We start from the raw sequence: 196,369 nt of genomic DNA, 5'->3' as shown, positions 1-196,369 counted from the left end.
GCCCTCATGAAAAATCAGAGCGAATACCAACCCAATTTAAGGTTGCAGGGTTCCCCTGCAACATAGAATCTCCCACAAGTAAGGCGTTATCCCTGTGGGAGCGAGCCTGCTCGCGATGGACGCACCACAAACCCTGACTATTCACCCGCAATGGATCGCGCAGACAGGCCCAGGAAGGCCGGGATTTCTTGTCGTTCTGCGTCATTGCCACAACCACAATAAAGGCAAACAGGAGCATTTTTCATGAGTTCATCGAACGCCGGACAAAGCGCCGGGCAACTGGAAACCCGGGGCATCGAACCGGTGCCGGAAGGCGAGTGCAACGGTCATCCGCTGCAATTGTTCTGGGTCTGGTTCGCCGCCAACATTTCCATCCTCGGCCTGCCGCTGGGCGCCACGCTGGTGGCGTTTCGCGGCCTGGCGATCTGGCAGGCGATCATCGTCGCGATCCTCGGCGCTGCCGGTTCGTTCGCGGTGGTGGGGATCATCTCGATTGCTGGCCGTCGCGGTCGTGCGCCGAGTCTGACTTTGTCGCGGGCAATCTTCGGTGTACGCGGCAATATCGGCCCGACGCTGGTGTCGCTGATGTCGCGCCTGGGCTGGGAAACCGTCAACACCACCACCGCCGCGTTCGTGCTGCTGTCGCTGTGCTCTATCCTGTTCGGCTCGCCGGTAGAAGCCAAAAGCGCGCCGGTGCTGACCCTGATCTTCATCGCGATTTTCGTGCTGCTGACCCTGTCGGTTTCCGGCCTCGGCCACGCCACGTTGCTGGTGATCCAGAAGTGGGCGACCTACGTGTTCGGTGCGCTGAACATTCTGGTCGGCGGCTTCCTCTGCGCGACCATCGACTGGAGCGCGGTGTTCAACGCCACGCCGGCGCCGATCAGCGCGATGATCATCGGCATCGGCACCATGGCCGCCGGCACCGGGATCGGCTGGGCGAATGCTGGCGCCGACATGTCGCGCTATCAGCATCGCAGCGTCAAAGCCGTGCGTCTGGTGGCTTCGGCGGCGTTCGGCGCGGGGATTCCGCTGGTGCTGCTGATCACCCTCGGCGGCCTGCTCTCGGTGGGAAACAACGACCTGGCATCGGCGACTGATCCGATCGTGGCGATCCGCGACATGCTGCCGACCTGGATGGCCGTGCCGTACCTGATCACCGCATTCGGTGGCCTGCTGCTGTCGAACAACCTGTCGGTGTACTCCGCCGGCCTGACCACGCTGACCCTCGGCCTGAAGGTCAAGCGCGTGTACGCGGTGGTGGTCGACATCGTGGCGATCTTCGCCGGTTCGATCTACTTCATGCTGATCGCCGACAGTTTCTACGGCCCGTTCATTACCTTCATTTCCCTGCTGGCGGTGCCGATCACCGCGTGGGTCGGGATCTTCGTGGTCGACCTGATTCACCGTCACTACTACAGCCCGAAAGACCTGCTCGACGTCAGCCCGAGCAGCGCCTATTGGTACAGCGGAGGCATCGAGTGGCGCGCATTCGGCGCGTGGGCGATCGCCATCGTGCTGGGCTTCAGTTTCACCACCATCGGCACCACGGCTGAAAACGTCTGGTTCAAGGGCTTCCTGTCCGACTCCTGGCTGGGCCATAACGGCCTCGGCTGGATCGTGACGTTCGTGGTCGCCGGCGGCATTTACTTCGTACTCGGCGGGGCGAGAGATCGCCGCGCTGCGCAATCCGAGAATGCTCATGCCTAAGATGTTGCACACCGGTCAGGTCATCATCGACCTGGTCATGGCCGTGGATGCGCTGCCGCAAATCGGCGGCGATGTGCTGGCGCAGTCCGCCAGTTTCGAAGCCGGCGGCGGCTTCAATGTGATGGCTGCCGCCGCGCGTAACGGCTTGCCGGTGGTCTACCTGGGTCGCCACGGTAACGGGCGTTTCGGTGATCTGGCGCGGCAGGCGATGAATGCCGAAGGCATCCGCATTGGCATCGACCAGCCTGCAGAACGCGACACCGGCATCTGCGTGGCGCTGACCGATGCGTCCGCCGAGCGCAGTTTCATTTCCTACATCGGCGCTGAAGGTGAAGTGACGGAGACGGAGCTGAACAGCGTTGCCGCCGAAGCGGGGGACTACGTCTACGTCAGCGGCTACAGCCTGCTGCACAGCGGCAAGGCCCAGGCGTTGCTGGACTGGACGCTGGCGCTGCCGAAGACGATCAATGTGGTGTTCGATCCGGGCCCGCTGGTGGAATCGCCGGACTCACCGATGATGCAGGCGTTGCTGCCGCGCATCGATGTGTGGACCAGCAACAGCGTCGAGGCATTGCGTTTCACTGGCGCGGCGGACATCGAAACCGCGCTGGACCGCTTGGCCGTGCACCTGCCGCCGGAGGTGCTGATGGTGGTACGCGACGGCCCGCAGGGTTGCTGGATTCATCAGCGCGGTGAACGTCAGCATGTGCCGGGTTTCAAGGTGCAGGCAGTGGACAGCAACGGCGCGGGCGATGCGCATGCCGGCGTATTCGTCGCCGGGCTGGCGCAAGGACTGGCCGCTCAAGAAGCCGCAAGGCGCGCCAACGCTGCGGCTGCGTTAGCGGTCACTCGGTGGGGCCCGGCGACCGCTCCTGGCACTGCCGAGGTTGATGTGCTGATCAGCAAAAAATGCACTGACTGAACGATCGCAATTGCTGGCTTGCCAGCGATAAGGCCTTCAGCCGTTACATCCAGTCTGGACCTAGCCGGCTCTGCGCAACGCCGCAATCAACTCATCTTTACGCATCGACGAACGCCCGGGGATTTTCCGCTCCCGGGCCTCCTTGCGCAGGCTGTCGACCGTCTGCACTTCGCGTGAAGCCTTGCTGTCGCGCGAATGTCCCTCACGACTCACCGCCGCGCGCCGCGCTGATTCCTTGCGATCCTCGGCCTTGGCACTGGCCGGTTTCCGACGCCCGGAACCTCCGGCCTTCTCGCCGCCGCCGGACTGTTTGTTCACTGTCGCCCAAGCGCGGGCCTCGGCTTCATCCTTGGACATCCCTTTGTTTTGATAGCTGTCTTCAATGTGTTCGGCTTTGCGCTTCTGTTCTTCAGTGTATTTGGCTTTGCTTCCACGAGGCATGGCGAGTCTCCTGGTGGTTGGATGAATCTCTGCATGTCTGGCGCAGGCGGCGCATTCAACCACTGCCTGCGCCAGTGACCGCAAGCGTCAGGTATCGAGTTTACGCGCCGCTTCCACACCCGCAGCGCTGAGCTTGATCGGCAGATTCAGCGAATGCTCTCCCGCTTCATTGCAAGTGATGTGTCCGTGGTGAATCAGTCCACGCTCCTGCAGGGCGGCGAGGGCACTGGCCACGACTTTCTCGCCGCGATAATTGTCCAGCACCTCTTTGCCGAGGCCGCTCGGGTGGGCATGCAACAGGCGGGTGAGGACTTCTTTTTCCAGGTTTTTATCGACGTTCATGGTTACCTCTTCAGGGAAGTGGATAAGACACGTTGCGTGGATGAAGCACGGATCACTGTCCTGCGCCTTCAGAGCCCGAACCACCCGTGGTGGTTTTCGAGCCGACGCCGGGACCGGCGTTGTCGGGGGCAGCCGGAGAGTCGGGGGTGTTCATGCCGCCCTGGCGTCCGGGATCGCTGCCCTGGGTGCGAGGATCGGTTCCGGTGGCGGGTGGCTGATTGATCAGCGGTACACCGGAACCGTCGGTATTCATACCGGGGGCACTGTTGATGGCGGGAGCTCTTGGCTGGGTAACCGGATCGGTCGGCCCGGTACCGGCGGCGGTAGTCGAGGCGGCGAATACCGCCGGGCTGAGGAGGGTAGCGAATACGAGCGCAGTCAACCTTGACGAGATCATAGGGTGTCTCCAGTGATTGAAATCCTTACCTCCTTTTGGTCTGCCCTCGTGAAAGATTGGTGCCTGATGATCGACGAACGGTTCAGAAGGGCTGAGCGCTTTCGAGGCCGATCTCTTCCTTGAATTGCTCCATGAAACCTTTCAGGCGTTGATGACGGAGCTGTGCCAGACGTTGGCCGGCAACGGTCTGGAATCCGTCGGCGAGGTGCAGCAGTTTGGTCTGGAAATGGTCGAGGCAGAATCGCTTGTCGTCGTAGTCCCTTTCCCGGGCCTCGGGATCTTGCGGGTCGTACAGCGCGCTGCCCATGCGTCCGGCGGTGTAAAAGGTGCGGGCGACGCCGAGCATGCCGAGGGAGTCGAGACGGTCGGCGTCCTGCACCAGTCGCGCTTCGAGGGTGAGCGGGGCGATGTTGGCGGAAAAGCTGTGGGCCTCGATGGCATGGGTGACAGCGTCGATATTGGCTTCGGGCCAATGCATGTTCGCCAGCACCTTCGAGGCTTTTTCCGCGGCCAGACGCGATGCCTGTGAGCGCAGCGGCGAGTTCTTTTCCACCGCCACACAATCGTGCAGCAGCACGGCCGCGAGCAGCACTTCAAGGTCGCCGCCTTCGTCGGTCTGCAAGGTGCGCGCGTTGTGCCAGACCCGTTGCAGATGCGACAGATCATGAGCGCCGTCTTCCGACGGTTCCAGCGCGTGGGGCAGCAGTGCGGCGGCGAGTGAGGCCAGTGGTTCGAATGCGTTCATGAAAATCCTTCAGACCAGTCAAAAATCCCTGTGGGAGGGTAGTGTTTGCTTTGCCATGTGACGAGCGTCGCGCGGCGCCTTAGTATGGCGTTTTCCTTTTTCCGACAAGGCCCGTCCATGACGATCGAAATCCGCCCGGCGACCCCCAGCGATGCACCGCAAATCCTCGCGTTCATCACTGAACTTGCAGACTTCGAAAAGGCCCGTCACGAAGTCATCGCCAGTGTTGCCGACATCGAACGCAGCCTGTTCAGCGAAGGCGCCACGGCCCATGGCCTGATCTGCCTGCGCGACGGCTTGCCAATCGGTTTTGCGGTGTTCTTCTTCAGCTATTCGACCTGGCTGGGCAGCAACTGCCTGTACCTCGAAGACCTCTACATCACCCCGGAACAACGGGGCGGTGGCGCCGGTAAAACCCTGCTGCGCCACCTCGCGAAAATCGCCTGCGCCAACGACTGCGGCCGCTTCGAATGGAGCGTGCTGGACTGGAACACCCCGGCCATCGAATTCTACAAATCCCTCGGCGCCCAGCCGCAGGAAGAGTGGGTGCGTTATCGCATGGATGGCAAGGTATTGCGGGAGTTTGCCGAGGGCAACTGAGCCGACGTAAAGATCGCAGCCTTCGGCAGCTACTGCAGAGAAAGTCGATACCCCTGCAGGAGCTGTCGAAGGCTGCGATCTTTTTTGCCTTCATCCCACAATATGGGAGTGATATTTATATATTGAGATTTATCCGCGCTCAGGTTTATAGTCCAGCTCACTCACTGCCAATAACAAAACAGGTGAAGCGATGCTGGCGCAATTGATCGCGCTCGATTGGGGGACGACCTCACTACGTGCTTACAAACTCGCGGCGGGCGGACAGGTGCTGGCGCAGCGTTCGCTGTCGTTCGGGATCATGCAGTTGCCGAAGACGCCACGGGTCATCAACGGTCGCGAATGCGCCGAGGGTTTTGAACTGGCGTTCGACGAGGCGTGCGGCGACTGGCTCGACGCGCAACCCGGCTTGCCGGTGATTGCCTGCGGCATGGTTGGCAGCGCTCAGGGCTGGCGCGAAGCGTCCTACCGCGATACGCCGGCCAACGTCGCCGATCTCGGAAAATCCCTGCAAACCGTTCGCAGCCTTCGCGGCGTCGATGTGCACATCGTGCCCGGTGTGATTCAGCGTTCGACGCTGCCGAACGTGATGCGCGGCGAGGAAACCCAGGTCCTCGGCGTCCTGCAGAATCTGCCGGTCGAGGCGGGCAATGATCTGCTGATCGGCCTGCCCGGCAGTCATTCGAAATGGGTGGAAGTGGCCGACGGCTGCATCACCCGTTTCGACACCTTCATGACCGGCGAAGTGTTTGCCGTGCTCAGTGAACACAGCATTCTCGGCCGTACCCAACAGCACAGCGCGACGTTCGACGCCGACGCCTTCGATCGCGGCGTGCAGGTGGCGTTATCGGCGGAGGGCGAGATCGGCGTGCTGTCGACCCTGTTCAGCGCCCGCAGCCTGGGCCTGACCGGCGAACTCAGTGCCACCGCGCAACCGGACTATCTGTCCGGCCTGCTGATCGGCCATGAGCTGACAGCATTGGCCGCCGTACAACGACGCCGGCGCAACAGCAAACATCTTCCTTCGATCATCCTCATCGGCAACGCGCATTTGTGCGCCCGTTACAGCCGGGCCCTCGACGCCTGCGGTTTCGCCCGGGTGACCCTGGCCGAGCAAGCCACCGAGCGTGGTCTGTGGCAACTGGCGCTCGCCGCCGGACTGATCGATTCCTCATCCCGTTAACCCTGACTGGAGGCCTGACATGCTCAAGCAAGCACTGGCGCAAAACGGTCTGATCGCGATCCTGCGCGGCCTGCATCCGCAGGAAGCCGCATCTGTCGGAGAAGTCCTGTATGCGGCCGGATTTCGCGTCATCGAAGTACCGCTCAATTCCCCCGCGCCGTACGAAAGCATTCGCATCCTGCGTAAGACCCTGCCCGCCGATTGCCTGATCGGTGCCGGCACGGTGCTGACCCCGGAACAAGTGGAATTGGTGAAGGAGGCCGGCGGCCAGGTCATCGTCATGCCCCACAGCGATGCCAAGGTGTTGCGGGCCGCGAAAGCGGCGGGGCTGTACCTGTCGCCCGGCGTCGCCACACCGACCGAAGCCTTTGCGGCGCTGGAGGAGGGGGCGGACATTCTCAAACTGTTCCCGGCCGAACAGATGGGGCCGGCAGTGGTGAAAGCCTGGCTGGCGGTGTTGCCGGTCGGGACGATTCTGGCGCCGGTCGGCGGCATCACGCCGGACAACATGCAGGCGTTCATCGACGCTGGCGTCAAAGGCTTCGGCCTCGGGTCCGGGCTGTTCAAGCCGGGCATGACGACTGAGCAAGTGGCGGCCAATGCCAAGGCCTACGTGGCGGCCTGGAAAGCCCTTCGCTAAGACTTTTCCGGCGCTGCGTGCGCTGCATCTAACAAGAGAGACAAGCAGATGAAAATCACCAAACTCACCACCTTCATCGTCCCGCCGCGCTGGTGCTTCCTGAAAGTCGAAACCGACGAAGGTGTGACCGGTTGGGGCGAGCCCGTGGTCGAGGGCCGCGCCCACACCGTCGCGGCTGCAGTCGAGGAATTGTCCGACTACCTGATCGGCAAAGACCCACGCAATATCGAAGACATCTGGACCGTGCTGTACCGCGGCGGCTTCTACCGCGGCGGCGCAATCCACATGAGCGCACTGGCCGGCATCGATCAGGCGCTGTGGGACATCAAGGGCAAGGCGCTGGGCGTATCGGTCAGCGATCTGCTCGGCGGTCAGGTGCGGGACAAGATCCGTGTTTATTCGTGGATTGGTGGTGACCGTCCGGCGGACACGGCGCGGGCCGCGAAAGAGGCGGTGGGTCGTGGTTTTACGGCGGTGAAAATGAACGGCACCGAGGAGCTGCAATTTCTCGATACCTTCGAAAAAGTCGATCTGGCGCTGGCCAACGTTGCCGCCGTGCGCGATGCGGTGGGGCCGAACGTCGGCATCGGTGTCGACTTCCATGGCCGGGTGCACAAACCGATGGCCAAGGTCCTGATGAAGGAACTCGACCCGTACAAACTGATGTTCATCGAAGAGCCGGTGCTCAGCGAAAACTATGAAGCGCTGAAGGAGCTGGCACCGCTGACCAGCACCCCGATTGCCCTCGGCGAGCGGCTGTTTTCACGCTGGGACTTTAAACGGGTGTTGAGCGAAGGTTACGTCGACATCATCCAGCCGGATGCTTCCCACGCCGGCGGCATCACCGAGACCCGCAAGATCGCCAACATGGCCGAAGCCTACGACGTGGCGCTGGCACTGCACTGCCCGCTGGGGCCGATTGCACTGGCGGCGTGTCTGCAACTGGACGCCGCTTGTTACAACGCGTTTATCCAGGAGCAGAGCCTGGGCATCCATTACAACGAGAGCAATGACCTGCTCGACTATGTGAAGGATCCACGGGTGTTCGACTACGACAAGGGCTTCGTGAAAATCCCCAACGGCCCGGGCCTGGGGATCGAGATCAACGAGGAATACGTGATCGAACGCGCGGCGGTCGGCCACCGCTGGCGTAACCCGATCTGGCGGCATGCCGATGGCAGTTTTGCCGAGTGGTGAGTCGCTGACTCTCTGCCGCATCCAGTAAGTCAGATCTCCAGGGAGCGGAGATCTGCATACCCTCGACCTCAATAAACATAAGAAGAGGCGCTCCCCATGCAACCGCAAACCCTCACCGGGCAAGCGACGTTAGTCACGCCCAGCCGCAAGCGATTTTTCATCATGGTGTTGCTGTTCATCACCGTGGTCATCAACTACCTCGACCGCAGCAACCTGTCGATTGCCGCCCCTGCACTGACGACGGATCTGGGCATCGATCCGGTACACGTCGGGCTGATCTTCTCGGCGTTCGGCTGGACCTACGCCGCCATGCAGATCCCCGGCGGCTGGCTGGTGGACCGGGTGCCGCCACGCATCCTTTATAGCGTCGCACTGTTGCTGTGGTCGCTGGCCACGGTGATGCTCGGTTTCGCCGCCAGTTTCATCGCGCTGTTCGTGCTGCGCATGGCGGTCGGTGCGCTGGAAGCGCCGGCGTACCCGATCAACAGCCGCGTGGTGACGACCTGGTTCCCCGAGCGTGAGCGGGCCACGGCCATCGGGTTCTACACCTCCGGGCAGTTTGTCGGGCTGGCGTTCCTGACCCCGGTGCTGGCGTGGCTGCAACATGAATTTGGCTGGCACATGGTATTTGTCGCGACCGGCGCGGTGGGCATCATCTGGGCGGCGATCTGGTACGCGGTGTATCGCGAACCGCGTGATTTCAAAGGCGCCAACCAAGGCGAAATCGACCTGATCCGCGAGGGCGGCGGGTTGGTGGACATCGCCGCCGAAACTGCCAAGGTGAAGGCAAAATTCAGCTGGACCGATCTCGGCATCGTCCTCAGTAAACGCAAGTTGTGGGGGATCTATCTAGGCCAGTTCTGCCTGAACTCGACGCTGTGGTTTTTCCTGACGTGGTTCCCGACCTACCTGGTGAAATACCGCGGCATGGACTTCATCAAGTCCGGTCTGCTGGCGTCGCTGCCGTTTCTCGCCGCGTTCATCGGCGTGCTGTGCTCCGGGTTCTTTTCCGACTTCCTGATCCGTCGCGGCTGCACCGTCGGGTTTGCGCGCAAGCTGCCGATCATTGGCGGGCTGCTGATTTCCACCTCGATCATCGGCGCCAACTTCGTCGAATCGACGCCGTTGGTGATTGCCTTCCTGGCGTTGGCGTTTTTCGGCAACGGGCTGGCGTCGATCACCTGGTCGCTGGTCTCGACACTGGCGCCGGCGCGGTTGCTGGGCCTGACCGGCGGGGTGTTCAACTTCATCGGCAATCTGTCGGCGATTGCCACGCCGATTGTCATCGGCTTCCTGGCCAGCGGTGACTCGTTCGCGCCGGCGATCACCTACATCGCGGTTCTGGCATTGATCGGTGCTTTGTCCTACGTGCTGCTGGTGGGCAAGGTCGAGCGCATCGAGTTGTAGTCGGCTATGTCGGGCGACCATAATGCCGCCCGTTCCCTCGCTCAACGCTAAAGGCTGGATATGCAGGAAGACGCCCCAAAAACCGCCAAGGACGCCGCGCCGACTGGCACCCAAACCCTGCTTCGCGGGTTGGGTGTGGTGCAGGCCGTCGCCAGTGGCGCCCGCGATCTCAAAGAGATTGCCCGCCTGATCGGCACCACGCGCAGCACCACCCATCGTCTGGCCAGTTGCCTGGTGGACGAGCGCTACCTGCGCGTCGTGCCGCAAGTCGGTTATCTGCTGGGGCCGAAGTTGATCGAACTGGGTTTTCAGGCGCGTGAAGAATTGCCGCTGGTGACGTTGGCCGGGCCGTATCTGGACGAGCTGTCGGCGCTGACCGGCGACACCGTTCACTTGGGCATTCGTGAAGGCGACGAGGTGCTGTACCTGTTGAAGAATCCGGGGCGCAACGGCCCGGAAATGCGCTCGCGGGTCGGCCATCGCATGCCGTTGGCGCGGACCGGGATCGGCAAGGCGCTGATGCTGGATGACGCGCCGCAGGACTGGCAGCGCCTGTACGACATCAGCCTGCCGGCGGGTGGGAAAAGTCAGTTCTGGCCGCAGCATCCCCAGCAGTCGTGGGAGCAGCTGGAGCAACGGATGACCGAGTACGTGGCCGGCGGCTACGCGTTCGATCTGGAAGACAACGAACCTTCGATCCGCTGCGTGGCGGCGCCGATCCGCGACGCGAGCAAGCGCATCGTCGCGGCGATCAGCATCGCCAGCACCGTGCCGTACATGCCGCTGGAAAAAATGGCCGAGCTGATTCCCCTGATCAAAGGGGTCACGGCCCGGCTTTCGGCGGAGCTTGGCTTGAAGGTCTGAGGAATCAGAGCTTCAGAGTCGCCATGTCGATGACGAAACGATACTTCACGTCGCCGGCGATCATCCGCGTGTAGGCTTCGTTGATCTGGCGGATGTCGAGCATTTCGATGTCGCAGCTGATGTTGTGCTCGGCGCAGAAATCCAGCACTTCCTGGGTTTCGGCGACGCCGCCGATCAACGAACCGGCCAGTACGCGACGACCCAGCACCAGTTTCGCGGCGTGGACCGGCGGATCGATCGGTTCGATCAGGCCCACCAGAATGTGCACGCCATCGAAGCGCAGGGTGTCGAGGTACGGGTTGAGGTCGTGCTGGACCGGAATGGTATCCAGCAGGAAATCGAAGCGACCGGCCGCGGCTTTCATCTGTTCTTCGTCGGTGGACACGATCACGTGATCGGCGCCCTGGCGGCGGCCTTCCTCGGCCTTGCTCGCCGAACGGGTGAACAGCGTGACTTCAGCGCCCATGGCCTTGGCGAACTTGATGCCCATGTGGCCGAGGCCGCCCATGCCGAGAATCCCGACCTTGTCGCCGGCCTTCACGCCATAGTGCTTGAGTGGCGAGTAGGTGGTGATGCCGGCGCAGAGAATCGGTGCAGCGGCCGCCAGGTCCAGCTTCTCGGGAATGCGCACCACGAAGTGTTCGCTGACCACGATGCTGTCCGAATAACCGCCCATGGTGTTGCTGCCATCGACCCGGTCCGGGGTGGCATAGGTCATGGTCGGGCCTTCGAGGCAGTATTGCTCGAGGTTCGACTGGCAGGCTTCGCAGGTGCGGCAGGAGTCGACCATGCACCCGACGCCGACCAGATCGCCTACCTTGTGTTTAGTGACATTCGCACCGACGGCGGTGACTTTTCCGACGATCTCGTGGCCGGGCATCAACGGGTAAACGGCGATGCCCCATTCGTTGCGCGCCTGGTGGATGTCGGAGTGGCAGACGCCGCAGTACAGGATTTCGATGGCGACGTCGTCGGCCCGAGGGCTGCGGCGTTCGAACTTCATCGGGGCGAGGGGCGTGGTGGCCGTTTGAGCGGCATAGCCGATGGCGGTGTACATGTGAAACCTCGCAAAAGCAGTGACAAGTGAGGCGGCGCATTCTGGGCGCCGTCCGCTTGTCCGGCCATGGCGATTCCTCCGGGTGTCATGCCTAATCCTCCGGCATGCGGGGTTGATCGGTCGCATTGGCAAAAGGATCTGCGATGATGCTTTTATCCCTTTTTCCGTGATTTTTTCTGAAGAGCCACCCGATGCAATTGACCCGTCACCTTGATGCCAACGCCACCCTGGTTTCGCTGATCGAACCGCTGGCGCTGCGCGATGGTTACAGCCAGACCGGGCTGCCGGGCGTGCAGGTGTTGCGCGCCAGTTGCGACGTCGCCCGTGGTCCGCACATTTATGAGCCGAGCCTGATGATCATCGCCCAGGGCAGCAAACTGGCGTATCTGGGGCCACGCACCATGGAGTACGGTGCCGGGCATTACCTGATCCAGGCCTTGCCGGTGCCGTTCGAGTGCGAGACCTATGCGTTGCCGGACGCGCCGTTGCTCGGCGTATCGGTGGCGATCGACCGGGTGCTGCTCGGCGAACTGGTGCTGGCCATGGGGCTGGCGCCAGGGCGGCATATTCCGGCGCAGACCCCGGAGTCGATGACGTCGGTGGTGCTCGACGATGACATGCGTGGTTGTGTCGAACGCTTGCTGCGTTGTCTGCACGATCCGCTGGAGTGCCAGATTCTCGGCCCGGCGCGGGTGCGGGAGTTATTGTTCGTCGCGTTGCGCGGTCCCCAGGCTGATGTGCTGCGGGCACTGGTGGAGCAGCAGGGGCAGTTTGCGCGAGTGGCGGCTTCGATCAGTCATCTGCATGCGCATTACACCGAGCCATTGAATGTCGAGACATTGGCCGGTTGCGCGAACATGAGCGTTTCCACCTTTCACGAACACTTCAAACGCAGCACGTTGCTGTCGCCAGTGCAGTATCTGAAGCGTTTACGTTTGTTGAAGGCGCAGACGTTGTTGATCGCCGAAGGACTGGGCGTGGCGCAGGTAGCGCATCGGGTGGGGTATCAGAGCACGTCGCAGTTCAGTCGCGAGTACAAACGCTATTTCGAGCGCAGTCCAGGGGATGAACGCGCGGCTTGATCTTTTACAAAACGCAGGCAACAAAAAGGCCCCCGTTTCGGGAGCCTTGATGTTCAGCGATTCGACTTACATATTCGGGTAGGTCGGACCGCCGGCGCCTTCCGGCGCAACCCAGGTGATGTTCTGCGAAGGGTCCTTGATGTCACAGGTCTTGCAGTGCACGCAGTTCTGGGCGTTGATCTGGAAGCGTTTCTCGCCGTCTTCCTTGGTGATCACTTCATACACGCCGGCCGGGCAATAGCGCTGCGCCGGTTCGTCGTACAGCGGCAGGTTCTTCGCCAGCGGAATGCTCGGGTCGGTCAGCTTCAGGTGGCACGGCTGTTCTTCTTCATGGTTGGTACCGGAGATGAACACCGAGCTCAGCTTGTCGAAGCTGATCTTGCCGTCGGGTTTCGGGTAGTCGATCTTCTTGCAGTCGGCCGCGAGCTTGAGGCAGGCGTAGTCCGGCTTGGTGTCGTGCAGGGTGAACGGCAGTTTGCCGCCGAAGATGTTCTGATCCAGCCAGTTGAAACCGCCGCCGACGATGGCGCCGAACTTGTGGATCGCCGGGCCGAAGTTGCGGCTGGCGAACAGTTCTTCGTAGAGCCAGCTCTGCTTGAAGGCGTCGACATAAGTGGTCAGCTCTTCAGTGCCGTCCTTGTCAGCGAACAGTGCGTCGGCCACGGATTCAGCGGCGAGCATGCCGGACTTCATCGCGGTGTGGCTGCCCTTGATCTTGGCGAAGTTCAGGGTGCCGAGGTCGCAACCGATCAGTGCGCCGCCCTTGAAGACCATTTTCGGCAGCGAGTTCAGGCCACCCTTGCAGATCGCGCGCGCGCCGTAGCTGATGCGCTTGCCGCCTTCCAGATATTGCTTCAGTACCGGGTGATGCTTGAGGCGCTGGAATTCGTCGAACGGCGACAGGTAGGTGTTGCTGTAGGAAAGATCGACGATCAGACCGACCACCACCTGGTTGTTTTCCAGGTGATAGAGGAAGGAGCCGCCGGTGTTCTCGGTGCCCATGATGTCCATCGGCCAACCGGCGGTGTGGACCACCAGGCCTGGCTGGTGTTTGGCCGGGTCGATTTCCCAGATTTCCTTCAGGCCGATGCCGTAGTGCTGGGCGTCGGCTTCGCTGTCCAGGTTATAGCGCTTGATCAGTTGCTTGCCGATGTGGCCACGGCAGCCTTCGGCGAACAGCGTGTACTTGCCACGCAGTTCCATGCCCGGGGTGTACAGGCCTTCTTTCGGGTGACCTTCGCGGTCGACACCGAGATCACCGGTGATGATCCCGCGTACCACGCCGTTTTCATCGATCAGCGCTTCCTGAGCGGCGAAGCCCGGGTAGATTTCCACGCCCAGATTTTCCGCCTGCTGAGCGAGCCAGCGGCACAGGTTGCCGAGGGAGATAATGTAGTTGCCTTCGTTGTGCATGGTCTTGGGCACAAAGAAGTCAGGGATTTTTTGCGCGCTTTCGGCGTTTTTCAGCACGAAGATGTCATCGCGGGTGACGGGCGTGTTCAGCGGGGCGCCGAGTTCTTTCCAGTCCGGGAACAGTTCGTTCAGGGCCCGTGGTTCGAATACGGCACCGGACAGGATGTGTGCGCCGACTTCGGAGCCTTTTTCGACCACGCAGACGCTGATTTCCTTACCGGCTTCGGCGGCCTTCTGCTTCAGACGGCAGGCGGCGGACAGGCCAGCGGGGCCGGCACCGACGATGACCACGTCGAATTCCATGTATTCGCGTTCCACAGGCTATCTCCTACTCAAGGCTCAACAGTTTTTTTTCTAATTTGGAGGTTCGGTGTCGTATCCGTTATTGCCTTTACGTTAACGTCAAGGGTAATAATGGGCAAACCACCTTTCTCTCTAGGCGGCGCATTATATCTACACCACTCTTAGCGTCCAATACAAACGTTTGTTTGAATTGGCTCCAGCCCAGAGAAATCAAAGAAGCGCGGCTTATGACAGGGCATTTTGGCGTATTGACCAGAATGGGCGTTCCGGTCAAGATACGGGCGGTTTTGCGCTCGCCGTAGGCTGAATGGTGGTTTCAAGAGCACCTCTAAAGACAGGGCGTAGGCGGTAACCGGTGATGCGCAGCGCAAGTTTGGCGCGCAGTTTACACACCGCGAGGCGGCATGACTCGTCGGTCACGACCGACGAACGGTCATCCCGCTCAGCCGACGTTTTTAGAGGTGCCCTTGTGCCCGATGAGCATCAACCGCCAGGTTCGCCTAGGCGACTTTCTTTTCACCGGAGAGTAACGAGGAATCCATGAAGGTTCTTGTAGCTGTCAAACGCGTTGTGGATTACAACGTCAAGGTTCGCGTCAAGGCGGACAATTCCGGCGTAGACCTCGCCAACGTCAAGATGTCGATGAACCCGTTCTGCGAAATCGCAGTGGAAGAAGCCGTACGCCTGAAAGAAAAAGGCGTTGCGACTGAAATCGTCGTCGTCTCCATCGGCCCGTCCACCGCTCAGGAACAGCTGCGTACCGCACTGGCTCTGGGTGCCGACCGCGCCATCCTCGTCGAATCCGCTGAAGACCTGACTTCCCTGGCCGTGGCCAAGCTGCTCAAGGCCGTGGTCGACAAGGAACAGCCTCAGCTGGTGATCCTGGGCAAACAGGCCATCGACAGCGACAACAACCAGACCGGCCAGATGCTCGCTGCACTGAGCGGCTACGGTCAGGGCACTTTCGCCTCGAAAGTCGAAGTTTCCGGCGACAGCGTTGCCGTGACCCGCGAAATCGACGGCGGCGCGCAGACTGTCTCCCTGAAGTTGCCAGCGATCGTCACCACCGACCTGCGTTTGAACGAGCCGCGCTATGCGTCCCTGCCAAACATCATGAAAGCCAAGAAGAAGCCTCTCGAGACGCTGACTCCGGACGCTTTGGGCGTTTCCACCGCCTCCACCAACAAGACCCTGAAAGTCGAAGCGCCGGCTGCACGCAGCGCGGGCATCAAGGTCAAGTCGGTGGCTGAACTGGTCGAGAAACTGAAAAACGAAGCGAAGGTAATCTAAATGACTATCTTGGTTATTGCTGAACACGACAACAAAGCGCTGGCTCCGGCCACCCTGAACACCGTGGCTGCCGCTGCCAAAATCGGCGGCGACATCCACGTTCTGGTTGCCGGCCAGGGTGCTGGCGCCGTGGCTGAAGCCGCCGCGAAAATCGCAGGCGTGAGCAAAGTCCTGAACGCTGACAATGCTGCCTACGCGCATCAGCTGCCGGAAAACGTTGCTCCGCTGGTAGCCGAACTGGGCGCTGGTTACAGCCACATCCTGGCTGCCGCCACTTCCAACGGCAAAAACATCCTGCCGCGCGTTGCCGCCCAGCTGGACGTTGACCAGATCTCCGAGATCATCTCGGTAGAAAGCGCTGACACCTTCAAGCGTCCGATCTACGCCGGTAACGCCATCGCTACTGTGCAATCGACCGCTGCGATCAAAGTGATCACCGTGCGTGCCACCGGTTTCGATCCGGTTGCCGCTGAAGGCGGTTCCGCTTCGGTTGAATCCGTTGCTGCTGCTCACAACGCCGGCACTTCCAGCTTCGTCAGCGAAGAACTGGCCAAGTCCGATCGTCCTGAGCTGACCGCTGCCAAGATCGTCGTTTCCGGCGGCCGCGGCATGCAGAACGGCGACAACTTCAAACACCTGTACGCCCTGGCCGACAAGCTGGGCGCTGCCGTCGGTGCTTCCCGTGCAGCGGTCGACGCAGGTTTCGTACCGAACGACATGCAGGTCGGCCAGACCGGCAAGATCGTTGCGCCACAGCTGTACATCGCCGTCGGTATCTCCGGCGCGATCCAGCACCTGGCCGGCATGAAAGACTCCAAAGTGATCGTTGCGATCAACAAGGACGAAGAAGCACCGATCTTCCAGGTGGCCGATTACGGCCTGGTGGCGGATCTGTTCGAAGCCGTACCTGAGCTGGAGAAGCTGGTCTAATCCGGCCGCTTCACTTATAAAGAGCCCGGCCTGTTGGTCGGGCTTTTTTTTGTCTGGGATTTGAGCGGGAGCGTTTCGCCATGGATTTGCATCGTCGGTTGGGCTGCTCGTGGTTGCTGGGGCTGGCATTGTTGCCGGGCCTGTCGGTGGCGGCGGGCAAGTGCGAGCGGCTGGTCGTCACCGGCAGCCCGGATGCACCGCCGTACCTCTGGCAGGATCCGCAGAACCCCAAACAACTGATCGGTGCAAGTGCCGATCTGTTGCAACAGGTGGCCAAGGAGTTGGGGATCAAGGTCGATCTTTTGTACGCCGGCAAGCGCTCCCAGGCCCTCGATGAAGTGCGCAGCGGGCGCATGGACATGCTGGCCGACGCACCGCTGACCTTTAATGAGCTGGAAAACCTCGACTACATACACCCGCCGTTACTGGAAAACGATTACCTGGTGTGGACGCGCAAGGGGTCGACCCTGGTCTACAGCGAAGCCAAGGACCTGCACGGGCATACCGGCGGCTTGTCGGAAAAGTCTCGAATGACCCCGGCATTTGGCGCTATCGCCGAGCAGCAATTGACCCTGACCCGTACGGCAAACCTGACCCAGGCGTTTCAGAAACTTCTGCTGGGCGAAGTGGAATATGTACTCGCCGGTCGCTACTCGGGCATGGCGGCCGCGCAGGCCTTGGGCATGGCCAACGATCTGCTGGCCTTCGAACAACCCATCGACCGGCCCGGTCTGTTCCTCGCGGTTTCGCACAACTCGGCCTGCAACGATCCGTGGTTGCGCGGACAGCTGGCCAAAAAGATGACAGAATTGCCCGCGTCCGGCCTGACGGAAGCCGCGCTGCAACGCAACATCGAGCGCTGGAAGGCGCAGCAGCAACAGCCGCCGCAACCACCTGTCAGCGCCCCAAAACAGTAGGGATTCTTAGTGAGTAATCGACTTCTTTTCGCGGCCATGGCCGTTCTGGCCCTGGCCGGTTGCGCCAGCGATCCGGCACCCAACGAACAAATGCGTCTGACCGAGCAGGCCCTTGAGCAAGCCAAAGCCGTGGGCGCCACCGCCGAAGACGTGCCGGAGATGAAACTGGCCGAGGACAAGTTCAACCGGGCCAAAGGCAGCATGGCGGGTGAGTCTTACAAGAATGCGCGGATGCGCTTCGAACAGGCCGAACTCGACGCACGTCTGGCGGAAGCCAAAGTCCTGACCCGCAAGAGCGAAGAACAAGTGAACGTGCTCAACACCCGTATCGTCCGACTGCGCAAGCAACTGGGGGATGCCCAATGAGCCTGAAGTCCAAAACTCTCGGTGCTCTGATCCTCGCCGGTTGCGCCAGCCTTTATGGCTGCGCCGGTCAGCACAGCGAATCCGCATTGCAGCAGGCCAGCACCGACTTCCAGAAGGTCAAGGAAGATTCCAACGTGCTGCGTATCGCGCCGAAAGACGTGATCCGCGCCGGTGAGTCCCTGGCCCGTGCCGATCGTCTGTCGACGTACTGGGGCAGTGGCTCGGACGTGGTGCATTACGCCTATCTGAGTCAGCGCTATAGCGAAATCGCTCGTGAGCACACCAATCAGGTGCTCAACGAAGAGCGTGTGGCGAAGCTGGAACTTGAACGCCAGCGCCTGCAACTGGCCCTGCGCGAGTCCAAGCTGCTGAGTGTGCAACAGCAGGGCAAGTGGCTGGAAGAACAGATCGTTGCACTGGCCACTACCCAAACCGACCGTGGTCTGGTGATGACCCTGGGTGACGTGCTGTTCGACACCGGTGAGGCCGAACTGAAAAACTCTGCCAACCGCGTGGTGCTGAAGATCGTGCAGTTTCTGCAACTCAACCCGAAACGCATCGTGCGGATCGAGGGTTACACCGACAGCACTGGCGGCAAGCAGGAAAACCTCAAGCTGTCCCGTGACCGTGCGCAGTCGGTAGCTGACGTGCTGACGGACCTGGGCATCGACGAAAAACGCATTCAGGTCGAAGGCTACGGTGATGAATATCCCGTGGACGCCAACGCTTCCGAGCGTGGGCGTGCGCAGAACCGTCGAGTGGAAATCGTGTTCTCCGACGAAAAAGGCCAGCTCGGCGCCGCCCGCTGAGGGTGGCGTTACTGGAAAGCCCGGGCTGTCAGGCAGCGCCGGGCTTTTTTACGTCTGTCGATTACCTCACAAAGCAGTACAGATTTAACCGACACAGCACTGTATGGTTGACTAATATGGCAACTGTCCCAGTACACTTCCAAACTGTTCCGGTATTGTTTCACACAAGAATAAAACGCCCGTGAAATCGAGTGCTGCGTCATGACCAATCTCTTGCTCTACCAACGTATTGCTCAACAGCTGGCCGAAGATATCCGCCGTGGCGTCTATCAACCGGGCGAGCGCGTGCCTTCGGTGCGCAAGATGAGTTCGCAGCTCAACGTCAGCCATGCCACGGTGTTGCAGGCTTACGCCAACCTCGAGGATCAGGGCCTGATCCGTGCGCGGCCGCAGTCCGGCTACTACGTGCACCAGACTCCCGCACTGACGGCGCCCACGCCGGACATTGCCCGGGTCGAACGGCCAGGCCTGGTCACCCGCAGCAGCATCATTCAGCAAGTATTGGTCGAGTCCCGTCGTGAAGGCGTGTTCCCGCTGGGGGCGGCGGTGCCGAGTGTCGATTATTTGCCGGTGCGCGCCCTGCATCAGCAATTGGCCAAGGTCACCCGGTTTCACAGCCCTCGGGCGTTCAGCTACATGTTCAGCCCCGGTTTCGAGCCGCTGCGTCGGCAGGTGGCGATTCGCATGCGTGATGCAGGCGTGGTCGTTGACCCTTCGGAAGTGGTGATCACCCACGGCTGCGTCGATGCGTTGCAGATGTCGTTGCGAGTGCTGACGCGCCCCGGCGACCTGATCGCCGCCGAATCACCGACCTATTACGGCCTGTTGCAATTGGCCGACCTTCTGGGCCTGAAAGTCATCGAGATCCCCAGCGATCCCGCCACCGGCATGAGCCTCGAAGCCCTGCAACTGGCGGCGAATCAATGGTCGATCAAGGCGCTGGTGCTGACCACGCGCCTGAGCAATCCACTCGGCGGCACCATGCCCGAAGAGCGCCAGAAACAACTGCTGCGACTGGCCTCGGATTTCGATATCCAGATCGTCGAAGACGACATCTATGGCGAATTGATGTTCGAGCAGGGCCGCACCAAGTCGCTCAAGGCCTACGACCGGCTCGACCGGGTGATCTATTGCTCGAGTTTTTCCAAGACGTTATCGCCCGGGGTGCGCATCGGCTGGATGATCGCCGGCAAGTACCAGCAGGAAATCCAGCGCTTGCAGACTTTCAGCACCCATTCCGCGTGCAGCGTCACCCAAATGGCTATCGCGGCCTACCTGGAAAACGGCGGCTATGACCGGCATTTACGGTACATCCGCCAGGAATACCGAAAAAATCTCAGCGCGTTCCAGTTGGCAGTCCAGCAGTACTTTCCCGAAGGCACACAGATGACCCGGCCGACCGGCGGATTCATTCTGTGGGTCAGCCTGCCGGGGCGGGTCAATACTCAGGAATTGCACGTGCGGGCGCTGCAACAGGGCATCAGCATTGCGCCGGGGTTGATCTTCAGTAATACCGAGCAGTTCAACCACTGCATCCGGTTGAACTGCGGCATCCCGTGGAATCGCGAGGCGGAACGGGCGCTGATGACCCTCGGCATGTTGGCCACCCAGCTCTGCCAGGAGATGGCCGGCGGATTTTGAAACAATGGCGGAGCTTGTCATGTGGCGCCCAACAGGCGAGCATATGGCCCTCTGCCGTTAGCTTCGTTGGGTTCATGAAAGCGAAATTTTCTGCCGCCTGGGTTGTGCTCTGCCTGTTGATGATGGGTCAGGTCCCTGGCACCATGGCGGCGGCTCAGGAAAAGACGCCGGCGACTGCCACCGCGAAAAAACCGGTCACGGCCAAGAAAACCGTTCCAGCGAAAAAAACACCGCAGAATAAGGCTGCTCCCGCCAAGAAGCGCGCCCCGGTAGCCTCCAAGTCGAAATCGGCGAAGGAGGTGGCCAAGACGCCGCTGCCGCCTGCGAAGCTCGATTTGAGCCTGCCGAAAGACATGGTTCAGGAATTGAAGCCTCCCGGTTCCGTGACGCTGCCCAAGCGTGAGCCGATCCTGCCGCAGATGTTCGGCGACAAGAACAGCGGGTTCCAGCTCAACGGCCGTTTGCTCAGCAACGAAATGCAGTTGCAGCTGCGTAACGAAGAGCGCCGCGAAGTCGAGGGCGCGGCGCTGGATTTCGAGTTCAAGCAATAAATCGTCCCCGTCGGTGACCCGCAGACCAGACGCTTTGTCGGAGACTGGTCAGTCACTTTCGTTTCTGCGTAAAAACCCCGGTTCAGGCAATTTAAAACAGCCGTTTAAGCGGTTACCCTGTTCCGCGTCCCTTTAACACATTGCCCGCTGCGAGGAACGCGTCGTCATGAAATGCCGTGAAGGCTGTGGCGCCTGCTGCATTGCCCCTTCCATCAGTTCACCGATTCCAGGCATGCCCGATGGCAAACCTGCCGGTGAACGCTGCGTTCAGTTGTCGGTCGATAACCTGTGCAACATTTTCGGCCGACCGGAACGTCCGGCGGTCTGTTCAGGATTCAAGGCCGATCCCGAAGTCTGCGGCAGCAGCCAGGAAGACGCGATCAGACTGCTCGGCTGGTGGGAGCAGATGACGGCGGCGTGATGTGTCAAACGAACGGAACTTCAACAATAAGGAATAAGACTATGGGTTCGCTGCATCGTATCGCTGTGTTGTGTGGTTTGACGGCCGTGCTGGCCACCTCGGCCGCCCAGGCTGAAGACTGGAAAGTCGCCAAGAACGAGGACGGCATCAAGGTCTCCCTGAGCGAAGTCCCGGGTTCGGACTACAAGTCTTATCAGGGTGTGACCGTGATGAAGACCACCATCGCTAAACTGCGCGCCTTGCAGGAAGACGTCTCCGGGGCCTGCGCATGGATTCACGAGTGCAAGACCCAGAAACTGCTCAAGCACGAAGGCGACCAGAGCTGGACCTACACCCAGTTCAATACGCCATGGCCGGTTACCCCGCGCGACTCCATCCTGCATGTCACCACCGTTGAAGGTGCCGATGGCAGCCTGACCCGTAATCTGGAAGGCGTGCCGAAATACCTGCCTGAAGAAAAGGGCTTTGTGCGGGTCGCTCAGGTCAAAGGCTTCTGGAAGTTCGTGCCAAAGGGCGATCAGGTTGAAGTGACCTATCAGGTTCACACCGAGCCGGGCGGCAGCGTGCCTTCCATGATCGCCAACAAGTTTGTGGTCGACGCACCGTTCAATACCCTGAAAGCCTTGAAAGAACGCGCCGAGAAGTAAACATCGCGTTCATCTGTAAACGCCCCGAAGAACTCGGGGCGTTTTGTTTTGCAGGTTTATTGTGTTTCCGAATATGCGTTGAACGAAATTTTCACAAAGTCTCCAAGACAATTCGCCCGCGCTGTTTGTACCTGTCCCGCCGCGCTGTGCCTTGAATGAAAGTGTCCGGCAGCGGGTACTAATCAATGGCAATGCCGCCGGTGATCGGGCAACATTTGCGCTCCGCGCAAGCCCCGGGGCCTGGAATGGCCAACAGAGGGCAGGGCGCAGCTGAATTTTTGCAACTTCAACTTCCAATGGGTCCTAAAACGACATGGCAAACCCGGACGCCCTGAGTCAGCAGCGATCTTCCAGTCGCCTGCTGCAACCGACCGTCAAATCGCATCTGGCCTACACGCTTCTGTGCGCGCTGGTCATGATGGTGATGTTTTCCGTGCTGCGCCTCGCGCTGCTGGTCTACAACCGCGAGATGATCCTCGACACCCCGGCCTCGACTTTTCTCGAAGCCTTCGCCAACGGCCTGCGCTTCGATATTCGCCTGGTGGTGTATGTCTGCATTCCGCTGGTGCTGGCGCTGTTCAGTGCCCGGGCCATGGCAGCGCGCGGGTTCTTCCGTCTGTGGCTGACCGTCGCTTCGAGCATCGCGCTGTTCCTCGGCCTGATGGAGATGGACTTCTATCGCGAGTTCCACCAGCGCCTCAACGGCCTGGTGTTCCAGTACGTGAAAGAAGACCCGAAAACCGTGATGAGCATGCTCTGGTACGGTTTCCCGGTGGTGCGTTACCTGTTGGCCTGGGCCGTGGGCACGCTGATCCTGACCCTGGCGTTCAAGGGCGCCGATCGTCTGACCCGTCCGCGTGGCCCGTTCAGCGGCGGTAACGTCGGCACCCGTCAAGTGGCGCCATGGTATGCGCGTCTGGCGGTATTCGTGGTGTGCCTGCTGATCTGCGTGGTCGCCGCTCGCGGCACCCTGCGTCAAGGCCCGCCGCTGCGCTGGGGTGACGTGTACACCACCGATTCGAACTTCGCCAACCAGCTCGGCCTCAACGGCACGCTGTCGCTGATCGCGGCGGCCAAGGATCGGATGGGCGAGGATCGCGACAACATCTGGAAAGCCACGCTGCCGCAGGATCAGGCGCAGAAAGTGGTGCGCGAGATGCTGGTGATGCCGGACGACAAACTGGTGGATGCCGATATTGCCGCCGTGCGTCGTGAATACACGCCGCCTGCCGACAAGACCCTGCCGATCAAGAACGTCGTCGTGATCCTGATGGAAAGCATGGCCGGTCACTCGGTGGGCGCTCTGGGCGCGCCAGGCAACATCACGCCGTACCTCGACAAGCTGTCGAAAGAAGGCCTGCTGTTCGACCGTTTCTTCTCCAACGGCACCCACACCCACCAGGGCATGTTCGCCACCATGGCGTGCTTCCCGAACCTGCCGGGTTTCGAATACCTGATGCAGACCCCGGAAGGCAGCCACAAACTGTCCGGCCTGCCGCAGTTGCTCAGTGCGCGTGACTATGACGATGTCTACGTCTACAACGGTGACTTTGCCTGGGACAACCAGTCCGGTTTCTTCAGCAACCAGGGCATGACCAACTTCGTCGGCCGTAACGACTTCGTGAACCCGGTGTTCTCCGATCCGACCTGGGGCGTGTCCGACCAGGACATGTTCGACCGTGGTCTGGTGGAACTCAAGGCGCGGGAAAACGGCAAGCCGTTCTACGCGCTGCTGCAGACCCTGTCCAACCACACGCCGTACGCCTTGCCGACGCCATTGCCGGTCGAACGCGTCACCGACCGTGGCCCGCTCAACGAGCACCTGACCGCCATGCGTTACGCAGACTGGGCGCTGGGCCAGTTCTTCGAGAAGGCCCGCAAGGAGCCGTACTTCAAGGAAACCCTGTTCGTCATCGTCGGCGACCACGGTTTCGGCAACGAGCGTCAGATCACCGAAATGGACCTGGGCCGCTTCAACGTGCCGATGCTGATGATCGCACCGGGCATCCAGGAAAAATTCGGTACCCGTGACCACACCGTGGGCACCCAGATCGACATCGTGCCGACCATCATGGGTCGCCTCGGTGGCGAAGTGCGCCATCAGTGCTGGGGCCGCGATCTGCTGAACCTGCCGCAGGGTGACACCGGTTTCGGTGTGATCAAGCCGTCGGGCAGCGAGCAGACCACTGCCATCGTCACCGCTGACCAGATTCTGGTGCTGCCGAAAGAGAAGGAAATGGCGCCGAAGATCTACCAGTACCAACTGGGCGCGAATCCTTCTGCTGAAATCATTCCGGATGCACCGCGCACTGCCGAGCTGAAACTCAAGCTTGAAGCGTTCCTGCAAACGGCCACCAAGAGCCTGATCGACAATACCGCCGGTGTGGTTAACGGCAAGCCGGACTGATCAGTCGGCACAATAAAAAAGAGGCCCTTCACAGGGCCTCTTTTTTTTGTCGGTCAAACAGTCATATCCGACCGAGTAACAACAGCACCAACAGGACTACCAGCACTACGCCGATAATGCCCGAAGGGCCATAACCCCAACTTCTGGAGTGCGGGAAGACCGGCAGACCACCGATCAGCAACAGGATCAGGATGATGATTAGAATTGTGCCCATGTCTATTTCCTTGTTGATAGTGTCTGTGAAGTCTTGGTGTTCAAGGGCAGCTGGAAGTTGAACTAAATCCAGCCGGCTTACAGATTCCGACTGGTGCGCATGAAAGAAAATTCAATGTTTTTTTAAGGTATTTGGCTCGCTCGCTTATTTCGTTTGTTGTCGCGGTTTGCCCTCGCCATTCAGCAATCTGATGGAGCGTGGGTCGCTGCGTATCCTTCGCTACACTCCGCGCATCTTCCCCGGAACAACAAGGCTGTCTGCTATGCAAAATCGCATGATGATCACTGGCGCGGGCTCTGGCCTGGGTCGCGAAATCGCGCTGCGCTGGGCGCGTGAAGGCTGGCAACTGGCCTTGTCCGACGTCAGCGAGCCCGGTTTGCAAGAGACCCTGAAACTGGTCCGCGAGGCCGGCGGCGACGGCTTCATCCAGCGCTGCGACGTGCGCGATTACAGCCAGTTGACGGCGTTCGCCCAGGCCTGCGAAGTGAAACTTGGCGGCATCGACATCATCGTCAACAACGCCGGTGTGGCGTCGGGCGGGTTCTTCAGCGAGTTGTCGCTGGAGGACTGGGACTGGCAGATCGCGATCAACCTGATGGGCGTGGTCAAGGGCTGCAAGGCATTCCTGCCGCTGCTGGAGCAGAGCAAGGGCAAGATCATCAACATCGCCTCGATGGCCGCGCTGATGCAGGGCCCGGCGATGAGCAACTACAACGTGGCCAAGGCCGGAGTGGTGGCCCTGTCGGAAAGCCTGTTGATCGAACTGGCCCAGCAGGAAATCGGTGTGCATGTGGTCTGCCCGTCGTTCTTCCAGACCAACCTGCTGGACTCTTTCCGGGGCCCGACGCCGGCGATGAAAGCCCAGGTCGGCAAGTTGCTGGAAAGTTCGCCCATCACCGCCAGCGATATTGCCGACTACATCTACCAGCAAGTCGCGGCCGGCGAGTTCATGATCCTGCCCCACGAACAAGGGCGCATGGCCTGGGCGCTCAAACAGAAAAACCCGCAATTGCTGTACAACGAAATGACCGCGATGGCCGAGAAGATGCGCGCCAAGGCCAAACAGAACAACGGCTGAACTTGCCCGGGGTTCGTCGCATCGTTAGGGTGGCCGCAACAGTCACCCTGACGAGATGTCTTGCATGCTCAACTATCTGTGGTTTTTTCTCGCCGCGCTGTTCGAAATCGCCGGCTGTTTCGCCTTCTGGATGTGGTTGCGCCAGGGCAAGAGCGCCTTGTGGGTGATCCCGGCACTGTTCAGTCTGACTCTCTTTGCGCTGCTGTTGACGCGCGTCGAAGCGACCTACGCCGGTCGCGCCTACGCAGCTTATGGCGGCATCTACATCATTGCTTCGATTGGCTGGCTGGCGGTGGTCGAGCGCATCCGCCCGTTGGGTTCGGACTGGATCGGTGTGGCGCTGTGTGTGATCGGGGCCAGTGTGATTCTGTTCGGGCCGCGGTTTTCCGCGAGCTGAATCTTGCAGGCCTGAAGGAAACGTCTGAAGGCTTGCGCGCCTTGGCGCGTAGGGAATGACTGAATTGCCCGGCATGCATTGTAGGGCGCTCGAAAGCCGCGCATCTTCAAGGCTCGCAAACCTTGAAGGACACCTCCCATGCTTGTACTCAGCCGTGTTGTCGGGGAACTGATTTCCATCGGCGACAACATCACTTTGCGCGTTCTGGCGGTCAACGGCTCCAGCGTGCGGTTCGGCGTCGAAGCGCCGGAGCAGATCGGCGTGCATCGCGCCGAGGTCTACGAACGGATCCAGCGCAAACAGGCCAGCGGCAAGGGCCGCTGACCGTTTTCAGTCGAACAGGTGCTTGGGCACGTCGTGCTTGAGCATCAACTGGCATTGCTCGCTTTCCGGATCGAAAACAATCAACGCCTGGCCTTTGGTCAGCGCCTGGCGAACCCGCAGTACGCGGGTTTCCAGCGGCGTGTCGTCACCGTTGTCGGTACCGTCACGGGTGACGAAATCCTCGATCAGGCGGGTGAGGGTGTCGACTTCGAGCGCGTCGTAGGGAATCAGCATGGGCACCTCGGCTAAATCAATGTCGGGATGCTACGGCGAATGATCGCCGAGGGCCAGACTCAACTGTCCGAACGCTGCCCTACCAGGCTGTCCACCGACGGCACACGGGTGTCGCTCTCCATCTGCGTCTCGTGCTCGATCTGATGACTGAAGCGATCCAGTGACCCGCTGGCCGGTTGCGCATCGCTGGCGAACACCGGCGGACTCAGAATGTACGCCCCCAGCAAGCGACTGAGCGCCGCGAGGCTGTCGATGTGCGTGCGTTCGTAGCCGTGGGTTGCGTCGCAGCCGAAGGCAAGCAGGGCGGTGCGGATGTCGTGGCCGGCAGTCACTGCCGAATGGGCATCGCTGAAGTAATAGCGGAACAGGTCGCGGCGCACCGGCAGTTCGTGCTCGCCGGCAAGACGCAACAGGTGCCGCGACAGGTGATAGTCGTAAGGCCCGCCGGAATCCTGCATCGCTACGCTCACCGCATGTTCACTGGAGTGCTGGCCCGGCGCGACCGGGGCGATGTCGATGCCGACGAATTCGCTGACGTCCCACGGCAAGGCTGCCGCCGCGCCGCTGCCGGTTTCCTCGGTGATGGTGAACAGCGGATGACAGTCGATCATCAGCTCCTGACCGCTGTCGACGATGGCTTTCAGCGCTGCCAGCAGCGCGGCGACACCGGCCTTGTCGTCCAGATGGCGGGCGCTGATGTGGCCGCTTTCGGTGAACTCGGGCAAAGGATCGAAGGCCACCACATCGCCAACGCTGATGCCCAGCGAATCACAATCGGCGCGGGTCGCGCAGTAGGCGTCCAGACGCAGCTCGACGTGATCCCAACTGATCGGCATCTCGTCCACGGCAGTGTTGAAGGCATGCCCGGAAGCCATCAATGGCAACACGCTGCCGCGAATCACACCGTTGTCGGTGAACAGGCTGACGCGGCTGCCTTCGGCAAATCGGCTCGACCAGCAGCCCACCGGCGCTAGGGTCAGACGCCCGTTGTCTTTCACCGCGCGCACGGCGGCGCCGATGGTGTCCAGGTGCGCCGATACTGCGCGGTCGGGGCTGTTTTTCTTGCCCTTGAGGGTGGCGCGGATCGTGCCGCGACGGGTCATCTCGAAGGGAATGCCGAGTTCTTCCAGACGTTCGGCGACGTAACGCACGATGGTGTCGGTGAACCCGGTAGGGCTGGGAATGGCGAGCATTTCCAGCAGGACTTTCTGCAGGTAATTCAGATCCGGTTCGGGAATTTGGGTGGTCATGGAAACTCCTGTTGCGGGGCGTCATTCGCGCGTTGAACGCGGGAATGACGCTGAGAGAGAGATCAAACGGCCGGTTGACTGTGCGGAAACAACAGATCGACAAACCGCTCCGCCGTCGGTTGCGGCTCATGGTTGGCAAGACCTGCCCGCTCGTTGGCTTCGATGAACACGTACTGTGGTTGATCCGCCGCCGGCACCATCAGGTCGAGTCCGACCATGGGTATTTCCAGGGCGCGGGCCGCACGCACGGCGGCCTCGGCCAAGGTCGGATGCAGAATCGCCGTGACGTCTTCCAGCGTGCCGCCAGTGTGCAGATTCGCCGTGCGCCGCACGAACAGATGCTCACCGGCCGGCAGGATGCTGCTGTAGTCGTAACCGGCTGCGTGCAGGGTGCGCTGGGTTTCGTGATCCAGCGGAATCTTGCTTTCCCCGCTGGTCGCCGCCTGCCGGCGCCGACTCTGGGCTTCGATCAGGGCGCCGATGGAATGATGGCCGTCGCCGACCACCTCCGCCGGCCGGCGGATCGCCGCTGCAACCACCTCGAAACCGATCACCAGAATCCGCAGGTCGAAGCCTTCATGGAAGCTTTCGAGCAATACGCGAGTGTCGAACTGTCTGGCCGCTTCGATGGCCTGCTGCACTTCCTCGATGGTCTGCAGATCCACCGCCACGCCTTGGCCCTGTTCGCCATCCAGCGGTTTGACCACCACTCGCTGGTGTTCATCGAGGAACGCCAGATTGTCGTCCGCGTTTCCTGCCAGCTGCTGCGACGGCACATTCAACCCGGCGGCTTTCAACACTTTGTGGGTCAGGCTCTTGTCCTGGCACAGGTTCATGCTGATGGCGCTGGTCAGGTCGCTCAGTGATTCGCGGCAACGCACCCGGCGCCCGCCGTGACTGAGGGTGAACAGCCCGGCATCGGCGTCATCCACTTGCACGTCGATGCCGCGTCGATGGGCTTCCTCGACGATGATCCGCGCGTAAGGGTTGAACTGCGCCTCCGGGCCGGGGCCAAGAAACAGCGGCTGATTGATGCCGTTCTTGCGCTTGATGGCGAACGTCGGCAGGTTGCGAAAACCGAGTTTGGCGTAGAGGTTTTTCGCCTGGCGGTTATCGTGCAGCACCGACAGATCGAGATAGCTCAAACCCCGGCTCATAAAGTGTTCGATCAGATGACGCACCAGCACTTCGCCGACCCCGGGGCGCGAACACTGCGGATCGACCGCCAGGCACCACAGGCTGCTGCCGTTTTCCGGGTCGTTGTAAGCCTTCTGGTGATTGAGGCCCATGACGCTGCCGATCACCGCGCCGCTGTCGTCGTCTTCCGCCAGCCAGTACACCGGGCCGCCCTGATGGTGCGGGGTGAGCAGGGTGGCGTCGATCGGCAGCATGCCGCGCGCCTGATACAGCTGATTGATCCCCTGCCAGTCCGCGTCACTTTGCGCACGACGGATGCGGAAGCCGCGAAACACGCGGGTGGCCTGACGATAATCGCTGAACCACAAGCGCAGGGTATCGGACGGGTCGAGAAACAATTGAGTCGGTTCCAGCCCGAGAATCTGCTGCGGCGCGGCAACGTACAAAGCAATGTCGCGCTCGCCCGTCTGCTCGTTGAGCAGTTCCCGGGCAAGGCTTGCCGGATCGGGGAAGGTGTGACCGATGAGCAATCGGCCCCAGCCGCAATGCACCGCGATCGGTTCGGCGGCAGGCTCGCTGCCATCTTCGGCCAGGCGCGCCTGCAAGCGTTCGTAGGACGGCGTCTGACCGCGCAGCAGGCGTTGGCTGTAAGCCGTGGCGTGAGGTTTCATCGATCAGATTCCTTGTTCGCTGAGCCACAGGTTCAGGGCTGCCAGTTGCCACAGTTTGGAACCGCGCAGAGGCGTGAGTTGACCTTGTGGATCAGTGAGTAGCTTGTCGAGCATCACCGGGTTGAACAGGCCGCGATCCTGACTCGGGTCGAGCAGCAGTTCGCGCACCCAGTTCAGAGTGTCGCCCTGCAAATGCTTGAGGCCCGGCACCGGGAAGTAACCTTTCTTGCGGTCAATCACCTCGCTCGGAATCACCCGTCGCGCGGCTTCCTTCAGCACCTGCTTACCGCCGTCCGGCAGTTTGAACTGGCCCGGAATGCGGGCCGACAATTCCACCAGTCGATAGTCGAGAAACGGCGTGCGCGCTTCCAGGCCCCAGGCCATGGTCATGTTGTCGACACGTTTGACCGGGTCGTCCACCAGCATCACCGTGCTGTCCAGACGCAGGGCCTTGTCGACCGCCGCATCGGCGCCGGGCTGTGCGAAATGTTCCTTCACGAAGTCGCCGGCAGCGTCATTGGCCGTCAGCCATTTCGGCTGCACCGTGGCGGCGTAGTCGTCGTAGCTGCGGTCGAAAAACGCTTCGCGATAAGCCGCATACGGATCGGCCGCGCCGTCGACTTGCGGATACCAGTGATAACCGGCGAACAACTCGTCGGCTCCCTGGCCGCTTTGCACAACCTTGCAGTGCTTGGCCACTTCGCGGGACAGCAGATAGAAGGCGATGCAATCGTGGCTGACCATCGGCTCGCTCATGGCGCGGAACGCGGCGGGCAATTGCTCGATGATCTCTTTTTCGTCGATGCGCAGTTGATGGTGCTGGGTGCCGTAGTGCTTGGCGATCAGGTCTGAGTACTGAAACTCGTCACCGCGCTCGCCCCCGGCATCCTGAAAACCGATGGAAAAAGTCGACAGGTTCTCCACGCCGACTTCGCGCAACAGGCCCACCAGCATGCTCGAATCGACACCGCCGGAAAGCAGCACGCCGACATCCACCGCTGCCCGTTGGCGGATCGCCACGGCTTCGCGGGTGCTGTCGAGCACGCGGTCACGCCAGTCTTCCAGGGTCAGGTTTTTTTCGTCGTCGTGTGGTCCGTAGGGCAGGGTCCACCAGGTTTTCTGCTCGGTGGTGCCGTCTGCTTCAATGCGCATCCAGCACGCTGGCGGCAGCTTTTCGATACCGGCCAGCAAGGTGCGCGGCGCAGGTACCACGGCGTGGAAATTCAGGTAATGGTTGAGCGCCACCGGATCGAGGATCGGGTTGATGTCACCGCCCTTGAGCAAGGCCGGCAGGGCCGAGGCAAATCGCAGGCGCTGGCCGGTGCGCGACAGGTACAGCGGCTTGACGCCAAGACGGTCGCGGGCGATGAACAGGCGTTGGGCATCACGCTCCCAGATGGCGAAGGCGAACATGCCATTGAGTTTCGGCAGCAGCGCTTCGCCCCAAGCGTGATAACCCTTGAGCAGCACTTCGGTGTCGCCGCCGGAGTAGAACGCATAACCGAGCGCTTCGAGTTCGGTACGCAATTCAGGGAAGTTGTAGATCGCGCCGTTGAAGGCCAGGGACAGGCCCAATTGGCTGTCGATCATCGGCTGCGCCGAGCCGTCCGACAGGTCCATGATTTTCAGGCGTCGATGGCCCAGGGCAATCGGTCCCTGGGCATGGAAGCCCCACGCGTCGGGGCCGCGAGGCGCCAGGTGATGGGTGATTCGCTCGATGGCTGCAAGGTCTGCAGGTTGTTGATCAAAACGTAACTCGCCAGCTAATCCGCACATAAGGTCCTTACCGGTTTTTCCGTTGGGGAAGGTGTCACTGCACCGCGCCGAAATGGCCGGTACTCAGAAACTGACCCGGCTGGGATGTGGGAGTTTTAGAACGATCGGTTATAAGCGGTTCGGCCTGACCGATGGGCCATTAGCTTTCCGATTGGATTTATGGGTAGTAGATAAATAGCGAAAACATGCGGATGTCTGCTTGTTTGCCGGCCTGATCACGTAGTTTTTCGTGTTTTTTTTACGCAGGCAGGATCGTTAAGGTAATGGTTCCAAAGTGCGATAAAGGAATATTGCCCATGTCGAATACGCAGTCGGATACTGCGACACCGCTGACCCAGGAACAGATACTGGTTTTTTTGCTGGAAGCCACCGGCGATCTGGATACTGCCCAGGCCTTGCAGAAAATCCTGCCCCCCAGCCTTCTGAAAGGTTCCAGCTCTGCACTCGCCGCGCTGGACCAGACCGCGCGTGAGTTACACGCCGCTCAGGCGAAGGTCGAAGCCGATCTTGGCCGCTTGCAACCTTTGAACAGCTTTTGCGCCGCGCTGTTGACCAGCGCCCTGAAAGCTCGCTGGCCAGTGCAGTTCGATGTCGAAAAAGACTATCTGGAGCTGCCTGGGGAGTACTGTGGTTGCGAGCCCGTCACCCCGCCCGGCGGAGGATCGCCGGTCACGCCGCCGGCAACGCCGACGCTTCTGGAAGCGGCGATGCAAAACTTCACGGAGCGGGAGGCACAGGACGATTTTTTCCCCGCAGGCAGTGTCGTGCGCATCTCTGGCCATCCTGCAGGGATTGCGGGCCTGACACCCACCGCGTTCGCCGGACTCTGTCGCGAGCTCGATCTGGGGCAGAAATACCAACAGCATTTTCAAGAGGTATTCGGTATCACCCAGGTTGATGGCAAACCGGTTGCCACCGGTTCCATGATCCGCAACATCATCGACCTGAAAAAACAGTTGATGCGACTGGATCTGCATCTGGCACTGTTGAATGCACACATCAGCCAGGGCGCATACGAAAGCCTGGAGCGCCTGCTCGAGGCCGGTGGTATCGCTGATGCCAAAAGCCTGAATTACCAGGGCCGGCCGCTGCTCATGCAAGGCATCGAACTGTTCGATTGTTGCATCTGGGGCATCGTGGTGTTTTCCGAGCGCTCGGTCGAGTCGGACCCGGATCAATGGTGTCTGGTGTACATGCCCGGCTCGCCCTCTCAACCGTTGTACGAGTATGCGAGTTTCTCGGCGTTTCTCGTTTACCTGGAATACCAATTGGGGACGGCCAGTTACAGGAGCTACTTCACTCATTGCATCGGCGAGGTGGACAAGGCGGATTTCTTCAAAAACTTCGCGGACGCTCGCAGCCTGGGTCGTGCCAAATATTTGCCGATAACCGTGTCGTTGCTCGACTTCATGCACCAGAGCCATATCGGCAAACTGCAGATCGATGCCCGCGCGCTCGCCGTACCGACTGCCGATGTGGATGAAGAGGCGCGCAAGAAGCGCCTGCTCGAATATCTGGAAATTGGTCTGACGGTCGCCAATGTGGCCGGGATTTTCGTGCCGGTCGTAGGGCAACTGATGATGGGGGTTGCCGTGGGGCAAATGCTTGCGGAAGTTTATGAGGGCGTTGAGGACTGGTCGCGGGGAGATCGTGAGGAGGCGTTTTCGCACCTGCTCAGCGTTGCTGAAAACATTGTGCTGATGGTCAGCGTGGGGGCCGGTATCAAGGGCCTGAAAACACTGGCAATCAAGACGGTGCGCAAGCATCCGGATTTCTTCCAGCCGTTCACGGCCATATTGGACCGTGACGGTCAGCCTCGATTGTGGAAACCGCAGCTACTCGGTTATGAACAGCCGCTTCCGACAGGTGCCGAACCCGATACTGCAGGCTTGTTCCGGGCGAACGGCAAGCAGTTTGCCCATTTCGACAATCGGGCTTACGAGGTAGCGCTGGAGCCTGCATCCAATACCTGGGAAGTCCAACACCCGGTGCGTGCACAGGCTTATCAGCCGGTATTGAAGCGCAATGATCGCGGAGGCTGGCGTCATGACTTCGAACAGACCGAGCGATGGAGCGGAGCGTACACGCTCAAACGCACTGATCCTGGTCTTGAGGGTTGGGAAGACAGTCGACTGGAGATGGCCCGTCGGTTGACCGACACCCGGATCGATGAGCTGCATCGCCTGAGCGATGACAACCGGCCGCTACCGTCTCGCTTGCAGGACATGATCGAGCGTTTTGGAATCGAGCGCAGAGTGCGCGAATACATCGCTGCCATGGAGCGTGGCGAGGCGAGTGATCCGCGTTACGTCAACGAACAGCTGCATGCTTTACCCCGGCTTGCGAAGTGGCCGGCCGATCGCTACATCAAAGTCGTGGATGAACAAGGGCGAATCACCGCGACCTACCCGCCCGGATCGATCGACGACGATACCGTGAGCCTCATTGTGAAGCATGCGCAACTGGGGAAGGGCGAGTTGCTGCAAGCGGTCGTCGATGTTCTGCGTCCCAAAGAAGTGGAGGTCTTGGTGGGGGCTGACGTAGCCCCGGCCGATGCGAGTCAGCAGTTGGCGAAAGTGATCGGGGCGGCGATCAAGGCCGATCGAAGGTCGACTTTCGACCATCTCTACAGCCGATACGATCAAGACGTTGCCGGAGAATTGCTCAAGTTGCGCAGGACCTTTCCCGATTTGCCGGTGCGCTCCGCCCGGGAGCTGCTCAAACGCACGCCGAGCATTGAACGGATGCGCCTGCGCAGCACCGGGCGGGTGCCCATGGGGTTGGCACAACGGGCGCGTCAGGCTTTGAGCGATGGGCGAGTGGATCGGGCATTGGCAGGTTTTTACCTGGCCGACATCGCCAATGCCGATACAAGGAAACTGGCGATCCGGTTGCTACCCCGTCTCGCAGGCTGGGATCCCGAGTTCTATCTTGAACTGCGGGCGAAATCCTTGAGCGGTCAGCTCCTGGAAACGCTGGGCGAAAAACCGCTGGTTACGTCGAGTTCATGCACGCTGGTCAGACTCGACAATGGTTACGAGGTGTTTGGCAGCGACAGGAAGTCACTCGGCAGGATCGCGGCCGGGCCGGAAGATCTCTATCAGGCGATTCTCAAAGGTCTTTCAGCGCAGCAGCGCAAGGCCATCGGATTTGTGCAACCGACGCCGGAAAATGGCGGGCGCCTGCGCGGCAAACTGTTGGAGAGTGCTCTGGATGAACGTGAGGCATGCGCCCGGGTGTTGGCAGGCGGTCAGTGGCAAGCGGCGACCGCCGAGCCCGTGTGCACGCCTGCCGACTCTCCCGCCGGGTCGAACACTCATTCGCGTCGTTTATTGCGGCAGGTGAAAAAGCTCTATCCCTTGTTTTCTGACGTTCAAGCCAATGAGTTCCTTGACCAGCTGGGCAGCGACCATCTGACCAGGGCGGTCAGGGTCCGACAGTTGCGAGAGGATCTGAGCCGACTGCGGGATGTGATGGACACCTGGGTCCGAGATGAAGCAGCCATGAAGGTCCTGGGCGGTGATCTGAACGAAATTCGCGAATGCCGGCAAATCGTTGCGTTCGAAATCGAAGACTGTTTTCGCCGTTTGATCTCCCTGCCCGATGACGCCGGGCGTCTCGTCTATGGTTTGAAGCTCGATGGCATGCGCTTCGGCAAGTTTCCGACCTTGCCGGTCGATTTGACGTTTGATCATGTCAGGCAATTGTCTCTGCAAGACATGTTGCTGGACGACGATGCCGCTTATTTCCTCAAAGCGTTCACGAACGTCGAGTCCCTTGAACTGGATCGCAATCAGATCACCCGGTTGCCCGAGATCATTTCGCATATGCCGAACCTCAGGCGGCTGAGCCTGGCCGGCAATCGGCTTCAACTCACCGAGCACGCCCTGGTGAAGCTGGCCGGGTTGCGCACCTTGCAAAGTCTGAATCTGAGCGGGAACCCCCTCGGCGCCACGGTGGATGTCCGCAACCTGTTCGATCTGACTTACCTCTCCTTGCGCAATACCCGCGCCACGGAGCTGCCAAAAGGCCTGCAGTTTCTACCCAATCTGGATCGGGTGGATCTGCGGGATAACGAAATCCGTGATCTGCCTGCCTGGCTTTTTGAAACGTCCAGGCGCTTCAGTGAAGCGATCAATTTGCGGCGTAACCCGATTTCCGATGTCAGCAGAACTTACCTTGAAAACTACCGCACGACGGTCGGCGTCGGCATGGGTTACCTGGATAACGATATCGCGCGACTGGACGAAAACCAGGCACGTTCGATCTGGCTGACCGAGACGGGAGGAGAAGAAGGCTCCCGGCATCTGCAGATGTGGAACGCACTCAAGGATGACCCAAGGGCCGAAGGCCTGTTCGCGCTGCTGGCGGAGTTGGGCAATTCCGCCGAGTCAGCCAATGTGCGCGAGGATATGCACCGGCGGGTCTGGACGGTTCTGGATGCTACGCAGGCCGATGCCGAATTGCGGGAGCAGATTTTCGATCTGGCGGCCAACCCGATCAATTGCACGGACAACGCGGCGTTGAACTTCAGCCACCTGGAAGTTGCAGTGCAGGTCCACCATGTGACCCGTGGTCCCAGGGGGCAACGCCCTTCGACGAAGGCGCTGATGAGGCTGGCGAGAGGACTGTTTCGGCTGGAGCAGATCGACCGGATCGCCGCGGAACACGCGCAGGTCCATGCGGCACCTGACCCGCTGGAAGTGACCCTTGCCTATCGCTCCGGTCTTGCGCAGGCACTCGAATTGCCCGGGCAACCTTCGCACATGCATTACGCCTCACTCGCGGAGGTGACAGGGGCGGATCTGGTGGAGGCTATCAATCGAATCCAGACTGCTGAATTGTCTCCCGAGTGGCTGGCGTTTCTGGTTCGCCAGCCTTGGTGGAACGAATACATGAAAAGCAGTTTTGCCCAACAGTTCGACGATGCGCGCGCGCCTCACCAGGAAGAAGCCCTGGCGTTGTTCGAGAAAGCCGAAGAACTCAGCTCGGCCGACTATCTCAGCGAAATGAACCTGTGTGCCGCCCGGCAGGAACAGACGGAAAGCGCCTTGCTCGAGCGGTTGACCGAGCAAGTGCTACGACTGGTCGAGGGCAATATCTGCCTGTTGCCCGGTGGTTGATTCCAATTCCGGATTTGCTCATTTGCCCCGGATCAGCCACCGCAAGGCAAACCGGTTCGGATGACACGCCTCTGCGACACCTCTGGGCAGGGGCAGCGGTTCGTTGTCCAGCCAGGCTGCCAGCAGTTCACCGGACAGTGGCGCGGTGATCAGCCCCCGGGAACCGTGGCCACTGTTGACGTACAGACCGTCCAGCCATGGGCAGGCAATGTCCGGCACTTGCCGGGCATCCTTGCTCAAGGCGCGATAGGCCTCGGTGAAGGCTTCGCGATCGGCGAGCGGGCCGACGATCGGCAGGTAATCGGGGCTGGTGCAACGGAAGGCTGCCCGGCCCTGGAGACTTTCGGCGTCGAGCTCGCTGACGTGCAGGCGCGCGACCAGATCGGTGGAGATCTCTTCGAGCATCGCCAGATTGCCCAGATGTTCGGCGGTGGTCGGGGTCAGGTCGTCGCTGTTGAAATCGAAACTGGCGCCGAGGGTGTGTTCCCCCAGGCGTGCCGGTGCGACGTAACCTTCGGCGCACACGACGCTGGTCAGCGCCTGGCTTTGCGTGGTCTGCGCGAGGCGGGTGATCTGCCCGCGAATGCGCTTGAGGGGCAGGTCGGCGCTCTGGGGGAAACGCTTGATGTCGGCGGCGCCGGCCAGCACCACGACGGGCGCTGTTGCGATCAATCGCTCACCGTCGAAGGCTTGCCACTGACCGTCGACCTTGCGCAACTCCACGGCTTCCTGATGGGGCAGCAGCGTGACGCCCGGTTGTGTCGATTGCGCCTGACACAACGCCGGCGGATGCACCCAGCCGCCCTCGGGGTAATACAAACCGCCATGGGCCAGACCGATCCCGGCGCGGGCCTGTGCCTCGGGTTGATCGAGCCATTGCAGCAGGTCTTCGGGAAACGCGGCCGCCAGTTGCGCCTGACGTTCGCGTTCCTTTTCGTTGAATGCCAGTTGCAGCACGCCGCAGTCGTCCCAATCGGTGCCGCGTTGCAGGGTTTCCAGCAAACGTCGGGTGTAGCCGAAACCGCTGACGATCAACTGCGACAGTGCGGTGCCGTGGGCGGACAGTTTCAGATACAGCACGCCTTGCGGATTGCCCGAGGCTTCCTGCGCCACCGCGTCATGTCGTTCCAGCAGACTGACCTGCCAACCCCGCGTCGCGAGGCTGGCCGCCGTGGCGCAACCAGCCAGACCGGCGCCGATCACCAAGGCACGACGCTCACCGCTCAACGGAGCCGGGCGGGCGAACCACGGTTTGTCTGCCGCGGGTAAAGGAACGTCCTGCGGCCAGCCGAGAAATTCGCCGCGCAGGATCTCCCATTTGTGGCCGATGCCCGGTGTGCGCTTCATCTTGAAACCGGCGGCGTTGAGCAGTCGGCGCACCCAACCGGTGCTGGTGAACGTGCTGATGGTCGAGCCGGGCGCCGCCAGTCGCGCTAGTTCGGCGAACAGTTCGGCGGTCCACATCTCCGGGTTTTTCGCCGGGGCGAAACCGTCGAGAAACCACGCGTCGATCTGGCCGTCCAGTTGCGGCAACTGCTCCAGCGCATCACCGATCAACAGGGTCAGGGTCACGCGGCCGTTATCCAGAACAATGCGCTGAAAGCCTTGATGGATGGCGACGTAATGCTTGAGCAGTTGATCGCAGAAAGGCTTCAGGTCGGGCCACAACGCCAGCGCCCGCTGCAGGTCGGCAGGACTCAACGGAAATTTCTCGACACTGACGAAATGCAGCCGCGCACCGGGCACCGCGTGCTGTTCGAACAACTGCCAGGCACAGAGAAAATTAAGCCCGGTGCCAAAGCCGGTTTCACCGATCACCAGTCGCCCACCCGCCGGCAGTGCGGCGAAGCGCTCGGCCAGACGGTTCTGTTCGAGGAACACGTAGCGGGTTTCATCCAGCCCCGACTGGTCGGAAAAATACACATCGTCGAACACTCGCGAACGCGGGCGTCCCTGGTCATCCCAGTCGAGTTGGGCGTGGGGCATTACAGGTTTCATGGCAGGCTCGGCAACGGCAAGGCGGCCATTCTAGCCGATCACGCAGGCGGCGCTTGATCCATGGCAAGCCTTGCTGACGATCACTCAACGACAATCCGCCGTCGGCGGGAATTTCTGTGCTGCGCCTGTGCCCAATCCGCTAGTCTTGCTGAATCCTGGAAGGAGCCGTCCCTATGTTCGAATCCGCTGAAATCGGTCACGCCATCGACAAAGACACCTATGAAGCCGCCGTGCCCGCCCTGCGTGAAGCCTTGCTCGAAGCCCAGTTCGAGTTGCAGCAGCAGAAGCGTTTCCCGGTGATCATTTTGATCAACGGCATCGAAGGCGCCGGCAAGGGCGAGACGGTCAAGTTGCTCAACGAGTGGATGGATCCGCGCCTGATCGAAGTGCGTACCTTCGATCAGCAGACCGATGAAGAGCTGGCGCGGCCACCGGCCTGGCGCTACTGGCGGATGCTGCCAGCCAAGGGGCGGATGGGGATTTTCTTCGGCAACTGGTACAGCCAGATGCTGCAGGGCCGGGTGCATGGTTTGTTCAAGGATCCGCGACTGGATCAGGCGATTGCCGGCGCCGAGCGCATGGAAAAGATGTTCTGCGATGAAGGCGCGCTGATCTTCAAGTTCTGGTTCCACCTGTCCAAGAAACAGATGAAGGCGCGGCTCAAGGCGTTGGCCGACGACCCGCTGCACAGCTGGCGCATCAGCCCGCTGGACTGGCAGCAATCGCAGACCTACGACAAGTTCGTCAAATACGGCGAACGCGTGTTGCGCCGCACCAGTCGCGATTACGCGCCGTGGCATGTCATCGAGGGTGTCGACCCGCACTACCGCAGCCTGACGGTCGGCAAGATCCTGCTCGAAGGCCTGCAAAATGCCTTGAAGCGTCCCGATGTGCATCCCCATGAGGTCAACGCTGCACCGCTGGGGACTTCCGTCGACCAGTTGAACCTGCTCGACAGCCTCGATCTGACCCAGCGTCTGGACAAGAAAGACTACGAAGAACAATTGATCACCGAGCAGGCAAGGCTGTCGGGGCTGATGCGTGACAAACGCATGCGCCGGCATGCGCTGGTGGCGGTGTTCGAAGGCAACGATGCCGCGGGCAAGGGCGGTTCGATCCGTCGAGTGGCGGCGGCGCTCGATCCGCGCCAATACAGCATCGTGCCGATTGCCGCGCCGACCGAAGAGGAACGGGCGCAGCCGTATCTGTGGCGGTTCTGGCGGCACATTCCGGCGCGGGGCAAGTTCACCGTGTTCGACCGCTCGTGGTACGGCCGGGTGCTGGTGGAGCGGGTCGAGGGCTTTTGCAGCACTGCCGACTGGATGCGCGCTTATGGCGAGATCAATGATTTTGAGGAGCAACTGGCCGACGCCGGGGTGATCGTGGTCAAGTTCTGGCTGGCGATCGACAAGGACACGCAGATGGAGCGCTTCCAGGCGCGCGAAGAAATCCCGTTCAAGCGCTTCAAGATCACCGAAGACGACTGGCGCAACCGTGACAAGTGGGACGCCTACCGTGCCGCCGTGGGCGACATGGTCGACCGCACCAGCACCGAAATCGCGCCGTGGACCCTGGTCGAGGCCAATGACAAGCGCTGGGCCCGGGTCAAGGTGTTGCGCACGATCAACCGGGCGCTGGAAGACGCTTTCGAGAAGTCCGACAAGCGAGCCAAAAAGCACAAGGACTGAACCGATGGGCCCGCATACGCGAGGTGAATGATTGTCGCGGTCGGCGATGGGGGGGACTTATGCTCGGTCCACTCTCAACCGACTGCAACAATGAGGTATGCCATGCGTGAAGTGGTGATCGTCGACAGCGTACGGACCGGCCTGGCCAAGTCCTTTCGCGGCAAGTTCAACCAGACCCGTCCCGATGACATGGCGGCCCATTGCGTCAATGCGTTGCTCTCGCGCAACGACATCGACCCGGCCAGCGTCGAGGATTGCATCGTCGGCGCCGGCTCCAACGAGGGCGCCCAGGGCTACAACATCGGCCGCAACGTGGCGGTGCTCTCGCAATTTGGCACCGGCACCGCCGGCATGACCCTCAACCGTTTCTGTTCTTCGGGGTTGCAGGCGATTGCGATTGCCGCCAACCAGATCGCGTCGGGTTGCAGCGACATCATCGTCGCCGGCGGCGTCGAGTCGATCAGCCTGACCCTGAAAAGCGTCAACACCGATCACATGATCAATCCGTTGCTCAAGCAGCAGACGCCGGGCATCTACTACACCATGGGCCAGACCGCGGAAGTGGTGGCGCGCCGTTATGGCGTCAGCCGCGAGGCGCAGGATCGTTACTCGCTGCAAAGTCAGATCCGCACCGCCCAGGCGCAGGCAGCAGGGCTGTTCAACGATGAAATCGTGCCGATGCCGGTGAAGTACCGGGTTGAAGACAAGAACAGCGGTGAAGTGCAGATCCTCGACGGCATCGTCGACCGCGATGACTGCAATCGTCCGGACACCACCTATGAAAGCCTTGCCGGGTTGAAACCGGTGTTCGCCGAGGACGGTTCGGTGACCGCCGGCAACTCGTCGCAGTTGTCCGATGGCGCCTCGATGACGCTGGTGATGAGCCTGGAAAAAGCCCTGCAACTGGGGCTCAAGCCGAAAGCGTTTTTCCGCGGGTTTACCGTCGCTGGGTGCGAGCCTGACGAAATGGGCATCGGCCCGGTGTTTTCGGTGCCAAAGCTGCTCAAGGCCAAAGGCCTGCAGGTGGCGGATATCGATCTGTGGGAATTGAACGAAGCGTTTGCCTCGCAGTGCCTGTACGCCCGTGATCGTCTGGAAATCGACAACGAGAAGTACAACGTCAACGGCGGCTCGATTTCCATCGGCCACCCGTTCGGCATGACCGGGTCACGGCAGGTCGGGCATCTGGTGCGCGAGTTGCAGCGGCGCAATCTGCGCTACGGGATCGTGACCATGTGCGTGGGCGGGGGGATGGGGGCGACCGGGTTGTTTGAGGCTGTGCGCTAGGCCTTGAACGATGCGTTGACCGGCAAATCGTAATCGCGGGCAAGCCCGCTCCCACAGTGTTCCAGTGTGCTCACAATTCAGTGGCCAACCTGGAACCTGGGGGGAGAGGGCTTGCCCGCGATTGGGTTCAGCACGGCTTATCTGCCGGAATCCAGCAACTGCATCCGCGCGATGTAGGCCTTTATTTCCTGCTCGGCTTTCTCGTGGCTGTCGAACGGCCCTTCGAGGGTGTTTTCCCGGGTGCTGAAATACAGTTCACCGTTGACCCGACACACGCGGTCGCTGCGAAAGTGCGTGGCGGGGGCGGTGTCCTGGGCGCGCATGCCTAACATGTCGGGGTCTCCTTGGTGAATGATGTCCCGGGCTGGATCCAATGAGCTTATGCCTGAACTACTTATCCCGCCCGGCCAGCCGATCAACGGCCCAGCGTCAATTTTCTGCTGCGACCTGCACAGTTTCATTTGCGGCTGAAACGCAACTGTCCCTGTGTAGGGCTGGTCCGTGCGCCTAGAATGAGCGCTCCTGTCTCTGGCGCTTGGGGTTCTCATGCACGTTTCATCGGGTCGTTGGGTGTACGGCATGTTCCTGGCGTTATTGACGGCGTTTCTCTGGGGAATCCTGCCGATCAAGCTCAAGCAGGTGCTGGTGGTGATGGACCCGGTCACGGTGACCTGGTTTCGCCTGCTGGTGTCCGGCGGCTGTCTGTTCATTTATCTGGCGGCGACCAAACGGTTGCCCAGTCGCAAGGTGCTCGGGCCGAAGGGCGGCTGGCTGGTGCTGATGGCGGTGCTCGGGCTGGTGGGCAACTACGTGCTGTACCTCATGGGCCTGAACCTGCTCAGCCCCGGCACCGCGCAACTGGTGGTGCAGATGGGGCCGATCATGTTGCTGATCGCCAGTCTGTTCGTGTTCAAGGAACGCTTCAGCATCGGTCAGGGCATTGGCCTGGCGGTGTTGTTGATCGGTTTTGCGTTGTTCTTCAATCAGCGTCTGGCGGAATTGCTCACCTCTTTATCTGATTACACCGCCGGTGTGTTGCTGGTGCTGCTGGCCTCGACCGTCTGGACCTTCTATGCGCTGGGCCAGAAGCAATTGCTGACGGTGTGGAATTCTTTACAGGTGATGATGGTGATCTACCTGTTCTGCGCCTTGTTGCTGACGCCGTGGGTGCATCCGCTCGAAGCACTGTCGCTGAATCCGTTGCAGGGCTGGCTGCTGCTGGCGTGCTGCATGAACACCCTGATCGCCTACGGCGCGTTTGCCGAGGCGCTGGCGCATTGGGAAGCTTCGCGGGTCAGTGCGACGCTCGCGATCACGCCGTTGGTAACGTTCGGTGCGGTAGCGGTGGCGGCGGGTGTGTGGCCTGAGTATGTGCATGCCGAGCAAATCAATCTGCTGGGGTATGGCGGGGCGGTGCTGGTGGTGCTGGGGTCGGCACTGGTAGCGCTGGGGCCTTCGCTGATTGCCGGGCTCAAGGCCCGGCGGGCGAAACTGTTGGTCGGATGACCTTCCCATGCCGGGCACGGGAAGGATCGGGTTGACTCAGCCCTTGGCACCGGCCTCGATCATGTTCTCCGGCCGCACCCAGGCATCGAACTCCTCATCAGTCAGGTAACCCAGCTCCAGCGCCGCTTCGCGCAGGGTCTTGCCTTCGCTGTAAGCCTTCTTGGCGATTTCCGCCGACTTGTCGTAGCCGATGTGCGGGTTGAGCGCCGTCACCAGCATCAGGCCACGTTCCAGATGGTTCGCCATGACTTCGGCATCCGGCTCAAGGCCGGCAATGCAGTGCTGCTGGAAGTTGCTGCAGCCATCGGCCAGCAGGCGGATCGATTGCAGCAGGTTGTGAATGATCACCGGTTTGAACACGTTCAGTTGCAGGTGACCCTGGCTGGCGGCGATGCCGATCGCCACGTCGTTGCCAAGCACCTGACAGGCGAGCATCGACAACGCCTCGCACTGGGTCGGGTTGACCTTGCCGGGCATGATCGAACTACCCGGTTCGTTGGCCGGCAGGCGCACTTCGGCAAAACCGGCGCGTGGGCCGGAACCCAGCAGGCGCAGGTCGTTGGCGATTTTCATCAGCGCCACGGCGAGGGTTTTCAGGGCACCGGACAGCGTGGTCAGTGGCTCATGGCCGGCGAGGGCGGCGAATTTGTTTGGTGCGGTGACGAACGGCAGGCCGGACAACGCCGCCAGTTCAGCGGCAATCGCTTCGCCGAAGCCGTGGGGCGAGTTGAGTCCGGTGCCGACGGCAGTGCCGCCCTGCGCCAGTTCGCAGACCGCCGGCAACGCCGCGCGAATCGCCCGTTCGGCGTAATCCAGCTGCGCTATGAAGCCGGAGAGCTCCTGGCCGAAGGTGATCGGCGTGGCGTCCATCATGTGGGTGCGGCCGGTCTTGACCAGTTTCATGTGCCGCGCCGACAGCTCGGCCAGACCGCCCGACAGCTCGGCGATGGCCGGCAGCAGTTGGCCCTGCACCGCTTGCGCGGTGGCGATGCTCATGGCCGTGGGGAAGCAGTCGTTGGAGCTCTGCGAGCGGTTGACGTGATCGTTGGGGTGCACCGGCGTCTTGCCGCCGCGTGGGTTGCCGGCCAGTTCGTTGGCGCGGCCGGCGATCACTTCGTTGGCGTTCATGTTGCTTTGCGTGCCGCTGCCGGTCTGCCAGACCACCAGCGGAAACTGGTCGTCGTGTTGGCCGTCGAGCACTTCGTCGGCGGCCTGTTCGATCAGGCGGGCGATGTCGGCAGGCAGGTCGCCGTTGCGGTCGTTGACCCGGGCCGCGGCTTTCTTGATCAGGGCCAGGGCGTGCAGTACCGGCAATGGCATGCGTTCCTGACCGATGGCGAAGTTGATCAGCGAGCGTTGCGTCTGAGCGCCCCAGTAAGCGTCGTCCGGGACCTCGATCTGGCCCAGGCTGTCGGTTTCGATACGGCTCATCGTGCACACTCCTGTTGGTCTGTTTGCGCAGTTTAGGCCGGTGTCGGCCCGGGTGGTTCCATCCGGTCGATTGTTGACCGGCAAATCCCCGCCAATCAAGCGCGGCAAGGGCCGGGGGTTGAGCCGCAGCGTTATTCAGGCGCAGAATGGTCGCCCTTGGGGTTTTACCTCGCCTAGCTGAAAAGGAAACTCGATGACTCGTCTTCGTGCCATCTGTACCGCGGTTGCCCTGGTCTGCGCCAGCGGCCAGGTGCTTGCCGATACCGCCAGCCACAACGCCAGTGCCGAAGCTTTCCTGACCCTGGCACACGCTGACAAGCTGGGCACTCCGGTGTACATGCAGGTTCAGCAGATGTTCGCCCAGCGTTTTGAACAGACCAAGGCGCCGGAATCCAAGAAAGCCGTACTGGATACCTACCAGGCCAAGGCCAACGCCGCTCTGGACCAGGCCATTGGCTGGAACAAGCTGAAACCGGACATGGTCAAGCTCTACACCAGCAACTTCAGCGAATCCGAGCTGAAAGACCTGGTCGCGTTCTACCAGTCGCCACTGGGCAAGAAAGTCTTGGAGAAAATGCCGCAGCTGACCCAGCAATCGGCCCAGATGACCCAGGCCAAGCTGGAAAGCGCCGTACCGGTGGTCAACAAGCTGCTGGACGACATGACCAACGAGCTGGCACCGAAAGGCGCCGCTCCGGCCAAGAAGAAGTAAGCGGAGTTCGTGATGACCATGCAACAACGCATCGAATCGACGCTGGCGCTGCTTCAGCCTGAGCATCTGCAAGTGCTGGACGAAAGCCACATGCACAGTCGCGGGTTGCAGACCCACTTCAAGGCAGTGGTGGTCAGTGCGCAGTTCGAAGGCCTGAACCGGGTCAAGCGCCACCAGAAAGTCTACGGCACGCTCGGCGAGCTGATGGGCGAGTTCCATGCGTTGGCGCTGCACACCTACACCCCGCAGGAATGGGCAGAGACAGGCGTCGCTCCGGCGTCGCCGACCTGTGCCGGCGGCAGCAAGCATTGAGCCTTGCAGCAATGAACTGAGGTTTTTTGCTAGAATCCGCAACGCGCCGCTCACCCGGCGCGTTTTTTTTCGCATCCGGTTCACCCTTTACGAGGGTAGCCACCTGGAGAAATACCCATGACACAACCGATTGTCGTGGCGGCACTGTACAAGTTCGTCACCCTTGAAGATTACGTCAACCTGCGCGAGCCCCTGCTGCAAGCGATGGTCGACAACGGCATCAAAGGCACCCTGCTGATCGCCGAAGAAGGCATCAACGGCACGGTTTCCGGCAGCCGCGAAGGCATCGACGGCCTGCTGGCCTGGCTGCGCAACGATCCGCGCATGGTCGATATCGATCACAAGGAATCGTACTGCGACGAGCAGCCGTTCTATCGCACCAAGGTCAAGCTCAAGAAAGAGATCGTGACCCTGGGCGTCGAAGGCGTCGACCCGAACAAGAAGGTCGGCACCTACGTCGAGCCCAAGGACTGGAACGCACTGATCAGCGATCCGGAAGTGCTGCTGATCGACACCCGCAACGATTACGAAGTCTCGATCGGCACCTTCGAAGGCGCCATCGATCCGAAAACCACCAGTTTTCGCGAATTCCCCGACTACATCAAAGAACACTTCGATCCGGCCGTGCACAAGAAGGTCGCGATGTTCTGCACCGGCGGCATTCGCTGCGAAAAAGCCTCGAGCTACATGCTCGGCGAAGGCTTCGAAGAGGTTTACCACCTCAAGGGCGGCATCCTGAAGTACCTCGAAGAGGTGCCGCAGGAAGAAACCAAATGGCAGGGCGACTGCTTCGTCTTCGACAACCGCGTGACCGTGCGCCATGACCTGAGCGAAGGCGACTACGATCAGTGCCACGCCTGCCGCACCCCGGTCAGCGTTGAAGATCGCGCTTCCGAGCATTACGTGGCCGGCATCAGTTGCCCGCACTGCTGGGACAGCCTGAGCGAGAAGACCCGTCGCAGCGCCATCGACCGCCAGAAACAGATCGAACTGGCAAAAGCGCGCAACATGCCGCACCCGATCGGCTACAACTATAAGCAAGCATCCACCGAGGCTTAATCATGTCTGCACGCCTGCTCTATGTGATGGATCCGATGTGTTCGTGGTGCTGGGGATTTGCCCCGGTCGCCAAGGCATTGGTGGAGCAGGCGCAGGCAGCCGGGGTGGAGTTGCACCTGGTGGTCGGCGGGTTGCGCACCGGCAGTGGAGCGGCGCTGGAACCGACCACCCGGCGCTACATTCTCGAACACTGGCAGGCGGTCACCGAGGCCACCGGCCAGCCGTTCAAATTTGAAGGCGCATTGCCGGACGGTTTTGTCTACGACACCGAGCCTGCCTGCCGGGCCATCGTCACCGCGCGCAGCCTGGCGCCGGATTGCGCGTGGAAACTGGTCGGGTTGATCCAGCACGCGTTCTACGCCGAAGGTCGCGATGTCACCCAGGCCAGCGTTCTGGTGGAGCTGGCCGAGAAGGCCGGCGTCCCGCGCATTGAGTTTGCTGCCCTGTTTGATCATGCCGATCAGCACAAGGCGACCCAGGCCGATTTCAGTTGGGTTCAGGATCTGGGCATCGCCGGATTCCCGACCCTGCTCGCCGAGCGCAACGGCCAACTGGCGTTGCTGACCAACGGCTACCAGCCGCTCAGTGAACTGTCACCGTTGCTCGGCCGATGGCTGGAGCGCGCGGCCTGTGTCTGACCCGACCGATGACACGCAAGCCGTCAAGCGTGTCGACCGGCTGAGCTGGGCTGAAGTCCGGCGACTGGCACTTCATCACAAAAAATCCCTGTGGATTGCCAACGGCGTGGCCGTACTGGCGACGCTGTGCAGCGTGCCGATTCCGTTGCTGCTGCCGTTGCTGGTGGACGAAGTCCTGCTCGGCCACGGCGATGCTGCGCTGAAAGTCATGAACCACGTGCTGCCCTCAATGTGGCAGCAAGCGGCGGGCTACATCGGCCTGATGCTGGTGGTGACGCTGACCCTGCGCTGCAGCGCCCTGTGTTTTGGCGTGTTGCAGGCGCGATTGTTTGCGCGGTTGGCCAAGGACATCGTGTATCGCATTCGCGTGCGTTTGATTGAACGACTCAAACGGATCTCCCTCGGCGAATACGAAAGCCTGGGCAGCGGCACGGTCACCACGCACCTGGTCACCGACCTCGACACCCTCGACAAGTTTGTCGGCGAAACCCTCAGCCGTTTTCTGGTGGCGATGCTGACGCTGGTCGGCACCGCCAGCATCCTGATGTGGATGCACTGGAAACTGGCGCTGCTGATCCTGCTGTTCAACCCGCTGGTGATCTACGCCACGGTGCAGTTGGGCAAGCGGGTCAAGCATCTGAAGAAACTGGAGAACGACAGTACCTCGCGCTTCACTCAGGCGCTGAGCGAAACCCTCGATGCAATCCAGGAAGTGCGCGCTGGCAACCGGCAGGGCTTCTTCCTTGGGCGCCTTGGATTGCGCGCGCAGGAAGTGCGCAACTACGCGGTCAACTCGCAGTGGAAGACTGACGCTTCGAACCGCGCCAGTGGCCTGCTGTTCCAGTTCGGTATCGACATCTTCCGCGCAGCGGCCATGTTGACGGTGCTGTTCTCCGACCTGTCGATCGGTCAGATGCTCGCGGTGTTCAGCTACCTGTGGTTCATGATCGGCCCGGTCGAGCAGCTGCTGAACCTGCAATACGCCTATTACGCGGCGGGCGGTGCGCTGTCGCGGATCAACGAACTGCTGGCCCGCGCCGACGAGCCGCAATACCCCGGCGGCGTCGATCCGTTCAAGGGCCGCGATACCGTCGGGATTCAGGTGCAGGGCCTGAGCTTTGGTTATGGCGATGAACTGGTGCTGGATCAGATGAACCTGTCCATCGCACCGGGCGAGAAAGTGGCGATTGTCGGCGCCAGCGGCGGAGGCAAAAGCACCCTCGTGCAATTGCTCCTGGGTCTGTACACACCGCTGGCCGGCACCATTCGTTTTGGTGGATCGACCCAACAGGAAATCGGCCTGGAAACGGTTCGGGAGAACGTCGCGGTGGTGCTGCAGCATCCGGCGCTGTTCAACGACACCGTACGCGCCAATTTGACCATGGGCCGCACCCGCAGCGACGAAGCGTGCTGGCAGGCGCTGGAAATCGCCCAGCTCGAACCCACCATCCGCGCCTTGCCGGACGGCCTGGACAGCATCGTCGGCCGCTCCGGCGTGCGCCTGTCCGGTGGTCAGCGGCAACGGCTGGCCATCGCGCGGATGATCCTCGCCGAGCCGAAAGTGGTGATCCTCGACGAGGCGACGTCAGCCCTCGACGCCGCCACCGAATACAACCTGCACCAGGCCATGGCGCGCTTCCTCCATGGCCGCACCACACTGATCATCGCCCACCGCCTGTCAGCGGTGAAGCAGGCGGACCGGGTGCTGGTGTTCGACGGCGGGCAAGTGGCCGAGGATGGCGACCATCAGCAACTGATTGCCGATGGTGGGTTGTACGCCAAGCTGTATGGGCATTTGCAGCGACTGTAGGTCAATTCCATAGCACTTCCAGTGCGTTGGCCGTGCCGTCGTAGCCAAACTCTTTGACGATCACCGAGCAACTGGTGCATGGGGGCATGGTCGTGGCCACATCGACCGAAGCGATCATGTGGTTTTCGGGATATTTCTGGCGAAGCACGTTGATCAGTTTGGCCTCGCTGTCCAGAGAGGTCGGCCGGCGGGTCAGTGCAGGTGTGTAGGTGTCGATGTCCTTTATCGTATGGGGGATCGCCACCAATCGCCCTTCGCTTGAGACTTCCAGCGAGGTTCTGTTGAAGGTCTGGCCGAAGTCGATGTTGAAGTAGGTAGTATCACCCACAATCATTCTGTCCGGCGCAAACGGAGGCTTGAACAGTGGCAATTCTCCGGTAAGTCCCTGGGCGCCGGAAACGCTGACATATACCTCGCGCTTGCCGGTCGATGTCACGATGTCGGCGTAGGCGATGTTACGTGGGTTCTGGCCCTGGAAATGAGGCGGGAGCATCGCTTGAAGCTTGTCCATTGTCCGATTGATTTTCAGGTCGGCGCTTTGTTGGACATTGATGGTTTTCTCGGCAAACAGCGTATCGAAGATGTCGGCGGCTCGTTGGCGAAACGTATCCGAAGCGTCTCGGCTGCGTGACCAGGATGCAGCACCATCCGGAAGCCGGCTGACGATCATGCGCGTGGAATGATCGAACAACACCGCCTCTCCGGGAGAGGTGTCGACTTTAAGCAGTTTGAGCGTGTCGGGCGGGTTCTTATGGCCGCCAATGCGAATGGCAATATTCTCCATGGTTGCGAGGGCGCGTTCTACGGTTGGAATACCGTAGATTCTCGCCATGTTGTTGGCATGGAGCGATCCGGTGTAGACCTTCATCAGTTCAGCCTTCAGATCGGCAGGCAGGCTGGTGGCCTTGCGCAGCGTCAAAGAGCTGGAGATGCCTTGTCCCTTGGGTAATTCCGCAATGTAGAAGGCTCCGGCGCCCAGTCGGGTGAACACATAGTGCCTTGAGTCGTCGATGGCGGGGACGATGATTGCGCCGGCCTCGAAGGTGTCGAACCGATTCCGGGTGCCGACGGGAATATCCACTCTGATTCTTCCGTAAATCCCTTTTTGAAACGCTATCGTCGCCGGGAGTCTGCTTTTCTTTTTCAGGGTCTTGAGCAGCATCGCTCGATCCGGAACGGCCGGGGTATAAATGCAGTCCCCGAACCAGGGTGCCCAGTCTTTATCGGTGTCGTAAGTCCCGCTGGCTGGCGTGGACGCCGGATCGCGGGTGACATAGCTCGTTTTGCATGCATCTGAACCCGGCATGCGCCGCACTCGGCAAGGTATGGTTTTGAACATCGATTGATCATCGATCAGGTCAGCGCGTCGCAGATGACCCCCGTCCAGGCGATAAGGGATGTCATCAATCAGCAGCGTGGTTCGTCCATCGACTTCTAGCATTTCATGGATACGGGCGTTCTCCGGCACTTGCGTCAGGGCATGGGATTCGGTTGGCGGCAGCAACTGGTAACTGGATCTGCCCTGGATGAGGTTTCTGCTGTCATTGCGCAGGCGCGGGCCATAGGGCAGCGAGGTCACCGGGTCGACCAGATGCAGTCGTTTCGGATCCGAAGGACTTGCAGGGCGAACGAGTACGTCATCGATGCCGTTGACCGTTGCCAGCTCGTCAGTACTTGTCAGCGGCTTCCAGCGCCCGGGGTCGATAGCCTGTGGCAACTGGTCGGCCAGTTGATAGCCGTCGGCCTTTCCCGTCAACTTTTTGATACCTCCAAGCGTTGCCCGACCACCGGCGAGCAATCCTTTCCCTGCGCCGCTCAACAGTCCTTTGAGTAGCGTCGGTATGCCATCCAGTGGGTTCAGGTTTTTTATTGAGGAGGTCAGGAGCTTGCCGGTCAGTGCCGAGAAAGAAGGCAGGCTGGCCTTGACGACTATATTCGAAGCGCCGCTCGCGGCTCTGGCCAGTCGTACCGAGCCGGACAGAAATTTACCCATAGGGAAGAGAAAGGATGCCAGATCCACCAGGAGCCCTACGCCGCCCATGATTTTTTTCGTGATATCACCCGACATGAGATCGTCGATGCTGCCCCAGAAAGGCACGAATCCTTTGACGATATTTTCAAGCACCTCCAGTCGTTTCTCTATTTTGGCCCTGATTTTGTCGAACGCGGTCATACCCCGGGCCTGGAGGCGCAGTTCTTTTTCATCGACGTACAAATGATTGGTTGCGATGAGGTGAGCCACTTCTTTCAGTCTGCTTGCAAGGTCTGTCGCTTCACTGGCGGGCGTTGAGTCGGGGAGTACCGCAGCTTTCACCCGACCCACTGTATCGAGGATTCCTATGCAGGACTGCTTGTCAGCGGGTGCCCTGCCGTGGACATGGGCGGTACTGTCGAGAAGCAACGAGGTACTGATGTCGCGTTCGGGTGAATAGGTTTGTCCGGGGATCGAGGCATGTAGCGGGTATTCTTCGCGAACGCCGTTGATCGTCGAAAATCTCAGAGTGGTTCTGGGGCGAATGATGCCGGCGCTCGGGATGAGTTCGTAATAGACGATGTCATCGCCGTGGGTCACCTTCAGAACGTAACCCTTGCGAGCCTTGAGGTCTGCCCACTCTTCGCCTTGCTTGATGCGCTGGCGTAACCTCAGCACGTCAATGTCACCCTGGGCCAGAATCCGGCGTTCAGGAAGTGTCAGAGAGGCCAGCATGCTGGCAATCAGGGTTTCGAAAGCCTGCCTGATGATCGTCAGGTAGTCCTTGAAGGCCGTTTCGAATTTGGCGTTGATGTCGGGTAGTGTCCCGCCCGCCCATTCGGGAGCGTGGTGTGAGGTCCGTTGATAATCGCCTTCTGAATTCATGCGTTCGGAATAGAGCACTCGCCGATCGTCAATCCTGAGCGTTATAACGCTTCGTGTCTTGCCATCGGACTGGGTGACGACCCATCTTTTTCCTTCTTTGATCTGACCATCCGCATAGAGGTCGAGGAAATCGTGTCCCGGCAGCTTCAATGTCGGTGTGGATCGGGATCCTATATAACGTGTGTCCTCTGGCAGCAGCTTACGGCCGTCTTGCTCGAAAAAATGACTGCCAAGTACGATGTTTTTGAACTCTCGGGCCATTTTCAGCCGTTCGGGAAGCGGGATGTTCAGATTCATCACCGCTTTGTTCAGGCTCTCGTTCTGGCTGTCCAACGCTGCCATTGCCCGTTCGATGTCCTCTTCGGCGTAGTCGGATTCCGTTCGCGATTGGACAATGCCCATGCAAACCGCCCACTCCAGCGCGGGACCCATCCTCAGTTTTGTTATTTGCTCAAGTTGCTCGGGAGTGGCGCTGGCACTCCGTACCAGAGGCAGGTCGACGAGCTGTTGAAAAGACAGCAATTGCGACCGGTTCAAGTCAAGCGCTTCGGCCAGTAGCACACCATGCATGAAATTGACCCATACGGCCGAGCTCTTGTAACGCAACTCGGGAGGGATGTCGGGCACAGAGAAATCTTTCGAGAGTCGGGTCTGGAAGATTTGCGCCAGTATTATCGCCTCTTTGGTACTGCCCACCCGGCGAGTGTCCAGCAAGTGCTGTTCAAAATCATGGCGCAGGGCCTGGTAGCTTTTGCCCCAGAGGGCAGGAGCCCGCCAACTGAAACCGGCCAGTTCTTCCGGTGCTTCGGATGAAGGCGCAGCATTCAGGTATAGACAGATGGCTTTGCACATCAGTTGATGTCGGACGCTGTCCGGTGTCTGTTCGCCAGGCTGCGCGCCATACCACTTGAGCTTTTTCAGCAAGCGGACTGTCAGATCCTGTGAGTTGACAGAATTGAGTATTCGTTGAAGAAACACTGAGGGTGTCGCGCGTACTTCCTCGATGGTGGGCTCATGCAATACGTCTCCAGCCAGGCGACGGATCAGCATTGAGCTGGCACCCAAGAAGTCCTTTACGGTGCCGTAAATGCGATCGTTGACACGCGTTGCCTTGTACATGTCGATGGTCATGGATTGGGCAAGTTCGGGCTTGGCGCGCAGAAGTGAGTTGAACCGTCTTCGATCCCGGGCGGTCGGTAGGGAAGTCAACGCTTCGATGTCCGGGCTTTCTCCCAGTCCCAGGGCTTGCCAGGCGCGCAGTTCTTCAGTTTCGGGTGCAGCTAAAAATGTCGATGTCATATCGCACTCCTTGTGTAAGTTTCCACGCTCAGAGCGTGAAACCTGAAGTGGCCATTAAATCGAGCCCTGAAACCGTGCTGGCTATACATATATATACAGAGCAAGCCTGTACTGCACTGAGGCTGATCCGCCGCTTGCCGGAAACGGGTTCGCCTCCTAGTCTTTGGAGGTTGGTCTGATAGAGACGGACAATCAGGCAGTGACCACGCAAGGAATCCCATGAAGCAAAAGCGGACTCTCGGAACGCCTCGGTTGCTGGGCATCGTCTGGCCATTTATCGCCGTCGTATTGTTTCAAGCCTTGTTGGGGGGCGTGAGCCTCTATGTCCTGTCGGCCGTTCGTGGTTATGTGGCGGGCGAGAGTCTCTGGTCCAAGGGCCAGAAAGACGCCATCTATTACCTCAATTTGTATGCCGATAGTCGTGACGAGGCGATTTACCTCAAATATCAGAACGCAATCGCCGTGCCTCAGGGCGGTCATCAGTTGCGTCTGGCACTGGACAGACAACCGCCCGATCTGCAATCGGCGCGCGAGGGCATCCTCAAGGGCGGCAACCACCCGGACGATGTTTCCAGCCTGATCTGGCTGTACCTGAATTTTCGTCACTTCAGTTATCTGGAAATCGCCATCGACCGCTGGACGCTGGGTGACGCCTATCTGGTGGAACTCGATGATGTCGCCCGGGAGATGCATCGGTCCATCATTGCCAATGCTGCCACCGAGGCGGATATCCGGCGCTGGAAGGACCGGATCTTTGCGATCAACGACGGCGTGACGCCCGCCGCCAAGGCCTTCAGTGATGCCTTGGGTGAAGGGTCGCGGGTGATCCTGCGTCTGTTGCTGTTCACCAACCTCGCCACGGCGCTGGGCCTGATCGTGCTGGCATTGCTGCGTACCCGCAAACTGCTCAAGCAGCGACATGCCTTCGCCGAGGCCTTGCAGCTGGAAAAGGATCGGGCTCATATCACGTTGCAATCGATTGGCGACGGGGTGATCACCACCGACGTGAGCGGGGCCATCGAATACATGAATCCGGCCGCCGAAGCCCTGACCCACTGGAAAGCCGAGCAGGCGGCCGGGTTGCCACTCGCGGCACTGTTCAATCTGCTGGACGACAACGCCCAGACCGAAGGACTGACCCTGATCGAGCATATTCTCAGCGGCCAGCTCAGCGGAGGCAGTGAACACTCCAAGCTGATCCAGCGGCTCGATGGCAGTACGGTGTCGGTGACCCTGGTCGGGGCACCGATTCGTAATTCCGACAAGGTCAGCGGCACCGTGCTGGTGCTGCATGACATGACCCAGGAGCGGCAATACATCGCCAATCTGTCGTGGCAGGCCACTCATGATGCACTGACCGGCCTGGCCAACCGCCGCGAGTTCGAATACCGCCTCGAACAGGCCCTGCATAACCTGACCCGGCAAGCTGGACGCCATGCGCTGATGTTCCTCGACCTCGACCAGTTCAAACTGGTCAATGACACCTGCGGGCACGCGGCCGGCGATGAATTGCTGCGGCATATCTGCGCGTTGCTGCAATCCGGCTTGCGCGAGGGCGACACCCTGGCGCGGCTGGGGGGGGACGAGTTCGGCATCCTGCTGGAGAACTGTGCCCCGGAGGCCGCCGAGAAGATCGCAGAGAGTTTGCGCCAGACCGTACAGAACCTGCATTTCGTCTGGAAGGGGCGACCGTTCCTGACCACGGTGAGCATTGGCCTGGTGCATGTGGCGCAGACGCCGACCACCCTCGAAGCCTCGCTGCGGGCTGCCGACATGGCCTGCTACATGGCCAAGGAAAAGGGCCGCAACCGGGTGCAGGTCTACCATGCCGACGACTCGGAGCTGTCCCTGCGGTTTGGCGAGATGGCCTGGGTACAGCGACTGCACATGGCCTTGGAAGAAAACCGTTTCTGTCTTTACGCCCAGGAGATTGCTCCGCTGAGTTCGATTGCCGGTGGTACGGGCGGACACATCGAGATTCTGCTGCGACTGCACGATGAGGCAGGCCGGATGATCCTGCCGGACAGTTTCATACCGGCGGCGGAACGTTACGGATTGATGACATCGCTGGATCGCTGGGTTGTGCAGAATGTATTTAAGGTTATTGCCCAATGTATTAACGATAAGTGTCAGGGTCCTCTGGCAATGTGTGCGATTAATCTTTCAGGCATTACTATCGGAGATGACGCGTTCTTGCACTTTCTGCGGGAACAGTTTGATAACTACGGCATACCGCCTGAAATGATTTGTTTTGAAATTACAGAAACCAGTGCCATTGCAAATCTGGGTAGTGCAATCAGATTTATCAATGAACTCAAAGGCTTGGGTTGTTACTTTTCCCTGGATGATTTTTGCGCCGGAATGTCTTCATTCGCTTATCTGAAACATTTGCCTGTAGACTTCCTGAAGATCGACGGGAGTTTCGTAAAGGATATGCTGGACGACCCGATTAACCGCGCTATGGTCGAAGTGATCAATCACATCGGGCATGTCATGGGTAAGCAGACAATTGCCGAGTTTGTCGAGACAGTGCAGATCGAGCAGGCATTGCTTGAAATCGGCGTGGATTACGCTCAGGGTTATGTTATTGAACGCCCGCAGTTGTTTACCTGTGACAGTTTGCAAAGTCGGCCCGCCAGACCGCAGCCGTTGTTGTTCAAGGCGCCTGGCACATTCCGTTGAAGTCTCTTGCCGATCCTTACAATCACAAATCAAAAGGAGCCGAACAGTGATCGACACATTCAACCGAACCGGACCACTCATGGAAGCTGCAAGTTATCCCGCCTGGGCGCAACAGTTGATCCAGGATTGCAGCGAGAGCAAACGCCGGGTTGTCGAACATGAACTTTATCTGCGCATGCGTGATAACAAGCTCAGCGCCAGAACCATGCGCCAGTACCTGATCGGGGGCTGGCCCGTCGTTGAGCAATTCGCGTTGTACATGGCGCAGAACCTGACCAAAACCAAATTCGCCCGCCACCCGGGCGAGGACATGGCGCGGCGCTGGCTGATGCGCAACATTCGCGTCGAACTCAATCATGCCGATTACTGGCTGCACTGGAGCCGGGCCCATGGGGTGAGCCTGGAAGATCTGCAGGCACAGCAAGTGCCACCGGAATTGCACGCCCTGAGCCACTGGTGCTGGCACACCAGTTCGGCGGATTCGCTGATCGTGGCCATCGCGGCCACCAACTACGCCATCGAAGGCGCGACTGGGGAGTGGTCGGCGCTGGTGTGTTCGACGGGGGTCTATGCCGCCGCTTTCCCTGAAGAAGATCGCAAACGGGCCATGAAGTGGCTGAAGATGCACGCTCAGTACGATGACGCCCACCCGTGGGAAGCGCTGGAGATCATCTGCACTCTCGCCGGGCTAAACCCGAGCAAAGCCTTGCAGGCGGAATTGCGACAGGCCATCTGCAAGAGTTACGACTACATGTACCTGTTCCTTGAGCGCTGCATGCAGCTTGAGCTGTCGGAGCGGGTGTTGGTCGGGCGTGAGCGTCGGGCGCTGGTCGAGAGCTGATTTGGGCGACACCCATAAAAAAACGGGAGCCTTGGCTCCCGTTTTTTGTTGGCTGCGAAAATCTAGCCCGCCATGGTCAGGCGATTGCGGCCTTCGCGCTTGGCGACATACAGCGCGCTGTCGGCGCGACGCAACAGGCTGTCGGCGGATTCGCCCGGCAACAGGGTCGAGCAGCCGAGGCTCACGGTCAGTTCGATCAATTGATTATTGGCGAAGTAATCCTGGGTCTGCGCCGCCTGACGCAGGCGCTCGCCGACCATGGCGGCCGCATCGCGACCGGTGTTGGACAGCAGGATTAGAAATTCTTCCCCGCCATAACGGAACACCATGTCGACATTGCGCAACTGGCCCTTGATTGACGCGGCCACGGCTTTGAGGACGTCATCGCCGGCGCTGTGACCATGAAGGTCGTTGACCTGTTTGAAGTGGTCGATATCCAGCATCAGCACCGACAGTGGTTGCAGGTGCCGGCGCGACATTTCGATTTCTCGCAGCAACGTCTGCTCCATCGCAATGCGGTTACCGGCTCCGGTCAACGGATCACGCAGGGCGCTCTGAGTGGCGGCGCGGTAAAGCAATGCATTGCGCATCGGGTACAGCAGGGCCGACAGCAGTGACTCGAGATAACCCAGTTCCTGTTCGTTGAAGCGCTGGTTGCGGCGGAACACCAACTCACCCATATGCTCGCCTTCGTGGCTGAGGCTATAGCTCGCCGAATGGTGCCCGCGAGCACCGAACTCCAGGCGCAAGTCGCTGCCGTCGTGCACGTAGGTCAGGGCGTCCAGCGGCACCAGGCGCTGAACTTCGCGGAAAAACAGACCGAGGATGCGTTGAGGCTCAAGGCTGGTTTGCAGTTGCAGGCTCATGTGCTGGCGCAATTGCGCCAGGCTGACAGGTCGCGCCAGCAGGGGAGGCTGCTGACCAAAGCCCAGGCGTTGCAATTTGGCACTGTCGAAGTCAATTGCAGTGGTCTGGGAGGGTGATTTCATATGGCGTGAGCCCCTAAGCAGTAAGTCTGTCTTACAGGCTGGGTGAGAGCGGCTATGGGCTGCGCGTCATACTGGTCCATCAGTCCCGTAGGACATTTGGCGTAAGTCTAGTCTGCCCGATGACGATTAGTCAGCCATCGAATCAGGCCTTGCCCGACTGCTTTCACACGGCGTGCTTTGAGGACATGTAGAGCGAAAGTCGTGCCACACGGTTCATATTTTTTGAAAACTGTTAGGAATCAATAGCTTGAGATTTTTCAGTAAAGCGGGGTGGTGGTTATTTGACTGAGTTGGCGCTACTCAAAGCGGCAATTGCATGCCGCGACGGGATTCCGCCACGGCAACAATTGCGACGTATGGCATTACTGGGCGTTGAAGGCCTGGCCATTGATACCCGTGCTATCCGGGCCCATCAGGTACAAATAGACCGGCATGATCTCTTCCGGTGTCGGGTTGTTCAGCGGGTTCTCACCGGGGTACGCCTGTGCGCGCATGCTCGTGCGGGTGCCGCCCGGATTGATGCTGTTTGAGCGTACCGGCGCCACGCCGTCGATTTCATCGGCCAGAGTCTGCATCAGCCCTTCAGTGGCGAACTTCGACACGCCATAGGCGCCCCAGTAAGCACGGCCCTTGCGCCCGACGCTGCTGGAGGTGAACACCACCGAAGCATCCTGTGAAAGCTTGAGCAGCGGCAGCAGGGTGCTGGTCAGCATGAACATCGCGTTGACGTTGACCTGCATGACGCGCATGAAGTTTTCACCGGACAACTGCTCGATCGGCGTGCGCGGGCCAATGATCGAGGCGTTGTGCAGCAGGCCGTCGAGGTGGCCGAACTCGGTCTCGATCATCGCCGCCAGCTCATCGTATTGATGGGGCAGGGCGGTTTCGAGGTTAAACGGGATCACGGCCGGTTGCGGATGACCGGCCGCTTCGATCTCGTCATAGACCTGGGTCAGGTTGGCTTCGGTCTTGCCCAGCAGCAGCACGGTCGCGCCGTGGGCGGCGTATGTCCTGGCGGCCGCCGCACCGATGCCACGACCGGCACCGGTGACCAGAATGACCCGATCCTTGAGCAATTCGGGGCGAGCGGTGTAATCAAACATAAAAAACCTCATCAAGAGTCAGATCGTTCCCCTGCGCAGCAAAGGAATGCAGCCAATGACGCTCCGCGTCAGGTCTCAGCAGCTGCAGAGTGCGTTATCCAGCACCTTGCGCAATTCCAGCGGATGATCCACCACCACGTCCGCGCCCCAGTGACGAGGGTTGTCGTCGGGGTGAATATAGCCGTAGGTCACGGCAGCGGTCCTGGTACCGGCGTCACGACCGGATTCGATATCGCGCAAATCATCGCCGATGAACAGGACGGTCGACGGATCCAGATCAAGCATCTTGCAGGCCAGGGTCAGCATCTCGGGATCCGGCTTGCTGTTCTTCACGTGATCCGGGCAGATCAGCAGGGCCGAGCGCTCGGCCAGCCCCAGCTGCTGCATGATCGGCTCGGCGAAGCGCAGCGGCTTGTTGGTGACCACGCCCCAGACCAGATTGGCTTTCTCGATGTCGGCCAGCAATTCGCCCATGCCGTCGAACAGCTTGCTGTGCACGGCGCAGCCCACCAGATAGCGCTCGAGGAACTCCAGGCGCAACTCCTCGAAGCTCGGCGACTCCGGATCCATCGAGAACGTCACCGCGACCATGGCCTTGGCGCCGCCGGAAATTTCGTCGCGGATGTGTTTGTCGTTCATAGGCGGCAAACCGCGATCCGCACGCATCGCCTGGCAAATGGCGATGAAGTCCGGCGCGGTGTCGAGCAGCGTGCCGTCCATGTCGAAAAGGACTGCTCTGATGGCCATCGGCTTATTCCTCGCGCAGGGTCTGGATCATGTAGTTGACGTCAACATCCGCCGCCAGCTTGTAGTGCTTGGTCAGCGGGTTGTAGGTCAGACCGATGATGTCCTTGACGGTCAGGCCGGCCATGCGGCTCCAGGCGCCGAGCTCGGACGGGCGAATGAATTTCTTGAAGTCGTGGGTGCCGCGCGGCAGCAGCTTCATGATGTATTCGGCACCGATGATGGCGAACAGGTAGGCCTTCGGGTTTCGGTTGATGGTGGAGAAGAACACCTGGCCGCCGGGCTTGACCATGCGGAAGCAGGCGCGGATCACCGAGGACGGATCCGGTACGTGCTCGAGCATTTCCAGGCAGGTGACGACGTCGAACTGCTCGGGCATTTCTTCGGCCAGGGCTTCGGCGGTGATCTGGCGGTATTCGACGTTCACGCCGGATTCCAGCTGATGCAGTTGCGCGACTGCCAGCGGCGCTTCGCCCATGTCGATGCCGGTCACGGTCGCGCCGCGCTGGGCCATGGCTTCGCTGAGAATGCCGCCACCGCAACCGACGTCGAGGACCTTCTTGCCGGCCAGGTTGACGCGCTCGTCAATCCAGTTGACCCGCAGCGGGTTGATGTCGTGCAGCGGTTTGAACTCGCTTTCGCGGTCCCACCAGCGATGGGCCAGGGCTTCGAATTTGGCGATTTCGGCGTGGTCGACGTTGCTCATGATTCAATCCTCTAAAACTTGAAAAAGGCTGTAGCCCCGAAGTTTGCGCCGGGGTGTTTACGATTCGGTGTGGCCGCTGATGCGTCGGCCCCAGGCCCGGGCGGTTTCGCCGAGCTGTTGTTCGTCCAGTCGGGTCAGACGCCGGTCGTCAAGCAACTGCTTGCCGGCGACCCACAGGTGTTTCACGCAGTCGCGACCGGTGGCATATATCAGTTGCGAGACCGGGTCATAGACCGGTTGTTGCGCCAGGCCGGACAGATCGAAAGCGACGATGTCTGCGGCCTTGCCGAGCTCCAGCGAGCCGGTCTCGGCTTCGATTCCCAGGGCTCGCGCGCCGTTCAACGTGGCCATGCGCAGGGCCCGGTGGGCGTCCAGCGCGGTGGCCGAGCCGGCGACAGCTTTGGCCAGCAGGGCGGCGGTGCGGGTTTCACCCAGCAGGTCCAGGTCATTGTTGCTGGCCGCGCCATCGGTGCCGACCGCCACGTTGACCCCGGCCTGCCACAGGCGCTCCACCGGGCAGAAGCCGCTGGCCAGTTTCAGGTTCGACTCCGGGCAGTGGATCACGCTGGTGTTGCTTTCTACCAGCAACGTCAGGTCGTCATCGCTGATCTGGGTCATGTGCACGGCCTGGAAGCGCGGGCCGAGCAGGCCCAGCCGGCCAAGGCGGGCCAGCGGGCGCTCGCCGCGCTGTTCGACCGCTTGCTGTACTTCGAACGCGGTTTCGTGGACGTGCATGTGGATCGAGGCGTCCAGTTCTTCGGCGATCACGCGGATTTTTTCCAGGTTCTCGTCGCCCACGGTGTAGGGTGCATGAGGGCCGAAGGTGATCTTGATGCGCTCGTGATGCTTCAGGTCGCCGAACAGTTCGACGCCCTGACGAATGGCTTCATCGGCGCTGGCGGCACCCGGAATCGGGAAGTCGAGGATCGGAATCGCGATCTGCGCACGGATTCCGCTGTTGTGCACGCGCTCGCTGGCAACCTTGGGGAAGAAGTACATGTCCGAGAAACAGGTGATGCCACCTTTTATCTGCTCGGCGATGGCCAGATCGGTGCCGTCACGCACAAAATCTTCATCGACCCATTTGCCCTCGGCCGGCCAGATGTGGTTTTCCAGCCAGGTCATCAGCGGCAAATCGTCGGCCAGACCACGGAACAGCGTCATCGCGGCGTGGCCGTGGGCGTTGATCAGGCCGGGGCTGAGCAGCACGTCCGGCAGATCGCGGACTTCGGCGGCGTTACACTTCAGCGCTTCGGCACGCGGGCCGATGAACACGATGCGGCCGTCGCGGATGCCCAGGCCGTGCTCCTTGAGCACAACGCCTGCGGGTTCGACGGGTACCAGCCAGGTCGGCAGCAATAATAAGTCGAGCGCAATGGCAGGTTTCGGCATCGAGGGTCGGTTCCAGTGCTTTTGTGAAGGATGGCGAAGTATACCCGAGCGTCTTCGCGGGGGGATCGCTATAATCGGCGGCTTTTGTTCATGAGTGCGGGGTGAGGGATGCGCGATCGACTGTTGGCTGCGGAGAAAGTAAAGGCCATCGATTGGCGTGATGGCGCGCTCCACCTGCTGGATCAGCGCGTTTTGCCGTTCGAGGAAAACTGGATTGCCTACACCAGCGCCGCCGGCGTGGCCGAGGCGATTCGCTCGATGGTGGTGCGCGGTGCGCCGGCCATCGGCATCAGTGCCGCCTACGGCATCGTGCTGGCGGCCCGTGCCCGGATTGCCGAGGGGGGCGACTGGTACGCGGCGCTGGAAGAGGATTTCATGCTGCTGGCCGATTCCCGGCCGACAGCGGTCAACCTGTTCTGGGCGTTGAATCGCATGCATGACCGGCTGGACCGTTTGAAGGAAAACGCCGATCCACTGGTGGCGCTGGAAGCCGAGGCCATCGCCATTCATGAAAGCGATCGCGAGGCCAACCTGACCATGGCTCAGCTCGGCGTCGACCTGATCCGCAAGCATCAGGGCAATGCCCAGGCGATTCTGACGCACTGCAACACCGGCGCCCTGGCTACCGGCGGTTTCGGCACGGCGCTCGGGGTGATTCGTGCCGCATTCATCGAGGGCATGGTCGAGCGCGTCTACGCCGACGAGACCCGGCCGTGGCTGCAAGGCTCGCGCCTGACCGCGTGGGAACTGGCCAACGAAGGCATTCCGGTGACCCTGAACGCCGACTCCGCCGCTGCGCACATCATGAAAACCAAAGGCGTGACCTGGGTGATCGTCGGCGCTGACCGGATCACCGCCAACGGCGACGTGGCGAACAAGATCGGCACCTATCAACTGGCGGTCAACGCCATGCACCACGGCGTGCGTTTCATGGTGGTGGCGCCGAGCTCGACCATCGACATGAATCTGGCCAGCGGTGATGACATTCCGATCGAAGAACGCGACGGCGCCGAGTTGCTGGAGGTTGGCGGCAAACGTGTCGGGGCTGACGTTGAGGCGTTCAACCCGGTGTTTGACGTCACCCCGGCAGACCTGATCGATGCGATCGTCACCGAAAAAGGCATCGTCGAGCGCCCGGACACCGCGAAAATGGCGCAGTTGATGTGCCGCAAGCGCTTGCATTGACAGTCGCAAGAAGCGCTGGATGACAGGGCGTAGCAGCCCGGTCATGACAGTGCGGACTTCGCTGTAGAAGTCTGCACAGTCACGAACGAGGCTGGATGGTGTGGGCTCTGACAGTAGTGGCAACCGTCAACGGACTATTTGAACGACCAGCGCTTGTGCCCCAGATAACTGGTAAACACTGGGACAACGATGCCGACGGCATGAGCCATCTCGTTGGCAAACAGCGTGATGCCGATCGCCGGAAACACATAGTGTGCAAGCCCCAGGCTGATCAGCCAGGTCTGAGCCACCGCGACCAGATTCACCAGTATGAAAAAAAATGCGGATCGGTGCGTTGACTGGCTGCTTTCTGTGAATACAAAAAGCTTGGCCAGTATAAACGCCGTTACCATACCGGTGATGTAAGCCAGAATGACTGCCGTGGAAAAGTCGAACCAAATGCTATAGAGCAGTCTCGAGCAAAAGTTGACGGCGGCAGCTGTGCCGCCGGTCAGTAGAAATGCCAAAAACTGCCGGCTCATCATCGTGTCCTTCACTCAGCAGCATCCTTCGCCATCTTTCGTCCGAAATCGATGCTTTCAGAGATGCCTCGATCTTCGGGGTAGTAATAGGAAGTGTCGGCCACCCAAAGGCCTTTGACTGGCAGCGATACAGGTGGCAACCGGTCAAGATAGCCTGGATCGCAAATTGGTTGGGCATAACGATAACGACTGGCGTAAATATCAATGAAGTCGTCATCCGTCAGTTCCGGGTTGATTTTCTTCAGGTAATGACGAACTTTGTTGAGGAATACCTCGTTAGGCTCCTGAAACTTTGGATGCTCGCCCGGTACATAGAAAGGCACGTAGACAATGTGCTCTTTCATTGGGCGTAAGTTGCTGTATTCAACCAGGCCTGGAATGTCCATTTCCGGGTCATTGGTGTTGAGCCAGAAGTTCTCTGTCAGTGCCTTGCGCAACTTTACAATGACACACACGACGGCGATGTTCTTCAGCGCTTTGAAACGCTGCAGGATCTCGTCAGGAAGGTCGGGCATCACTTTTGGCACGTAAGGTAGCGGAATGGTGCTGATGACTTTGTCGAATTGCTCGACCTTGCCATCAACTTCCACGCCTTTTACCTCGCCGCCTTCAATCAATACTCGAGTAACCGGAGCCTTCAACCGGATCTCGCCACCGTGCTCACGAATACTCCCTGCCATCGCATTGAGCAGCGTTTCCGAGCCACCTTCCAGGTAGCCCAGCTTTTCTTTGAACAGGTTGTACCGAGATCTGCCGATACGCCGAATACGGCTCCAGATCCAGGCGGCGGACAGATTGCCGGTGTGGTCGTAGAACTTGTAGTCAAACAGGCGACGCCAGAGCACTTCCCACGCTTCATCGCCTACCCAGCGCTTGATCCAGCCAGTCGCCTCGACATTGTCCAGCGGCTTCCAGTCATTGCGCTTGGTCGAAAGAAAGGCGTGAAGGCCATAGCGGAATTTGGCGGTCAGGCTCAGTCCCTTGAACTTTAGAAGCGCGAACGGATTGCCCCAGGCCTGGAGTCGGTTCTGATACCAGTAACCCATCTTGGTCTCGACCCAGCGCATTTCTTCAGCCAGGCCAAGTTCGTCCAGCATCTTCAGAAATGCATGGTCGGAGATGCAGTGGAAGTGGTAATAGCGCTCGATGCTCAACCCCGAGAAATCGAAGGGTGCAGTCATGCCCCCCACGCGATCATCGGCCTCGAAGATCACCGGAGTGTGTCCGTCACGTGCCAGTTGATAGGCCACAGCCAGCCCCATCGGGCCGGCCCCTAAGACAGCAATTCGTTGTGTCATGCTTAAAACTCCAAAACAACTTTGCTGTATTTCGGGTCGTTGAACGTTTCGTTCACCGCTGCCGCGAAAGACGTATATGGAACGTTGAATGTGCCGGGCCAATCATTGACCTCGAACTCGTCCTTGGCACTCAGGGAGGCCAGCTGTTGAGTGGTGAATGGCGGGTTTTTGTCAAACAGGCTCCAGGTCCAGATCAGGCCATAGAAAATGCTGTAAGGCACTTTGGCGATGATGGTCCTGGCGTGTGTGGTGCGTTTTATTTCGCGAATGATGTCGATGTAGTCAATTTTTTCATGTCCGGAAATATTGAAGATACCGTCATGAATACGCTGCTCTATGCAGCTGATGATTACATTACAGAAGTCACCTACATACAGCGGCTGACGCATGTAACGGCCGTGACCCGGGATCGGAAATACCGGCACTTTTTTCATGAAGCGAGACAGCCAGCCCAGGTGCTTGCGGTCAAACCAGCCAAACATCAGGGTCGGTCGCAGAATCGGACACGGAATGCCGCTGGCCAAGACCATTTGTTCTTGGTCTTTCTTTGTATTGGTATAAAAATCATCAGCAACCGACTCGACGACCGACGAACTGATATGAACCAGGTACTGAATATTATTGAGCTTGATCGCGTCAAGGATCAGCCGCGTGGCGTCCACGTTGTTGTGGACGAATTCGCTGTAGTCATTGCCGCCGATCTGCGCCTGAAGCATTACTACGACGTCTGCCCCAACGAAATGCTGTTGCCACTCTCCTGGCTTGGAGAGGTCGGCAAGCACCGTCGTGACATCAGGTTGAACCTGCTTGAGGATTTCCAGGTTCTTGGAATGCTTGTCGATGACCACGATGTTTTCGTAGCCTTTAGCCTTGAGGCGTGCGACCAGGTTTTGGCCGACGAGGCCGGCGCCGCCCGGAAGGACTATGCGGTCTTTGAGATTGATGCTGGCCATTATTTATTAACCTGTAGTTCTTTGCTGAATTGGCAAACCTGCATGCTTTGCCCGACGACCCGTTCGACACCTACGGTGTATTTTCCAGAAAGGGTCGACGTGTCGATGATTCTTCCAAAGCCTGCGCTGGCCATGTCTGGCCGTTTGAACAAGTCGCCCACGCCGTAATAGTAGGATTGAACAGCGCCGTAATATCTCACCGCGCCAGTCGCGTCGGTCAGGGTTATGTAGACTTGCGACGGGATTGTGTTCTGCGCACCATCAACCGTTGTCCAGCCCTTGAACTGGACAGTGCCGGGCGTCTTGCTCGTCGTGTCGCCTACATAGTCCAGATTGCCTTGGCAGTCGGTCTTCACCTTCGGCAAATCCAGGCCGATGGATTTATCGGGGAAGGCGACAATGCAGTTCCAGACTTCGGCAGCTTTCCATGGGTTGCCATTGTGCTTCCAGTCAACCAATTGGCGTACGGTCGGTACTGGAGACTCCGGGCACGCGGCAATTGCGCCTAGAGGCAGACCACCGAGGTAGGCCTCCGGGGTGTTGATGACTTTGTCCAGGTTGCGGAATCGATCAGGTACGGTGAACGATTTATGTTCGGCGTAGTAGGCGATAGAGGAACTCCAGTCATTGCCATACACCACAACCGCTTCGCCACGGGACATGTTCATATTAAGCGCATCGCCAACCATCAGGTCCCGCGAGTTACCGATATTGAGGTCTTCGCGCACCTTGAGGAAGTAGTCACTGGCAAACGCGCCGTAGTTATTCAGTACCAGGGCTAGGAAAACGATCACCGAGATCGCTGTCCGGCGGGCACCGTCCAGACTTTCCCCGACGGCGACTGCCAGAGCGAAGATCAGGAAGATGACATTGGCCGACTGGTAGTAGGTATGGACCAGGTGAAGATTGGTGAAGATGAACAGCGGCAAAATGCCCAATGCGCAGGCAGCAGCAATAATGAGTCGCAGTTTATTGCTTTTGGTCAGCAGCATCGCGCCAAGGATGATTGCAACGCCGAAGATACCCGACAGATTGCCCTTGATGATTCGCGACCAGATAACGTCGGTGTAGAGTGGCAGCGACAGTCGCTGGGTCAGGGTTCCCCAATTCCAGGCTGACAGACTCTGGGACGTGATGCTCATGCCGAATTCATTTTTGGATTTGATGATGTCGGTATATAGCGTCCAGCCGTAGCCGATGACGATCGGCAGTGCGAACAGCGTCATGGCCCAAAAGATGTTTTTGATGGAGATTGCGCCGACGATGCTCTTGTTTCTGTTGATTTCGTGAAACAAGAAGACGACGGCCAATACTGCCAGCACGGGAAGACCGGTTGTTGCTTTCTGAAGAATGGCCAGCGAAATGGACGCGAAAAAGCCTGCGGCAGCCCATTTACCTTTGTTATTCAGGAAGTCCAGGAAGAACTTGATCGCGAGAATGGCAAAGAATAGCGCCATTGTTTCGATCATGAATGTTCTGCCCCAGAACAGGTACACCGGGCTGGAAAACAGCAGGCCTGCAAAGAGGTAGAAACTGCTTCGGCTCAGCTTGAGCGACTTGCAGATTTCATTCGCGGGGTACAGGCAGAACACCAGGAATGCGAAAGATACAATTCTTCCGGTTTTACCCAGGTCGCTGTGGAAAAGCTGAGAAATGAACGCGACGATCGCCTGGTACAGCGGGAATTCGAAAGGGATCGACCAGGGCGCTCCGGAAACCGGAGTTTCATATGCAAGTTTGTAACCTTCCTGGATAAACCAGAAAGAGGTCAGTGCAGTTTGTGTTTGGCGAAATCCGAACAACTCAATCAACGGCTGGCCTGCGTAATGCAGGGCTATGTAAAATGCATAGACAAGCGTCAGCAGGCTAATTATTTGTATGCCGCGCATCGGCGATAAGTACTGACTTGAAAGTTTATTAAACTTCAAGGTTCACCCCATTCGAAAAATATTTACTGAATTTAGAGATTTATTCTTTTGAATACAGATCTTGGTATGGAGCGGATGATCAACATGATCAGCGACCAGAAACCGGGAGCGTAGAGCACGTCTTTTTTGCGATCTATGCCCTCTGCAATTCTCTTCGCGACCTGCTCGGGTTGGGCGACCAGTGCTTTTGGCAATTTCAGACCCTGAGTCATCGGCGTATCGACAAAGCCAGGTTTGATGGTGATCACATGGACGCCGACTTTGAACATGCGGGCGCGCAATCCTTCGCAGAATGTCGAAACAGCCGCCTTGGCAGCACCGTAAAGGTAGTTTGAAGGGCGACCGCGATCCCCGGCCACTGAAGAGATCACCGCAAGGGTGCCACAGCGCTGGGTTTCGAAGTGGTTAGACAACAGTGTCAGCAACGCAATCACGGATGTTCCGTTGTTGCTGAACTCCTGGAGTGCTACTGCCGGGTCTTGTTCGCATTGCTGTTGGTCGGGCAGTGTGCCGTGTGCAATCAAGGCGATATCGACCTGGCGCATGGCGCCAACGCAGCTTTCGAGCATTGCGGCATGGGCGCCGGTGTCGGTAGCATCCATGGCGTGCAAGGTTGTTGCCTTGGCTCCGCGTCCTTCCAGGTCGGCAGCGGTTTGCTGAAGTTTTTCGAGGTTTCGACCCACCAGGAAAAACTCACTACCCTGCGTAGCCCAGCGCCGTGCGCAAGCCGTGGCAATCGCCGAAGTTGCGCCAATGATCAAAACTCGTTTCATTCAGTTACCCTTTTCCAAAAGCGGGAATTCAAAGACGGGTCACGCAAGGCTTCAACCTGCTCCCACTCCGGATACGCGGCACGGAAGTCGCTGCCGCTCATGTGTGCATCCTTGGCCGGGTAGATCCTGCCGCCGGCCTCTCTAACAATCACGTCCAGGCGCGAGAACAGCTGATGCAGGCTTGTTGACTGCGGGAAATCTAGTGCGAGAGAGGCGCCAGGCAGCGGAAAAGAAAGAAGGCCGGGTGAGTTACAGTCGCCGCAGCGTTTGAGTACGGCCAAAAAGGAGCCGTTCCCTGAGTCGGCAATGGTCTTGAGCAATTGCGCCATTGCAGCCTGAGCATTGGCGTCGGGAATGACGCATTGAAATTGCTGAAAGCCGGCGTTGCCGTAAATGCGATTCCAGTACAGCACCCTGTCCAGTGGATAGAAGAAGGGCTCGTACTCGCTGCGAACGCGAGTTCGCTTGATCGGGCCCTTGCGCCAGTAGAGTTCGTTGAACCCGCGCAAAGACACATTGTTGATGAGCGAAACCGGAGGTGTCAGCGGCACCACAAGCTTGTTTCGCTTGTTCAGGGATAATGAGCCATAGGGCGCATGGTCGCCGACTATGTAGATCCCGCGTCCCAGTTGCTCGCCTTTGGCAAGGCAATCGATCCAGGCCACGCTGTATTCGTGCAGTTCATCCAACTGGCTGGAAAGTTCGAAGAACTCCCCAAGATTGTTGAAGCGCACGAGAGTGCTATCGATCTGGCTCGACTGAATCGGGATTAGTTGTATCTGCGCCCAGCTGACTACGCCGGTGAGACCCAGGCCGCCGATCGTGGCACGAAACAGTGCCTGGTTTTGTGTAGGGCTGCAGATAAGCAGCTCGTTTCTGTGCAATAGACCGAATTGGGTAACGTGGTTGCCGAAAGTGCCGCGTACATGGTGGTTTTTGCCATGAACATCGTTGCCTATCGCGCCTCCCAGCGTCACGAATTGCGTGCCTGGCGTCACTGCGAGGAACCAGCCGTTAGGAATGGACAACTCGAGGATTTCTGCCAGTGTCACGCCTGCTTCGGCAGTGATCCTGCCGTTTTGCCAGTCGACTTCGATGAAGCGATCAAGCCCGCGCATGTTCAGCACTTGATCACTGGCGGCCAGACAGCTGTCGCCGTAGCTGCGTCCGTTGCCGTACGCAAGTGTGCTGCCATGTGTCTGGCTGAGGCTTTCCACGAGGGCAGGCAAATCCGTTCGCCAGTTGGCGCTGTGTCCGGTTTGCGGCAGATTGGGATATCGTCCCCAAGACAACAGGTTGGCAGTCACGCGGCCACCCAGAAAACAACGCCCATCAGAGCCCCGGCGACGATGCTGGTGCGGTCAGAGACGGCGAACATGACCGGATCGTCGTGCATTTTCCCGCGATGGGTCAGCATCCAGATTCGAGAAATCCAGAACAGCAGAATCGGGCAGGCGAGCCAGATGATTTGTGGGTGGGCATAGAGGCGGGTAGTGGCAGGGTCGTGAATGTACATTGCCAGCACCATTACAGCCAAATAGCCGGAAGAGGCTCCCAGCGATGAAATCATTTCCAGATCGTCAGGATAGTAGCCGCGGCCCCGGGTTTTTTCCGTGCGCCCGCTGTGCTTGGCTTCGCGCAGTTCGGCATAACGTTTGACCAGTGCCAGACTCAGGAACATGAACATCGAGAATGCGAGAATCCAGAACGTGAGATCCAGGCCCAGAGCGAAGGCACCCGCAATGATGCGAATGGTGTAAAGCAGTGCGAGGGAAATGACATCCACGACCATTTTTCGCTTCATTGAGAGCGAATAAGCGAGGGTCAAGATGTAATAACCAACCAGGGTAGCGGTGAACTCCCAGGGCAGAAGCAGTGCCGAGCCTGCGAAGGCAATGCCCAATAACAGCGGGAACGCCAGCAATCCGGCCAGAATGCCGAGCCTGCCCGACGCAAACGGTCGGAAGCGTTTGGACTTGTGATGGCGATCGTCATTGAGATCGAGCAAGTCGTTGAGCAGATACACACTCGAAGCGCACAAGCCAAAAAACAAGAACGCGAGCAGGCCCTGCAGCACCAATGACATGTTTGTCAGTTGATGGGCGGTCAGCAAGGGGACGAAGATGAGTATGTTTTTCATCCATTGATGCAAGCGCAAGGCTTTTACCCAGTCCTTTGCAGAGCTGGTGTTGGAGTGGATGACCTCCTCGACATTGCCATGAGCCGCTGCGCGCTTTTCTACACCGCGCTCTGGATTGACCACGTACGCTTTGCGCGCGCTGGCCCATACGGCGATATCGTCCTGAGAGTTGCCGACGTAATCGAACCCTTCGTTTCCATAGTGCTCGACCAGCAGGTCGCGCTTGCGGTGTGACGAGAGGTTCAGGCTGCCATTGGTAGCTTCTACCGTGTCGAAAAGTTGCAGATGGTCGGCAATTTTCTGCGCCAGGCTGACATGACTTGCGGTAGCAAGCACGATATGGCGTCCGTTCGCTCGCTCCAGCTCAATAAGCTTGATCACGGTCGGGTCGTATGGCAGCACCGTTACATCGATATGGCTTCCGTTCGCCAGACCCTCTTTCAGCGAGGCTTTCCCTTTGAACAGCCAAGTGAGAGGCATGAATAGTTGAAGCGGATTGCTTCTAACAAAAGCAATGCCCGTCTCAAGCAAAAGATCCGAACGAAGGAGTGTGCCGTCGAGGTCTACAACAAGTGGGGGGGCATTGAATGTCACGAAAGCTTGTCCCTAAGAAATAAACCATGCGCTTTTTTTGCCGTATGGCGAATAGGCCGACACCGTCAGCGTGGGCTTTTCGGTTCGGTATATTCTTCGGCGCATAAAATCGAGCTGCGCATTTGAGCAAAAAAAGACCTCACCGTCACACCTTTTTATGGCGTTGTGACACTCGTGGGAGAGTCGGTCAGCGTTTATTCCTCCCGCTGGAGGCTTGGAAGTGTGACGGCGAGGTGAGTTTTGAGGGGGGGATGACCCGTTGGGCGCTCGAAACGGGCGCTGAAGGCGCTCTGAGGCGATTTTGTGTCAGATTAATGGTGTTAGCAGGCTATGCGGGGATAGGTGCGTGGCGGCTCTTGTGATAACATCCGGCGTTTTCCGAGGCGGCCCCACGGGGTTGTCTTCACTGCGCAAATCCAGGGTCAACTTGTCGATTTGTCGTAAGTCGGTGCATGGCACTCGGCCTGCATCGACGAGCTTCGTGCGTCCCCTATGGATATGGCGAAGTTTCACCAGAAAAAGGAATCAGGCTTCTCATGGGCGAACTGGCCAAAGAAATCCTCCCGGTCAATATCGAAGACGAGCTGAAACAGTCCTATCTCGACTACGCGATGAGCGTGATCGTCGGCCGTGCACTGCCGGATGCGCGCGATGGCTTGAAGCCCGTGCACCGTCGCGTGCTGTTCGCGATGAGCGAGCTGGGCAACGACTTCAACAAGCCGTACAAGAAATCTGCCCGTGTCGTCGGTGACGTGATCGGTAAGTATCACCCGCACGGTGATACCGCGGTGTACGACACCATCGTCCGCATGGCGCAGCCATTCTCCCTGCGTTACCTGCTGGTCGACGGCCAGGGCAACTTCGGTTCGGTGGACGGCGACAACGCCGCGGCCATGCGATACACCGAAGTGCGCATGACCAAGCTGGCGCACGAGCTGCTGGCCGACCTGCACAAGGAAACCGTGGACTGGGTGCCGAACTACGACGGCACCGAACTGATCCCGGCGGTCATGCCGACCCGCGTACCGAACCTGCTGGTCAACGGTTCCAGCGGCATCGCCGTGGGCATGGCGACCAACATTCCGCCGCACAACCTCGGTGAAGTCATCGACGGTTGCCTGGCGCTCATCGACAACCCCGAACTGACCGTCGATGAGCTGATGCAATACATTCCCGGTCCGGACTTCCCGACTGCCGCGATCATCAACGGTCGCGCCGGCATCATCGAAGCCTACCGCACCGGCCGTGGCCGCATTTACATGCGCGCCCGTTCGATCATCGAAGACATCGACAAGGTCGGCGGCCGTCAGCAGATCGTCATCACCGAACTCCCTTACCAGTTGAACAAGGCACGTCTGATCGAGAAGATCGCCGAGCTGGTAAAAGAGAAGAAACTCGAAGGCATCACTGAACTGCGCGACGAGTCCGACAAGGACGGTATGCGCGTCGTGATCGAACTGCGTCGCGGCGAAGTGCCAGAGGTGATCCTCAACAACCTCTACGCCCAGACCCAGCTGCAATCGGTATTCGGCATCAACATCGTTGCCCTGATCGACGGCCGTCCACGGATCCTCAACCTCAAGGACCTGCTGGAAGCCTTCGTCCGTCACCGCCGCGAAGTGGTTACCCGCCGTACCGTGTTCGAACTGCGCAAGGCGCGCGAGCGTGGTCACATCCTCGAAGGTCAGGCCGTTGCCTTGTCGAACATCGACCCGGTCATCGCCCTGATCAAGGCTTCGCCAACCCCGTCGGAAGCCAAGGAAGCGCTGGTCAGCACGCCGTGGGAATCCACTGCCGTGGTGGCGATGGTTGAGCGTGCCGGTGCCGATTCGTGCCGTCCGGAAAACCTCGATCCGCAATACGGTCTGCGCGACGGCAAGTACTTCCTGTCGCCAGAGCAGGCGCAAGCCATTCTGGAACTGCGTCTGCACCGCCTGACCGGTCTGGAACACGAAAAGCTGCTGGCCGAGTATCAAGAGATCCTCAACCAGATCGGCGAGCTGATCCGCATCCTCAACAGCGCCGTGCGCCTGATGGAAGTGATCCGCGAAGAGCTGGAAGTTATCCGCGCCGAATACGGCGATGTGCGCCGCACCGAAATCCTCGATGCTCGTCTCGACCTGACCCTGGGCGACATGATCCCGGAAGAAGAGCGCGTCGTGACCATCTCCCACGGCGGCTATGCCAAGACCCAGCCGCTGGCTGCGTACCAGGCCCAGCGTCGTGGCGGTAAAGGCAAATCGGCTACCGGCGTGAAGGATGAGGACTACATCGCTCACCTGCTGGTCGCCAACAGCCACACCACGCTGCTGCTGTTCTCCAGCAAGGGCAAGGTGTACTGGCTGAAGACCTACGAAATTCCGGAAGCATCCCGCGCCGCCCGTGGTCGTCCGCTGGTCAACCTGCTGCCGCTGGATGACGGTGAATACATCACCACCATGCTGCCGGTCGAGGAATACACCGAGGGTCACTACATCTTCATGGCGACCGCAAACGGCACCGTGAAGAAGACGCCGCTGGAATCCTTCAGCCGTCAACGCAGCGTCGGTCTGATCGCGCTGGAGCTGGACGAAGGCGACGTGCTGATTTCCGCGGCCATCACCGATGGCGAACGTGAAGTGATGCTGTTCTCCGACGGCGGCAAGGTGACCCGCTTCAAGGAATCCGACGTTCGCGCCATGGGCCGTACCGCCCGCGGTGTGCGCGGCATGCGTCTGCCGGAAGGGCAGAAGCTGATTTCGATGCTGATCCCGGAAGAAGGCAGCCAGATCCTCACCGCTTCCGAGCGTGGTTATGGCAAGCGCACCGCGATCACCGAGTTCCCTGAGTACAAGCGTGGTGGCCAGGGCGTGATCGCCATGGTCAGCAACGAGCGTAACGGCCGTCTGGTCGGTGCGGTTCAGGTGCTCGACGGCGAGGAGATCATGCTGATTTCCGACCAGGGCACGCTGGTGCGTACCCGTGTCGACGAAGTCTCCAGCCTGGGTCGCAACACCCAGGGCGTGACCCTGATCAAACTGGCCAAGGACGAAACCCTGGTCGGTCTGGAGCGGGTTCAGGAGCCTTCGGAAGTTGAAGGTGACGAGCTGGAAGGCGAAGAAGGTGTCGAGCTGGAAGAGGGCGTGATCGGCGCCGAACCGGACGATGCGGTCGACAACCTGCAGGCGGACGCCGCAGACGAAGAAGAGTCGCAAGACTAACCAAATCGTAGCAGGGCAGAGTGTTTGCTCTGTCCGCTACCGTGATTGCATAGCGAGAGTGGATGTGAGCAAACGAGCCTATAACTTCTGCGCAGGTCCCGCTGCGCTGCCTGAAGCTGTCCTGTTGCGTGCCCAGTCCGAGATGCTCGACTGGCACGGCAAGGGTCTGTCGGTCATGGAAATGAGCCATCGCAGTGATGACTACGTAGCCATCGCCGAGAAGGCCGAACAAGACCTGCGCGACCTGCTGTCCATCCCCTCCAATTACAAAGTGCTGTTCCTGCAGGGCGGTGCGAGCCAACAGTTCGCCGAGATTCCGCTGAACCTGCTGCCCGAGAACGGTACTGCCGACTATGTCGAAACCGGCATCTGGTCGAAGAAAGCCATCGAGGAAGCGCGTCGCTTCGGCAATATCAACGTTGCCGCCAGCGCCAAGCCTTATGACTACCTGGCCATCCCTGGCCAGAACGAGTGGAAGCTGACCCCGGGTGCGGCCTATCTGCACTACGCATCCAACGAAACCATCGGCGGCCTGCAGTTTGACTGGGTTCCCGAGGCCGGTGACGTTCCGCTGGTGGTCGACATGTCCTCCGATATCCTCTCGCGTCCGATCGATGTGTCGCAGTACGGCCTGATCTACGCCGGCGCCCAGAAGAACATCGGCCCGAGCGGTCTGGTCGTAGTGATCGTTCGTGAAGACCTGCTGGGCCGCGCTCGCAGTTCGTGCCCGACCATGCTCGACTACAAGGTCTCGGCCGACAACGGTTCGATGTACAACACACCGGCCACCTATTCCTGGTACCTCTCGGGTCTCGTCTTCGAATGGCTCAAGGAGCAGGGCGGCGTCGCCGCGATGGAGCAGCGCAACAAGGCGAAGAAAGATCGCCTGTACGGCTTCATCGACAACAGCGACTTCTATACCAACCCGATCAGCGTCAACGCCCGTTCGTGGATGAACGTGCCGTTCCGCCTGGCTGACGAGCGTCTGGACAAGGCGTTCCTGGCCGGCGCCGACGCCCGCGGCCTGCTCAACCTCAAGGGCCATCGTTCGGTCGGCGGCATGCGAGCCTCGATCTACAACGCCCTGGGCCTGGACGCCGTCGAAGCGCTGGTCGGCTACATGGCCGAATTCGAGAAGGAGCATTCCTGATGTCCGAGCAGGAGCTCAAGGCGCTGCGCGTTCGCATCGATAACCTGGATGAGAAGATCCTCCAGCTGATCAGCGATCGCGCGCGCTGCGCCGAAGAAGTTGCCCGGGTCAAGATGGCCAGTTTGGCCGAAGGCGAGCAGCCCGTGTTCTATCGTCCCGAGCGTGAGGCGCAGGTCCTTAAGCGCGTGATGGAGCGCAATAAGGGACCACTGGGCAACGAAGAGATGGCGCGCTTGTTCCGCGAAATCATGTCTTCGTGCCTGGCCCTCGAGAATCCGCTGAAAGTGGCTTATCTCGGTCCGGAAGGCACCTTCACCCAGGCGGCGGCCATGAAACACTTTGGGCACGCAGTGATCAGCAAGCCGATGGCGGCGATCGACGAAGTGTTCCGTGAAGTGGCGGCCGGTGCGGTGAATTTTGGCGTGGTGCCGGTGGAGAACTCCACCGAAGGCGCGGTCAACCACACCCTCGACAGCTTCCTCGAGCACGACATGGTGATCTGCGGCGAAGTCGAGCTGCGGATTCACCACCACCTGCTGGTCGGTGAAAACACCAAGACCGACAGCATCAGCCGCATCTATTCCCATGCCCAGTCGTTGGCGCAGTGCCGCAAGTGGCTGGACGCCCATTACCCGAATGTCGAGCGCGTGGCGGTGTCCAGCAACGCCGAAGCGGCCAAGCGGGTCAAGGGTGAGTGGAACTCGGCAGCGATCGCCGGTGACATGGCGGCCGGGCTGTACGGCCTGACCCGTCTGGCCGAGAAGATCGAAGATCGCCCGGACAACTCCACGCGCTTCCTGATGATCGGTAACCAGGAAGTGCCGCCGACCGGCGACGACAAGACTTCGATCATCGTATCCATGAGCAACAAGCCCGGCGCGCTCCATGAGCTGCTGGTGCCGTTCCATGACAACGGGATCGACCTGACCCGGATCGAAACCCGTCCGTCGCGCAGTGGTAAATGGACCTACGTGTTCTTCATCGACTTCGTCGGCCATCACCGTGATCCGCTGATCAAGGGTGTACTGGAAAAGATCAGTCAGGAAGCAGTAGCACTCAAGGTGCTAGGTTCCTACCCGAAAGCAGTTCTTTAAGGGGTGGTAGCAATGAGTGGCAACTTCCTCGCTCTGGCACAGCCGGGCGTGCAACAACTTTCGCCATACGTACCGGGCAAACCCGTGGACGAGCTGGCTCGCGAACTGGACCTGGATCCGGCGAGCATTGTCAAACTGGCGAGCAACGAAAATCCGTTGGGCGCGAGTCCGAAAGCCCTGGCCGCAATCCGCGAAGCGCTGGACGAGCTGACCCGTTATCCGGACGGCAACGGTTTTGCCTTGAAATCCCTGCTGGCCGAGCAGTGCCGTGTCGAGCTGAACCAGGTGACCTTGGGCAATGGCTCCAACGACATTCTCGAGCTGGTGGCGCGCGCCTATCTGGCGCCGGGCCTGAATGCGGTGTTCAGCGAGCACGCGTTCGCGGTCTACCCGATTGCGACCCAGGCGGTCGGCGCTCAGGCCAAGGTCGTTCCTGCCAAGGATTGGGGGCATGACCTGCCGGCGATGTTGGCCGCGATCGACGCCAACACTCGCGTGGTGTTCATCGCCAACCCGAACAACCCGACCGGTACCTGGTTCGGCGCCGAAGCGTTGGACGAGTTCCTGCAGGATGTGCCGGAGCATGTGCTGGTGGTGCTGGACGAGGCCTACATCGAATATGCCGAAGGCAGCGATCTGCCGGATGGTCTGGATTTCCTCGCCGCTTACCCGAATCTGCTGGTCTCGCGCACGTTCTCCAAGGCCTACGGTCTGGCGGCGCTGCGCGTCGGTTACGGCTTGTCCACCCCGGTGGTGGCGGACGTGCTGAACCGGGTACGTCAGCCATTCAACGTCAACAGCCTGGCCTTGGCGGCGGCGTGTGCGGCGCTGAAGGACGAGGAATATCTGGCGCAGAGCCGGCAGCTCAACGAGTCCGGCATGCAACAGCTTGAAGCAGGTTTTCGTGAGCTGGGTCTGAGCTGGATTCCATCCAAGGGCAACTTTATCTGCGTCGACCTCGGTCAGGTGGCGGCTCCTGTATTTCAGGGCCTGCTGCGCGAAGGCGTGATCGTGCGTCCGGTGGCCAACTACGGCATGCCGAACCATCTGCGGGTGACCATCGGTCTGCCGGCGGAAAACAGCCGCTTCCTCGAAGCGCTGCGCAAGGTTCTGGCTCGTGGGTGATGTCACTGCGCTGCAATCTGCTGCGCCTATGATCGGGCGCCTGGTGGTGGTCGGTCTGGGGTTGATCGGTGGTTCGTTTGCCAAAGGCTTGCGTGAAAGTGGCGTGTGCCGCGAAGTTGTCGGGGTCGACCTCGACCCGCAATCGCGCAAGCTGGCGGTCGAGTTGGGTGTGGTGGATCGCTGCGAAGACGACCTGGTGGCGGCTTGCCAGGGCGCGGACGTGATCCAGTTGGCGGTGCCGATCCTGGCCATGGAAAAAGTGCTGGCCCGTCTGGCCGGCATGGACCTGGGGCAGGCGATTCTCACGGATGTCGGCAGCGCCAAGGGCAATGTGGTGCGTGCGGCGACCGAGGCGTTCGGCGGCATGCCGGCGCGTTTCGTGCCGGGGCATCCGATTGCCGGCTCCGAGCAGAGCGGGGTGGAAGCCTCCAACTCAGAGCTGTTCCGCCGTCATAAAGTGATTCTGACCCCGCTGGAGCAGACCGATCCGGCTGCCCTGGCGATGGTTGATCGTTTGTGGCGCGAGCTGGGCGCCGACGTCGAGCACATGCAGGTCGAGCGTCACGATGAAGTGCTGGCCGCAACCAGTCATCTGCCGCACCTGCTGGCCTTCGGTCTGGTCGATTCGCTGGCCAAGCGCAATGAAAACCTTGAGATCTTCCGTTACGCTGCGGGCGGTTTCCGTGATTTCACAAGAATCGCCGGAAGCGACCCGGTCATGTGGCATGACATCTTTCTCGCCAACCGCGAGGCTGTTCTGCGCACACTCGATACATTTCGCAGCGACCTCGACGCCTTGCGCGACGCGGTCGATGCAGGGGATGGGCACCAATTGTTGGGCGTCTTCACGCGCGCCCGGGTTGCCCGCGAGCATTTCAGTAAAATCCTGGCCCGCAGGGCCTATGTGGACGCTATGAATTCCAACGATCTGATTTTCCTGGCTCAACCTGGTGGCCGCCTGTCCGGTCGGATTCGCGTACCAGGTGACAAATCGATTTCCCACCGTTCGATCATGCTCGGTTCCCTGGCTGAAGGCGTCACCGAAGTCGAAGGCTTCCTCGAGGGCGAAGACGCCCTGGCGACCTTGCAGGCGTTCCGCGACATGGGCGTGGTCATCGAAGGCCCGCATCACGGCCGCGTGACCATCCACGGTGTCGGCCTGCATGGCCTGAAGCCTGCGCCGGGCCCGATCTATCTGGGCAACTCCGGCACTTCGATGCGCCTGCTGTCCGGCCTGCTGGCTGCGCAGGATTTCGACAGCACCCTGACCGGTGACGCTTCGTTGTCCAAGCGCCCGATGAATCGCGTCGCCAACCCGCTGCGGGAAATGGGCGCCGTGATCGAAACCGCTGCCGAGGGTCGTCCACCGATGACCATTCGTGGCGGTCACAAGCTTAAAGGCCTGACCTACACCATGCCGATGGCCAGTGCTCAGGTTAAATCCTGCCTGCTGCTGGCGGGTCTGTACGCCGAAGGCAAGACCACCGTGACCGAGCCGGCACCGACCCGTGATCACACCGAGCGTATGCTGCGCGGCTTTGGCTATCCGGTGAGCGTCAACGGTGCCACGGCATCGGTTGAGTCTGGTGGCAAGCTGACCGCGACCCACATCGAAGTGCCTGGCGACATCTCGTCGTCGGCGTTCTTCCTGGTGGCCGCATCGATCGCTGAAGGCTCGGAGCTGGTGCTCGAGCACGTCGGCATCAACCCGACCCGCACCGGCGTGATCGACATCCTGCGTCTGATGGGCGCCGACATCACTCTGGAAAACCAGCGTGAAGTGGGTGGCGAGCCGGTTGCCGACCTGCGTGTGCGAGCAGCTAAACTCAAGGGTATCGAGATTCCAGAAGCGCTGGTTCCACTGGCCATCGACGAATTTCCGGTGCTGTTCGTGGCGGCGGCCTGTGCCGAAGGGCGCACCGTGCTGACCGGCGCCGAGGAGCTGCGGGTCAAGGAATCGGACCGTATCCAGGTCATGGCGGACGGTTTGCTGGCGCTGGGCGTCAAGTGCGAACCGACCCCGGACGGCATCATCATCGACGGCGGCCAGATCGGCGGCGGCGAAGTGCATGGTCATGGCGATCACCGCATCGCGATGGCATTCAGCGTGGCCTCGCTGCGCGCCACTGCACCGATCCGCATCCATGACTGCGCCAACGTCGCGACTTCGTTCCCGAACTTCCTGGCGCTATGCGCGCAGGTCGGTATTCGTGTGGCGCAAGAGGCTCAGTCGTGAACAACATTGCACCGGTCATCACCATCGATGGGCCAAGCGGCTCGGGCAAAGGCACCGTAGCCGGGATTCTGGCCAAGCGTCTGGGCTGGAACCTGCTGGACTCCGGTGCGTTGTATCGCCTGCTGGCATTTGCTGCGCACAACCATGGTGTCGACCTGACCAATGAAGAGCTGCTGAAGAAGCTGGCGGCTCATTTGGATGTGCAGTTCATCGCTGCGACCGACGGTCAGCTGCAACGCATCATTCTGGAAGGTGACGAAGTCAGCGATGTCATCCGCACTGAAAGCGTCGGTTCCGGCGCTTCCCAGGTGGCTGCATTGCCGGCTGTGCGCGAGGCGCTGCTGCAGCGCCAGCGTGCTTTCCAGGAATTCCCGGGTCTGGTGGCTGACGGTCGCGACATGGGTACGGTGGTATTTCCGAACGCGCCATTGAAGATTTTCCTGACCGCCAGCGCCGAGGAGCGGGCGCGCCGCCGATATTTGCAGTTGAAGGGCAAGGTCGAGGGTGTTAGTCTGTCGAGTCTGCTAGATGAGATCCGTGCGCGCGACGAGCGTGATACCCAGCGAGCGGTGGCCCCGCTCAAGCCGGCGGCCGACGCCATACAGCTGGATTCCACGGAGTTGTCCATCGATCAGGTGCTTGAACGCATCATGAGCGAGATCGCCATTCGCGATATCGCCGGGTGACCAAGAAGGCCGCAGGGGACCAGTCATAGTCCTGTGGCGCTTCTTTTAAATGAAACTAACCCACATTGTCTGGGATGTGGAGATGGGCGTATTTTTCGCCCTAATCAACAGGAATTAAAATGAGCGAAAGCTTTGCGGAACTCTTTGAAGAAAGCCTAAAGACCCTGAACCTTCAGGCAGGCTCCATCATCACCGGTGTTATCGTTGATATCGATTACCAGGCTCGCTGGGTAACCGTTCACGCTGGCTTGAAGTCCGAAGCACTGATCCCTCTGGAGCAGTTCTACAACGACGCTGGCGAACTGAACATCAACGTCGGTGACGAAGTTCACGTTGCGCTGGACTCGGTTGAAGACGGTTTCGGTGAAACCAAGCTGTCCCGTGAAAAAGCCAAGCGCGCTGAATGCTGGATCGTTCTGGAAGCAGCCTTCGCAGCTGAGGAAGTGGTCAAGGGCGTTATCAACGGTAAGGTTAAAGGCGGCTTCACTGTCGACGTTAACGGCATCCGTGCGTTCCTGCCAGGTTCCCTGGTTGACGTCCGTCCAGTGCGCGACACCACGCACCTGGAAGGCAAAGAGCTGGAATTCAAGGTCATCAAGCTGGACCAGAAGCGCAACAACGTTGTCGTTTCCCGTCGCAGCGTCCTGGAAGCCGAGAACTCCGCCGAGCGTGAAGCTCTGCTGGAATCCCTGCAGGAAGGCCAGCAAGTCAAAGGTATCGTCAAAAACCTCACCGATTACGGCGCATTCGTCGATCTGGGTGGCGTGGACGGCCTGCTGCACATCACCGACATGGCCTGGAAGCGCATCAAGCATCCTTCCGAGATCGTCAACGTTGGTGACGAAATCGACGTCAAGGTTCTGAAATACGATCGCGAACGCAACCGTGTTTCCCTGGGCCTGAAACAACTGGGCGAAGATCCATGGGTTGCTATCAAAGCCCGTTACCCAGAAGGCACTCGCGTTACCGCTCGTGTAACCAACCTGACCGACTACGGCTGCTTCGCTGAGCTGGAAGAAGGCGTTGAAGGTCTGGTACACGTTTCGGAAATGGACTGGACCAACAAGAACATCCACCCTTCGAAAGTCGTACAAGTCGGCGACGAAGTGGAAGTCATGGTTCTGGACATCGACGAAGAGCGTCGTCGTATCTCCCTGGGCATCAAGCAGTGCAAGTCGAACCCATGGGAAGACTTCTCTGGCCAGTTCAACAAGGGCGACAAGATCTCCGGCACCATCAAGTCGATCACCGATTTCGGTATCTTCATTGGTCTGGACGGCGGCATCGACGGTCTGGTTCACCTGTCCGACATCTCCTGGAACGAAGTGGGCGAAGAAGCCGTACGTCGTTTCAAGAAGGGCGACGAGCTGGACACCGTTATCCTGTCGGTTGACCCGGAGCGTGAGCGTATCTCCCTGGGTATCAAGCAACTGGAAAGCGATCCGTTCTCCGAGTACGTCTCGGTTAACGACAAAGGCGCAATCGTTACTGGCACCGTGAAAGAAGTTGACGCCAAAGGCGCCATCATCGTTCTGGCCGACGATATCGAAGCGACTCTGAAAGCCTCCGAAATCAGCCGTGACCGCGTTGAAGACGCGCGCAACGTTCTGAAAGAAGGCCAGCAAGTAGAAGCCAAGATCATCAGCGTTGATCGTAAGAGCCGCGTAATTCAGCTGTCGATCAAATCGAAAGACGATGCTGAAGAGAAAGAAGCTATCCAGAGCCTGAAAGAGACTCCAGAAGCTGCTACCGGCGACACCACCATGGCGGCACTGCTGCGCCAGGCAATGGCCAAACAGAACTGAGTTCTGTCTGATCATAAAAAAGGGCGACTTCGGTCGCCCTTTTTTGTGCCTGCGATTTGGTGGGGAGCTGCTTTCCGGTCAATCAGTGAAACCATTCCCTTCGCCGGGCGGTCTGTTTCTTTAATCGGATCAATCGCCTATTCGCGTCTAGGCTTAGGCTGAAGATCGCAGTAGTCGGGCTGGCGCCTGGCATAAGGAAGTGAATGAACAAGTTTATAGTTCTGGTGGGCATGTTGGTGTTGGCGGGGTGCACTACCAGCGCCAAGACCCATGCGGTGCGCGGAGTAAGTGGCATCGAGGTTGACTGCTCCGGCTTGGGTTCAGGCTGGGAACGGTGTCAGAAACGCGCCGCCAAGGAATGCAAGGGGGCAGGTTACAAGGTGATCACGCGTTCTGATGATGCTCGGGATGAAGATGAGTTTCCCTTCGGCTTCAATCCTGCTGGCTACGTCACTCGAACCATGCTGGTGATTTGTCGGTGAGTGAGCGTTCATGGGCTTGCAATCCTATGCCCTGAAAATGGGCGTTCTGGCGAGTTGAAAGATATGTCAAGCCCTGGGCTGTTCAAAATCTTCCGGGCGTGCTAAAACCTTTCAAGCGCTGACCTAGCTGCTTGAAAAAGAAGGGAAAAATATGACGAAGTCGGAGTTGATCGAACGAATTGTCACCCATCAAGGGCTGCTTTCATCCAAAGATGTGGAGTTGGCCATCAAGACTATGCTTGAGCAAATGTCCCAGTGTCTGGCCACGGGGGATCGTATCGAGATCCGTGGTTTTGGCAGCTTTTCCTTGCACTATCGTGCGCCGCGTGTCGGTCGTAATCCAAAGACCGGTCAGTCCGTCAGCCTTGATGGAAAATTCGTTCCGCATTTCAAGCCTGGCAAGGAGTTGCGCGATCGCGTGAATGAAGAAGAGGAGGAGGGGGTTTGACGGTCACCGTTACGCAAGGAGTTGCTCATGAATAATCTCAAGCGCATTCTGCTTTCCGTTCTGATTCTATTGGTTGTGTTGGCGATCCTTGCGTTCGTTCTCGAAAATCAGCAATCGGTCTCCCTGTTGTTTCTTGGTTGGGAGGGGCCGCAACTTCCAGTGTCGGTGATTACTGTGGGTGCATTGCTCGCGGGTATGCTGATAGGGCCGGTTTTTGGCTGGTTTCTGGGACGTTCGTCCAGAGCTTCACGCAAGCGTCTGGTCTGATTGCTACATGGAAGTAAAGGCGAACTAAACTTTAGCCACAGCTTGTCTATATCCATTAGTAAAACGTTCATTAAGCTGTAAAATGCTGCGCTCGTCCGATAGTGGCATATTCCCACGTCGGTTCAGACTGACATCGTCAGAAGCCACGGCTGAAATGATGGCTTTTGCATTCATGGATTAGACAGCGCTCGGTTGGCGGCCCTGTCAGTAACTCAAGGGTATGGTTTCGCGTGAAAATTCTAGTAACCGGCGGCGCCGGGTTTATCGGCTCGGCGGTCATCCGTCATATCATTTCCAATACTACCGACGCAGTGATCAACGTCGATAAGTTGACGTATGCAGGTAACCTTGAGTCGTTGGCCGAAGTCAGCGGAAGCTCGCGTTATGCGTTTGAGCGCGTCGATATCTGCGACCGTGAGCAGATCGATCGTGTACTGCGTGAACACCAACCGGATGCGATCATGCACCTGGCCGCAGAGTCCCACGTCGATCGCTCGATCTCCGGTCCTTCCGAATTCGTTCAGACCAACATCATCGGCACTTACACTTTGCTGGAAGCTGCGCGTCATTATTGGGCTGCGCTGGATGATGCCCGCAAGGCAGCTTTTCGCTTCCACCATATTTCAACGGATGAAGTTTACGGTGACCTGGAAGGTCCGGAAGATCTCTTTAGGGAAACCACCCCGTATCAGCCAAGCTCGCCGTACTCGGCCAGCAAAGCCAGCTCCGATCACCTGGTTCGTGCCTGGGCCCGTACATACGGCCTGCCGACTCTGGTCACCAACTGCTCGAATAACTATGGACCTTGCCACTTTCCTGAGAAGTTGATCCCGTTGATCATTCTCAACGCGCTGGAAGGTAAGCCGTTGCCTGTCTATGGCAAAGGCAATCAGGTTCGTGATTGGTTGTATGTCGAAGATCACGCCCGTGCCTTGTACAAAGTCGTGACCGAAGGTGTCATCGGTGAGACTTACAACATCGGTGGTCATAACGAAAAGCAAAACATCGAAGTCGTTCACACCCTGTGTGCACTGCTTGATGAGTTGCGCCCGGACTCGGCGCACCGTCCGCACGCGGGCCTGATCACCTATGTGCAGGATCGTCCTGGTCATGATCAGCGTTACGCTATCGATGCCAGCAAAATTCAGCGCGAGCTAGGCTGGACACCGGAAGAAACCTTCGACACCGGTATCCGTAAAACCGTTGAGTGGTATCTGAACAACACTGAGTGGGTAGCGCACGTGAAGAGCGGTGCCTATCAGCAATGGATTGATCAGAATTACGCGGATCGCTCGGGCAAGGCATGAAAATTCTCCTGCTTGGGAAAAACGGCCAAGTCGGCTGGGAGCTTCAACGCTCCCTGGCGCCTCTGGGCGAGTTGATCGCCCTGGACCGTCACCCGGTGGACGGTCTGAGTGGCGACCTTTGCGATCTGGATGTGCTGCGTGCGACGATCCGTCAGGTGAAGCCGGACGTAATCGTCAACGCTGCAGCCTACACGGCAGTAGACCAGGCAGAATCGGAGACCGAGCTGGCGGATCGTGTGAACGCTCAGGCGAGTGGTGTCATGGCCAAAGAGGCAGCGTCGTTGGGCGCATGGCTGATTCACTACTCGACTGACTATGTCTTCAGTGGTGAAGGTGTGCGGCCTTGGCAGGAGACTGACGCTGTTGCACCGGTTAATTATTACGGTTCAAGCAAGCTGGCTGGCGAACAGGCGATAACGTCCTCAGGCTGCAAGTATCTGATTCTGCGGACCAGTTGGGTCTACGGCGCGCGCGGCAACAACTTCGCCAAAACCATGCTGCGCCTTGCCAAGGATCGAGAAACGCTGAGCGTGATCGCCGATCAGATCGGTGCTCCAACGGGCGCTGATCTAATTGCTGACGTGACTGCTCTGGCCATCGCCAAGATCCAGCAGCGCCCAGAGCTGGTGGGCATTTATCATCTTGCAGCCGCCGGCCAAGTGTCTTGGCACGGTTATGCCAGCCATGTCATTCAGTGGGCCAAGGCGAATGGTGAAGAGCTTGCGGTTACAGCCGTCAATCCGATCAGCACCGTTGATTATCCGACACCGGCGCGACGTCCTCTGAACTCTCGGCTGGATACTCAAAAACTGCGCGACAATTTTTCTCTACACTTGCCGGATTGGCAAAGTGGTGTTACCCGAATGCTTAGGGAAGTTCTGAACAAATGAACACGACAAATCGTAAAGGCATCATCCTCGCCGGTGGCTCGGGAACGCGCCTGCATCCGTTGACTCTCGGCGTATCGAAGCAGATGCTGCCGATCTACGACAAGCCGATGATTTTTTATCCGTTGTCGGTACTGATGCTGGCAGGTATGCGCGAGATCCTGATCATCTCCACGCCGGATGATTTGCCGTGCTTCCGCAAGCTGCTGGGTGACGGTAGCCAGTACGGTATCGAATTGACTTACGCCGAGCAGCCTAGTCCGGACGGTCTAGCTCAGGCGTTCATTATCGGTGAAGAGTTTATTGGCGAAGATCCTTGCTGCCTGATCCTGGGTGACAACATCTTCTACGGACAACATTTCTCGGACAACTTGCGCTCTGCAACCGAACAAAAGAGTGGCGCGACAGTTTTCGGCTACCACGTTTCCGATCCCGAGCGTTTCGGCGTAGTTGAGTTTGATGCTACCGGTCGAGCGCTGAGCATTGAAGAGAAGCCGCTGAAACCGAAGTCCAACTACGCGGTTACCGGCCTGTACTTTTACGATAACGACGTTGTCGGGATTGCGAAGAGCATCAAGCCCTCTGAACGTGGCGAGCTGGAAATTACCGACGTGAACCGTGCTTACCTAGAGCGTAAGTCGCTCAACGTCGAGATGCTCGGCCGCGGATTCGCTTGGCTGGATACCGGTACTCACGATTCGCTGCTTGAGGCCAGTCACTTCGTGCATACGATCGAACAGCGCCAAGGTCTGAAGGTCGCCTGTCTGGAAGAAATCGCTTATCACAACAGCTGGATCACCGCCGAGCAACTGGGGCGCCAGGCTGATGCGCTCAAGAAGACCGGTTATGGTCAGTACTTGCAGAAACTGCTGGATGCGTCTTCTCACTAAAGGTGTTTTTTGACCTTTTCGGCGGCAACGCTCGAACAGCTTTTGACAGGACAGGTATGCCAGTTAAACATCCCAAGGTTGCAGTTTTACTGGCTGCCTTCAACGGAATGCAATGGATCGAAGAACAGATAACCTCGATTCTTGAGCAGTCCGCGGTTGATGTGAAAGTGTTTATCAGCATTGATCCGTCAACGGACGGAACTGAAGCCTGGTGCGCTGAATACGCCGCTGTTCATTCGAATGTCGTGGTGTTGCCGCCTGCAGGCAGCTTCGGTGGTGCTTCGCGGAACTTTTTCAGACTGATTCGCGACGTGGACTTTGATGGATTCGATTTAATTGCATTTGCTGATCAGGATGATATCTGGAGTGGCAACAAGCTGCGGCGAGCGCATGAGAAACTCGGTGAGCTGAAGGCGGATGGTTATTCTAGTAATGTCGTCGCATTTTGGGGTTGCGGTAAGACTCATTTGATCGATAAGGCGCAGCCTCAGGTTGCTTGGGACTATCTGTTCGAAGCGGCGGGGCCTGGTTGCACTTATGTCTTCAGTCATCGACTTGCGGCCAATCTCAAGGCGGCAGTGGTTGCCCAGTGGCAACAATTGCAGGACGTCAGTCTGCATGATTGGTACTGTTATGCGTTTGCCCGAAGCAATGGTTTTCGCTGGTTCACGGATCCTGTTCCTTCAATGCAGTACCGCCAGCATGAAAGCAATCAAGTTGGCGCGAATATCGGAATCAATTCCCTAGCGGTACGCTATAAAACCATTCACGACGGATGGTGGTTTTCTCAAGTGCAACTGATTGCTGCACTAGTTGATAAGCATCAGGATCCTTTCGTTCGGTCCTGGTTCCGTTTGGGGCGCTTGCAGTTGATGAAACTCTCTTTGAGCGCCTGGAACTGTCGGCGACGTTTACGTGACAAGGTATTCTTTTTCCTGATTTGCTGGGCAACGGCGATCGTAGGGAAAAAGGTTAGATGAATTCACCGAATGTATTGGTGACGGGGGCCTCTGGTTTTGTTGGTGAGGCCGTCATCCTCAGATTGCTCCTGGATCGCAAGTTCACACCCGTCGCTGCGGTTCGCAGTGTCTCGCGGTTGGCGGGGCTTTGTCGGGTATTGCACTGTCCGCTCGGAGAGCGCTCACAGGTGCCGGACCTCAAAGGCATTCAGGTGGTGGTTCATTGTGCAGCGCGCGTCCATGTAATGAACGAAGATGCGCAGGATGCATTGACTGAGTTTCGCAAAGTCAATGTGGAAGGTACTGTGGCATTGGCCCTCAAGGCGGCTGCCGCAGGTGTTACGCGTTTCATTTTTATCAGTTCGATAAAGGTGAATGGTGAGCGTACTGTCGGTGGATCACCCTTCAAGTTTGATGATGATCCTGCTCCTCATGATCCTTATGGGCGCTCCAAACACGAAGCGGAACAGCGGTTGCGTGAAATCGGCCAGCAAACGGGGATGGAGGTGGTGATCATCCGGCCGCCGCTGGTCTATGGTCCAGGGGTGCGCGCCAATTTTTTAAGCATGATGGACTGGCTGAACAAGGGCGTGCCACTGCCTTTGGGAAGTGTCGAGAACAGCAGAAGCCTGGTTTCGCTAAGCAACCTGGTGGATTTGATTGTCGTTTGTATCGATCATCCAGCCGCACCAGATAATACTTTTCTGGTCAGTGATGGTGTGAGCGTTTCCACCACTCGGTTGCTGCAAATTATAAACAGAGCGCTTGGCCGCCCCGCATTGTTGATACCGGTTCCGGTGTGGGCGTTGAAAGCTTTGCTCACGCTGCTCGGGAAAAATCTGATCGCCCAGCGACTCTTCGATTCTCTCGAGGTTGATATTGCCAGGACGCAGTCTGTTCTCGGATGGTCGCCTCCCGTGAGTGTGGATCGCGCAATACTGCAGACGGTCAGACACTATCTGGATACTCAAATAAAATGATTTTTTGCGTGTTGTTACTTTCAGTGTTCTTCATTTCGCTACTGCTGACGTATGCCTTGCGTCGGTATGCCCTGGCCAACAGTTTGATCGATATCCCAAACGCTCGAAGCTCTCACACCCTGCCAACGCCGCGAGGCGGCGGGGTGGCAATAGTCGTGTCTTTCCTGCTGATGCTGCCCGTGTCTTACTACTTGCTGCTGATCGACTTGCCGACGATGCTCGGCTTATCGGGAGCGGGAGCCTTGGTTGCGGTGTTGGGTTTTGCGGATGACCACGGACACATTGCGGCCAAATGGCGGCTCTTGGGGCATTTTTTGGCTGCAGGCTGGGCGTTGTATTGGCTCGGTTCTGGAGCGCAGATATCGCTATTCGGTTGGCTGCTCGACTGGAAGTGGTTTACCGGCGTGTTTTTTTCGATCTATCTGGTCTGGTTGCTCAATCTGTATAACTTTATGGACGGCATTGATGGGCTGGCAAGCGTCGAGGCTATCTCTGTCTGCCTGGCAGCCTGTCTTGTGTATTGGCTGAGCGGATATCAGATTCTGGCCTGGATTCCATTGCTGCTGGTGGCTGCTGTCTCGGGTTTTCTTTGCTGGAATTTTCCTCCAGCCCGAATTTTCATGGGCGATGCCGGCAGTGGCTTCCTCGGGTTGACCATCGGTTTGTTGGCAATAATCGCTTGCGCAAAGGCCCCCGACTTACTGTGGTGCTGGCTCATACTGCTGGGGGTGTTCATCGTTGATGCTACCTGGACACTTCTACGGCGATTGCTTCGTGGCGATAAAGTCTACGAAGCGCATCGCAGTCATGCCTATCAATATGCTTCTCGACAATATGGTAGCCACAAGACTGTGGTTTTCGGTGTCTTGGCGATTAACCTGTTATGGCTGACGCCGTTCGCGATTATGGCGGCAATCGGGTTAATTCCGGGGGTCGTAGCCCTGCTGATTGCTTACCTGCCGCTGGTGTTTGCTGCCAAAAAATATAACGCCGGCGTGATGGAAGTTCAGCAAGGCCAGCAATGAGCCCGATCTGAAAGTTTATCGACTATAGCTGCAGATTTGCCGTTTGTTCGAATATCGTATCGGTTGCTGAGGGTAAGCTGTTCAGCGATCAGGTTGTAAAAGTTACAGGCAGGCTTGCGGTCAAACGGTGTAAAGTCTAAGTTCTCAAAAAATTGAAAAATATTTTTATAGGATAAATTGTTCGGTATGAGGTCTTCGAAGAAATCATTTATTACCCGCTGCCTGTCTAGCCCGCGTGAATTACTTTTGAACCCAAAAGCGGTTCTTCGGCCGCTTTATCAGAAATTTCCTTTTCTAGCGAGTGTGCGGGTCCGAGTAGGGCTGTTTTCACGAAAAGTTCGATTGTGGCTATTTTCACTTATCGATTCCAAGAATAATGTCAATGCCCTCCAGGCGTTGGCGCAGCGTCGCTTTTCCCATGTATTGCCCTCTTCTGATTGTGTTGAACGTCCGGCGATAGATATATCTATCGTTACTTACAATAGCTCCAAGTGGGTCGACGGCTTCTTCGATTCTTTGAAAGCGCAAAGTTATCCTTGTGAGAAGCTGAATCTCTATTTCGTAGACAACGGTTCTTCGGATAATACCGTCGAAGAGCTTGAACGTTGGAAGAACGGTTACGGTAACCTGTTTGGCGGTTTTAATATTATTCGTGGCGACAATATAGGCTTTGGCGCCGGGCATGATCGAGCAATCTCCATAGGTACTGCCGATTATTTTCTAGTGAGTAACATCGATATTCATTTTTCGGTGGAAGCCTTAGAACAAGTTGTGACCTCTGCTTTGGCGTCAGGGCAGGACGATGTTGCATCGTGGGAAATGAGGCAGGCTCCTTTCGAGCATCCAAAATACTACGATCCGGTAACCCTCGAAACGAACTGGTCGTCACATGCCTGCATCCTGATCAGGCGAGCCGCTTATGTGCAGGTTGGGGGTTATGAAAGTCAGATATTCATGTATGGAGAGGATGTCGAATTATCCTACCGTTTCAGGTCATACGGTTATCGGCTGAAATACTGCCCTGGCGCCGTGGTTTACCACTACACCTATGAACATGAAAATCAGGTAAAGCCGATTCAATACGTTGGTAGCACTTTGGCCAATGCTTATCTGCGCCTGCGTTACGGCAACTGGATCGATAAGGTGGGCGGGCTTGCACTGCAGTTTTTATTGATCCTCAGGCCGGAGGTGTATCCGGGGTCTCGGCGCGATGTAATGGGCAGTGTCCTGCGCATGATAAGAAAAGCGCCACATTTTCTTGGGGGAAAAGGTCGACAAAGTGGTGTCAGTTTTCCTTTCAGGGGATTTGATTATGAAATGATCAGGGACGGGGCGTTCTGGCGCGTGGGTGAGCCTCTCGTCGAGCAGCCGTTAGTGACGATCGTCACGCGTACTTACCAGAAGCGTGACGAGTTTCTACGACAGTCGATCATGTCGGTACTCAATCAAACCTACCGCAATATCGAGTTGATTGTGGTGGAAGATGGTGGGGTAACGATGAAGCCGCTTGTGGACAATACGCCGATCTCGGCGGGACGCAGCGTTCGATTTTTCGGCCTGGACAAGGTAGGGCGCTCGGTGACGGGTAACTACGGCCTGGAAATGGCCACGGGCAAATACTGCATGTTTCTCGACGATGACGACCTGCTTTTTTCTGATCACGTAGAAGTGCTGGTTGCCGCTCTATTAAAAGATCAAGAGGCTGTTGCAGCTTATTCGCTGGCGATGGAGGTGGGTACTGTCACTGAGAGCAGTGGTCGGTATGTGGAACTCACTCATGAAACGCATGATTCCTTTAGGCAGGAGTTCGATTACGAGACGTTGCTTGATCATAACTACATACCGATTCAATCAATTTTATTTATGCGTGAGTTGTATTTGTCTCGAGGCGGTTTTGAGATTGATATGAGCAATCTTGAGGACTGGAATCTTTGGCTCCGTTATGGTTATAAAAACAAGTTTAGTTATGTTCCAAAAACTACTTCGCTGTTCAGGACGCCTGCCCAGTCGGATGTGAGAGTCGCTCGTCACAAGCAGCTTCATGAGGCATATTTTCTCGCCAAGAATCGTGCGGTGAAGTCTTGCGAAAATTATCGTTGATCTTATCGCTCCATTGAATTTAGTTGTCTTGAAAAAAGCCGCCTGTTCAGGCGGTTTGTTTCACTTATTGATCGCTGAAAACGAAAGAAATTAAAGTTTTCCAGCGCGCTGCCGATGGGGTTCTGGCCCTTATTCGGGTCATGCCGGGCGCGGTTTTTTTTCCGATGAAGTGAGCTGCAGGCGGCAGGAAGTCTAGCAGATGTTCTGCGTTTCCATGGGCTCCGCGCTCGCGTCTGACGGACGCGCTCCAAGGGAAAACCCGTGTTTCTCCGTCGTATTGAATGATATCATCCGACAAAATATTGACCGCCGTGTCGCAGATCAATCGCGTGATTCCCACTTCCGGGGCGTGCCAGTCATGCCTCGCTTCGGCATGAGACACAGCCATGTCATCGGTGCCATCTGTTGGCTGGGGTGGATGCTTCACTTATGTGTGGCCGTGGCTTCACTTGCTGCGGTTGTGCAGTCATGCAGTTTTGAAGGAAGCGCCCGTTTTGCCACGCTCTCTTTTCAACGAGGCTCCTCGTACGCTGGAAATCACCCGTCCTGATTTTTGCGACCCATCGAGATCTGCGTGGTTTTGTAAAGGAAATGCTTCCTCTCATGAATGGAACTCCCTGAAAATGTTCGACAATGCGCCGACCTGCCTCAAGCCTTGCGCAGAGGAACGCGGTTTTTTTCACAGAAGCTTTGGCTTTTCCTCCTTGGGTATGATCCCAACGCTCGCGGCTCGTGATGCGTGCCGACCTGCATTTTTTTTGCTGAGGTTTTGATTGATGCGCCAGTTTTCTGCCAACCCATTGGAAATGTTCGCCAGCCTCTGGCGCAATATCGCTCTGATTAAAGCGTCGACAATACGGGAGGTGCTGGGCAGGTACCGCGGCTCGGCGATGGGGTTGCTCTGGTCATTTTTTAACCCGCTGTTGATGCTTGCGGTTTACACATTCGTATTCAGTGCAGTGCTTCGTGCCCGCTGGAGTGTGGACAGTGATTCGAAGACTGAGTTTGCTCTCATCTTGTTTGCGGGCTTGATCATTTTCAATCTGTTTTCCGAATGCATTAATCGGGCACCGGGTTTGATTCTCGGCAAGGTCAACTTCGTCAAGAAGGTGGTTTATCCTCTTGAAATCCTGCCAGTGGTGGTTTTGGGATCTGCGTTGTTTCACGCGGCCATCAGCCTTGGCGTCTGGTTCATCGCCTATGCAATATTTTTCGGCATGCCGCATGCGACTGTGTTGTACCTGCCACTGATCGTGATCCCTTTTGTAATGTTTATCATGGGGGTCAGTTGGGCCTTGGCGTCGCTGGGAGTTTATCTGCGCGACGTGTCCCAATTCATCGGTATCTTGACGACGGTTCTAATGTTCCTGAGTCCTATCTTCTATCCTGCGACCGCGCTTCCCGAGGCATACCGTCATTTGCTCTACCTCAATCCGCTGACCCCCGCGATCGAGATGACACGCGATGTCTTGTTCTGGGGGAAACTGCCGAATTTCGAGATATTGGGAATCTATTGGATCGCCACTACCTGCATTGCCTGGCTAGGCTTTGCCTGGTTCCAGAAAACACGTAAAGGATTTGCTGATGTCCTCTGAAGTCGCGATTAAGGTTGAGAACCTGAGCAAGTGCTACGAAATTTATGATCAGCCGCGTGACCGGCTGAAGCAGTTTATCGTGCCTCGTCTCCAGGCAACGGCGCGCATGCAGCCAAGTCGGTTTTACCGAGAGTTCTGGGCTTTGCGCGACGTTTCCTTCGAAGTGAAGAGGGGGGAAACGGTCGGGATCATCGGTTGCAATGGCAGTGGCAAGTCCACCCTGCTGCAGATGATTTGTGGCACCTTGAACCCCACGACCGGCACCGTTCAGACCCACGGACGCATTGCTGCCTTGCTTGAGCTTGGATCGGGATTCGATCCCGAGTTTACCGGGCGTGACAACGTTTACATGAATGCTGCTGTGCTTGGGCTTGCCCGGGAAGAGATCGATCAGCGGTTCGACGAAATTGCGGCCTTTGCGGATATCGGCGAGTTTATCGAACAGCCAGTAAAAAGTTATTCAAGCGGTATGGTCGTGCGATTGGCGTTTGCCGTTCAAGCGATGATTGATCCGGATATCTTTATTGTTGATGAGGCGCTCGCGGTCGGCGACGAAAAATTTCAGCGCAAGTGCTTTGCGCGAATGGAAGAGCTGAAAAGCAGGGGTACGTCCATATTGTTTGTTTCGCACTCGGCATCGAGCATCATCGAGTTGTGCGACAGAACCCTGTTGCTCGACCACGGTGTCAGGCTGATGTACGGTGCAGCCCCGCAAGCGGTCAGAGCATACCAAAAGCTGATTTATGCTCCTCAGGCAGAGTACAAACGGCTGGTTGAGGCTTATTTGGTAGCGGACAAGACTGGAGAAAATGTCGATCTCCAGAAAACGGTCGAGAAGCGTCCCGTCTCCCCCACGCAGTTATCGAGTGACTCGTTCGATTCCGGGCTGGTGCCTGAGACTACTGCGGTCTATCCGACTCAAGGGGCGGAAATCACCTCATTCTCCATCCTTGATGCCGACGGACATCAAGTGAACGTGTTAAAGGCGGGAAGTCCCTACCAGGTCCAGGTGGCCGGTCATTTCACCGACAGTCTTGACGCGACCTACTGGGGCATTCATATACGAAATGTTTCGGGTGCCGTCGTAACCGGCCAGCGCTTCCCTGAGGATGGAACCTATTTCGAGCCTGTCGCTGCGGGTAGCGACTTTAACGTCAAATTCTCTTTCCAGATGAATTTACTGCCGGGTGTTTATTTTGTGGGTGGCGGAGTCTGGTCAAATCAGGAACCGAACTGCGCTCACAGGATTATGGATGCAATCATGTTTAGAGTTGTATCCGAGGACAAGCTCAATTCCTTTGGTTATGTGGATTTGATGACGAGCGCACCTCATGCGCAAGTCGGTGGAAAAGCTACGATTTGATGATCGGCCGGCGGCTGAAGGAACCAGCCGTCCGCCCGATTCGAAGTTACGAGTCAAACGCGGTGTTGTTGACTTGTGTAATGGAATAATGGACTTGGAAGTTTGATGCTGCGCTGCAGCATATTCATAAGGTTTATGACGTAAATGCTAAATATCAGTGATTGGCCACCAAGTGACGAAGCCGCAGTATTTAACTATCTCCGCTGGAGTGGCTATCGTTCGGAGCAGCACAAGCTCTTTTACGTAAGCACCCCGAAAGTTGCATGTACGTCCCTTAAATGGTGGTTTGCATCGCTGGTAGGCTGCTCGAAGGCGCTTAGCGAGATCACTGATAGTGCTGAAAGCAACCCGGATCAAATCGTCCACGAGATGCACAGGGTTGCGCCGCATGTTACAGGGCTTGCTCCCGCCGAGCTGCGTGAAGCCCTGACGTCGGACTCGTATTTTCGCTTCGCTGTGGTGAGAAACCCTTACAAGCGAATTTTTTCGGCGTGGCAGTCGAAATTGCTGTTGCAGGAACCACAGCAGGTTGGGCCCTATCTTCAGCGTGATTTTTATCACCAGCCGCTCAGAGACGCTAATGATATTGCCTTGGCATTTGAGGGCTTTCTTGAGCATCTTGCCAGTCAGGAAGCGCCAACCTACTGGGACCAGCATTGGACGCCTCAGGTCATGTTGCTGCGCCCTGATCTGATCAGCTACAGCGTACTGACCAAAATTGAAGAGGCTCCTCGGCTTAGCAAAGCGTTGGCCGAGCATTTGGGTGAATTTATTCCCGACCCCTTCGCCGACCGTCGCGCAAATGAAAGTCTGATTCCCTATCTTCCCGAGTTCGTGACAGAGCGCAGTGCCAGTTTGATCCGGACTTTGTACGCCGAGGATTTTGCGGTATTGGGTTACGACACCGAGCCGCCGAAAGCCAAGGAAACGTTTACGCATGATGAATTGATGCTTGCTTTGCGAGCGATCAAGCTAATCAGAGGGCGCCACCAATCCCTCGGCGAACGCAGCGCACGTATTGTTGCCCTGGGTCAGACTGTGGCCACGCTTGAGGCGAAAATCGCTTCGCTGGATGCTTACGCTGCTGAAAGTGCAACGCAGATCACCGAATTTCGTCTTGTTGCGGAAAAACGTGAGGCCGAAATCGACAAGCTCACCCGCCAGATCGACAACCTGAAGACTCAGCTTGTTGTGGGTGAGGAAGAGATTGCCAGGATTCAGCTGCAAAAAGATGCTGAAGTGGCTGCCGCCCGACAAGAGCTGCAGAAAGCCTATGAGTCTCGCTCATGGCGGGTAACGTTGCCACTGCGCAGAAGCGGTGTGCTGGCTCGTCGGACATTGCGCCGGTTGAGCAATACGTCACTGGGCAAGGCAATCCAGGTCCTGAGAGAGCGTCGCGCGCGGGTTGATGAGTCCGCTATCAGTCTGTTGGGCGCCAGTGAGCTGTTTGATAACAGCTACTACCTTACACAGAATCCTGACGTTAAAGATCAGGGCGTCGATCCACTCGTGCACTATCTTAATGATGGGTGGAAGGAGGGGCGCAACCCTTCCGCTTTTTTCAGTAACGAAAAATACCTCCGAGACTATCCGGATGTTGCCGCTGCTGCTGTAAATCCGCTGGTTCACTATCTGAGCAACGGCCGGTTGGAAGGGCGCTCTATCGCTGGCCATGTCCGTACCTGGACGCGGAAAAAACGTGTAGAGGCAGAGGCCAGGCCTATTGTTTTCCAACAGGTCTCTCCGGAAATCATTGCGGCACAAGCTGAAGCCATTAGAAATTCTGGAATGTTTGATGCCGATTATTATCTGGCGATGTATCCAGAGCTGAAGAAACTCAACCTGGATCCGATTCGCCATTATTGCGGTTTCGGCTGGTATGAAGGAAAAAACCCTTCCGATGATTTTGATACTGTTGGCTATCTTGAGACGTATAAGGATATCCAGGCAGCTAATATAAATCCGTTCTGGCACTACGTTGTTTCGGGTGCTTCGGAGCAGCGGATTACGGTGCCTGGCGCGGTCATTCGTTATGAAGATGACGTCCGTTTCGGTTTTTCCGGGAGCAGCATTAAACTTTTTGCTCTATATGTTTTGCCGCATTGGGACAAGTTGCGCGACGCGCGTTCTTCTTCCAAGGGTGGGGCTCAGTTGCTGCCGAATGACTATCTCGGATTTTATGATCCACTCGACAGCGAGGTGTTGGAAAAACAAGTCCGTTTGGCCAAAAGTCACGGGCTTTACGGCTTTTGTTTCCAATGGGATAGTCATGCTGGTGCTGATTGTCCACAACAGCCTGTGGACGTATTTCTCGATCACAAGAACATTGACTTCCAATTTTGCGTCCGAATTTCAGCGCAAGAAGAAAACTTGCCTGCTCGTCTGCGAGAAGCTGTTCGTGATCGGCGATATCTGCGTGTCGAAGGGCGTCCGGTGGTTGTTGTCGAATGCTCGACACCCAACAATTTCGAGGCGCTCAGCGATTTACGCGATCGACTTTCCCAGCTAGACATCAAGGCCTACCTGATTGCTCAATCGGCACAGGTAGACGATGGCATCTGGAACGGAAAACTGTCTCAGCTATGCGATGCCGTTCTGGACCTGCCTGTGGAGCCTCTCAAGGGTGAAATCGGCACTTTTTCGCCACAACAGAAGAACGGGATTGCCGCTGTTCCCTATTCGGTCATAGTGGCGAATGGCATCACGCGAGCGGAAAATGCCCAATCGCACTCGTTCCCTGTTTTCAACGGTATTACTCTGGCCAGGGATGAGTCTGCATACGCTGCAAAATCGCCGCTGGTGTACACGCGCTTTTGTGCTCGCGAGTACCGTCGCTGGCTGGATGCTGCGATCACCAGCGCCAAGACCAGGCACTCGAAGGATCGGCAGCTGGTGTTCGTCAATGCCTGGAACGACTGGAGTCACGGGCTGTTTCTGGAACCTGACAGAGTTGCAGGTTTTGGTCGCGTCAATGAGACAAGTCGCGGCTTGCTGGCAATCAAGTCGAAGACGTTAATGCCTAAAGTTTCGGTGATTGTGCCGAATTATAACCACGAGCGTTTTCTGCGTAAGCGTCTGGACAGTATCTATGGCCAAACCTACCGGAATTTTGAAGTCATCTTGATGGATGACTGTTCGTCTGACGAAAGCCGCTCGGTATTGAACGAGTATGCGCAAAAGTTCCCAGACGTAACGACCACATTGTTCAATGACACCAATTCCGGTGGTGTTTTCAGACAATGGTCCAAAGGTATCAAAGCGGCGACCGGCGATCTCGTGTGGGTTGCCGAGAGCGACGATTACTGCGATGAAAATTTTCTTCAGGCACTTGTGCGTTGTTTTGATGATGAAGCAGTCATGCTCGCCTACGCTCGCTGCGAGTTTGTCACCAGCGATGAAGTCGTTCAGGAAGGCGAATTCCATAAGTACGTGAGTGACCTGGAGTGCGCAGAGAAGTGGGCGGAATCGTATGTAGATACTGCTCACAGTGAAGTGCGCTACGCATTGGGGATCAAAAATACGATTCCTAATGCCAGCGGTGTTGTATTCAAACGTCCTGTAGATCTGCCTTTGCTCGATGATGAAGAGTGGCTGTCCATGCGAGTGGCTGGCGACTGGGTCTTCTACCTTCATCTAATTCGCGGTGGCAAGGTTGCCTATTCGGTAGACGGTACCAACTTTTTCCGTCGTTACGTTGGCAGCGCTGCCCAGCAGACCTATAAGCGAGAGGTCTTTTATCGAGAACTCGGTATCGCCAGCCGCACCGTACAGGCGTTGTACAACGTACCGCTTTCGGTGCTCGAGCTTTGTGAGGAAAGTAGTCGGCGACTTTACGACATCAACGTCAACAACTCTCAAGAGGAGTTCTACGCCTGGTATGGTCGCGATGCTATTTTTGCGGCGCGTGCCAACCGAACTCCGAACATTATGGTGTCAACCATTGGTTTCTACCCGGGTGGCGCGGAAATTCTGCCAATACGCCTGGCGAACGAATTCAAGCGTCAAGGATACTCGGTGATCCTGCTGAGTGCCGGCCTGACGGCGCGCGAGGACGGGGTTCGCCGTATGTTGCGCGCGGATGTACCGCTGGTCGAAACAAATGATCTTGATGAGGTCAAGTCGCTAATCAGCGAGTTTGGTATCGAAGCCTTGAATAGTCACCAATGGCATATTCAGAAGTATCCGATAAGCCTGCCTGGAGTGTTTTCGCAGTTAGGCTCTCATGTTGCATCGTTGCACGGCATGATTGAGCACGGCGACGCTTTCGCGGTGACTGAGGAGCAGCTCAAAGCGGCAAATCGAGAGGTGACTACCTGGGTTTATACAGCTGAGAAGAATATTGGTCCGTTCGTGAATTTCTCGCTATATGAGGAAGACTCCGGGCGTTTCATCAAAGTGCCTAATGGCCTTCAGCCTCCTACCGTCGTGCCAGTCGAGCGTGAGCAGTTGGGCATTGCGCAGGACGCTTTCGTACTTTGCTGCGTCAGTCGGGCAATACCTGACAAAGGCTGGGACGAAGCCATTGAGGCCGTAACCCTGGCGCGCGCGATTTCGGGAGTGGACATACGTTTGTTACTGGTCGGTAACGGGCCTGTGTATGACGAATATTGCCGCGTTGGCGTACCTGACTTTGTCTGCCTGACCGGATTCAGCAAGGACTCGGTCGGACATTACGCGGCGGCCGACATGGGCATTATGCTGACCAAATTCAAGTCCGAGAGTTTTCCTCTAACGATCGTTGACTGTCTCTTCGCGGGTAAGCCCTACATCGCGTCCGAAGTCGGCGACATCCGAAACATGCTGACAATTGGAGATCAGATCGCCGGTGAGGTGATCGCCCTTGAAGATTGGGAAGTACCGATCGAGCAGACTGCAAAAGTGATCGCCGGTTTTGCTAGCGACAACGCAAAGTACCGCGAGGCGTTCGGGCGGGTGAAAGAGGTTTCCAATCGCTATCGAATCGATGCGGTCGCGGCGCAGTACGTTCGTTTATTCGAGCGCGATATCAAAGCCCGAAAGGAGTGACCAGGCTGGTTGCGAGTCTGTACCGGTTCGCCGTCAGATTTTCAGACGACGTTGGGAGAATTGAGGCCAGCATGCGGGGGCTTGGGCCAAGGGCGGTCAGGCCCAGGCCCTTCATGCGCAACCTCACCAACGAGTTGCTTTGTTCTGCCTGGGCTGTCACTGCTACATTTTTTATTTGCAGCGCTTTGAACGGGCTGATCTGCGCAGTGCTTGGCCGACTGCTCATCCCCAAGCAAATCAAGCCTCTAAAGCATTGGAGACTACATTGAACACATCCGAGAACACCTCGACTTCCTCAGGATTGCGGACGTTGGTATTGGGCGGTCGCGGCTTCATCGGTACCCACCTGATAGAGGCATTGCTGGAGCAGGGGCATGCTGTGCGCTGCTTTGATCGGCCTAACGTTGTGGCGCTTGGTGAATCGCACACAGCGGATACACGTTTCGAGTTGTATGAAGGCGATTTCACCAGTGAGGCCGATATAACCGAAGCATTAAGAGACTGTGATGTCTGTTACCACCTTGTGTCGACGACGTTGCCTAAATCATCGAACGCAGATCCAGTGTTTGATATTGAGAGTAATCTCGTGGGAACCGTTCGCTTGTTGAACCTCGCCGTCGAGGCCGGTATCAAGAAGATCGTTTTCGTGTCATCGGGAGGAACCGTTTACGGTGATCCCCTGCAGGTGCCGATTCCCGAAACGCATCCTACTGATCCTGCGTGTTCGTACGGGATTGCGAAATTGGCAATCGAGAAATATCTGGCACTTTTTCATCGCCTGCATGGCCTTGATTACACCGTCTTGCGATTGGCCAATCCGTATGGAGAAGGGCAGCGAACCCATTCCAGCCAAGGTGCTGTCGCAGTTTTTCTGGGTAAAGTCCTGCGCGGTGAACCCATTGAAATCTGGGGCGATGGGTCGGTGGTTCGTGACTACATTCATGTCGCTGATGTTGTACAAGCCTTGCTGGCGTCTATTGAGTGCTCTGCCGATGAACACGTGTTCAATATTGGCTCTGGTCATGGGCACAGTTTGAATGAGTTGCTGGATGCGATTGAAAAGATTACGGGGCGTGAGGCGAATCGGCAGTACATGGCCGCCCGAGGGTTTGACGTGCCTGTGAGTGTTTTGTGCATCGAGCGAGCCAAGCGTTCGTTAGGATGGACGCCTGCCGTCAGCTTCGAGCAGGGGCTCGAGCGGTTTGTACAATGGCTGGAAGAGAGCCCATCCTCAAGAATTGCGTGAGAGGCGTGCGCCGATCCGCGGCTGCTGTCAGCTAATCGAACAAACCCGTTGAGTGATCAACGGGTTTTTTATTTCCTGCGAAGAAATATTCTCACTAGATTACCAATTAATGAGGTGTTTTCAGCAGGGGGCGCGATGGCAGTTTCTGGTTCAGCAGCAAGTTGTTTGTCGGTTTTGCTGTGCAGCAGCACAGGCTTTAGAAGGGGTTCTATCATCTTCGCGTGCGCTGTCTGATCATAGTGATGGTCGTTGGGGTCCGGGTTGCGTAGGGTTTCTTTAAGCTGACCCAACTCATCAGTGGAAAGCTCATCAAAGTTCAGGTGGCTTATGCCTGTTTTAAGGCAAAAATTTTCCATGAGCGAGTTGAACTCTTTAGTCAGTTGCGTCCGTTGGGACAGGGAAGCGGTTACTTCTTTTCGCAAGTTGGCAACATCTCCCCACTGCATGTCGTCACGGATAGTCGGAAGAGGAGTGCTGATGCAGATCACTTGAAATTTCTTCGCTATATCCCGCAGCAGGTTTTGGTAATTGCCAACGGCTTGCGCCAACATTTGCTCGACCGAGCTGCCATGTTTTTGTGCCCGGTACCAAATTACAAACCCTGTATCGACCTCACCCAGCATTACGATGACTGTGTTTGCGGTGGTGGCTTGCAGTGCGGCGAGATATTGCGGCATGGCTTGAGTGACGGCATTCGGATTCTTCAATCCGGATACCGTAGCTCCGCCGACGGATATGACCTCGAAGGAATGTTCGGGAAACAAGCCTCTCATTTGTTCGGAGCTGAAAACCAAAGCGTGAGAGTCGCCGAGCACGAGTACAGAGTTCATTGTCCGTTTGGATCCTGATGGAGTTTCTTAGAGATCAACCTAAAGCAGCCGGCTTAGAGAGGGACTCGATCCAGGGTACGCGCACGTAACGTTTGGGCGTCAATGTGCTGGCGTTCCCTGGGGGCGTGGCAGGCTCAAGGTTGTTTCAATTTACCGGATATCCGTCTGGCCAGTGCGCTCGCGTGCACGCGCAGTTCGGGAACTGCGGTGGCTTCCCACAGTTCGGCTTTGAGCATCGGCCCGACATAACTAAGCCACGGGGATGGGTTGCCGTTTTTGCTTTGTACGCAGAGATGCTCATCGACGCGCAAGCCCAAGCCAAGATCGTCGACAGTTATCAGCCCGTCGCTGATCAATTGCTGGATCAGCGATTCATCAATCAGGTTCGGATTGGAGTTCGGTCCTGTGCAATTGATGATGCGATCAATCTGCAGTTTCTCTACATCATGACGACCGCGTCGCTGTAAGGTGATCAGCGTTTTTCCATCGCCTGTCTCAATCGAGCGGATACGCCCGGCGATGGGAATGATTTTTTTGCGGTTGACTGCGTCCGCAAAAAACTCATGGGTTTGCGGTGCTACGCGATGGCGGTGAACATCCCAATAGGGTTGCAGGTGGCGAAGAAACCGTCTGCGCTCCTTCGTCTGCAGGCGCATCCACAGTCGAGAGGTAATCGGGCGAATAGCAGCTATAACATCGCGCCAGTTGAGTCCGAGCGCTTTCCCCGCTTCAACTTGCGCCTTGAGGGTTCGCAAGTAACTCAAGACCGTCGGTTCAGCATTGAGCATTTCATCGCGCCAAGACGTCGGTGGCTGCTGCCCGTTCTTGTGTGCCCGGTGTGACAGTGGCATTAGTCCGCGGCGCGAGAGCAGGTATATCTGACCTGCATCGCTGACTTTTCCAAGACTTGAGACCACGTCAAGTGCAGTCAGACCGCTTCCGATCAGTAGAATCGATTCACTTTGCTTGTCCGAGTCGGTCACTGATCCAGCCCACGGATTGGCGACGTAGTGCGGCGATTCGAGCAGGCTCGTCAGTGCTGCCGGCGTACGCGGCGGGAAGTGGCCGAATGCCAAAATGACCTGATCGGCCAAGACAGTCTTGCCCCCAGACAGTTTTATCTGAGCACCTTGCTCGTGGGGTTTGAGTGACACGACTTCTGCGCAGATACGTTCCACCGCAATATGGCTTTTGGTATCTCTTTCGGCACTTTCCAGTAGCGAAGCAAGATAATCACCATACAGCTTTCTGGATACAAAAGAACTGGAGGTCGTATCGGGAATGAGAGCCTGGCAGTAGTTCAGAAACGAGTCTGGATCATCGACGAGCGCGCTCATATTGCCTGCCGGGACATTCAGCAGGTGTTTTGAACTGCTGGTGCCATACGCCAAGCCCCGCGCAACTGCGCCAGATCTATTGATGATGATCAGTCGAGTGTCTTCGGGGGCGGAACGCAGAAACTCGATGGCGGCAACCGTTCCACTGAAGCCTGCGCCAATAATGACTAGGGTTTTCATTGGTTCGATTGCTTGTTGATAAAGTCGATGATGCGCCGGGCTGCAGTCGGAAGATCATCTTCCAGAGTGTTGATTTTGATTTGCGGGTTATCCGGCGGCTCATAGGCCGAGTCGATGCCGGTGAAGTTGGCGATCAATCCCTGGCGAGCTTTTTTGTACAGACCCTTTGGATCCCGGCGCTCGCACTCATTGAGTGGGGTATCAATGAACACCTCGATGAAATTTTCCGCACCGATGACTTCTCGAGCCAAGGCGCGGTCACGTTTGAACGGAGATATGAAAGCGGTGATAACGATTAATCCGGCATCGATGAAAAGCTTGGAGACTTCGGAGATGCGACGTATGTTTTCGATGCGATCCTTGTCGCTGAATCCGAGGTCATGGCAAAGACCCAACCGGACGTTGTCGCCGTCGAGCAGATAGGTGTGTCGGCCTTCATTGCACAGCGCCAGCTCCAATGCGTTGGCAATGGATGATTTACCCGCTCCGCTAAGCCCAGTAAGCCAAATAACGGTAGGTTGCTGGTTTTTGATAATGCTGCGACGCTCGGCATCCACGGCGGTTGTGTGAGCTACAAGATTTTCGGACATGATTTCTCATTAAGCACTGAAAATTGGAAAATGATGTTCGCTGGATGGGAAGACCTTCACGAGTAATGGGATTTCCGTCTCCTGCTCTCCTTGCCAGTGCCTCGGTCGATGCAATGGATTGACCGCGAAGGGGTTCGCAATTCTGAGAGCACTTTACATTTTCGGTAGTTGGGGGATTGTAGCCATGCGCTGGGTAAATTGCTCGCGAAGAATCGGTTGGACTTGGCGGGCGCAGTGTCATCGACGCAACTGTTGGATCAACTATCCATCTGATCCTTCAGGTATTGGGAGTAGAATGCCAACCTCGACTGCTGAAGGAGGGAGCTACGTGCTCCAGTGCGTGAATGGATAAGGTGCGGACGGTCTTACTGGGTCTGCCTCGCAAGCAAAAGCGTTTGCTGCAGGTGATTACCGACGTGGTGTTGGTTTGGGTCGCTTTATGGCTCTCTTTCATCGTGCGTTTGGGCGTCGATGATATGTATAACCCGATCGCTGCTCATATATGGCTGTTCGCATGCGCGCCAGTTATTGCGATCCCGTTTTTTATACGCTTTGGCATGTACCGTGCTGTCATGCGCTACTTCGGTAACGATGCGCTTATTGCAATCGTAAAGGCTGTCAGTCTTTCTTCATTGATACTGGCCGTGGTCGTTTTCTGGTACAGCAATCATGAGTCCGTAGTACCGCGTTCGATCATCTTCAACTATTGGTGGTTAAGCATGGTCATCATCGGTGGCCTGCGGCTGTGCCTAAGGCAATATTTCATGGGCGACTGGTTCACTGCCGCGCAGCATGTGCCTTTCACCAACCGTGACGATGGGCTGACCAAAGTGGCCATTTACGGTGCCGGAGTCGCTGGTAATCAGCTGGTTGCAGCGCTACGCATGGGACGAGTCATGCGTCCGGTGGCATTTATCGATGACGATTCCGGTATATCCGACCGTTCGATTTCCGGGCTGCAAGTGTATAAGCCCAAACACATTCAACAAATGATTGATGTCACCGGGGCTCAGGAAATCCTTTTGGCCCTGCCGTCGTCCACCCGGGCGCGACGCCGGGAGATCTTGAATCTTCTTGAAGGTTTTCCACTGCATGTGCGAAGCGTGCCCAACTTCACCGATCTTGCCAGCGGTCGAGTCAAAGTTGAGGATATTCAGGAAGTTGATATTGCCGACTTGCTGGGCCGCGATTCCGTGCCTGCGCAACCCGACCTGCTAGCCCGGTGCATCAACGGCAAAACTGTCATGGTCACTGGGGCGGGAGGGTCGATTGGTTCGGAACTTTGTCGGCAGATCTTCGCGCTTCGGCCAACGACCCTGATTTTGTTCGAACACAGTGAGTTCAATCTTTACAACATCTTGTCGGAACTGGAACAGCGTGCTTCTCGTCAATCGGTGCCGGTCAGGTTGCTGCCGATCCTCGGATCAATTCGCCACCAGGATAAATTGCTGGACGTCATGAAAACCTGGAAGGTCGAGACGGTTTACCATGCTGCGGCCTACAAGCATGTGCCGATGGTGGAGCACAACATTGCTGAAGGTGTGCTGAACAATGTAATTGGCACGCTTAATACCGCTCAGGCTGCCTTGCAGTCCGGTGTTTCAAATTTTGTGCTGATTTCCACGGATAAAGCTGTCCGTCCAACAAACATCATGGGCAGCACCAAGCGCCTCGCGGAATTGACGCTTCAAGCCCTGAGCCGCGAGTTGGCTCCGGTTCTGTTCGGCGACAAAGCCAATGTGTCCCGGGTGAATAAAACCCGTTTCACCATGGTTCGTTTCGGTAACGTGCTGGGTTCTTCAGGTTCAGTGATTCCACTGTTTCACAGCCAGATCAGAACCGGTGGCCCACTGACCGTCACCCATCCGAAAATCACCCGCTATTTCATGACCATCCCCGAGGCGGCGCAACTGGTTATCCAGGCGGGATCAATGGGGCAGGGCGGCGATGTGTTCGTGCTGGATATGGGCGAACCGGTGAAAATCGTCGAACTGGCAGAAAAAATGATTCATTTGTCAGGCTTGAGTATCCGTTCCGAGCGTAATCCACACGGTGACATTTCTATAGAGTTCACCGGTTTGCGCCCGGGCGAGAAGCTCTACGAAGAGTTGCTGATCGGCGATAATGTCGCCGCTACCTCGCATCCGATGATCATGACGGCCAACGAAGATCATCTGTCTTGGGATGTGCTGAAGGCGCGATTGCATGAGCTGCTGATTGCCGTCGAGAAAGACGACTACTCCCGCGTTCGCCAGCTATTGCGTGAAACCGTGAGCGGTTACACCCCTGACGGCGAAATCGTTGACTGGATCTACCAGCAACGCCGTCTCGAACCCTGATTGTTTCACATCCTGTAACGGACACGTTTTTGACAGGTGGCGATCGTGATCTAAGTTTGGGGAGCAGCTTCGGAAAAGCTGCTTTCTCAAATGATGATGGAGCGTCACTTATGCGTAGCAGTTACTTTTACTCCCTGGTTTTTGCCTTGCTCACCAGCGCCTCGATCGCGGCGGTTGCGGCGCCTTTGGTCACAGCTGAACCACCGAAAACCTTACAGGTGATGGATGCTGCATCCGTTTCCAAAGGTGGGAAAGTCGATCTCAACGGGGCAGATGCGGCGACGCTGCAAAAGGAGCTGGCAGGCGTGGGTGAGGCGAAGGCCAATGCCATTGTTGCGTATCGCGAAACAAATGGTCCATTTGCGTCTGTGGATGAGCTGCTGGAAGTGAAGGGCATCGGCAAGGCGATCCTGGATCGCAACCGCGACAAGCTGGAAGTGAACTAAGCTGATTGTTCAACGCCAAGGGGCCGGTCATTGACCGGCCCTTTTTGCTTCCAGGTGGAGCACAACACAGGAGGGCGACAGCCTTTCCGTCGGGAAATAGAAAATTATGGCTGTCATATTGCCTTGAAATTATGCCTATAATAATTTCAGTCGCCACTGAAGCGTTCTGCTTTTTAGCGGTCGTTCATTCCTCACGCATCCCAGGAGTATCGTCATGAATTCCCCGAAATCCCAAGGCACGGCGCTGGTCACTGGCGCTTCTTCCGGCATCGGTGCGGTGTATGCCGAGCGGTTGGCGGCACGTGGTTTCGATCTGCTGCTGGTGGCTCGTGATCAGGAGCGCTTGGAGTCCGCTGCCATCAAGCTGCGGGACGCACATGGCGTTCAGGTTGAAGTGCTCAAGGCCGACCTGACGAAAAAGGATGATGTGATCAAGCTTGAGCAGCGTTTGCGCAGCGATTCCAGCATCACGCTACTGGTCAACAATGCTGGCGTAGCATCCAACGGATTGCTGGCCAACGCCGATCCCGATGAACTGGAGAAGCTGATCCAGCTGAATGTCACGACCCTGACCCGACTGGCTTCGGCCGCCGCCGCTGCCTTCACCAGCGCCGGGCGCGGCACGATCATCAACATTGCATCGGTGGTCGCCCTGTTTCCTGAGCGTTTCAATGCCACCTACAGTGCCAGCAAGGCTTACGTGTTGAGCCTGACTCAATCGCTCAATACCGAACTCGAAGGCACCGGAGTCAAGGTGCAAGCAGTACTGCCCGGTGTGACCCGGACCGAAATCTGGGAACGCTCCGGATTCGATGCCAGCGGTATTCCTGCGGAGATGGTCATGGAGGCGGGCGAAATGGTCGATGCCGCGCTGTCCGGTCTGGATCAGGGCGAACTGGTCACGATTCCTTCGCTGCCTGATGCGGGCGAGTGGCAAGCGTTCGTCGCCGCCCGTCATGTGATGGCGCCCAATCTGTCCCACAGTTCGGCGGCCAGCCGTTACAAGTAAAAGTCTTTTGAGTCACGAGAGGTCAACCCGATATGGATCAGCGTCGAGTAGTTGTCACGGGTATGGGCCTGGTATCGCCCTTGGGAAGCGGCGTCGAAGTTGTCTGGCAGCGCTTGCTGGCGGGGCGTTCGGGATTGCGAAACCTGCCGGAGGCGGTCATTGCCGATCTGCCGACCCGGGTCGGCGGCGTGGTGCCGACGATGGAGGAAGACGCCGAAGCGGGTTTCGATCCGGATCGGGCCACGCCGCCCAAAGAGCAGAAAAAAATGGACCGATTCATTCTGTTCGCGATGGAGGCTGCGCGGCAGGCGCTTGAACAGGCCGGCTGGCACCCGACCGAATCCCACGCTCAGGAGCGTACGGCCACCATCATTGGCTCCGGTGTCGGCGGCTTCGGCGCTATCGCCGATGCGGTACGCACGACCGACAGCCGTGGTCCGCGACGGTTGTCGCCGTTCACCATTCCCTCGTTTCTGGTCAATCTCGCCGCAGGGCATGTCTCGATCCAGCACGGTCTCAAGGGCCCGCTCGGCGCGCCGGTCACCGCGTGTGCCGCCGGCGTGCAGGCGATCGGTGATGCGGCCCGGCTGATTCGTGCCGGTGAGGCCGACATCGCGGTGTGCGGCGGTGCGGAAGCCTGTATCGATCGCGTCAGTCTTGCCGGATTTGCGGCCGCGCGTGCTTTATCCAGTGGCTACAACGATAAGCCCGAACGCGCATCGCGTCCGTTCGACAGTGGACGTGACGGTTTCGTGATGGGGGAGGGCGCCGGGCTGCTGGTGATCGAGTCGCTGGAGCACGCGTTGGCAAGGGGCGCGCAACCATTGGCCGAACTGGTCGGTTATGGCACCAGCGCCGATGCCTATCACCTGACCGCCGGGCCGGAAGACGGCAGCGGTGCACGGCGGGCGATGACAGTGGCGCTGGCCCAGGCCGGTATAGCGCCGGATCAGGTGCAGCATCTGAACGCCCATGCGACCTCGACCCCGGTGGGCGACCTCGGTGAACTGGCGGCGATCAAATCGGTTTTTGGCGCACAAAACTCAATTGCCGTGACCTCGACCAAATCCGCGACGGGGCATTTGCTGGGTGCGGCGGGAGGTCTGGAAGCAATCTTCACGCTGTTGGCGATCCGCGATCAAATCGTTCCGCCGACCCTCAACCTGGAAAATCCCGATCCGGCCAGCGAAGGCGTGGACATCGTCCACGGTCAGGCACGGTCGATGCCGATCGAGTATGCGCTGTCCAACGGGTTCGGCTTCGGCGGGGTCAATGCCAGCGTGCTGTTCAAGCGCTGGCAGGCTTAGTCTTCCGACCGTTTGAGATGTTCGCGGGTGACGTCGAGGATTTGCTGCGCAAATTCAGGATCCGCGACACTGCGTGACAGCAGGAGCGCCCCGGCCAGCGTCGCCATGATGACGATGCTGCGCTCGGCGGCGTTCTCGCCTTCAAGGGTGCCTTCGATCTGGTCCAGGCGAGCCTTGAGTACTTCGTCGCTGGTCGGGCTCGGTTGGCCGCGCAACCCCAGCTCCGATGAAATGGTCAGCAGCGGGCAGCCTTCATGAGGTGAGGTCTGGTGCCATTCGGAGAGGTACGTATCGATGAAGGCTTCCAGTGGTTTTTCCTGGGCGAACAGCTCCTCGCACAAGCCCGCAACCTGATCGCCAGCCGCTTGCAGGGCTTTTTCAACCAACTCATCCTTCGATTTGAAATGCGAATAAAAGCCGCCATGGGTCAGGCCCAGCGCCTTCATCAATGGTTGCAGACCGGTCGCACCAATGCCGTCCTTGCGAAACCGCTCGGACGCTTCCTTGATAATGCGCTGATGGGTCTGGGCTTTATGATCCTGCGAGTAACGCATTTAAACTCTCCGCAACAAGAGCGCCATCTTAACCAATGCAAATTGAATGGTGACTGTACTTCTACTTCTAAAAAAAGTCCGGTGACTCCGACATGTTCGTAACAGCCACTCGCGGTTGGCACGGATAGTGGTTGCAGCTTGCAAAGTTGCCATCGCTTGAGGAGCAGGAGAATCATGTACAAAGACTACCCGGCCGCCTATCAGGTCAGCAAAGGCTCGGCGTTGCAGGTCGATACACCTTTCTACGAACGGATTCGCGACCGCAAGGACGGGCGCACGCTGATCGAGCAATTCGAGGTGCCGATCCGCACCGGCCGCGCCTGGCACGTGCCGGCGGGGCATGTGTTTCGCGTCACCACACCGGTCGGGCCCCAGGTGGGCGATTTCAATGTGTGGAACGCACACGATCCACGTGAACGGATGTGGGCGGCGCGCACCCGGCAACTGCAGGGCGCGCATGTCAGCACCCACGACCGGTTGTGGTCGAACCTGCCTTTTCTGCGACCTCTGGTGACCATCACCGATGACAGTCTGGCCGACTATGGCATCGACGAGCACGGCGGGCGCCTGCACGATCTGCTCGGCACGCGTTGCGATCCCTATGTAAACAAAATGCTCACCGGCGAGGATTTCCATCATCACTGCCATTCCAACCTGACTCGCGCCGTGTTGCCCCATGGCCTGACCGAGTTCGATGTGCATGACGTGCTGAACATCTTCCAGTGCACGGGCCTGAATCACGATGACCTGTATTTCATGAAGGCCTGTCCGGCGCAGAAGGGCGATTATCTTGAGTTCTTCGCCGAAATCGACTTGCTGTGCGCGTTGTCGACCTGTCCCGGTGGTGATCTGTCACTGGCGATGTGGGGGCCGGACGCGCAGGACCCGCTGACCGTCTGCCGCCCGCTCGGGGTGGAAATCTATCGTCTGGACGACGCGCTGCTCGAAGGCTGGAGCCAGCCTGAACGTGCGGCGTACAAAGGCCTGCATGGCTTGCACATTGCCAAGGCCGAGTGGGAAAAGTAATCGCCACAAAAACAAACCCCGCCGATTCAGGCGGGGTTTTCGTTCAGCGGTCCTGCGCGTCCTTGATGTCCGCTTCGGCGTTGCGTTCAGCGACGCGCTTGCGTTGCTCATCGGTCAGTTCGACCTTGTTGGCGGTGTCTCGCAACATCATCAGACCGCCGACGATCGAGCCGATTGCAACGACCAGAATCAACCAGGCATACCAGGGCATAACGGCTCTCCTTAAAGACAGGTCGACGGGCGAGGGTTTCGCCGTGCAACGCTGCATACCACTTTGAGCGAAGTGCATTCGCAGTGGTTCCATTCTAGGCCGGTTATGCCCGTCGCGGTTTACAGTCCGGTGAGCATGGCGTCTGCCGGGGCGTTGGCGCGCAACTGGCCGGTCAACAGGAAGTAGCCGAAACCGACGGCCATGAAACCGAGGAAGATCAGTCCGATCAACGCATTGAACCAGGCCATCGCCACTAGGCACACCACGGCCAGCGCCAATGCAATCAGCGGAATCAGCGGATAGCACGGCGCACGGAAGGTACGCTCCAGATTCGGTTCGGACTTACGCAGTTTGAACAGGCTTAGCATGCTCATGATGTACATCACGATTGCGCCGAACACGGCCATGGTGATCATCGCGGCAGTGAGGGTCATGCCGCCGAGGTTGATCAGGCCGTCGCTGTAGATCGCCGCGATGCCAATCACGCCGCCGGCGATGATGGCGCGGTGCGGGGTCTGGAACCGCGAGAGTTTCGCCAGCGAGGCGGGCAGGTAACCGGCGCGGGCGAGGGCGAAGAATTGCCGCGAGTAGCCAAGAATGATCCCGTGGAAACTCGCCACCAGCCCGAACAGACCGATCCACACCAGCATGTGCAGCCAGCCGGAGTTGTCGCCGACCACCGCTTTCATTGCCTGAGGCAGCGGGTCGTTGATGTTCGACAGGGTGCGCCAGTCACCGACGCCACCGGCGAAGAACATCACGCCCATGGCCAGCAACACCAACGTCAGAATGCCGCTGATGTAGGCCTTGGGAATCGTGCGTTTCGGGTCCTTGGCTTCTTCGGCCGCCATGGCTGCGCCTTCGATGGCGAGGAAAAACCAGATCGCAAATGGAATCGCCGCGAACATCCCGGCAATCGCCGGAGCGCCGAAGATGTCCGAACCGGCCCAGCCGTTGAGGGCGAAGTTGCTGAAGCTGAACGCCGGGGCGACCACGCCCATGAACACCAATAGCTCGGCGACGGCCAGGACGCAGACGATCAACTCGAAGGTCGCAGCCAGTTTCACGCCAAGAATATTCAGACCCATGAACACGATGTACGCGCCGACCGCCGCGTGTTTCGGATCGAGGGCCGGAAACTGCACGTTCAGGTACGCACCAATCGCCAAGGCAATCGCCGGCGGGGCGAAGACGAATTCGATCAGCGTCGCCAGTCCGGCGATCAATCCGCCTTTTTCACCGAAGGCGCGGCGACTGTAGGCAAACGGCCCGCCCGCGTGGGGGATCGCCGTAGTCAGTTCGGTGAAGCTGAAGATGAAACAGGTGTACATGGTCGCGACCATGAACGAAGTCACCAGGAAACCCAGGGTTCCCGCGACGCCCCAACCGTAACTCCAGCCGAAGTACTCCCCGGAAATCACCAGCCCCACCGCGATGCCCCACAGGTGCAAGGTGCCCAGCGTGGGTTTGAGTTGTGTGTTCATGCGTTTGCTCCCTGAACGGTTTGGAAAGCTCGGGGAAGGGCGCGTGCAGTGGACGTGCCATTCTGTATTGGTGGGTCGTAATGGGATGAAAGCTGTCGTATCGGGGATGTTCGCGGCGCAATACCCACAAAATTGTGCGCCAGTTGGGTGCGATGTTGTCTGTGCTGCCGTGTTCGCGGGCAAGCCCGCTCCCACAGGTGTCAGCGGTGTCTGGACGCGCGCATTTCAAAATGTGGGAGCGGGCTTGGTCCGGGCGGCGATCCGACGAAGAGGCCCGTCCACACGACGCAAAACTTTGCTGTAACGCCCGCGTAAACCCACTCTTTACGCTTTCTTTATGCCCCGCCCACACCCTCGCTCTCGTTCCTTTACAGCCTCCTTTCCGACAATGCCTCCACACGCGGCAATACGCCGTAACACGGAGATCTTCCATGAGCGTTCTGGACGGGGTGTCACTGCTGCTGGCAGTGGGGCTGTTCATTTATCTGTTGGTTGCGCTGTTGCGCGCGGATCGGACTTAGGAGCGGCTATGCACAGTTATGACTATTGGCTGATCCTCGCATTCTTCGCGGTGGTCTTGCTGCCGGCGCCGTTCCTCGGGCGCTTCTACTACAAGGTGATGGAGGGCCAGCGCACCTGGCTGACGCCGATTCTCGGCCCGGTCGAACGTGGCTGTTACCGCATCGCCGGGGTCAATCCGCAGGACGAACAGAGCTGGCAGAAGTACACGCTGGCGCTGCTGGCGTTCAACCTCGCCGGTTTTCTGCTGCTGTTCGCGATCCTGCTGTTCCAGGATCACCTGCCGCTGAACCCGCAAAACCTGCCGGGCCAGGAGTGGACACTCGCGTTCAACACCGCCGTCAGTTTCATGACCAACACCAACTGGCAGGCCTACAGCGGCGAAGCGTCGCTCAGCTACCTGAGCCAGATGGTCGGCCTCACCGTGCAGAACTTCGTCAGCGCCGCCACCGGCCTCGCCGTACTGGTTGCGCTGTGCCGTGGCATCGGGCGCAAGTCCACCAAAACCCTCGGCAACTTCTGGGTAGACATGACCCGCGCCACCCTCTACGGCTTGCTACCGCTGTGCCTGCTGCTGGCGCTGTACCTGGTGTGGCAGGGCGTGCCGCAAACCTTCGCCCAATATGTGAATGCAGTGACGATGCAGGGCGTTGATCAGGTGATCCCGCTCGGCCCGGCCGCCAGCCAGATTGCGATCAAGCAACTGGGCACCAACGGCGGTGGTTTCTTCGGCGTCAACTCGGCGCATCCGTTCGAGAACCCGACCGCCTGGAGCAACCTGTTCGAAGTTGCGTCGATCATCCTGATCCCGGTGGCGCTGGTGTTCACCTTCGGCCACTACGTGAAGGATCTGCGTCAGAGCCGCGCCATCATCGGCTGCATGCTCGCGCTGTTCATCATCGGCGGCGCCACTTCGCTGTGGGCCGAGTATCAACCGAACCCTGCCTTGAAGAACGTCGCCGTCGAGCAGACCGCGCCGCTGGAAGGCAAGGAAGCGCGCTTCGGCACCACTGCCACTGTTCTTTGGTCGGTGACCACCACCGCGGCGTCGAACGGTTCGGTCAACGGCATGCATGACAGCCTCAACCCGCTCAGCGGCATGGTCGCGCTGGTGAACATGATGGTCGGCGAAGTGATCTTCGGCGGCGTCGGCGCGGGGCTCTACGGCATGTTGCTGAACGTGCTGATCGCGGTGTTCCTCGCCGGTCTGATGATTGGTCGCACCCCGGAATACCTCGGCAAGAAACTCCAGGCCCGCGAAGTGCAACTGTTGGTGGTGACCCTGCTGGTGATGCCGGTCGGCGTGCTGGTGCTCGGCGCGGTTGCCGCCAGCCTGCCGGGTCCGGTGGCGGCGGTGAGCAACCCCGGTCCGCACGGTTTCAGTCAGTTGCTCTACGCCTACACCTCGGCCAGCGCGAACAACGGCTCGGCGTTCGGCGGTTTCGGTGCCAACACTGCGTTCCACAACCTGATGCTCGGTCTGGGCATGTTGATTGGTCGCTTCGGTTACATCCTCCCGGTACTGGCCCTGGCCGGCAGCCTGGCGATGAAGAAAACCGCACCGATCGGCCAGAACAGCTTTCCGACCCACGGCCCGCTGTTCGTGACCCTGTTGACCGTGACCATTTTGCTGGTGGGCGGCCTGACCTTCTTGCCGACCCTGGCGCTCGGCCCGATTGCCGAACACCTGAGCATGGGCTTCTAAGGAATCCATCATGAATATGCATGTTCCAGCTTCAAAACCAGCGGCAGTTGCCAAGTCGGCAGAAGCTCCGAAAACCGCGATCAGCGCCCTGTGGCGTCCGGCGCTGGTGCAAGCGTTCGTCAAGCTCGACCCGCGCCAGTTGCAGCGCTCACCAGTGATGCTGGTGGTCGAACTGACAGCGATCCTGACCACCGTGCTGTGCTTCATTCCCGATAGCAGCGTGCCGACCTTCGTTGCTGCGCAAATCGCCCTGTGGCTGTGGTTCACCGTGCTGTTCGCCAACTTCGCCGAAGCGCTGGCCGAAGGTCGCGGCAAGGCCCGCGCCGACAGCCTCAAGGCCGGCAGCGAAGGCCTCAGCGCCCGACGCAAACTGGCCAACGGCAGCTTCCAGGTCGTACCGGCCAGCAGCCTGCGCAAGGGCGATGTGGTGCGCGTTGAAGCCGGCGAAATGATCCCCGGTGACGGCGAGGTCATCGAAGGCATCGCGGCGGTCAACGAAGCGGCGATTACCGGTGAATCGGCGCCGGTGATTCGCGAGTCCGGCGGCGACCGTTCCGCCGTCACCGGCAACACCCGGCTGGTGTCCGACTGGCTGCTGGTGAAGATCACTGCCAACCCCGGTGAATCGACCCTCGACCGCATGATCGCGCTGGTCGAAGGCGCCAAACGCCAGAAGACCCCGAACGAAGTGGCGCTGGACATCCTGCTGATCGGCCTGACCCTGATCTTTCTGCTGGTGGTCGTGACCCTGCAACCGTTCGCCCACTTCGCCAGCGGCAGCCTGCCGCTGGTGTTCTTGGTGGCGTTATTGGTCACGCTGATTCCGACCACCATTGGCGGGCTGCTGTCGGCCATCGGTATCGCCGGGATGGATCGTCTGGTGCGCCTGAACGTGATCGCCAAGTCCGGTCGTGCGGTGGAAGCGGCGGGTGACGTGCATGTGTTGCTGCTGGACAAGACCGGCACCATCACTTTCGGCAACCGTCGTTGCAGCGCGGTATATGCCGCGCCGGGCGTGAATGCCCGTGAGCTGGCCGAAGGCGCGCTATTCGCCTCGCTGGCCGACGAAACTGCCGAAGGCAAGTCCATCGTCGAGTACCTGCGCGGCTCCAATCCGCAGCCGGAACCGGCGCCGGAGACCCTGACTGCCGTGCCGTTCAGTGCGGAAACCCGTTTGTCCGGTGTCGACTACCAGGGCCGTGTGTTCCGCAAGGGCGCGGTGGATTCGCTGCTGGCCTTCCTCGGTCAACAACGCAAGGATCTGGCCCCGGCGCTGTCCCGGGAAATCGACAAGATTGCCCAAAGCGGCGGCACCCCGTTGCTGGTTTGCGCCGACGGCAAACTGCTCGGGGCGATCCACCTGAAAGACGTGGTCAAGCCGGGCATCCGCGAGCGTTTTGCCGAGCTGCGCAAACTGGGGATTCGCACGGTGATGGTCACCGGTGACAACCCGCTGACTGCTGCCGCGATTGCTGCTGAAGCAGGCGTCGACGACGTGCTGGCCGAAGCGACACCTGAGAAGAAACTGGCGCGCATCCGTCACGAGCAGAACGACGGTCGGCTGGTCGCGATGTGCGGCGATGGCGCCAACGACGCACCGGCGCTGGCCCAGGCTGACGTCGGCATGGCGATGAACGACGGCACGCAAGCGGCGCGCGAAGCGGCCAACATGGTCGACCTCGACAGCGACCCGACCAAGCTGCTGGACGTGGTGCAGATCGGCAAGGAATTGCTGGTGACTCGCGGCGCGCTGACGACTTTTTCCATCGCCAACGACGTGGCCAAGTACTTCGCGATCCTGCCGGCGCTGTTTGCCGCGATCTACCCGCAATTGGGCGTGCTGAACATCATGCACTTGAGCAGTCCGCAGAGCGCGATTCTGTCGGCCATTGTGTTCAACGCTTTGATCATCGTGGTGCTGATTCCGTTGGCCCTGCGTGGTGTGCGGGTGCAGGCGGCGAGTGCGGCGGCGTTGCTGCGTCGCAATCTGCTGATCTATGGTCTGGGCGGGATTCTGGTGCCGTTCGTGGGGATCAAGGCGATCGACATGCTGTTGACGGCGTTGCATCTGGTTTGAGTGAGCGGTGTTTGCTGGATCTCTACACGGCTTGAGATCCAGCCCTCATCGGAACGCCGCCCGCCTAACCCTCTCCCGGAGGGAGAGGGGACTGACCGAGGTATTTGTAAGAGCTACATCGACCTGAGATATCGAGCCGAACTCAGGATTTGAAAAGCACAAAGATCGGCTCCCTTTCCCCCTCGCCCCCTTGGGGGAGAGGGCTGGGGTGAGGGGGAGGGATCTTCCTGACACCCCACCAAAGTTTGCCCAATGAATTCGAGGATTTTGAAATGTCCACAATGTTACGTCCGGCCCTGAGCCTGCTGGTGCTGATGACCCTGGTCACCGGCGTTGCCTATCCACTGGTGGTGACCGGCGTTGCCCAGGTCGCCTTCCCCGAGCAGGCCAACGGCAGCCTGGTGCGCGATGCCGAAGGCAAGGTGCGCGGCTCCTCGCTGATTGCTCAGGATTTTGTCGGCGATGCCTGGTTCCATCCGCGTCCTTCGGCTGGTGCCTTTGCCACCGTGTCGAGCAGTGCGAGCAACCTGTCACCAAGCAATCCGGCACTGGCCACACGGGTGATCGATGACGCCAACAAGCTGCAGGTGCCCGGTCAGGGCCCGGTGCCGCTGGCGCTGCTGACCACCTCCGGCAGTGGTCTCGATCCGCACTTGCCACCGCAGGCGATTGCCTATCAACTGGCGCGTGTCGCGGCCGCGCGCAATGTGCCGGTGGCGACCTTGCAGCAACTGCTGGACGCGCACATCGAACAGCCGCTGGTGGGCCCGCCGGTGGTGAATGTGCTGGCGCTGAACATGGCGCTCGAAAAGCTGTAAATCGCGATGACATCAGGAAGAGAGAGCTTCAAGCATGAGTGATTCCGGCCGCGCCGACGCGCTGTTAGCAGACTTGCCCCGCGACGGACGCGGCCGGCTCAAGGTTTTCCTCGGCGCCGCGCCGGGTGTAGGCAAGACTTACGCAATGCTGCAGGCGGCCCATACCCAGTTGCGCCAAGGGGTGAAAGTCATTGCCGGCGTGGTCGAAACCCACGGCCGCGCCGAAACCGAAGCGCTGCTCGGGGGCTTGCCGCAATTGCCGCTGGTGCGCTCGGAATATCGCGGCGTCACGCTCGAAGAAATGGACCTCGATGGCCTGCTCGCCGCCAAGCCGAAACTGGTGCTGGTCGACGAGCTGGCTCACAGCAACGCCCCCGGCAGCCGCCACGCCAAACGCTGGCAAGACATTCAGGAACTGCTCGCCGCCGGCATCGACGTGTACACCACGGTCAACGTCCAGCACCTGGAAAGTCTCAACGATCAGGTGCGCGGCATCACTGGTGTGCAGGTACGCGAAACCCTGCCGGACTGGGTGCTGCAAGAGGCCTACGAACTGCTGCTGATCGACCTGCCGCCCCGCGAACTGCTCGAGCGCCTGCGCGAAGGCAAGGTCTACGTGCCGGAGCAGGCACGCGCCGCGATCGATGCATTTTTTACCCAGACCAACCTCACCGCGCTGCGCGAACTGGCGATGCAGACCGCTGCCGCGCAAGTCGATAACGATCTCGCTCAGGGCTATCGCCAGCTCGGCCAGGCCGCGCCGGCGGTACGCGGGCGCTTGCTGGTCGGCGTCGATGGCGATGCCCAGGCTGAACGGCTGGTGCGTCATGCCAGTCGGGTTGCCCAGCGTCGGCATTTGCCGTGGAGTCTGGTGCACGTCGACAACGGCAGCGTGCGCGACGAGCAATCGCGGCTGCGTCTGCAAAGTGCCCAGCAACTGGCCGAACGCCTCGGCGGCGAAGTGGTGCTGCTGCGGGCCGGCGAGGTGGCGAAAACCCTGATCCAGCATGCGGCGGAACGGCGGGCGAGTCTGGTGCTGGTTGGTCAGTCGCGGCCGCGCCTGCGCAGGCGTCTGTTCGGTGGTGGGCTGGCGGCGCGTTTGCTGCGTCAGGCCCATGGTCTGGAAATCAATGTGCTGGACAGTGATCAGGAGCAGCATCAGCCGCGCCCGCGTGTCGCGCCGACGCTGGTGTGGTTCGACTACGCGCTGGCGCTGGTCGCGACGCTGTTGGCCAGTGCACTGGCGTGGGCGGTCTCCAGCGTGCTGCCGTTGCCGAATATCTCGCTGGTGTTTCTTGCGGCGGTGCTTCTGGTGGCGGTGCGCAGCAGTCTCGGCCCGGCGCTGGCCTGTGCGGCGTTGTCGTTTCTGACCTATGACTTTCTGTTCATTCCGCCGAATTTCTCCTTCAGCATCCAGCGCGAAGAAGACGTGCTGACCTTGCTGTTCTTCCTGCTGATGGCGGCGCTCACCGGTAACCTCGCGGCGCGTCAGCGGCGGCAATTGCAGGCGCTGCGCGATACCCAGGAAGAAACCACCGAACTGCTCGACCTGTCGCGCAAACTCACCGCCGCCACCGACCGTCAGGCCGTGGTCAGCGCCGCAGCCCAACACCTCAATGGCTGGAGCGATCTGCAGCTGTGCCTGCTCAATCGCGACGGGCAGGGCGGCTGGAAAGTCGAAACTGGCGGGCCATTGCAGTTCACTGAATCCGAACGCGCTGCTGCCGACTGGGCCTGGCAACACGATCAACCGGCGGGCATGGGCACCGGTACGTTGCCGTTCGGGCGCTGGTGGTGGTGGCCACTGTCGGTGGAGGACGGACCGCTGGCGCTGCTCGGTGTGTGCGCCAAAGAGGGCCAGACCCTGAGCGGCCAACGTCGTCGTTTGCTGACCGCGTTGAGTCAGCCTTTGGCTCAAGCATTGGCCCGGGCGCAACTGGCCGATGACCTGGAAGCCGCGCGCCTGCACGGCGAAACCGAACAACTGCGCAGCGCCTTGCTGGCCTCGGTGTCCCACGATCTGCGCACGCCGCTGACCTCGATGCGCGGCAGCATCGACAGCCTGCTGGCCCTCGGCGAAGCGATCCCGCTGGAGGATCGCCGCGAGCTGCTGGAAGGCACCCGCGATGAAGCCGAACGTCTCGATCGCTACATCCAGAACCTGCTGGACATGACCCGTCTCGGCCACGGCGCCCTGAAGCTGGCGCGGGACTGGGTGTCGCCGGCGGACATCGTCGGCAGTGCGCTCAATCGTCTGCGGGCGGTGCTGTCGTCGTTGCAAGTGAGCACCGATGTACCGGCCGAGTTGCCGCTGCTGTACGTGCATGCCGCGTTGATCGAGCAGGCACTGGTGAACGTGCTGGAAAACGCCGCCCGATTCTCGCCGTCCCACGGTCGTTTGCAACTGCGCGCCGGGGTGGATGACAGCGAAGTGTTTTTCTCGGTCAGCGATGAAGGGCCGGGGATTCCGGTCGATGAGCGGGCGAAAATTTTCGACATGTTCTACACCGCTGCCCGGGGTGATCGTGGTGGTCAGGGCACCGGCCTTGGGTTGGCGATCTGTCAGGGCATGGTCGGCGCCCATGGCGGGCGGATCAGTGTCGGCGACGGCATCGACGGGCGCGGCACTTGCATCACCCTGCACCTGCCGTTGCAGACGCAACCGGGGATGGACGGTGAAGCCTGATCCGCGCTGCGCTACTCTCTTGCCACTCTTTTGTGTTGATGTGAATTCATGAGCCAGACCGCGACCATTTTGGTCATCGATGACGAACCGCAGATCCGCAAGTTCCTGCGTATCAGCCTCGCTTCCCAGGGCTACAAAGTGCTGGAGGCCGGTACCGGCGCCGAGGGCCTGGCCCAGGCGGCGCTGAATAAACCGGACTTGCTGGTGCTCGACCTCGGCCTGCCGGACATGGACGGCCAGCAAGTGCTGCGCGAGTTTCGCGAGTGGGCCACGGCGCCGGTGTTGGTGTTGTCGGTGCGTGCCAGCGAGGGGCAGAAAGTCCAGGCGCTGGATGGCGGGGCCAATGACTACGTGACCAAGCCGTTCGGCATTCAAGAGTTTCTCGCCCGGGTGCGCGCGTTGCTGCGTCAGGCACCGGCCGGCGAAGCGCAGCAGGCCGCGTTGAATTTCGGCCCGCTGACCGTGGACCTGGCGTATCGCCGGGTGCTGCTGGATGGCGTTGAAGTTGCCCTGACCCGCAAGGAATACGCAGTGCTGGCGCAACTGGCGCGGCATCCGGGGCGGGTAATCACCCAGCAGCAATTGCTCAAGGACATCTGGGGCCCAACTCACACCGAGGACAGCCACTACCTGCGGATCGTGGTCGGGCATTTGCGGCAGAAGCTGGCAGACGATCCGACCCGGCCACGCTTTATCGTGACCGAGGCGGGTGTCGGTTATCGGTTGTTGAGCGAGAGCAGTCTTTAGTTCTGCTCGCTCTCGTAGCGATCCAGCGTATCCCGGGCAATCTCCCGGCCCAGCGCGATCAATTCGGGCGCCTTGTAGAACTCGAAGAACCGGCATACCCGCTTCGGCACGTTGATCAGGATGTCGGGCGGATACCCGGCGATCTTGTACTGCGCCAGCGAGGTCTGCATCACCTCGAAACTCTGGTTGATCAGATCAAGCAATGAAGCCGGCCCGACGTTATCGACGATGAACGATCCGGTGGCGGATTTCGGTGCGCCATCGCGCTCTGGCGCGGCGGCCGGTTGCTGGGCTTCCGGCTCCGCGCCTTCGACCCAAGGATTGATGTCCGCCGCTTCGGCACGCAGCGCTTCCTGTTCCAGCATCAGCAATTGCTCGGCCTGTTTGCGGCGGAACGGCATCTTCGAGCCCAGCGAATTGATCAGGCTGTCGAAGCGCGTGCGGAACGCGGCGGGGCGCTGGATCACCGGCAGTTTGTAATGGCGCTGGTTGGTCGAGTTGAGATTGACCGCGATGATCAGATCGCAGTGGCTCGACACCACCGGCACGATCGGCAACGGGTTGAGAATGCCGCCGTCCACCAGCATCCGGTTGCCCTGCATCACCGGAGTGAACAGGCTGGGAATCGCCGCCGAGGCGCGCATGGCCTGATGCAGACAGCCTTCCTGAAACCAGATTTCCTGTTGGTTGGTGAGGTCGGCGGCCACCGCCGTATAGGGGATGCGCAGGTCTTCGATGTTGATCTCGCCGACGATTTTGCGGATCTGGCCGAAGACCTTTTCGCCGCGGATCGCACCGAGGCGGAAGCTGACGTCCACCAGGCGCAGCACGTCGAGGTAATCCAGGCTTTCGATCCAGTTGCGGTATTCGTCGAGCTTGCCGGCGGCGTAGATCCCGCCGACCACGGCCCCCATGGAACAGCCGGCAATACAACTGATGTCATAGCCCCGTCGTTCGATCTCTTCAATGACCCCGATATGGGCATAGCCCCGGGCGCCACCGGAGCCCAGCACCAGTGCGACACGCTTTTTCATCAAACTTCCTCCCGACAAGGTTGCACAATGCACCCATCGAGGGCCGGGCTTCAATCGCTGGGGTCGCTCGGGGCGGCAATGGCGTCGTTTTTTCGATACTTCATGACCCGTCGGCGTTATCTTTTGCAGAGCGGTGCAAATGCGGGACACAAGGCACTTTTTCGCTGGCGCACCGTCTTACCTGCACGACTGTTGACCTATCTTTGAGGTGTGAGTGATGAAAGCCTGGATCTGTGTGCCGTTGATGGCTCTGGCATTGGCCGGTTGCGCCGGCAAGACTGCTTACCGCGACAGCTGCGGCAGCCAGCTGGACGCGGCGTGGCATGAACTGGATCTGGCCAAGGCCGAAGGTTTCGCCGGTACGGTCAGTTACTCCAAGGCGTTGTCTTTGCTGACAGCCGCCAAAACCCAGCAGCAATTCGAGGGCTTCGAAGGCTGCACCAAGAAAGCCGAAAAAGCACGTTTCTACATTCGCGAGTCCCGCGCCGGGCGCTAAGCTGCTGACGTAGCGCAAGGGCAGGTCGCTTGCGCCGGCGCACACTCGTGCAAAGTCATTGAATTCAGGAGCAAGCGATGTCTGCGTTGGTTGATCGGCTGGTGGCTCATGTCCTGAGCCTCGAAGTGCGGCTGCTGGCCTGTCAGGCGCGTCTGACCGCGCGGACCGACCCTGAAGCGCTGCACGACCTGCGCACCACCGTACGGCGCTTGCGCAGTCTGTTGCGACCGTTGGGCGGCTTGCCCGGTGTCGAACAGCTGGAAAGCGCGGCGGCCAGCGTCGGGCAACTGACCACGCCGTGGCGCGACCGCGAGGTGCTGGCGGCCTGGCTGATCAAACATGATCAGCCGGAAGCTGCACAGCGCCGGATGGCGCAAATGGCCGAGGCGTACCCGACGCTGGCGGCCAGCGCCGAAGTGGCGTCGCTGCTGATGATCCTCGATGCCTTTCCGCGTTTCCTGCGCGCGTCCCAGCGCCAGGGATTGCTCAAGCGCCTGGACAAGCGCATTGAAAAACGTCTGGGCAAACAATGGAAGAACCTCGACGTGGCGCTGCACGACCCGGCCCACGACCGTCATCGCCTGCGCCTGCTGATCAAGCGCGTGCGTTACGGCATCGAGGCCTACCCGGAACTGGATCGTCTGCCGGAAGCCGCATTGTCCCGTTTGAAATCCGCACAAGGCGCACTCGGTGACTGGCACGATTGCTGGCAATGGCTGGCCCGCGCCGAGCTGGAGCTGGATCTGCAACCCTGCGTCGCCACCTGGCAGGCGACCATGGCCAAGGCCGAAATCAAGGCCGACCGGGTGCTGGAAAAGCTCAGCGCGGCCTGCTTCAGGTCCTGAAACCCGCTGGCGCGCAGCACCGCTGTCTTATCTGTCAGTCTCTTTGACCGGAATGGACGCTGCGCCGCTCTGCCGCGCTGGTTAAGATCCGGTCATTCCCTTTTTCGTGTCCGAGGTTTCCATGCGCTTTTGCGATCTGATCGATGCTGTCCGTCGTCAACCGGAGGTCACGATTCCGGCGGAGTGGGGGCAGGGCCGGGCCAGTTTCGGCGGCTTGGTGGCCGCGCTGCAGTTTGAAGTGATGCGTACCAGGGTGCCTGCAGATCGGCCGGTGCGTTCGCTGGCGATCACCTTTGTCGGCCCGGTTGAGCCCGAAGTGCCGGTGAGCTTTGAAGTCGAGGTGCTGCGCGAAGGCAAAGCGGTGAGCCAGGTGCTGGGGCGTGCGGTGCAGAACGGCCAGGTAGTGACGATGGTGCAAGGCAGCTTCGGGGCTTCGCGGCCATCGGAAGTGGCGGTTGAAGCGTATCCGGCACCCGAGATGAAACACTGGGACGACTGCCAGGAACTGCCTTACATCAAAGGCGTAACGCCGGAGTTCATGCGTCATCTGGCGATGCGCTGGAGTGTCGGCGGCATGCCGTTCACCGGCAATCAATCGCGGCTGATGGGCGGCTGGGTGCGTTTGCGTGGGGATGTGAAGGAAGAGCCGGTCAACGAGGCGCATCTGCTGGCGCTGGTCGATGCCTGGCCACCCGCGCTGTTGCCGTACCTGAAGAAACCGGCACCGGGCAGCACCCTGACCTGGACCATCGAATTCGTTCAGCCGTTACGGGATTTGAGTACGCTGGATTTTTGCCAATACCTGGCGGACATCGAGTATGCGGCTGACGGTTACGGTCACGTCGCCGCCAAGCTGTGGAGCGCGAAGGGTGAACTGATTGCCATGAGTCGGCAGACGGTGACGATCTTCGCCTGACTTAATGGCGGCGATGGCGTTCACGCCAGGCGCGAAACCAGCCGCCACTGAGGAAGAACCGCGGAAACGTCAGAAACTGCTCGACCAGCAGCCGCGAAACGGCGTCCTTGCGATCACTGAACGGCTCGGAGGCTTGCGCCTCCAGGCTGTGACCATGGCGCTGCAGACCCAGCGCCGCGATCACGCCAATCACGCCGATCGCCACGCTGGCCAGACTCAGGCTGAACACACCCGAGACGATCAACAGAAACGCGACGATGAACAGCGGCACGGCAATCAGATGCAGCACCAGATTGGTCGGGTGCTGATGGTTGTTCGGGTACGCGCGCCATTGCCACGCGGGAAGGTTGGGGTGACGTTTGCCCATGTTGCTGCTCCTCGATCCATGTTCAGTACATGGTTGAAGAATAGGCCCGGGCAGCGAGAGCGGCGAATCAAGGTTGGCTATTGAAGTGATAGGGACAATGGTCTTATTTGATGCTGTTTCTGCTGACGCCATCGCGGGCAAGCCCGCTCCCACACGGGATTGTGAACGCCGCTGAGTCTACTGTGGGAGCGGGCTTGCCCGCGATGAGGCCCTTAAAGTTTCAACTGCCCAATCGCCTTGTTGAGTTCCCCGGCCAGCGTGGCTAACTCGTTACTGGTGGTCGCCGAATCCACGGTCTGTTGCACGGTGTTTTCGGTCACATCGCGAATGCTCACCACCGCGCGGTTCATCTCTTCAGCCACCTGACTCTGCTGTTCCGCCGCCACCGCAATCTGCGTGTTGCTCTCGCGCATTTGCGCCACCGCTCCGGTAATTTCCGCGAGCGCTTCTCCCGCCTCTTGCGCCTGCTGCACGCAGTCGTCGGCCTTGTACGAACTCTCCTGCATGAAGTCCACCGCATCGCGGGTGCCCGCCTGCAATGCCGAGACCATGGTGGTGATTTCATCGGTGGAGGTCTGTACGCGCTTGGCGAGGTTGCGCACTTCATCGGCGACCACCGCGAACCCGCGACCCATTTCCCCGGCACGGGCCGCTTCGATCGCGGCATTGAGCGCCAGCAGATTGGTCTGTTCGGCGATGCTGTGGATCACGCTGACCACGCCGTTGATCTTCTGGCTGTCCTCGGCCAGGCGCTGGATCATCTCGGCTGTCTGCTGTACGCCGCTGGACAGGCTGGCAATCGAATGCTGGACGCGAGTGACCACTTGCTGGCCGCTGCCGGCCAGGCCATCGGCGGTCTGCGACAGGTCGCGTGTGGCGCCGGCATGCTGGGCGATGTGGTAGACGGTGGCGGTCATTTCGTTGATCGCCGTGGCGGCCTGATCGGTTTCGCTCTGCTGGCCGAGCATGCCGTGACGCACCTCGTTCATGCTTGATGCCAGCCGCGCGGCGCCGACGTCGAGTTGCCGCGCGGTGTTGGCCACGGTGGTCACCACTCGCTGGTAACCGGCCTGCATCGCATTGAACGCATTGGCCATCTGCCCGACTTCATCCTTGCACGCCAGCGGCACCCGGGCGGCGAGGTCGCCGGTTTTCTCCACGTGCAGCATCACGTCCTTGAGAGTGTTGAGCTGGCTGAGCAGGAAACGGATCAGCAACTGTGAAGCGCCGAGCATCGCCAGCATCAGGATGAACACTGCCACCGCGTAGTTGGCGAAACGCTCGCTGAACACCTGGCTGAGGCTGGGGGCGTAGGCGATCACGGCGACCTGCTGGCCATCGGCGCGGCTGAAGACCTCGGCGCCGAGCAGCGGATTTTCGCCGAATAATGGCAAGTGACTGATCTCGATCCAGCCGCTGCTGTCGGTGATCTCCAGCAGCGGTTGATCGTTGAGGCGCGGCGCTTCACCGCGTTTGAAGGTCAGTACCTGATCGGATTTGGGCAGCGCCTGCCCGGTCGGCCAGGCCTTTAGCAATTGCGCCTGGGCCTGGGCCGAGGTTTGCGCGGCGTGGCTGCGGGCCTGTTGTTCGAGCTGCACGGCGTACAGCACCAGCAACAGGGTGGTGACAAAGGCGACCGCGTTGACCGCCCAGAATTTGTATTTCAGCGAGATATTGCTAAGCCAGGCACCCATGGAGGTCTTCTCTGATAGCGGAAACAGTTTTGGCAAGGTGCCATTATTGTGCCGCTACCCAGGTGCCCGGTTCTTGATGTGCATCAACAACCGATGCATCTGCCTCTTTCAGGGCAGGGTAGGTAAACCGTAGAACGCCCGCGCGCAGGCGGTGGTGTGGGCCGCCAGGTCTGCTTTGGTTTCGCCTCGATGCAACGCGACCTCACGTAACACTTCGGTCAGGTACGCCGGCTCGTTGCGCCCGTTCTTCGGCTTTGGCCGCAGTGTGCGTGGCAGCAGATACGGCGCATCGCTTTCCAGCATCAGGCGACCGCGCTTGATCTCCTTCACCAACGGATGCAAATGCGTGCCGCGACGCTCGTCGCAGATCCAGCCGGTGATGCCGATGTGCAGGTCCAGATCGAGGTAGCTGAACAAGGCTTTCTGCTCGCCGGTGAAGCAATGCACCACGGCGGCAGGCAATCGGTCGCGGAAGTCACGGAGGATTTCCAGCAGGCGCTGGCTCGCATCACGCTCATGCAGAAACACCGGCAATTGCAGTTCGGCAGCCAGGGCCAGATGTTCTTCGAGGACTTTTTCCTGCTGCGGGCGCGGCGAGAAATCGCGGTTGAAATCCAGTCCGCATTCACCCACCGCCATTACGTTCGATTCCTGCAGCAGGCTGCGCAGACGCCGTGCGCTGTCGGCGTTCCAGTCGCTGGCCGAATGCGGGTGAATGCCGGCGGTGGCAAACAGTCGCTGGCCGTCCGGATCCAGTTGCTGGCAGAGCTCCAGCGCCTGTTCGCTGCCCTCGACACTGGTGCCGGTCAGCACCAGTTGGCAGACCCCGGCCGCGTAGGCGCGGTCGAGCACGGCCTGGTGTTTGTCGGCGAAACTGGGGTTGGTCAGGTTGACGCCGATATCGATGAGTTGCATGGTGCTACCTCGGGCCGAAGGCCGGAAAGCATATCAGAGCTGTAGATTTATAAGAAAAGCCAAGAACTACAACGGCTTATGGCTGTCTGTTGAGGCCGCGTAGCAGGCCGGGTTGGCAGGATTGCCATCACTGTGCCAGTCTCTCGCACTTTATCAGCGCTCCAGGCGCTCTGTTTTCGTCGGTGTTTTATGACCGCTCAGCGGTGAAAACGCCCCGTATTCTTTCCGGAGAGTGGATGGTTCGTCCCTCGGTTTTGCTCCTGCTGTGTGGTTCGCTGCTGTTGCCGATGACGGCGGTCGCGCGGCTGCCCGGGCCGCTGCAAGCCGTGCCGGCCGCCAAGGTTCGCGACCTCACCGAAATCCGCAGCAGCCGCGTCTTGCGGGTGCTGGTCAACCAGAGCCGCAACAGCTCCGGCGAAGTCCAGGGCCAGGCGATCGGCATCGAATACCACCGGCTGCGCGCCTTCGAGCAATACCTCAATGGCCACGCCCGCGATGGCCAGGAAATCACCCTCAAGATTATCCCCAAAGCCAAGGATCAATTGCTCGGCGCGTTGCAGCGTGGCGAAGGCGATCTGGTGGCGCCGGGCGAACTGCTCGAGTTGCAACCGGGCCACGCAGTCGCCAGCAGCGAGCCGATTGCCAGCAACGTGCCGCTGGTGCTGGTCGGCATCAAGGGTGAAAAGCGCTACACCAAGGTTGAACAACTGGCCGGCAAAACCCTGGCGCTGCCCACCGGCAGTGCGGCGGGGGAGGCGGTCAGCCAGCTCAACCAGAAACTGGCGCTGCACAAACTGGCGCCGATCAAGATCGAATGGGTCGATCCGACGCTGGCGGTCGAGGATGTGCTGGAAATGGTCCAGGGCGGGATTTTCCACCTGACCATCGTCGAACAACCGATTGCCGAGCGTTGGGGCAAGATCCTGCCCAAGCTGCGTTTCGACCGTCAGGTGATGATCAGCGAACCGGGCGAGGAATACTGGTTCGTGCGCCGTGATGCCTCGATGTTGCGGGCCAGCATCGACCGCTTCCTGACCGGCTACAAAAAACCGTCTAACGAAGATGCGGCCTTCCTGCGGATCTACCGCCGTCTCTATCAAGTGCACTATCCGTTGGCCAAGGCCGATCGCCAGCGCCTGGAAAAACTGCGTCCGACCCTGCAGAAGCACGCCGAAGCGCAAAACATGGACTGGCTCAACCTGGCGGCGCTGGCCTTCAAGGAGTCGGCGCTACAGCCCAATGCGCGCAGCGGCAGCGGGCCGACCGGGCTGATGCAGATCACCCCGTCGGCGGCACAGCGGGTTGGCGTCAACAACATCCAGAATCTCGATGCGAATGTGCAGGCCGGTGCCAAGTACCTGGCGATGATCCGCCGCAAGTTCTTCAACAGTCCGAAACTCAATGAGCGCGAGCGCATGGCGTTCACCCTGGCGGCTTACAACATTGGTCCGGAACGGGTGCAAGGCATGCGTGCCGAGGCGCGGCGTCGCGGCCTGAATCCAAACCAGTGGTTCTTTCAGGTCGAGCGCATTGCCATGGAGCAGGTGGGAATGGGCGCCGTCAGCTATGTTAATAGCGTGAACAAGTATTACTTGGCGTTCGACCGGGAGCGGGAGTCGTTGGAGCCCGGGGGGCAGAAAGTTGTCTCACGCAAATGATCAAATAAGTTGATTGTTATGGCGGAATATTTGCGCTTTTAACATGAAAATAACTGATTAATATAGCGGCCAACCAACAAGCACTTTTGACAACAAGGAAACGCAACATGAGCTCTCTGATCAACAAGGTTCTGTTCACCCGCGCCGGCTACGGTCTGACCATTCTGCGCATTGCCGTCGGCGTGATCTTCGCCGCCCACGGCTCGCAGAAACTCTTCGGTCTGTTCGGTGGCTACGGTCTGGCAGGCACCGCGCAATACATGGAAAGCATCGGCCTGACCCCGGGTTACCTGATGGCCACCCTAGCCGGCGGTACCGAGTTCTTCGCCGGTCTGGCGCTGATCATCGGCCTGCTGGTTCGCCCGGCGGCGCTGGGTCTGACCTTCCTGTCGCTGGTGGCGATCTTCACCGTACACATCAGCAACGGTCTGTTCATGGCCAACAACGGTTACGAGTTCGCCCTGGCTCTGCTTGGCGGCAGTCTGGCAGTACTGATCGAAGGTGCCGGCAAGCTCTCGGTGGATCGCGCCATCGCCGGTTGACCGCTCTGGCTCAAGCAAAAGGCCCGCATTCTGCGGGCCTTTTTTGTTGCGGCTGATTCTTGACACTGGCCGGTCACGTTCTCTAGGATGCCGCCCATGCGCCGATTTAAACAGCTACTTGCGGGGCGCCAGGTGACTATTCTTCAGTTGCCGTCAGAAGCCGGAACAGGGCTTCGAAATACCGCTAAAGCGCTGGTTCGGTGTTGCCTCTCACCTGCCATGCAGACTTTTGAGGCAGAGACACGACACGATGAATGCACTACGCCCTCCAGCACGTCCCGCGCCGATCACGGCACATATCACCCAGCGCAATCCGAAAATTCTGCTTGGCGGCAAACATCAGCCGACGCTGTTGCGTTATCTCGATGGCTGGCCACGTCGCAGCGGCGGTCCTGCCGCCTTCCTGATCCAGTTCGTTGAAGACGGTGAGTCGCTGGCGCGTTTTGCCGATGACAGTTTCGATCTGGCCGTCATTCAGGCCCCGAGCCGTGAAGAGGCGCCGGAAATGATTCGCCAATTGACCCGCGTCGCACGCCAGGGCCTGATCACCCGGCGCTGAGCGTCAGGGATATTCGATCGCTACGATGTAGACGAACTGTTCGCCGGTCGGCGTCTGTACCCGAACTTCGGCATCCAGCGCCTTGCCGATCAAGGCGCGGGCCAGCGGTGAGTCGATGCTGATCAGGCCGAGTTTCAGGTCCAGCTCGTCCGGGCCGACGATGCGATAGCGCGACTGTTTGCCGTCTTCGTCTTCGATGGTCACCCACGCGCCGAAGTAGACCTTGTTCGGATCACTGGGTTTTTCGCTGACCACTTTCAACGCCTCAAGGCGTTTGGTGAGAAAGCGCACGCGGCTGTCGATCTCGCGCAGCATTTTCTTGCCGTAGGTGTACTCGGCATTTTCCGAACGATCACCCTGAGCCGCCGCTTCGCTGACCGACTGCGTCACCTGCGGTCGGCGCACATGCCACAGCTCATGGAATTCGGCGCGCATCCGCGCTTCACCCTCGGGGGTGATCAGCGCGGTGCCGGCGGTGCGGGGAGGGCGATAACGGCTCATGGCAACTTCTTTTGATTAAGACGGCTGGAGTCTATCAACCCTCGCGCAACACTGTCAGCGGGCTGGCGTTGAGCGCACGCCGCGTGCCGAACACCCCGGCGCCACCGATCAGCGCCGCGCCGATCAACGGCAACAGCAGCAACCACGGATGGGGATGCCATGGCAGGTCGAAGGCGAAGCGATACAGCACCAGACTCACCACTTCCGAACCGATGGCCGCGAGCAATCCACTGACCGCGCCGAGCAAGCCGAACTCGATTCGTCGCGCCTTGATCAGCAACTGGCGCTCGGCACCCAGCGCACGCAGCAGTGCGCCCTGGCGAATGCGTTCGTCCAGCGTTGCCTGCAACCCGGAAAACAGCACCGCCATCCCCGCCGCCAACACAAACAACAACACATACTCCACCGCCAGGGTGACCTGGGCGAGGATGCTGCGCAGTTGTTCGAGCAAGGCTTCGACCTGCAGGATGGTCACTGCCGGGAATGCTCGCGACAGCTCGACAATCTGCTGATCGTGACCGGGCGCCAGATAGAAGCTGGTCAGGTAAGTCGCCGGCAGATCCTTCAGGGTGCCGGGCTGGAAGATCATGAAGAAGTTCGGCTGGAAGTTGTCCCAGTTGATCTCCCGCAGGCTGGTGACCTTCGCTTCACGATTGACCCCGCCGACGCTGAATACCATGTGATCGCCCAGTTTGAGCTTGAGGCTTTCGGCCACCTTGCCTTCCACCGAGACGCCCGGAACATCGTCCGAAGGTTGGCCGGTCCACCACGAACCGGCGGTGATTTTGTTGCCCGCCGGCAGATCGGCCGCCCAGGTCAGGCTCAGGTCGCGCTGGATCGCCCGGTCGCCGGCCGAATCCTTGCTGACGATCTGCTGCACCGCTTCGCCGTTGATGCTGATCAGCCGTCCCGGCACCACCGGATACAACGGCGCAGCCTGGGCCGAGACATTGATCAGGTGATCGGTGAAGGCTTGTTTGTCGGCCGGCAGGATGTTCAGGGCGAAGTAGTTGGGTGCATTTTTCGGCAACTGGTTCTGCCAAGTGTCGAGCAATTCGCCGCGCAGCAAGGCGATCAGCGCCATGGACAGCAGGATCAGCCCGAAGGCCAGTGACTGGCCGGCTGCCGCCAAAGGATGGCGCAACAACTGACCCAGCCCGAGACGCCACGGCAGGGACGCGCGTGCGAGCAGGCGACGCAGGCTTTGCAGCAGCAACAGCAGCAAGCCGCCGAGTACCAGCGCGGCGACCACGCCACCGCCGAGCAGGGCGAACGTCAGCAGCAGATCCAGGCTCAGGCGCCACATGATCAGCCCGAGTGCACCGAGTGCTGCGCCGTAGACCATCCAGGTACTGGAGGGAATCGGCAGCATGTCCCGGCGCAATACCCGCAGCGGCGGCACGCGGCCCAGTGCGGCGAGCGGTGGCAGGGCGAAACCGGCCAGCGCCACCAGCCCGGTGCCGATGCCGGCCAGTGCCGGCAACAAGCCACCCGGCGGTACGTCGGTCGGTAGCAGATCATGCAGCAGCGCAAACAATCCCAATTGCGCGAGCCAGCCGAGCAGGGCGCCGCCGAGGCTGGCGAGCAGGCCGAGCACCGTCAGTTGCAGACTGAACAGCACCAGGGTTTCCCGGCGTGACAGACCCAGGCAACGCAGCAGGGCGCTGGCATCGAAGCGGCGACTGGCGAAGCGGTTGGCCGACAACGCCACCGCCACCCCGGCCAGAAGCACGGCGACCAGACTGGCCATGTTCAGATAGCGTTCGGCCTTGCCCAATGCACCGCCGATCTGCCGGTTGCCATCGCGGGCATCCTGAATCCGCTGGTTGGCGGCGAGTCCCGGTTTGATCAGTTGGCGATAGGTTTCCAGCGCCTGCGGCTCTCCGCGCCACAGTTCGCGGTAACTCACCCGGCTGCCGGGTTGCACCACGCCGGTCGCAGCGAGGTCGTCGAGGTTGATCAGCACTCGTGGGGTCAGGCTGTAGAAGTTACCGGCGCGATCCGGTTCGTAGGTCAGCACTCGCGTCAGTTTCAGCGTCTTCATGCCGACGTCGATGCTGTCGCCAATCTTCAAGTCCAGCGCTGTCAGCAGGCGCGCTTCGACCCAGGCTTCACCGGGCTGCGGCTCGCCACCGGCTTCTTCTGTCGCGTAAGGGGCGGGAGCGCTTTTCAGTTCGCCGCGCAGCGGATAGGCGCGGTCGACGGCTTTGATACTGGAGAGCTGAATACCGTTGTCCGTGGCGATGACGCTGGAAAACTCCACCACCTGTGCATGATCCAGGCGCAACTCGGTGCCGCTCCTGATTTGTTCCGGGCGGGCGGGCGAGCTGCCTTCGAGCGACAGGTCGGCCCCGAGAAACTCGGTGGCGCGCAGCATCATCGCGCCGTTGAGGCGGGCGCCGAAATAGCCGATCGCGGTACTCGCCGCAACCGCCACCACCAAGGCGAAAAACAGCACCCGCAGTTCACCGGCGCGGGCATCGCGCATCAGTTGGCGCAGGGCGAGACTGAACAGACGCAACAGCGGCAGACGTGCCATCAAGGCTCCAGAGGGGCGACCAACAGGCCGGCTTCAAGACGGATCAGACGCCGGCAACGATGGGCCAGGCGTTCGTCGTGGGTCACCAGCACCAGGGTGGTGCCGCGTTCCTTGTTCAATTCGAACAGCAAGTCGCTGATGCGCTCGCCGGTGTGGCTGTCGAGATTACCGGTGGGTTCGTCAGCAAACAGCACGTCCGGCTCGGCGGCGAAGGCCCGGGCAATTGCCACGCGCTGCTGCTCACCACCGGAGAGCTGGCGCGGCGAGTGAGTCAGGCGCTGGCCGAGGCCGACCCGTTGCAGCAGTTCGGTGGCGCGGCTTCGAGCGTCTTTGCGGCCGTCGAGCTCCAGCGGCAGCATGACGTTTTCCAGCGCGTTGAGGCTGTCGAGCAACTGGAACGATTGAAAGACGAAACCCACGTGCTCGGCGCGAATGCGCGCGCGCTGGTCTTCATCGAGATTGCTCAGGCCTTGCCCGGCGAGCGTCACTTCGCCGCTGCTTGGCAGATCAAGGCCGGCGAGCAGGCCGAGCAGGGTGGATTTACCGGAACCGGACGCGCCGACGATGGCCAGGCTGTCGCCCTTGTTCAGTTCCAGGCTGAGTTCGTGCAGGATGGTCAGTTCACCTTCCGCGCTGGGAACCACTTTGCTAAGGTTCTTCGCGGTGAGAATGCTTGCGCCCATGGAGAATCCGATGCGTGTGTGGTTTTTGAGTGCTGGCCTGGCCTTGATGTGCATGGCCCAGAACGCAGCGGCGGGTACAGTCCTGATCGTTGGCGATAGTATCAGCGCCGGTTTCGGACTGGATACCCGGCTTGGGTGGGTGTCGTTGCTCGAACAGCGGCTCAAGACCGAAGGTTTTGACGACAAAGTGGTCAATGCGTCCATCAGTGGTGACACCAGTGCCGGAGGCCAGGCACGGCTGCCGGCGCTGCTTGCAGAGCACAAACCGGAACTGGTGATCCTCGAGTTGGGCGGCAACGATGGCTTGCGCGGAATGCCGCCGACGCAATTGCAACAAAATCTTGCGTCGATGATCGACAGCTCCCGTCAAAGCGGTGCCAAGGTGCTGTTGCTCGGCATGCAATTGCCACCCAACTACGGCAAGCGCTATACCGATGCCTTTGCCGAGGTCTACGGCAAACTCGCCGAGGAGAAGAAAATCCCGCTGGTGCCGTTTTTCCTCGACGGCGTGGGCGGGCATCCGGACCTGATGCAGGCCGACGGTCTGCACCCGGCGGCCGGGGCTCAGGGCAAGTTGCTGGAAAATGTCTGGCCGACGCTAAAACCGCTGCTATGAGGCTTTTCTAGCGGCAGGCTTTCGGCTAATGTGGCGCCCCCTTATTTGGAGCCCCCGATGCCGCGTCCTGCCTGGTCCCTGTTCGCCTACCAACTGATCGAGCCTGACGAACAGCTGGATCTGTTCGCCTGCCAGGAAGTGCGGGTGCATCTGGTGACCCGTCAACTGGAGCTCGGTGGTTCGGCGGACCGCACCCTGTGCGGCAGTCTGCTGCCGGCGCAACCGCGCTGGTCGAGCGTGGATCGCCGGGTGTTCCAGGATCAGCGCCTGTGCTCGCTGTGCCGGGCAATCCTCGAATCGCAGAAGCGCGGCACCTCGCCGATCTGGCCTGAGCTGCGTTTCGAGCTCTGAGTCCTTTTTCGTCGATATCGCGGTCTATCGGCGCATCTCCCCGAATTCCCTGGGCGCGGTGTACAATCGCGCTCTTATACCCTTGTCGATCTTGCGAAGGATTCTCCGGATGTTGCCGCGTTTTCCTGCCGTCACCCGCTGCCTGTCTCTTGCCGCCCTGTGTGTGGCCGGTCCCGTTGCCGCACTGGAGTTTCCTCTGCCACCTCCTGGTGAGGACATCATCGGCCAGGTGCAGGTGATCAAGGCCAAGTACGAAGACACTTTTGCCGATCTGGGCACCACCTACGATCTGGGTTATTCGGAGATGGTCGCGGCCAACCCGGGCGTCGATGCGTGGCTGCCGGGCGCCGGCACCGAAGTGGTCCTGCCGACGCGTTTCATCCTGCCGCCGGGGCCGCGTGAAGGCATCGTGATCAACCTCGCCGAATACCGTCTCTACTACTACCCGAAAGGCCGGAACGTGGTGTACACCTTCCCGCTGGGTATCGGTCGTGAAGGCTGGGGCTCGCCGATCGCGCACACCACAATCACCGCCAAGACACCGAATCCAACCTGGACGCCACCTGCCTCGATCAAGGCCGAGCACGCCGCCGACGGTGATCCGCTGCCGAACGTGGTGCCGGCCGGTCCGGACAACCCGCTGGGTCCGTTCAAGTTCACCCTGGGTACGCCGGGTTACCTGATCCACGGTTCGAACAAGAAGTTCGGCATCGGCATGCGCACCAGTCACGGCTGCTTCCGCATGTTCAACAACAACGTGCTGGAAATGGCCAGCATGGTGCCGGTCGGTACCTCGGTACGTATCCTCAATGATGCGTACAAGTTCGGTCGCAGTGGCGGCAAGATCTACCTGGAGGCGCACACGCCGATCGATGACAAGGGCAACCCGTCGGTGGTCGACAAACACACCGCCGTGATCAACGCGATGCTCAAGCGCGAAGACATCACCAACAACCTGCGCATGAACTGGGATGTGGTGCGTGACGTGGTGGCGGCCGAAGATGGCCTGCCAACCGAAATCGGCACGCCGAACACTTCGGCGCCGATGGTCTCCAGCGCACCGATCGACCTGCAGCAATAAGCTGCAAGACAGAACCCGCCGAGGCTATTGCAGCGGCGGGTTTTTTGTTGCCCCAAGAAACGGCGGGCACAAAAAAGCCGACCCAAAAAATGGGTCGGCTTGATAACAATCCCGAAGGACTATTACTTGCGGCTAGCTTTTTCCAGCATGCGCAGAGCACGCTCGTTAGCTTCGTCAGCAGTCTGTTGTGCTTTTTGAGCAGCAGCCAGAGCTTCATCAGCTTTACGGTAAGCTTCGTCTGCACGAGCCTGGGCGCGAGCAGCTGCGTCTTCAGTAGCGGTCAGACGTGCTTCGGTTTCTTTCGATGCGCTGCTGCAACCGGTAGCCAGAACTGCGGCCAGAGCCAGAGCAGAGAATTTCAGAACGTTGTTCATCGTGTTCCCCTTCAAGGACTTTCAATTAAGTGGCTGTCTCCTCCGATTGAGGAAATAGCCGGCGTACATACTACCCATTACTTGTAGTAAGTAAACTGACGTAAGGCAAGAAGCAAAAAAAATTGTAGGCGTTGATTCTTTTTCGAGCAACTTTTAACTGCGCTGTATAAAAAATATCCAGCTGTAAGCCGCGAGATGAGCGAGTTAATGAGAAAAAGTTCCCGGTGCCGTGCGCTGTTTTGCAGGTAGTGGCCAAAGTCTGTCTATATGGATTCGTCCACACTTTTGTTGCGAATTTGCGCAGCGCCTCGCATATCTTTGTCCATGTTGAGGTGACTTTAAAACAGGCGGCTCGTCTTAAGTCTCAACATCCGGCGATGTTCAGCCTTTCGGCTCGGGAAGATCGTCTCCCGAACCGGCCCTGAGTCCACCGGAACTGCCCCGTCAATCCGCACGATGACGAGCGTACCTTGAGCATTTTCGCCAATGGTGCCTACTATTTGATACGTGCTCGGGTTGCGCGAGATCGGTGCAGTTCTTCTCGATGCCCATCAGGCACGGGGTGGCGTAGATGTTCCTTCGCCGGGAAAACGTCGGTAAGGTAGGGGTCAGAATTCGAGACCCGCGAGGAGTAGTGATGAGCGAGGCGTTGTCCATCCACCATGACCAGGCTGGTCATCAGTTCGAGACCAATGTGGACGGTCATCGTGCCTACCTGACCTACATGGATCTGGGGAAACAGACCCTGGATATCTACCGCACTTTCGTGCCCAACGCTTTGCGTGGCCGAGGCATTGCGGCAGCCCTGACCGAGCGGGCGCTGCAATACGCCGATGAAATGGGCTACACGGTCATTCCTTCGTGCTCCTACGTGGAGCGCTACATGGAGCGTCATCAGCGGCGCACCGCCAAGATCTGACTGACCTCACCGCATACACAAAAACGCCGGGCAATGCCCGGCGTTTTTTTATGCCTGCGAAACGGCTGTCAGCTGCGCTGACGTTTCGGCAGCACATCCTTGAGCTTGGCGTGCATGCTGCGCAAGGTGTTTTCGGTAGCGGACCAGTCGATGCAGGCGTCGGTGATCGACACGCCATATTGCAGGTCGGCGAGGTCTTTCGGGATTGCCTGGCAGCCCCAGTTCAGATGACTCTCGACCATCAGGCCGATGATCGACTGATTGCCTTCGAGGATCTGGTTGGCGACGTTCTCCATCACCAGCGGTTGCAGGGCCGGATCCTTGTTGGAGTTGGCGTGGCTGCAGTCGACCATGATGTTCGGTTTGATCTTCGCCTTGTTCAGCGCCTGCTCGCACAGGGCGACGCTGACCGAATCGTAGTTCGGCTTGCCGTTGCCGCCGCGCAGCACCACGTGGCCGTAGGCGTTGCCCTTGGTGGTGACGATCGACACGCCACCCTCCTGGTTGATGCCCAGGAAACGGTGCGGGCTGGAGACCGACTGCAAGGCGTTGATCGCCACGGTCAGGCCGCCGTCGGTGCCGTTCTTGAAACCGACCGCCGAGGACAGGCCGGAAGCCATCTCGCGGTGGGTCTGGGATTCGGTGGTCCGTGCGCCGATGGCCGACCAGCTGATCAGGTCCTGCAGATACTGCGGGGAGATCGGGTCGAGGGCTTCGGTCGCGGTCGGCAGGCCTTTCTCGGCCAGGTCCAGCAGCAGCTGGCGACCGATGTGCAGACCGTCCTGGATCTTGAACGAGTCATCCAGGTACGGGTCGTTGATCAGGCCTTTCCAGCCGACGGTGGTCCGTGGCTTTTCGAAATACACGCGCATGACCAGATACAGGGTGTCCGAGACTTCTGCCGCCAGCACCTTCAGGCGATCGGCATATTCATGGGCAGCCTTGATGTCGTGGATCGAGCAGGGGCCGATCACCACGAACAGACGATGGTCGATGCCATCGAGAATGTTGCGGATGACTTCGCGACCCTTGGTGACAGTGCGCAAGGCAGCGTCGCTCAGAGGGATATCACGCTTGAGCTGATCGGGAGTGATCAGGGTCTCGTTGGAAGCGACGTTCAGGTCGTTGATCGGTAAATCAGCCATCGTTTACTCGTCAGGTCACGGGTGCCGGCCGCCAGCGATCCCCGCGCGGCGGAGCACAGCAGATTTAAGCGCGTCGGGGAGCCGAACCTTATCGCGTTAGGCGCCTGCTAGACAATGGGCAAGTCACTGTTCAGTCCAGCACGGGCTGCGCGAAAGCCTTGCGAACGGTGTCGTGGGAGAACTCGTCGGCGTGTTGTTCGACCCATTGCAGGGCCAGGGCCTGAATATCCTGGAGGTCGTCTTGGGCGTCGTTGAGTCGGCAATAGCGTTCGATCTGACACACCTGCTCACCCATTCGCGCGCTGAACAGGGTCTGTTCGTCGGTGAAGGCGATGCCCACCAGATAGCCTTTTTTGCGTCGCAGGCACCAGGCCACGTAGCCCGGATAACAGATGTCGGCGTTGAGGGTCGGCATGCGCACCTGCAATGCGGTGCCATGGCGCCAGGCACGATGGTAATTGCAAGCGATGCCGCCGAGGCTGATAGTGTGCAGCCGTTGACGCGAAATACACTCCGGTGTGAGCAAGGTCAATTCAACGGGCACATCATCCGGATGAGGAATAAACCGTCCCATGAGCACAGACTCCCTGTGTCGGCCATTTGACATTGTTTCCCCCAGTATAGTGGTCGAATCGCAGCTGACCGATTTCGACGCCGACCAGCGGCTGCTGGCGATGAACGGCGTTTCGCTGGTGATTTTCACCAGCGTCGGCTGCGCCAGTTGCCGCTATGCCCGCGAAGTGTTGCCGGGTCTCGATCTTGCGGTTGATCGCGTGTGCTGGATCGATGCCGGTGACAATGGCGGACTGGTCGAGCGTTATCAGGTCTTTCATTTGCCGGCGCTGTTTGTGGTGCGCGACGGCGAGTTCTTTGGGGCGGTACACACGCGCCTGAATGCCGATGAGCTGAACGCAGCCGTGGCGCAGGCGCTGGGTCGAATTGCAGAGGAGTTGCCGTGATGGGAGCAGTGAACAAACCGGTGGTGGGGATCATTGGCACCGGTGCCATCGGCGGGTTTTATGGGGTGATGCTGGCCCGGGCCGGGTTCGATGTGCACTTTCTGTTGCGCAGTGAATTTTCCGCAGTCGCCGAGCGCGGCTTGCAGGTAGACAGTGCCGTGCATGGTGTGTTGACGCTGAACCCGGTGCAGGCCTATTCGTCGGCTGAAGACATGCCGCCCTGCGACTGGCTGCTGGTCGGCGCCAAGACCACCAGCAATGCCGGGTTGGCGCCGTCGATCATTCAGGCGGCGAAATCCGACGCGAAAGTGCTGGTATTGCAAAACGGCCTCGACGTCGAAGACAGCTTGCGGGCGTTGCTGCCCGATTCACTGCACTTGCTGGGCGGCTTGTGCCTGATCTGCGTCCACCGCGAAGGGCCGGGCCAGGTCACCCACCAGGCGCTGGGGGCGGTGAACGTTGGCTATCACAGCGGCCCGGCAGCGGATGACGCGGCGCGCATGGCAATTGTCGAGGAGGGCGCCGGTCTGTTTAGGGCCGCCGGTCTCGATTCCCAGGCGATGCCGAACCTGCATCAGGCGCGCTGGCAGAAACTGGTGTGGAACATTCCCTATAACGGGCTTTCGGTATTGCTCGGCGCCGGCACCACGCCGTTGATGGCCGACACAGACAGCCGCGCGTTGATTCAGGCACTGATGGCTGAAGTGGTGCAGGGCGCCAAGGTCTGCGGCCACGACATGCCGCCCGGTTACGCTGAATACCTGTTCATGATGACCGAGAAAATGCCCGACTATTGGCCGAGCATGTATCACGACTTCCTGCACAAACGACCGCTGGAGCTCGAGGCGATCTACGCTCGTCCTTTGGCGGCGGCAAAAGCGGCAGGCTGCGAGTTGCCGCGTATCGAATCGTTGTATCGCACATTGAGCTTTATCGACCGGCGCAACGTTTAAACCGGTCGCATTGGGGGAAAGGCATGGCCAAGAACATCGATGACAAACTGGTGCTGGCGATCTCGTCCCGTGCCCTGTTCGACCTCAGTGAGAGTCACAAGGTCTACCTGTCGAGCGGCGTCGAAGCCTATCGGCAATATCAGATAGAACACGAAGACGAAATCCTCGCGCCGGGTGATGCCTTTCCGCTGGTGGAAAAACTGCTCAATCTCAACAGTCGCCTCGGTCGCGCCCGGGTCGAGGTGATTCTGGTGTCGCGCAACAGCGCCGACACCGGCCTGCGCGTTTTCAACTCCATTGGTCACTACGGCCTGGCGATCTCCCGTGCGGCGTTCGTTGGCGGGCGCAGTCCTTATCCGTACCTGAAGGCTTTCGGTTGCGACCTGTTTCTCTCCACCCATGCCGAAGACGTACGCGCCGCGCTGGATGCCGGTTTCGCGGCGGCGACCATTCTGTCCGGCGGCGCCAGTCGTGCGGCCAGCGACGAATTGCGCATCGCCTTCGACGGTGATGCGGTGCTGTTTTCCGACGAGTCGGAGCGCGTCTATCAATCCGGTGGCCTCGAAGCCTTCCAGGCCAAGGAGCGTGAATCCGCTCGCGAACCGTTGCGCGGCGGGCCGTTCAAGGGCTTTCTCGCGGCGCTCAATCTGTTGCAGCGCGAGTTCTCCGATGAGGAGTGCCCGATCCGCACCGCACTGGTCACCGCGCGCTCGGCTCCGGCCCACGAGCGGGTGATCCGTACCTTGCGCGAGTGGGACATTCGTCTGGACGAGTCGCTGTTCCTCGGCGGCCTGACCAAATCGGCGTTCCTCGAAGCCTTCGCCGCCGACGTGTTTTTCGACGATCAGGCCGGCCACTGCGAGCTGGCCCGGGAAGTGGTGGCGACCGGTCACGTGCCCCACGGCATCAGCAACGAACCGGCGGTCTAAAGCCCTCGTGGTTCAAGACGTTGCGTCGCACGTCGTACTCGCCAAGGCACTGCTAAGCTGAATCAAATCTCCGCCATGTTGGCACGCGAGGAGGTCATATGATTCGTTCGATGCTGTATGCCACTGACCTCGGTCTGTACGCACCGTTAGTGATGCAGCATGCCCTGGCGATGGCGCGAACGTTCAATGCCGATCTGTACGTGGTGCACGCGGTGGAGCCCATGGGGCTGTTTGCCGAATCGGTGTTGCAGAGCTATCTCGACGAACAGGCATTGAACGAATTTCACAGTCAGGGTCTGAAAACGGTCATTGCCAATATCGAGCAGCGGGTGCTCGACAGTTTTCGCGAAGAACTGGGGGACGAGGGCGAGCAGGACCTGCAGCGGATACGCGCGGTACGGGTGCTGCAGGGCGATCCGTCACAGGTGATTCTCGATCAGGTGCAGAAACTCTCTGTCGATTTGCTGATCGTAGGAAGTCATAGCCACGGGGTCGGGGCGGAAACACCTTTGGGGCGAACGGCGGCCCGGCTGCTGCAATTGTCCAAGGTGCCGGTTTATCTGGTGCCGCTGGTGGAGCGTCGGCGTCGAGAGGATCGCTGAAGCAGGAATAATGGCACTTTGATAAAAAAGTTCTAGATTTATTCTTCAAACCATTAATATAGTTATATACCGTCGCTGATGCCCGTGGCGTCTACCTGCTTTGAGGGATTCATATGAAGCTTCAACAACTGCGCTACATCTGGGAAGTGGCGCACCACGACCTCAACGTTTCCGCTACAGCCCAAAGCCTCTACACCTCGCAACCGGGCATCAGTAAACAAATCCGTCTGCTGGAAGACGAACTGGGCGTCGAAGTGTTCGCCCGCAGCGGCAAGCACCTGACCCGTGTCACGCCGGCCGGCGAGCGCATCATCACCACTGCCGGTGAAATTCTGCGCAAGGTCGAAAGCATCAAGCAGATCGCCCAGGAATTCTCCAACGAGAAGAAGGGCACCCTGTCGATCGCCACCACTCACACCCAGGCACGCTATGCGCTGCCGCCGGTGATCAGCAATTTCATCAAGCAATACCCGGACGTGGCGCTGCACATGCACCAGGGCTCGCCGATGCAGATCGCCGAGATGGCCGCTGACGGCACCGTCGATTTCGCCATTGCCACCGAAGCGCTGGAGCTGTTCGGCGATCTGGTAATGATGCCGTGCTATCGCTGGAACCGTTGCGTGGTCGTGCCCCAGGGCCATCCGCTGACCAAACTGCCGAAGCTGACCCTTGAAGCGCTGGCCGAATACCCGATCGTGACTTACGTGTTCGGTTTCACCGGCCGTTCGAAACTCGACGAAGCCTTCAGCCATCGCGGCCTGACGCCGAAAGTGGTGTTCACCGCTGCCGACGCCGACGTCATCAAAACCTACGTACGTCTGGGCCTGGGTGTTGGCATCGTGGCGAAAATGGCGGTCGACACCAAACTGGATAACGATCTGGTGGTGCTCGATGCCAGCGAACTGTTCGAGTCCAGCGTGACCAAGATCGGTTTCCGCCGCGGCACTTTCCTGCGTGGCTTCATGTGCGACTTCATCGAGAAGTTCGCACCGCACCTGACCCGCGAAGTCATGGCCAAGGCCATTCAGTGCCACAACAAGCAGGAACTGGAAGAGCTTTTCGATGGTGTCGAACTGCCGGTCCACTAAGCCCCTGTCTACAGCACCTCGGTGACAGCAAACTGTTGCCGGGTGCCTGCTACCAGAATCTCCACCTCGTCACCCTCGAACTTGCCCAGCAGGCTTTTGCCCAGCGGCGAGCGCGGGGTGATGACGGTAATCGGCTGACCCACCACATCGACTTTCAGGCCCGCCGCGTCCGGCGCCAGAAACAGCCATTGCTCGCGACCCTTTTCGTCTTCCAGGCCGAGCAGGGCGCCGATTTCAATCCCTCGCTGATCGTCATACGCGCGCAGCGTCAGGTTCTGGCACAGCGCCAGTGACTGACGAATTTCCTCGACCCGTTTCGCCTGGCCCGCCGCCAGATACGACGCCTCGAGGCCCAGAGTGTCGTACTTGTTTTCGGCGATGTTCTCTTCGTGGGTCGCGGTTTCGTAAGCGGTTTGCGCCGCGCGTTCGGCGATGTCGAGATCGACGCGCAGCTTGTCGAGAATCAGTTGGTGAACCGTCTGTTTATTCATGATCAATCGCAGAATTGCAGGACGTTGGCGCGGCTTTTTTCGCTCGGGGCCGTCTGATCCTGTTGCAGCCAGAACTGGCATTTGGGGTTCGACAGATTGCGCGTGCTGCCACGGGCCTGATCCAGGCGTGCCTGTTGCTCGTTCTTGCGCAGGTTTTCTTCGTACTGTTCGAACAGGCGGTTTTGTGGCTCAGGTTCTGGCTGCGGCTGGGCGGCTACCGGAGGCTTGCTCAGCTGTTGCACCGTCTCCGCCACTGGCTGCAACTGACGGCTGAAGATTAGTGAGGCGAGCCAGCAGGTCAGTGCAATGGCCAGGAAACCCAGCCACAGACCCAGGGCAATGCTGCCGGTCAATTGCAGCGCGCTAAGCTGAACAGGTAACGGGCGACGCGGGTTGGGACGATAGGGCATGGCTGCCTCCTGGCGGATGTATGCGGGCGAGCGGCGATTGTCGCACGAAGATTAATTGCCGTCGGCTCTTCTGCACGGAGACATTTATGCGGACAATCGGCGCTTTTGCCAACGGGAGCCTTGAATGCCGCCACTGAACACCCGCTGGGACATTTTTTGTACGGTCGTCGATAACTACGGCGACATCGGCGTGACCTGGCGTCTGGCCCGGCAACTGGTCAGCGAGCAGGCAATGACGGTGCGATTGTGGGTCGATGACCTGCGCGCTTTCGAACGCATTTGCCCGGAAATCGACATAGGCCTCGATCAGCAATGGCAGCAGGGCGTCGAACTCCGGCACTGGCCGGCTGAGTGGCAGGAATCAGCAGCGGCCGACGTGGTGATCGCGGCTTTTGCCTGCCAGTTGCCGAGCATTTACATGGACGCCATGGCCGCACGGGAAAAGCCGCCGTTGTGGATGAACCTCGACTATCTCAGCGCTGAAGACTGGGTGGTTGGCTGCCACGGTCTGCCGTCGGTGAAGTACAAGTCGGTGCAGAAGTACTTTTTCTTTCCGGGATTTCAGCCGGGGACCGGTGGCTTGCTGCGTGAGAGCGGTTTACTGGAGCGGCGTCAGCAGTTTCAACAGGACCCCGATGCGCAGCGACAATTCCTGCACGCTCTGGGGATCGCTCCTGCGCCCGGTGCGCAGCTGATTTCGCTGTTTGCCTACGAGAATGCCGGACTCGCCAGTTGGCTGGATGTGCTCGCGGCGGACGCTACGCCTACCCATCTGCTGGTGCCGGAAGGACGGATTCTCGGCGATGTCGCCCGTTGGCTTGGAGTCGAGTCGCTGCCGGTCGGTGCAATGCACGTTCGCCAGTCGCTGACCGTGCAGGTGCTGCCGTTCGTCCGTCAGGATCAATACGATCAATTGCTCTGGTGCTGTGATTTCAACGCGGTGCGTGGCGAGGACTCGTTTGTCCGGGCGCAATGGGCTGGGCGGCCGATGCTGTGGCACATCTATCAGCAGGACGAAGACATCCATCTCGACAAGCTCGACGCCTTCCTTGCGCTCTACACAAAACGCCTTTCGCCCGCTGCCGCCGAGGCGATGAACGGTCTGTGGCGCGCGTGGAGTGCCGGGCAGCCTATCGGCGACCACTGGCTTGAGGCCCGTAAATACTGGCCTGAACTGCAGAAAAACGCAGAAGCATGGTGTCTGGAACAGGCCTTGCAGGCCGATCTTGCGACGGCGCTGGTACAGTTTTACCGAAATTGGATATGATACGCGGCCTAGATTTTTGTAAATCCCATCCAAATTCGGATATTCGCAATGAAAACTGGTAAAGAACTCAAACCCGGTACCGTGATCCGTATCGACAACGATCCTTGGCTGGTTCAGAAAGCTGAATTCACCAAGTCGGGCCGTAACAGCGCGATCATGAAGACCAAGCTGAAGAACCTGCTGACCGGTTACAAGACCGAAACCGTTTACGGTGCGGACGACAAGCTGGACGACGTGATCCTGGACCGCAAAGAAGCGACCCTGTCCTTCATCAGCGGTGACTCCTACACGTTCATGGATACCACCGACTACACCATGTACGAGCTGAACGCCGAAGACATCGAAAGCGTTCTGCCATTCGTGGAAGAAGGCATGACCGACGTTTGCGAAGCCGTATTCTTCGAAGGCCGTCTGGTTTCCGTAGAGCTGCCGACCACCATCGTGCGTCAGGTTGACTACACCGAAGGTTCCGCTCGCGGCGACACTTCCGGCAAGGTGATGAAGCCTGCCAAACTGAAGAACGGTACCGAGCTGTCGGTTGCTGACTTCATCGAAATCGGCGACATGATCGAAATCGATACCCGCGAAGGCGGTTCCTACAAAGGCCGTGCCAAATAAGCACTGTTTTTTGCGGAAAGAAAAAGCCCGACCATTGAGTCGGGCTTTTTTGTGCCTGATGTCTCGTCCTGAATAAGGCTTACTTCTTCAGGTGCTGCTTCAGTTCTTCCGAGGCCTGCAGCATCGCCGAACGCACTGCCGGTACCTGGCTGACCACGTTGAGCAAACCGTAGTCGTGGATCATGCCGTTGTAGCGCACCGAGGTCACCGGCACGCCGGCTTCGTCAAGTTTGCGGGCATAGGCTTCACCTTCGTCACGCAGCACGTCGGCCCCGGCGGTCTGGACCAGTGCAGGCGGCAGACCTTTCAATTGCGCGGTGGTGGCCCGTAGCGGCGAGGCGTAGACCTCGTTCCGCTGGTTGGCGTCGGTGGTGTAGTTGTCCCAGAACCACTTCATCATGTTGCGAGTGAGGAAGTGCCCCTCGGCGTACTGGTTATACGAACCGGTATCGAAATTGGCATCGGTCACCGGCCACAGCAGCACCTGGAATTTGATCGCTGGCGTGCCTTTGTCTTTGGCCATCAGGGCGACGACTGCCGCCATGTTGCCGCCGACGCTGTTGCCCGCCACCGCCAGACGCTTGCCGTCGACGTTGATCTCTTTACCATGTTCGGCCACCCACTTGGTGGCGGCGTAAGCCTGGTTGATCGCCACCGGGTAATGCGCTTCCGGCGAAGGGGTGTAGTTGACGAACACCGCCGCCGCACCCGAGCCGACCACCAGATCCCGCACCAGACGTTCGTGGGTCGGGAAATCCCCCAGCACCCAGCCGCCGCCGTGGAAAAACATGAACACCGGCAGCTCGCCCTTGACCCCGGCCGGCCGGACGATGGTCAGGCTCAACGGTTGGCCATCGACCTGGATGGTTTTCTCGCTGACGTCCGCTTTGGGCAGCGTCAGTTTGACCCCGGACTGCGCGCCCGTCAGCACGGCGCGGGCATCCTTGGGCGTCATCTGTTCCATCGGTTTGCCGGTGCCGGCATTCAGCACATCAAGGAACGCCTGGGTGTTGTGTTCAACCTCCCCGGCGAATGCGCTGTGGATGGACAGGGCGAGAAGAGTACCGGTCAAGACTTTGCTGAAAGTGTTCATGTTCATTTCCTGTACGGGCCTGAGTGTCAGTGTTTACACGGTGACGTGCAGACGCACATCGACGTTGCCGCGAGTGGCGTTGGAGTACGGGCAGACCTGGTGGGCAGCGTCGACCAGGCTTTGCGCGTCAGCCTGTTCCAGGCCCGGCAGGCTGATGTGCAGGTCGATGTCCAGACCGAAGCCGCCAGGAATCTGGCCGATGCCGACGTGAGCGGTGATAGAGGCGTCGTCCGGGATTTTGCGTTTGGTCTGACTGGCGACGAATTTCAGGGCGCCGATGAAGCAGGCCGAGTAGCCGGCGGCGAACAGTTGCTCAGGGTTGGTGGCTGCGCCGCCAGCACCGCCGAGTTCTTTCGGGGTGGCCAGTTTGACGTCGAGGACGTTGTCACTGGAGATTGCACGACCGTCACGGCCGCCAGTGGAAGTTGCGATTGCGGTGTAGAGAGTTTGCATGATGTGAGCCTCATAAAGTGTGGTTTGTTGCGCTAATTGTTTGCGCGCTAACTAGGTGCGAAGTAAATGTACTGCGCGAATATTTAGTGCGCAAGATAAATTTTTGAAGAAAGCAGGAATTCGCGCTTGGATTGGGAGGTGGAGTGATCTCAAGCTTTTGATATTCAAGGATTTTTTGAATGTAAAACGAGATGAAAAATTTTTCTGTGATAAGCGGGGAAGGGGCGATGCGCCTGCAGGCGCAAGGCTGCGCCCACAGAAAAAGGGGGAGTTTTAAGTGAGGCTATCCTGCAAATGACCACGCAAGGCCTGCAACTCGGCTTGCAGGTTTTGCAGGCGCTCCAGCGTGAAGCCACTGGCCCCCAGGATGCATTGTGGAACGGTCCGGGCCTTGTCTTTCAAGGCGCGTCCCTGGGCAGTCAGTTCAACGATTACCACACGCTCATCCTCACGACTGCGGGTCCGGCTGAGCAAACCTTCACCTTCCAGCCGCTTGAGCAGTGGGGTCAGGGAGCCCGGATCGGTCAGCAGGCGCGTGCTGATTTCTCCGACGGTCAAACCATCCTTCTCCCACAGCACCATCATCGCCAGGTATTGCGGATACGTCAGGCCAAGCGCTTGCAACAGCGGCTTGTAGACCTTGGTCATCATCAGCGAAGTGGAATGCAGGGCGAAGCAGGCCTGATTGTCGAGCAGCAGGTCTTCGCAGTGATCGGAGGTGTTGCGGTCGGTGGTCATGTCAGTGCCTTGAACGGTGATGCAGATGAATCTAGCGCTCGAATCTTTAATGCGCCAGACAATTGTGCCCGGTGGCGAATCGGTCAGTGCCGGCCCAGCTCCCGTTGCAATGCCAGATCCCAAGGCGGCACGGGGCTGAACCGGGTCTTCAGGTATTCCAACAGCAGGCGGCTGCGGGAGCTGGCCTGTTGCTCCAGCCGTAGTGCATAGATGCCGGTGCTTTCCGGTTTCGGCAGGCCGTTTTCACAGAACAGCGGCAGCAATTCGCCACGCAACAGGTATTCGCTGGCCAGCCAGGTTGGCAGATGCGCGATCCCGAGCCCCGCCAGTGCGCCGCAAACCAGTGCCTCGGCGTTGTTGGCGCTCATGCGCACCCGCGCCGGGCGGTGCAATTGCATTTGTCCATCCTGTTCGAAGCGCCAGGCGAAGGGCGGGGCGAGGCCGTCCCAATCGAGGCCGTCATGCTCGCTCAATTGCGCGGGTTCGCTCGGCACGCCGCGGCGCTTGAAATAGTCGGGGCTGGCGCAGGCAATGCGCACCATGCTCGCCAGAGGGGTGGCCACCAGCCGGGTGTCAGCCATTTGCCCGGCGCGCAACACCAGATCGACTTTGCCCAGGTTTGAACCGTCCATGTCGACGAAACTGTCGATCAAATGCAGTTGTACGTCCAGCCCCGGATACAACACCAGAAAATCGGCAATCACCGGCGCCAGATGCCGCCGTCCGAACGCCGCCGGCGCATCCACCCGAATCAGACCCTCCGGCGCACTGCTCAGGGATACCGCTTCAGCCCGGGCCAATTGCAACTCCGCCACAATCCGCCGCGCCCGTTCGGCAAATGCCAGACCCGCCGGTGTGGCACGCACCGCGTGGGTGCTGCGGATGAACAGCTGGCTGCCGACCGCGCTTTCCAGACTATCGATACGCCGGGCAACGGCGGAGGGCGTTAGCGGATGCCGACGCGAGGCTGCGGAAAAGCTGCCACTCTCCAGCACGTCGAGAAACAGCCCGAGTTGTTCGGTCAATTGATTGGGATTCATGAGTCGACTCAGTGCCTATGCGGATTTGGCACAGCCATTGTGCGTTGCTGTGCGTTTCCGTGCCAGCGCCGACTGCGTAGGATGAGTCGCCTGACGTATGAGGAATTCTGCTGTGATCGAGTTTTCGCTGTACCTGTTGTTTGGCGCCGCCCTTGGCACCCTGGGTGGGATCTTCGGTATTGGTGGCGGGCTGATCGCCATTCCCTTGCTCGGTGTCTGGTTCGGGCTCGATCAGCAGATCGCCCAAGGCACGGCGCTGGTGATGGTGGTGCCGAACGTAATGTTGGCGCTGTGGCGTTATCACCAGCGCAACCGCATCGAATTCCGACATGCGTTGCCGCTGGCGGTGATGGGATTCTGTTTCGCGTGGATCGGTTCGATCTGGGCCGTGGGCATCGACGCGCAGACCATGCGCATCGGGTTTGTCGCGTTCCTTGTGGCGCTGTCGGCTTACAACCTGGTGCGCATGTTTGGCGCGCGCCCGGCGGCGACTTCCGAGATGCGCTATTCATGGCCGTGGCTGGGCGTGCTCGGCGCGGCGTCAGGCGCCATGGGTGGTTTGTTTGGTGTCGGCGGGGCGGTGGTGGCGACGCCGGTACTGACCAGTCTGTTCGGCACCACTCAGGTGGTCGCTCAGGGCCTTTCGCTGGCGTTGGCGTTGCCGAGCACCGGTGTCACGCTGGTGACGTACGCGGTGCACCACGAAGTGGACTGGATGATCGGCCTGCCGCTGGCCATCGGCGGTCTGGCCAGCATCAGTTGGGGCGTGAAAGTGGCCCACGCGATGCCGGAAAAACTCCTGCGCGGGCTGTTCTGCGGGTTCCTGGTGCTGTGCGCGGTGATGCTCGCCTTTAAAGTTTGAAGCCTTCGACGATGTGCTCGGCCAGGCATTCAGTGATCGGCGACGGATTGTTGAGATTGCGGATCAGCATGATGCTGGCCTCGGGCAACAGCGGCAGATCTTCGGCGGCGCCGAGAATGCGCAGGTCCGGGGTGATCAGGCTTTCCAGCTGCGCGGTGATCGCCAGACCCGCGCTTACCACCGCCATCAACGCCGACAGGCTGGTGCTGTTGTAGGCAATCCGGTATTCGCGGCCCATCGCGTCTAGCGCATTGCATGCCCACAGGCGGCAGAAGCAATCACTGTTGAACATCGCCAGCGGCAACGGCGTTTGTTCGTGGGCGCTGAAATTCTGCGCCTCGGCCCACACGAAACGTTCCTTGCGCAGCAACTGGCCAATCTCGTTGCCCGGCTCGCGGGTGACGATCGACAGATCGAGGTCCGTGCGTTGCAGCAATTGTTTGGTTGACTCGCAGTGCACTTCGATCTGGATCAGCGGATAGAACTGCGCAAAACGCGACAGAATCCCCGGCAGAAAGCGCATCACGTAATCGTCCGGCGTGCCGATCCGCACGGTGCCGACCATGTGTGGCTCGCGCAGGGTGTTGAACACTTCGCTGTGCAATTTCAGGATGCGCCGCGCATAACCGAGCAACACCTGGCCTTCAGCGGTCAGGCGCACCTGACGCCCGTCGCGCTCAAACAACTGGCGCTGCAGCACGTCCTCTTCCAGACGCTTCATCTGCATGCTCACCGCCGATTGGGTGCGGTTGACCATTTCGCCGGCGCGGGTAAAACCGCCCTGATCGGCAATCGCGACAAAGGTGCGCAGGACATCGGTATCGATACTGGGATATGCCGACAATTGATGAATCTCCGTGATGCATGCCATCAGAAACATTCGTTGGATTGATCGTAGCTCTGGCGGGAGACTTGAGCCATCCCAAAAAGGAGGCAACACGATGAAAGGTCAAAGAGAGTACGCAGGCGAAGAAAAATTTTCCGGCCATATCGTTTCCGATCTGTTGCACAAGTTTAGCCGGTGGTACGAATTGCACCGTGAGCGCGAGCTGCTCGCCAGCCTGAGCGACGAAGCGCTCAAGGACATCGGGGTCAGCCGTGCCGATGTCGAACACGAGTCGGTGCGGCCGTTCTGGGACGATCCGATGCATAAATGATGAGGCCATCGCTACACAAACCCTCTTGCAGTGAGGTAGGTTGCGAGCAGACATGGAGGTACACATGCCCGCGACACTGTCCTTTTCCCTTAAACAGGCTCGACGTCTGGCACTGGCTGCCCAAGGGTTTCACGGGCGCCAGCCGCCGGCTGTCAAGGCGATGCACGTCAACCGGCTGATCGAACGCCTTGGCCTGTTGCAGATCGACTCCGTCAACGCTGTGGTGCGCTCGCACTACCTGCCGCTGTTCTCCCGTCTCGGTTCCTATTCTGCTGACTTGCTCGACCAGGCTGCCTGGAGTTCGGGGCGACGTCGTTCGCTGTTCGAATACTGGGGCCATGAAGCGTCGCTGCTGCCGTTGTCGATGTACCCGTTGATGGGCTGGCGCATGCAGCGGGCCAGGCGCGGTGAGGACATATATCAGCAACTGGCGCGGTTCGGTCGCGAGCAACAGGACACCATTCGCCGGGTGCTGGCGTCGGTCGAAGAGCAGGGCGCATTGGGCGCCGGCAGCCTTTCGACCCGCGAAGAAAAGGCCGGGCCGTGGTGGGACTGGAGCGCGGAAAAGCACGCGTTGGAATGGCTGTTTGCAGCTGGCGAAGTCACCGTCGCCGGACGCCGTGGCTTCGAGCGGTTATATGACTTGCCGGAACGGGTGATTCCGGCTTCCGTGCTGCAACAGCCATTGCCCGATGAAGCCGAGGCGCAGCGCGGTTTGCTGCTGCATGCAGCGCAGGCGCTGGGTGTCGGCACGGAAAAAGACCTGCGTGATTACTTCCGCCTGAATCCTTCCGATGCCCGCCCGCGTCTGGCTGAACTGGTCGAGGACGGGCAGCTGCTGACTTGCGAAGTCGCCGGATGGCGGCAGATCGCTTATTGCCTGCCCGAGCCGAAAATCCCTCGAAAAGTCGAAGCCAGCGCGCTGCTGTCACCTTTCGATTCACTGATCTGGGAGCGCAGCCGGACCGAGCGACTGTTCGATTTCCGCTATCGGCTGGAGATTTATACGCCGCAGGATAAACGTGTCTACGGCTATTACGTGTTGCCGTTCCTGCACAATGAACGGATTGCCGCGCGAGTTGACCTGCGCGCCGAACGAGCGGCGGGGCGCCTGGCAGTGCATGCGGTGCACGAGGAAAAAACCGGACTGGATGACGCGGGGATGCTGGCGCTGGCGCTGAACTTGCGGCGCATGGCGGACTGGTTGGGGCTTGAGCAGGTGCAGCTCAATTGTCAGCGGGAAAGCGCGGGTCGGCTCCGGATGGCTATGGTTCAGATTGGCTGCGACTGAACCGGCCTCATCGCTGGCAAGCCAGCTCCCACAGTGACCGAGTCGTTCACAAGCTAAATGTACGACATCGATCCTGTGGGGGCCGGGCTTGCCCGCGAAGAGGCCCGATCAAACAATGAAGGTTTCCGAACTCAGCGCCGAACCTGTTTCAGTGTCTCTGCGATCAAAAACGCCAGCTCCAGCGACTGATCGGCATTCATCCGTGGATCGCAGTGAGTGTGATAGCGATCCGACAAGCCATCTTCAGTGATTGGCCGCGCGCCACCGATGCACTCGGTGACGTTCTGCCCGGTCATCTCGATGTGGATGCCGCCAGCGTAGCTGCCTTCCGCTTCGTGGACCTGGAAGAACTGCTTCACCTCACCAAGGATTTGCGCGAAGTCGCGGGTCTTGTAGCCGCTGCTGGCCTTGATGGTGTTGCCGTGCATCGGGTCGGAACTCCACAGCACCTGCTTGCCTTCACGTTGCACCGCACGGATCAGCGCCGGCAGGTGATCGCCGACCTTGTTCGCGCCCATCCGCGCGATCAGGTTCAGACGGCCCGGATCGTTGTCCGGGTTGAGCACGTCGATCAGGCGGATCAGGTCGTCGGGGTTCATGCTCGGGCCGACTTTGACACCGATCGGGTTGTTCACCCCGCGCAGGAATTCGACGTGGGCGCCGTCGAGCTGACGGGTGCGGTCGCCGATCCACAGCATGTGCGCCGAGCAATCGTAGTAATCGTTGGTCAGGCTGTCGCGGCGCACGAAGGCTTCTTCGTAGTTCAGCAGCAGCGCTTCGTGGGCGGTGAAGAAACTGGTTTCGCGCAGTTGCGGCGAGCTGTCCATGCCGCAGGCGCGCATGAATGCCAGGGTTTCATCGATGCGGTCGGCGAGGTGGCTGTACTTTTCGGCCAGCGCCGAATTGGCGATGAAGTCCAGGTTCCACTTGTGCACCTGATGCAGGTCGGCAAAACCGCCCTGGGCGAAGGCGCGCAGCAGGTTGAGGGTGGCGGTGGACTGGTGATAGGACTGCAGCAGACGCTCCGGATCCGGTACGCGGCTGGCCGAGTCGAAACCGATGCCGTTGACGATGTCGCCCCGGTAGGCCGGCAGGGTCACGCCGTTGATGGTCTCGTCGTTGGCCGAGCGCGGCTTGGCGAACTGACCGGCCATGCGCCCGACCTTGACCACCGGGCAACCGGCGGCGAAGGTCATGACGATTGCCATTTGCAGCAGCACTTTGAAGGTGTCGCGAATCTTCGCGGCGGAGAACTCGGCGAAGCTTTCGGCGCAGTCGCCGCCTTGCAGCAGGAACGCCCGGCCCTGGGTGACTTCGGCAAACTGACGGCGCAGCTCGCGCGCTTCGCCGGCAAACACCAGCGGCGGATAGCTGGCCAGCGTCTGCTCGACCTGGCGCAGATGCGCGGCGTCGGGGTATTGGGGTTGTTGCTGGATCGGCAGGGCGCGCCAGCTGTCAGGGCTCCAGGGTTGGCTCATCACGGTCTCTAAGGTTCTACGCACGGACGGCCATGTTAGCAGCAATTAGTGCGTGACCTGCTCCCGCCGCTTCGCCGACAATCGCCGCTTTGCCACGGCACCGCAGCGGTGCCATCGCGTCACCGCGCCCGGTGACCACCAGGAGACGAAATGACTGAGGAGCGCGCCGAGCTGTTGCTCGCCGAGGTACAGGATGAGTTCGGCGTGATTCGCGTGCTGGAAGTGGCCGACTACCGCTTTCTGGAGTTCGGCGATGCCATCGAGCAAAGCTGTGTGTTTACCGCCGACCCGAGCTGGCTGGAGTACGACTACACCCGGGCGATGCTGATTGGCGCGTTGTGCCATGAGCAGCCGGAGAGCGCGCTGTTCCTCGGGCTGGGCGCGGGCACGCTGACCCAGGCCTGCCTCAAGTTCCTGCCGCTGGAAGATGTCGAAGCCATCGAGTTGCGCCCGGACGTGCCGCGTCTGGCCATCGAATACCTCGGGCTGGATGACGATCCACGGCTGTACATCCGCGTCGGTGATGCCCTCGAACTGCTGCCGACCGCTGAACCTGCGGATCTGATCTTCGTCGACCTGTACACCGATGTCGGCCCCGGCGCCGGGCACCTTGCGTGGAATTTCCTCGGGGACTGTCAGAAACGTCTGAATCCCGGTGGCTGGCTGGTGATCAACCAATGGGCCACCGACGACGGCAAACCGTTGGGCGCGGCGCTGTTGCGCGGGCTCTATCACCGGCATTACTGGGAACTGCCGGTGAAGGAGGGCAACGTGATTCTGATCGTGCCGGCGGATCTGGATCAGGTGCTGGACATGCAGGCGCTGACGGCACGGGCTGAAGCGCTGGCGCCGAAGCTGGGCTACTCGTTGCAGTCGTTGATCAACTGCATCCGTCCGGCGACCTGATCTTCAAAGGCCTTTGAAAACCCCTGGTCTGCGCTCCACCAGCGAGCGCACACCTTCCTTGGCATCTTCAGTGGCCAGCAACTTCTTCACCAGCGGCGGCAAGCTCTGCGCCGCTGCGGTCTCACCTTCGTAGCGTGCCTGCCGCGCTGACATCAGCGTCGCCTGTACGCCAAGCGGCGCCTGGCGGGCAATGCGCTCGGCCAGTTCGATGGCGCGTGGCAGCAAATCTTCAGTGGCCATGATTTCCTGCACCAGCCCCAGGCGTAGCGCATCGTGGGCATCGAATTCGTCGCCGGTCAGCAGCCAGCGCATCGCGTTGCCCCAACCGGCGATCTGATGAAAGCGTAGCGTCGCACCGCCGAACGGAAAGATCCCACGCTGCACTTCCATCTGGGCGAAGCGGGTGTTGCTGGCGCACAGGTTGATGTCAGCAGCGAGCATCAGCTCGATGCCGATGGTCAGGCAATAACCCTGCGCAGCGACGATCACCGGTTTGCTGACCCGCGGCCCGACGAACACGCCCCATGGATCGCAACCACCGGGCGGCACCTGCCAGCCTTGGGCGAGGGCGGAACTGGCGTTGACCAGATCGAGCCCGGCGGTGAAATGCTCGCCATGCCCGAACACCACCGCCACCCGTGCGTCACTGTCGGCCTCGAATTCGCCGTAGGCCAGGGCCAGGTCGTTGAGCAGGTCGAGGTCGAAGGCATTGCGCTTGGCGGCGCGGTCCAGGCCGATCAAATGCACGTGACCGTGACGCGCACGGCTCACGCGGCCGGGGCAGGGCTGATTCATGGGTGTTTCCTCGCAGGGGAAGAAAGGGTGCAGCGACCAGATGCCGCACATCGGTGAATCGTTTAAGCGCCATCGCCCGCAGGGCCGGGGTCTTTGAAAAATAGACCTTTGCCCGATTATCCGCAAAACCCCGTTACATAGCGGTGACAACTGCATTTCGCCGATAAAAAAAGCTCCCTTTTTGGGCAAATTCCGGTATAGTGCGCGCCGGCCTTTAACCGGGCCGCGTTTAGGTAGCGCAATTCCCCGAAGTCAGCTTCGGCTGCACGTCCGCACTGCGGGCTCTTCCTTGACGATTCTTTTTCATTCATTCGTTTTCGCAAATCCCCGCCGACAAAGCTGCCAGGGCGACTCTTGAGTCTCAACACGGCATGTGCAGCTTTGGAGCATGGGTCTTTGCGGATGCACTTAGAGGCAGACCCATGACCCAGGAAATCGGCGGCTTCGCCGCTCTTGAACTTCATCCCAATATTGTCGCTGCAGTAGTCGCTACCGGCTATGAAGAGCCTTCGGCCATTCAGCAGCAGTCGATCCCGATCATCCTCGCCGGTCACGATATGATTGGTCAGGCGCAAACCGGTACCGGTAAAACCGCTGCCTTTGCCCTGCCTATTCTGCACCGCATTGATCCGTCCAAGCGCGAGCCGCAAGCTCTGATCCTGGCCCCAACTCGTGAGTTGGCGCTACAAGTTGCAACCGCTTTCGAAACCTACGCCAAGCAAATGCCGGGCGTGACTGTTGTGGCTGTCTACGGCGGCGCGCCGATGGGCCCACAATTGAAAGCAATCCGTAATGGCGCACAGATCGTTGTCGCCACTCCGGGCCGTCTGTGCGACCACCTGCGTCGCGACGAAAAAGTACTGCAGACCGTGAACCACCTGGTTCTCGACGAAGCAGACGAAATGCTCAAACTGGGCTTCATGGACGACCTCGAAGTCATCTTCAAGGCCATGCCGGAAACCCGTCAGACCGTATTGTTCTCGGCGACCCTGCCGCAATCGATCCGTGCCATCGCCGAGCGTCACCTGCGCGATCCAAAGCACGTGAAGATCCAGAGCAAGACCCAGACCGTTACCGCGATCGAACAGGCTCACCTGTTGGTTCACGCTGACCAGAAGACCTCTGCCGTTCTCAGCTTGCTGGAAGTGGAAGATTTCGACGCTCTGATCATGTTCGTGCGCACCAAGCAAGCGACCCTGGATCTGGCCAGCGCCCTCGACGCCAAAGGCTACAAAGCCGCCGCGTTGAACGGCGACATCGCCCAGAACCAGCGTGAGCGCGTGATCGACTCGCTCAAGGATGGCCGTCTGGACATCGTTGTGGCGACCGACGTTGCCGCCCGTGGTCTGGACGTTCCGCGCATCACCCACGTGTTCAACGTGGACATGCCGTACGATCCGGAATCCTACGTGCACCGTATCGGCCGTACCGGCCGTGCCGGTCGCGAAGGTCGCGCGCTGCTGCTGGTGACGCCACGTGAGCGCCGCATGCTGCAGGTAATCGAGCGTGTAACCGGTCAGAAAGTTGCCGAAGTGCGTCTGCCGGACGCTCAGGCCGTTCTCGATGCCCGCATCAAGAAACTGACCAACAGCCTGTCGCCGCTGGTGGCTGACGCCGAATCGACCCACGGTGATCTGCTGGATCGCCTGACCGCCGACATCGGTTGCACACCGCGTGCCCTGGCTGCCGCACTGCTGCGCAAGGCTACCAATGGTCAGGCGTTGAACCTGGCAGCGATCGAGAAGGAACGTCCACTGGTGCCGAACAGCGCGCCGCGTGGCGACCGTCCTGAGCGTTCCGGTGATCGTCCGGACCGTGGTGATCGTGAGCGTCGTGCGCCAATGCCTTTGGGCGAAGGCCGTGCCCGTTGCCGTACCGCGCTGGGCGCGCGTGACGGTATCGCGGCGAAAAACCTGCTGGGCGCCATCCTCAACGAAGGTGGTCTGGCACGTGAAGCCATCGGTCGCATTCAGGTGCGTGACAGCTTCAGCCTCGTCGAGCTGCCGGAAGATGGTCTGGACAAACTCCTGACCAAGCTGAAGGACACTCGCGTTGCCGGTAAGCAGTTGAAGCTGCGTCGCTACCGCGAAGATTGATCCGCCCTTGGGCTGATTGATCGAACATAAAAAATCCCCGACTGGTTCGGGGATTTTTTTTGCCTGCGATTTGGGCATCAGCCGAAGCGGTAGATGTCCATGCCCAGCGCACCCATGGTGAAGCCTTGATGGGCAATTCTGAAATCACCGCCGGCACCTCGGGCGAAGTACAGCGGCAACAGGTGCTCGTCGCTTGGATGGTTGCGTGCTGCGTTCGGTGCCTGCTGGCGGTAATCGTGCAGGGCGGCTTCGTCGTTGGCGGCCAGTTTGTCGACTATCCAGTCGCGGAAATCCCGGGCCCACGGCTCGACACTCTCCGGGCCGGCGTGCCAGTCCAGTTCTCGTAGGTTGTGGGTGATGCTGCCGGAGCCGATCAACAGAATGCCCTGTTCGCGCAGCCTGGTCAGCGCCTGACCGACGCGGTTCTGCAGCGCCGGACCGCCACGACTCGGTAGAGAAACCTGCACCACTGGGATGTCAGCTTGCGGGTACATCAGCGACAGCGGCACCCACACACCGTGATCGAGCGGTCGTTGTGGGTCGAGGCGTGCCGGCAGGTCGTTGGCGGTCAGCAGATCGGCAACCTCACGAGCCAGTTGCGGATCGCCCGGGGCCGGATACTGCACTTCAAACAGCGCGCGGGGGAAACCGCCGAAGTCGTGCCAGGTTTCCGGTTGCGGATGGCTGCTGACCAGCAGCTCATGGCTTTCCCAGTGGGCGGAAACGATCACGATGGCTTTCGGGCGTGGCAGTTCGGCCGCCAACCGGGCCAGGGCCGGGCCGCTGGCGCCGGGCTCCAGTGCCAGCATGGGCGAACCGTGGGAGATAAACAGGCTGGGAAACATGGAAGGGTTCCTGAGCGTTAAGATGGTTCATCTTCAGTCAGTTCATTGATCTAATTCCAATATAAGTTTTAACGCCTTTTGATCGAATTCTTAGGAGGATGCATGCGGCCGGAGTTTTGGCACAAGAAGTGGGAATCGAACCAGATCGGCTTTCACCAGCCGGAGGTGAACCCGTATTTGCAGCGGCACTGGCCCGATCTGGCCATCCCGGCGCAGGCGCGTGTGTTGGTGCCGTTGTGTGGGAAAAGCCTGGATCTGCTGTGGCTTGCCGGGCGTGGGCATCGGGTGCTCGGCGTCGAGCTGTCGGAGAAGGCCGTGGAAGACTTCTTCCGTGAGCAGCAATTGCAGCCGCAGGTGAGCGAGCAGGGCGACTTCAAGGTTTATCGCGCTGACGCGATCGAGTTGTGGTGCGGGGATTTTTTTTCGCTGACTGCGGCTGACGTAGCGGGTTGCACCGCGCTGTATGACCGTGCGGCAGTGATTGCCTTGCCGCAAGCGATGCGCGAGCGTTATGCAGCGCACTTGCAGGGTCTTTTGCCGACATGCCGAGGGCTGTTGGTGACGCTGGATTACGATCAGTCACAGATGGCGGGGCCACCATTTTCCGTAGACGATGCCGAAGTGCAGCGTTTGCTGGGCAGTACCTGGCGTGTCGAGATGCTGGAGGAGCAGGATGTGCTCGGTGACAGCTGGAAGTTCGTACAAGCCGGCGTAACTCGGCTGGAAGAGCGGGTTTACCGGATTTGCGGGGAGTAGTCGACAGGCAAAAAAAGGCCCGCATCACTGCGGGCCTTTTGGTTGGTGCGCCGGTTTGATCAACCGCGACGACGCAGGGCGTCGATACGCTCTTCCAGCGGCGGGTGGCTCATGAACATGCGAGCAAACCCCTGTTTGATACCGCCGTTGATGCCGAAGGCATTCAGGGTGTCAGGCATGTGCACCGGCAGGCCCTGTTCGGCGCGCAAGCGTTGCAAGGCGTTGATCATCGCCCCCGTACCGGCCAGGCGGGCGCCGGCATCGTCGGCACGGAACTCGCGTTTGCGCGAGAACCACATCACGATTGCGCTGGCCAGAATGCCCAGCACCAGCTCGGCGAAGATGGTCGCGATGTAGTAGGCCATGCCCTGGCCTTCTTCGTTCTTGAAAATCACCTTGTCGACGAAGTTGCCGATGATCCGCGCGAAGAACATCACGAAGGTGTTTACCACGCCCTGGATCAGCGCCAGGGTGACCATGTCGCCGTTGGCCACGTGGCCGATCTCGTGGGCCAGCACGGCCCGCACTTCATCTTCCTTGAAACGCTCGAGCAAGCCCTGGCTGACCGCGACCAGTGCGTCGTTCTTGTTCCAGCCGGTGGCGAAGGCGTTGGCTTCATAGGCCGGGAAAATCCCGACTTCGGGCATCTTGATCCCGGCTTCCCGGGACAGTTGCTCGACGGTTTGCAGCAGCCATTGTTCGTGGCGAGTACGTGGCTGGGTGATGATCTGGGTGCTGGTGCTCATCTTCGCCATCCACTTGGAGATGAACAGCGAGAACAGGGAACCGGCGAAACCAAAGACTGCACAGAAAACCAGCAGCTGATTGAGGTTGAGATCAACCCCGTTGGCCGCCATGAACCCGTTGAACCCGAAAAGGCTCAAGGTGATGCTGGCTATCAGCACGACCGCCAGGTTAGTGGCCAAAAACAGCAGAATGCGCATCATGGTTGTAGAAATCTCCTCAAGCTAAAGATGTAGCGTACTGCGGGGTATATAAGGTGCGGCACCTGGCGATTCAACCGAGTGACTATTTCAAACTGTGTCCTACACCGGATTCGCCCTGCCATGGGACATTTCCCACCGGTGAAGTCGCTATGGATGACAGGCACGCACCACCCGCCCTGATTGCGTCAGGCACGCATGATTGGTATGAATCGCAAGTGTAGAAGGTGCTGGAGGAGGGGCGCAGCAGAAGTGTTGCTGAATCAGACAGTGCGCAACGTTCGGGCCGTTGCGCACCGAGCGCCGGTTACTGGCGGTAGGACTTGAGGAAGTTGCCGATGCGACCGATGGCCATGTCCAGGTCATCGACCCGCGGCAGGGTCACCACACGGAAGTGGTCAGGCCACGGCCAATTGAACGCCGTACCTTGCACCACCAGCAGCTTCTCGGAGAGCAGCAGATCGAGCACGAATTTTTCGTCGTTATGGATCGGGCAGACTTTCGGGTCAATCTTCGGGAATGCGTACAGCGCGCCCATCGGCTTCACGCAGCTCACGCCGGGGATGTCGTTGAGCAACTCCCAGGTGCGGTTACGTTGCTCCAGCAAACGGCCTTGCGGCAGTACCAGATCGTTGATGCTCTGATAGCCGCCCAAGGCGGTCTGGATCGCATGCTGGCTTGGCACGTTGGCGCACAGGCGCATATTGGCCAGCATGTCGATGCCTTCGATGTAGCTGTGAGCGTTGTGTTTCGGCCCGGAGATGGCGATCCAACCGGAGCGGAAACCGGCCACGCGATATGATTTGGACAGACCGTTGAAGGTCAGGCACAGCAGATCCGGGGCCAGGGATGCGGTGCAGATGTGCACGGCGTCGTCGTAGAGGATCTTGTCGTAGATCTCGTCGGAGAACACCACCAGGTTGTGCTGACGGGCCAGCTCGAGCATGCCCAGCAGCACTTCCTTCGAATACACCGCGCCAGTCGGGTTGTTCGGGTTGATGATCACCATCGCCTTGGTGTTCGGGGTGATTTTCGCCTTGATGTCGGCCAGGTCCGGGAACCAGTCGGCGCCTTCGTCGCACAGGTAATGCACCGCGTTACCACCGGCCAGGCTCACGGCAGCGGTCCACAGCGGGTAGTCCGGCGCCGGCACCAGCACTTCGTCACCGTTGTTGAGCAGCGCTTGCAACGACATTACGATCAGCTCGGACACGCCGTTGCCCAGGTAGATGTCTTCGATGCCGACACCTTCGACCTGCTTCTGCTGGTAGTACTGCATCACCGCCTTGCGCGCGCTGAACAGGCCTTTGGAATCGCTGTAGCCCTGGGCGGTCGGCAGGTTGCGGATCACATCCTGGAGAATTTCGTCCGGCGCCTCGAAACCAAAGGGTGCCGGGTTGCCGATGTTCAGCTTGAGGATGCGATGGCCTTCCTCTTCCAGGCGTTTGGCGTGCTTGAGCACCGGGCCGCGAATGTCGTAGCAGACGTTGGCGAGCTTGTTCGATTTGCTGAACTGCATGGCGATGTGATCCCGAAAATGAACGATCCAGGCGGCGGGTGGACAACCGTGCTGGGAATCCTGCGTCTTCACACAGGCAAGTGTCTTGAGCGGCGGTTTCCAACAATCCGTTTGAATGCGCAGGAACCCGCTGCCAGACTGGCGTGTGACGAGGCGCAATCATACGTGCCGCCCGATCCGTGGAAAAGGTACAGATCGGGCTTTTTCAGCCGCTGAGGTGTGATGATGGAAAAGATTGAAAAGACCCTGGAAGAATGGCGGGCGATGCTCGACCCCGAGCAGTTCAACGTGTGCCGCCTGAGCGCCACCGAGCGGCCGTTCTCCGGCAAGTACAACGCCACCAAGACCGATGGCGTCTACCACTGCATCTGCTGCAATGAGCCGCTGTTCGACTCCAGGACCAAATTCGACTCCGGTTGCGGATGGCCAAGCTTCTACGCGCCGATCGGCGACAACGCGATGACCGAAATCCGTGACACCAGCCACGGCATGATCCGCACCGAAGTGAAATGCGCCAAGTGCGATGCACACCTTGGCCACGTGTTCCCGGACGGTCCGCCGCCGACCGGCCTGCGTTACTGCATCAACTCGGTGTGCCTGGACCTGGTGCCGCGCGAGTAACCGATACGGGCGATCCTCGGGTCGCCTTTCGGATAATTAAATTGCACACAATTCAATTGCTCGCTATTTTTGCCGTCTACCCATTTCTCAAGAGTGCGCACCATGAGCGATAACCTGCTGAACATTCCGTGCACCACCATCAAGGGCGAGCAGAAGACCCTCGCCGATTTCGCCGGCAAGGCGGTTCTGGTGGTCAATACCGCCAGCAAATGCGGTTTCACGCCGCAGTACAAAGGCCTTGAGGAGCTGTGGCAGACCTACAAGGATCAGGGCCTGGTGGTGCTGGGCTTCCCGTGCAACCAGTTCGGCAAGCAGGAGCCGGGCAACGAGGGCGCCATCAGCGAGTTCTGCGAACTGAACTACGGCGTCAGCTTCCCGCTGTTCAAGAAGATCGAAGTCAATGGGACCGGTGCGCACCCGCTGTTTGTGCAATTGAAGAAACGCGCGCCGGGCGTGCTGGGCTCCCAGGGCATCAAGTGGAACTTCACCAAATTCCTGATCGGCAAGGACGGCCAGTTGGTCAAGCGTTTCGCCCCGGCCACCAAGCCGCAGGATTTGAGCCGCGAGATCGAAGCCCTGCTCAAATGAACAACCTGTCCGCCGATTCGCTGAGGCTCGACAGCCAACTGTGCTTCAAGTTGTATGCCGCATCGCGGGCGGTGATCCGTGGCTACAAGCCGATGCTTGATCGGCTTGGCCTGACCTACCCGCAATACCTGGCGATGCTGGTGTTGTGGGAATGGCAGCAAACCGCGCCGGAGCAACCGACCGTCAAGGCGCTGGGTGAGCGGTTGGCACTGGACTCAGGAACGCTGACGCCGCTGCTCAAGCGTCTGGAGCAACTTGAACTGGTTCAGCGTCAACGCTCGGCCCGTGACGAGCGCGAGGTTCATCTGAGCCTTACTCCACAAGGGCAGGCGCTGCGTGAACAGGTCGGGCCATTGAAGGCGCAGCTGTTGTGCGAGAGCGGGCTGGATCTGGACCGGCTCAACGAGTTGCGTGAGGGACTCGATCACCTGCTGGGCCAGATCAAAGCGTTGTCGTAGTTGGTATCCACTGATCCAGCAGCGCCGCCAGCTCTTCACGGCGAAACGGCTTGGCCAGGTAGTCGCTCATGCCCGCCGCCCGGCAGCGCTCCCGTTCCTCGGACATCGCGTTGGCGGTCAGGGCGACAATCGGCAAGTGCGGCCAGCGACCGCTCTGGCGGATCTGGCGGCTGGCTTCGTAGCCGTCCATCACTGGCATGTTGCAGTCCATCAGCACCAGATCGAACTCGTCGTGTTCCAGCTGATCCAGTGCCTCCACTCCATGGGCGGCAACCACGACATCGCACCCCAGTTTGCCCAGCATGCCCTTGGCCACCAACTGGTTGACCGGGTTGTCTTCCACCAGCAGCACCCGACCGCGCCGCTGCGACGGCACGCTCTCAAGGCGTGCACGGTCGATGGTGGTGAGGTCCGGCAACAGCGTCCGACGCAGATTCTGATACAGCGCGTTGCGAGCCAGCGGTCGGGCCTGCTGCTGCAACGGGGCGAGGGCCGCGGCTTCTTCACCCGGCAAGAAGCTGCCGTAGGCGGTCACCAGCAGAATCGGCGCCGTCATCACCGGGCGCAGGCCGAACAGGCATTCGGGGCAATCGGTGATGATGACGTCGGGGGACAGACCGAGCAGCGGATCGTCGAGGGTTCGCTGCTCGTAGGTCAGCCCCCAGACCGGCAGCAGGCTTTCCAGCAGTTCCGCCAGCCCGCTGACCGCGTTGGTGATCGCCAGCACCTTGCCGTGCAACGGTGGCGGAATCACCGCGCGGGTGTGGCAGGGCAGTGGCAGTTCGGCGCAGAACTGGCTGCCGAAACCCACTTCGGAACTGATCGTCAGACGTCCCTGCATGGCTTCGCACAGGTTGTAGGTCAGCGCCAGACCGAGCCCGGTGCCGCCGTACTGACGAGTGATGCCGGCCCCCGCCTGGGTGAACGGCTGGAAAATCTTCACCTGGGCTTCCTGGGCGATACCGATGCCGGTGTCGCAGACTTCGATTCGAACGCCGTCCTTCCAGGTGGACAGACGCACATCGACCCGACCGAAGCGGGTGAATTTCAGCGCATTGGACAGCAGGTTGCTGACGATCTGCCTGACCCGGGTCGGATCGCCGAGCACCAGCGCCGGAAAGTATGGATCGATCAGGCATGTCAGCTCGACGCTCGGTGCCGCGTTTTGTGACAGCAGGTTGGCGGTGTCTTCGATCAGTGAACCGAGATCGAAGGGAATGTGTTCGAGTTCAAGTTGCCCTGCATCGAATTTGGACAGGTCGAGAATGTCGTTGAGCAGCTCCACCAGCACTTTGCCCGAGTCGTGGGCGATGGACAGTTGCTGCTGCTGTTCGGCATTCAGCGGGCCGTCGAGCGAGAGGGCGATCATCCCCAGCAGGCCGTTGAGCGGAGTGCGGATCTCGTGGCTCATGTTGGCGAGAAATGCCGAGCGTGCCTCGGCCATGTCCAGCGCCGTACTGCGAGCCACTTCAAGCTCCTGGTTGGACTGGCTGAGTCGTGCATTGATCGCCTTGAGCTCTGCGGTACGCGCCGACACGATGTCTTCGAGTTGTGCGAGGTATTCAGTGAGGCGGTTTTCCGCATTGCGTCGCTGCTGGATTTCCGTGGCGATGTTCTCGAACTGCTGGTTGGCGACCTTGACCAGCACGCCGATCTCGTCATTGGCATGCCCGGCTGGACATTCCAGGGTGGTCGGCTCGGCGCTGCGCGGGTCGCGACCGCTGAGTTCGCGGATTACCCGTACCAGCGGTTTGGTCAGCATCACATAGAACAGCGCGAGCAGAATTCCGGTGAGAATCAGGCTGCGGGCGAAGCCGTTGAGCAACGTGACCTCGGCACGGCGCAGGAAGCGGCTGCCGAACGCGTAGGTGTCGACTTCCAGTTTCAGGGTGCCTAGGGATTCGTTGGGCAAGTGATCGAGATAGAGGCGGTCTTCAAACTGACGTTTGGCGCCGAACAGGAAGTCGCTGATCATCCGGTAGCCGCTTTGCAGCTCCGGCCGTTTGACGTTGGCCAGCACCGTCTGATTGTTGTCGGTCAGTTGCGCCGAGATGATCGCTGGCGAGCGCAGCAGGCCCAGGGTCAGTTCTTGCGCCAGTTCGGCGTCGATGTTGTAGGCGATGCGCGAGGCCGGGTTATGACTGATTTCCAGCAACGACAGGATTTCACGGTTGATGGACGCGTCTTCACTGGCATAATCGATGCCGATTTGCAGCAGGCTGAGCAGCGTGCCCAGAATGAACCCGACCAGCACGGTAAGCCGGGCCTGTTTGTACGACAGCCGGTGGGTGAATTTGATATCCATGGGGTGTTGAACCACTTCCGTTTCCCTTCGCTGCTCAAGCATAGTCGATCATGCACGGATTCCGGGGTTCCCGAAGCGCCTTGTAACAAGGCCTGGGACAGGTTTCGAACGCTGTCTGTCGTCGCTGCACCGCCATCATTACTGTGAACGAGCCCGAGGAGAAGACGTGGATTCCCGATTGAATGCTTTTCTTGAGCGCGCCGAGTCGGTTCTGGCGCGGATCGAACCACTGCTGCCGGCGCCACGCCCGGTCATCGATTGGGGCACCTGCCTTGCCGCTCGCTGGCAACGTGACGGTCGCAGCGGTTATCTGCTGCCGCTGGAAGTCAGCCTCGACATGCGCCTGTCGGACCTGATCGGCGTCGACCGGCAGCTGGAGCAACTGGGCCGCAACACTCAGCAATTTCTCGACGGTATGCCGGCCAACCATGCGCTGCTGTGGGGTTCGCGCGGTACCGGTAAATCGTCGCTGGTGCGCGCGTTGCTGGCTGAACACGCCAAGGCCGGTTTGCGTCTGATCGAAATCGAGCGTGATCACCTGGCGGACCTGCCACGGGTGGTGGAGCAGATCGCCAAGCTGCCGCAACGTTTTGTGCTGTTCTGCGATGACCTGTCGTTCGAGTCCGGCGAAGGCGACTACCGCGTGCTGAAAAGTGTGCTGGACGGCTCGCTCGAACAGGCGCCAGACAACGTGTTGTTGTACGCCACCTCCAACCGCCGCCATCTGGTGCCGGAGAAGGAAAGCGACAACGAAAACTGGAAGCGCGTCGATGGCGAACTGCATCCGAGCGAAGCGGTGGAAGACAAGATCGCGCTGTCGGATCGCTTCGGCCTGTGGCTGTCGTTCTATCCGTTTACCCAGGAACATTTCCTCAACGTCGTCGAGCACTGGATCGGCCAGTTGGCCGCCAAGGCCGGCCTGAGCTGGGAACGCGACGAACAACTGGACATCCTCGCCGTGCGCTGGGCAACCGGCCGCGGCAACCGCAACGGACGTTGCGCCTACCAATTCGCCCGTTATTGGGTGGGACTGAAATTGTTGGAGCACAAGGCATGATTGATTTGCAGCAGAGCGGCCAGGGCCTCGAAGGCTATGGCATGTTGGCCGCGCAACTGGAGTCGCTGCTGGCGGACGAGCGCGATTTCATCGCCAACGCCGCGCAGTTTTCGGCGTTCCTGTTCAACCAGCTCGATGACCTGAACTGGGCCGGTTTCTACCTCAATCGCAATGAAGAGCTGGTGCTCGGCCCGTTCCAGGGCCAGATCGCCTGCGTGCGCATTCCGTTCGGTCGGGGCGTTTGCGGCGCGGCGGCTGCCAGCCTGCAGACGCAGCGGGTCGAAGACGTTCATGCGTTCCCCGGCCATATCGCCTGCGACAGCGCGTCGAACAGCGAACTGGTGGTCCCGTTGGTCAAGGACGGTCGCCTGATCGGTGTGCTCGACCTCGACAGCCCGAAGCTCGCGCGTTTTGGTACGGACGATCAGGCCGGTATCGAACAACTGGCGGCGATCTTCCTGCGTCTGACCGATTGCTGATCACGTCGTCAGGCCTGCCTTGAGCAGCACGGCCGCCGGATCCACGGCATCGATCTGCCGTGGATCGAGAAAACGCGTGGCGTATTGCAGATACACGCCATCGCGAATGAACAGCTCGAACAGCTCGGCATCGATGTGCGCGTCGCGGCACATGGTGGCCATGATCCCCAGTGCTTCGCTCAGGGACTTGGCCTTTTTGTACGGGCGATCGGCGGCGGTCAGCGCTTCGAAGATGTCGGCAATCGCCATCATGCGCGCCGGCAGGCTCATGTCTTCGCGCTTCAGGCGCTTGGGATAACCGGTGCCGTCCATTTTTTCGTGATGCCCGCCGGCGATTTCCGCGACGCTGTTCAGATGTCCGGGGAAGGGCAGGTGACTGAGCATCAGGATTGTCTGCACCATGTGGTGGTTGATGATGTAGCGTTCTTCGCGGGTCAGGGTGCCCCGGGGGATGCAGAGGTTGTACAGCTCGCCGCGATTGTATTTGTAGGGCGGCACGTCGAGTTTGAAACCCCACGGATTGTCTTCCGGGATCAGCTCGCTTTCGGCGCGCTCCAGCAGATGTTCGGGCTTGTCCGCCAGCAGCGGTTCGGTGACCGGCAGAGTCGGTGCCGGGGTGCGTGCCTGACGCCGGTTCTCCTCCCATGACAGGCCCAAGCGATCATCCAGCGTGCGCGTCCAGGTGCGTTGCGCGATGCCTTGCAGACGTTGCAGGTCAACCTCGAGCATGGTTTCACTGCCCAGATTGCAGCGGGCGACGAACGCAAAATCATCATCCAGTGCTTTCAGGGTGGCCTCGCGTAGACCGGCCAGTTGCTGTTCTTCACCGCCCAACGCCAGGGCTTGCCAATAGTTGATCCAGGCGTCGCGCTTGAGCACTTCGAAGCGGGTGCGGATTTCGTGAAGGCGATCGTTCAGGGTCTCCAGCTTGGTGGCTTTGTCGACCACGTATTCCGGGGTCGTGACCTTGCCGCAGTCGTGCAGCCATGCAGCGATGTGCAAGGCTTCCCATTCGTCTTCGCTCGGCTGGTAATCGCTGAAGGCCGGGGCCTGACTGGCTGCAGCGGCACGGGCGAGCATCAGGGTCAGTTCCGGCACGCGCTGGCAATGCCCGCCGGTATAAGGACTCTTGGCATCAATGGCGCCGGCCAGCAGTTGAATGAACGCATCCAGCAGTTGTTTCTGTCTGGCTTGCAGGCGTTGACTCTCGATACTCACCGCGGCCGCCCCGGACACCGCTTGCAGAAAGGCGATGCGATCTGGCCGGAGTTTTTCCAGGTCACTCGGCGTGCCGCCATCGTTGATCAACAGCACCAGCAGGCCGACGGTTTCGTTGTGCCGGTTATGCAGACGGATTCCAACCAAATGCACCCTCGGCGAACCCATGGCCAGCAGCACTTTCTGCAGGTCGGTGGCCTGTTCGAAACCCAGGTTGCTCACGACCGTGTCGGCGTTGGCCAGTTGCCGGAACCATTCGGGGCTTTGCGAGGCTTCTAGACTGCGGCTTTGCAGATCGAATGTCGCCAACGGTTGAGACGAGTCTGCGACCACCAGGCCGTAGGGCTCCATGCGATTGCCATCGTTTTCACGCAGATAAATCAGCCCCGCCTGGGCCTGGGCGATCTGCACTGTCTCGAACAGTACCCGTTGCAGCAGCGGGTCGAAGCGGGTTTCGGCGGTCAGGCTGTCAGTGATGCGAAAGAAACTGGCCAGGGTGTCTTTCATGCGAGCCATCGACAGGCTCAACTGGTCAATCTCCAGCACCAGCGATCGGCGGGTCACCGGGAAATTGAAGTCGAAGCTGCGAATTGCATCGGCTTCCTTGACCAAGGCATGCAAGGGCGTCACCAGTACCCGCGAGATCAGCCAGCCCAGCGGCAGACATAGCAGCAAGGTAGCCAGCGTGATGAGCGCTCCTTGCCAGCGCAGGCGATAGGCATCGACCAGCAGTTCGTCTTCGGGCACCAGTAAAGCCATCTGTAAACCTTTCGGTCCGCCTTCCTGCAGCTGGCTGCGGGCGACGATCCATTGTCGGCCGTCTACTTCGAGCCGATTGCCCTGGTGCCCGGACAACAAGGTGTGCAAGGCGGGGCTCAAATCGGCAGCCTTGGCCAGGCGCGCCGTGCGGTCATCGACGATCAGCCGGCGGCTGTCGGGGTAAGCCACGGCGTTGCCGTCGGCGTCGAACAGGACGATTTCCGTGGCCGGTGTCACCACGTGTTTGATCAGGGTCGCGGAGAGTGCATCAAGGGTCAGGTCGGCGCCGATCACGGCGTACTCGCCGCTGCGTCGGGCCAGCGTCGTGCCAACGTTGTGGGTGGAGAAAAAGACGTAGGGTTCGGTGGTGATCTGTTCGGCCTGCTGCCGTGCGTTGATGTACCACGCCCGGCTGCGAGGATCATAAGGATCATCGGGGTGGTCCTGTCGGCCGACCGGGGACAGTGCCTGGTCGAAGAACAGTGACTGTGAATGTGTCTGACCGCTGGCGTCATGTTCGATGCTCCAGACTTGAAACGCTGCTGCGTCCGGTGCCTTGAGCAGGGTTTTCAGCGCTGACGTGCGCAACGGACGAACCATGAAAAAATCGCCATTGCCATAACCCAGATACAGCGAGGCCAGATCCGGGTTGTTCGTCAGGGATTGACTGAACGGCTTGAGCAGCGCCATGCGCGATTCGAGGTTGAAAGATCCGGCGGCGGGGGTCTCTGCCAGCAGGCTCAGCAGGTGCCGGATCGGTGCATAAGTGGCCTGCAGGTCGAGACGTACATCCTGTTCGATCCGGCTGAACAGCTTTTCACTGCTCGACAGAATGATGTGTGTGGTCTGGTGGTAGTTGAACAAGCCCAGCACCACCCCGGTGAGCAACAGCAGAAAGGTGAACATGACGCTGATGTGTACATGCAGCGGAAACCGGCGTCTTTCCGGGCGCAGTGGGCTGGGCATTGCAGACTCTCCGTGTAGGTTAAGCACACTGCTCAGCCTTCAAGCATAGTTAAGCCCCGGCCATTTTGCTTTTGGCGATCCGCGCCAGTTGCTGTTCCAGTGCCTGCTCCAGTTCCAGGATAGCGAGGCGACTGGCCTGGCAATGACGCTCGATTTCTTCCCACGGCAGTGCTTGCAGACAAGCCTGCTCAAGCGCATCGCAGCAGTCGATCAGACGCGAGGCCTGGGCAATGCGTGCGGCACCTTTGATCTTGTGTGCGATGACGGCCAGCGCGGAGGGATCCCGGGTGAGGGACAGTGCTTGTAACTCCTGCCGATCGAGGCGACTGCTGTTGAGCAGTTCTGCCAGCAGTCGGTGGGTTTGCGAGGGGTTGTCACCGGTCAGCTGCGCCAGCCCCTGCAAGTTGAACGCCGGTGCACGAAATAGCGGCTGAACACCGTTGACCCATTGGCTCAGGCTGTTGAGGCTCAGGGGTTTGAACAGGCATTCGTTCATGCCTGCCTGTTTGCAGCGCAGGATCTCTTCCGGCTGGGCATTGGCGGTGAATCCCAGCACTGTGCAGGCCGGGCGACTGGTAAGCTTTTCGTGCTGACGAATCGCCCGGGTCAGCTCATAACCGTTCATGACGGGCATGTTGCAATCGGCGATGACCAGATCGAATTCGCCGTTCTTCCATTGTTCCAGCCCGCGCTGGCCATCTTCGGCGATACAGAATCGATGGCCGAGGTATTCCAGTTGCTGGCACATCAGCAGTCGATTGGCCGGATGGTCATCGACCACCAGAACCGTCAACGGAATCAGGGATGTCTGAATCTGTGGTTCATCTTCAGCTCTCGCCACTTGGGCAGGCAGAATGGTCACCGGTAGCGATACCCGAACCTGGGTGCCAATTCCGGGCAGGCTGCTCAATCGCAGTTTTCCACCCATCATTTCGCACAGGTTGCGGCTGATGACCAGCCCGAGCCCCGCGCCGCTGACGGTTCGTTGCCCATCCTGGCCGGCCTGGGCAAAAGGTTCGAACAACCGCAACTGATCCTGCGTCGTGATCCCGATGCCACTGTCCTGTACGGTCAGCTGCACCATCGAGCCTTCGCTATCATCCGTGGGCAGAACATCCAGTGTGATTCTGACCTGTCCTGCCTCGGTGAACTTGATCGCATTGCTGATCAGGTTCGACAGCACCTGTTTGAAGCGCAGAGGATCGAGTTCCACATCGACATTCAGTTCAGGAGGCGAGACGGACACTGTCAGTGACAGCTGTTTCTGCCGGGCGAGCCCTTCGAAGATTCGCACCACCGAACCCACGGTGTCGATCAGGTTGATTCGCTCGGGATTCAGGCTCAGTCGCCCGGATTCGATGCGGGCAATGTCCAGAATGTCACCGATCAGGCCCAGCAGATCCCTGGCCGAATGGTAGGCCGTTTCGATGCCGGAGCGGTCCGGGTGGGTATGATCCATGCGTTTGAGCGTCAGCTCGAGCATGCCGATCACTGCGTTCATCGGCGTGCGGATCTCGTGACTCATGGTTGCCAGAAACGTACTCTTGGCCCGGTTGGCTTCGTCTGCCCGTTCCTTGGCCGCGCGAAGTTCATCGAGCAGTTCGCGGCGTTCGCTGATGTCGATCCAGCCGCCGATGATCCCCTGGACTTCGCCGCTGGAGTCCCGGTACGGCAGGATCCAGTGATAGATCGTCAGTCGTCGGTTGCCTATATGCAACGGCCGGTCGAGCACCAGTGGTTTGCCTTCGGTCACTACCCGCTGATAGTCGGCCTGATACGCCTGTGCCTCGAAAGCGTTGTTCAGTGCTCCCTGCATGACATCTTTGCCGATGACGTCTTCGCGCCGGGCATTGAAGGCCTGAAGATAACTGTCATTGCAGCTTTGCAGCAGGCCCTGTCGGTCACGCACGTAGATTGGGTGGGGCGTCCCGTTGACCAGTGAACCCATGAACTCCAGTTGGTCGTTCAAGGCCCGTTCGGCCGATTTGCGTTGTTTGATCTGGCGCCGCATGTAGGCATTCCAGAGCAACGACAGCAACAACAGCAGGCAGGCGCCGCCGATCAACTGAAAGAAGAAACGCTGGTATTGATGCCAGGTGCCTTGCGAAATGTTTGAGTAGCCCCGCCAGCGACCATTGATGATGCCCAGTTCTTCGGGTGTGATGCTCATCAGCGTCTTGTCGATGATCGAGCCCAGTTCCGTGTTGTCCCGGGCAGTCGCCAGAGAGAACGCTGCCTGCCGGGTGCCGATGGTGGTGGTGATCTGCAGGGGATGTTCGAAGGTTCGCGAGGCAATGAAGTAGTTTGCGATGACGAGGGAATTCACTGCGCCTTCGACCTGACCTTCGTCGAGCAGCGCCACTGCACTGAAGGTGTCCGGCGTTTCGATCAGATGGATGCGTGGAAACTCGCTGCGCAGGTATTCGATCATCGGATTGCCCTGAGCAATCGCCAGGCGCTTGCGTTTGAGTTGACCCAGGTGAGTAGGGCTGTCGGCGGCTTTTCGGGTCAGCAGTACGTATGAATTTTCCAGGTAGGGACGACTGAACTTCAGGGTTTCCTCGCGCTGGGCAGTAGGGAGCAAGGCTGCGATCAGGTCAGCCTGGTGGTGTTCGACCTGTTTGACCATTTCGGCGTCGCTGCGGCTGCGACGGATTTCGAAGCGCAGTCCGGTGCGCAGACGGATGAGTTCCAGCAAGTCGGCGCTGATGCCGCGAAAGTTGCCGTCACTGTCAAAAAACGTCAGGGGCGCGAAAGCCTCGTTGACGACCACGCTCAGCACCGGATGTTTTTTCAGCCACTGCTCTTCACGTTTGGTCAGTTGCAGCCTCTGGTCGGTCAGAAGTACGTCGCTGCCCACGCTCCACCGTTTGGCGATATTTTCGCGCTCGCTGCCCGGCACGGCCTTTAGCGCAGTATTGATGATGGCGAGCAGCTGTGGATTGTTGCGATGTACGGCGAAGCTGAAACCGTGAGCCTCATGCTTGCCGAAACTGGCCATGCGGATGTTGTTCAGGTAACCCTTGTTGATCATGTAGTGGGTGGAAATGGTGTCGCCGAGAAACACGTCCGCCTGGTCGAACGCGACTGCGTTGATTGCGTTCTGGTAGGACGGATAAGAGGTGATGAGGGCCTTGGGATACATGGCCTTGACATCATCCAGCGGCAGGTAGTGATACAGCATGCTGAGTCGCAGGCCTGCCAGACCTTCGGTCAGCGTGCGGGTTTCGCCCTCACGTGTCACAAGGACCGGTTGATCGATGGCGTAAGGCCTGGACAGTACTATTTCGGCGTTTCCTGCCTCGAATCCGTTGGCAGTGCCGAGCATGTCGATCTGGCCGTCGATCAATGCCCGTATGGCGACCTCCCGCGTGGCGAAGCGTTTGACCCTGATCGGCAGACCGGTCGCCTGACCAATCAGTACTGCGTAATCCGCCGTGTAGCCTTCGTAGTCTTGTCCGCTGGCCGTCATGTCGAAGGGAGGATAGTCTGGCGCGGAAGTCCCCAGAACCAGCTCATTGCGAGTGTGCAGCCACGCCACTTGCGATGGATCGAACAAGGCCTGCACCGTCGGTTCGGTCGAGCGACCGAGCAGGGTGAAATCTTGCGAGGTGGGTGATGCGGCTGTTGCAGAGGTGCAGAAACCCAGGCATGCACTCAATGCAATCAGGAGACTCACTAAACGGCTGGGCATGTTGGCTCTCACACGAGTGCGTTACGTTTGGCCATTTCGATAAGTTCTACGAGAGACTTGGCCTTCAGTTTTTGCATCAGTCGTTTTTTATAAGTGCTTACTGTTTTGTTGCTGAGAAACATGCCTTTGGCAATTTCCTTGTTTGTGCGGCCTTGGGCGAAAAGTTGCAAAACCATGAGTTCCCGATCATTGACTGATTTGAAAAGTTCCAGCTCGGCATAACGCACGTCATCATGACGAACAGGGTTCAAAGCCTGGCTGGGAAAGTAGTTGTAACCGGAAAGGACCGCTTTGATCGCACTGACCAGTTCACTCAGGTCTTCCTGCTTGCACACGTAACCCGATGCACCCGACTGCATACAGCGAATGCCGAACAGGGTCGGGCATTGCGCAGTCAGTACCAGTGTCTTGAATGGTGAGCTCATGGCGTTGAAGCGGGCCAGGACTTCCAGGCCATCGAGCTTGGGAATGCTGATGTCGAGAACGATCAGGTCGGGCATGCATTCGCGAATCATCTGCATGGCATCGACACCGTTATCGGTTTCTCCGACGACTTTATAACCTTCATGCTCCAGCAGCATTCGAACGGCGAGGCGGATGACCGGGTGATCGTCGACAATAAAAACGGAGTTCATAATCAAATCCCATACGAGCGCAAATAAAGGGCGAACCTTAGCTCAGTTGCATGAACACTCGCATGAACCGACAGGGTATTAGCAGCAATCTAGGATAAGTCCTACAAATAAAGAAGAATCAGACTACGTGTTAACTAGGTTTGGCGTAGGTAGACGCGTGAGATGTTCGATGGCTGGACTTGATGAAGTTTACGGCGCACGGAAAAATTTATCGGGTAAAGGCTTTCAATGATTGTTGTTAGTTGATTTCAGGTTTTATTTTCAGCCCTGCCGACTGCACAGACTTTGGAAGAGGTTCAGTCGTCGGCGCCCGACCGATCCATTGCGGATCGGTCGGGCAGCAGACGTCAATGGCTGGAACGTCCGGTCATTTCCAGCGCCATGTCACTGGCGTAGCTGTCGGTCATGCCGGCGATGAAGTCGATCATGCGCAGGAACGATGCGTGCAGCGGACCGCGCGGATCCGGTGCATTGTTGCCCAACAGGTCGAGGATCCGGCGGCTCTTGAAGGACGGCGTGCGGCCGTTGTGCTGTTCCAGGGCGGCACCGCAGAAGGCGTTGAGCAGGATCTCCAGGGTCGTGTAGGCGCCGATCTCATGCAACGTCTTGCGCTTGTCCTGGAAGATTTTCTTGCGGGCGATGTCCTTGGCGTTCAACACGCAACGTTTGGCCGGACCGTGCATGTGTTCCACCAGATCCCCCGGCAGCGTACCGGCCAGCAGTGCGTCCTGTTGTTCGACGAAAGCCCGGGCGGCGGCGTTGGTCAGGTGCTCGATGGCTTTGCCGCGCAGGATCGCCAGTTTGCGCCGACGCGAATCCTGCGGGCCGAGCTGGCGGTAGGTTTCCGGCAGGTCATCGCCCACCAGACCGAGCAGCAGAGACTCGACTTCGGCGTAATCGAGCAGCTCCATTTCCAGGCCATCTTCCAGATCGATCAAGGCGTAACAGATGTCGTCCGCCGCCTCCATCAGATACACCAGCGGATGGCGCGCCCAGCGCTGTTCTTCGAGTTGCGGCAGCCCCAGTTTGTGGGCGATCTGTTCGAGCAACGGCAGTTCGCTCTGGTAGCAGCCGAATTTGTGCTTTTTGTAACCGAGGGAGTCGGCGTGACGGGCTGTCCAAGGGTATTTCAGATAGGTCCCGAGTGTGGCGTAGGTCAGCCGGGTACCGCCGTCGAACTGGTGATACTCCAGTTGCGTGAGTACCCGGAAGCCTTGGGCGTTGCCTTCGAAGTTCAGGAAATCCCCTCGTTCGGCATCGCTCATCGCATCCAGCCAGCCGCGGCCCGCAGCCTGCTGGAACCAGTGACGGATCGCGTCTTCGCCGGAATGGCCGAACGGCGGGTTGCCGATGTCGTGTGCCAGACAGGCCGATTGAACCACCATGCCCAGATCGCTCGGATCGCACCATTCAGGCAAGGCGCGACGCAGGGTTTCGCCGACGCGCATGCCCAGAGAGCGGCCGACGCAACTGACTTCCAGCGAGTGGGTCAGGCGGGTGTGAATGTGGTCGTTGCTCGACACCGGATGCACCTGGGTCTTGCGCCCCAGACGGCGGAAGGCGCCGGAGAAGATAATGCGGTCATGGTCTTTATGGAACGGGCTGCGGCCAAGTTCCTGCGGGCTGTGCAACGGTTTGCCGAGACGTTCGCGGTTGAGCAGGGTATGCCAATCCAAGGCTGATTCTCTCCGTCTGGTGACTGATTCCCTAGCTTCCCGGTTCAGGCTGGCATCTGCAAGCGCAACTACAGCCCCGCCGCATCGATGTCGATCAACAGCAGGCGCTCGCCGTTATCGAAAAACTGTCCGGCGGTCAGGCAATACTGGTTGCTGGTGGCGTCGCGGTAGGTGTTGGAAAGGGTCAGGCGCCGTTCCTCCCAGCCTTCGGCCAGCAGGTGATAGAAGTAGGGGCGCCACGACCAGTTGTGACCCAGATAGCGATTGTCGGCGACCCAGCCGCTGGGGCGCCACTCCAGGTTTGGCGTCAGTTGGGTGCCGTGGCGGTCACATTGATAAAAACGCAGCAGCCAGGGGAAGGCGTCGAGCTGTGGCAGGGCGCTGAGCGGAGCGCGGGCCTGGGCCCAGGTTTGCAGAATGGTCATGAGTTCGCTGAGCTGCTGGCGCATGAACATCAGCTTGCTGCGCTCGGCCAGCTTCTGACGCACGTAAGACTGGCGCAGCTCGGCAAAGCGCTCCACGAAGTCATTCGTACCGAAAAGCGCCTCCTGCGCCCGGGCGAACAGAAAACCCTGCACGTAGCGCGATCCGCATTCCAGCGCGAAATTCAGTTGCGCCGCAGTTTCCACGCCTTCGGCAATGATCCAGCAGCCGGTTTTTTCGGCCATTTGCGCGAGGGCCTTGACCACGTCACTGCTCGGCCCGCCCAGTGCGGCGGCCTGGAACAGACGCATGTCGAGTTTGAGAATGTCCGGTTGCAGCGCCAGCACACGATCGAGCTGCGAATAACCGGCGCCGAAATCGTCGATAGCGATCCGGGCGCCGGCATCGCGGTAGCGCGCCACGACTTCGGTCAGGCGCTGGCTGTTACCGCCCAGTTCAGTGATCTCGAAAACAATCCGTTGCGGGTCGATACCGTGCCGCGCGAGTTGCTTCAGGCTGGGCAGTGCCTGATCGGCACGCAAGCGGCTGATCCAGCGCGGTGACATGTTCAGGCTGAGAAACCAGTCCGGCGGGGCTTCGTGCAGTCGACTCAGCGCATTGTCGCGGATCTGCCGGTCCATTCGGCGCAGCGCGATGGCCGGGGTGCGCGGGTCGGCGAACAGCGGTCCGACCGACGCCAGTTGGCCATCGGCCTGGCGCAGACGGCCCAGTGCCTCGACCCCGGCAATGCGTCCGGTGGCGGTATCGATGAAAGGTTGAAAGCAGGCGAGCGGTTGCCCGTCGATCACGGGGCCTCCTTGTCGTTCTTGTTCTGGTCGAATTCTGCCGGCCGGACAGGCAAGCGGGATTGAACCTCCGGATAAGAGATTCAATCCCGCCGGTGTTGCAAGAATGCAGCCAGATGCGTGGGGATCAGCGCTTGCTCGAACTCTGCATGACCAGCTTGATCAGCGGAGCGAGGCTGGTGCCCAGGCGGATCAGTCGGGTCAAACCGCCGACGCCACCGCTCTTGGCCCCTTTACCCGTGATGAAACCCAGTAGCGTCACAGCCGCCACGCCCCACAACGGCGCGTGCTTGATGCCGAAACCACCCTGCAGGTTTTGCGTCATGCCACGCATGCGTTGCAGTGGTTGCAGGACCTGGCCGGTTTCATGGCGGATTTCCTGACGATGCATTTCCATGCGCAGGCGGATCAGTGCCTTGCGCATTTCCCGGCGTGAGCTGTTGTGCGGAAGTTCAGGCAGGCTCATGGCAGCAGGCGCTCCCGATCATTGGCCAGTTCTTCCAGCGTGCCGTGGAAGGGCGAGGATTCATCGAAGATCGCGGCTTTGAGACGCAGCGCGCAAAAAATTGCCGCCAGGGTGTAGAACACGCACAGACCAATGATTGCGGCGAGGCGATACGTGTCCCAGAACACGATCAGTACGAGGGTCGACAGGCCGACCAGCAACAGCAGCGCAAACACCAGCGCCAGGCCGGCGAACAGCAACAGGCTGACGGTGCGGGCTTTCTGTTCCTGCAGTTCGATGCCGAACAGTTCGACGTGGCTGTGCAGCAGGCCGAGAACGGCAGCACCCAGACGACGCGTGGAGGAGGCGGTGCCCGAGTTCGGGCCGGATTCACCGATCGACATGATCAGCGCCGCGTGGCCAGCAGGCCAATCAGAAAGCCGACGCCGGCGGCGATGCCCACCGATTGCCACGGGTTGGCCGACACATATTCCTCGGTGGCGGTGACCGCCGCCTGACCGCGCTCGCGCAGGGTGTCTTCGGTCAGCTTCAGGGTTTCCCGCGCGCGCAGCAGGCTTTCGTGGATCTGTTCGCGCAACTCATCGGCCTGATCACCGGCCAGCGTGGCGGTGTGCTCCAGCAAGCGTTCAGTGTCGCTGACCAGGGTCTGGAAGTCGTTCATCAGGATTTCTTGAGCAGTCTTTGCCTTGATGCTGGCCATGGGGGATCTCCGTAAGTGGCGTTCTGAAGCGGTGTTCTGAAGCGTTCGAGTATGAGCCAAGAGTGAAGGTTCAGTACAAATGACTGGTACAAACTTTGCTGTGTCGTGGTGCGTCGATCGGTGGCAGTGCGCTGTTGCCGGGCGTGAAACCGGGCAAACCTTGTCCCGGATGATGAAGGTTCATGTCAGCCATCGACCTTGTGCGCCAAAGCGGTTCACCGACCTGCCGGATCAGTGACTGCGTGGTCGCAACTTGGTGCATGAAATGTGCGCATGAACCGCTTTGGTGCCTTTTTCAGCCTCGGGTCTGCCTCCTCATGGAAAATCTGCAAAGCGCTGTGGACACGCTGGTCCACAGTTCCAACACGTTGTTCATTCTGATCGGTGCGGTCATGGTGCTGGCCATGCACGCCGGTTTCGCGTTTCTGGAGGTCGGAACGGTTCGCCAGAAAAACCAGGTGAATGCCCTGTCGAAGATTCTCAGCGACTTCGCGGTGTCGACCCTGGCCTATTTCTTTATAGGCTACTGGCTTTCGTACGGAGTGACCTTCCTGCAACCGGCGGCGGTACTCAGTGCCGATCATGGTTATGGAATGGTGAAGTTTTTCTTCCTGCTGACCTTTGCGGCGGCGATCCCGGCGATCATTTCCGGCGGCATCGCCGAGCGAGCGCGGTTTGTGCCGCAACTGTGCGCCACGGCGCTGATCGTTGCGTTCATCTACCCGTTTTTCGAAGGCATGATCTGGAACGGCAACTACGGTGTGCAAGCCTGGCTGACCGCGCAATTCGGTGCAGCCTTCCATGACTTTGCAGGTTCGGTGGTGGTGCATGCCATGGGCGGCTGGCTGGCGTTGGCGGCAGTGCTGCTGCTCGGGCCGCGCAACGGACGCTATCGCGATGGCAAGCTGGTGGCGTTCGCGCCGTCGAGCATTCCGTTTCTGGCGTTGGGGTCGTGGATTCTGATCGTCGGCTGGTTTGGCTTCAACGTGATGAGCGCGCAAACCCTGCAAGGGGTCAGCGGGCTGGTGGCGGTCAACTCGCTGATGGCCATGGTGGGCGGAACGGTGGCGGCGTTGATCGTCGGTCGCAACGACCCTGGCTTCCTGCACAACGGCCCGTTGGCGGGGTTGGTGGCGGTGTGCGCCGGTTCCGACCTGATGCATCCGGTCGGTGCGCTGGTAACCGGCGCGATTGCCGGTGCCCTGTTTGTCTGGTGCTTCACAGCGGCGCAGGTCAAATGGCGCATCGACGACGTGCTCGGTGTCTGGCCGTTGCACGGTCTGTGTGGCGTGTGGGGCGGCATTGCCTGCGGGATCTTCGGGTCGACCGCGTTGGGCGGGCTCGGTGGCGTCAGCCTGATCAGCCAGTTGATCGGCACCGCCCTTGGTGTGGCGGTGGCGCTTATCGGCGGTTTCGCCGTCTATGGTTCGATCAAGGCACTGCATGGTCTGCGCCTGAGCCAGGAACAGGAGTACTACGGCGCCGACCTGTCGCTGCACAAGATCGGCGCGGTGAGCCAGGACTAGGTCTCCTCATCGTCGGCTCCGGGGTAAAAACCGTGAAGCAGGCGATAACGATCGATACGCACCTGATCGACTTTCTCCTGCACCCGGTGCGCGGGGAACCCCAGCAGGATCAGGGCATGGGAACCGAGCATCAGGCTCGACTCCAGCAGTTCCGGCACCACTTCACTGGCGCCGGCTGCTTTCAGCTCGGCCGACTGGCTGTCGTCCCGGGTGCGCACCAGGATCGGCACTGTCGGGTTGAGGCGTCTTGCCTCCTTGAGAACCCGCAGAGCCACGTCGGCTTGATCCACAGCAATCACCAGCAACCTGGCGCGCAGCAAACCGACGGCGGTCAACAGATCGCCGCGGGTTGAATCGCCGTAGTGGACGTCGCGCTCGGCGTTGGCGGCTTCCTGGATCCGCACCGGATCGTTGTCCAGCGCGACGTAGGTTTGCCCGGCATTGCGCATGAAACGCCCGATCGACTGACCGACACGGCCGTAGCCACAAATCACCACATGCCCGTCGAACCCCGCATTGAGGGCGCTGATTTCCTCGATCTGCGCTTCCTGGTTGGGTTTGCGGTGCAGGGCGGCGGCGATGCGCGGTGCGGCGCGTAACAGCAGGGGCGTCAGCAGCATCGAGCAGAAGGTGGCGGCGAGCAGCAGCGCACCGAGTTCGGCGGGGAGCAACCGGGTTTGCTGCATCTGTGCCATCAGGGCGAAGCAGAATTCACCGCCCTGGGCGAGGGCGAGGCCGCTGCGCCAGGCCGTTTCACTGTCGCTGCCGCGCCATTTCACCAATAGCGCCACCACCAGGCCTTTGATCACCAGCAAACCCAGGGTCATGCCGATAATCAGCAGGCTGTGGCTGGCGAACAGTTGCAGGTCGATCAGCATGCCGATGCTGACGAAAAACAGTCCCAGCAGAATGTCGCGAAACGGCCGGATGTCGGCCTCGATCTGATGCCGGTAATGGCTCTCGCCCAGCAGCATGCCCGCGAGGAACGCGCCGAGGGCCGGAGACAGGCCCAGCAGGTGGGTCAGCCAGGCCGTCAGCAGCACAATTACCAGTGCCAGCAGTACGAACAGCTCCGCCGAGCGGGACGCCGCGACTTCCTGAAACAGGCGGGGAAGCAGCCAGCGGCTGGCCAGCAACAAACCGAAAAACAGCAACACGGTCTTCAGCAAGGTCAGAGGCAACGCCCAGTACCAGGCCTGATCACTGCTGCCGGCGAACACCGGCACCAGCGTCAGCAGCAATACGGCCACCACATCCTGAAACAACAGAACGCCGACTGCGTTCTGGCCGTGGCTGCTGAAGATTTCGCCGAGGCTGCTCAGTTCCTTGGTCACAATCGCCGTGGATGACAACGACAGGCCAGCGCCCAGCAGCAAGGCCGGTGTGGCGGGCATGCCCAGGAGCATCAGCACGCTCCCAAGCAGCAGGGTGGTTATCAGCACCTGCTGGCTGCCCAGACGGAAAACCACCTTGCGCAGGGCAATCATTTTCGACAGGGAGAATTCCAGCCCCAGGGAAAACAGCAGAAACACCACCCCCAGTTCGGCAAGGTCCGGCAAGTGTTCGCTTTCATTGATCCAGTCGAACGCCTTCGGCCCGACCATCAATCCCACGCACAGGTAGCCCAGCACAGGTGGCAGGCGCAGGCGACGGAACAGGGCAATCATCACCAGGGACGACGCCAGAATGATCAGCAGATTGGCAAACACAAGACACTCCGGAACAGGTCAGGCTCTTCAAGCGTAGAGGTAAAAAACACCGGAGCATCGCGTAAACGGCAATTTTGTGGGCTGATTTACATCAGGGTTTTGCGAAGAGCGGATTTGAGCCCGGTGGGCAGGTCGACGGGCCTTGCGGGCAGGCCTAGAATGAGCACTCGTTTTCTGGGGTTGAGCGCATATGCTTCCTGAATGCCAGTTGTTCGGCACCCTGGGGTGCCATTTGTGTGCAGTCGCCGAGGCTGAACTGATGCCTTTTGTCGAGCATGGCCTACTGGTGGAACTGGTGGATATTGCTGACGATGAGTCGTGGTTCGAGGCTTACAGCCTGCGGATCCCGGTCTTGCGCAGGGTCGATACCGGCGCGGAACTGGGGTGGCCGTTCAGTGCCGATCAGGTGGTGGCATTCCTGCTTTAATGGTCTTTTCCCTTCTGCGTTGATGGCGCTCGTCACCTTCGCTCAATCACGACTTGGCACTTTTCGGGTTATTCGGTTACTGTATGCGCATACAGTAATTGAGTTGGCCTGCCATGCCGTTTTCGGGCATTCGCCAGGGCAAGCCGGATGTCAGAGGGAGTCACCGTGGTCAATGTCGAACAGTTGAAAAGCAGCGTGAACGGGATGTCGGTTGACGTGGTGCGCGAGGCCGTCCACGAATTGCGCCTGGACGGTCTGGTCACGGAAGGCAAGACTCCCTTCAACAAGCTGCATTTCAATACGTGCTTTGCCGAGATCGAGGCCTTGTTTCAGCGCGCCGGTTATCACAAGCAACTGGATGTGGTCGGTTATCAGGGACTGTTGTACGCCTTGTACGACCCAGGCCGCTGGGAGGCCGTCGATGTTCTGCGCTGGCTCAAGGAATTCACCGAGGCGGCGGCGCTCAAATCGATCCCCGCCTGATTCTGCGCTAGGTCTGCTGCGCCCGGTGTTGGATAATGCCGCTCTGCTTTGAAGGTTCGAGTTCTCTGTATGTCCAGCACCCCCACGTTTTCCGCCGCACTGAATCAGGCCAGCACGCTGTATCTGCCCCCCGGCAACTGGCGGACAGTGCTCGACTGCCTGTGTGAGCATTTCAGTGCCATCGGGCGCGATCAATGGCTGGATCGGATTGCCCGGGGCCGGGTGCTGGATGGTCAGGGGCGGCCGATCGCGCTGGATTTGCCCTACAGGGAAGGGCTGCGCATTCACTACTTTCGTGAAGTGCCGGATGAAAAACCGATTCCGGTAGTTGAGTCGATTCTGTATGCGGACGATCATCTGGTGGTGGCCGACAAGCCGCATTTCCTTCCGGTGACCCCGGCAGGCGAGTACGTCGAACAGACGCTGCTTCGCCGATTGATCCGGCGCCTGAACAATCCCCATCTGGTGCCGCTGCATCGGATTGACCGGCACACGGCCGGGCTGGTGATTTTCTCGGCCAACCCACAGACGCGGTCGGCATATCAGTCGCTGTTCCCCACCCGGCAGATTGAAAAACGCTATGAAGCCATTGCGGCCGCGTTACCTGGGCTGGACTTTCCGTTGGTACACAAAAGTCGTCTCGTCGATGGCGAACCTTTCTTCCGCATGAAGGAGGGGGCGGGTGCAAGTAACACCGAAACGGCGGTGGAGGTGCGTGAAAGGAATGGTGATCTCTGGCGCTACGGCCTGTATCCGGTGACCGGCAAGAAGCATCAGCTGCGAGTACACATGACGGCGCTGGGGGCGAGCATCTGCAATGATCCGTTTTATCCCGAAGTGCTCAAAGACGTTGAGGATGACTACGCCAATCCGCTGAAACTTCTGGCGCAAGGCCTGCGATTCATCGATCCGGTTACGGGGCAGCCCCGCGAGTTCGAGAGCCGCATCACGCTGGACTGGTGATCCCGCTATCGATTGTTTTCGGTCAGACACGAAAAAGCCCGCATATTGCGGGCTTTTCTGTATCGGGTGTCGAACTGAAGAATTAAAGCTCTTTGACAGTACGAACCTGATCCTTGTTGATGCGAGTGTGCTTGCCGTCCAGTTGTTCGAACTCGTAGAAGCCCGAATCTTCATCATATTTAGGGGCGTCGACAGCCTGGATTTCGCGACCGTCATTCAAGGTGATCACTGTTGGCGAGGCGCAACCGGCGAGGGTGGCGAGGCCCAGTGCGAGCATGAAAGTGGCGAGGGTCCGTTGAGTCATGAGTGTGTCTCCGAAGGGAAATTCTTTTGGTTACTGAGCTTGAGACGTATACAAGGCGTGCAAGTTCCTTGAGTGCTGTCAGTCTGACACAGTGTTGTGCGAACTCAACAGTTCAGGGGTGTTGAGATTGGCCAGGCGTGGGTCGTTGTCAGGGCAAACCAGGGCTTGGGCATCAAGAGTGCGCATCAGCCGGCCGGGGCTGCGTTCTCCAGCGTTCCAGGCGTTTTCGAAGGCGGGCAGGAGTGCCACGGGGATTACGCAAAGCAGCGGTTCCCAGTGATCGTCATGGCGCAACATTAAAGGTTTTTCAGAATTCAGACTGGCCGCCTCGCGCATACTCTGCAGCAACGCAAGGTCGATGCGCGGGACATCGCAGGGCAGTACCAGCAGGTGGGTGTGGCGCGCGGCTTTCAAGCCGGCACGAATGCCGGCCAACGGACCGGGAAAATCTTCCTCGTCATCGCCTACCAACTGGTCGGCAAATGGCGCATAGCGTTCACGATTGCGGTTGCAGGAGATGATCAGATCATCGGTCAACGACCGAACTTTACGATGAAGATGCGCGATCAACGGTTCACCGTGCCATTCCACGAGCCCCTTGTCCTTGCCGCCCATGCGCTGGCCGCGCCCACCCGCCAGTAACAGAATGGAGCAAGGTGGTAATGGCGTGTTCGAGGTCATGGCAACTCTCCGCGGGGGCGGCGAAAAAAGGGGGCGCTGTGATATAACACCGGGCTGTTTCTCCTACAACTGGACGAGCCTATGAAAGCCAAGGCTGATGTACCTTTCGCACCGCTCAATATCGCAGTGCTGACGGTCAGCGACACCCGAACCCTGGAAACCGATACCTCCGGCCAGGTCTTCGTTGACCGTCTGACGGCCGCCGGCCATCATCTGGCGCAGCGCGTGCTGCTCAAAGATGACCTGTACAAGATCCGTGCGCAAGTTGCCCACTGGATTGCCGAAGACGTCGTGCAAGTCGTGCTGATTACCGGAGGCACCGGTTTTACCGGTCGCGACAGTACACCGGAAGCCGTTGCCTGCCTGCTGGACAAACAGGTCGATGGTTTTGGTGAGCTGTTTCGCCAGATATCGGTTGCCGACATCGGCACCTCCACCGTGCAATCCCGAGCTCTGGCGGGATTGGCCAATGGCACGCTGGTCTGCTGCCTGCCAGGTTCGACCAATGCAGTGCGCACCGGTTGGGATGGCATCCTGGCCGAGCAACTGGACTCACGTCACCGCCCTTGCAATTTCGTTACTCATTTGAAAAAGGCAGCGCCTTGTGAATCCCGTGGGTAAGCCGGGCAAGACCGGCAGCCTCATGCCTGTTGAAGAGGCATTGGCGCGTTTGCTGGAAATGGCCGAAACCTCGCGGATTGTCGAGTGCGAGTCTTTGCCACTGGCGCAGATTCACGGGCGGGTGCTGGCGCAGGATCTGATTTCGACGCTGGATCTGCCGCCATGGCCGAACAGCGCCATGGACGGATATGCCTTGAATCTGGTCGACTGGACCGGCGAGCCGTTGCCGGTCAGTCAGAAGATTTTCGCCGGTCAGGCACCGGAACCTTTGAAACCGGGCACCTGTGCCCGGATCTTTACCGGCGCGCCGGTGCCTGCGGGGGCCGACTGTGTCGAGATGCAGGAAAACGTCGAGATTCATGCCGATGAGCGCGTGAGTTTCATCGAAACGATGGTGGCCGGGCAGAACATTCGTCCACAAGGCCAGGAAACGACCGTCGGTGAATTGGTCTTGTCCGCAGGAACTCGGCTCGGTCCGATCGAGCTGGGGCTGGCTGCATCGCTGGGTTGTGCAGGGCTTGAGGTCGTTCGACAGGTTCGTGTGGCGGTTTTGTCCACCGGAGACGAGTTGGTCGAGCCGGGCACGACGTTGGGGCCGGGACAGATCTACAACAGCAACCGGGTGCTGTTGTGCAGCTGGTTGCAGCGCCTGGGATGTGAAGTGGTTGATGCCGGTATTCTGCCTGATGACCTGCTCACTACCCGTGCGAAACTCGGGGAGCTCCAGGATGTAGACCTGATTCTGTCGACCGGTGGGGTATCGGTCGGAGAGGCGGATTTCCTCGGAATCGCATTGAGGGAAGAAGGCGAGCTGACACTCTGGAAGCTGGCAATCAAGCCCGGCAAGCCATTGACTGTCGGGCATTTTCGCGGTGTCCCGGTGATTGGATTGCCGGGTAATCCTGCCTCGACACTGGTGACTTTCGCCTTGTTGACCCGACCTTATCTGTTACGTCGCCAGGGCGTGCAGGATGTCGAGCCGCTGAAGTTTTCGGTACCCGCAGGATTTGTCTGGCCCCATGCCGGCAATCGGCGTGAATATCTGCGGGGGCGTCTGGCGGAGGGACTGGCGACGATCTACCCTAACCAGAGTTCCGGCGTTCTGCGCAGCGCTGCCTGGGCCGAGGGGCTGGTGGAGGTACAAGAGGGACGAGTCCTGGCCGAGGGAGACCTGGTGCCATTCATTCCACTCAGCGAGCTTCTCGGTTGATCGCAGGTATTTGAAAGGTAGGCACAGTGGTTACACGATGCCTGCCTGTCTGCCAGTCAACGACTGATCAGTGCAACGAGCTGGTCGAACCGGCTATTGGCGATCCAGCCCACCAGTCCGAGCACCATCGCTGTCGCACCTGCCGAGTAGGCAAGGCGGTGCTTGATGGCTTTGACGTCTCCTCTGACTTCGTCCATGTCGCGTCGAATGTACTTGAGGTGAGTTTCCAGCTCGGTGATACGCGGTTCCATATTGTTTTCTCCGGTATTTCTGGCGCTGCATTTGAATTCGTCTTTGAGGCTGGCGCGACTTTCGGAGAGAGAGGCAACCGGACTCACGGCTAGCCCTGCTTCATGGCTTTGCATGGAAACGTCCACCTGCTGCAGTGGGGGGCTCTTGGCAAATGCCGAAATGCAAAATATCGAAAGTCCTGAACCTGTTTCCACTCATTACATGCACATCCTTGTGTAATTGAATTGAAGATCACTAACGCCGACACACGTTGTACCAATGGCCGGGCCGGGTCAATTGAGCCGATTCCTTACGTTCTGTACGAAAAAGTACCGGTATGTAGGACAAGGAGGGCGAGCTTCAGGAATTAATCAGAAAGAGTGCGACTTTTTTATCCCTCTTGAGGGTCAAGATGTTCCGTACCGATTTAATTCCGGGAGTAACCGCAATGAGTGAACGCAAGGCATTGTTGATTCTGCATGGCAAGCAGGCACTCAACGAGGCGGTTCGTGCCGCTGTCGAGAACAAGCGAGAGCAAGGCTGGGAGCTGGCTGTACGTCTGACCTGGGAGGCCGGCGATGCGCAGCGGTTGGTGGAGGAGGCGCTGGCGGCGGGATACCGCCAGATCATCGCCGGCGGTGGGGATGGCACCCTGCGTGATATCGCCGAAGCGCTGGCGGCGCATCCGGGCAAAGCCAGTCTGGTGCTTTTACCGCTGGGAACTGCCAACGACTTTTCCCACGCGGCGAGTATCCCGTTGGAGCCGACCGAGGCGCTTGAGTTGCTTGAAGCGCCCGCCCACGACATCGATCTGGGTGAAGTCGGTGGGCAGATCTTCCTGAACATGGCGACCGGAGGATTCGGCAGCCAGGTAACGGCCAACACGTCGGAAGATCTGAAAAAGGTATTGGGTGGCGCAGCTTATCTGTTCACCGGTTTGACGCGGTTCAGTGAACTGCATGCCGCGTACGGTGAGTTGCAGGGGCCGGATTTCCATTGGCAGGGCGAGTTGCTGGCCCTCGGGATCGGCAATGGCCGTCAGGCCGGCGGCGGACACGTGTTGTGCCCCGAAGCGCTGGTGGACGATGGTCTCTTGGATATCAGCATCCTGCCGGCGCCGCAGGAGTTGGTTGGCACCCTGAAAAATCTGCTCAGCGACGGCTTCGGCATTGACAACATGTTTGTGCGTGCCCGTTTGCCATGGGTTGAAATCAAGGTCGCCGAAGGGCTTTACATCAATCTCGACGGCGAGCCCCTGGAGGGCGAAAGTTTGCGGTTTGCGGCGCGCCCCGGGGCGTTGCGTGTGCATTTGCCGAAGGGCTCGCCGCTGTTGAGTGCAACTCGTCGGCTCAGTCGTCCAGACTGATGATCTGTTCCCGCACGGCAAACAGCACCAGGCCTGCCACATCGTAGATCTGCAGGCGCTTCATGATCTGCGAGCGGTGGGTTTCGACTGTTTTGATGCTCAGGCCCAGGCCGTTGGCGATTTCCCGTGTGGACTTGCCACGCACGATCAGGCGCAGGATTTCCAGCTGGCGTGCGGTCAGGTTGTGCGACTCGGCGACTTCCGGCTGCTGTTTCAGATTGCGGGTCAGCGCCTGATTGATCACGGTATGGGCGATGGCGGGGCTCAAGTAGCGCTCGTTGTTGCGCAGAGCTTCGAGCGCATGTTCGAGTTCGGTGGCCGTGGTGTCCTTGAGCAGATAACCGTGAGCACCGGACTCCAGCGCCTGCATGATCAGCGCGGGGTCGGTGTGCATCGAAAGAATCAGCACTTTGGCGTGCGGACGCACTCGTTTGAGTCGCTGCAGGGCTTCCAGGCCGCCGGTTTCTTTCATGGAAATGTCCAGCAATACGATATCGGGGGACAGCAGCTCGACCATCTCGAGCAGCTGCGAGCCATCATTGGCCTCGCCGATGACTGCATAGCCGGGAATATCCAGCACCAGGGCACGCACGCCGGCCCTGATCAGCGAGTGGTCATCCACCAGAAGTAAGTTACAAGTCAACGCATAACCTTATTCGTACTGGCCCGCTCGAGTGCCCGGGGCGCCCAGGGGAATAGTGCTTCGATTTGAGTGCCTTTGCCCGGCTCGCTGGTCACATTGAGTGTGCCGCCCAGTTGCTCAATGCGCTCGGCCATCCCGGCCATGCCCCGCTGTCCTTCGCGGCCGGGATTCGCCGCCGGGGAAAAGCCCAGGCCATCATCGCTGATAAGCAGGGTCAAGCCCTGTGGCAGGCGTTGCACGCGAATCAGCAGGTTTTTGGCCTGTGCGTGACGAAGGATGTTGGTCACGGCTTCCTGAGTGATGCGAAAGGCTGCGACGGCCATCTCTTCGGGGATTCCATTCAGGCGCTGCTGGCAGTCCAGACTCCAGTGCACCGAATTATTGGCCAATACCTTGACCAGGTGCGCACGCAGGCTCGCTTCCAGACCCAGACTGGTCAGTTGCCGCGGGTTGAGAATGGCCGAAACGTCGCGCACCTTGTTGAGGGTTTCTTCCAGCGTCTCGCAAAGTACCGAACAGTGTTCCTGCATCTCCGCGGGCAAGCGACGCTTGAGCCATTCGCTTTGCAGCTTGGCGGCGGTCAGCAACTGGCCGATATCGTCATGCAGTTCGCGGCTCAGGCGATGGCGCTCGTTTTCCTGGACTTCCAGCAAACGGTCGGCCAGTTCCTGAGGCTGGAATTTGATGGATTTGCGCGACAGGCGATGTTGTGTCCAGACGCAGCCGGCAACCGCCACGTTGATCAGCAACAGGCCGAGTGACAGCGGCGCGGAGACGCCATAGCTCAACAGACTGCCCAAGGCTGAAACCGTGCACAGCAGGAGTGTGAACCTGCGGGCATTTTCTCGGGAGGGAGGCCATGTGGTGATCGACTTGAGGCTGGCGTACATAGCGGATGGAGCCAATGGATGTTCGCTGCGGGCAGACCGTCAGAAGGGCTGGCGGTCTCTGTCTGGAAAACGTTTGCTCAGGTTGTTGATTTCAAAACGGTTCAGTGATCGATAATTGAGCGCCAACTTCGGTGGCAGCCCATCATTGAAGTCACAATGCCATTAATTGAAGCAACTAACGGGCTGCATAATACCACTTAACATACCGTTGGTCGCGTTTGCCAATATGTCCAAAGAGTCAGGAAACAGGCCATGTTGGACGAGAGTTCCATAATGGAAAAGTTGAAATATCCGACTCGATATTATCGATGCAGCAGCAAGTTACTTTTGCACAGGAAAACCCTGACATCAGCAGAAGGCAGTCAGCATTCATCAAGCGTAATTATTTATTGGAGGATGTCGCAGGCAGGCATGAACTATTCAATTGCGACTTTCGGCTGTGAGAAATGACGGGCGCGAACAGCCCACGGTATGCCCGATTACGCTTGGCGCTCCGACCAGGTTACGAGGGACATCGGCTTGCCATTGAGCGGCAATTGGAAGTGAGTCTGCCCCACCTGGCAGGCAAAGGCTTCGATCAGCGTCACCTGTTCGCTTTCATCCAGGCCCAATTGGCCGGTGCTTGGGTCGATCAGTTCCAGTTGCCAGGCCATCAGGGTGAAGCAATCCTTCAGTGCTTCCAGGGCCTGTGCATGCAAATCCACGTGACCCTGCACCTGGTTGAGCAAGCCATGCAGGTGCAGGGAGAATTCGGATACCGCCTCCAGCCCCAGGGCATCGGCCTTGTTCGCCAGCTTGAGGAGGGTGCTGAGCATGCAGTCGATGGCGTCCTTGTCATTGCTGATCAGCTGCAGATGGCTGAGGCATTCTTCGGACTTGGCCAGGAGCGTTTCAGCCTCGACAAGGAATTCGGGGAAGCGCTGCGCCCAGTCACTACGGTCGTTCGGCATGCTTATCTCCACCACGTCATGTCTGATGAGGGAATGCCGTGTGTGTCGACGATCATGAACCGTCGCGAGACCGCGCCCCGGTGTGCATTGGCACAGACCTGGGGTTTCAAGAGGATGTGTTTCCACTGAACTGCGATCGCACACAATAGCCTGACTCCGTTCATGCAATGAGAATGGCGTCACATTAATGGCTATTGGATATCGCGAACATCAGGTTGGGCCTGATTGTTCCTAGGGGATTCCCTTAGGCACGGGAACCTGTGGCGCAAATCGGGGTCGCGCCGAGAAGAATGTAGCAGATGATTTCACCGGGCCAGTAAAGCATGATGTTAATGTGACATCAATGCCTGCCAATGGCATTTTTGTTGGTGATTTTGGACGGGATCAAGATCCGCCAGATTCAGCCGATAACCCCCAATAGTGAATTCATCAGAACAAGCCCAGGAGTCATTGATGGCCGGCATTCTCGACACGGTAGACCAACGCACGCAACTGGTGGGTGAGAATCGCCTGGAAATTCTCATGTTTCGACTGGCCGGGCGCCAATTGTTCGCGATCAACGTGTTCAAGGTGCAGGAAGTCCTGCAATTGCCGAAGCTGACTTTGATGCCCCAGCGTCACCCGTTTGTCTGCGGTGTGGTCAACCTGCGCGGCCAGACGCTGCCGGTGATCGACCTGTCCCAGGCGATCGGCATGCGACCGTTGGTGCCGGGTCCGAACAGCACGATCATCGTCACCGAGTACAACCGCTCGGTGCAGGCTTTCCTCGTCGGTGGCGTGGACCGCATCGTCAACATGAATTGGGAAGCCATTCTGCCGCCGCCGACCAGTGCCGGTCGCCAGCACTACCTGACTGCCATCAGCAAGGTCGACGATCAACTGGTGGAAATCATCGACGTCGAGAAAGTCCTTGCCGAAATCGTGCCGTACAACGCCAAGGTCTCCCGGGACAAACTGGACGACCCGGTGCTGGAACGTGCCCGTGGCCGCGAAGTGTTGCTGGTGGACGACTCCAACGTGGCGCTCTCGCAATTGCGCGACACCCTCGGCCAGTTGGGCGTGAAGATGCACATCGCCAGCGATGGCCTGAAAGCCCTGAACATGCTCAAGGCCTGGGCCGATACCGGGGTGAACATGACCGACAAACTGCTGATGGTGTTCACCGACGCCGAAATGCCGGAAATGGACGGCTATCGCCTGACCACCGAAATCCGCAACGACCCGCGCCTGCGTGGCCTGTACGTGGTGTTGCACACTTCTCTGTCCGGCAGTTTCAACGACTCGATGGTGAAAAAGGTCGGCTGCGACAATTTCCTCTCCAAGTTCCAGCCGGACAAACTGGTGGATGTGGTGCGCCAGCGTCTGATGCTTGACGAAGTGCCGGCCTGATCCACAGGTCGAGGCTGACCCTGCGTCAGCCTTTGATTCGCTGACAAAGCTCGTATAGGGTGGCGTTTTTGACCCACCAGGGAGCTGGCCATGCTGCGTCTGAGCGCGCTTTATCGTTACCCGTTGAAATCCGCCAAGGGTGAGGTCCTGCAAGGGATCGGCCTGGACAAACTGGGGCTTGAGGGTGACCGACGCTGGATGCTGGTGGATGAGGCCAGCGGGCGGTTCCTGACCCAGCGTGCCGAAGCGAAAATGAGCCAGCTCTCCGCGTTGTGGAATGCCAGCGGCGGGCTGACGCTCAGCGCGCCGGGGCATTCGGCAATGGATGTCGCCTTGCCCGGCAGCGACGACAACCTGCGTGGCGTGACCATCTGGCGTGACGCCCTGCGTGTGCCGGATGCCGGTGAAGAGGCGGCCCGCTGGGTCAGCGATTTCATCGGCAAGCCAACCCGACTGGTGCAAGTGCCGCTGGATCGCGCCCGGACGACCCAGGCCGGGTACGGCAACGACGATGACCAAGTGGCATTCGCCGATGGTTTCCCGCTGTTGATGATTGGTGAGGCCTCGCTGCAACACCTGTCGCAGGAAGTCGGGCGTCCGCTGGAAATGCTGCGGTTCCGGCCGAATCTGGTGATCGAAGGCAGTGACGCATACGCCGAGGATGGCTGGAAGCGGATTCGTATCGGCGATGTCGAGTTCCGCGTGGTCAAGTCCTGCTCGCGGTGCATTCTCACCACGATCGATCCGCAGACCGGTGAGCGCAGCGCTGACCGCGAACCACTGGCGACCTTGCAGAAGACCCGTGCTCAGGCCGATGGCGCGATGTTCGGCCAGAACCTGGTCAACGACGGCAACGGCCGGCTTGAGGTCGGCATGCCGGTAGAAATCCTCGAATAACCCGCCAGAAACGAAAAATGCCCGTGTCCCTGGACACGGGCATTTTTCATGACCGCAGGAAACCGGAGTTTCAGCCGCGGTATTCGCACAGGTAAGCGGTGTCGACGGCGACTTTCAGCTGGAACTTGCTGTTGGCGGGCACGTTGAACTGGCTACCGGCGGCGAAGGTTTCCCAGTCGCTGCTGTCCGGCAGTTTGACGGTCAAGGCGCCCGAAACCACGTGCATGATTTCACGCTGGCTGGTGCCGAATTCGTATTCGCCCGGGGCCATGACGCCGATGGTCGCAGGACCTTCAGCAGTGCCAAAAGCGATCGACTTGACGGTGCCGTCGAAGTACTCGTTGACTTTAAACATGGGCGATTCCTCTCGAAAAGGGCTTAAAAGGGTCAAAAAGGGGCGGCCAGTATGCACAAGGCTTCCGATGCCGTCACCTGTGCTAGAGCGGCAATACCAGTGGCAGCAGGCGTGCGGTATTGCGCGCATCTTCCAGCGCCCGATGCTGCTGACCGCTGAATTGCATCCCCGCCAGTTGCAACGCGCCATTGAGGCCCAGAGGCCGTTCGAGGCGCCGGGCCTTGGCAAAGCGCTGTTTGAGGTTCATGTGCGGCACCCGGCTCAGGGCGCTGTCGAGTTGCAGACGCTGCCATTCCTGAAGCAATTGCTTGCGGTCGTAATCGCCCCAGCTGGCCCAGCCTTCAAGGCGCGTCTGGTGCTGACCGAGCCAGCGCTCGAAGGCCGGCCAGACCTCGCTCAACGGCTGCGCCGCGTCGATGTTGGCCTGGGTGATGTGCGTGAGTTCGCGGCAAAAGGGCGTCAACAAGGGGCGCCGCGTCGGTTTGACGAAGCGCTGAAAGTGATCCTGCTCGCGACCCGCGCGATCCACCAGGGTCGCGCCGATCTCGATGATCTCCATTTCCGTAACCGGCCAGCCACCCTCATCGGTGGTGGCTTCCAGATCTATGACCAGCCAATGGGGCATCGCAGGGTTCCTGATTTCCGCGTCCTGATTATTCAGAGCGTAGTCAAACCTTGCGGATGCGCGCGGCGACTACTCGACCTGCAACAGAACCTGACGATTTTTTACCTGATCGCCGACCTTGACCTGCACCCGCTTGAGCACGCCGTCGATGCCGGCCTTGAGCGGGTGCTCCATTTTCATCGCTTCCAGCACCACCAGCAGCTGGCCCTTGCTGACCGGGCTGCCTTCGCTGACGAGCACATCGATGATGGCGCCATCCATCGGCGCTTTCAACGTGCCGGAACTGACGCTGGTCTGACTGTCGATCACCGCATGAGTTCGGTCCACCAAATGCAGGCTGCCGGGGTGGGTGAACAGCCAGAGCTGGTCGTTGTGCAGGCGATAGGCATGGCGCTGGCGCAGGCCATCGATTTCCAGTGTCACGGCCCCGGCGGTGTGCTCGACCAGCGTGAGTTTGATGACACGTTCGGCGACCTGCACTTCAAACGCCTTGTCCGGACTGGTACGCAGTTGCACATTCCAGTCGCGGGCGTCGAGGCCGATTCGATAAAGCAACGGTGCACCGACATTGTTGCGCCATCCGGACAACGGGGCGCGATGTTGTTGCGCGGCGGATTGGTAAAAAATCACCGACGCGATGGCCAGCTCTTCGGCACTGGGCGAATAGGCGTGCAGGCAATCGTGATCGGCGAAATGTTGAGGGATGAAGCCAGTGCCGAACTCCCCGCTGATGAACTGCGGATGCTGCAACAGGCTGGCGAGCAAACGCTGATTGCTCTGCACGCCCAGCAACACGCTGTCCTGCACCGCACACAACAGTTTGCGCCGAGCCTCTTCGCGGGTCGCACCATAAGCGATCAGTTTGCCGAGCATCGGGTCGTAGAACGGTGAAATCGACTGTCCTTCAATCAGGCCGTGATCGATCCGCGCACCGCGATCCAGTGCCGGCGCCCAGGCTTCGACACGCCCGGTCTGCGGCAGAAAACCCTGGGCCGGATCTTCGGCGTAGAGACGCACTTCCATCGCGTGACCATCGAGTTTCACCTGCGCCTGGGTCAGCGGCAGCGGTTGGCCCTCGGCGACCGACAGTTGCCACGCCACCAGATCCAGCCCGGTGATCAATTCAGTCACCGGATGCTCGACCTGCAACCGGGTGTTCATCTCCAGAAAGTAGAACTGGCCACTGGCGTCGAGGAGAAATTCCACGGTGCCGGCACCCACGTAGTTCACCGCACGCCCTGCCTTGAGTGCCGCTTCGCCCATCGCCTGGCGCAGTTCTGCGGTCATCACCGGGCACGGCGCTTCTTCGATGACTTTCTGGTGGCGACGCTGTATCGAACAGTCGCGCTCGCCGAGGTAGATCAGGTTGCCGTGATGGTCGCCGAACAGCTGCACCTCGACATGGCGCGGCTCGATCAACGCCTGTTCGAGGATCAGTTCATCACTGCCGAAACCGTTCAATGCTTCCGAGCGGGCGGTGCGCAGTTGTGCCGGCAGTTCCTCGGCGCTGTGCACCAGTCGCATGCCGCGCCCGCCACCACCGGCGCTGGCCTTGATCATCAACGGATAACCGATGCGCTCGGCCTCTCGGGTCAGGGTCGCATCGTCCTGCTCGGCGCCTTGATAGCCGGCGATGCAGGGGACGCCGGCGGTGAGCATGGCGATTTTCGATTGGCGTTTGCTGCCCATCAGTTCGATGGCTTCGACGCTGGGGCCGATGAAGGTCAGGCCGGCCTGTTTGCAGGCGCGGGCGAATTCGGCATTTTCCGAGAGAAAGCCGTAGCCTGGGTGGATGGCGTCGGCGCCGCTGCGCCGGGCGGCGTCGAGAATGGCCGGGATGTTCAGGTAGGACTGTTGCACGGGTGCCGGACCGATGTTCACGGCGTCGTCCGCCATTTGGACATGCAGTGCGTCAGCGTCGGCATCGCTGAAAACGGCGACGGTGCGATAACCGAGGGCCTGGGCGGTGCGCTGGATGCGGCAGGCGATTTCACCGCGGTTGGCGATCAGGATTTTTTGGAGGGCGGGCATGGTGGTTTTCCTGAATATTGGCGGTGGATTGAAGGGCCTCATCGCGGGCAAGCCCGCTCCCACAGGATGCAGTGGTGCTCACAAAAACTGTGGGGGCGGGCTTGCTCCGGGCGGCGTTCCGACGAAGCTTTCAGGAGGCCCACCTCGGTTTGCGCTTTTGCACAAACGCCATCGTGCCTTCGATGCCCTCGGCCCCGGTCACCGCGGCGCTGAACCACTGCGCGGCTTCGTCCAGCAATTCGCTCGACGGTTGGCCGGCGCTGGCCAGCAGCAGTTTTTTCGTCACGGCATTCGCTTCGGGGGCGCAGCACAAGACATGATCGAGCACGTCATCCAGCCGCTCGGCGAGCGCCTGCGGGTCCTGCTCGACAAAATGCACCAGCCCCAGACGCCGGGCCTGATGGCCGTCGAAACGGGCGGCGGTCAGGGCCAGGCGTCGGGTCTCGGTCAGGCCGATGCGCTGCACCACGAACGGCGCGATCTGCGCCGGCAGCAGGCCGAGGCTGGTTTCCGGCAAACCGAATTGCGCCTGGTGATCGGCTATCGCGATATCGCTGACACAGGCCAGCCCGAAGCCACCCCCGAGCACTGCGCCTTGCAGCACGGTGATCAGCACTTGCGGTGCGTGCTGCGCTTCTTCCAGCAACGACCCGAACGCTCGGTTCAGGTCGCGATAGGCATCACTGCCCTGAGCGCGGGCGTTGGCCATGTCCTTGATGTCGCCGCCGGCGCAGAAATGCCCGCCGGCACCGCTGAGCACCAGTGTGCGGACGCTGCGGTCATCGCACACGCTGGCCAGCACGGCGCGCAACTCGGCGACCATTTGCAGGCTCATGGCGTTGCGGCTGTCCGGGCGATTGAGGGTGATGTGCAACACGCCGTTGTGCCGCTCCAGCAGCAGCGTCTGGCAATTGGGCAGGGCGCTCATTTCTTTTTCCCCGGCAGGATGCCCATCAGTTTGCAGATGATCCCCAGCATGATTTCGTCGGCGCCGCCGCCAATCGACACCAGCCGCACGTCGCGGTAGG

General features: G+C 59.5%; 179 protein-coding genes and 1 pseudogene (1 of these 180 running past the window's edge). 103 read left to right on the top strand and 77 right to left on the bottom strand.

What is annotated here, in order from left to right:
• Nucleotides 1-243 precede the first annotated feature (243 nt).
• Nucleotides 244-1,710: a purine-cytosine permease family protein gene (locus ACKUG4_RS19725; RefSeq protein WP_221533152.1), complete on the top strand. Its 1,467-nt coding sequence runs from the start codon at nucleotides 244-246 to the stop codon at nucleotides 1,708-1,710.
• A complete protein-coding gene (locus tag ACKUG4_RS19720; protein WP_445434645.1) occupies nucleotides 1,703-2,632 on the top strand; it encodes a PfkB family carbohydrate kinase in 930 nt (309 codons plus the stop codon). Before ACKUG4_RS19725 ends, ACKUG4_RS19720 begins: the two co-directional genes overlap by 8 nt.
• Before the next feature lie 60 nt (nucleotides 2,633-2,692).
• Here ACKUG4_RS19720 and ACKUG4_RS19715 read toward each other — a convergent pair whose 3' ends face one another.
• From ACKUG4_RS19715 to ACKUG4_RS19700, 4 genes are all read right to left on the bottom strand, one after another.
• Nucleotides 2,693-3,073 (bottom strand): Rho termination factor N-terminal domain-containing protein, encoded by a 381-nt coding sequence (locus ACKUG4_RS19715; protein ID WP_074688089.1) that lies wholly within the window; start codon nucleotides 3,071-3,073, stop codon nucleotides 2,693-2,695.
• Between the two features lie 87 nt (nucleotides 3,074-3,160).
• Entirely contained in the window at nucleotides 3,161-3,415 is a 255-nt protein-coding gene (locus tag ACKUG4_RS19710) for a hypothetical protein (RefSeq protein ID WP_011335416.1), read from the bottom strand.
• 52 nt (nucleotides 3,416-3,467) lie between these two features.
• Entirely contained in the window at nucleotides 3,468-3,812 is a 345-nt protein-coding gene (locus ACKUG4_RS19705; protein ID WP_064598512.1) for a hypothetical protein, read from the bottom strand.
• Between the two features lie 82 nt (nucleotides 3,813-3,894).
• Complete coding sequence (locus tag ACKUG4_RS19700; RefSeq protein WP_445434644.1) at nucleotides 3,895-4,557, bottom strand: HD domain-containing protein; 663 nt, start codon at nucleotides 4,555-4,557, stop codon at nucleotides 3,895-3,897.
• A 117-nt stretch (nucleotides 4,558-4,674) separates the two neighbouring features.
• On the opposite strand from ACKUG4_RS19700, the gene ACKUG4_RS19695 reads away from it, so the two are divergent.
• The 6 genes from ACKUG4_RS19695 (at nucleotide 4,675) to ACKUG4_RS19670 (ending at nucleotide 10,445) form a co-directional block, all read left to right on the top strand.
• On the top strand, nucleotides 4,675-5,157 hold the full coding sequence (locus ACKUG4_RS19695) for a GNAT family N-acetyltransferase (protein ID WP_039770630.1): 483 nt from the start codon (nucleotides 4,675-4,677) through the stop codon (nucleotides 5,155-5,157).
• 190 nt (nucleotides 5,158-5,347) lie between these two features.
• The gene (locus tag ACKUG4_RS19690) at nucleotides 5,348-6,337 is read left to right on the top strand and encodes a 2-dehydro-3-deoxygalactonokinase (RefSeq protein WP_445434643.1); all 990 of its coding nucleotides are present in this window, start codon (nucleotides 5,348-5,350) and stop codon (nucleotides 6,335-6,337) included.
• Nucleotides 6,338-6,356: 19 nt separating this feature from the next.
• The gene (locus ACKUG4_RS19685) at nucleotides 6,357-6,977 is read left to right on the top strand and encodes a 2-dehydro-3-deoxy-6-phosphogalactonate aldolase (RefSeq protein ID WP_064598506.1); all 621 of its coding nucleotides are present in this window, start codon (nucleotides 6,357-6,359) and stop codon (nucleotides 6,975-6,977) included.
• A gap of 48 nt (nucleotides 6,978-7,025) precedes the next feature.
• A complete protein-coding gene (gene dgoD / locus ACKUG4_RS19680) occupies nucleotides 7,026-8,174 on the top strand; it encodes a galactonate dehydratase (protein WP_007950849.1) in 1,149 nt (382 codons plus the stop codon).
• Nucleotides 8,175-8,270: 96 nt separating this feature from the next.
• Nucleotides 8,271-9,581 carry an MFS transporter gene (locus ACKUG4_RS19675; protein ID WP_085612145.1) on the top strand — a complete coding sequence of 437 codons (1,311 nt, stop codon included), beginning with the start codon at nucleotides 8,271-8,273 and terminating at the stop codon, nucleotides 9,579-9,581.
• Between the two features lie 60 nt (nucleotides 9,582-9,641).
• On the top strand, nucleotides 9,642-10,445 hold the full coding sequence (locus tag ACKUG4_RS19670; protein ID WP_007950852.1) for an IclR family transcriptional regulator: 804 nt from the start codon (nucleotides 9,642-9,644) through the stop codon (nucleotides 10,443-10,445).
• Between the two features lie 4 nt (nucleotides 10,446-10,449).
• Here ACKUG4_RS19670 and ACKUG4_RS19665 read toward each other — a convergent pair whose 3' ends face one another.
• Nucleotides 10,450-11,502, bottom strand: a complete 1,053-nt coding sequence (locus ACKUG4_RS19665) for an NAD(P)-dependent alcohol dehydrogenase (RefSeq protein ID WP_169431413.1) — start codon at nucleotides 11,500-11,502, stop codon at nucleotides 10,450-10,452.
• A 191-nt stretch (nucleotides 11,503-11,693) separates the two neighbouring features.
• On the opposite strand from ACKUG4_RS19665, the gene ACKUG4_RS19660 reads away from it, so the two are divergent.
• Nucleotides 11,694-12,584, top strand: coding sequence for an AraC family transcriptional regulator (locus tag ACKUG4_RS19660; protein ID WP_074688074.1), 891 nt, complete (start codon nucleotides 11,694-11,696; stop codon nucleotides 12,582-12,584).
• Nucleotides 12,585-12,650: 66 nt separating this feature from the next.
• Here ACKUG4_RS19660 and ACKUG4_RS19655 read toward each other — a convergent pair whose 3' ends face one another.
• On the bottom strand, nucleotides 12,651-14,315 hold the full coding sequence (locus tag ACKUG4_RS19655) for an electron transfer flavoprotein-ubiquinone oxidoreductase (protein WP_445434642.1): 1,665 nt from the start codon (nucleotides 14,313-14,315) through the stop codon (nucleotides 12,651-12,653).
• A 525-nt stretch (nucleotides 14,316-14,840) separates the two neighbouring features.
• Here ACKUG4_RS19655 and ACKUG4_RS19650 point away from each other — a divergent pair.
• The 10 genes from ACKUG4_RS19650 to ACKUG4_RS19605 all read left to right on the top strand — a co-directional run bounded on the left by ACKUG4_RS19650 (nucleotide 14,841) and on the right by ACKUG4_RS19605 (nucleotide 24,279).
• Nucleotides 14,841-15,590 carry an electron transfer flavoprotein subunit beta/FixA family protein gene (locus tag ACKUG4_RS19650; protein WP_007950859.1) on the top strand — a complete coding sequence of 250 codons (750 nt, stop codon included), beginning with the start codon at nucleotides 14,841-14,843 and terminating at the stop codon, nucleotides 15,588-15,590.
• The gene (locus tag ACKUG4_RS19645) at nucleotides 15,591-16,520 is read left to right on the top strand and encodes an electron transfer flavoprotein subunit alpha/FixB family protein (protein WP_445434641.1); all 930 of its coding nucleotides are present in this window, start codon (nucleotides 15,591-15,593) and stop codon (nucleotides 16,518-16,520) included.
• A gap of 80 nt (nucleotides 16,521-16,600) precedes the next feature.
• Complete coding sequence (locus tag ACKUG4_RS19640) at nucleotides 16,601-17,437, top strand: substrate-binding periplasmic protein (protein ID WP_064598494.1); 837 nt, start codon at nucleotides 16,601-16,603, stop codon at nucleotides 17,435-17,437.
• Between the two features lie 9 nt (nucleotides 17,438-17,446).
• The gene (locus tag ACKUG4_RS19635; RefSeq protein WP_172829501.1) at nucleotides 17,447-17,803 is read left to right on the top strand and encodes a DUF4398 domain-containing protein; all 357 of its coding nucleotides are present in this window, start codon (nucleotides 17,447-17,449) and stop codon (nucleotides 17,801-17,803) included.
• Nucleotides 17,800-18,612 (top strand): OmpA family protein, encoded by an 813-nt coding sequence (locus ACKUG4_RS19630; protein WP_064598489.1) that lies wholly within the window; start codon nucleotides 17,800-17,802, stop codon nucleotides 18,610-18,612. The genes ACKUG4_RS19635 and ACKUG4_RS19630 overlap by 4 nt, the downstream gene beginning before the upstream one ends.
• Before the next feature lie 201 nt (nucleotides 18,613-18,813).
• On the top strand, nucleotides 18,814-20,253 hold the full coding sequence (locus tag ACKUG4_RS19625) for an aminotransferase-like domain-containing protein (protein ID WP_007950868.1): 1,440 nt from the start codon (nucleotides 18,814-18,816) through the stop codon (nucleotides 20,251-20,253).
• 74 nt (nucleotides 20,254-20,327) lie between these two features.
• On the top strand, nucleotides 20,328-20,804 hold the full coding sequence (locus ACKUG4_RS19620) for a translation initiation factor 2 (protein ID WP_445434640.1): 477 nt from the start codon (nucleotides 20,328-20,330) through the stop codon (nucleotides 20,802-20,804).
• Nucleotides 20,805-20,970: 166 nt separating this feature from the next.
• Nucleotides 20,971-21,225: a YkgJ family cysteine cluster protein gene (locus ACKUG4_RS19615; protein ID WP_007950870.1), complete on the top strand. Its 255-nt coding sequence runs from the start codon at nucleotides 20,971-20,973 to the stop codon at nucleotides 21,223-21,225.
• Between the two features lie 41 nt (nucleotides 21,226-21,266).
• Nucleotides 21,267-21,872, top strand: a complete 606-nt coding sequence (locus tag ACKUG4_RS19610; RefSeq protein ID WP_007950871.1) for an START domain-containing protein — start codon at nucleotides 21,267-21,269, stop codon at nucleotides 21,870-21,872.
• Between the two features lie 313 nt (nucleotides 21,873-22,185).
• Nucleotides 22,186-24,279, top strand: coding sequence for an LTA synthase family protein (locus tag ACKUG4_RS19605; protein WP_064598484.1), 2,094 nt, complete (start codon nucleotides 22,186-22,188; stop codon nucleotides 24,277-24,279).
• 61 nt (nucleotides 24,280-24,340) lie between these two features.
• Here the strand turns inward: ACKUG4_RS19605 and ACKUG4_RS19600 are convergent, their stop codons facing one another.
• The gene (locus ACKUG4_RS19600) at nucleotides 24,341-24,499 is read right to left on the bottom strand and encodes a DUF3309 family protein (protein WP_169432680.1); all 159 of its coding nucleotides are present in this window, start codon (nucleotides 24,497-24,499) and stop codon (nucleotides 24,341-24,343) included.
• A gap of 256 nt (nucleotides 24,500-24,755) precedes the next feature.
• Between ACKUG4_RS19600 and ACKUG4_RS19595 the strand changes: the two genes are divergently transcribed.
• From ACKUG4_RS19595 to csrA, 3 genes are all read left to right on the top strand, one after another.
• Nucleotides 24,756-25,571 carry an SDR family oxidoreductase gene (locus tag ACKUG4_RS19595; RefSeq protein WP_064598482.1) on the top strand — a complete coding sequence of 272 codons (816 nt, stop codon included), beginning with the start codon at nucleotides 24,756-24,758 and terminating at the stop codon, nucleotides 25,569-25,571.
• Nucleotides 25,572-25,635: 64 nt separating this feature from the next.
• The gene (locus ACKUG4_RS19590) at nucleotides 25,636-25,968 is read left to right on the top strand and encodes a YnfA family protein (protein WP_085647485.1); all 333 of its coding nucleotides are present in this window, start codon (nucleotides 25,636-25,638) and stop codon (nucleotides 25,966-25,968) included.
• Nucleotides 25,969-26,106: 138 nt separating this feature from the next.
• Nucleotides 26,107-26,292, top strand: a complete 186-nt coding sequence (gene csrA, locus ACKUG4_RS19585) for a carbon storage regulator CsrA (protein WP_039770603.1) — start codon at nucleotides 26,107-26,109, stop codon at nucleotides 26,290-26,292.
• Nucleotides 26,293-26,298: 6 nt separating this feature from the next.
• Here the strand turns inward: csrA and ACKUG4_RS19580 are convergent, their stop codons facing one another.
• From ACKUG4_RS19580 to ACKUG4_RS19565, 4 genes are all read right to left on the bottom strand, one after another.
• Nucleotides 26,299-26,526 (bottom strand): YheU family protein, encoded by a 228-nt coding sequence (locus tag ACKUG4_RS19580; protein ID WP_003192759.1) that lies wholly within the window; start codon nucleotides 26,524-26,526, stop codon nucleotides 26,299-26,301.
• Nucleotides 26,527-26,585: 59 nt separating this feature from the next.
• Nucleotides 26,586-27,776 carry an osmoprotectant NAGGN system M42 family peptidase gene (locus ACKUG4_RS19575; protein WP_236189940.1) on the bottom strand — a complete coding sequence of 397 codons (1,191 nt, stop codon included), beginning with the start codon at nucleotides 27,774-27,776 and terminating at the stop codon, nucleotides 26,586-26,588.
• A gap of 62 nt (nucleotides 27,777-27,838) precedes the next feature.
• Complete coding sequence (gene ngg / locus ACKUG4_RS19570) at nucleotides 27,839-29,584, bottom strand: N-acetylglutaminylglutamine synthetase (protein ID WP_064598480.1); 1,746 nt, start codon at nucleotides 29,582-29,584, stop codon at nucleotides 27,839-27,841.
• A 3-nt stretch (nucleotides 29,585-29,587) separates the two neighbouring features.
• On the bottom strand, nucleotides 29,588-31,360 hold the full coding sequence (locus tag ACKUG4_RS19565) for an N-acetylglutaminylglutamine amidotransferase (RefSeq protein ID WP_445434639.1): 1,773 nt from the start codon (nucleotides 31,358-31,360) through the stop codon (nucleotides 29,588-29,590).
• 296 nt (nucleotides 31,361-31,656) lie between these two features.
• Here ACKUG4_RS19565 and ACKUG4_RS19560 point away from each other — a divergent pair, with 296 nt between their 5' ends.
• A complete protein-coding gene (locus ACKUG4_RS19560) occupies nucleotides 31,657-36,483 on the top strand; it encodes an NEL-type E3 ubiquitin ligase domain-containing protein (RefSeq protein WP_445434638.1) in 4,827 nt (1,608 codons plus the stop codon).
• Between the two features lie 18 nt (nucleotides 36,484-36,501).
• Here ACKUG4_RS19560 and mnmC read toward each other — a convergent pair whose 3' ends face one another.
• Entirely contained in the window at nucleotides 36,502-38,481 is a 1,980-nt protein-coding gene (gene mnmC, locus ACKUG4_RS19555) for a bifunctional tRNA (5-methylaminomethyl-2-thiouridine)(34)-methyltransferase MnmC2/FAD-dependent 5-carboxymethylaminomethyl-2-thiouridine(34) oxidoreductase MnmC1 (RefSeq protein WP_445434637.1), read from the bottom strand.
• A 173-nt stretch (nucleotides 38,482-38,654) separates the two neighbouring features.
• On the opposite strand from mnmC, the gene pap reads away from it, so the two are divergent.
• Nucleotides 38,655-40,169 (top strand): polyphosphate:AMP phosphotransferase, encoded by a 1,515-nt coding sequence (gene pap / locus ACKUG4_RS19550; protein ID WP_085612157.1) that lies wholly within the window; start codon nucleotides 38,655-38,657, stop codon nucleotides 40,167-40,169.
• A 102-nt stretch (nucleotides 40,170-40,271) separates the two neighbouring features.
• Nucleotides 40,272-41,456, top strand: coding sequence for a thiolase family protein (locus tag ACKUG4_RS19545; RefSeq protein ID WP_445434636.1), 1,185 nt, complete (start codon nucleotides 40,272-40,274; stop codon nucleotides 41,454-41,456).
• A 137-nt stretch (nucleotides 41,457-41,593) separates the two neighbouring features.
• Here ACKUG4_RS19545 and ACKUG4_RS19540 read toward each other — a convergent pair whose 3' ends face one another.
• Complete coding sequence (locus tag ACKUG4_RS19540) at nucleotides 41,594-41,788, bottom strand: DUF6316 family protein (RefSeq protein WP_064598468.1); 195 nt, start codon at nucleotides 41,786-41,788, stop codon at nucleotides 41,594-41,596.
• A 214-nt stretch (nucleotides 41,789-42,002) separates the two neighbouring features.
• On the opposite strand from ACKUG4_RS19540, the gene ACKUG4_RS19535 reads away from it, so the two are divergent.
• Nucleotides 42,003-42,962 (top strand): DMT family transporter, encoded by a 960-nt coding sequence (locus tag ACKUG4_RS19535; protein WP_039770584.1) that lies wholly within the window; start codon nucleotides 42,003-42,005, stop codon nucleotides 42,960-42,962.
• Nucleotides 42,963-42,998: 36 nt separating this feature from the next.
• Here ACKUG4_RS19535 and ACKUG4_RS19530 read toward each other — a convergent pair whose 3' ends face one another.
• Nucleotides 42,999-44,393: a class II fumarate hydratase gene (locus ACKUG4_RS19530; RefSeq protein ID WP_064598467.1), complete on the bottom strand. Its 1,395-nt coding sequence runs from the start codon at nucleotides 44,391-44,393 to the stop codon at nucleotides 42,999-43,001.
• A gap of 193 nt (nucleotides 44,394-44,586) precedes the next feature.
• Between ACKUG4_RS19530 and ACKUG4_RS19525 the strand changes: the two genes are divergently transcribed.
• The 5 genes from ACKUG4_RS19525 to ACKUG4_RS19505 all read left to right on the top strand — a co-directional run bounded on the left by ACKUG4_RS19525 (nucleotide 44,587) and on the right by ACKUG4_RS19505 (nucleotide 48,924).
• Nucleotides 44,587-45,105 (top strand): DUF2059 domain-containing protein, encoded by a 519-nt coding sequence (locus ACKUG4_RS19525; protein ID WP_007950895.1) that lies wholly within the window; start codon nucleotides 44,587-44,589, stop codon nucleotides 45,103-45,105.
• Between the two features lie 12 nt (nucleotides 45,106-45,117).
• Nucleotides 45,118-45,417, top strand: a complete 300-nt coding sequence (locus ACKUG4_RS19520) for a BolA family protein (RefSeq protein ID WP_007950896.1) — start codon at nucleotides 45,118-45,120, stop codon at nucleotides 45,415-45,417.
• Between the two features lie 117 nt (nucleotides 45,418-45,534).
• On the top strand, nucleotides 45,535-46,476 hold the full coding sequence (gene trhO / locus ACKUG4_RS19515; RefSeq protein WP_085647494.1) for an oxygen-dependent tRNA uridine(34) hydroxylase TrhO: 942 nt from the start codon (nucleotides 45,535-45,537) through the stop codon (nucleotides 46,474-46,476).
• 35 nt (nucleotides 46,477-46,511) lie between these two features.
• Nucleotides 46,512-47,114, top strand: a complete 603-nt coding sequence (locus ACKUG4_RS19510; RefSeq protein ID WP_172829544.1) for a DsbA family protein — start codon at nucleotides 46,512-46,514, stop codon at nucleotides 47,112-47,114.
• Nucleotides 47,107-48,924, top strand: a complete 1,818-nt coding sequence (locus ACKUG4_RS19505; RefSeq protein WP_445434635.1) for an ABC transporter ATP-binding protein — start codon at nucleotides 47,107-47,109, stop codon at nucleotides 48,922-48,924. Before ACKUG4_RS19510 ends, ACKUG4_RS19505 begins: the two co-directional genes overlap by 8 nt.
• A gap of 1 nt (nucleotide 48,925) precedes the next feature.
• Here the strand turns inward: ACKUG4_RS19505 and ACKUG4_RS19500 are convergent, their stop codons facing one another.
• Nucleotides 48,926-53,080, bottom strand: coding sequence for a hypothetical protein (locus ACKUG4_RS19500; protein WP_445434634.1), 4,155 nt, complete (start codon nucleotides 53,078-53,080; stop codon nucleotides 48,926-48,928).
• A 219-nt stretch (nucleotides 53,081-53,299) separates the two neighbouring features.
• Here ACKUG4_RS19500 and ACKUG4_RS19495 point away from each other — a divergent pair, with 219 nt between their 5' ends.
• Together ACKUG4_RS19495 and ACKUG4_RS19490 are read left to right on the top strand one after the other, a co-directional pair.
• Complete coding sequence (locus ACKUG4_RS19495; RefSeq protein WP_445434633.1) at nucleotides 53,300-55,762, top strand: EAL domain-containing protein; 2,463 nt, start codon at nucleotides 53,300-53,302, stop codon at nucleotides 55,760-55,762.
• Between the two features lie 46 nt (nucleotides 55,763-55,808).
• The gene (locus ACKUG4_RS19490) at nucleotides 55,809-56,603 is read left to right on the top strand and encodes an iron-containing redox enzyme family protein (protein WP_064598456.1); all 795 of its coding nucleotides are present in this window, start codon (nucleotides 55,809-55,811) and stop codon (nucleotides 56,601-56,603) included.
• A 62-nt stretch (nucleotides 56,604-56,665) separates the two neighbouring features.
• On the opposite strand, the gene ACKUG4_RS19485 is transcribed toward ACKUG4_RS19490, so the two are convergent.
• The 5 genes from ACKUG4_RS19485 to ACKUG4_RS19465 form a co-directional block, all read right to left on the bottom strand.
• Entirely contained in the window at nucleotides 56,666-57,592 is a 927-nt protein-coding gene (locus ACKUG4_RS19485) for a GGDEF domain-containing protein (protein ID WP_445434632.1), read from the bottom strand.
• Nucleotides 57,593-57,954: 362 nt separating this feature from the next.
• Nucleotides 57,955-58,695, bottom strand: coding sequence for a YciK family oxidoreductase (locus ACKUG4_RS19480; protein WP_039770568.1), 741 nt, complete (start codon nucleotides 58,693-58,695; stop codon nucleotides 57,955-57,957).
• 75 nt (nucleotides 58,696-58,770) lie between these two features.
• Nucleotides 58,771-59,442 (bottom strand): N-acetylmuramic acid 6-phosphate phosphatase MupP, encoded by a 672-nt coding sequence (gene mupP, locus ACKUG4_RS19475; RefSeq protein WP_445434631.1) that lies wholly within the window; start codon nucleotides 59,440-59,442, stop codon nucleotides 58,771-58,773.
• 4 nt (nucleotides 59,443-59,446) lie between these two features.
• Nucleotides 59,447-60,145, bottom strand: a complete 699-nt coding sequence (ubiG, locus tag ACKUG4_RS19470; protein WP_039770564.1) for a bifunctional 2-polyprenyl-6-hydroxyphenol methylase/3-demethylubiquinol 3-O-methyltransferase UbiG — start codon at nucleotides 60,143-60,145, stop codon at nucleotides 59,447-59,449.
• A 57-nt stretch (nucleotides 60,146-60,202) separates the two neighbouring features.
• On the bottom strand, nucleotides 60,203-61,537 hold the full coding sequence (locus ACKUG4_RS19465; protein ID WP_085647504.1) for a TRZ/ATZ family hydrolase: 1,335 nt from the start codon (nucleotides 61,535-61,537) through the stop codon (nucleotides 60,203-60,205).
• A gap of 108 nt (nucleotides 61,538-61,645) precedes the next feature.
• Here ACKUG4_RS19465 and mtnA point away from each other — a divergent pair, with 108 nt between their 5' ends.
• Nucleotides 61,646-62,722, top strand: a complete 1,077-nt coding sequence (gene mtnA, locus ACKUG4_RS19460; protein WP_039770560.1) for an S-methyl-5-thioribose-1-phosphate isomerase — start codon at nucleotides 61,646-61,648, stop codon at nucleotides 62,720-62,722.
• 134 nt (nucleotides 62,723-62,856) lie between these two features.
• Here the strand turns inward: mtnA and ACKUG4_RS19455 are convergent, their stop codons facing one another.
• The 7 genes from ACKUG4_RS19455 to ACKUG4_RS19425 are packed head-to-tail and all read right to left on the bottom strand — an operon-like array spanning nucleotide 62,857 to nucleotide 70,929.
• Nucleotides 62,857-63,258, bottom strand: coding sequence for a GtrA family protein (locus tag ACKUG4_RS19455; protein WP_236189929.1), 402 nt, complete (start codon nucleotides 63,256-63,258; stop codon nucleotides 62,857-62,859).
• Nucleotides 63,255-64,541 carry an NAD(P)/FAD-dependent oxidoreductase gene (locus ACKUG4_RS19450; RefSeq protein ID WP_064598446.1) on the bottom strand — a complete coding sequence of 429 codons (1,287 nt, stop codon included), beginning with the start codon at nucleotides 64,539-64,541 and terminating at the stop codon, nucleotides 63,255-63,257. Before ACKUG4_RS19450 ends, ACKUG4_RS19455 begins: the two co-directional genes overlap by 4 nt.
• A gap of 2 nt (nucleotides 64,542-64,543) precedes the next feature.
• A complete protein-coding gene (locus ACKUG4_RS19445; RefSeq protein ID WP_236189928.1) occupies nucleotides 64,544-65,494 on the bottom strand; it encodes an NAD-dependent epimerase/dehydratase family protein in 951 nt (316 codons plus the stop codon).
• A complete protein-coding gene (locus ACKUG4_RS19440; protein WP_156669350.1) occupies nucleotides 65,494-67,422 on the bottom strand; it encodes a glycosyltransferase family 39 protein in 1,929 nt (642 codons plus the stop codon). Before ACKUG4_RS19440 ends, ACKUG4_RS19445 begins: the two co-directional genes overlap by 1 nt.
• A gap of 32 nt (nucleotides 67,423-67,454) precedes the next feature.
• Nucleotides 67,455-68,195, bottom strand: a complete 741-nt coding sequence (locus tag ACKUG4_RS19435; RefSeq protein ID WP_064598440.1) for an SDR family oxidoreductase — start codon at nucleotides 68,193-68,195, stop codon at nucleotides 67,455-67,457.
• The gene (locus ACKUG4_RS19430) at nucleotides 68,192-69,502 is read right to left on the bottom strand and encodes an FAD-binding oxidoreductase (RefSeq protein ID WP_064598438.1); all 1,311 of its coding nucleotides are present in this window, start codon (nucleotides 69,500-69,502) and stop codon (nucleotides 68,192-68,194) included. Before ACKUG4_RS19430 ends, ACKUG4_RS19435 begins: the two co-directional genes overlap by 4 nt.
• Nucleotides 69,499-70,929, bottom strand: coding sequence for a UbiA family prenyltransferase (locus tag ACKUG4_RS19425; protein WP_236189926.1), 1,431 nt, complete (start codon nucleotides 70,927-70,929; stop codon nucleotides 69,499-69,501). Before ACKUG4_RS19425 ends, ACKUG4_RS19430 begins: the two co-directional genes overlap by 4 nt.
• Before the next feature lie 536 nt (nucleotides 70,930-71,465).
• Here ACKUG4_RS19425 and gyrA point away from each other — a divergent pair.
• From gyrA to ACKUG4_RS19320, 21 genes are all read left to right on the top strand, one after another.
• Nucleotides 71,466-74,129 carry a DNA gyrase subunit A gene (gyrA, locus tag ACKUG4_RS19420; protein WP_039770558.1) on the top strand — a complete coding sequence of 888 codons (2,664 nt, stop codon included), beginning with the start codon at nucleotides 71,466-71,468 and terminating at the stop codon, nucleotides 74,127-74,129.
• 64 nt (nucleotides 74,130-74,193) lie between these two features.
• Entirely contained in the window at nucleotides 74,194-75,279 is a 1,086-nt protein-coding gene (serC, locus tag ACKUG4_RS19415) for a 3-phosphoserine/phosphohydroxythreonine transaminase (RefSeq protein ID WP_445434630.1), read from the top strand.
• A complete protein-coding gene (gene pheA, locus ACKUG4_RS19410; RefSeq protein ID WP_007950913.1) occupies nucleotides 75,279-76,373 on the top strand; it encodes a prephenate dehydratase in 1,095 nt (364 codons plus the stop codon). Before serC ends, pheA begins: the two co-directional genes overlap by 1 nt.
• Nucleotides 76,374-76,385: 12 nt before the next feature.
• Complete coding sequence (hisC, locus tag ACKUG4_RS19405) at nucleotides 76,386-77,498, top strand: histidinol-phosphate transaminase (RefSeq protein WP_007950914.1); 1,113 nt, start codon at nucleotides 76,386-76,388, stop codon at nucleotides 77,496-77,498.
• A gap of 28 nt (nucleotides 77,499-77,526) precedes the next feature.
• Entirely contained in the window at nucleotides 77,527-79,734 is a 2,208-nt protein-coding gene (locus ACKUG4_RS19400; RefSeq protein WP_445434648.1) for a bifunctional prephenate dehydrogenase/3-phosphoshikimate 1-carboxyvinyltransferase, read from the top strand.
• On the top strand, nucleotides 79,731-80,420 hold the full coding sequence (gene cmk, locus ACKUG4_RS19395; RefSeq protein ID WP_064598429.1) for a (d)CMP kinase: 690 nt from the start codon (nucleotides 79,731-79,733) through the stop codon (nucleotides 80,418-80,420). The genes ACKUG4_RS19400 and cmk overlap by 4 nt, the downstream gene beginning before the upstream one ends.
• Before the next feature lie 119 nt (nucleotides 80,421-80,539).
• Nucleotides 80,540-82,225 (top strand): 30S ribosomal protein S1, encoded by a 1,686-nt coding sequence (rpsA, locus tag ACKUG4_RS19390; RefSeq protein ID WP_064598426.1) that lies wholly within the window; start codon nucleotides 80,540-80,542, stop codon nucleotides 82,223-82,225.
• A 203-nt stretch (nucleotides 82,226-82,428) separates the two neighbouring features.
• The gene (locus ACKUG4_RS19385; protein WP_064598424.1) at nucleotides 82,429-82,707 is read left to right on the top strand and encodes a hypothetical protein; all 279 of its coding nucleotides are present in this window, start codon (nucleotides 82,429-82,431) and stop codon (nucleotides 82,705-82,707) included.
• A 151-nt stretch (nucleotides 82,708-82,858) separates the two neighbouring features.
• Nucleotides 82,859-83,155, top strand: a complete 297-nt coding sequence (gene ihfB / locus ACKUG4_RS19380) for an integration host factor subunit beta (protein ID WP_003189779.1) — start codon at nucleotides 82,859-82,861, stop codon at nucleotides 83,153-83,155.
• 27 nt (nucleotides 83,156-83,182) lie between these two features.
• Nucleotides 83,183-83,422, top strand: coding sequence for a LapA family protein (locus ACKUG4_RS19375; RefSeq protein ID WP_064598422.1), 240 nt, complete (start codon nucleotides 83,183-83,185; stop codon nucleotides 83,420-83,422).
• Between the two features lie 230 nt (nucleotides 83,423-83,652).
• The gene (gene rfbB / locus ACKUG4_RS19370; RefSeq protein WP_064598420.1) at nucleotides 83,653-84,729 is read left to right on the top strand and encodes a dTDP-glucose 4,6-dehydratase; all 1,077 of its coding nucleotides are present in this window, start codon (nucleotides 83,653-83,655) and stop codon (nucleotides 84,727-84,729) included.
• A complete protein-coding gene (gene rfbD, locus ACKUG4_RS19365) occupies nucleotides 84,726-85,619 on the top strand; it encodes a dTDP-4-dehydrorhamnose reductase (RefSeq protein WP_064598418.1) in 894 nt (297 codons plus the stop codon). Before rfbB ends, rfbD begins: the two co-directional genes overlap by 4 nt.
• Nucleotides 85,616-86,506, top strand: a complete 891-nt coding sequence (gene rfbA, locus ACKUG4_RS19360) for a glucose-1-phosphate thymidylyltransferase RfbA (RefSeq protein ID WP_064598416.1) — start codon at nucleotides 85,616-85,618, stop codon at nucleotides 86,504-86,506. The genes rfbD and rfbA overlap by 4 nt, the downstream gene beginning before the upstream one ends.
• Nucleotides 86,507-86,562: 56 nt before the next feature.
• A complete protein-coding gene (locus ACKUG4_RS19355; RefSeq protein ID WP_445434629.1) occupies nucleotides 86,563-87,486 on the top strand; it encodes a glycosyltransferase in 924 nt (307 codons plus the stop codon).
• Complete coding sequence (locus tag ACKUG4_RS19350; protein WP_064598413.1) at nucleotides 87,483-88,445, top strand: UDP-glucose 4-epimerase family protein; 963 nt, start codon at nucleotides 87,483-87,485, stop codon at nucleotides 88,443-88,445. The genes ACKUG4_RS19355 and ACKUG4_RS19350 overlap by 4 nt, the downstream gene beginning before the upstream one ends.
• Nucleotides 88,442-89,470, top strand: coding sequence for an MraY family glycosyltransferase (locus ACKUG4_RS19345; RefSeq protein ID WP_445434628.1), 1,029 nt, complete (start codon nucleotides 88,442-88,444; stop codon nucleotides 89,468-89,470). The genes ACKUG4_RS19350 and ACKUG4_RS19345 overlap by 4 nt, the downstream gene beginning before the upstream one ends.
• Before the next feature lie 186 nt (nucleotides 89,471-89,656).
• A complete protein-coding gene (locus ACKUG4_RS19340) occupies nucleotides 89,657-91,570 on the top strand; it encodes a glycosyltransferase family 2 protein (RefSeq protein WP_082934436.1) in 1,914 nt (637 codons plus the stop codon).
• Nucleotides 91,571-92,346: 776 nt separating this feature from the next.
• Nucleotides 92,347-93,165, top strand: a complete 819-nt coding sequence (locus ACKUG4_RS19335) for an ABC transporter permease (RefSeq protein WP_064598404.1) — start codon at nucleotides 92,347-92,349, stop codon at nucleotides 93,163-93,165.
• Nucleotides 93,155-94,528: an ABC transporter ATP-binding protein gene (locus tag ACKUG4_RS19330; protein WP_064598402.1), complete on the top strand. Its 1,374-nt coding sequence runs from the start codon at nucleotides 93,155-93,157 to the stop codon at nucleotides 94,526-94,528. The genes ACKUG4_RS19335 and ACKUG4_RS19330 overlap by 11 nt, the downstream gene beginning before the upstream one ends.
• A gap of 144 nt (nucleotides 94,529-94,672) precedes the next feature.
• Nucleotides 94,673-99,553: a glycoside hydrolase family 99-like domain-containing protein gene (locus tag ACKUG4_RS19325; protein WP_445434627.1), complete on the top strand. Its 4,881-nt coding sequence runs from the start codon at nucleotides 94,673-94,675 to the stop codon at nucleotides 99,551-99,553.
• A gap of 265 nt (nucleotides 99,554-99,818) precedes the next feature.
• Entirely contained in the window at nucleotides 99,819-100,799 is a 981-nt protein-coding gene (locus tag ACKUG4_RS19320) for an NAD-dependent epimerase/dehydratase family protein (protein WP_445434626.1), read from the top strand.
• Nucleotides 100,800-100,867: 68 nt separating this feature from the next.
• On the opposite strand, the gene ACKUG4_RS19315 is transcribed toward ACKUG4_RS19320, so the two are convergent.
• From ACKUG4_RS19315 to cysC, 3 genes are all read right to left on the bottom strand, one after another.
• Nucleotides 100,868-101,629 carry an SGNH/GDSL hydrolase family protein gene (locus ACKUG4_RS19315; RefSeq protein WP_082934434.1) on the bottom strand — a complete coding sequence of 254 codons (762 nt, stop codon included), beginning with the start codon at nucleotides 101,627-101,629 and terminating at the stop codon, nucleotides 100,868-100,870.
• 134 nt (nucleotides 101,630-101,763) lie between these two features.
• Complete coding sequence (locus ACKUG4_RS19310) at nucleotides 101,764-103,146, bottom strand: FAD/NAD(P)-binding protein (RefSeq protein WP_064598395.1); 1,383 nt, start codon at nucleotides 103,144-103,146, stop codon at nucleotides 101,764-101,766.
• The gene (gene cysC, locus ACKUG4_RS19305; RefSeq protein WP_064598389.1) at nucleotides 103,143-103,736 is read right to left on the bottom strand and encodes an adenylyl-sulfate kinase; all 594 of its coding nucleotides are present in this window, start codon (nucleotides 103,734-103,736) and stop codon (nucleotides 103,143-103,145) included. Before cysC ends, ACKUG4_RS19310 begins: the two co-directional genes overlap by 4 nt.
• Nucleotides 103,737-104,080: 344 nt before the next feature.
• Here cysC and ACKUG4_RS19300 point away from each other — a divergent pair, with 344 nt between their 5' ends.
• The 4 genes from ACKUG4_RS19300 to fabF all read left to right on the top strand — a co-directional run bounded on the left by ACKUG4_RS19300 (nucleotide 104,081) and on the right by fabF (nucleotide 108,837).
• Nucleotides 104,081-106,075 carry a polysaccharide biosynthesis protein gene (locus ACKUG4_RS19300; RefSeq protein WP_064598387.1) on the top strand — a complete coding sequence of 665 codons (1,995 nt, stop codon included), beginning with the start codon at nucleotides 104,081-104,083 and terminating at the stop codon, nucleotides 106,073-106,075.
• A gap of 110 nt (nucleotides 106,076-106,185) precedes the next feature.
• Nucleotides 106,186-106,521 carry a ComEA family DNA-binding protein gene (locus tag ACKUG4_RS19295; protein ID WP_064598386.1) on the top strand — a complete coding sequence of 112 codons (336 nt, stop codon included), beginning with the start codon at nucleotides 106,186-106,188 and terminating at the stop codon, nucleotides 106,519-106,521.
• A gap of 214 nt (nucleotides 106,522-106,735) precedes the next feature.
• Entirely contained in the window at nucleotides 106,736-107,530 is a 795-nt protein-coding gene (locus ACKUG4_RS19290) for an SDR family NAD(P)-dependent oxidoreductase (protein WP_445434625.1), read from the top strand.
• Between the two features lie 32 nt (nucleotides 107,531-107,562).
• Nucleotides 107,563-108,837 carry a beta-ketoacyl-ACP synthase II gene (fabF, locus tag ACKUG4_RS19285; RefSeq protein ID WP_445434624.1) on the top strand — a complete coding sequence of 425 codons (1,275 nt, stop codon included), beginning with the start codon at nucleotides 107,563-107,565 and terminating at the stop codon, nucleotides 108,835-108,837.
• Here fabF and ACKUG4_RS19280 read toward each other — a convergent pair.
• A complete protein-coding gene (locus tag ACKUG4_RS19280) occupies nucleotides 108,834-109,391 on the bottom strand; it encodes a TetR/AcrR family transcriptional regulator (protein ID WP_007950936.1) in 558 nt (185 codons plus the stop codon). The two genes, fabF and ACKUG4_RS19280, sit on opposite strands and share 4 nt — an antisense overlap.
• Nucleotides 109,392-109,565: 174 nt before the next feature.
• Between ACKUG4_RS19280 and ACKUG4_RS19275 the strand changes: the two genes are divergently transcribed.
• A complete protein-coding gene (locus tag ACKUG4_RS19275) occupies nucleotides 109,566-110,417 on the top strand; it encodes an urea carboxylase-associated family protein (RefSeq protein WP_064598380.1) in 852 nt (283 codons plus the stop codon).
• A gap of 43 nt (nucleotides 110,418-110,460) precedes the next feature.
• On the opposite strand, the gene ACKUG4_RS19270 is transcribed toward ACKUG4_RS19275, so the two are convergent.
• Together ACKUG4_RS19270 and eat are read right to left on the bottom strand one after the other, a co-directional pair.
• Nucleotides 110,461-110,628 carry a DUF2897 family protein gene (locus ACKUG4_RS19270; RefSeq protein WP_007950938.1) on the bottom strand — a complete coding sequence of 56 codons (168 nt, stop codon included), beginning with the start codon at nucleotides 110,626-110,628 and terminating at the stop codon, nucleotides 110,461-110,463.
• Nucleotides 110,629-110,747: 119 nt separating this feature from the next.
• Nucleotides 110,748-112,112: an ethanolamine permease gene (eat, locus tag ACKUG4_RS19265; protein ID WP_039770512.1), complete on the bottom strand. Its 1,365-nt coding sequence runs from the start codon at nucleotides 112,110-112,112 to the stop codon at nucleotides 110,748-110,750.
• A gap of 431 nt (nucleotides 112,113-112,543) precedes the next feature.
• Between eat and kdpF the strand changes: the two genes are divergently transcribed.
• The 6 genes from kdpF (at nucleotide 112,544) to ACKUG4_RS19235 (ending at nucleotide 120,664) form a co-directional block, all read left to right on the top strand.
• Nucleotides 112,544-112,633, top strand: coding sequence for a K(+)-transporting ATPase subunit F (kdpF, locus tag ACKUG4_RS19260; protein ID WP_007950940.1), 90 nt, complete (start codon nucleotides 112,544-112,546; stop codon nucleotides 112,631-112,633).
• A gap of 8 nt (nucleotides 112,634-112,641) precedes the next feature.
• On the top strand, nucleotides 112,642-114,336 hold the full coding sequence (gene kdpA / locus ACKUG4_RS19255) for a potassium-transporting ATPase subunit KdpA (protein ID WP_445434623.1): 1,695 nt from the start codon (nucleotides 112,642-112,644) through the stop codon (nucleotides 114,334-114,336).
• A 10-nt stretch (nucleotides 114,337-114,346) separates the two neighbouring features.
• Nucleotides 114,347-116,413 carry a potassium-transporting ATPase subunit KdpB gene (gene kdpB, locus ACKUG4_RS19250; protein WP_445434622.1) on the top strand — a complete coding sequence of 689 codons (2,067 nt, stop codon included), beginning with the start codon at nucleotides 114,347-114,349 and terminating at the stop codon, nucleotides 116,411-116,413.
• A gap of 272 nt (nucleotides 116,414-116,685) precedes the next feature.
• Nucleotides 116,686-117,231, top strand: a complete 546-nt coding sequence (gene kdpC / locus ACKUG4_RS19245; protein WP_221397867.1) for a potassium-transporting ATPase subunit KdpC — start codon at nucleotides 116,686-116,688, stop codon at nucleotides 117,229-117,231.
• Between the two features lie 34 nt (nucleotides 117,232-117,265).
• Nucleotides 117,266-119,917 (top strand): DUF4118 domain-containing protein, encoded by a 2,652-nt coding sequence (locus ACKUG4_RS19240; protein ID WP_443525282.1) that lies wholly within the window; start codon nucleotides 117,266-117,268, stop codon nucleotides 119,915-119,917.
• 48 nt (nucleotides 119,918-119,965) lie between these two features.
• A complete protein-coding gene (locus tag ACKUG4_RS19235) occupies nucleotides 119,966-120,664 on the top strand; it encodes a response regulator (protein ID WP_039770498.1) in 699 nt (232 codons plus the stop codon).
• Here the strand turns inward: ACKUG4_RS19235 and ACKUG4_RS19230 are convergent.
• Complete coding sequence (locus ACKUG4_RS19230; RefSeq protein WP_064598367.1) at nucleotides 120,661-121,698, bottom strand: patatin-like phospholipase family protein; 1,038 nt, start codon at nucleotides 121,696-121,698, stop codon at nucleotides 120,661-120,663. The two genes, ACKUG4_RS19235 and ACKUG4_RS19230, sit on opposite strands and share 4 nt — an antisense overlap.
• A 217-nt stretch (nucleotides 121,699-121,915) precedes the next feature.
• Here ACKUG4_RS19230 and ACKUG4_RS19225 point away from each other — a divergent pair, with 217 nt between their 5' ends.
• The 3 genes from ACKUG4_RS19225 to ACKUG4_RS19215 all read left to right on the top strand — a co-directional run bounded on the left by ACKUG4_RS19225 (nucleotide 121,916) and on the right by ACKUG4_RS19215 (nucleotide 123,955).
• Nucleotides 121,916-122,194 carry a hypothetical protein gene (locus ACKUG4_RS19225; RefSeq protein ID WP_007950948.1) on the top strand — a complete coding sequence of 93 codons (279 nt, stop codon included), beginning with the start codon at nucleotides 121,916-121,918 and terminating at the stop codon, nucleotides 122,192-122,194.
• Between the two features lie 77 nt (nucleotides 122,195-122,271).
• Complete coding sequence (locus tag ACKUG4_RS19220) at nucleotides 122,272-123,039, top strand: CHAD domain-containing protein (RefSeq protein WP_236189910.1); 768 nt, start codon at nucleotides 122,272-122,274, stop codon at nucleotides 123,037-123,039.
• A 121-nt stretch (nucleotides 123,040-123,160) separates the two neighbouring features.
• On the top strand, nucleotides 123,161-123,955 hold the full coding sequence (locus ACKUG4_RS19215) for an acyl-CoA thioesterase (protein ID WP_085612197.1): 795 nt from the start codon (nucleotides 123,161-123,163) through the stop codon (nucleotides 123,953-123,955).
• Between the two features lies 1 nt (nucleotide 123,956).
• Here the strand turns inward: ACKUG4_RS19215 and ACKUG4_RS19210 are convergent, their stop codons facing one another.
• From ACKUG4_RS19210 to ACKUG4_RS19200, 3 genes are all read right to left on the bottom strand, one after another.
• Nucleotides 123,957-124,322: an Mpo1-like protein gene (locus ACKUG4_RS19210; RefSeq protein WP_085612198.1), complete on the bottom strand. Its 366-nt coding sequence runs from the start codon at nucleotides 124,320-124,322 to the stop codon at nucleotides 123,957-123,959.
• Between the two features lie 212 nt (nucleotides 124,323-124,534).
• Entirely contained in the window at nucleotides 124,535-126,016 is a 1,482-nt protein-coding gene (locus tag ACKUG4_RS19205) for a methyl-accepting chemotaxis protein (protein ID WP_445434621.1), read from the bottom strand.
• A gap of 108 nt (nucleotides 126,017-126,124) precedes the next feature.
• Nucleotides 126,125-126,931, bottom strand: coding sequence for a TatD family hydrolase (locus tag ACKUG4_RS19200; protein ID WP_445434620.1), 807 nt, complete (start codon nucleotides 126,929-126,931; stop codon nucleotides 126,125-126,127).
• A gap of 236 nt (nucleotides 126,932-127,167) precedes the next feature.
• On the opposite strand from ACKUG4_RS19200, the gene ACKUG4_RS19195 reads away from it, so the two are divergent.
• The 3 genes from ACKUG4_RS19195 to ACKUG4_RS19185 all read left to right on the top strand — a co-directional run bounded on the left by ACKUG4_RS19195 (nucleotide 127,168) and on the right by ACKUG4_RS19185 (nucleotide 129,690).
• Nucleotides 127,168-128,589 (top strand): MltF family protein, encoded by a 1,422-nt coding sequence (locus ACKUG4_RS19195; protein ID WP_064598358.1) that lies wholly within the window; start codon nucleotides 127,168-127,170, stop codon nucleotides 128,587-128,589.
• Nucleotides 128,590-128,696: 107 nt separating this feature from the next.
• Nucleotides 128,697-129,131 (top strand): DoxX family protein, encoded by a 435-nt coding sequence (locus ACKUG4_RS19190; protein WP_007950955.1) that lies wholly within the window; start codon nucleotides 128,697-128,699, stop codon nucleotides 129,129-129,131.
• Nucleotides 129,132-129,381: 250 nt separating this feature from the next.
• Entirely contained in the window at nucleotides 129,382-129,690 is a 309-nt protein-coding gene (locus tag ACKUG4_RS19185) for a hypothetical protein (protein ID WP_011335317.1), read from the top strand.
• 3 nt (nucleotides 129,691-129,693) lie between these two features.
• Here the strand turns inward: ACKUG4_RS19185 and greB are convergent, their stop codons facing one another.
• From greB to ACKUG4_RS19170, 3 genes are read right to left on the bottom strand one after another with little or no spacing between them, the layout of a single operon-like run.
• On the bottom strand, nucleotides 129,694-130,191 hold the full coding sequence (gene greB / locus ACKUG4_RS19180; protein ID WP_039770483.1) for a transcription elongation factor GreB: 498 nt from the start codon (nucleotides 130,189-130,191) through the stop codon (nucleotides 129,694-129,696).
• Between the two features lie 34 nt (nucleotides 130,192-130,225).
• Nucleotides 130,226-132,730 carry an ABC transporter permease gene (locus ACKUG4_RS19175; RefSeq protein WP_064598353.1) on the bottom strand — a complete coding sequence of 835 codons (2,505 nt, stop codon included), beginning with the start codon at nucleotides 132,728-132,730 and terminating at the stop codon, nucleotides 130,226-130,228.
• Nucleotides 132,730-133,413 carry an ABC transporter ATP-binding protein gene (locus tag ACKUG4_RS19170; protein ID WP_007955651.1) on the bottom strand — a complete coding sequence of 228 codons (684 nt, stop codon included), beginning with the start codon at nucleotides 133,411-133,413 and terminating at the stop codon, nucleotides 132,730-132,732. Before ACKUG4_RS19170 ends, ACKUG4_RS19175 begins: the two co-directional genes overlap by 1 nt.
• A 10-nt stretch (nucleotides 133,414-133,423) precedes the next feature.
• On the opposite strand from ACKUG4_RS19170, the gene ACKUG4_RS19165 reads away from it, so the two are divergent.
• The 3 genes from ACKUG4_RS19165 to ACKUG4_RS19155 all read left to right on the top strand — a co-directional run bounded on the left by ACKUG4_RS19165 (nucleotide 133,424) and on the right by ACKUG4_RS19155 (nucleotide 135,461).
• Nucleotides 133,424-134,029, top strand: a complete 606-nt coding sequence (locus ACKUG4_RS19165) for an arylesterase (RefSeq protein WP_007955652.1) — start codon at nucleotides 133,424-133,426, stop codon at nucleotides 134,027-134,029.
• Between the two features lie 57 nt (nucleotides 134,030-134,086).
• Complete coding sequence (locus ACKUG4_RS19160) at nucleotides 134,087-134,380, top strand: hypothetical protein (protein ID WP_003226812.1); 294 nt, start codon at nucleotides 134,087-134,089, stop codon at nucleotides 134,378-134,380.
• A gap of 109 nt (nucleotides 134,381-134,489) precedes the next feature.
• Complete coding sequence (locus ACKUG4_RS19155) at nucleotides 134,490-135,461, top strand: L,D-transpeptidase family protein (protein ID WP_011335312.1); 972 nt, start codon at nucleotides 134,490-134,492, stop codon at nucleotides 135,459-135,461.
• 122 nt (nucleotides 135,462-135,583) lie between these two features.
• Here the strand turns inward: ACKUG4_RS19155 and oprI are convergent, their stop codons facing one another.
• Nucleotides 135,584-135,835 (bottom strand): outer membrane lipoprotein OprI, encoded by a 252-nt coding sequence (gene oprI / locus ACKUG4_RS19150; protein ID WP_011335311.1) that lies wholly within the window; start codon nucleotides 135,833-135,835, stop codon nucleotides 135,584-135,586.
• Between the two features lie 637 nt (nucleotides 135,836-136,472).
• Between oprI and ACKUG4_RS19145 the strand changes: the two genes are divergently transcribed.
• Nucleotides 136,473-136,754, top strand: coding sequence for a GNAT family N-acetyltransferase (locus ACKUG4_RS19145; protein WP_007955658.1), 282 nt, complete (start codon nucleotides 136,473-136,475; stop codon nucleotides 136,752-136,754).
• A 68-nt stretch (nucleotides 136,755-136,822) separates the two neighbouring features.
• On the opposite strand, the gene ACKUG4_RS19140 is transcribed toward ACKUG4_RS19145, so the two are convergent.
• Together ACKUG4_RS19140 and ACKUG4_RS19135 are read right to left on the bottom strand one after the other, a co-directional pair.
• A complete protein-coding gene (locus ACKUG4_RS19140; RefSeq protein ID WP_064598346.1) occupies nucleotides 136,823-137,899 on the bottom strand; it encodes a 3-deoxy-7-phosphoheptulonate synthase in 1,077 nt (358 codons plus the stop codon).
• A gap of 130 nt (nucleotides 137,900-138,029) precedes the next feature.
• A complete protein-coding gene (locus ACKUG4_RS19135) occupies nucleotides 138,030-138,473 on the bottom strand; it encodes a PilZ domain-containing protein (protein ID WP_445434619.1) in 444 nt (147 codons plus the stop codon).
• On the opposite strand from ACKUG4_RS19135, the gene ACKUG4_RS19130 reads away from it, so the two are divergent.
• From ACKUG4_RS19130 to cysB, 5 genes are all read left to right on the top strand, one after another.
• On the top strand, nucleotides 138,472-138,858 hold the full coding sequence (locus ACKUG4_RS19130; protein ID WP_179694173.1) for a thioredoxin family protein: 387 nt from the start codon (nucleotides 138,472-138,474) through the stop codon (nucleotides 138,856-138,858). The two genes, ACKUG4_RS19135 and ACKUG4_RS19130, sit on opposite strands and share 2 nt — an antisense overlap.
• Nucleotides 138,855-139,811, top strand: a complete 957-nt coding sequence (locus ACKUG4_RS19125) for a putative 2-dehydropantoate 2-reductase (RefSeq protein WP_172829500.1) — start codon at nucleotides 138,855-138,857, stop codon at nucleotides 139,809-139,811. The genes ACKUG4_RS19130 and ACKUG4_RS19125 overlap by 4 nt, the downstream gene beginning before the upstream one ends.
• 23 nt (nucleotides 139,812-139,834) lie before the next feature.
• Nucleotides 139,835-140,740 (top strand): 5'-nucleotidase, encoded by a 906-nt coding sequence (locus tag ACKUG4_RS19120; protein WP_039770472.1) that lies wholly within the window; start codon nucleotides 139,835-139,837, stop codon nucleotides 140,738-140,740.
• Nucleotides 140,741-140,838: 98 nt separating this feature from the next.
• Nucleotides 140,839-141,342 carry a universal stress protein gene (locus ACKUG4_RS19115; RefSeq protein ID WP_007955683.1) on the top strand — a complete coding sequence of 168 codons (504 nt, stop codon included), beginning with the start codon at nucleotides 140,839-140,841 and terminating at the stop codon, nucleotides 141,340-141,342.
• A 113-nt stretch (nucleotides 141,343-141,455) separates the two neighbouring features.
• Entirely contained in the window at nucleotides 141,456-142,430 is a 975-nt protein-coding gene (gene cysB / locus ACKUG4_RS19110) for an HTH-type transcriptional regulator CysB (protein ID WP_003183769.1), read from the top strand.
• An 8-nt stretch (nucleotides 142,431-142,438) separates the two neighbouring features.
• Here cysB and ACKUG4_RS19105 read toward each other — a convergent pair whose 3' ends face one another.
• Nucleotides 142,439-142,921 (bottom strand): GreA/GreB family elongation factor, encoded by a 483-nt coding sequence (locus ACKUG4_RS19105; RefSeq protein ID WP_074687988.1) that lies wholly within the window; start codon nucleotides 142,919-142,921, stop codon nucleotides 142,439-142,441.
• Nucleotides 142,922-142,923: 2 nt separating this feature from the next.
• Nucleotides 142,924-143,331 (bottom strand): hypothetical protein, encoded by a 408-nt coding sequence (locus ACKUG4_RS19100; RefSeq protein ID WP_445434618.1) that lies wholly within the window; start codon nucleotides 143,329-143,331, stop codon nucleotides 142,924-142,926.
• A gap of 124 nt (nucleotides 143,332-143,455) precedes the next feature.
• Here ACKUG4_RS19100 and earP point away from each other — a divergent pair, with 124 nt between their 5' ends.
• Together earP and ACKUG4_RS19090 are read left to right on the top strand one after the other, a co-directional pair.
• Nucleotides 143,456-144,598, top strand: a complete 1,143-nt coding sequence (earP, locus tag ACKUG4_RS19095; protein WP_445434617.1) for an elongation factor P maturation arginine rhamnosyltransferase EarP — start codon at nucleotides 143,456-143,458, stop codon at nucleotides 144,596-144,598.
• Nucleotides 144,599-144,646: 48 nt separating this feature from the next.
• Nucleotides 144,647-145,216 carry an elongation factor P gene (locus ACKUG4_RS19090; protein ID WP_007955690.1) on the top strand — a complete coding sequence of 190 codons (570 nt, stop codon included), beginning with the start codon at nucleotides 144,647-144,649 and terminating at the stop codon, nucleotides 145,214-145,216.
• 79 nt (nucleotides 145,217-145,295) lie between these two features.
• Here ACKUG4_RS19090 and ACKUG4_RS19085 read toward each other — a convergent pair whose 3' ends face one another.
• The 4 genes from ACKUG4_RS19085 to ACKUG4_RS19070 form a co-directional block, all read right to left on the bottom strand.
• Complete coding sequence (locus ACKUG4_RS19085; protein WP_039770463.1) at nucleotides 145,296-146,309, bottom strand: alpha/beta hydrolase; 1,014 nt, start codon at nucleotides 146,307-146,309, stop codon at nucleotides 145,296-145,298.
• Nucleotides 146,310-146,342: 33 nt separating this feature from the next.
• Nucleotides 146,343-146,762 (bottom strand): organic hydroperoxide resistance protein, encoded by a 420-nt coding sequence (locus ACKUG4_RS19080; RefSeq protein WP_007940002.1) that lies wholly within the window; start codon nucleotides 146,760-146,762, stop codon nucleotides 146,343-146,345.
• A 273-nt stretch (nucleotides 146,763-147,035) separates the two neighbouring features.
• Nucleotides 147,036-147,500 carry a MarR family winged helix-turn-helix transcriptional regulator gene (locus ACKUG4_RS19075; RefSeq protein ID WP_039770460.1) on the bottom strand — a complete coding sequence of 155 codons (465 nt, stop codon included), beginning with the start codon at nucleotides 147,498-147,500 and terminating at the stop codon, nucleotides 147,036-147,038.
• 83 nt (nucleotides 147,501-147,583) lie between these two features.
• The gene (locus ACKUG4_RS19070; RefSeq protein ID WP_445434616.1) at nucleotides 147,584-148,540 is read right to left on the bottom strand and encodes a LysR family transcriptional regulator; all 957 of its coding nucleotides are present in this window, start codon (nucleotides 148,538-148,540) and stop codon (nucleotides 147,584-147,586) included.
• Between the two features lie 112 nt (nucleotides 148,541-148,652).
• On the opposite strand from ACKUG4_RS19070, the gene ACKUG4_RS19065 reads away from it, so the two are divergent.
• Nucleotides 148,653-149,402, top strand: coding sequence for a sulfite exporter TauE/SafE family protein (locus tag ACKUG4_RS19065; RefSeq protein ID WP_445434615.1), 750 nt, complete (start codon nucleotides 148,653-148,655; stop codon nucleotides 149,400-149,402).
• Here the strand turns inward: ACKUG4_RS19065 and ACKUG4_RS19060 are convergent.
• Nucleotides 149,392-150,246 (bottom strand): LysR substrate-binding domain-containing protein, encoded by an 855-nt coding sequence (locus ACKUG4_RS19060; RefSeq protein WP_007955701.1) that lies wholly within the window; start codon nucleotides 150,244-150,246, stop codon nucleotides 149,392-149,394. The two genes, ACKUG4_RS19065 and ACKUG4_RS19060, sit on opposite strands and share 11 nt — an antisense overlap.
• A 97-nt stretch (nucleotides 150,247-150,343) precedes the next feature.
• On the opposite strand from ACKUG4_RS19060, the gene ACKUG4_RS19055 reads away from it, so the two are divergent.
• Nucleotides 150,344-150,559: a DUF1127 domain-containing protein gene (locus ACKUG4_RS19055; RefSeq protein ID WP_039770454.1), complete on the top strand. Its 216-nt coding sequence runs from the start codon at nucleotides 150,344-150,346 to the stop codon at nucleotides 150,557-150,559.
• A 64-nt stretch (nucleotides 150,560-150,623) separates the two neighbouring features.
• On the top strand, nucleotides 150,624-151,850 hold the full coding sequence (locus ACKUG4_RS19050) for a winged helix-turn-helix domain-containing protein (protein ID WP_445434614.1): 1,227 nt from the start codon (nucleotides 150,624-150,626) through the stop codon (nucleotides 151,848-151,850).
• Nucleotides 151,851-151,981: 131 nt separating this feature from the next.
• On the opposite strand, the gene ACKUG4_RS19045 is transcribed toward ACKUG4_RS19050, so the two are convergent.
• Nucleotides 151,982-153,328 (bottom strand): class II 3-deoxy-7-phosphoheptulonate synthase, encoded by a 1,347-nt coding sequence (locus tag ACKUG4_RS19045; protein WP_445434613.1) that lies wholly within the window; start codon nucleotides 153,326-153,328, stop codon nucleotides 151,982-151,984.
• A 150-nt stretch (nucleotides 153,329-153,478) separates the two neighbouring features.
• Between ACKUG4_RS19045 and ACKUG4_RS19040 the strand changes: the two genes are divergently transcribed.
• A complete protein-coding gene (locus ACKUG4_RS19040) occupies nucleotides 153,479-154,234 on the top strand; it encodes a spermidine synthase (RefSeq protein ID WP_064598323.1) in 756 nt (251 codons plus the stop codon).
• Between the two features lie 3 nt (nucleotides 154,235-154,237).
• On the opposite strand, the gene ACKUG4_RS19035 is transcribed toward ACKUG4_RS19040, so the two are convergent.
• Nucleotides 154,238-155,029: a crotonase/enoyl-CoA hydratase family protein gene (locus ACKUG4_RS19035; protein WP_064598321.1), complete on the bottom strand. Its 792-nt coding sequence runs from the start codon at nucleotides 155,027-155,029 to the stop codon at nucleotides 154,238-154,240.
• 422 nt (nucleotides 155,030-155,451) lie between these two features.
• Between ACKUG4_RS19035 and ACKUG4_RS19030 the strand changes: the two genes are divergently transcribed.
• Nucleotides 155,452-157,125: a DEAD/DEAH box helicase gene (locus tag ACKUG4_RS19030; RefSeq protein WP_007955707.1), complete on the top strand. Its 1,674-nt coding sequence runs from the start codon at nucleotides 155,452-155,454 to the stop codon at nucleotides 157,123-157,125.
• A 77-nt stretch (nucleotides 157,126-157,202) separates the two neighbouring features.
• Here the strand turns inward: ACKUG4_RS19030 and ACKUG4_RS19025 are convergent, their stop codons facing one another.
• Nucleotides 157,203-157,970, bottom strand: a complete 768-nt coding sequence (locus ACKUG4_RS19025; RefSeq protein ID WP_445434612.1) for a DODA-type extradiol aromatic ring-opening family dioxygenase — start codon at nucleotides 157,968-157,970, stop codon at nucleotides 157,203-157,205.
• 102 nt (nucleotides 157,971-158,072) lie between these two features.
• On the opposite strand from ACKUG4_RS19025, the gene ACKUG4_RS19020 reads away from it, so the two are divergent.
• The gene (locus ACKUG4_RS19020; protein WP_236189892.1) at nucleotides 158,073-158,726 is read left to right on the top strand and encodes a thiopurine S-methyltransferase; all 654 of its coding nucleotides are present in this window, start codon (nucleotides 158,073-158,075) and stop codon (nucleotides 158,724-158,726) included.
• Between the two features lie 59 nt (nucleotides 158,727-158,785).
• Here the strand turns inward: ACKUG4_RS19020 and htpX are convergent, their stop codons facing one another.
• Together htpX and ACKUG4_RS19010 are read right to left on the bottom strand one after the other, a co-directional pair.
• Nucleotides 158,786-159,673 (bottom strand): protease HtpX, encoded by an 888-nt coding sequence (gene htpX, locus ACKUG4_RS19015; RefSeq protein ID WP_064598312.1) that lies wholly within the window; start codon nucleotides 159,671-159,673, stop codon nucleotides 158,786-158,788.
• 304 nt (nucleotides 159,674-159,977) lie between these two features.
• A complete protein-coding gene (locus tag ACKUG4_RS19010; RefSeq protein ID WP_007955711.1) occupies nucleotides 159,978-161,189 on the bottom strand; it encodes a pyridoxal phosphate-dependent aminotransferase in 1,212 nt (403 codons plus the stop codon).
• Between the two features lie 225 nt (nucleotides 161,190-161,414).
• On the opposite strand from ACKUG4_RS19010, the gene msrB reads away from it, so the two are divergent.
• From msrB to ACKUG4_RS18995, 3 genes are all read left to right on the top strand, one after another.
• Entirely contained in the window at nucleotides 161,415-161,810 is a 396-nt protein-coding gene (msrB, locus tag ACKUG4_RS19005; protein WP_064598308.1) for a peptide-methionine (R)-S-oxide reductase MsrB, read from the top strand.
• Between the two features lie 102 nt (nucleotides 161,811-161,912).
• The gene (locus tag ACKUG4_RS19000; RefSeq protein WP_011335290.1) at nucleotides 161,913-162,398 is read left to right on the top strand and encodes a glutathione peroxidase; all 486 of its coding nucleotides are present in this window, start codon (nucleotides 161,913-161,915) and stop codon (nucleotides 162,396-162,398) included.
• Nucleotides 162,395-162,856, top strand: coding sequence for a MarR family winged helix-turn-helix transcriptional regulator (locus ACKUG4_RS18995; protein ID WP_064598306.1), 462 nt, complete (start codon nucleotides 162,395-162,397; stop codon nucleotides 162,854-162,856). Before ACKUG4_RS19000 ends, ACKUG4_RS18995 begins: the two co-directional genes overlap by 4 nt.
• Here the strand turns inward: ACKUG4_RS18995 and ACKUG4_RS18990 are convergent.
• The gene (locus ACKUG4_RS18990; protein WP_373874476.1) at nucleotides 162,840-165,203 is read right to left on the bottom strand and encodes a hybrid sensor histidine kinase/response regulator; all 2,364 of its coding nucleotides are present in this window, start codon (nucleotides 165,201-165,203) and stop codon (nucleotides 162,840-162,842) included. The two genes, ACKUG4_RS18995 and ACKUG4_RS18990, sit on opposite strands and share 17 nt — an antisense overlap.
• A gap of 124 nt (nucleotides 165,204-165,327) precedes the next feature.
• Between ACKUG4_RS18990 and ACKUG4_RS18985 the strand changes: the two genes are divergently transcribed.
• Both ACKUG4_RS18985 and msrC read left to right on the top strand, forming a co-directional pair.
• Nucleotides 165,328-166,218 carry an ATP-binding protein gene (locus ACKUG4_RS18985; RefSeq protein WP_007955716.1) on the top strand — a complete coding sequence of 297 codons (891 nt, stop codon included), beginning with the start codon at nucleotides 165,328-165,330 and terminating at the stop codon, nucleotides 166,216-166,218.
• Nucleotides 166,215-166,697 carry a free L-methionine (R)-S-oxide reductase MsrC gene (gene msrC / locus ACKUG4_RS18980; RefSeq protein ID WP_039770434.1) on the top strand — a complete coding sequence of 161 codons (483 nt, stop codon included), beginning with the start codon at nucleotides 166,215-166,217 and terminating at the stop codon, nucleotides 166,695-166,697. The genes ACKUG4_RS18985 and msrC overlap by 4 nt, the downstream gene beginning before the upstream one ends.
• On the opposite strand, the gene ACKUG4_RS18975 is transcribed toward msrC, so the two are convergent.
• The 8 genes from ACKUG4_RS18975 to ACKUG4_RS18940 form a co-directional block, all read right to left on the bottom strand.
• Nucleotides 166,698-169,640: an HD domain-containing phosphohydrolase gene (locus tag ACKUG4_RS18975; RefSeq protein ID WP_445434611.1), complete on the bottom strand. Its 2,943-nt coding sequence runs from the start codon at nucleotides 169,638-169,640 to the stop codon at nucleotides 166,698-166,700.
• Between the two features lie 49 nt (nucleotides 169,641-169,689).
• A complete protein-coding gene (locus ACKUG4_RS18970; RefSeq protein ID WP_236189889.1) occupies nucleotides 169,690-173,334 on the bottom strand; it encodes a transporter substrate-binding domain-containing protein in 3,645 nt (1,214 codons plus the stop codon).
• Between the two features lie 8 nt (nucleotides 173,335-173,342).
• The gene (locus tag ACKUG4_RS18965; protein WP_064598296.1) at nucleotides 173,343-173,969 is read right to left on the bottom strand and encodes a response regulator transcription factor; all 627 of its coding nucleotides are present in this window, start codon (nucleotides 173,967-173,969) and stop codon (nucleotides 173,343-173,345) included.
• A gap of 347 nt (nucleotides 173,970-174,316) precedes the next feature.
• Nucleotides 174,317-175,645, bottom strand: coding sequence for a deoxyguanosinetriphosphate triphosphohydrolase (locus ACKUG4_RS18960; RefSeq protein WP_064598294.1), 1,329 nt, complete (start codon nucleotides 175,643-175,645; stop codon nucleotides 174,317-174,319).
• Nucleotides 175,646-175,713: 68 nt separating this feature from the next.
• The gene (locus ACKUG4_RS18955; protein ID WP_039770425.1) at nucleotides 175,714-176,877 is read right to left on the bottom strand and encodes an EAL domain-containing protein; all 1,164 of its coding nucleotides are present in this window, start codon (nucleotides 176,875-176,877) and stop codon (nucleotides 175,714-175,716) included.
• A 124-nt stretch (nucleotides 176,878-177,001) separates the two neighbouring features.
• Nucleotides 177,002-177,340, bottom strand: coding sequence for a hypothetical protein (locus tag ACKUG4_RS18950; protein WP_064598290.1), 339 nt, complete (start codon nucleotides 177,338-177,340; stop codon nucleotides 177,002-177,004).
• On the bottom strand, nucleotides 177,337-177,723 hold the full coding sequence (locus ACKUG4_RS18945) for a phage holin family protein (protein ID WP_011335280.1): 387 nt from the start codon (nucleotides 177,721-177,723) through the stop codon (nucleotides 177,337-177,339). The genes ACKUG4_RS18950 and ACKUG4_RS18945 overlap by 4 nt, the downstream gene beginning before the upstream one ends.
• Before the next feature lie 2 nt (nucleotides 177,724-177,725).
• Entirely contained in the window at nucleotides 177,726-178,040 is a 315-nt protein-coding gene (locus ACKUG4_RS18940) for an ElaB/YgaM/YqjD family protein (protein WP_007955729.1), read from the bottom strand.
• Between the two features lie 317 nt (nucleotides 178,041-178,357).
• Between ACKUG4_RS18940 and ACKUG4_RS18935 the strand changes: the two genes are divergently transcribed.
• Nucleotides 178,358-179,566 (top strand): ammonium transporter, encoded by a 1,209-nt coding sequence (locus ACKUG4_RS18935; protein ID WP_445434610.1) that lies wholly within the window; start codon nucleotides 178,358-178,360, stop codon nucleotides 179,564-179,566.
• On the opposite strand, the gene ACKUG4_RS18930 is transcribed toward ACKUG4_RS18935, so the two are convergent.
• A complete protein-coding gene (locus ACKUG4_RS18930; RefSeq protein WP_064598286.1) occupies nucleotides 179,563-181,275 on the bottom strand; it encodes a cation:proton antiporter in 1,713 nt (570 codons plus the stop codon). The two genes, ACKUG4_RS18935 and ACKUG4_RS18930, sit on opposite strands and share 4 nt — an antisense overlap.
• Before the next feature lie 190 nt (nucleotides 181,276-181,465).
• Here ACKUG4_RS18930 and ACKUG4_RS18925 point away from each other — a divergent pair, with 190 nt between their 5' ends.
• The 3 genes from ACKUG4_RS18925 to ACKUG4_RS18915 all read left to right on the top strand — a co-directional run bounded on the left by ACKUG4_RS18925 (nucleotide 181,466) and on the right by ACKUG4_RS18915 (nucleotide 183,148).
• Complete coding sequence (locus ACKUG4_RS18925; RefSeq protein WP_064598283.1) at nucleotides 181,466-181,702, top strand: glutaredoxin family protein; 237 nt, start codon at nucleotides 181,466-181,468, stop codon at nucleotides 181,700-181,702.
• Nucleotides 181,703-181,867: 165 nt separating this feature from the next.
• Nucleotides 181,868-182,185, top strand: a complete 318-nt coding sequence (locus ACKUG4_RS18920) for a hypothetical protein (RefSeq protein WP_064598282.1) — start codon at nucleotides 181,868-181,870, stop codon at nucleotides 182,183-182,185.
• A gap of 69 nt (nucleotides 182,186-182,254) precedes the next feature.
• Entirely contained in the window at nucleotides 182,255-183,148 is an 894-nt protein-coding gene (locus tag ACKUG4_RS18915) for a pseudouridine synthase (RefSeq protein WP_085612225.1), read from the top strand.
• 82 nt (nucleotides 183,149-183,230) lie between these two features.
• Here ACKUG4_RS18915 and ACKUG4_RS18910 read toward each other — a convergent pair whose 3' ends face one another.
• Nucleotides 183,231-183,452 carry a YgdI/YgdR family lipoprotein gene (locus ACKUG4_RS18910; protein ID WP_039770418.1) on the bottom strand — a complete coding sequence of 74 codons (222 nt, stop codon included), beginning with the start codon at nucleotides 183,450-183,452 and terminating at the stop codon, nucleotides 183,231-183,233.
• Between the two features lie 78 nt (nucleotides 183,453-183,530).
• Nucleotides 183,531-184,133 carry a molybdenum cofactor guanylyltransferase MobA gene (gene mobA, locus ACKUG4_RS18905; RefSeq protein ID WP_064598277.1) on the bottom strand — a complete coding sequence of 201 codons (603 nt, stop codon included), beginning with the start codon at nucleotides 184,131-184,133 and terminating at the stop codon, nucleotides 183,531-183,533.
• An 81-nt stretch (nucleotides 184,134-184,214) separates the two neighbouring features.
• Here mobA and moaB point away from each other — a divergent pair, with 81 nt between their 5' ends.
• Both moaB and ACKUG4_RS18895 read left to right on the top strand, forming a co-directional pair.
• Nucleotides 184,215-184,754 carry a molybdenum cofactor biosynthesis protein B gene (gene moaB, locus ACKUG4_RS18900; protein ID WP_064598275.1) on the top strand — a complete coding sequence of 180 codons (540 nt, stop codon included), beginning with the start codon at nucleotides 184,215-184,217 and terminating at the stop codon, nucleotides 184,752-184,754.
• Complete coding sequence (locus ACKUG4_RS18895) at nucleotides 184,738-185,964, top strand: molybdopterin molybdotransferase MoeA (RefSeq protein WP_445434609.1); 1,227 nt, start codon at nucleotides 184,738-184,740, stop codon at nucleotides 185,962-185,964. Before moaB ends, ACKUG4_RS18895 begins: the two co-directional genes overlap by 17 nt.
• A gap of 56 nt (nucleotides 185,965-186,020) precedes the next feature.
• Here the strand turns inward: ACKUG4_RS18895 and ACKUG4_RS18890 are convergent, their stop codons facing one another.
• Nucleotides 186,021-186,329: a hypothetical protein gene (locus ACKUG4_RS18890; RefSeq protein WP_172829499.1), complete on the bottom strand. Its 309-nt coding sequence runs from the start codon at nucleotides 186,327-186,329 to the stop codon at nucleotides 186,021-186,023.
• Between the two features lie 314 nt (nucleotides 186,330-186,643).
• Here ACKUG4_RS18890 and yegS point away from each other — a divergent pair, with 314 nt between their 5' ends.
• A complete protein-coding gene (gene yegS, locus ACKUG4_RS18885) occupies nucleotides 186,644-187,561 on the top strand; it encodes a lipid kinase YegS (protein ID WP_064598268.1) in 918 nt (305 codons plus the stop codon).
• Here yegS and ACKUG4_RS18880 read toward each other — a convergent pair.
• From ACKUG4_RS18880 to ACKUG4_RS18870, 3 genes are all read right to left on the bottom strand, one after another.
• Nucleotides 187,545-188,204: a response regulator gene (locus ACKUG4_RS18880; RefSeq protein ID WP_064598266.1), complete on the bottom strand. Its 660-nt coding sequence runs from the start codon at nucleotides 188,202-188,204 to the stop codon at nucleotides 187,545-187,547. The two genes, yegS and ACKUG4_RS18880, sit on opposite strands and share 17 nt — an antisense overlap.
• Nucleotides 188,201-189,094, bottom strand: coding sequence for a sensor histidine kinase (locus ACKUG4_RS18875; RefSeq protein WP_445434647.1), 894 nt, complete (start codon nucleotides 189,092-189,094; stop codon nucleotides 188,201-188,203). The genes ACKUG4_RS18880 and ACKUG4_RS18875 overlap by 4 nt, the downstream gene beginning before the upstream one ends.
• A 479-nt stretch (nucleotides 189,095-189,573) precedes the next feature.
• Entirely contained in the window at nucleotides 189,574-190,044 is a 471-nt protein-coding gene (locus ACKUG4_RS18870; RefSeq protein ID WP_085612230.1) for a hypothetical protein, read from the bottom strand.
• 453 nt (nucleotides 190,045-190,497) lie between these two features.
• On the opposite strand from ACKUG4_RS18870, the gene ACKUG4_RS18865 reads away from it, so the two are divergent.
• Entirely contained in the window at nucleotides 190,498-191,433 is a 936-nt protein-coding gene (locus ACKUG4_RS18865; RefSeq protein ID WP_003226705.1) for a chemotaxis protein CheV, read from the top strand.
• 90 nt (nucleotides 191,434-191,523) lie between these two features.
• Nucleotides 191,524-192,330, top strand: a complete 807-nt coding sequence (locus ACKUG4_RS18860; protein WP_445434608.1) for an MOSC domain-containing protein — start codon at nucleotides 191,524-191,526, stop codon at nucleotides 192,328-192,330.
• Nucleotides 192,331-192,400: 70 nt separating this feature from the next.
• On the opposite strand, the gene ppnP is transcribed toward ACKUG4_RS18860, so the two are convergent.
• From ppnP to atuD, 6 genes and pseudogenes are all read right to left on the bottom strand, one after another.
• Nucleotides 192,401-192,685, bottom strand: coding sequence for a pyrimidine/purine nucleoside phosphorylase (gene ppnP / locus ACKUG4_RS18855; RefSeq protein ID WP_007940055.1), 285 nt, complete (start codon nucleotides 192,683-192,685; stop codon nucleotides 192,401-192,403).
• A gap of 82 nt (nucleotides 192,686-192,767) precedes the next feature.
• On the bottom strand, nucleotides 192,768-193,310 hold the full coding sequence (locus tag ACKUG4_RS18850; RefSeq protein WP_039770400.1) for a 3'-5' exonuclease: 543 nt from the start codon (nucleotides 193,308-193,310) through the stop codon (nucleotides 192,768-192,770).
• Between the two features lie 69 nt (nucleotides 193,311-193,379).
• On the bottom strand, nucleotides 193,380-193,865 hold the full coding sequence (locus tag ACKUG4_RS18845; RefSeq protein WP_445434646.1) for an acyl-CoA carboxylase biotin carboxyl carrier protein subunit: 486 nt from the start codon (nucleotides 193,863-193,865) through the stop codon (nucleotides 193,380-193,382).
• Nucleotides 193,859-195,341: pseudogene (locus ACKUG4_RS18840) on the bottom strand (acetyl-CoA carboxylase biotin carboxylase subunit); the annotation flags it as partial. The pseudogene ACKUG4_RS18840 and the gene ACKUG4_RS18845, both read right to left, overlap by 7 nt.
• 130 nt (nucleotides 195,342-195,471) lie before the next feature.
• Nucleotides 195,472-196,269 carry an enoyl-CoA hydratase/isomerase family protein gene (locus ACKUG4_RS18835; RefSeq protein ID WP_445434607.1) on the bottom strand — a complete coding sequence of 266 codons (798 nt, stop codon included), beginning with the start codon at nucleotides 196,267-196,269 and terminating at the stop codon, nucleotides 195,472-195,474.
• On the bottom strand, nucleotides 196,266-196,369 hold the end of the coding sequence (gene atuD, locus ACKUG4_RS18830; RefSeq protein WP_445434606.1) for a citronellyl-CoA dehydrogenase. It continues 1,054 nt past the right edge of the window; the window shows 104 of its 1,158 coding nt (coding positions 1,055-1,158); its start codon lies off the right edge, out of view; it ends in the stop codon at nucleotides 196,266-196,268. The genes ACKUG4_RS18835 and atuD overlap by 4 nt, the downstream gene beginning before the upstream one ends.

Source organism: Candidatus Pseudomonas auctus, assembly GCF_048654275.1.
In the GTDB taxonomy this organism is placed as follows: domain Bacteria; phylum Pseudomonadota; class Gammaproteobacteria; order Pseudomonadales; family Pseudomonadaceae; genus Aquipseudomonas; species Aquipseudomonas pharyngis.
The sequence above is the reverse complement of the archived record's forward strand: the minus strand, read 5'-3'. Positions and strand labels throughout refer to the sequence as shown.

Bases quoted from the DNA above. Each gene is read 5' to 3' on its own strand.
- ACKUG4_RS19175 (WP_064598353.1), bottom strand. From the start codon at position 132,730: ATGGCACGTCTGCCGCTGTTGCGTCTGTTCAGTCTCGCCCTGCGCCAA.
- ACKUG4_RS19650 (WP_007950859.1), top strand. From the start codon at position 14,841: ATGAAGGTTCTTGTAGCTGTCAAACGCGTTGTGGATTACAACGTCAAG.
- ACKUG4_RS19215 (WP_085612197.1), top strand. From the start codon at position 123,161: ATGCGCTTTTGCGATCTGATCGATGCTGTCCGTCGTCAACCGGAGGTC.
- ACKUG4_RS19185 (WP_011335317.1), top strand. From the start codon at position 129,382: ATGAATGCACTACGCCCTCCAGCACGTCCCGCGCCGATCACGGCACAT.
- rpsA (WP_064598426.1), top strand. From the start codon at position 80,540: ATGAGCGAAAGCTTTGCGGAACTCTTTGAAGAAAGCCTAAAGACCCTG.
- ACKUG4_RS19520 (WP_007950896.1), top strand. From the start codon at position 45,118: ATGACCATGCAACAACGCATCGAATCGACGCTGGCGCTGCTTCAGCCT.
- ACKUG4_RS19720 (WP_445434645.1), top strand. From the start codon at position 1,703: ATGCCTAAGATGTTGCACACCGGTCAGGTCATCATCGACCTGGTCATG.
- ACKUG4_RS18995 (WP_064598306.1), top strand. From the start codon at position 162,395: ATGAACAACCTGTCCGCCGATTCGCTGAGGCTCGACAGCCAACTGTGC.
- ACKUG4_RS19385 (WP_064598424.1), top strand. From the start codon at position 82,429: ATGAACAAGTTTATAGTTCTGGTGGGCATGTTGGTGTTGGCGGGGTGC.
- cysC (WP_064598389.1), bottom strand. From the start codon at position 103,736: ATGTCCGAAAATCTTGTAGCTCACACAACCGCCGTGGATGCCGAGCGT.
- rfbD (WP_064598418.1), top strand. From the start codon at position 84,726: ATGAAAATTCTCCTGCTTGGGAAAAACGGCCAAGTCGGCTGGGAGCTT.
- ACKUG4_RS19685 (WP_064598506.1), top strand. From the start codon at position 6,357: ATGCTCAAGCAAGCACTGGCGCAAAACGGTCTGATCGCGATCCTGCGC.
- ACKUG4_RS19220 (WP_236189910.1), top strand. From the start codon at position 122,272: ATGTCTGCGTTGGTTGATCGGCTGGTGGCTCATGTCCTGAGCCTCGAA.
- ACKUG4_RS19100 (WP_445434618.1), bottom strand. From the start codon at position 143,331: ATGCCCTATCGTCCCAACCCGCGTCGCCCGTTACCTGTTCAGCTTAGC.
- ACKUG4_RS19120 (WP_039770472.1), top strand. From the start codon at position 139,835: ATGGCCAAGAACATCGATGACAAACTGGTGCTGGCGATCTCGTCCCGT.
- ACKUG4_RS19030 (WP_007955707.1), top strand. From the start codon at position 155,452: ATGACCCAGGAAATCGGCGGCTTCGCCGCTCTTGAACTTCATCCCAAT.
- ACKUG4_RS19565 (WP_445434639.1), bottom strand. From the start codon at position 31,360: ATGTGCGGATTAGCTGGCGAGTTACGTTTTGATCAACAACCTGCAGAC.
- htpX (WP_064598312.1), bottom strand. From the start codon at position 159,673: ATGATGCGCATTCTGCTGTTTTTGGCCACTAACCTGGCGGTCGTGCTG.
- ACKUG4_RS18915 (WP_085612225.1), top strand. From the start codon at position 182,255: ATGTCCAGCACCCCCACGTTTTCCGCCGCACTGAATCAGGCCAGCACG.
- ACKUG4_RS19695 (WP_039770630.1), top strand. From the start codon at position 4,675: ATGACGATCGAAATCCGCCCGGCGACCCCCAGCGATGCACCGCAAATC.
- ACKUG4_RS19025 (WP_445434612.1), bottom strand. From the start codon at position 157,970: ATGTTTCCCAGCCTGTTTATCTCCCACGGTTCGCCCATGCTGGCACTG.
- ACKUG4_RS19225 (WP_007950948.1), top strand. From the start codon at position 121,916: ATGAAAGCCTGGATCTGTGTGCCGTTGATGGCTCTGGCATTGGCCGGT.
- ACKUG4_RS19545 (WP_445434636.1), top strand. From the start codon at position 40,272: ATGCGTGAAGTGGTGATCGTCGACAGCGTACGGACCGGCCTGGCCAAG.
- ACKUG4_RS19325 (WP_445434627.1), top strand. From the start codon at position 94,673: ATGCTAAATATCAGTGATTGGCCACCAAGTGACGAAGCCGCAGTATTT.
- ACKUG4_RS19195 (WP_064598358.1), top strand. From the start codon at position 127,168: ATGGTTCGTCCCTCGGTTTTGCTCCTGCTGTGTGGTTCGCTGCTGTTG.
- ACKUG4_RS19075 (WP_039770460.1), bottom strand. From the start codon at position 147,500: ATGACCACCGACCGCAACACCTCCGATCACTGCGAAGACCTGCTGCTC.
- mnmC (WP_445434637.1), bottom strand. From the start codon at position 38,481: ATGAAACCTGTAATGCCCCACGCCCAACTCGACTGGGATGACCAGGGA.
- ACKUG4_RS19445 (WP_236189928.1), bottom strand. From the start codon at position 65,494: ATGGCCAGCATCAATCTCAAAGACCGCATAGTCCTTCCGGGCGGCGCC.
- kdpA (WP_445434623.1), top strand. From the start codon at position 112,642: ATGCACAGTTATGACTATTGGCTGATCCTCGCATTCTTCGCGGTGGTC.
- ACKUG4_RS19660 (WP_074688074.1), top strand. From the start codon at position 11,694: ATGCAATTGACCCGTCACCTTGATGCCAACGCCACCCTGGTTTCGCTG.
- ACKUG4_RS19000 (WP_011335290.1), top strand. From the start codon at position 161,913: ATGAGCGATAACCTGCTGAACATTCCGTGCACCACCATCAAGGGCGAG.
- ACKUG4_RS19645 (WP_445434641.1), top strand. From the start codon at position 15,591: ATGACTATCTTGGTTATTGCTGAACACGACAACAAAGCGCTGGCTCCG.
- ACKUG4_RS19200 (WP_445434620.1), bottom strand. From the start codon at position 126,931: ATGCAACTCATCGATATCGGCGTCAACCTGACCAACCCCAGTTTCGCC.
- msrC (WP_039770434.1), top strand. From the start codon at position 166,215: ATGATTGATTTGCAGCAGAGCGGCCAGGGCCTCGAAGGCTATGGCATG.
- ACKUG4_RS19575 (WP_236189940.1), bottom strand. From the start codon at position 27,776: ATGACCACCCAAATTCCCGAACCGGATCTGAATTACCTGCAGAAAGTC.
- ihfB (WP_003189779.1), top strand. From the start codon at position 82,859: ATGACGAAGTCGGAGTTGATCGAACGAATTGTCACCCATCAAGGGCTG.
- kdpF (WP_007950940.1), top strand. From the start codon at position 112,544: ATGAGCGTTCTGGACGGGGTGTCACTGCTGCTGGCAGTGGGGCTGTTC.
- ACKUG4_RS19270 (WP_007950938.1), bottom strand. From the start codon at position 110,628: ATGCCCTGGTATGCCTGGTTGATTCTGGTCGTTGCAATCGGCTCGATC.
- pheA (WP_007950913.1), top strand. From the start codon at position 75,279: ATGTCCGAGCAGGAGCTCAAGGCGCTGCGCGTTCGCATCGATAACCTG.
- ACKUG4_RS19160 (WP_003226812.1), top strand. From the start codon at position 134,087: ATGCCGCGTCCTGCCTGGTCCCTGTTCGCCTACCAACTGATCGAGCCT.
- ACKUG4_RS19310 (WP_064598395.1), bottom strand. From the start codon at position 103,146: ATGAAAACCCTAGTCATTATTGGCGCAGGCTTCAGTGGAACGGTTGCC.
- ACKUG4_RS19050 (WP_445434614.1), top strand. From the start codon at position 150,624: ATGCCCGCGACACTGTCCTTTTCCCTTAAACAGGCTCGACGTCTGGCA.
- ACKUG4_RS19145 (WP_007955658.1), top strand. From the start codon at position 136,473: ATGAGCGAGGCGTTGTCCATCCACCATGACCAGGCTGGTCATCAGTTC.
- ACKUG4_RS18965 (WP_064598296.1), bottom strand. From the start codon at position 173,969: ATGAACTCCGTTTTTATTGTCGACGATCACCCGGTCATCCGCCTCGCC.
- gyrA (WP_039770558.1), top strand. From the start codon at position 71,466: ATGGGCGAACTGGCCAAAGAAATCCTCCCGGTCAATATCGAAGACGAG.
- ACKUG4_RS19690 (WP_445434643.1), top strand. From the start codon at position 5,348: ATGCTGGCGCAATTGATCGCGCTCGATTGGGGGACGACCTCACTACGT.
- ACKUG4_RS19630 (WP_064598489.1), top strand. From the start codon at position 17,800: ATGAGCCTGAAGTCCAAAACTCTCGGTGCTCTGATCCTCGCCGGTTGC.
- ACKUG4_RS19210 (WP_085612198.1), bottom strand. From the start codon at position 124,322: ATGGGCAAACGTCACCCCAACCTTCCCGCGTGGCAATGGCGCGCGTAC.
- ACKUG4_RS19705 (WP_064598512.1), bottom strand. From the start codon at position 3,812: ATGATCTCGTCAAGGTTGACTGCGCTCGTATTCGCTACCCTCCTCAGC.
- ACKUG4_RS18875 (WP_445434647.1), bottom strand. From the start codon at position 189,094: ATGTACGCCAGCCTCAAGTCGATCACCACATGGCCTCCCTCCCGAGAA.
- kdpC (WP_221397867.1), top strand. From the start codon at position 116,686: ATGTCCACAATGTTACGTCCGGCCCTGAGCCTGCTGGTGCTGATGACC.
- ACKUG4_RS18850 (WP_039770400.1), bottom strand. From the start codon at position 193,310: ATGCCCCATTGGCTGGTCATAGATCTGGAAGCCACCACCGATGAGGGT.
- kdpB (WP_445434622.1), top strand. From the start codon at position 114,347: ATGAATATGCATGTTCCAGCTTCAAAACCAGCGGCAGTTGCCAAGTCG.
- ngg (WP_064598480.1), bottom strand. From the start codon at position 29,584: ATGAAACCTCACGCCACGGCTTACAGCCAACGCCTGCTGCGCGGTCAG.
- ACKUG4_RS19540 (WP_064598468.1), bottom strand. From the start codon at position 41,788: ATGTTAGGCATGCGCGCCCAGGACACCGCCCCCGCCACGCACTTTCGC.
- eat (WP_039770512.1), bottom strand. From the start codon at position 112,112: ATGAACACACAACTCAAACCCACGCTGGGCACCTTGCACCTGTGGGGC.
- ACKUG4_RS19010 (WP_007955711.1), bottom strand. From the start codon at position 161,189: ATGCAGTTCAGCAAATCGAACAAGCTCGCCAACGTCTGCTACGACATT.
- ACKUG4_RS19240 (WP_443525282.1), top strand. From the start codon at position 117,266: ATGAGTGATTCCGGCCGCGCCGACGCGCTGTTAGCAGACTTGCCCCGC.
- ACKUG4_RS19590 (WP_085647485.1), top strand. From the start codon at position 25,636: ATGCTCAACTATCTGTGGTTTTTTCTCGCCGCGCTGTTCGAAATCGCC.
- ACKUG4_RS19510 (WP_172829544.1), top strand. From the start codon at position 46,512: ATGTGTTCGTGGTGCTGGGGATTTGCCCCGGTCGCCAAGGCATTGGTG.
- ACKUG4_RS19055 (WP_039770454.1), top strand. From the start codon at position 150,344: ATGAAAGGTCAAAGAGAGTACGCAGGCGAAGAAAAATTTTCCGGCCAT.
- cysB (WP_003183769.1), top strand. From the start codon at position 141,456: ATGAAGCTTCAACAACTGCGCTACATCTGGGAAGTGGCGCACCACGAC.
- ubiG (WP_039770564.1), bottom strand. From the start codon at position 60,145: ATGAGCAACGTCGACCACGCCGAAATCGCCAAATTCGAAGCCCTGGCC.
- ACKUG4_RS19130 (WP_179694173.1), top strand. From the start codon at position 138,472: ATGAGCACAGACTCCCTGTGTCGGCCATTTGACATTGTTTCCCCCAGT.
- ACKUG4_RS19345 (WP_445434628.1), top strand. From the start codon at position 88,442: ATGATTTTTTGCGTGTTGTTACTTTCAGTGTTCTTCATTTCGCTACTG.
- ACKUG4_RS19135 (WP_445434619.1), bottom strand. From the start codon at position 138,473: ATGGGACGGTTTATTCCTCATCCGGATGATGTGCCCGTTGAATTGACC.
- ACKUG4_RS19675 (WP_085612145.1), top strand. From the start codon at position 8,271: ATGCAACCGCAAACCCTCACCGGGCAAGCGACGTTAGTCACGCCCAGC.
- ACKUG4_RS19500 (WP_445434634.1), bottom strand. From the start codon at position 53,080: ATGACATCGACATTTTTAGCTGCACCCGAAACTGAAGAACTGCGCGCC.
- ACKUG4_RS19670 (WP_007950852.1), top strand. From the start codon at position 9,642: ATGCAGGAAGACGCCCCAAAAACCGCCAAGGACGCCGCGCCGACTGGC.
- ACKUG4_RS19340 (WP_082934436.1), top strand. From the start codon at position 89,657: ATGAGGTCTTCGAAGAAATCATTTATTACCCGCTGCCTGTCTAGCCCG.
- ACKUG4_RS18935 (WP_445434610.1), top strand. From the start codon at position 178,358: ATGGAAAATCTGCAAAGCGCTGTGGACACGCTGGTCCACAGTTCCAAC.
- ACKUG4_RS19335 (WP_064598404.1), top strand. From the start codon at position 92,347: ATGCGCCAGTTTTCTGCCAACCCATTGGAAATGTTCGCCAGCCTCTGG.
- ACKUG4_RS18910 (WP_039770418.1), bottom strand. From the start codon at position 183,452: ATGACTCAACGGACCCTCGCCACTTTCATGCTCGCACTGGGCCTCGCC.
- ACKUG4_RS18890 (WP_172829499.1), bottom strand. From the start codon at position 186,329: ATGCAAAGCCATGAAGCAGGGCTAGCCGTGAGTCCGGTTGCCTCTCTC.
- ACKUG4_RS19235 (WP_039770498.1), top strand. From the start codon at position 119,966: ATGAGCCAGACCGCGACCATTTTGGTCATCGATGACGAACCGCAGATC.
- ACKUG4_RS19230 (WP_064598367.1), bottom strand. From the start codon at position 121,698: ATGAAAAAGCGTGTCGCACTGGTGCTGGGCTCCGGTGGCGCCCGGGGC.
- moaB (WP_064598275.1), top strand. From the start codon at position 184,215: ATGAAAGCCAAGGCTGATGTACCTTTCGCACCGCTCAATATCGCAGTG.
- ACKUG4_RS18835 (WP_445434607.1), bottom strand. From the start codon at position 196,269: ATGAGCGCCCTGCCCAATTGCCAGACGCTGCTGCTGGAGCGGCACAAC.
- ACKUG4_RS18975 (WP_445434611.1), bottom strand. From the start codon at position 169,640: ATGCCCAGCCCACTGCGCCCGGAAAGACGCCGGTTTCCGCTGCATGTA.
- ACKUG4_RS19115 (WP_007955683.1), top strand. From the start codon at position 140,839: ATGATTCGTTCGATGCTGTATGCCACTGACCTCGGTCTGTACGCACCG.
- ACKUG4_RS19495 (WP_445434633.1), top strand. From the start codon at position 53,300: ATGAAGCAAAAGCGGACTCTCGGAACGCCTCGGTTGCTGGGCATCGTC.
- ACKUG4_RS19155 (WP_011335312.1), top strand. From the start codon at position 134,490: ATGTTGCCGCGTTTTCCTGCCGTCACCCGCTGCCTGTCTCTTGCCGCC.
- ACKUG4_RS19045 (WP_445434613.1), bottom strand. From the start codon at position 153,328: ATGAGCCAACCCTGGAGCCCTGACAGCTGGCGCGCCCTGCCGATCCAG.
- ACKUG4_RS19485 (WP_445434632.1), bottom strand. From the start codon at position 57,592: ATGAAATCACCCTCCCAGACCACTGCAATTGACTTCGACAGTGCCAAA.
- yegS (WP_064598268.1), top strand. From the start codon at position 186,644: ATGAGTGAACGCAAGGCATTGTTGATTCTGCATGGCAAGCAGGCACTC.
- hisC (WP_007950914.1), top strand. From the start codon at position 76,386: ATGAGTGGCAACTTCCTCGCTCTGGCACAGCCGGGCGTGCAACAACTT.
- ACKUG4_RS19375 (WP_064598422.1), top strand. From the start codon at position 83,183: ATGAATAATCTCAAGCGCATTCTGCTTTCCGTTCTGATTCTATTGGTT.
- ACKUG4_RS18865 (WP_003226705.1), top strand. From the start codon at position 190,498: ATGGCCGGCATTCTCGACACGGTAGACCAACGCACGCAACTGGTGGGT.
- ACKUG4_RS19080 (WP_007940002.1), bottom strand. From the start codon at position 146,762: ATGCAAACTCTCTACACCGCAATCGCAACTTCCACTGGCGGCCGTGAC.
- fabF (WP_445434624.1), top strand. From the start codon at position 107,563: ATGGATCAGCGTCGAGTAGTTGTCACGGGTATGGGCCTGGTATCGCCC.
- mobA (WP_064598277.1), bottom strand. From the start codon at position 184,133: ATGACCTCGAACACGCCATTACCACCTTGCTCCATTCTGTTACTGGCG.
- ACKUG4_RS19435 (WP_064598440.1), bottom strand. From the start codon at position 68,195: ATGAAACGAGTTTTGATCATTGGCGCAACTTCGGCGATTGCCACGGCT.
- ACKUG4_RS19295 (WP_064598386.1), top strand. From the start codon at position 106,186: ATGCGTAGCAGTTACTTTTACTCCCTGGTTTTTGCCTTGCTCACCAGC.
- greB (WP_039770483.1), bottom strand. From the start codon at position 130,191: ATGAGCCGTTATCGCCCTCCCCGCACCGCCGGCACCGCGCTGATCACC.
- ACKUG4_RS19725 (WP_221533152.1), top strand. From the start codon at position 244: ATGAGTTCATCGAACGCCGGACAAAGCGCCGGGCAACTGGAAACCCGG.
- ACKUG4_RS18860 (WP_445434608.1), top strand. From the start codon at position 191,524: ATGCTGCGTCTGAGCGCGCTTTATCGTTACCCGTTGAAATCCGCCAAG.
- ACKUG4_RS19170 (WP_007955651.1), bottom strand. From the start codon at position 133,413: ATGGGCGCAAGCATTCTCACCGCGAAGAACCTTAGCAAAGTGGTTCCC.
- ACKUG4_RS19465 (WP_085647504.1), bottom strand. From the start codon at position 61,537: ATGCCGAAACCTGCCATTGCGCTCGACTTATTATTGCTGCCGACCTGG.
- ACKUG4_RS19275 (WP_064598380.1), top strand. From the start codon at position 109,566: ATGTACAAAGACTACCCGGCCGCCTATCAGGTCAGCAAAGGCTCGGCG.
- ACKUG4_RS18940 (WP_007955729.1), bottom strand. From the start codon at position 178,040: ATGGCCAGCATCAAGGCAAAGACTGCTCAAGAAATCCTGATGAACGAC.
- ACKUG4_RS19315 (WP_082934434.1), bottom strand. From the start codon at position 101,629: ATGAACTCTGTACTCGTGCTCGGCGACTCTCACGCTTTGGTTTTCAGC.
- ACKUG4_RS19085 (WP_039770463.1), bottom strand. From the start codon at position 146,309: ATGAACACTTTCAGCAAAGTCTTGACCGGTACTCTTCTCGCCCTGTCC.
- csrA (WP_039770603.1), top strand. From the start codon at position 26,107: ATGCTTGTACTCAGCCGTGTTGTCGGGGAACTGATTTCCATCGGCGAC.
- ACKUG4_RS19205 (WP_445434621.1), bottom strand. From the start codon at position 126,016: ATGGGTGCCTGGCTTAGCAATATCTCGCTGAAATACAAATTCTGGGCG.
- ACKUG4_RS19190 (WP_007950955.1), top strand. From the start codon at position 128,697: ATGAGCTCTCTGATCAACAAGGTTCTGTTCACCCGCGCCGGCTACGGT.
- ACKUG4_RS19625 (WP_007950868.1), top strand. From the start codon at position 18,814: ATGACCAATCTCTTGCTCTACCAACGTATTGCTCAACAGCTGGCCGAA.
- dgoD (WP_007950849.1), top strand. From the start codon at position 7,026: ATGAAAATCACCAAACTCACCACCTTCATCGTCCCGCCGCGCTGGTGC.
- ACKUG4_RS19020 (WP_236189892.1), top strand. From the start codon at position 158,073: ATGCGGCCGGAGTTTTGGCACAAGAAGTGGGAATCGAACCAGATCGGC.
- earP (WP_445434617.1), top strand. From the start codon at position 143,456: ATGCCGCCACTGAACACCCGCTGGGACATTTTTTGTACGGTCGTCGAT.
- ACKUG4_RS19105 (WP_074687988.1), bottom strand. From the start codon at position 142,921: ATGAATAAACAGACGGTTCACCAACTGATTCTCGACAAGCTGCGCGTC.
- pap (WP_085612157.1), top strand. From the start codon at position 38,655: ATGTTCGAATCCGCTGAAATCGGTCACGCCATCGACAAAGACACCTAT.
- msrB (WP_064598308.1), top strand. From the start codon at position 161,415: ATGGAAAAGATTGAAAAGACCCTGGAAGAATGGCGGGCGATGCTCGAC.
- ACKUG4_RS19165 (WP_007955652.1), top strand. From the start codon at position 133,424: ATGCGTGTGTGGTTTTTGAGTGCTGGCCTGGCCTTGATGTGCATGGCC.
- ACKUG4_RS19040 (WP_064598323.1), top strand. From the start codon at position 153,479: ATGACTGAGGAGCGCGCCGAGCTGTTGCTCGCCGAGGTACAGGATGAG.
- ACKUG4_RS18970 (WP_236189889.1), bottom strand. From the start codon at position 173,334: ATGCCCAGCCGTTTAGTGAGTCTCCTGATTGCATTGAGTGCATGCCTG.
- trhO (WP_085647494.1), top strand. From the start codon at position 45,535: ATGACACAACCGATTGTCGTGGCGGCACTGTACAAGTTCGTCACCCTT.
- ACKUG4_RS19595 (WP_064598482.1), top strand. From the start codon at position 24,756: ATGCAAAATCGCATGATGATCACTGGCGCGGGCTCTGGCCTGGGTCGC.
- ACKUG4_RS18990 (WP_373874476.1), bottom strand. From the start codon at position 165,203: ATGCTTGAGCAGCGAAGGGAAACGGAAGTGGTTCAACACCCCATGGAT.
- ACKUG4_RS19070 (WP_445434616.1), bottom strand. From the start codon at position 148,540: ATGAATCCCAATCAATTGACCGAACAACTCGGGCTGTTTCTCGACGTG.
- ACKUG4_RS19300 (WP_064598387.1), top strand. From the start codon at position 104,081: ATGGATAAGGTGCGGACGGTCTTACTGGGTCTGCCTCGCAAGCAAAAG.
- ACKUG4_RS19090 (WP_007955690.1), top strand. From the start codon at position 144,647: ATGAAAACTGGTAAAGAACTCAAACCCGGTACCGTGATCCGTATCGAC.
- ACKUG4_RS19140 (WP_064598346.1), bottom strand. From the start codon at position 137,899: ATGGCTGATTTACCGATCAACGACCTGAACGTCGCTTCCAACGAGACC.
- ACKUG4_RS19715 (WP_074688089.1), bottom strand. From the start codon at position 3,073: ATGCCTCGTGGAAGCAAAGCCAAATACACTGAAGAACAGAAGCGCAAA.
- mtnA (WP_039770560.1), top strand. From the start codon at position 61,646: ATGCGCGATCGACTGTTGGCTGCGGAGAAAGTAAAGGCCATCGATTGG.
- ACKUG4_RS19035 (WP_064598321.1), bottom strand. From the start codon at position 155,029: ATGAATCAGCCCTGCCCCGGCCGCGTGAGCCGTGCGCGTCACGGTCAC.
- ACKUG4_RS19710 (WP_011335416.1), bottom strand. From the start codon at position 3,415: ATGAACGTCGATAAAAACCTGGAAAAAGAAGTCCTCACCCGCCTGTTG.
- oprI (WP_011335311.1), bottom strand. From the start codon at position 135,835: ATGAACAACGTTCTGAAATTCTCTGCTCTGGCTCTGGCCGCAGTTCTG.
- ACKUG4_RS19610 (WP_007950871.1), top strand. From the start codon at position 21,267: ATGGGTTCGCTGCATCGTATCGCTGTGTTGTGTGGTTTGACGGCCGTG.
- ACKUG4_RS19355 (WP_445434629.1), top strand. From the start codon at position 86,563: ATGCCAGTTAAACATCCCAAGGTTGCAGTTTTACTGGCTGCCTTCAAC.
- ACKUG4_RS19605 (WP_064598484.1), top strand. From the start codon at position 22,186: ATGGCAAACCCGGACGCCCTGAGTCAGCAGCGATCTTCCAGTCGCCTG.
- ACKUG4_RS19290 (WP_445434625.1), top strand. From the start codon at position 106,736: ATGAATTCCCCGAAATCCCAAGGCACGGCGCTGGTCACTGGCGCTTCT.
- ACKUG4_RS18950 (WP_064598290.1), bottom strand. From the start codon at position 177,340: ATGAGCCTGCCTGAACTTCCGCACAACAGCTCACGCCGGGAAATGCGC.
- ACKUG4_RS19640 (WP_064598494.1), top strand. From the start codon at position 16,601: ATGGATTTGCATCGTCGGTTGGGCTGCTCGTGGTTGCTGGGGCTGGCA.
- ACKUG4_RS19615 (WP_007950870.1), top strand. From the start codon at position 20,971: ATGAAATGCCGTGAAGGCTGTGGCGCCTGCTGCATTGCCCCTTCCATC.
- rfbA (WP_064598416.1), top strand. From the start codon at position 85,616: ATGAACACGACAAATCGTAAAGGCATCATCCTCGCCGGTGGCTCGGGA.
- ACKUG4_RS19700 (WP_445434644.1), bottom strand. From the start codon at position 4,557: ATGAACGCATTCGAACCACTGGCCTCACTCGCCGCCGCACTGCTGCCC.
- mupP (WP_445434631.1), bottom strand. From the start codon at position 59,442: ATGGCCATCAGAGCAGTCCTTTTCGACATGGACGGCACGCTGCTCGAC.
- ACKUG4_RS19560 (WP_445434638.1), top strand. From the start codon at position 31,657: ATGTCGAATACGCAGTCGGATACTGCGACACCGCTGACCCAGGAACAG.
- ACKUG4_RS19530 (WP_064598467.1), bottom strand. From the start codon at position 44,393: ATGAGCCGTATCGAAACCGACAGCCTGGGCCAGATCGAGGTCCCGGAC.
- ACKUG4_RS18925 (WP_064598283.1), top strand. From the start codon at position 181,466: ATGCTTCCTGAATGCCAGTTGTTCGGCACCCTGGGGTGCCATTTGTGT.
- ACKUG4_RS19665 (WP_169431413.1), bottom strand. From the start codon at position 11,502: ATGTACACCGCCATCGGCTATGCCGCTCAAACGGCCACCACGCCCCTC.
- ACKUG4_RS19450 (WP_064598446.1), bottom strand. From the start codon at position 64,541: ATGACACAACGAATTGCTGTCTTAGGGGCCGGCCCGATGGGGCTGGCT.
- ACKUG4_RS19400 (WP_445434648.1), top strand. From the start codon at position 77,527: ATGATCGGGCGCCTGGTGGTGGTCGGTCTGGGGTTGATCGGTGGTTCG.
- ACKUG4_RS19525 (WP_007950895.1), top strand. From the start codon at position 44,587: ATGACTCGTCTTCGTGCCATCTGTACCGCGGTTGCCCTGGTCTGCGCC.
- ACKUG4_RS18945 (WP_011335280.1), bottom strand. From the start codon at position 177,723: ATGTCGATCGGTGAATCCGGCCCGAACTCGGGCACCGCCTCCTCCACG.
- ACKUG4_RS19480 (WP_039770568.1), bottom strand. From the start codon at position 58,695: ATGTTTGATTACACCGCTCGCCCCGAATTGCTCAAGGATCGGGTCATT.
- ACKUG4_RS19620 (WP_445434640.1), top strand. From the start codon at position 20,328: ATGAAAGCGAAATTTTCTGCCGCCTGGGTTGTGCTCTGCCTGTTGATG.
- ACKUG4_RS19350 (WP_064598413.1), top strand. From the start codon at position 87,483: ATGAATTCACCGAATGTATTGGTGACGGGGGCCTCTGGTTTTGTTGGT.
- ACKUG4_RS18870 (WP_085612230.1), bottom strand. From the start codon at position 190,044: ATGCCGAACGACCGTAGTGACTGGGCGCAGCGCTTCCCCGAATTCCTT.
- ACKUG4_RS19580 (WP_003192759.1), bottom strand. From the start codon at position 26,526: ATGCTGATTCCCTACGACGCGCTCGAAGTCGACACCCTCACCCGCCTG.
- ACKUG4_RS19535 (WP_039770584.1), top strand. From the start codon at position 42,003: ATGCACGTTTCATCGGGTCGTTGGGTGTACGGCATGTTCCTGGCGTTA.
- ACKUG4_RS19330 (WP_064598402.1), top strand. From the start codon at position 93,155: ATGTCCTCTGAAGTCGCGATTAAGGTTGAGAACCTGAGCAAGTGCTAC.
- ppnP (WP_007940055.1), bottom strand. From the start codon at position 192,685: ATGTTTAAAGTCAACGAGTACTTCGACGGCACCGTCAAGTCGATCGCT.
- ACKUG4_RS19280 (WP_007950936.1), bottom strand. From the start codon at position 109,391: ATGCGTTACTCGCAGGATCATAAAGCCCAGACCCATCAGCGCATTATC.